The 230,686-nt window shown below is 59.2% G+C and carries 191 protein-coding genes, 15 tRNA genes, 6 rRNA genes, 3 other RNA genes, 1 pseudogene and 1 riboswitch (1 of these 217 cut by a window edge); of the genes and pseudogenes, 154 read left to right on the plus strand and 62 right to left on the minus strand.

Translation table 11 applies throughout. The features are described from left to right. The 14 genes from rfbA to CPH57_RS21575 form a co-directional block, all read left to right on the plus strand. On the plus strand, positions 1–254 hold the end of the coding sequence (gene rfbA, locus CPH57_RS21510) for a glucose-1-phosphate thymidylyltransferase RfbA (RefSeq protein WP_033645039.1). The gene continues 628 nt to the left of window position 1, outside the view; only the last 254 of its 882 coding nucleotides appear in the window; its start codon lies beyond the left edge, outside the window; it ends in the stop codon at positions 252–254. Next, entirely contained in the window at positions 232–963 is a 732-nt protein-coding gene (gene rffC / locus CPH57_RS21515) for a dTDP-4-amino-4,6-dideoxy-D-galactose acyltransferase (RefSeq protein WP_047573152.1), read from the plus strand. Before rfbA ends, rffC begins: the two co-directional genes overlap by 23 nt. After that, positions 950–2,080 (plus strand): dTDP-4-amino-4,6-dideoxygalactose transaminase, encoded by a 1,131-nt coding sequence (rffA, locus tag CPH57_RS21520; RefSeq protein WP_033631478.1) that lies wholly within the window; start codon positions 950–952, stop codon positions 2,078–2,080. Before rffC ends, rffA begins: the two co-directional genes overlap by 14 nt. 1 nt (position 2,081) lies before the next feature. Then, positions 2,082–3,332: a lipid III flippase WzxE gene (gene wzxE / locus CPH57_RS21525; RefSeq protein WP_096242709.1), complete on the plus strand. Its 1,251-nt coding sequence runs from the start codon at positions 2,082–2,084 to the stop codon at positions 3,330–3,332. Further along, positions 3,329–4,414, plus strand: coding sequence for a TDP-N-acetylfucosamine:lipid II N-acetylfucosaminyltransferase (locus CPH57_RS21530; protein WP_033645035.1), 1,086 nt, complete (start codon positions 3,329–3,331; stop codon positions 4,412–4,414). Before wzxE ends, CPH57_RS21530 begins: the two co-directional genes overlap by 4 nt. Further along, on the plus strand, positions 4,411–5,778 hold the full coding sequence (wzyE, locus tag CPH57_RS21535) for an ECA oligosaccharide polymerase (protein ID WP_033631481.1): 1,368 nt from the start codon (positions 4,411–4,413) through the stop codon (positions 5,776–5,778). Before CPH57_RS21530 ends, wzyE begins: the two co-directional genes overlap by 4 nt. Positions 5,779–5,792: 14 nt before the next feature. Continuing rightward, positions 5,793–6,533: a lipopolysaccharide N-acetylmannosaminouronosyltransferase gene (wecG, locus tag CPH57_RS21540; RefSeq protein ID WP_089197580.1), complete on the plus strand. Its 741-nt coding sequence runs from the start codon at positions 5,793–5,795 to the stop codon at positions 6,531–6,533. Between the two features lie 365 nt (positions 6,534–6,898). Continuing rightward, positions 6,899–8,302: an amino acid permease gene (locus CPH57_RS21545; RefSeq protein WP_004934226.1), complete on the plus strand. Its 1,404-nt coding sequence runs from the start codon at positions 6,899–6,901 to the stop codon at positions 8,300–8,302. 135 nt (positions 8,303–8,437) lie between these two features. Next, positions 8,438–8,514: transfer RNA gene (locus tag CPH57_RS21550), tRNA-Arg, on the plus strand. Between the two features lie 63 nt (positions 8,515–8,577). Then, a tRNA-His gene (locus tag CPH57_RS21555) sits at positions 8,578–8,653 on the plus strand. 42 nt (positions 8,654–8,695) lie between these two features. After that, positions 8,696–8,782 (plus strand) — tRNA-Leu (locus CPH57_RS21560). 74 nt (positions 8,783–8,856) lie between these two features. Continuing rightward, positions 8,857–8,933 (plus strand) — tRNA-Pro (locus tag CPH57_RS21565). A 35-nt stretch (positions 8,934–8,968) separates the two neighbouring features. Next, positions 8,969–9,097: non-coding RNA, RtT sRNA (locus CPH57_RS21570), on the plus strand. Between the two features lie 32 nt (positions 9,098–9,129). Next, a non-coding RNA gene (locus tag CPH57_RS21575) (RtT sRNA) lies at positions 9,130–9,261 on the plus strand. Between the two features lie 707 nt (positions 9,262–9,968). Here CPH57_RS21575 and hemY read toward each other — a convergent pair. From hemY to hemC, 4 genes are read right to left on the minus strand one after another with little or no spacing between them, the layout of a single operon-like run. Further along, on the minus strand, positions 9,969–11,165 hold the full coding sequence (gene hemY, locus CPH57_RS21580; protein WP_033645031.1) for a protoheme IX biogenesis protein HemY: 1,197 nt from the start codon (positions 11,163–11,165) through the stop codon (positions 9,969–9,971). A 3-nt stretch (positions 11,166–11,168) separates the two neighbouring features. Continuing rightward, positions 11,169–12,293, minus strand: coding sequence for a uroporphyrinogen-III C-methyltransferase (gene hemX, locus CPH57_RS21585; RefSeq protein ID WP_033645029.1), 1,125 nt, complete (start codon positions 12,291–12,293; stop codon positions 11,169–11,171). Positions 12,294–12,315: 22 nt separating this feature from the next. Beyond that, positions 12,316–13,056 (minus strand): uroporphyrinogen-III synthase, encoded by a 741-nt coding sequence (hemD, locus tag CPH57_RS21590; RefSeq protein ID WP_033645028.1) that lies wholly within the window; start codon positions 13,054–13,056, stop codon positions 12,316–12,318. Further along, positions 13,053–13,994: a hydroxymethylbilane synthase gene (hemC, locus tag CPH57_RS21595; RefSeq protein ID WP_069100564.1), complete on the minus strand. Its 942-nt coding sequence runs from the start codon at positions 13,992–13,994 to the stop codon at positions 13,053–13,055. The genes hemD and hemC overlap by 4 nt, the downstream gene beginning before the upstream one ends. 316 nt (positions 13,995–14,310) lie before the next feature. Between hemC and CPH57_RS21600 the strand changes: the two genes are divergently transcribed. Continuing rightward, positions 14,311–16,863 (plus strand): class I adenylate cyclase, encoded by a 2,553-nt coding sequence (locus tag CPH57_RS21600; protein WP_096242710.1) that lies wholly within the window; start codon positions 14,311–14,313, stop codon positions 16,861–16,863. A gap of 36 nt (positions 16,864–16,899) precedes the next feature. On the opposite strand, the gene cyaY is transcribed toward CPH57_RS21600, so the two are convergent. Continuing rightward, positions 16,900–17,220 carry an iron donor protein CyaY gene (gene cyaY, locus CPH57_RS21605; RefSeq protein ID WP_033645025.1) on the minus strand — a complete coding sequence of 107 codons (321 nt, stop codon included), beginning with the start codon at positions 17,218–17,220 and terminating at the stop codon, positions 16,900–16,902. A gap of 78 nt (positions 17,221–17,298) precedes the next feature. Here cyaY and CPH57_RS21610 point away from each other — a divergent pair, with 78 nt between their 5' ends. The 6 genes from CPH57_RS21610 (at position 17,299) to uvrD (ending at position 22,976) form a co-directional block, all read left to right on the plus strand. After that, on the plus strand, positions 17,299–17,505 hold the full coding sequence (locus CPH57_RS21610) for a lipoprotein (RefSeq protein WP_080273427.1): 207 nt from the start codon (positions 17,299–17,301) through the stop codon (positions 17,503–17,505). 71 nt (positions 17,506–17,576) lie between these two features. Further along, entirely contained in the window at positions 17,577–18,401 is an 825-nt protein-coding gene (gene dapF, locus CPH57_RS21615) for a diaminopimelate epimerase (protein ID WP_004934244.1), read from the plus strand. Next, on the plus strand, positions 18,398–19,111 hold the full coding sequence (locus tag CPH57_RS21620) for a DUF484 domain-containing protein (protein ID WP_033645022.1): 714 nt from the start codon (positions 18,398–18,400) through the stop codon (positions 19,109–19,111). The genes dapF and CPH57_RS21620 overlap by 4 nt, the downstream gene beginning before the upstream one ends. After that, a complete protein-coding gene (gene xerC, locus CPH57_RS21625) occupies positions 19,108–20,019 on the plus strand; it encodes a tyrosine recombinase XerC (RefSeq protein WP_096242711.1) in 912 nt (303 codons plus the stop codon). The genes CPH57_RS21620 and xerC overlap by 4 nt, the downstream gene beginning before the upstream one ends. Continuing rightward, positions 20,019–20,735, plus strand: coding sequence for a 5-amino-6-(5-phospho-D-ribitylamino)uracil phosphatase YigB (yigB, locus tag CPH57_RS21630; protein WP_033636653.1), 717 nt, complete (start codon positions 20,019–20,021; stop codon positions 20,733–20,735). Before xerC ends, yigB begins: the two co-directional genes overlap by 1 nt. 78 nt (positions 20,736–20,813) lie before the next feature. Continuing rightward, entirely contained in the window at positions 20,814–22,976 is a 2,163-nt protein-coding gene (gene uvrD, locus CPH57_RS21635; RefSeq protein WP_038874108.1) for a DNA helicase II, read from the plus strand. A 45-nt stretch (positions 22,977–23,021) separates the two neighbouring features. Here uvrD and CPH57_RS21640 read toward each other — a convergent pair whose 3' ends face one another. Beyond that, positions 23,022–23,495, minus strand: coding sequence for a WbuC family cupin fold metalloprotein (locus CPH57_RS21640; protein WP_025160392.1), 474 nt, complete (start codon positions 23,493–23,495; stop codon positions 23,022–23,024). Between the two features lie 446 nt (positions 23,496–23,941). Here CPH57_RS21640 and corA point away from each other — a divergent pair, with 446 nt between their 5' ends. Further along, positions 23,942–24,892 carry a magnesium/cobalt transporter CorA gene (gene corA / locus CPH57_RS21645; RefSeq protein ID WP_004934262.1) on the plus strand — a complete coding sequence of 317 codons (951 nt, stop codon included), beginning with the start codon at positions 23,942–23,944 and terminating at the stop codon, positions 24,890–24,892. A gap of 16 nt (positions 24,893–24,908) precedes the next feature. Here the strand turns inward: corA and rarD are convergent, their stop codons facing one another. Together rarD and CPH57_RS21655 are read right to left on the minus strand one after the other, a co-directional pair. After that, entirely contained in the window at positions 24,909–25,796 is an 888-nt protein-coding gene (gene rarD / locus CPH57_RS21650; protein ID WP_033645018.1) for an EamA family transporter RarD, read from the minus strand. A 66-nt stretch (positions 25,797–25,862) separates the two neighbouring features. After that, a complete protein-coding gene (locus CPH57_RS21655) occupies positions 25,863–26,333 on the minus strand; it encodes a thioesterase family protein (protein ID WP_033645017.1) in 471 nt (156 codons plus the stop codon). A gap of 199 nt (positions 26,334–26,532) precedes the next feature. Here CPH57_RS21655 and recQ point away from each other — a divergent pair, with 199 nt between their 5' ends. Then, entirely contained in the window at positions 26,533–28,365 is a 1,833-nt protein-coding gene (gene recQ, locus CPH57_RS21660; protein ID WP_046688049.1) for an ATP-dependent DNA helicase RecQ, read from the plus strand. Positions 28,366–28,377: 12 nt separating this feature from the next. Next, a complete protein-coding gene (rhtC, locus tag CPH57_RS21665; protein ID WP_033645015.1) occupies positions 28,378–28,998 on the plus strand; it encodes a threonine export protein RhtC in 621 nt (206 codons plus the stop codon). Between the two features lie 48 nt (positions 28,999–29,046). Here the strand turns inward: rhtC and rhtB are convergent, their stop codons facing one another. Further along, on the minus strand, positions 29,047–29,667 hold the full coding sequence (rhtB, locus tag CPH57_RS21670; RefSeq protein WP_033645013.1) for a homoserine/homoserine lactone efflux protein: 621 nt from the start codon (positions 29,665–29,667) through the stop codon (positions 29,047–29,049). Between the two features lie 147 nt (positions 29,668–29,814). Between rhtB and pldB the strand changes: the two genes are divergently transcribed. Then, a complete protein-coding gene (gene pldB / locus CPH57_RS21675) occupies positions 29,815–30,858 on the plus strand; it encodes a lysophospholipase L2 (protein ID WP_096242712.1) in 1,044 nt (347 codons plus the stop codon). Positions 30,859–30,862: 4 nt separating this feature from the next. Then, positions 30,863–31,660, plus strand: coding sequence for a sugar/pyridoxal phosphate phosphatase YigL (gene yigL, locus CPH57_RS21680; RefSeq protein WP_033645010.1), 798 nt, complete (start codon positions 30,863–30,865; stop codon positions 31,658–31,660). 32 nt (positions 31,661–31,692) lie between these two features. Here yigL and glpQ read toward each other — a convergent pair whose 3' ends face one another. Continuing rightward, positions 31,693–32,772 (minus strand): glycerophosphodiester phosphodiesterase, encoded by a 1,080-nt coding sequence (glpQ, locus tag CPH57_RS21685; protein WP_025304882.1) that lies wholly within the window; start codon positions 32,770–32,772, stop codon positions 31,693–31,695. 82 nt (positions 32,773–32,854) lie between these two features. After that, positions 32,855–34,210 carry a glycerol-3-phosphate transporter gene (gene glpT / locus CPH57_RS21690; protein ID WP_033645009.1) on the minus strand — a complete coding sequence of 452 codons (1,356 nt, stop codon included), beginning with the start codon at positions 34,208–34,210 and terminating at the stop codon, positions 32,855–32,857. Positions 34,211–34,574: 364 nt separating this feature from the next. On the opposite strand from glpT, the gene glpA reads away from it, so the two are divergent. Genes glpA through glpC form a run of 3 tightly spaced genes read left to right on the plus strand, consistent with a single transcriptional unit; the run spans position 34,575 to position 38,678 of the window. Then, on the plus strand, positions 34,575–36,224 hold the full coding sequence (gene glpA / locus CPH57_RS21700) for an anaerobic glycerol-3-phosphate dehydrogenase subunit A (protein ID WP_033645008.1): 1,650 nt from the start codon (positions 34,575–34,577) through the stop codon (positions 36,222–36,224). Next, a complete protein-coding gene (gene glpB / locus CPH57_RS21705) occupies positions 36,214–37,482 on the plus strand; it encodes a glycerol-3-phosphate dehydrogenase subunit GlpB (protein WP_089195354.1) in 1,269 nt (422 codons plus the stop codon). Before glpA ends, glpB begins: the two co-directional genes overlap by 11 nt. Beyond that, positions 37,479–38,678, plus strand: coding sequence for an anaerobic glycerol-3-phosphate dehydrogenase subunit GlpC (gene glpC, locus CPH57_RS21710; RefSeq protein WP_033645005.1), 1,200 nt, complete (start codon positions 37,479–37,481; stop codon positions 38,676–38,678). Before glpB ends, glpC begins: the two co-directional genes overlap by 4 nt. A gap of 35 nt (positions 38,679–38,713) precedes the next feature. Here the strand turns inward: glpC and CPH57_RS21715 are convergent, their stop codons facing one another. The 3 genes from CPH57_RS21715 to CPH57_RS21725 all read right to left on the minus strand — a co-directional run bounded on the left by CPH57_RS21715 (position 38,714) and on the right by CPH57_RS21725 (position 40,493). After that, positions 38,714–39,277, minus strand: coding sequence for a DcrB family lipoprotein (locus CPH57_RS21715; protein ID WP_046688053.1), 564 nt, complete (start codon positions 39,275–39,277; stop codon positions 38,714–38,716). A gap of 80 nt (positions 39,278–39,357) precedes the next feature. Continuing rightward, positions 39,358–39,792, minus strand: coding sequence for a GNAT family N-acetyltransferase (locus CPH57_RS21720; protein WP_046688054.1), 435 nt, complete (start codon positions 39,790–39,792; stop codon positions 39,358–39,360). A 41-nt stretch (positions 39,793–39,833) separates the two neighbouring features. Continuing rightward, positions 39,834–40,493, minus strand: coding sequence for a 7-cyano-7-deazaguanine/7-aminomethyl-7-deazaguanine transporter (locus CPH57_RS21725; protein ID WP_025304889.1), 660 nt, complete (start codon positions 40,491–40,493; stop codon positions 39,834–39,836). A 220-nt stretch (positions 40,494–40,713) separates the two neighbouring features. Between CPH57_RS21725 and tusA the strand changes: the two genes are divergently transcribed. From tusA to CPH57_RS21740, 3 genes are all read left to right on the plus strand, one after another. Next, positions 40,714–40,959, plus strand: a complete 246-nt coding sequence (tusA, locus tag CPH57_RS21730; protein ID WP_025304890.1) for a sulfurtransferase TusA — start codon at positions 40,714–40,716, stop codon at positions 40,957–40,959. Positions 40,960–41,020: 61 nt separating this feature from the next. After that, positions 41,021–41,221: a stability determinant gene (locus CPH57_RS21735; protein WP_223524348.1), complete on the plus strand. Its 201-nt coding sequence runs from the start codon at positions 41,021–41,023 to the stop codon at positions 41,219–41,221. Beyond that, positions 41,221–41,496, plus strand: a complete 276-nt coding sequence (locus CPH57_RS21740) for a type II toxin-antitoxin system mRNA interferase toxin, RelE/StbE family (protein WP_033645001.1) — start codon at positions 41,221–41,223, stop codon at positions 41,494–41,496. The genes CPH57_RS21735 and CPH57_RS21740 overlap by 1 nt, the downstream gene beginning before the upstream one ends. A gap of 59 nt (positions 41,497–41,555) precedes the next feature. Here the strand turns inward: CPH57_RS21740 and CPH57_RS21745 are convergent, their stop codons facing one another. Continuing rightward, positions 41,556–43,874 (minus strand): zinc/cadmium/mercury/lead-transporting ATPase, encoded by a 2,319-nt coding sequence (locus CPH57_RS21745; RefSeq protein WP_096242713.1) that lies wholly within the window; start codon positions 43,872–43,874, stop codon positions 41,556–41,558. Between the two features lie 680 nt (positions 43,875–44,554). On the opposite strand from CPH57_RS21745, the gene CPH57_RS21750 reads away from it, so the two are divergent. Both CPH57_RS21750 and CPH57_RS21755 read left to right on the plus strand, forming a co-directional pair. Continuing rightward, positions 44,555–46,018 (plus strand): serralysin family metalloprotease, encoded by a 1,464-nt coding sequence (locus CPH57_RS21750; RefSeq protein WP_033644999.1) that lies wholly within the window; start codon positions 44,555–44,557, stop codon positions 46,016–46,018. A 54-nt stretch (positions 46,019–46,072) separates the two neighbouring features. Beyond that, entirely contained in the window at positions 46,073–46,450 is a 378-nt protein-coding gene (locus CPH57_RS21755) for an AprI/Inh family metalloprotease inhibitor (RefSeq protein WP_025304893.1), read from the plus strand. A gap of 40 nt (positions 46,451–46,490) precedes the next feature. On the opposite strand, the gene CPH57_RS21760 is transcribed toward CPH57_RS21755, so the two are convergent. After that, entirely contained in the window at positions 46,491–47,117 is a 627-nt protein-coding gene (locus CPH57_RS21760; RefSeq protein ID WP_033644998.1) for a lysoplasmalogenase, read from the minus strand. A gap of 160 nt (positions 47,118–47,277) precedes the next feature. Between CPH57_RS21760 and CPH57_RS21765 the strand changes: the two genes are divergently transcribed. Beyond that, a complete protein-coding gene (locus CPH57_RS21765) occupies positions 47,278–47,634 on the plus strand; it encodes a DUF2500 domain-containing protein (RefSeq protein ID WP_033644996.1) in 357 nt (118 codons plus the stop codon). Positions 47,635–47,637: 3 nt separating this feature from the next. Here CPH57_RS21765 and CPH57_RS21770 read toward each other — a convergent pair whose 3' ends face one another. Beyond that, positions 47,638–47,910: a DUF1145 family protein gene (locus CPH57_RS21770; RefSeq protein WP_004934327.1), complete on the minus strand. Its 273-nt coding sequence runs from the start codon at positions 47,908–47,910 to the stop codon at positions 47,638–47,640. Beyond that, on the minus strand, positions 47,900–48,520 hold the full coding sequence (gene rsmD, locus CPH57_RS21775; RefSeq protein ID WP_033644994.1) for a 16S rRNA (guanine(966)-N(2))-methyltransferase: 621 nt from the start codon (positions 48,518–48,520) through the stop codon (positions 47,900–47,902). Before rsmD ends, CPH57_RS21770 begins: the two co-directional genes overlap by 11 nt. 242 nt (positions 48,521–48,762) lie before the next feature. Between rsmD and ftsY the strand changes: the two are divergent. The 4 genes and pseudogenes from ftsY to rpoH all read left to right on the plus strand — a co-directional run bounded on the left by ftsY (position 48,763) and on the right by rpoH (position 53,221). After that, a pseudogene (gene ftsY, locus CPH57_RS21785) lies at positions 48,763–50,426 on the plus strand (signal recognition particle-docking protein FtsY). Positions 50,427–50,431: 5 nt separating this feature from the next. Continuing rightward, the gene (ftsE, locus tag CPH57_RS21790) at positions 50,432–51,103 is read left to right on the plus strand and encodes a cell division ATP-binding protein FtsE (protein WP_004934337.1); all 672 of its coding nucleotides are present in this window, start codon (positions 50,432–50,434) and stop codon (positions 51,101–51,103) included. Next, positions 51,093–52,046 carry a permease-like cell division protein FtsX gene (ftsX, locus tag CPH57_RS21795; RefSeq protein WP_033636680.1) on the plus strand — a complete coding sequence of 318 codons (954 nt, stop codon included), beginning with the start codon at positions 51,093–51,095 and terminating at the stop codon, positions 52,044–52,046. The genes ftsE and ftsX overlap by 11 nt, the downstream gene beginning before the upstream one ends. Positions 52,047–52,363: 317 nt before the next feature. Continuing rightward, on the plus strand, positions 52,364–53,221 hold the full coding sequence (gene rpoH, locus CPH57_RS21800) for an RNA polymerase sigma factor RpoH (RefSeq protein WP_004934345.1): 858 nt from the start codon (positions 52,364–52,366) through the stop codon (positions 53,219–53,221). Between the two features lie 64 nt (positions 53,222–53,285). On the opposite strand, the gene CPH57_RS21805 is transcribed toward rpoH, so the two are convergent. The 3 genes from CPH57_RS21805 to panM are packed head-to-tail and all read right to left on the minus strand — an operon-like array spanning position 53,286 to position 56,948. Then, a complete protein-coding gene (locus tag CPH57_RS21805; protein WP_369825825.1) occupies positions 53,286–55,298 on the minus strand; it encodes a hypothetical protein in 2,013 nt (670 codons plus the stop codon). Positions 55,299–55,341: 43 nt separating this feature from the next. Next, positions 55,342–56,559: a DUF3142 domain-containing protein gene (locus CPH57_RS21810; protein WP_096242715.1), complete on the minus strand. Its 1,218-nt coding sequence runs from the start codon at positions 56,557–56,559 to the stop codon at positions 55,342–55,344. Continuing rightward, positions 56,556–56,948, minus strand: a complete 393-nt coding sequence (gene panM / locus CPH57_RS21815; protein WP_033644987.1) for an aspartate 1-decarboxylase autocleavage activator PanM — start codon at positions 56,946–56,948, stop codon at positions 56,556–56,558. Before panM ends, CPH57_RS21810 begins: the two co-directional genes overlap by 4 nt. Before the next feature lie 405 nt (positions 56,949–57,353). Between panM and CPH57_RS21820 the strand changes: the two genes are divergently transcribed. The 12 genes from CPH57_RS21820 (at position 57,354) to CPH57_RS21875 (ending at position 69,640) form a co-directional block, all read left to right on the plus strand. After that, entirely contained in the window at positions 57,354–58,469 is a 1,116-nt protein-coding gene (locus CPH57_RS21820; protein ID WP_025304902.1) for a branched-chain amino acid ABC transporter substrate-binding protein, read from the plus strand. A gap of 117 nt (positions 58,470–58,586) precedes the next feature. Further along, complete coding sequence (livH, locus tag CPH57_RS21825) at positions 58,587–59,513, plus strand: high-affinity branched-chain amino acid ABC transporter permease LivH (protein WP_015376290.1); 927 nt, start codon at positions 58,587–58,589, stop codon at positions 59,511–59,513. Continuing rightward, on the plus strand, positions 59,510–60,793 hold the full coding sequence (locus CPH57_RS21830; protein ID WP_096242716.1) for a high-affinity branched-chain amino acid ABC transporter permease LivM: 1,284 nt from the start codon (positions 59,510–59,512) through the stop codon (positions 60,791–60,793). The genes livH and CPH57_RS21830 overlap by 4 nt, the downstream gene beginning before the upstream one ends. After that, the gene (livG, locus tag CPH57_RS21835; RefSeq protein ID WP_096242717.1) at positions 60,790–61,557 is read left to right on the plus strand and encodes a high-affinity branched-chain amino acid ABC transporter ATP-binding protein LivG; all 768 of its coding nucleotides are present in this window, start codon (positions 60,790–60,792) and stop codon (positions 61,555–61,557) included. Before CPH57_RS21830 ends, livG begins: the two co-directional genes overlap by 4 nt. A gap of 4 nt (positions 61,558–61,561) precedes the next feature. Beyond that, positions 61,562–62,263, plus strand: coding sequence for a high-affinity branched-chain amino acid ABC transporter ATP-binding protein LivF (gene livF, locus CPH57_RS21840; RefSeq protein WP_015376292.1), 702 nt, complete (start codon positions 61,562–61,564; stop codon positions 62,261–62,263). Positions 62,264–62,307: 44 nt separating this feature from the next. Beyond that, entirely contained in the window at positions 62,308–63,495 is a 1,188-nt protein-coding gene (locus tag CPH57_RS21845; RefSeq protein ID WP_033652643.1) for a PLP-dependent aminotransferase family protein, read from the plus strand. Positions 63,496–63,682: 187 nt separating this feature from the next. Further along, positions 63,683–65,002 carry a sn-glycerol-3-phosphate ABC transporter substrate-binding protein UgpB gene (ugpB, locus tag CPH57_RS21850; protein WP_033644983.1) on the plus strand — a complete coding sequence of 440 codons (1,320 nt, stop codon included), beginning with the start codon at positions 63,683–63,685 and terminating at the stop codon, positions 65,000–65,002. Between the two features lie 78 nt (positions 65,003–65,080). Then, positions 65,081–65,968: a sn-glycerol-3-phosphate ABC transporter permease UgpA gene (ugpA, locus tag CPH57_RS21855; protein WP_015376293.1), complete on the plus strand. Its 888-nt coding sequence runs from the start codon at positions 65,081–65,083 to the stop codon at positions 65,966–65,968. After that, positions 65,965–66,810: a sn-glycerol-3-phosphate ABC transporter permease UgpE gene (gene ugpE / locus CPH57_RS21860; protein WP_033638989.1), complete on the plus strand. Its 846-nt coding sequence runs from the start codon at positions 65,965–65,967 to the stop codon at positions 66,808–66,810. The genes ugpA and ugpE overlap by 4 nt, the downstream gene beginning before the upstream one ends. A gap of 5 nt (positions 66,811–66,815) precedes the next feature. Beyond that, positions 66,816–67,886, plus strand: a complete 1,071-nt coding sequence (locus tag CPH57_RS21865; protein WP_060434765.1) for a sn-glycerol-3-phosphate import ATP-binding protein UgpC — start codon at positions 66,816–66,818, stop codon at positions 67,884–67,886. After that, positions 67,886–68,623: a glycerophosphodiester phosphodiesterase gene (gene ugpQ / locus CPH57_RS21870; protein WP_033644980.1), complete on the plus strand. Its 738-nt coding sequence runs from the start codon at positions 67,886–67,888 to the stop codon at positions 68,621–68,623. The genes CPH57_RS21865 and ugpQ overlap by 1 nt, the downstream gene beginning before the upstream one ends. Positions 68,624–68,683: 60 nt before the next feature. Further along, positions 68,684–69,640 carry an AEC family transporter gene (locus CPH57_RS21875; protein WP_096242718.1) on the plus strand — a complete coding sequence of 319 codons (957 nt, stop codon included), beginning with the start codon at positions 68,684–68,686 and terminating at the stop codon, positions 69,638–69,640. Here CPH57_RS21875 and CPH57_RS21880 read toward each other — a convergent pair. Further along, positions 69,621–69,950 carry a hypothetical protein gene (locus CPH57_RS21880; RefSeq protein ID WP_033644978.1) on the minus strand — a complete coding sequence of 110 codons (330 nt, stop codon included), beginning with the start codon at positions 69,948–69,950 and terminating at the stop codon, positions 69,621–69,623. The genes CPH57_RS21875 and CPH57_RS21880 overlap by 20 nt on opposite strands. A gap of 151 nt (positions 69,951–70,101) precedes the next feature. On the opposite strand from CPH57_RS21880, the gene CPH57_RS21885 reads away from it, so the two are divergent. Beyond that, positions 70,102–70,962, plus strand: a complete 861-nt coding sequence (locus CPH57_RS21885) for a carboxylate/amino acid/amine transporter (protein WP_096242719.1) — start codon at positions 70,102–70,104, stop codon at positions 70,960–70,962. Positions 70,963–70,998: 36 nt separating this feature from the next. Here the strand turns inward: CPH57_RS21885 and metR are convergent, their stop codons facing one another. Then, positions 70,999–71,943 (minus strand): HTH-type transcriptional regulator MetR, encoded by a 945-nt coding sequence (metR, locus tag CPH57_RS21890; RefSeq protein WP_016929455.1) that lies wholly within the window; start codon positions 71,941–71,943, stop codon positions 70,999–71,001. A 90-nt stretch (positions 71,944–72,033) separates the two neighbouring features. Between metR and metE the strand changes: the two genes are divergently transcribed. Then, positions 72,034–74,322 (plus strand): 5-methyltetrahydropteroyltriglutamate--homocysteine S-methyltransferase, encoded by a 2,289-nt coding sequence (gene metE / locus CPH57_RS21895; protein ID WP_172428014.1) that lies wholly within the window; start codon positions 72,034–72,036, stop codon positions 74,320–74,322. Between the two features lie 84 nt (positions 74,323–74,406). Here the strand turns inward: metE and CPH57_RS21900 are convergent, their stop codons facing one another. Next, positions 74,407–75,234 (minus strand): dienelactone hydrolase family protein, encoded by an 828-nt coding sequence (locus CPH57_RS21900; RefSeq protein WP_033652652.1) that lies wholly within the window; start codon positions 75,232–75,234, stop codon positions 74,407–74,409. A gap of 489 nt (positions 75,235–75,723) precedes the next feature. On the opposite strand from CPH57_RS21900, the gene udp reads away from it, so the two are divergent. The 12 genes from udp (at position 75,724) to hemB (ending at position 86,332) form a co-directional block, all read left to right on the plus strand. Continuing rightward, positions 75,724–76,485 carry a uridine phosphorylase gene (udp, locus tag CPH57_RS21905; RefSeq protein WP_004934432.1) on the plus strand — a complete coding sequence of 254 codons (762 nt, stop codon included), beginning with the start codon at positions 75,724–75,726 and terminating at the stop codon, positions 76,483–76,485. 130 nt (positions 76,486–76,615) lie between these two features. Beyond that, a complete protein-coding gene (locus CPH57_RS21910; protein WP_033644975.1) occupies positions 76,616–77,398 on the plus strand; it encodes a tyrosine-protein phosphatase in 783 nt (260 codons plus the stop codon). A gap of 79 nt (positions 77,399–77,477) precedes the next feature. Further along, positions 77,478–78,008 carry a DedA family protein gene (locus tag CPH57_RS21915; RefSeq protein ID WP_004934438.1) on the plus strand — a complete coding sequence of 177 codons (531 nt, stop codon included), beginning with the start codon at positions 77,478–77,480 and terminating at the stop codon, positions 78,006–78,008. 140 nt (positions 78,009–78,148) lie between these two features. Further along, complete coding sequence (rmuC, locus tag CPH57_RS21920) at positions 78,149–79,696, plus strand: DNA recombination protein RmuC (RefSeq protein ID WP_033644974.1); 1,548 nt, start codon at positions 78,149–78,151, stop codon at positions 79,694–79,696. A gap of 78 nt (positions 79,697–79,774) precedes the next feature. Beyond that, positions 79,775–80,530 (plus strand): bifunctional demethylmenaquinone methyltransferase/2-methoxy-6-polyprenyl-1,4-benzoquinol methylase UbiE, encoded by a 756-nt coding sequence (gene ubiE / locus CPH57_RS21925; RefSeq protein ID WP_004934443.1) that lies wholly within the window; start codon positions 79,775–79,777, stop codon positions 80,528–80,530. Between the two features lie 13 nt (positions 80,531–80,543). Beyond that, positions 80,544–81,152 (plus strand): SCP2 domain-containing protein, encoded by a 609-nt coding sequence (locus CPH57_RS21930; RefSeq protein ID WP_033644973.1) that lies wholly within the window; start codon positions 80,544–80,546, stop codon positions 81,150–81,152. Then, a complete protein-coding gene (ubiB, locus tag CPH57_RS21935) occupies positions 81,149–82,780 on the plus strand; it encodes a ubiquinone biosynthesis regulatory protein kinase UbiB (RefSeq protein ID WP_033644971.1) in 1,632 nt (543 codons plus the stop codon). Before CPH57_RS21930 ends, ubiB begins: the two co-directional genes overlap by 4 nt. Positions 82,781–82,860: 80 nt before the next feature. After that, a complete protein-coding gene (tatA, locus tag CPH57_RS21940) occupies positions 82,861–83,124 on the plus strand; it encodes a Sec-independent protein translocase subunit TatA (protein ID WP_004934452.1) in 264 nt (87 codons plus the stop codon). A gap of 3 nt (positions 83,125–83,127) precedes the next feature. Continuing rightward, entirely contained in the window at positions 83,128–83,685 is a 558-nt protein-coding gene (gene tatB / locus CPH57_RS21945; protein WP_033644970.1) for a Sec-independent protein translocase protein TatB, read from the plus strand. 3 nt (positions 83,686–83,688) lie between these two features. Further along, entirely contained in the window at positions 83,689–84,459 is a 771-nt protein-coding gene (tatC, locus tag CPH57_RS21950; RefSeq protein ID WP_033644968.1) for a Sec-independent protein translocase subunit TatC, read from the plus strand. A gap of 53 nt (positions 84,460–84,512) precedes the next feature. Then, a complete protein-coding gene (tatD, locus tag CPH57_RS21955; protein ID WP_046688567.1) occupies positions 84,513–85,295 on the plus strand; it encodes a 3'-5' ssDNA/RNA exonuclease TatD in 783 nt (260 codons plus the stop codon). Between the two features lie 14 nt (positions 85,296–85,309). Next, on the plus strand, positions 85,310–86,332 hold the full coding sequence (gene hemB, locus CPH57_RS21960) for a porphobilinogen synthase (RefSeq protein WP_042783470.1): 1,023 nt from the start codon (positions 85,310–85,312) through the stop codon (positions 86,330–86,332). A gap of 42 nt (positions 86,333–86,374) precedes the next feature. On the opposite strand, the gene rfaH is transcribed toward hemB, so the two are convergent. Then, complete coding sequence (gene rfaH / locus CPH57_RS21965; RefSeq protein ID WP_033644965.1) at positions 86,375–86,863, minus strand: transcription/translation regulatory transformer protein RfaH; 489 nt, start codon at positions 86,861–86,863, stop codon at positions 86,375–86,377. A gap of 245 nt (positions 86,864–87,108) precedes the next feature. Between rfaH and pepE the strand changes: the two genes are divergently transcribed. The 3 genes from pepE (at position 87,109) to fre (ending at position 90,169) form a co-directional block, all read left to right on the plus strand. After that, a complete protein-coding gene (gene pepE / locus CPH57_RS21970) occupies positions 87,109–87,834 on the plus strand; it encodes a dipeptidase PepE (RefSeq protein WP_033644964.1) in 726 nt (241 codons plus the stop codon). Positions 87,835–87,896: 62 nt separating this feature from the next. After that, positions 87,897–89,417, plus strand: a complete 1,521-nt coding sequence (gene ubiD, locus CPH57_RS21975; protein ID WP_033644963.1) for a 4-hydroxy-3-polyprenylbenzoate decarboxylase — start codon at positions 87,897–87,899, stop codon at positions 89,415–89,417. A gap of 50 nt (positions 89,418–89,467) precedes the next feature. Then, positions 89,468–90,169 carry an NAD(P)H-flavin reductase gene (gene fre / locus CPH57_RS21980; RefSeq protein ID WP_069100519.1) on the plus strand — a complete coding sequence of 234 codons (702 nt, stop codon included), beginning with the start codon at positions 89,468–89,470 and terminating at the stop codon, positions 90,167–90,169. Positions 90,170–90,341: 172 nt separating this feature from the next. Here fre and fadA read toward each other — a convergent pair whose 3' ends face one another. Both fadA and fadB read right to left on the minus strand, forming a co-directional pair. Further along, positions 90,342–91,505, minus strand: a complete 1,164-nt coding sequence (fadA, locus tag CPH57_RS21985) for an acetyl-CoA C-acyltransferase FadA (protein ID WP_096242720.1) — start codon at positions 91,503–91,505, stop codon at positions 90,342–90,344. Between the two features lie 10 nt (positions 91,506–91,515). Further along, a complete protein-coding gene (fadB, locus tag CPH57_RS21990; RefSeq protein WP_033644960.1) occupies positions 91,516–93,705 on the minus strand; it encodes a fatty acid oxidation complex subunit alpha FadB in 2,190 nt (729 codons plus the stop codon). A gap of 233 nt (positions 93,706–93,938) precedes the next feature. On the opposite strand from fadB, the gene CPH57_RS21995 reads away from it, so the two are divergent. From CPH57_RS21995 to birA, 11 genes are all read left to right on the plus strand, one after another. Further along, complete coding sequence (locus CPH57_RS21995) at positions 93,939–95,135, plus strand: MFS transporter (RefSeq protein WP_172428015.1); 1,197 nt, start codon at positions 93,939–93,941, stop codon at positions 95,133–95,135. Positions 95,136–95,247: 112 nt separating this feature from the next. Next, positions 95,248–96,579 carry a Xaa-Pro dipeptidase gene (gene pepQ / locus CPH57_RS22000; protein WP_033644957.1) on the plus strand — a complete coding sequence of 444 codons (1,332 nt, stop codon included), beginning with the start codon at positions 95,248–95,250 and terminating at the stop codon, positions 96,577–96,579. Continuing rightward, the gene (locus CPH57_RS22005) at positions 96,579–97,193 is read left to right on the plus strand and encodes an IMPACT family protein (RefSeq protein ID WP_033644956.1); all 615 of its coding nucleotides are present in this window, start codon (positions 96,579–96,581) and stop codon (positions 97,191–97,193) included. The genes pepQ and CPH57_RS22005 overlap by 1 nt, the downstream gene beginning before the upstream one ends. Positions 97,194–97,227: 34 nt before the next feature. After that, positions 97,228–98,679 (plus strand): Trk system potassium transporter TrkH, encoded by a 1,452-nt coding sequence (gene trkH, locus CPH57_RS22010; RefSeq protein WP_004934492.1) that lies wholly within the window; start codon positions 97,228–97,230, stop codon positions 98,677–98,679. A 21-nt stretch (positions 98,680–98,700) separates the two neighbouring features. Continuing rightward, positions 98,701–99,234, plus strand: coding sequence for a menaquinone-dependent protoporphyrinogen IX dehydrogenase (gene hemG, locus CPH57_RS22015; protein WP_033652659.1), 534 nt, complete (start codon positions 98,701–98,703; stop codon positions 99,232–99,234). A gap of 399 nt (positions 99,235–99,633) precedes the next feature. Beyond that, positions 99,634–101,175, plus strand: a 16S ribosomal RNA gene (locus tag CPH57_RS22020). Between the two features lie 88 nt (positions 101,176–101,263). Further along, positions 101,264–101,339, plus strand: a tRNA-Glu gene (locus CPH57_RS22025). Between the two features lie 239 nt (positions 101,340–101,578). Then, a 23S ribosomal RNA gene (locus tag CPH57_RS22030) occupies positions 101,579–104,486 on the plus strand. A gap of 99 nt (positions 104,487–104,585) precedes the next feature. After that, positions 104,586–104,701: ribosomal RNA gene (gene rrf / locus CPH57_RS22035) — 5S ribosomal RNA — on the plus strand. Together the 16S, 23S and 5S rRNA genes with 1 tRNA gene alongside form the textbook arrangement of a ribosomal RNA operon. A 377-nt stretch (positions 104,702–105,078) precedes the next feature. Then, entirely contained in the window at positions 105,079–106,116 is a 1,038-nt protein-coding gene (murB, locus tag CPH57_RS22040; protein WP_033644353.1) for a UDP-N-acetylmuramate dehydrogenase, read from the plus strand. Further along, positions 106,113–107,075, plus strand: a complete 963-nt coding sequence (gene birA, locus CPH57_RS22045) for a bifunctional biotin--[acetyl-CoA-carboxylase] ligase/biotin operon repressor BirA (RefSeq protein WP_033644354.1) — start codon at positions 106,113–106,115, stop codon at positions 107,073–107,075. Before murB ends, birA begins: the two co-directional genes overlap by 4 nt. 48 nt (positions 107,076–107,123) lie before the next feature. Here birA and coaA read toward each other — a convergent pair whose 3' ends face one another. Both coaA and CPH57_RS22055 read right to left on the minus strand, forming a co-directional pair. Continuing rightward, positions 107,124–108,074: a type I pantothenate kinase gene (coaA, locus tag CPH57_RS22050; RefSeq protein WP_025304936.1), complete on the minus strand. Its 951-nt coding sequence runs from the start codon at positions 108,072–108,074 to the stop codon at positions 107,124–107,126. A 219-nt stretch (positions 108,075–108,293) separates the two neighbouring features. Continuing rightward, on the minus strand, positions 108,294–108,842 hold the full coding sequence (locus CPH57_RS22055) for a GNAT family N-acetyltransferase (RefSeq protein ID WP_033644356.1): 549 nt from the start codon (positions 108,840–108,842) through the stop codon (positions 108,294–108,296). Positions 108,843–109,238: 396 nt separating this feature from the next. On the opposite strand from CPH57_RS22055, the gene CPH57_RS22060 reads away from it, so the two are divergent. From CPH57_RS22060 to CPH57_RS22140, 17 genes are all read left to right on the plus strand, one after another. Beyond that, positions 109,239–109,314: transfer RNA gene (locus tag CPH57_RS22060), tRNA-Thr, on the plus strand. A 25-nt stretch (positions 109,315–109,339) separates the two neighbouring features. Further along, a tRNA-Tyr gene (locus CPH57_RS22065) sits at positions 109,340–109,424 on the plus strand. A 46-nt stretch (positions 109,425–109,470) separates the two neighbouring features. Continuing rightward, positions 109,471–109,586: non-coding RNA, RtT sRNA (locus CPH57_RS22070), on the plus strand. A 37-nt stretch (positions 109,587–109,623) separates the two neighbouring features. Next, positions 109,624–109,698 (plus strand) — tRNA-Gly (locus CPH57_RS22075). A gap of 6 nt (positions 109,699–109,704) precedes the next feature. Further along, positions 109,705–109,780: transfer RNA gene (locus tag CPH57_RS22080), tRNA-Thr, on the plus strand. A 109-nt stretch (positions 109,781–109,889) separates the two neighbouring features. After that, entirely contained in the window at positions 109,890–111,074 is a 1,185-nt protein-coding gene (tuf, locus tag CPH57_RS22085) for an elongation factor Tu (RefSeq protein WP_015376315.1), read from the plus strand. A 259-nt stretch (positions 111,075–111,333) separates the two neighbouring features. Further along, positions 111,334–111,717 carry a preprotein translocase subunit SecE gene (gene secE, locus CPH57_RS22090; protein WP_004929916.1) on the plus strand — a complete coding sequence of 128 codons (384 nt, stop codon included), beginning with the start codon at positions 111,334–111,336 and terminating at the stop codon, positions 111,715–111,717. Between the two features lies 1 nt (position 111,718). After that, entirely contained in the window at positions 111,719–112,264 is a 546-nt protein-coding gene (gene nusG / locus CPH57_RS22095; protein ID WP_004929914.1) for a transcription termination/antitermination protein NusG, read from the plus strand. Between the two features lie 165 nt (positions 112,265–112,429). Next, positions 112,430–112,858: a 50S ribosomal protein L11 gene (gene rplK, locus CPH57_RS22100; protein WP_015376316.1), complete on the plus strand. Its 429-nt coding sequence runs from the start codon at positions 112,430–112,432 to the stop codon at positions 112,856–112,858. Between the two features lie 3 nt (positions 112,859–112,861). Then, the gene (gene rplA / locus CPH57_RS22105) at positions 112,862–113,566 is read left to right on the plus strand and encodes a 50S ribosomal protein L1 (RefSeq protein ID WP_004929908.1); all 705 of its coding nucleotides are present in this window, start codon (positions 112,862–112,864) and stop codon (positions 113,564–113,566) included. Positions 113,567–113,904: 338 nt separating this feature from the next. Next, on the plus strand, positions 113,905–114,402 hold the full coding sequence (gene rplJ, locus CPH57_RS22110) for a 50S ribosomal protein L10 (protein WP_004929905.1): 498 nt from the start codon (positions 113,905–113,907) through the stop codon (positions 114,400–114,402). 63 nt (positions 114,403–114,465) lie between these two features. Beyond that, a complete protein-coding gene (gene rplL, locus CPH57_RS22115) occupies positions 114,466–114,831 on the plus strand; it encodes a 50S ribosomal protein L7/L12 (protein ID WP_004929903.1) in 366 nt (121 codons plus the stop codon). Positions 114,832–115,163: 332 nt separating this feature from the next. Next, on the plus strand, positions 115,164–119,192 hold the full coding sequence (gene rpoB, locus CPH57_RS22120) for a DNA-directed RNA polymerase subunit beta (protein ID WP_004929900.1): 4,029 nt from the start codon (positions 115,164–115,166) through the stop codon (positions 119,190–119,192). A 118-nt stretch (positions 119,193–119,310) separates the two neighbouring features. Next, on the plus strand, positions 119,311–123,534 hold the full coding sequence (gene rpoC, locus CPH57_RS22125; protein ID WP_033644357.1) for a DNA-directed RNA polymerase subunit beta': 4,224 nt from the start codon (positions 119,311–119,313) through the stop codon (positions 123,532–123,534). Between the two features lie 168 nt (positions 123,535–123,702). After that, positions 123,703–124,149, plus strand: a complete 447-nt coding sequence (locus CPH57_RS22130; RefSeq protein WP_033652702.1) for an N-acetyltransferase — start codon at positions 123,703–123,705, stop codon at positions 124,147–124,149. After that, positions 124,149–124,613 (plus strand): oxidoreductase, encoded by a 465-nt coding sequence (locus tag CPH57_RS22135; RefSeq protein WP_033644359.1) that lies wholly within the window; start codon positions 124,149–124,151, stop codon positions 124,611–124,613. Before CPH57_RS22130 ends, CPH57_RS22135 begins: the two co-directional genes overlap by 1 nt. Position 124,614: 1 nt before the next feature. Continuing rightward, positions 124,615–125,889, plus strand: a complete 1,275-nt coding sequence (locus CPH57_RS22140) for a sensor histidine kinase KdpD (protein ID WP_033644360.1) — start codon at positions 124,615–124,617, stop codon at positions 125,887–125,889. On the opposite strand, the gene CPH57_RS22145 is transcribed toward CPH57_RS22140, so the two are convergent. The 8 genes from CPH57_RS22145 to CPH57_RS22180 form a co-directional block, all read right to left on the minus strand. Continuing rightward, positions 125,875–126,570 (minus strand): response regulator, encoded by a 696-nt coding sequence (locus CPH57_RS22145; RefSeq protein WP_033644361.1) that lies wholly within the window; start codon positions 126,568–126,570, stop codon positions 125,875–125,877. The two genes, CPH57_RS22140 and CPH57_RS22145, sit on opposite strands and share 15 nt — an antisense overlap. A gap of 816 nt (positions 126,571–127,386) precedes the next feature. Next, positions 127,387–128,520, minus strand: coding sequence for a 2-iminoacetate synthase ThiH (gene thiH, locus CPH57_RS22150; protein ID WP_096242722.1), 1,134 nt, complete (start codon positions 128,518–128,520; stop codon positions 127,387–127,389). Further along, entirely contained in the window at positions 128,520–129,299 is a 780-nt protein-coding gene (locus tag CPH57_RS22155) for a thiazole synthase (protein WP_046688070.1), read from the minus strand. The genes thiH and CPH57_RS22155 overlap by 1 nt, the downstream gene beginning before the upstream one ends. 1 nt (position 129,300) lies before the next feature. Then, entirely contained in the window at positions 129,301–129,501 is a 201-nt protein-coding gene (gene thiS, locus CPH57_RS22160; RefSeq protein WP_016929423.1) for a sulfur carrier protein ThiS, read from the minus strand. Continuing rightward, the gene (locus tag CPH57_RS22165; RefSeq protein WP_033644364.1) at positions 129,498–130,247 is read right to left on the minus strand and encodes a HesA/MoeB/ThiF family protein; all 750 of its coding nucleotides are present in this window, start codon (positions 130,245–130,247) and stop codon (positions 129,498–129,500) included. The genes thiS and CPH57_RS22165 overlap by 4 nt, the downstream gene beginning before the upstream one ends. Then, positions 130,240–130,890 carry a thiamine phosphate synthase gene (gene thiE / locus CPH57_RS22170; RefSeq protein WP_096242723.1) on the minus strand — a complete coding sequence of 217 codons (651 nt, stop codon included), beginning with the start codon at positions 130,888–130,890 and terminating at the stop codon, positions 130,240–130,242. Before thiE ends, CPH57_RS22165 begins: the two co-directional genes overlap by 8 nt. Beyond that, positions 130,883–132,826, minus strand: coding sequence for a phosphomethylpyrimidine synthase ThiC (gene thiC, locus CPH57_RS22175; protein WP_046688072.1), 1,944 nt, complete (start codon positions 132,824–132,826; stop codon positions 130,883–130,885). Before thiC ends, thiE begins: the two co-directional genes overlap by 8 nt. Positions 132,827–132,940: 114 nt before the next feature. Next, positions 132,941–133,065, minus strand: a riboswitch (TPP riboswitch). 39 nt (positions 133,066–133,104) lie between these two features. Then, the gene (locus CPH57_RS22180; protein WP_019456431.1) at positions 133,105–133,608 is read right to left on the minus strand and encodes an Rsd/AlgQ family anti-sigma factor; all 504 of its coding nucleotides are present in this window, start codon (positions 133,606–133,608) and stop codon (positions 133,105–133,107) included. Between the two features lie 101 nt (positions 133,609–133,709). Here CPH57_RS22180 and nudC point away from each other — a divergent pair, with 101 nt between their 5' ends. The 6 genes from nudC (at position 133,710) to CPH57_RS22210 (ending at position 138,085) form a co-directional block, all read left to right on the plus strand. After that, positions 133,710–134,477, plus strand: coding sequence for an NAD(+) diphosphatase (gene nudC / locus CPH57_RS22185; RefSeq protein ID WP_033644901.1), 768 nt, complete (start codon positions 133,710–133,712; stop codon positions 134,475–134,477). Between the two features lie 38 nt (positions 134,478–134,515). Next, on the plus strand, positions 134,516–135,580 hold the full coding sequence (gene hemE, locus CPH57_RS22190; RefSeq protein ID WP_033644367.1) for a uroporphyrinogen decarboxylase: 1,065 nt from the start codon (positions 134,516–134,518) through the stop codon (positions 135,578–135,580). A gap of 9 nt (positions 135,581–135,589) precedes the next feature. Beyond that, on the plus strand, positions 135,590–136,276 hold the full coding sequence (gene nfi / locus CPH57_RS22195) for a deoxyribonuclease V (protein WP_033644368.1): 687 nt from the start codon (positions 135,590–135,592) through the stop codon (positions 136,274–136,276). A 48-nt stretch (positions 136,277–136,324) separates the two neighbouring features. Further along, entirely contained in the window at positions 136,325–136,915 is a 591-nt protein-coding gene (locus CPH57_RS22200) for a YjaG family protein (RefSeq protein ID WP_033644369.1), read from the plus strand. A gap of 189 nt (positions 136,916–137,104) precedes the next feature. Next, a complete protein-coding gene (gene hupA / locus CPH57_RS22205) occupies positions 137,105–137,377 on the plus strand; it encodes a nucleoid-associated protein HU-alpha (RefSeq protein WP_004929874.1) in 273 nt (90 codons plus the stop codon). A 36-nt stretch (positions 137,378–137,413) separates the two neighbouring features. Further along, the gene (locus tag CPH57_RS22210; RefSeq protein WP_080273415.1) at positions 137,414–138,085 is read left to right on the plus strand and encodes a DUF1481 domain-containing protein; all 672 of its coding nucleotides are present in this window, start codon (positions 137,414–137,416) and stop codon (positions 138,083–138,085) included. Positions 138,086–138,134: 49 nt separating this feature from the next. Here CPH57_RS22210 and purD read toward each other — a convergent pair whose 3' ends face one another. Both purD and purH read right to left on the minus strand, forming a co-directional pair. Continuing rightward, a complete protein-coding gene (gene purD / locus CPH57_RS22215) occupies positions 138,135–139,418 on the minus strand; it encodes a phosphoribosylamine--glycine ligase (RefSeq protein ID WP_096242724.1) in 1,284 nt (427 codons plus the stop codon). A gap of 48 nt (positions 139,419–139,466) precedes the next feature. Continuing rightward, positions 139,467–141,056 carry a bifunctional phosphoribosylaminoimidazolecarboxamide formyltransferase/IMP cyclohydrolase gene (gene purH, locus CPH57_RS22220; RefSeq protein WP_096242725.1) on the minus strand — a complete coding sequence of 530 codons (1,590 nt, stop codon included), beginning with the start codon at positions 141,054–141,056 and terminating at the stop codon, positions 139,467–139,469. A 637-nt stretch (positions 141,057–141,693) separates the two neighbouring features. On the opposite strand from purH, the gene CPH57_RS22225 reads away from it, so the two are divergent. The 5 genes from CPH57_RS22225 to rrf (CPH57_RS22245) all read left to right on the plus strand — a co-directional run bounded on the left by CPH57_RS22225 (position 141,694) and on the right by rrf (CPH57_RS22245) (position 146,829). Continuing rightward, positions 141,694–143,235, plus strand: a 16S ribosomal RNA gene (locus tag CPH57_RS22225). A gap of 74 nt (positions 143,236–143,309) precedes the next feature. Beyond that, positions 143,310–143,386, plus strand: a tRNA-Ile gene (locus CPH57_RS22230). A gap of 38 nt (positions 143,387–143,424) precedes the next feature. Continuing rightward, positions 143,425–143,500: transfer RNA gene (locus tag CPH57_RS22235), tRNA-Ala, on the plus strand. Positions 143,501–143,706: 206 nt separating this feature from the next. Continuing rightward, positions 143,707–146,614 (plus strand): 23S ribosomal RNA (locus CPH57_RS22240). Between the two features lie 99 nt (positions 146,615–146,713). Then, positions 146,714–146,829 (plus strand): 5S ribosomal RNA (gene rrf, locus CPH57_RS22245). A gap of 177 nt (positions 146,830–147,006) precedes the next feature. On the opposite strand, the gene actP is transcribed toward rrf (CPH57_RS22245), so the two are convergent. The 3 genes from actP to acs form a co-directional block, all read right to left on the minus strand. Continuing rightward, positions 147,007–148,659 carry a cation/acetate symporter ActP gene (actP, locus tag CPH57_RS22250; RefSeq protein WP_004930048.1) on the minus strand — a complete coding sequence of 551 codons (1,653 nt, stop codon included), beginning with the start codon at positions 148,657–148,659 and terminating at the stop codon, positions 147,007–147,009. Next, complete coding sequence (locus CPH57_RS22255) at positions 148,656–148,967, minus strand: DUF485 domain-containing protein (protein ID WP_004930047.1); 312 nt, start codon at positions 148,965–148,967, stop codon at positions 148,656–148,658. Before CPH57_RS22255 ends, actP begins: the two co-directional genes overlap by 4 nt. A 91-nt stretch (positions 148,968–149,058) precedes the next feature. Continuing rightward, on the minus strand, positions 149,059–151,017 hold the full coding sequence (gene acs / locus CPH57_RS22260; protein ID WP_033641574.1) for an acetate--CoA ligase: 1,959 nt from the start codon (positions 151,015–151,017) through the stop codon (positions 149,059–149,061). Between the two features lie 901 nt (positions 151,018–151,918). Here acs and gltP point away from each other — a divergent pair. Beyond that, positions 151,919–153,235, plus strand: coding sequence for a glutamate/aspartate:proton symporter GltP (gltP, locus tag CPH57_RS22265; RefSeq protein ID WP_033641576.1), 1,317 nt, complete (start codon positions 151,919–151,921; stop codon positions 153,233–153,235). Positions 153,236–153,510: 275 nt separating this feature from the next. Further along, on the plus strand, positions 153,511–154,854 hold the full coding sequence (locus tag CPH57_RS22270) for a condensation domain-containing protein (protein WP_046688075.1): 1,344 nt from the start codon (positions 153,511–153,513) through the stop codon (positions 154,852–154,854). 42 nt (positions 154,855–154,896) lie between these two features. On the opposite strand, the gene CPH57_RS22275 is transcribed toward CPH57_RS22270, so the two are convergent. Next, the gene (locus tag CPH57_RS22275) at positions 154,897–157,989 is read right to left on the minus strand and encodes an amino acid adenylation domain-containing protein (RefSeq protein ID WP_096242726.1); all 3,093 of its coding nucleotides are present in this window, start codon (positions 157,987–157,989) and stop codon (positions 154,897–154,899) included. Positions 157,990–158,053: 64 nt separating this feature from the next. Next, the gene (locus tag CPH57_RS22280; protein WP_046688077.1) at positions 158,054–159,664 is read right to left on the minus strand and encodes a condensation domain-containing protein; all 1,611 of its coding nucleotides are present in this window, start codon (positions 159,662–159,664) and stop codon (positions 158,054–158,056) included. A gap of 535 nt (positions 159,665–160,199) precedes the next feature. Between CPH57_RS22280 and CPH57_RS22285 the strand changes: the two genes are divergently transcribed. From CPH57_RS22285 to CPH57_RS22295, 3 genes are all read left to right on the plus strand, one after another. Beyond that, entirely contained in the window at positions 160,200–162,293 is a 2,094-nt protein-coding gene (locus tag CPH57_RS22285) for a TonB-dependent receptor (protein ID WP_033641581.1), read from the plus strand. Between the two features lie 78 nt (positions 162,294–162,371). Further along, on the plus strand, positions 162,372–165,281 hold the full coding sequence (locus tag CPH57_RS22290; protein WP_046688078.1) for a condensation domain-containing protein: 2,910 nt from the start codon (positions 162,372–162,374) through the stop codon (positions 165,279–165,281). Positions 165,282–165,328: 47 nt separating this feature from the next. Continuing rightward, positions 165,329–166,561 carry a YncE family protein gene (locus CPH57_RS22295; RefSeq protein WP_046688079.1) on the plus strand — a complete coding sequence of 411 codons (1,233 nt, stop codon included), beginning with the start codon at positions 165,329–165,331 and terminating at the stop codon, positions 166,559–166,561. 220 nt (positions 166,562–166,781) lie between these two features. On the opposite strand, the gene CPH57_RS22300 is transcribed toward CPH57_RS22295, so the two are convergent. Next, positions 166,782–169,064 carry a TonB-dependent siderophore receptor gene (locus CPH57_RS22300; protein ID WP_060660058.1) on the minus strand — a complete coding sequence of 761 codons (2,283 nt, stop codon included), beginning with the start codon at positions 169,062–169,064 and terminating at the stop codon, positions 166,782–166,784. Between the two features lie 282 nt (positions 169,065–169,346). Here CPH57_RS22300 and fes point away from each other — a divergent pair, with 282 nt between their 5' ends. From fes to CPH57_RS22355, 11 genes are all read left to right on the plus strand, one after another. Further along, positions 169,347–170,726 carry an enterochelin esterase gene (gene fes, locus CPH57_RS22305; RefSeq protein WP_080273360.1) on the plus strand — a complete coding sequence of 460 codons (1,380 nt, stop codon included), beginning with the start codon at positions 169,347–169,349 and terminating at the stop codon, positions 170,724–170,726. Then, the gene (locus CPH57_RS22310) at positions 170,701–170,907 is read left to right on the plus strand and encodes an MbtH family protein (RefSeq protein WP_033644173.1); all 207 of its coding nucleotides are present in this window, start codon (positions 170,701–170,703) and stop codon (positions 170,905–170,907) included. Before fes ends, CPH57_RS22310 begins: the two co-directional genes overlap by 26 nt. 32 nt (positions 170,908–170,939) lie before the next feature. After that, a complete protein-coding gene (locus CPH57_RS22315; protein ID WP_096242727.1) occupies positions 170,940–174,884 on the plus strand; it encodes an enterobactin synthase subunit F in 3,945 nt (1,314 codons plus the stop codon). Between the two features lie 176 nt (positions 174,885–175,060). After that, entirely contained in the window at positions 175,061–176,317 is a 1,257-nt protein-coding gene (gene entS / locus CPH57_RS22320) for an enterobactin transporter EntS (RefSeq protein ID WP_033641586.1), read from the plus strand. A gap of 212 nt (positions 176,318–176,529) precedes the next feature. Continuing rightward, positions 176,530–177,735: an isochorismate synthase gene (locus CPH57_RS22325; protein ID WP_046688082.1), complete on the plus strand. Its 1,206-nt coding sequence runs from the start codon at positions 176,530–176,532 to the stop codon at positions 177,733–177,735. A 7-nt stretch (positions 177,736–177,742) separates the two neighbouring features. Then, positions 177,743–179,371, plus strand: a complete 1,629-nt coding sequence (locus tag CPH57_RS22330; RefSeq protein ID WP_033641588.1) for a (2,3-dihydroxybenzoyl)adenylate synthase — start codon at positions 177,743–177,745, stop codon at positions 179,369–179,371. Between the two features lie 3 nt (positions 179,372–179,374). Then, positions 179,375–180,235, plus strand: coding sequence for an isochorismatase (locus CPH57_RS22335; protein WP_049277458.1), 861 nt, complete (start codon positions 179,375–179,377; stop codon positions 180,233–180,235). A 60-nt stretch (positions 180,236–180,295) separates the two neighbouring features. Further along, positions 180,296–181,360 carry a YncE family protein gene (locus tag CPH57_RS22340; protein WP_033641591.1) on the plus strand — a complete coding sequence of 355 codons (1,065 nt, stop codon included), beginning with the start codon at positions 180,296–180,298 and terminating at the stop codon, positions 181,358–181,360. Positions 181,361–181,481: 121 nt separating this feature from the next. Continuing rightward, on the plus strand, positions 181,482–182,102 hold the full coding sequence (locus tag CPH57_RS22345) for a DUF2238 domain-containing protein (protein ID WP_050594393.1): 621 nt from the start codon (positions 181,482–181,484) through the stop codon (positions 182,100–182,102). Between the two features lie 326 nt (positions 182,103–182,428). Beyond that, positions 182,429–183,163, plus strand: a complete 735-nt coding sequence (locus tag CPH57_RS22350) for a winged helix-turn-helix domain-containing protein (protein ID WP_229597883.1) — start codon at positions 182,429–182,431, stop codon at positions 183,161–183,163. Next, positions 183,144–183,635 (plus strand): hypothetical protein, encoded by a 492-nt coding sequence (locus CPH57_RS22355; RefSeq protein ID WP_033641593.1) that lies wholly within the window; start codon positions 183,144–183,146, stop codon positions 183,633–183,635. Before CPH57_RS22350 ends, CPH57_RS22355 begins: the two co-directional genes overlap by 20 nt. Before the next feature lie 67 nt (positions 183,636–183,702). Here the strand turns inward: CPH57_RS22355 and CPH57_RS22360 are convergent, their stop codons facing one another. After that, positions 183,703–184,458, minus strand: coding sequence for a winged helix-turn-helix domain-containing protein (locus tag CPH57_RS22360; protein ID WP_033641594.1), 756 nt, complete (start codon positions 184,456–184,458; stop codon positions 183,703–183,705). Positions 184,459–184,873: 415 nt separating this feature from the next. On the opposite strand from CPH57_RS22360, the gene CPH57_RS22365 reads away from it, so the two are divergent. The 10 genes from CPH57_RS22365 (at position 184,874) to CPH57_RS22405 (ending at position 193,512) form a co-directional block, all read left to right on the plus strand. Continuing rightward, the gene (locus CPH57_RS22365) at positions 184,874–185,434 is read left to right on the plus strand and encodes a fimbrial protein (RefSeq protein WP_033641595.1); all 561 of its coding nucleotides are present in this window, start codon (positions 184,874–184,876) and stop codon (positions 185,432–185,434) included. A gap of 85 nt (positions 185,435–185,519) precedes the next feature. Then, positions 185,520–186,065 (plus strand): fimbrial protein, encoded by a 546-nt coding sequence (locus tag CPH57_RS22370; protein ID WP_033641596.1) that lies wholly within the window; start codon positions 185,520–185,522, stop codon positions 186,063–186,065. A gap of 29 nt (positions 186,066–186,094) precedes the next feature. Continuing rightward, a complete protein-coding gene (locus CPH57_RS22375) occupies positions 186,095–188,626 on the plus strand; it encodes an outer membrane usher protein (RefSeq protein ID WP_050594394.1) in 2,532 nt (843 codons plus the stop codon). A gap of 57 nt (positions 188,627–188,683) precedes the next feature. After that, the gene (locus tag CPH57_RS22380; protein ID WP_033641598.1) at positions 188,684–189,433 is read left to right on the plus strand and encodes a fimbria/pilus periplasmic chaperone; all 750 of its coding nucleotides are present in this window, start codon (positions 188,684–188,686) and stop codon (positions 189,431–189,433) included. Between the two features lie 49 nt (positions 189,434–189,482). Continuing rightward, positions 189,483–190,097: a fimbrial protein gene (locus tag CPH57_RS22385; RefSeq protein WP_033641599.1), complete on the plus strand. Its 615-nt coding sequence runs from the start codon at positions 189,483–189,485 to the stop codon at positions 190,095–190,097. Next, positions 190,090–190,677, plus strand: a complete 588-nt coding sequence (locus CPH57_RS22390) for a fimbrial protein (protein ID WP_050594395.1) — start codon at positions 190,090–190,092, stop codon at positions 190,675–190,677. The genes CPH57_RS22385 and CPH57_RS22390 overlap by 8 nt, the downstream gene beginning before the upstream one ends. Positions 190,678–190,688: 11 nt before the next feature. Further along, the gene (locus CPH57_RS22395) at positions 190,689–191,216 is read left to right on the plus strand and encodes a fimbrial protein (protein ID WP_033641600.1); all 528 of its coding nucleotides are present in this window, start codon (positions 190,689–190,691) and stop codon (positions 191,214–191,216) included. A 659-nt stretch (positions 191,217–191,875) separates the two neighbouring features. Then, complete coding sequence (locus tag CPH57_RS24480; protein WP_150130718.1) at positions 191,876–192,406, plus strand: hypothetical protein; 531 nt, start codon at positions 191,876–191,878, stop codon at positions 192,404–192,406. Between the two features lie 138 nt (positions 192,407–192,544). Continuing rightward, the gene (locus CPH57_RS22400) at positions 192,545–193,090 is read left to right on the plus strand and encodes a LuxR family transcriptional regulator (RefSeq protein ID WP_071845104.1); all 546 of its coding nucleotides are present in this window, start codon (positions 192,545–192,547) and stop codon (positions 193,088–193,090) included. A 137-nt stretch (positions 193,091–193,227) separates the two neighbouring features. Beyond that, complete coding sequence (locus CPH57_RS22405) at positions 193,228–193,512, plus strand: hypothetical protein (protein WP_046688092.1); 285 nt, start codon at positions 193,228–193,230, stop codon at positions 193,510–193,512. A 966-nt stretch (positions 193,513–194,478) separates the two neighbouring features. Here the strand turns inward: CPH57_RS22405 and CPH57_RS22415 are convergent. From CPH57_RS22415 to aspA, 6 genes are all read right to left on the minus strand, one after another. Then, positions 194,479–194,554 (minus strand) — tRNA-Phe (locus CPH57_RS22415). A 160-nt stretch (positions 194,555–194,714) separates the two neighbouring features. Further along, positions 194,715–195,290, minus strand: a complete 576-nt coding sequence (locus CPH57_RS22420) for a transcriptional regulator (RefSeq protein WP_015376374.1) — start codon at positions 195,288–195,290, stop codon at positions 194,715–194,717. Positions 195,291–195,332: 42 nt separating this feature from the next. Beyond that, entirely contained in the window at positions 195,333–197,054 is a 1,722-nt protein-coding gene (locus tag CPH57_RS22425) for a protein-disulfide reductase DsbD (protein ID WP_033641605.1), read from the minus strand. Continuing rightward, complete coding sequence (gene cutA / locus CPH57_RS22430; protein WP_004929657.1) at positions 197,030–197,353, minus strand: divalent cation tolerance protein CutA; 324 nt, start codon at positions 197,351–197,353, stop codon at positions 197,030–197,032. Before cutA ends, CPH57_RS22425 begins: the two co-directional genes overlap by 25 nt. Positions 197,354–197,462: 109 nt before the next feature. Further along, the gene (locus tag CPH57_RS22435) at positions 197,463–198,764 is read right to left on the minus strand and encodes an anaerobic C4-dicarboxylate transporter (RefSeq protein ID WP_033641606.1); all 1,302 of its coding nucleotides are present in this window, start codon (positions 198,762–198,764) and stop codon (positions 197,463–197,465) included. A gap of 249 nt (positions 198,765–199,013) precedes the next feature. Further along, the gene (aspA, locus tag CPH57_RS22445) at positions 199,014–200,450 is read right to left on the minus strand and encodes an aspartate ammonia-lyase (protein ID WP_004929659.1); all 1,437 of its coding nucleotides are present in this window, start codon (positions 200,448–200,450) and stop codon (positions 199,014–199,016) included. 369 nt (positions 200,451–200,819) lie between these two features. Between aspA and CPH57_RS22450 the strand changes: the two genes are divergently transcribed. The 5 genes from CPH57_RS22450 to CPH57_RS22470 all read left to right on the plus strand — a co-directional run bounded on the left by CPH57_RS22450 (position 200,820) and on the right by CPH57_RS22470 (position 205,981). Further along, positions 200,820–201,308, plus strand: a complete 489-nt coding sequence (locus tag CPH57_RS22450) for an FxsA family protein (RefSeq protein WP_046688094.1) — start codon at positions 200,820–200,822, stop codon at positions 201,306–201,308. A gap of 189 nt (positions 201,309–201,497) precedes the next feature. Next, entirely contained in the window at positions 201,498–201,791 is a 294-nt protein-coding gene (locus CPH57_RS22455; protein WP_004929661.1) for a co-chaperone GroES, read from the plus strand. A gap of 44 nt (positions 201,792–201,835) precedes the next feature. Beyond that, complete coding sequence (gene groL / locus CPH57_RS22460) at positions 201,836–203,482, plus strand: chaperonin GroEL (protein ID WP_004929662.1); 1,647 nt, start codon at positions 201,836–201,838, stop codon at positions 203,480–203,482. A 225-nt stretch (positions 203,483–203,707) separates the two neighbouring features. Next, entirely contained in the window at positions 203,708–205,333 is a 1,626-nt protein-coding gene (locus CPH57_RS22465) for a methyl-accepting chemotaxis protein (protein WP_096242728.1), read from the plus strand. A gap of 303 nt (positions 205,334–205,636) precedes the next feature. Then, positions 205,637–205,981: a DUF4156 domain-containing protein gene (locus CPH57_RS22470; protein WP_025305007.1), complete on the plus strand. Its 345-nt coding sequence runs from the start codon at positions 205,637–205,639 to the stop codon at positions 205,979–205,981. A gap of 87 nt (positions 205,982–206,068) precedes the next feature. Here CPH57_RS22470 and epmB read toward each other — a convergent pair whose 3' ends face one another. After that, complete coding sequence (epmB, locus tag CPH57_RS22475) at positions 206,069–207,097, minus strand: EF-P beta-lysylation protein EpmB (RefSeq protein ID WP_033641609.1); 1,029 nt, start codon at positions 207,095–207,097, stop codon at positions 206,069–206,071. A gap of 42 nt (positions 207,098–207,139) precedes the next feature. Between epmB and efp the strand changes: the two genes are divergently transcribed. The 4 genes from efp to sugE all read left to right on the plus strand — a co-directional run bounded on the left by efp (position 207,140) and on the right by sugE (position 208,670). Beyond that, the gene (gene efp, locus CPH57_RS22480; protein ID WP_004929666.1) at positions 207,140–207,706 is read left to right on the plus strand and encodes an elongation factor P; all 567 of its coding nucleotides are present in this window, start codon (positions 207,140–207,142) and stop codon (positions 207,704–207,706) included. Between the two features lie 70 nt (positions 207,707–207,776). Further along, complete coding sequence (locus tag CPH57_RS22485; RefSeq protein ID WP_004929667.1) at positions 207,777–207,908, plus strand: entericidin A/B family lipoprotein; 132 nt, start codon at positions 207,777–207,779, stop codon at positions 207,906–207,908. Positions 207,909–208,028: 120 nt separating this feature from the next. Then, positions 208,029–208,160, plus strand: coding sequence for an entericidin A/B family lipoprotein (locus CPH57_RS22490; protein WP_004929668.1), 132 nt, complete (start codon positions 208,029–208,031; stop codon positions 208,158–208,160). Positions 208,161–208,352: 192 nt separating this feature from the next. Continuing rightward, the gene (sugE, locus tag CPH57_RS22495; protein ID WP_033641610.1) at positions 208,353–208,670 is read left to right on the plus strand and encodes a quaternary ammonium compound efflux SMR transporter SugE; all 318 of its coding nucleotides are present in this window, start codon (positions 208,353–208,355) and stop codon (positions 208,668–208,670) included. Here the strand turns inward: sugE and blc are convergent. The 5 genes from blc to frdA form a co-directional block, all read right to left on the minus strand. Next, complete coding sequence (blc, locus tag CPH57_RS22500; protein ID WP_033641611.1) at positions 208,664–209,197, minus strand: outer membrane lipoprotein Blc; 534 nt, start codon at positions 209,195–209,197, stop codon at positions 208,664–208,666. The two genes, sugE and blc, sit on opposite strands and share 7 nt — an antisense overlap. A gap of 84 nt (positions 209,198–209,281) precedes the next feature. Further along, on the minus strand, positions 209,282–209,641 hold the full coding sequence (gene frdD / locus CPH57_RS22505; RefSeq protein WP_004929672.1) for a fumarate reductase subunit FrdD: 360 nt from the start codon (positions 209,639–209,641) through the stop codon (positions 209,282–209,284). A gap of 12 nt (positions 209,642–209,653) precedes the next feature. Continuing rightward, positions 209,654–210,046 carry a fumarate reductase subunit FrdC gene (frdC, locus tag CPH57_RS22510; protein WP_025305010.1) on the minus strand — a complete coding sequence of 131 codons (393 nt, stop codon included), beginning with the start codon at positions 210,044–210,046 and terminating at the stop codon, positions 209,654–209,656. A gap of 14 nt (positions 210,047–210,060) precedes the next feature. Further along, positions 210,061–210,795, minus strand: a complete 735-nt coding sequence (locus CPH57_RS22515) for a succinate dehydrogenase/fumarate reductase iron-sulfur subunit (protein ID WP_033648713.1) — start codon at positions 210,793–210,795, stop codon at positions 210,061–210,063. Next, positions 210,788–212,584, minus strand: coding sequence for a fumarate reductase (quinol) flavoprotein subunit (frdA, locus tag CPH57_RS22520; protein WP_042783510.1), 1,797 nt, complete (start codon positions 212,582–212,584; stop codon positions 210,788–210,790). The genes CPH57_RS22515 and frdA overlap by 8 nt, the downstream gene beginning before the upstream one ends. A gap of 385 nt (positions 212,585–212,969) precedes the next feature. Here frdA and epmA point away from each other — a divergent pair, with 385 nt between their 5' ends. Continuing rightward, on the plus strand, positions 212,970–213,947 hold the full coding sequence (epmA, locus tag CPH57_RS22525) for an elongation factor P--(R)-beta-lysine ligase (RefSeq protein ID WP_004929681.1): 978 nt from the start codon (positions 212,970–212,972) through the stop codon (positions 213,945–213,947). Positions 213,948–214,020: 73 nt separating this feature from the next. On the opposite strand, the gene mscM is transcribed toward epmA, so the two are convergent. The 3 genes from mscM to rsgA all read right to left on the minus strand — a co-directional run bounded on the left by mscM (position 214,021) and on the right by rsgA (position 219,401). Beyond that, entirely contained in the window at positions 214,021–217,368 is a 3,348-nt protein-coding gene (mscM, locus tag CPH57_RS22530) for a miniconductance mechanosensitive channel MscM (RefSeq protein WP_033641615.1), read from the minus strand. A 13-nt stretch (positions 217,369–217,381) separates the two neighbouring features. Beyond that, entirely contained in the window at positions 217,382–218,275 is an 894-nt protein-coding gene (asd, locus tag CPH57_RS22535; RefSeq protein ID WP_033641616.1) for an archaetidylserine decarboxylase, read from the minus strand. A 76-nt stretch (positions 218,276–218,351) separates the two neighbouring features. Then, complete coding sequence (gene rsgA, locus CPH57_RS22540) at positions 218,352–219,401, minus strand: small ribosomal subunit biogenesis GTPase RsgA (protein ID WP_033641617.1); 1,050 nt, start codon at positions 219,399–219,401, stop codon at positions 218,352–218,354. Positions 219,402–219,646: 245 nt separating this feature from the next. On the opposite strand from rsgA, the gene orn reads away from it, so the two are divergent. From orn to CPH57_RS22560, 4 genes are all read left to right on the plus strand, one after another. Next, a complete protein-coding gene (gene orn, locus CPH57_RS22545) occupies positions 219,647–220,192 on the plus strand; it encodes an oligoribonuclease (protein ID WP_033641618.1) in 546 nt (181 codons plus the stop codon). 192 nt (positions 220,193–220,384) lie between these two features. Beyond that, positions 220,385–220,460 (plus strand) — tRNA-Gly (locus CPH57_RS22550). A gap of 66 nt (positions 220,461–220,526) precedes the next feature. Continuing rightward, a tRNA-Gly gene (locus CPH57_RS22555) sits at positions 220,527–220,602 on the plus strand. Positions 220,603–220,656: 54 nt separating this feature from the next. Next, positions 220,657–220,732: transfer RNA gene (locus CPH57_RS22560), tRNA-Gly, on the plus strand. Positions 220,733–221,043: 311 nt separating this feature from the next. Here CPH57_RS22560 and queG read toward each other — a convergent pair. Beyond that, a complete protein-coding gene (queG, locus tag CPH57_RS22565; RefSeq protein WP_096242729.1) occupies positions 221,044–222,183 on the minus strand; it encodes a tRNA epoxyqueuosine(34) reductase QueG in 1,140 nt (379 codons plus the stop codon). Here queG and nnr point away from each other — a divergent pair. From nnr to hflX, 7 genes are all read left to right on the plus strand, one after another. After that, positions 222,182–223,696 carry a bifunctional ADP-dependent NAD(P)H-hydrate dehydratase/NAD(P)H-hydrate epimerase gene (gene nnr / locus CPH57_RS22570; RefSeq protein WP_060660039.1) on the plus strand — a complete coding sequence of 505 codons (1,515 nt, stop codon included), beginning with the start codon at positions 222,182–222,184 and terminating at the stop codon, positions 223,694–223,696. The genes queG and nnr overlap by 2 nt on opposite strands. 10 nt (positions 223,697–223,706) lie before the next feature. Further along, the gene (tsaE, locus tag CPH57_RS22575) at positions 223,707–224,177 is read left to right on the plus strand and encodes a tRNA (adenosine(37)-N6)-threonylcarbamoyltransferase complex ATPase subunit type 1 TsaE (protein WP_025305017.1); all 471 of its coding nucleotides are present in this window, start codon (positions 223,707–223,709) and stop codon (positions 224,175–224,177) included. A gap of 7 nt (positions 224,178–224,184) precedes the next feature. Continuing rightward, positions 224,185–225,984, plus strand: coding sequence for an N-acetylmuramoyl-L-alanine amidase AmiB (amiB, locus tag CPH57_RS22580; protein ID WP_047572996.1), 1,800 nt, complete (start codon positions 224,185–224,187; stop codon positions 225,982–225,984). Positions 225,985–226,006: 22 nt separating this feature from the next. Next, on the plus strand, positions 226,007–227,890 hold the full coding sequence (gene mutL, locus CPH57_RS22585; RefSeq protein WP_096242730.1) for a DNA mismatch repair endonuclease MutL: 1,884 nt from the start codon (positions 226,007–226,009) through the stop codon (positions 227,888–227,890). After that, on the plus strand, positions 227,883–228,824 hold the full coding sequence (miaA, locus tag CPH57_RS22590; protein ID WP_096242731.1) for a tRNA (adenosine(37)-N6)-dimethylallyltransferase MiaA: 942 nt from the start codon (positions 227,883–227,885) through the stop codon (positions 228,822–228,824). Before mutL ends, miaA begins: the two co-directional genes overlap by 8 nt. A gap of 114 nt (positions 228,825–228,938) precedes the next feature. After that, positions 228,939–229,247: an RNA chaperone Hfq gene (hfq, locus tag CPH57_RS22595; protein WP_004933678.1), complete on the plus strand. Its 309-nt coding sequence runs from the start codon at positions 228,939–228,941 to the stop codon at positions 229,245–229,247. 98 nt (positions 229,248–229,345) lie between these two features. After that, positions 229,346–230,626, plus strand: a complete 1,281-nt coding sequence (hflX, locus tag CPH57_RS22600) for a ribosome rescue GTPase HflX (RefSeq protein ID WP_033641625.1) — start codon at positions 229,346–229,348, stop codon at positions 230,624–230,626. The last annotated feature ends 60 nt before the right edge of the window (positions 230,627–230,686 follow it).

Raw genomic sequence — 230,686 nt, forward strand, 5'->3', positions numbered from 1 at the left:
TGACTGTCGAGCTGCTGGGGCGCGGTTTTGCCTGGTTGGACACCGGGACTCACGACAGCCTGCTGGAAGCCAGTAGCTTCGTGCAGACGGTCGAGAAACGTCAGGGATTTAAAATCGCCTGTCTGGAAGAGATCGCCTGGCGCAACGGTTGGCTGGATGATGAGGGCGTCAAACGTGCCGCCCACTCCTTGTCCAAAACCGGCTATGGCAAGTATTTGCTGGATTTGCTGCATGTGCGTCCACGCCATTATTGAGCCTTTGTCATGGGAAAGTGAGTTTTTCGCGCTGGACAGCGCGAAACTCATCTTCTCCTCCTCAGCCCCGGTTCTGGCTGAGGCCGACTTGGCGGCTTATGCCCTGGTGCAGGCCAAAATCTCCGCGCAGCAACTGGCCTTGGCGGATGGCTTGGCCGATTTCGGCTTCCGCTTGGTTGAGGGCGAGGTCGATCTGGTTTTGGCGCTTGATAACAGGTCGATACTTGAATTTGGTGACCGCGTACAGGCGATACGCTTTGCGACCGAGGCCGATATCCCCGCATTGCGTAGCGCGGCGGCTCAGGTGTTCGCCGCCAGCCGCTTTCGTGCGCCCTGGTATCAACCTGATGACAGCGGCCGGTTTTATGCTTTGTGGATCGAAAAGGCCGTTTTGGGCACCTTCGATCATCAGTGCCTGTTGGCGCTGGACGAACAGGGGCACCCAGAAGGATTCGTCAGCCTGCGCAATTTGGGCGAACGGGAAACACGCATCGGCCTGTTGGCAGCTTTCCCCGGCGCATCCGGCCGGGGGATTGGTTCCAGGCTGATGGCGGCGGCGCTCGCCGAATCCCGGCGTCAGGGGATGCAGCACCTGCGGGTCGCGACCCAGATAGGCAATATCGCCGCATTACGACTCTATCAACGACAGGGTGCCGTGATTGAAAGCACCGCGTACTGGTTATACAGAGGTAGACATGATTCCATTTAACGCACCACCGGTTGTTGGCACTGAACTGGAATATATGCAGGCTGCCATGGGCAGCGGCAAGTTGTGCGGCGACGGCGGTTTTACCCGTCGCTGCCAGCAGTGGATGGAACAGCATTTCGGCAGCGCGAAAGTGCTGTTGACGCCTTCCTGCACCGCGTCGTTGGAAATGGCCGCCATCCTGCTGGATATTCAGCCGGGCGACGAAGTGATCATGCCGAGCTTTACCTTCGTTTCAACCGCCAACGCCTTTGTGCTGCGCGGCGCCAAAGTGGTGTTCGTCGATCTGCGTCCGGACACCATGAACATCGACGAAACCAAAATCGAAGCGGCGATTACCGATAAAACCCGCGCGATCGTGCCGGTACACTACGCCGGCGTCGCCTGCGAGATGGATACCATCATGGCGCTGGCGAAGAAATATAACCTGTTCGTGGTGGAAGACGCCGCGCAGGGCGTGATGTCGACCTATAAAGGCAAGGCATTGGGCACCATCGGCCATATCGGCTGCTTCAGCTTCCATGAAACCAAAAACTATACCGCCGGCGGCGAAGGCGGTGCGACGCTGGTGAACGATCCGGCCCTGATCGATCGGGCGGAAGTCATCCGCGAGAAAGGCACCAACCGCAGCCAGTTCTTCCGTGGCCAGGTCGACAAATATACCTGGCGCGACATCGGCTCCAGCTACTTGATGTCTGACCTGCAGGCCGCCTACCTGTGGGGTCAGCTGGAAGTGGCGGAGCGCATCAACCAGCGCCGCCTGTCGCTGTGGCAGAAGTACTACGACAGTTTCCTGCCGTTGGTTCGGTCAGGCCGTATCGAGTTGCCGAGCATTCCGGCGGACTGCGTGCATAACGCGCACATGTTCTATATCAAGCTGCGCGATATCGAAGAGCGCACGGCCTTTATCGACTACCTGAAGGAAGCCGAAATCATGGCCGTGTTCCACTATATCCCGCTGCATGACTGCCCGGCCGGCGAACAGTTTGGCCGCTTTGCCGGCGAAGACCGTTACACCACGCAGGAAAGTGCGCGTCTGGTGCGCTTGCCGCTGTTCTACAATATGTCCGATGTCAATCAGCGTACGGTAATCAATACCATTCTGAGCTTCTTCGCCTGATATGTCGTTGGCAAAAGCATCGATATGGACCGCCGGCTCTACGCTGATCAAAATTGGCGTGGGGCTATTGGTGGTGAAATTGCTGGCGGTGGCGTTTGGCCCCAGCGGCGTGGGGCAGGCGGGTAACTTTCGCCAGTTGATCACCGTGCTGGGCGTGCTGTCCGGCGCGGGCATTTTTAACGGCATCACCAAATACGTGGCGGAGTACCACCAGGACTCGCAGCGTCTGCGTCTGGCGGTCGGCACCGCGTCGAGCATTGTGCTGGGCTTTTCGACCTTGCTGGCGCTGGTGTTTTTGTTCGCCGCCGAGCCGATCAGCATCGGGCTGTTCGGGCATGCCGATTACGTCGGCGTGGTGCGCGCCGTCGCCTTCATTCAGATGGGCATCGCCTACGCCAATCTGTTCATGGCGGTGCTGAAAGGCTATCGCGACGCGATGGGCAACGCGCTGGCGGTGATCGGCGGCAGCCTGATCGGCGTGGTGGCTTATTATCTGTGCTTCAAGCTGGGCGGCTATGAAGGCGCGCTGGCAGGGCTGGCGTTGGTGCCGGCGTTGGTGGTGCTGCCGGCCGGGCTGATGCTGTGGCGGCGCAAAACGTTGCCGCTGCGCTACCTGGCTCCGCGCTGGGACAAAGGGATGGCCGGCAATCTCGGCAAATTCACCCTCATGGCGTTGATCACCTCGGTGACGCTGCCGGTGGCTTACGTGATGATGCGTAACCTGTTGGCCGCGCATTACGGTTGGGATGAAGTGGGGATCTGGCAAGGCGTCAGCAGCATTTCCGATGCCTATCTGCAGTTTATCACCGCCTCGTTTACCGTCTATCTGCTGCCGACGCTGTCGCGGTTGACGGACAAGGGCGCCATCTCGCGGGAGATCGTGCGCTCGCTGAAATTCGTGCTGCCGGCGGTAGCGGCGGCGAGCTTTACGGTGTGGTTGCTGCGTGATTTCGCCATCTGGCTGCTGTTCTCGGACAAGTTCGTCGCCATGCGCGATCTGTTTGCCTGGCAGCTGGTGGGCGACGTGCTGAAAGTCGGGGCCTATGTGTTCGGCTATTTGGTGATCGCCAAAGCGTCGCTGCGCTTTTATATCCTGACGGAAGTCAGCCAGTTTCTGCTGCTGACGCTGTTCTCGCACTGGCTGATCCCGCTGCGCGGCGCGCTGGGGGCGGCTCAGGCCTATATGGCAACCTACATCGTGTATTTCGCGCTCTGTAGCTGCGTGTTTCTTATTTATCGTAGACGAGTATGACCACACTGATTCACGTTCTGGGATCCGATATCCCGCATCATAACCAGACGGTGCTGCGCTTCTTCAACGACGTGCTGGCGCCGCGTTTGCCGGCTGAGCAGACGCGGCATTTTATGGTGGCGGCCAAGGATGTGGCGGCACTGGGGGATTTCCCCGCCCTGAACATTGAGCCTTACGCCGACAAGAAGAGCCTGGCGGCGGCGGTGATCGCCCGCGCCCAGGCCGATCGCGATGCGCGCTTCTTCCTGCACGGTCAGTTTAACCCGGGGCTGTGGCTGGCGCTGCTGAGCGGCAAGATCAAGGCGCATCAGGTCAGTTGGCATATTTGGGGTGCCGATCTGTACGAAGACGCCACCAGCTGGAAATTTCGGCTGTTTTACCTGCTGCGCCGCATTGCTCAGGGGCGAGTGGGGAACGTGTTCGCCACCCGCGGCGACGTGATCCACTATCAGCAGCGCCATGCGCGGGTGCCGGCCTCGTTGTTGTACTTCCCGACGCGGATGGATCCGGCGCTGACCGACGTTCACGTCGAGAAAAATCTGGCCGGGCCGATGACGATTCTGGTGGGCAACTCCGGCGATCGCAGCAACCGGCATATCGAAGCGCTGCAGGCGATACATCAGCAGTTCGGCGCTGACGTGCGCGTGATCCTGCCGATGGGCTATCCGGCCAATAACGACGCCTACATCGAGCAGGTGCGCGCCGCCGGGTTGCCGCTGTTCGGCGAGAAAAACCTGCAGCTGCTCACGCAGCAGGTGGCGTTTGAGGACTACCTCAACATCCTGCGCGCCTGCGATCTGGGTTATTTCATTTTCAATCGCCAGCAGGGGATAGGCACCCTGTGTCTGCTGATTCAGTTTGGCGTGCCTTTCGTGCTCAGCCGGCAGAACCCGTTCTGGCAGGATTTGGCGGAACAGCACCTGCCGGTGCTGTTCTACGGCGACTCGCTCGACGAGGCGGTGGTGCGCGAAGCGCAGCGTCAGCTGGCGGCGGTGGATAAGCAGACGATCGCCTTCTTTAATCCGAACTATGTCGATGGCTGGCAGCAAGCCCTGGCGCTGGCGGCGGGAGAGCACTCATGACGTTGGCGCAATTCGGCGGTCTGTTCGTCGTCTACCTGGTCAGCCTGACGTTTATTCTGACGCTGACCTACCAGGAGTTTCGGCGCGTGCGCTTTAACTTCAACGTCTTCTTCTCGCTGCTGTATTTGCTGACGTTTTATTTCGGCTTCCCGCTGACCTGTCTGCTGGTGTTTCAGTTTGACGTCGAGGTGGTGCCGGTGGAGTTTCTGCTGTACGCCTTGCTGTCGGCGACGGCGTTTTACGCCATCTATTACGTCACCTACAAGACCCGGCTGCGCAAGCGCCGCTCTCAGCCGCGCGCGGCGCTGTTCACCATGAACCGGGTGGAAACCCATATGACCTGGGTGCTGCTGGCGCTGGTGGCGATCGGGACCGTGGGTATCTTCTTCATGCAGAACGGCTTCCTGCTGTTCAAGCTCAATTCCTACAGCCAGATCTTCTCCAGCGACGTGTCCGGCGTGGCGCTCAAACGGTTCTTCTACTTCTTCATTCCGGCGATGCTGGTGGTCTATTTCCTGCGGCAGGATCTGCGCGCCTGGTTCTTGTTCCTGGTGGCGACGGTGGCGTTCGGCATTTTGACCTACGTCATCGTCGGCGGCACCCGCGCCAATATCATCATCGCCTTCGCGCTGTTCCTGTTTATCGGCATCGTGCGCGGCTGGATCACGCTGTGGATGTTGGCGGCGGCCGGCATATTCGGCGTGGTCGGCATGTTCTGGCTGGCGTTGAAGCGCTACAGCCTGGACGTCAGCGGCGCGGAAGCGTTTTATACCTTCCTCTATCTGACCCGAGACACTTTCTCGCCGTGGGAAAATCTGGCGCTGCTGCTGCAAAATTACGACAAGATCGATTTCCAGGGCCTGGCGCCGATCCTGCGTGATTTCTACGTCTTTATCCCAACGTGGCTATGGCCGGGCCGGCCGGACGTGGTGCTGAACTCGGCCAACTATTTTACCTGGGAAGTGCTGAACAACCACTCCGGGCTGGCGATATCCCCGACGCTGATCGGTTCGCTGGTGGTGATGGGCGGCGCGCTGTTCATCCCGCTCGGCGCGATTCTGGTGGGCATGATCATCAAGTGGTTCGACTGGCTGTATGAGTTGGGCAAAACCGAACCGAACCGCTATAAGGCGGCTATCCTGCAAGGATTCTGCTTCGGCGCGGTGTTCAACATGATTGTATTGGCGCGCGAAGGGGTGGACTCATTCGTTTCGCGCGTGGTGTTCTTCTGCATTATTTTCGGCGCCTGTCTGGTGCTGGCGAAGTTGCTGTATTGGCTGTTCGATACCGCCGGGCTCATCAAGGCCAGAGTGACGCGCGCCCGCGCGCTGGCCTCTCCCCCAAGGGCGGACGGTCTTTTGTAAGGGTAATGACGACGATGGAAACAAAGATTTCGGTGCCGCAGTATGAGCTGCGCGGTTTCAGCCTGTGGGGCTTTCGCGATATGGCGCACTGCATGGACTTTCTGTTCGACGGCGGCCGAGTCAAACAGGGCACGTTGGTGGCCATGAATGCGGAAAAGATCCTGAAGGCGGAAGAGGACCCGGCGCTGCATGCGTTGCTGGATGAAGCGGAGTACAAGTACGCCGACGGCATCAGCATGGTGCGCTCGATTCGCCGCAAATACCCGGCGGCGGACGTTTCGCGCGTCGCGGGCGCCGATCTTTGGGAAGCCTTGATGCAGCGCGCCGGCCGTGCAGGCACGCCGGTCTTCCTGATCGGCGGCAAGCCGGAGGTGCTGGCGGAAACCGAACGGAAGCTGCGCAGCCAGTGGAATGTCAACCTGGTGGGCAGCCAGGACGGCTATTTCAAACCGGATCAGCGAGAGGCGCTGTTCGAGCGTATTCGCGCCAGCGGCGCCGCCATCGTGACGGTGGCGATGGGATCGCCGAAGCAGGAGATCCTGATGCGCGACTGCCGCAAGGTGCATCCGCAGGCGCTGTACATGGGCGTGGGCGGCACCTACGACGTCTTTACCGGCCATGTGAAGCGTGCGCCCAAGGTATGGCAGAAACTCGGTCTGGAGTGGCTTTACCGCCTGCTCAGCCAGCCCAGCCGCATCGGCCGGCAGCTGAAGCTGTTGAAGTTTGTCGGCTACTACTACAGCGGTAAAATGTAATCGCTTATCCGGGGTGGAATGTGTCGGTTCGCCCCGGTCTGCTGTACCAATAATCTGCTTTTGCCTATTTCTCCCGCATATCTATAACCCCCAGCCCTAAACGTCGCCGCATTTATTCCATAAAGTTTTAAATTGCGGTTTGCTTATAGCGACGAAATGCGAAACGATACCGCCCGGAAATTATCCCTGGCCGCTGAAGCCTGATGCGACAGCGCTGAACGATGTTCTTCTCACGGTAACTTCGCTCCGACTACCCGTTGATGCCAACCCGAACGGCAGGGGATGATTTATTCTTTTAATAATGACAATAACGACCGGCAGCGGCCGGCAGGCAAACACAACCCGAGAAAAATTATTGAGGATTTATGGCACACAAAGAGAAACCGCAAGGGCTACACCGAGGCCTTGAGGCCCGGCACATCGAGCTTATCGCTCTCGGGGGCACCATTGGTGTCGGCCTGTTTATGGGATCGGCCAGTACGCTGAAATGGGCCGGGCCGTCGGTACTGCTGGCTTACATCATCGCCGGGCTGTTCGTGTTCTTCATTATGCGTTCGATGGGGGAGATGCTGTTCCTCGAGCCGGTCGCCGGGTCGTTCGCCGTTTACGCGCATAAATACATGAATCCCTATTTCGGCTACCTGACCGCCTGGGGTTACTGGTTTATGTGGATCGCCGTCGGCATTTCGGAGATCACCGCCATCGGGGTGTATGTGCAGTTCTGGTTCCCGGAAATACCGCAGTGGGTCCCCGCGCTGATCGCCGTGGCGATGGTGGCGCTGGCCAACCTGGCGGCGGTGCGCCTGTACGGTGAGCTGGAGTTCTGGTTCGCCATGATCAAGGTCACCACCATCATCGTGATGATTCTGGTGGGGCTGGGGGTGATCTTCTTCGGTTTCGGCAACGGCGGTGAACCTATCGGTTTCGCCAATCTGACGGCGCACGGCGGCTTCTTTGCCGGCGGCTGGAAGGGCTTCCTGTTTGCGCTGTGCATCGTGGTGGCGTCCTATCAGGGGGTTGAGCTGGTGGGCATTACCGCCGGGGAAGCCAAAAACCCGCAGGTGACGCTGAAACGTGCGATCAACAATATCCTGTGGCGCATCCTGATCTTCTATGTCGGCGCGATCTTCGTCATCGTGACCATCTTCCCTTGGAACGGCATCGGCACTACCGGCAGCCCGTTCGTGCTGACCTTCGCCAAGATCGGCATCGTCGCCGCTGCCGGCATCATTAACTTCGTGGTACTGACCGCCGCGCTTTCCGGTTGCAACAGCGGCATGTACAGCGGCGGCCGCATGCTGTACGCCCTGGCCAAGAATCGCCAACTGCCGGCGGCGCTGACCAAGCTTTCCGCCAGCGGCGTGCCGGTCAACTGCATCGCCGTCACCATCGGCTGCCTGTTGGTGGGCTCCGCGCTGAACTACATCATCCCTAATCCGGAGCAGGTGTTCGTCTATGTCTACAGCGCCAGCGTGTTGCCGGGCATGGTGCCGTGGTTCGTGGTGCTGATAAGCCAACTCTATTTCCGCCGCGCGCACAAGGAAGCGATCAAAAACCACAGCTTTAAGTCGATCATGTTCCCGTATGTGAACTATCTGACCATCGCTTTTCTGGTTTGCGTGCTGGTCGGCATGGGAATCAACCCGGATACGCGAATTTCCCTGCTGGTCGGGGCGATTTTCTTAGCGGGCGTCAGCCTGTGCTACTTCGCTTTCGGCATGCATAAGAAACATCATCCGGCTGAAAATCGGGTAGAAACGCGGCAATAAACGGTGAAAAGGGGCTACGGAGTGCGCTTTCCTGCGCAGGAGTGAGCAAAGCGTAATCAAACGCAACATTTCTGCGAAAAAGCACTAGACAGGATTGGTGTAAATCCGTAGTATCCCCTCCCGCAACGGCGCTACGCGCCCGTAGCTCAGCTGGATAGAGCGCTGCCCTCCGGAGGCAGAGGTCTCAGGTTCGAATCCTGTCGGGCGCGCCATTAAGTTTGTGCGCAGGAGCTGCGGTGGTAATATTACCGCGTGAGTAAGAAGAAGTAGTAATGGTGGCTATAGCTCAGTTGGTAGAGCCCTGGATTGTGATTCCAGTTGTCGTGGGTTCGAGTCCCATTAGCCACCCCACTTCCTAAGCGAAGTGAAGATTTAGCAGTATTTTGTGACAGTGCGAAGGTGGCGGAATTGGTAGACGCGCTAGCTTCAGGTGTTAGTGTTCTTACGGACGTGAGGGTTCAAGTCCCTCTCTTCGCACCACGCAAAATATCTGATAAATATAAGATTTATATGGACAACGGTCTGATAAATCGGGTAGTATGAGCAACACAAATCGGCGAGTAGCGCAGCTTGGTAGCGCAACTGGTTTGGGACCAGTGGGTCGGAGGTTCGAATCCTCTCTCGCCGACCACATTCGAAAAACCTGCTTTTTAAAGCAGGTTTTTTTTCGCCTGCGGTTTATGAGGATGAGCACCTCCGCAGGAGGTTCGAGCCTCGCGAAGCGAGACAACGTTGCTTTAGCAACGGCCCGCAGGGCGCGCATCAAGGATGCGCGTAATCCTCTCTCGCCGACCACTTTCAAAGAAACCGACGCAAGTCGGTTTTTTTACGCCTGCAGTTTATGAGGATGAGCACCTCCGCAGGAGGTTCGAGCCTCGCGAAGCGAAACAACGTTGCTTTAGCAACGGCCCGCTGGGCGTTACATCCTGGGGCGCGCGTCATCTTTCTCTCGCCGACCAGTTTCAAAGAAACCGACGTAAGTCGGTTTTTTTACGTCCGCCGTTTATGAGGGTAAGTCCTTCCCGCCGCGACGAAACGCATAGCGACCAACCCGTGCAGCATTGCACGGGTTTTTGCGTATCTGAACATTGGCATTTTGTCTCAACCGGCACGTGTGTAGGTTTTCAGCGACAATGTGGTTCGACGTTGTCGCCAGCTTGAGACACATAATTAATTGATTTTAAACATTAAAATTGGCTTTGGCTTAAGTCGTCGTTTTGCGGCGACAGCGCCAGATCGGCCGTGGGTAAAGAACGACAGGGGACGGCATGCTGAGAGAAAGTTAGGAGTAAATAAAAATTCAATATTTTCAATTAATTGAATGCTATTTTTTATAGAGACTTTCCTGGATCTGAAAGTTGGCACGCCAAGTGCAATACCTACAGCGTAGATGCTCATTCCATTTCTTATGTTCGCCTTAGGCTTCATAAACCCTGGGAATGACGCAGAGCCGATTTAGGGTGCCTATCGCCCACGAGAACGATGACTAACCCGTCATCACGCTCAGGGCAAAACGTTGAGTGAGGCACCGCCCCTGTTGTCCTAGACCTGATTGCTTCTTTATACACTTGCCATGCGGCAAGTGTTTTTTTTTTTGCGCTTCAGCAAGCTAACGGGCAAAAAAAAGCGTGGCACCGAGGCCACGCTTTCTCTGCCGGGCGGGCCGTTATTCGCCGCCGTTCTGTTTCAGCGTCAACATCAGTCCTTCACGCCGCATCTGCGCCGCTTCATCCGAACGATGCAGTTTCTCCAGCGTATCGGCCAGCCAGGCGTAATCGTAGGCGTCCGGACGCTGTTTCAGCGCTTCGCGGAAGGCGTCGGCCGCCTGCTGCCACTCGCCGTGCTTCATCAGCAACTGCCCCAGCGTGCTGTTCAACAGCGGCGTCGCGCCGTGCTGCTTCATCTGCTGACGCAGCGCTTTCTCAAGCTGCTCGGGGTTGCCGGACTTCAGCCGTGGCAGCAACAGCACCAGGCGCTCGTCATATTGGCGTTTCAGGCCGTCGAGCACAATCTCCTGCGCCAGTTCGTGGTCGTTGCATTCGATCAGGTGCTCCACCATCGCGATTTGCAGCGGCACTTCGTGACGCGTCTTGCGGCTCTGATCTTTCCACCAGCGTTTCAGGCCTTCGCTGCCTTCGTCCGCCATCGCCTGATTCATCAGCCCGATGTAAGCCTGTTGCTGCAACGCCTGCAGTTGCTCTTCGCTGTGCAGTTCGATTTTACGCATCGACGGCAGCACTTCCAGCAGCGACGCATAGGCGCCGGTGCGCAGATAGGCTTGTTCCGCCAGGCGCAACACTTCCGGATGGCGCGGCGCCTGGTTCAGCAGGCGATCGACGCCGTGGCGCGCGGCGTGGTTCTCGCCCTGCGCCAGCTGGATGCGAACCCGGGTGATATCCACCGGTAGCTGATCGGTATCGGCGGCTTCGGCGGCCCGCTCCAGATACTGATTGGTACGGAAGTCATCGCCGCGTTGCTGCGCAGCCTCGGCGGCCAGCAGATAGTTCACCACCGGTTGCTCAGCGTGATCGGCGTTGCGCGTCATCAGTTTTTCAACCTGCTTGTAGTCGCCCTCCGCCAGTTTGATCAGCGCGGCTTTGGTTTGCTGACGCGCGCGGGTGCGCTTGCGGCCGATAAACCAACCGCGCGTGCGGGCGCCGGTACGGAAGATGCGGCGCAGGATCCACTCGATCGCCAGCAGCACCACGAACAGCAGCACCAACATGATCACCAGGCCGGTGACGCTGGTTTCAATATTGTAGTTATCGGTCTGGATCAGCACATAGCCCTGATGCCCGGCCAACATCGGCCCGAGCACCACGCTGGCGATCACCACCAGGAACAGAAATAGCACGCGTAACATGGCTTAACCCTCCTGATGAGCGGCAGGGGACTGGGTCATCAGGTTGCGCACCCGGGTCTGCATCACTTTCTCGAGCAGCGGCTGGCTTTTCAGCTGATCCGGCACGTCCATCGAGATCGACTGTTGGCTCAGGCTGTCCAGCTCTTCAAGGAAGGCCTTGGTCGCCGGGTCGGTGGTGTCGAAATAGGCGCGCACCCAGGTGGAGACGGTTTCCAGCGACTGCTTGTAGGTCTCGTTCTGGTGACGCGGAATGGCCTGTGCGGCCACCAGCAGGCGCGAACGGATGTTTTCGCGCAGGTAGATGTCCTGATTCGGGGCCAGCAGCGGTTCGGCGCTGGTATCGCGACGGCGGATGGTGATGAAGTCGGCCATGAAATTGCGCCAGCTCTTGGCCAGGTTCTGCCGCCATTCGCCGATCGAGCCGGAGAGCTCGCTGCTGTTTTGATCCATCGGCGCTTCGTCGGTGTCGTTATCGGCCAGGCGCAGGTTATCTACCTGATTGGACAGCTGATTGACCTTGAGGATGATGCCGTCGTAATCGACCTGGGTCAGCGTAGAAAGCGTGCTGATGTCTTCGGTAATGGCGCGGCGCACGTCCAGCAGGCTCGGATCGTTCATGTCCGCCAGGCTGGCGTCGGCGCTTTTCAGCAGCGCGGCGGCGCTGGTCACGTCCTGATCGCTCCATAGCTTGCGGCCGGCCATTTTCACCAGGAAATCGGCCTGCGCCAGCAGCCAGGTTTTGGCGTCGCTGCCGGAGATGGTCGCCACTTTTTCCTGCAGCTCGCTCAGTTGGCGCGCCAGGTTTGCCTGCTCGCGATCGGCGGCGTCCAGGGTTTTACCCTGCTGTTGCAACAGGCCTTCCAGCGCATTTCTTTCCTGCTGCTGGCTCTGCTTCACGCCGTCAAGCTGCTGCTGCAGCGCCTGATTGGCAGCGATCAGCTGTTGTGCCTGCTTGTGCGTATGGTAATAACCGCCCGCGCCGAGGGCGATGACCAGCACGATAGCGATCGCGCCGAGCACCGGGCCGGTGTTCTTGCCTTTGCGGCTGGCAGCGGCTGGCTGCTGGGAGCTCTCAACCGCGGTGGTGGGTTCTTCAACCGGGGCGGCTGGGGTATTTTGTTCCGTCATAGTGGCACATCCCATAGTCAGATTATTGTAGCGCGCGGATCAGCGCGTCATTATCGGCGTTGTCAGCTACCCGAATCGTACGCCAGCCCAATTCCCGGGCGAGGGTAGCCAGGCGTTCGCTCACTACTACCAGGCGGCAACGCAGCAGCCATGAAGAACGATAGTAATCAGGAACTAAAGTATAGAGCTGTTGTAACATTTCACCGCTGGTCACCACCAGCGTATCCACACCGGCGCGCTGCCAGTGGGCGCTTTGCTCGCTGCCGTCGTAGTGCACCGGGCTGCGTTGATAGCATTCATAATAGCTGACGTCGGCGCCGCGCTCGCTCAGCGTCGACCCCAACAGTTCGCGGCCGCCGTTGCCGCGTAAAATCAGCGCGCGTTTGCCCGCCAATTTTTGCAGCGCCGGCAGCAGCAGCAGCGTTTCGCTGATCTCGCGTTCGCGCGGGTATTCCACCGGCAAACTGCTGATGCGGTGCAGCGCCAGCCCGGTGGTGCGGCCGATGGCGTAATAAGCCAGGTGAGCGGGCCAGCTCAGCCCGGCGCGGCCGATAACCGAATCGGCATAACTCACCGAATGTTGCGACAGCACGAACACCAGATCGCCGGCGCTAAGCTGCTGCAACGCCTGCGGCAGCTTCGGCAGATCGCCGCCCGGCGCGAAGTCGATCAGCGGTGCATGATAGGCAACCCGGCCGAGTGCGCGCAGCCGGCTCACTAACAGCTCCCCCGAAGGCGATGGGCGGGTTACCAGGATCGTCATGCCGGCGGATTTCCCTGATAAACCTCGCGCAGGATCTCGCGCGCGCCGCGCGCCAGCAACTCTTCCGCCAGCTCAACGCCCATCCGTTCGGCCTCGGCGGCCGGGCCGCGGCGTTCGCCGCGCACCATCTGGCTGCCGTCCGGCGCGCCGACCAGGGCGCGCAGCCACAGGCTGTCGCCATCCAGTTCGGCATAGCTGCCGATCGGCACCTGGCAGCCGCCTTCCAGGCGGGTGTTCATCGCCCGCTCGGCGCGCACGCGGGTTTCGGTGGCCGCATGGTTCAGCGGCGCCAGCAGCGAGCGGGTGACGCTGTCGTCGAGACGGCATTCAATGCCGACCGCACCCTGGCCGACCGCCGGCAGGCACTCTTCGGCGCTCAGCGGGCTGCGGATGCGTTGCTCCAGGCCTAAACGCTTCAGGCCGGCCACCGCCAGGATAATCGCGTCGTAGTCGCCGTTGTCCAGCTTGGCCAGGCGAGTGCCGACGTTACCGCGCAGGTCGCGCACGACAAGATCCGGGCGGCGTTCACGCAGCTGGCACTGACGGCGCAGGCTGGAGGTGCCGACCACGCTGCCCAGCGGCAGCTGACCGAGCGAGGCGAAACGATTGGAAACAAAAGCGTCGCGCGGATCTTCGCGTTCGCAAATGGTGGTCAAACCGAGCCCGGCAGGGAAATCGACCGGCACGTCTTTCATCGAATGCACGGCGATGTCGGCGCGGCCTTCCAGCAGCGCGAGCTCGAGTTCTTTAACAAACAGGCCTTTACCGCCGACTTTCGCCAACGGCGTATCCAGAATAACGTCGCCGCGGGTGACCATCGGCACCAACTCGACCTGTAGGCCGGGATGGCAGGCCATCAGACGTTGCTGCACATAATGTGCTTGCCAAAGTGCAAGCGGGCTTTGTCGGGTGGCAATTCGAATAATTTTGTCTAACATGCTTGTTACCGTTTTTATATTTCGCCATCCATCCTACCACTGAGAGTCAATACTGTCAGTGCAAGAAGCCGGAGGCGGAAAAAGGACAACGGAATCAAAGGGACGTGTGATGTGCTTTGGGGCAGTTAACACTGCGGGTAAATCGTTTAGGGAAGCGCTACAATAATTGTGAAGCGTTACCTCCTTTACGGTCAATCAGCAAGGTGTTAAATTGATCACGTTTCCAGCAATAAGTCGCCAAATATTCTTCTTACACTAACGGCGCTTATGGAATACGGGTTTTTTTCTAAACACCGGGATAATCAGGCGAGACGTCTTGTACCTCTACATCGAGACATTGAAGCAGAGACTGGATGCGATCAATCAGCTACGCGTCGATCGCGCCCTGGCGGCTATGAAGCCCGCGTTTCAACGGGTATACAGTCTGCTGCCCACCTTACTGCACCACCACCACCCGCTGATGCCGGGGTACCTGAACGGTAACGTTCCCCACGGCATTTGCCTCTACACGCCTGATGAAACTCAACAAGATTACCTGAACGATTTAGAAGACAAATGGGGCAGCCCGTTTGACAAACCGGCCAGCGGCGAGCTGCCGATCACCGGCGTCTACTCGATGGGCAGCACCTCGTCTATCGGCCAAAGCTGCAGCTCGGATCTCGACATCTGGGTCTGCCACCAGTCCTGGCTGGACAACGAAGAACGCACCCGCCTGCAGCAAAAATGCAGCCTGCTTGAGAAGTGGGCCGCCTCGATGGGGGTGGAAGTCAGCTTCTTCCTGATCGACGAAAACCGCTTCCGCCATAATGAAAGCGGCAGCCTGGGCGGCGAAGACTGCGGCTCGACGCAGCACATCCTGTTGCTGGACGAGTTCTACCGCACCGCGGTGCGCCTGGCCGGCAAACGCATCCTGTGGAACATGGTGCCGGGCGAAGAAGAAGCGCACTACGATGAATACGTGCTGTCGCTGTACGCGCAGGGCGCGCTGACGCCGAACGAGTGGCTGGATCTCGGCGGCCTGAGTTCGCTGTCGGCGGAAGAGTACTTCGGCGCCAGCCTGTGGCAGCTGTACAAGAGCATCGATTCGCCTTACAAGGCGGTGCTGAAAACACTGCTGCTGGAAGCCTATTCCTGGGAATACCCCAATACCCAACTGCTGGCGACGGACATCAAACATCGCCTGCACCAGGGCGAGATCGTCAGCTTCGGGCTCGACGCCTACTGCATGATGCTCGAGCGCGTCACCCGTTACCTGACCGACATCAACGACACCACCCGCCTCGATTTGGCCCGTCGCTGTTTCTACCTGAAAGTGTGTGAAAAGCTGTCGCTGGCCAAGGCCTGCGTCGGCTGGCGGCGCGAGATCCTCAGCCAATTGGTCAGCGAGTGGGGCTGGAGCGAAGAGCGTCTGGCGATGCTGGACAACCGCGCCAACTGGAAGATCGAGCGAGTGCGCGAAGCGCACAACGAACTGCTCGACGCGATGATGCAGAGCTACCGCAACCTGATCCGTTTCGCCCGCCGCAACAACCTCAGCGTCAGCGCCAGCCCGCAGGATATCGGCGTGCTGACCCGCAAACTGTATGCGGCGTTCGAAGCGCTGCCCGGCAAGGTGACGCTGGTGAACCCGCAGATCTCGCCGGACCTGTCGGAAAACGATTTAACCTTTATTCATGTGCCGGTTGGCCGCGCCAACCGCACCGGCTGGTACCTGTATAATCAGGCACCGGCTATGGATTCGATCGTCAGCCATCAGCCGCTGGAATATAACCGCTACCTGAACAAGCTGGTGTCCTGGGCCTATTTCAACGGCCTGCTGACGCCGCAGACCCGCCTGCACATCAAGAGCGGCAATCTGTGTGACACCGCCAAGCTGCAGGAGCTGGTGGCCGACGTTTCCCATCACTTCCCGCTGCGCCTGCCGGCACCGACGCCGAAAGCGTTGTACAGCCCGTGCGAGATTCGCCATCTGGCGATCATCGTCAATCTGGAAAACGATCCGACCGCCGCCTTCCGCAATCAGGTGGTGCACTTCGATTTCCGCAAGCTGGACGTGTTCAGCTTCGGCCAGCAGCAGCAGTGTTTGGTGGGCAGCATCGATCTGCTGTATCGCAACTCCTGGAACGAAGTGCGTACCCTGCATTTCAGCGGCGAGCAGTCGGTGCTGGAAGCATTGAAAACCATTCTCGGCAAAATGCACCAGGACGCCGCGCCGCCGGAGTCGGTGGAAGTGTTCTGCTACAGTCAGCACCTGCGCGGCCTTATTCGCACCCGCATTCAGCAGCTGGTGTCGGAGTGCATCGAGCTGCGCCTGTCCAGCACCCGGCTGGAACCCGGCCGCTTCAAGGCGGTGCGCGTCGCCGGGCAAACCTGGGGGCTGTTCTTCGAGCGCCTGAGCGTGTCGGTGCAGAAGCTGGAGAACGCGGTGGAGTTTTACGGCGCCATCTCCAACAACAAGCTGCACGGCCTGTCTATCAAGGTGGAAACCGATCAGGTGCATCTGCCGCCGGTGGTGGACGGCTTCGCCAGCGAGGGGATCATCCAGTTCTTCTTCGAAGACACCTCAGACGACAAGGGCTTCAACATCTATATTCTGGATGAGTCGAATCGGGTGGAGGTGTATCACCACTGCGAGGGCAGCAAAGAGGAGCTGGTGCGCGACGTCAGCCGCTTCTATTCCTCGTCGCACGACCGCTTTACCTACGGCTCCAGCTTCATCAACTTCAACCTGCCGCAGTTCTATCAAATCGTGCAGCTCGACGGGCGCACGCAGGTGATCCCGTTCCGCAGCAACGTGCTGTCCAGCCTGTGCGTGACGGTGGCCGACGGCGCCGCTCAGCCGCTGAAGCAGCAGTTCCAGCTGCATTGACGCCGCAAGGGCTCGGTTGCCGAGCCCTGCTTAGCCTCAGGAAAAACTCAGTTCCTCGCCGGCCTGCGCGCTGGCCGCTTCGCTGAGCAGTTGGTAAAACGGCTGCCCGCTGCGATCGCATACCCAGACGCCGTCGCGGTAGTTGAAGTGGTAACCGCCGGCCTTGGTGGCGAGCCACACCTGGTGCAGCGGCTCCTGGCGGTTGATGACGATTTTGGTGCCGTTTTCGAAGCTCAGCGTCATCACGCCGCCATTGGTTTCGTAATCGATATCCGCATCGCCGTCAAAATCGTCCAGTGTCTCTTCAATATTCAGCATCAGCTGGTCGGCCAACTGGTGAAACTCACTGTCGTTCATATTCAATTCCTATTGCTTTTCATGATCCACCTGCGATTATAGAGACCTTGGACGCATGAATTACAGGCATTAATGCAAATGAAAAAACAACTACGCTATGCGCTGATGGCCGTTCTGGTTACCGGCCTCGCCGGCTGTGGTCTGAAAGGCCCGCTTTACTTCCCACCTGCCGACTCCGCCGGCCAAAAACCGGCCAAACCGCCGGTGCAAACGGGCGATCAGGTGCAAAAGAACCAGCAGGAGCAGTCTGGCTCTCAGCAAAAACCGTCGATGGTTGCCCAGTAACACCCGGTTTGCGGTGGCGAGCGCCGCCGCAAAATCAAGACGGATAGCGCGTCCAGATAGCGGAGTATGATATGCAGTTCTCCAAAATGCACGGTCTGGGCAACGACTTTATGGTGGTCGATGCCGTTACACAGAATGTCTATTTTTCACCTGAGCTGATCCGCCGGCTGGCCGATCGGCACCTGGGCGTCGGCTTTGACCAGATGCTGGTGGTAGAACCGCCTTACGATCCCGAGCTGGATTTTCACTACCGAATTTTTAACGCCGACGGCAGCGAAGTGGCGCAGTGCGGCAACGGCGCGCGCTGTTTCGCGCGCTTTGTGCGGCTGAAAGGGTTGACCAACAAGCGCGATATCCGCGTCAGTACCCAAACCGGGCGTATGGTGCTCAGCGTCACCGACGACGATCTGGTGTGCGTCAATATGGGCGAGCCGAATTTCGATCCGCAGGCGGTGCCGTTCCGCGCCGCCAAGGCGGAAAAGACCTACATCATGCGCGCGGCGGAACATACCGTGCTGTGCGGCGTGGTGTCGATGGGCAACCCGCATTGTGTTTTGCAGGTGGATGATGTAAAAACCGCCAAGGTGGAGCTGCTTGGACCGGTGCTGGAAGGGCATGAGCGCTTCCCGGAACGGGCCAACATCGGCTTTATGCAAGTGGTCAGCCGCGATCACATCAAGCTGCGCGTTTACGAGCGCGGCGCCGGTGAAACGCAGGCCTGCGGCAGCGGCGCCTGTGCGGCGGTGGCGGTAGGGATCCAACAGGAATTGCTGTCAGAAGAGGTGCATGTAGAACTGCCGGGCGGCAGCCTGCATATTCGCTGGAAAGGGCCGGGCAATCCGCTGTTTATGACCGGTCCGGCAACCCATGTCTATGACGGATTTATTCATCTATGAAAAGCGTAGAAGAACAGAGCGTCGCCGGCCTGGCGCTGGATGACGACGCCGTGATGCAGTACCTGCTGCAGAACCCGGATTTCTTTATTCGCAACGCGCGCCAGGTTGAGCAGATGCGCGTGCCTCACCCGGTGCGCGGCACCGTTTCGCTGGTGGAATGGCATCTGGCTCGCCAGCGCAATCACATCGAACGGCTGGAAGAAGAGATCACGCTGTTGATGGAGCAGGCCAGCGCCAACGAAGGGCTGTTCGCCAGGCTGCTGCACCTGCAGGCCGATCTGGCCACCGCCGACAGCCTGCAGGACATGCTAAACCGGCTGCAGCGCTGGGCGCGCGGCTTCGGTTTGGCCGGCGCCACGGTGCGGCTGTTCGCCGAGCGCTGGAATATCGGCGCGCCTTCCGATTTCACCCATCTGGCGCTGACGCGTTCGGCGTTCGAGCCGTTCCGCATTCAGCGGCTGGGCAGCGAACAACACTATCTCGGCAGCCTGAACGGCCCCGAGCTGCTGCTGCTGTTGCCGCAGGCCAAACAGATTGGCCAAATTGGCTCGGTGGCGCTGTCGATGTTGGGCGACGACGGCGAGCTGGGCATGGTGATCTTCAGCAGCCGCGATACGCAACATTATCAGCAGGGCATGGGCACGGTGATGCTCAATCAGCTGGCGCGCATGCTGCCGGCGCTGCTGGAACGCTGGATCGAACGCGCATGACGCCGATTGCGCCCAGCCTGCAGCAGCCGGTGGACGCTTTTCTGCGTTATCTCAAGGTAGAACGGCAACTCAGCCCGCTGACGCAGCTCAGCTATTCACGCCAGCTGACGGCGCTGATGCGCCTGGCGCAGGAGATCGGCGTCACCGACTGGACGACGCTGGACGCCGCCCGGGTGCGCATGCTGGCGGCGCGCAGCAAACGCGCCGGTCTGCAGTCCGCCAGCCTGGCGCTGCGGCTCTCTTCGTTGCGTAGCTTCCTCGATTGGCTGGTCAGCCAGGGCGTGCTGCACGCCAACCCCGCCAAGGGCATCCGCACGCCGCGCAGCGGCCGCCATCTGCCGAAAAACATCGACGTCGATGAAATGAACCAGCTGCTGGAGATCGAGCTCAACGATCCGCTGGCGGTGCGCGATCGCGCCATGCTGGAGGTGATGTACGGCGCCGGCCTGCGCCTCTCCGAGCTGGTGGGGCTGGATTGCCGCCATGTCGATATGGCGGCGGGCGAGGTGTGGGTGATGGGGAAAGGCAGCAAAGAACGCAAACTGCCGATTGGGCGCACCGCCGTCACCTGGCTGGAACACTGGCTGGCGATGCGCGATCTGTTTGGACCGCAGGACGACGCCATGTTCCTGTCCAATCAGGGGCGACGCATCTCGACGCGCAACGTGCAAAAACGCTTCGCCGAATGGGGCGTGAAGCAGGGCGTCAATAGCCATATCCATCCGCACAAGCTGCGCCACTCCTTCGCCACCCATATGCTGGAGTCCAGCGGCGATCTGCGCGCGGTGCAGGAGCTGCTCGGCCACGCCAACCTGACCACCACGCAAATTTATACCCACCTCGACTTTCAACATCTGGCGAACGTGTACGATGCCGCGCATCCGCGCGCCAAACGGGGGAAATCCTGATGCATTTTTATCGCCCGCTGCGCCCGCTGGCGGCGCTGACTTTCGATCTGGACGACACGCTGTATGACAACCGTCCGGTGATCCGGCAAACCGAGCAGCAGTCGGTGGCCTTCCTGCAGAGCTACCATCCCGGCCTGAACGGCTTCCAGTCGGCGGATTTCCACCGCCTGCGCCAGGAACTGCGCGAGCAGGATCCGGAGATCTACCACGACGTCACCCAGTGGCGCTGGCGCGCCATTCATCTGGCGTTGAGCCGGCAGGGGCTGCGCGACGCCGAAGCGGCGATCGGGGCCGATGCGGCGATGCAGAATTTCGCGCTGTGGCGCAGCCGTATCGAAGTGCCGGAAGCGACCCATGCCACGCTGAAGGCGCTGGCGGCGCGCTACCCGCTGGTGGCGATCACCAACGGCAACGCCGATCCGGCGCAGTGCGGCCTGGACGGCTACTTTCAGTTTGTGCTGCGTTCCGGGCCGGACGGGCGCGCCAAGCCGTATCAGGACATGTATCACCTGGCCGTCGAGCGGCTGGGCGTGGCGCCCGAGCAGATCCTGCACGTGGGCGACGATCTGACCACCGACGTGGCCGGCGCGCTGCGCGCGGGGCTGCAGGCCTGTTGGATCAACGATCGGCAACGCAGCCTGATGCAGGCCGCCGACAGCCGCCTGCTGCCGCATATTGAGATTTCGCAGTTGGCATCGCTGACAGCATTGTTATAATCCCTGCCAGAACTCTGTATAAATTTCCAGTGAAAAACCCGTCAGCGGCGGGTTTTCCCTTAACCATTAGTGGTGCCTATGGACGTCTCCGATCTGCTCGACAGCCTGAATGAAAAACAACGTGAAGCCGTGGCGGCGCCGCGCAGCAACCTGTTGGTTCTGGCCGGGGCGGGCAGCGGCAAGACCCGGGTACTGGTGCATCGCATCGCCTGGCTGCTGTCGGTGGAGAACTGTTCGCCGTATTCGATCATGGCGGTGACCTTCACCAACAAGGCGGCGGCGGAAATGCGCCACCGTATCGAACATCTGATCGGCACCAGCCAGGGCGGCATGTGGATCGGCACCTTCCACGGCCTGGCGCATCGTCTGTTGCGCGCCCACCATCTGGAAGCCAACCTGCCGCAGGATTTCCAGATCCTCGACAGCGACGACCAGCTGCGGCTGCTCAAGCGCATCATCAAGGCGCTGAACGTCGACGAGAAGCAGTGGCCGCCGCGTCAGGCGATGTGGTACATCAACGGCAAGAAAGACGAGGGCCTGCGGCCACAGCACGTCGAGACCTACAACAACCCGGTAGAGGCCACCTGGCTGCGCATCTACCAGGCCTATCAGGAAGCCTGCGATCGCGCGGGGCTGGTGGATTTCGCCGAGCTGCTGCTGCGCGCGCACGAGCTGTGGCTGAACAAGCCGCATATCCTCAACCACTACCGCGAACGTTTCACCAACGTGCTGGTGGACGAATTCCAGGATACCAACAGCATCCAGTACGCCTGGATCCGTCTGCTGGCGGGCGGCAACAGCAACGTGATGATCGTCGGTGACGATGACCAGTCGATCTACGGTTGGCGCGGCGCGCAGGTGGAAAACATCCAGCGCTTCCTGAAAGATTTCCCCGGCGCGGAAACCATCCGCCTGGAGCAGAACTACCGTTCCACCAGCAACATCCTGAAAGCGGCCAACACCCTGATCGCCAACAACGACGGGCGCATGGGTAAAAACCTGTGGACCGAAGGCGGCGAAGGCGAACCGATCTCCATTTACTGTGCCTTCAACGAACTCGACGAAGCGCGCTTCGTGGTCAACCGCATCAAGACCTGGCAGGACAACGGCGGGGCGCTGAACGACTGCGCCATCCTGTACCGCAGCAACGCCCAGTCGCGCGTGCTGGAAGAGGCGCTGCTGCAGACGGCGATGCCGTACCGCATCTACGGCGGCCAGCGCTTCTTCGAACGCCAGGAAATCAAGGATGCGCTGGCTTACCTGCGCCTCATTTCCAACCGCAACGACGATGCGGCCTTCGAGCGCGTGGTCAACACCCCGACGCGCGGCATCGGCGATCGTACCCTCGACGTGGTGCGCCAGGCGGCGCGCGATCGCCAGCTGACGCTGTGGCAGGCGACGCGCGAGCTGATGCAGGACAAAGTGTTGGCCGGCCGCGCCGCGTCGGCGCTGCAGCGCTTTATCGAACTGGTGGAGTCGCTGGCGCATGAAACCGCCGACATGCCGCTGCACGTGCAGACCGACCGGGTGATCCGCGATTCCGGGCTGTTCATCATGTATGAGCAGGAGAAAGGCGAAAAGGGGCAGGCGCGCATCGAAAACCTTGAGGAACTGGTGACGGCGACGCGCCAGTTCAGCTATCAGGAAGAAGATCAGGATCTGATGCCGCTGCAGGCGTTCCTGTCGCATGCGGCCCTGGAGGCGGGCGAAGGCCAGGCCGACGCCTATCAGGACGCGGTGCAGCTGATGACCCTGCACTCCGCCAAGGGCCTGGAGTTCCCGCTGGTGTTTATCGTCGGCATGGAAGAAGGCATGTTCCCGAGCCAGATGTCGCTGGATGAAGGCGGCCGTCTGGAAGAGGAGCGCCGCCTGGCCTATGTGGGCGTAACGCGCGCCATGCAGAAGCTGACGCTGACCTATGCCGAAACGCGCCGTCTGTACGGTAAAGAGGTTTACCACCGGCCGTCGCGCTTTATCGGCGAGCTGCCGGAAGAGTGTGTGGAAGAAGTGCGCCTGCGCGCCAGCGTATCGCGCCCGGTCAATCACCGCCGCATGGGTACGCCGATCAGCGAGAACGATACTGGTTACAAGCTGGGCCAGCGCGTGCGTCATCCCAAGTTTGGCGAAGGCACCATCGTCAATCTGGAGGGCAGCGGCGAGCACAGCCGGCTGCAGATCGCTTTCCCGGGCGAGGGCATCAAGTGGCTGGTGGCGGCCTACGCTCGCCTGGAAACGGTATAAAGAGAGGGGAGAGTTGCAGGGGCACGCCCCTGCAATCGTTCATTATCAGTGAGGGTAGCGATCGCCGACCTGCGCGGTGGCATACCAGCGCATCACCGCTTCGGTGCCTTCGCCGCCTTCCTGCGGCGCCCATTGCATGCAGTCCTCTTCGGTCAGTGCCTGATACGGGCCCTGCTTCACTTCGAATACCACGCCGCCGGCATCGACCGACAGCACCGCATGCCAGGTAAATGCCGGCATCTCCAGCACTTTGGTTTCTTCGCCGAGCAGGGTGCGCTGCGTCACGACGCCGTCATCGTTGAACTGCAGCACCACAAAACGGCCGCGCAGCGGCGTCAGCAATTCCCAGGTTTGCGGGTGACGGTGCGGGCGGATATAGGTGCCGGGTTCCATGGCGATCGCCAGGCGTTGCACCGGGTCGCTCAACTCTTCGTGTAAAGTGCGGTGCGCGCGCAGGCGGGCCACGCTGGCGGCCTGTTCGCTCATCGCGGTCAGTTCATGGGCGGTAATCTGTTTCATCATTTAAATCCGCATGCTTGTCGTACCATTAGGGTGATGTCATCTTAACAACATTCTTGGTGGCGGTAAGCGATCGCCGCGACTTTTTCAGTACGGTTTAAGCCCCATTTCTGCTATTGATCATCGTGATGATTTGTTGCGCAATTATCCCGCCTAACGTGTTGACAGGCTTTTTCTTCTCGGCGTAACATGCGCGCACTATTATCATTGAGGACAGACGCCTTGGACACACCCAGTAGATACTGGCTCACTGACCTGCGCCGCAGGTATAACTTCTAAGGCTCTCCGTTTTTGCTGATAGCCTTCGTGGTTGTCGGCGACCCCGCAAAGTGTCGCTATGAGTCAGATCTCTTCATGGTCTGAAACAAATCGGTGATACGCATCTCCCTCTGTTTCTGTGCTTCAACGCGTTGTCCGCACCCGTTACCTTCACGGAGTTTTGGCACATGCTGAGCGCTTTTAAATTAGATAACCGCCGCTTGTCCCGTCTGGAACTGGACGACTCAGATGATCTCACGTCATCGCTGTGGGTTGATCTGGTCGAGCCGGAAGAGGGCGAGCGTGAGCGCGTGCAGAATGAGCTGGGACAAAGCCTGGCGACGCGTCCTGAACTGGACGACATCGAAGCCTCCGCCCGTTTCTTCGAAGACGAAGACGGTCTGCATATCCACTCCTTCTTCTACTTTGAAGATGCGGAAGATCATGCCGGCAACTCCACGGTGGCGTTCACCATCCGCGACGGGCGTCTGTATACCCTGCGCGAGCGCGAACTGCCGGCGTTCCGCCTGTACCGCATGCGCGCCCGCAACCAGACGATGCTCGAAGGCAACGCTTACGAACTGCTGCTGGATCTGTTCGAGACCAAGATTGAACAGCTGGCGGACGAGATAGAGAATATCTACAGCGATCTGGAACAGCTCAGCCGGGTGATCATGGAAGGGCATCAGGGCGACGAATACGACGCCGCGCTCTCGACGCTGGCGGAGCTGGAAGATATCGGCTGGAAGGTGCGTTTGTGCCTGATGGATACCCAGCGCGCGCTCAACTTCCTGGTGCGCAAGGCGCGTTTGCCGACCGGCCAGCTGGAGCAGGCGCGTGAAGTGCTGCGCGACATCGAATCCCTGCTGCCGCACAACGAATCGCTGTTCCAGAAGGTGAACTTCCTGATGCAGGCGGCGATGGGCTTCATCAACATCGAACAGAACCGCATCATCAAGATCTTCTCGGTGGTGTCGGTGGTGTTCCTGCCGCCTACGCTGGTGGCTTCCAGCTACGGCATGAACTTTGAATTCATGCCGGAACTGAAATGGTCGTTCGGCTACCCGGGGGCGATCACGCTGATGATTCTGGCGGGCCTGGCCCCTTACCTGTACTTCAAGCGCAAGAACTGGCTGTAACCCGGCGGCGCCGGGCTCAGCGCAGCTTGCGCTGGGTATAGAGCGCGTCGAGGGTGAACAGGATCAGCGCCGCCCAGATAAAGCCGAAGGTCACCAGCTTGTCCTGGCCGACGGTCTCGCCGTAGAAGGTGACCGCCAGCAGGAACATCAGCGTCGGGCCGAGATACTGGAAGAAACCGAGCGTCGACAGGCGCAGCCGGGTAGCCGCCGCGGTGAAGCACAGCAGCGGCACGGTGGTGACGATGCCGGCGGCGACCAGCAGCAGGTTCAGCGACCACGGGTTGGCGCTCAGGTGGCTGGTGGGGCTGTCGGCGAACAGGAACAGATAGGCCGCCGCCACCGGCAGCAGCCACAGCGTTTCAATCAGCATGCCGGTCTGCGCGTCGATGGCGATTTTCTTGCGCAGCAGGCCGTAGAAGGCAAAGCTGAACGCCAGCCCCAGACCGATGATCGGCAACGACCCGAACTGCCAGAGCTGCACCAGCACCCCGGTGAACGCCAGCGCCACCGCCACCCACTGCATGCGGCGGAAACGTTCGCCGAGAAACAGCATCCCCAACAGCACGTTAACCAGCGGGTTGATGAAGTAGCCCAGGCTGGCTTCCAGCATATGGTGATTGTTCACCGCCCAGATGAACAGCAGCCAGTTGCCGCCGATCAACAGCGCGGTGACCGCCAGCAACAGCAGCCGTTTGCGATTTTGGCAGGCGGCGCGCACTTTAGGCCAGTTGCGGCCCAGCGTGATCAGCGCCAGCATGAAGAAAAATGACCAGATGATCCTGTGGGTGAGGATCTCATCCGCGGACACTTGCTGGATCAGTTTGAAATAAGCCGGGGCGATGCCCCACATAAAATAGGCGGCCAGGGCAAAGAAAATGCCCTGACGCGTTTGCTTTGCGTCCATGACGTCACTCTGGTGGGGAACTTAAGATGCGGTGAGTGTACTGAAGACGCTCACCGCACACAATCATCAGCCGACCAGGTAGGTGGCGGTGGCGGTCGCGATATGCAGGCCGTCGTGGTTATGCAGTTCTACGCGCGCGACGGCGACTTTGTTGCCGCTGCGCAGCACGCTGGCGGAGGCGACGAAGTGCTCGCCGCGGCCGGGGCGCAGGTAGTCGACGCGCAGGTCGATGGTGCCCATGCGCGACAGCTTGGCGGCGATCTCCTCTTCGACCAGCGGCTCCAGGCGCGTCAGCACGCCGCCGGCGCAGGCCAGCCCGGCGGCGACGTCGAGCACGGCGGCGATCACGCCGCCATGCAGAATTTCCTGCGCGGCGTTGCCGACCAGCTTGCGCTGGTTGGTGAAGCTCAGCTCGACGTAGTCATCGTCGAAGCGGCGCAGCTCCAGGCCAAGCTCGCGGTTGAACGGCATGTGGTAGACAAAAATTTCGCCGATCTTGCGGCGGGCGGCTTCCAGGGTCAGTGGTGTTGTCGACATAGCGGGTTTCCGTTTTTCTTTTGCGTTTTAAGGGAGCTAACTGGTCAGTCCAGGTTAATGGAATGTTGATTTTATGCTTAACCTTTGTTGCTTGCCAGCCCGTTTAGGCAAAAGAGTCACGCGCGCGTTGGTGTCATGCTGAACGATATTGTGTAATCATACCCGGTGGGTGTGTACCGATGAAAAAATGGGGAAGTGTGTGTCAACCGCAGCAGTGATTAACAGAGAGTTGCTGGCCGAGCAGGTATTGCGCGATACCTTCGGCTACCAGCAATTCCGTCCGGGGCAGCAAACGATTATCAATGCCGCGATCGGCGGGCAGGATTGCCTGGTGGTGATGCCGACCGGCGGCGGCAAGTCGTTGTGTTACCAAATCCCTGCGCTGGTGATGGACGGCCTGACGCTGGTCGTTTCTCCGCTGATCTCGCTGATGAAGGATCAGGTCGACCAACTGTTGGCCTACGGCGTTTCCGCCGCCTGCTACAACTCGACGCAAACCCGCGAGGAGCAGCTGGACGTCATGGCCGGCTGCCGCAACGGCACCATCAAGATGCTGTACATCGCGCCGGAGCGGCTGATGATGGAAAGCTTCCTCAACCTGCTCGATCACTGCCCGCCGGCGATGCTGGCGGTGGATGAGGCGCACTGCATCTCCCAATGGGGCCACGACTTCCGGCCGGAATACCGCGCGCTGGGGCAGTTGAAACAGCGCTTCCCGTCGATGCCGGTGATCGCGTTGACCGCCACTGCCGACGAAGCCACGCGCGGCGATATCGTGCGTCTGCTGTCGCTGCAGGATCCGCTGGTGCAGGTCAGCAGCTTCGACCGACCGAACATCCGCTACACGCTGGTGGAAAAATTCAAACCGCTCGACCAGCTGTGGCGCTTCGTGCAGGATCAGCGCGGCAAGAGCGGCATTATCTATTGCAACAGCCGCGCCAAGGTGGAAGACACCGCCGCGCGCCTGCAAAGCCGCGGGCTGAGCGTCGGCGCTTACCACGCGGGGCTGGACAACGATCGCCGCGCCCAGGTGCAGGAGGCGTTCCAGCGTGACGATCTGCAGGTGGTGGTGGCCACCGTCGCCTTCGGCATGGGCATTAACAAACCCAACGTGCGTTTTGTGGTGCATTTCGACATCCCGCGCAATATCGAATCCTATTATCAGGAGACCGGCCGCGCCGGGCGCGACGGCCTGCCGGCCGAAGCCATCCTGCTGTACGATCCCGCCGACATGGCCTGGCTGCGCCGCTGTCTGGAGGAGAAACCCGCCGGGCAACAGCTGGACATCGAGCGTCACAAGCTGAACGCCATGGGCGCTTTCGCCGAGGCGCAAACCTGCCGTCGCCTGGTGCTGCTCAATTACTTCGGCGAAGGCAAGCACGAAAACTGCGGCAACTGCGATATCTGCCTCGATCCGCCCAAGCGCTACGACGGGCTGGAGGACGCACGCAAGGCGCTGTCTTGCGTGTACCGCGTCGGCCAGCGCTTCGGCCTCGGGTACATCGTGGAAGTGCTGCGCGGATCCAACAATCAGCGCATTCGCGAATACGGTCACGACAAGCTGCCGGTGTACGGCATTGGCCGCGATCAAACCACGGAGCACTGGACCAGCGTGCTGCGTCAGCTGATCCACCTGGGCTTTATCACCCAGAACATCGCCATGCACTCGGCGCTGCAATTGACCGAGGCGGCGCGTCCGGTGTTGCGCGGCGAGGTGGCGCTGCAGCTGGCGGTGCCGCGCATTCAGAGCCTGAAGTCGCGCAGCAGCGCCAACCAGAAATCCTACGGCGGCAATTACGATCGCAAGCTGTTCGCCAAGCTGCGCAAACTGCGCAAGTCGATCGCCGACGAAGAAAACATTCCACCCTACGTGGTGTTCAACGACGCCACGCTGCTGGAAATGGCCGAACAGATGCCGATCAAGGCCGGCGATCTGCTGAGCGTCAACGGCGTGGGGCAGCGCAAACTGGAGCGTTTCGGCGCGCCCTTTATGGCGATGATCCGCGACCATCTCGACAATGACGAAGACTGAGGGCGATAAATCATGCTGATGCTGTTTCTCACCGTGGCGCTGGTGCATCTGATTGCGCTGATGAGCCCGGGGCCGGACTTCTTTTTCGTGTCGCAGACCGCCGCCAGCCGCTCGCGCCGCGAGGCGATGATGGGCGTGGTCGGCATTTCGCTCGGCATCGTGGTATGGGCCGGCGTGGCGTTGATGGGGCTGCATCTGATCCTGCAGAAGATGGCCTGGCTGCATCAGATAATCATGGTCGGCGGCGGCATTTACCTGTGCTGGATGGGGTGGCAACTGCTGCGTTCCGCGCGGGCGCAGCAAGCTCCGCCGGCGGCAGAGGCCCAGGTGGCGTTGCCGAAGGCCGGGCGCAGCTTTATTCGCGGCTTCTTGACCAACCTGTCCAACCCGAAAGCGGTGATCTATTTCGGCAGCGTGTTCTCGCTGTTCGTCGGCGACAGCGTCGGCGCCGGGGCGCGTTGGGGGCTGTTCTTGCTGATCGTCGCCGAGACCTTCGTCTGGTTCAGCCTGGTGGCGGTGGTGTTCGCGCTGCCGGCGATGCGCCGCGGTTATCAGCGGTTGGCCAAGTGGATAGACGGGGTGGCTGGCGTGCTGTTTACTGGCTTCGGGTTACACCTGATCTTTACCCGCTAACCGGCATTGAAATGCCCAAGGCCGAGCAGCGATGCCCGGCCTTTTTTGTCAGGCTTTGCGGGCGGTCGCCAGCAGCCCCGCCACCAAAATGAACAGCGAACCGAACACCCGGTTGAGCAGCTGCATTTGACGCGGGGTCTTCAGCCAGCCGGCGATGCGCGTCGCCAGGGTGGCGTAACCGATCATCACCAGAATATCCACCACCACGGTGGTGACGCCGAGCACCAGATACTGTTCGGCCTGCGGCTGATGGGGCAAGATGAACTGCGGGAACAGCGCGGCGAGGAACACGATGCTTTTCGGGTTGGTCAGGTTGACCAGCACTGCGCGGCGGAACAGGCGGCGGCGCGGCATGCTGCCCGCCAGCGCATGCAGATCCAGCGCGCCGGCGGCGCGCCATTGCTGGATGCCGAGCCACACCAGGTAGGCGGCGCCCAGCCATTTCAGCAGCTCGAACGCCAGCAGCGATTGCGATATCAGCGCGCCGAGGCCGATGCCCACCAGCACGATGTGCGCGCTCAGCCCGACCTGCAGCCCGGCGATTGACGCGGCGGCGCCGCGATAGCCGTGGCTGATGCCGGTGCTCATGGTGTTGATGGCGCCGGATCCGGGGGACAGGCTAAGGATAAGCGTGGTCAGCAGGTAGGTTAACCACCAGTCCAAGGTCATGGTTCTCGGCTCCCTGAAAGTGTCGTTTTGTGCCACAATGCGCCGAGGCGGCGCCGTTTTTTGTCAGAATTGAATCACAATACGCTAGTATGATTTCTTGTGCCAGCGGTCACATTTTCCGCCGGCTCCACAGGGAAAACGCTCTCGATGACCTCGTTCACTCTCAGCTCCGATGACTGGTTAACGCGTGAAACGCAGTTCGCTGCCTTCGCCACCGGGCCGCTGCTGGATTTCTGGCGGCAGCGCGAAGAAGGCGAGTTCAGCGGCGTGGACGGCGTGCCGATCCGCTTTGTGCGCTTCCGTTCCGCGCGGCATCAGCGGGTGGTGGTGGTCAGCCCCGGCCGCATCGAAAGCTACGTGAAATACCCTGAGGTGGCCTACGACCTGTTCCACTGCGGTTACGACGTGGTGATCGTCGATCATCGCGGCCAGGGGCGCTCCGGGCGTTTACTGGCGGATAGGCACCGCGGTCATGTGGTAAACTTTGCCGACTACGTGGACGATTTCGAGCAGCTGTGGCTGCACGAGGTCGAGTCGCGCGGTTACCGGCAGCGTTTCGCGCTGGCGCATTCGATGGGCGGCGCGATCCTGGCGCAGTTCCTGCAGCGCCGGCCGCAGGCGTTCGACGCGGCGGCGTTTTGCGCGCCGATGTTCGGCATCCAGCTGCCGATGCCGGGCTGGCTGGCCGACCGCATTCTCGACTGGGTGGAGACACGCCCGGCGATCCGTGATTATTACGCGGTGGGCACCGGCCAGTGGCGTCCGCTGCCCTATGTGGTCAACGTGTTGACCCACAGCCGCGAGCGCTACCGGCGCAGCCTGCGTTATTACGCCGACTATCCCGAGCTGCAGGTGGGCGGGCCGACTTACCATTGGGTGCGTGAGAGCATCCGCGCTGGCCGGCAGATCATCGCGCAGGCCGGGAAAATCACAACGCCGCTGTTGCTTTTGCAGGCCGGTGAAGAACGGGTGGTCGACAACCGTTCGCACCAGGCTTTTTGTCAGGCTCTGTCAGACGCGGGGCGCCCTTGCGAAGGGGGGCTTCCGTGGGTTATCAACGGCGCACGCCATGAGATCCTGTTCGAGCGGGACGCGATGCGCGCCGAAGCACTGAACGCAATCCTGCGCTTCTTTGCTCAACACTTAGGCGGCGCGCTGCCGCCGACAACTCCATCAGAGGTTAGAACATAACGCTATGTATCACGTCGTCGCTTCCGATTTAGATGGCACGCTGCTGTCTCCCGACCATACCCTGTCGCCGTACGCCAAAGAAACGCTGAAGTTGCTGACCCAGCGCGGCGTGCATTTCGTGTTCGCCACCGGCCGCCACCACATCGACGTGGCGCAGATCCGCGACAGCCTGGAAATCAGCGCCTTTATGATCACCTCCAACGGCGCGCGGGTGCACAACACGGCCGGCGAGCTGATCTTCAGCCATAACCTGGACGGGGATATCGCCCGCGATCTGTACGGCATGCTGCACGACGATCCGCAGATTACCACCAACGTCTACCGCAACGACGATTGGTTTACCAACCGCGAAAGCCCGGAGCAGGAAGAGTACTTCCAGGAGTCGGTGTTCAAATATCAGCTGTTCGAGCCGGGCCTGCTGGAAACCGACGGCGTCTGCAAGGTGTACTTCACCTGTGAAGACCACGAGCGATTGCTGCAGGTGGAAGACGCCATCAACGCCCGCTGGGGTGATCGGGTCAACGTCAGCTTCTCGTTCCCGACCTGCCTGGAAGTGATGGCGGGCGGCGTGTCGAAAGGGCATGCGCTGGAAGAAGTGGCCAAGATCATCGGTTATACGCTGCAAGAGTGCATCGCCTTCGGCGACGGCATGAACGATCTGGAGATGCTGTCGATGGCCGGCAAGGGCTGCATCATGCGCGATGCGCATCAGCGCCTGAAGGATATGCTGCCGGAGCTGGAGGTGATCGGTTCCAATGCCGATAACGCGGTGCCGCACTACCTGCGCAAGATGTTCCTCTGAAATAATCAGGGCGCCTTGCAGCGCCCTTGTTATTACTTGTGCTGGCCCTGCTTCTGCAGGAACTGCACGCCCTTGTCCGGGAAGTCGGTGAACACGCCGTCGACGCCGGCCTGGTTGTAAATCACGTCATACAGCTGGTTTACGTCGGTCACGTACTTCGGCAGCGCATCGGCGCGGATGGTGAACGGGTGCACCGCCAGCTTGCTGGCGTGAGCTTCTTTCACCATGTCGGTCAGCACGATGTGGCCCGGTTTGGATTGATCCGCCACCACCAGCATGTGGTAGTCCGGCCCGATGCCGTCGGCATACTGAGCGATTTTCTTCATCGCGCCCGGTTTGAACATCCAGTCATAGTCGTATTCCACCCACTTGCCGTCGGCTTTCTGCTCGTAGGTTTCCTGCCAGTCGTTGTAGGCGATCAGCTGCACCAGCTTCAGATCCATGCCCAGCTTCGGCTCCAGCTCGTTCTTGATGCGTTTGAGCTCGTTGGCGTCGAAGCACTGCAGGTAGACGTTGTCGTTCTTGCCGGTGTAGCCGTACTGCTTGAGCACCGCCAGCACTTTGCTGGAGATGTCTTTGCCTTCCTGCTTGTGGAACCAAGGCGCTTTGATTTCAGGATAGATGCCGATGTTTTTGCCGGTCGAATGGTTCAGACCCTGTACGAACTCGATCTCTTCCTGGAAGGTGTGGACGCGGAAGTCGGATTTGCCCATCGGGAAGCGGCCAGGGTAGCCCTGTACCTTCTTGCCGTTTTCGATGTCAAAGCCTTCGGTGAACTTCAGCGATTTGATCTCCGCCAGCGTAAAGTCGATGGCGTAATAACGACCGTCTTTTCGTGCGCGGTTCGGGAAACGTTCGGCGACGTCGGTGACGCGATCGAGGTAATGGTCGTGCAGCACCACCAGCTCGTTGTCCTTGGTCATCACCAGATCTTGCTCGAGGTAATCGGCGCCTTGCGCGTAGGCCATCGCCTTCGCCGGCAGGGTGTGTTCCGGCAGGTAGCCGCTGGCACCGCGGTGGGCGATCACCACTTTGTCCGCCGCCTGCGCGGCGCTGACCATTGAGGTGGCGAGAATGATCCCTGTCAGCAGGGCTTTGACTTGAGTCCGCATTCCGTTTTCTCCGTGTTGTTGGGGGCAGGGTAGTAAAAAGGCCGCAGGGCGGCCTTTAAATCATGCAAAAGTCGTGTGACGGTTAGCCGCGCTTGCCGGCAGCGATTTCCGCGTGGTGTTTCTTCTCGTTCAGCATGGTCAGCAGCAGCAGGATAACCGCCAGCACGCCGCCGCCGATCATCACCATGAAGCCGCCGTCCCAACCGAAGAAGTCTACGGTGTAACCGACGATGGCGCTGGCCGCAACCGAGCCGCCCAGGTAGCCGAACAGGCCGGTGAAGCCCGCGGCGGTGCCGGCGGCTTTCTTCGGCGCCAGCTCCAGCGCGTGCAGGCCGATCAGCATCACCGGACCGTAGATCAGGAAGCCGATGACCAGCATACAGATCATATCCACGGTCGGGTTACCGGCCGGGTTCATCCAGAACACCACGGTGGCGATGGTCACCAGCGTCATGAAGAACACGCCGGTGGCGCCGCGGTTGCCTTTGAACACTTTGTCCGACATCCAGCCGCACAGCAGGGTGCCCGGGATACCGGCGTATTCATACAGGAAGTAGGCCCAGGAAGACTTGTCCAGCGCGAAGTGCTTCACTTCTTTCAGGTAGGTCGGCGACCAGTCCAGAATGCCGTAACGCAGCAGGTAGACGAACACGTTGGCGACCGCGATGTACCACAGCAGCTTGTTCGGCAGGATGTACTGCATGAAGATCTGCTTGGCGGTCAGCTCTTCTTCGTCTTTTTCGCTGTAGTCGTCCGGGTAGTCGTTTTTGTACTCTTCAATCGGCGGCAGGCCGCAGGATTGCGGGGTGTCGCGCATCAGGCCGAAGGCGATCAGGGCCACCAGGATGGCGCCGAAGGCCGGCATGTACAGCGCCGCGTGCCAGTCGTTGAACCAGGCCATGCCCAGCAGGAACAGCAGCGGCGGCAGGCCGCCGCCCACGTTGTGGGCGCAGTTCCAGATGGAGACGATGCCGCCGCGTTCTTTCTGCGACCACCAGTGCACCATGGTGCGGCCGCACGGCGGCCAGCCCATGCCCTGGAACCAGCCGCACAGGAACAGCAGGACGAACATGATGGCGATGCTGGAGGTTGCCCACGGCACGAAGCCCATGAACAACATCACCGCCGCCGCCAGGATCAGGCCGGCAGGCAGGAACACTCGCGGGTTGGAACGGTCGGAGACCGAACCCATGATGAATTTGGAGAAGCCGTAGGCGATGGAGATGCCCGACAGCGCGAAGCCGAGGTCACCGCGGCTGAAGCCTTGTTCGATCAGGTAAGGCATGGCCAGGGTGAAGTTCTTACGCACCAGATAGTAGGCGGCGTAACCGAAGAAGATCCCCAGGAAAATTTGCCAGCGCAGCTTACGGTAGAGCGGGTCTACCTTATCGCTCGGCACACGGGCGATGTGTGCGGCCGGCTTAAAAATACTCAACATGAGCGCCTCCGATGGCTTTATCTGTTATCACATCAATATGACCTTTTACGTTCATTTGATGATTGAGCGGATATCGAATGTGGTGTTTTTGTGTTCCATAACGAGCGCCATTGTCATCAAATACGCCTGGTGTCGCTGTGACGAATGGCGCAATTGTTACACTTTCATGAAACCACGGCGGATTTTGAGCGATTCGTTAACGTTATGAAATAGAAAAACGTCCAAAAATCGTGATTATGATCACATTGATGGTTTTTTGTGGACATTTTTATTTCGTTTTATGTTCGTTATTGTTCCTTATCAAACAAAGACCCTAATAACCGTGGCTCAATAGGCTCATAACTACCGATCCTGAGGGAGCGACATGAGCAGCTATTTTGACGGCGGCGAAACGGATGTGATCATCATCGGCGGCGGCGCCACCGGCGCAGGCATTGCCCGCGACTGTGCGCGGCGCGGCTTGCGATGCATTTTGCTGGAGCGCCACGACATCGCCACCGGCGCCACCGGCCGCAACCACGGTTTGCTGCACAGCGGCGCGCGCTATGCGGTGACCGACGGCGAGTCGGCGCGCGAGTGTATCGAAGAGAACCGCATCCTGAAACGCATTGCCCACCACTGCATCGAGCGCACCGATGGGCTGTTCATCACCTTGCCGCAGGACTCGCTGGACTATCAGCAACAGTTTATCGCCGCCTGTCGCCAGGCCGACATCGACGCCGAAGCGATCGACCCGCAGCTGGCGCTGCGCCTGGAGCCGGCGGCCAACCCGGCGCTGATCGGCGCGGTGCGGGTGCCGGACGGCACCGTCGATCCCTTCCGGCTGACCGCCGCCAACATGCTGGACGCGCGCGAGCACGGCGCGCAGATCCTGACCTACCATCAGGTGGTGGGGTTGCTGCGCAGCGGCGATCGGGTGACGGGCGTGCGCGTTTACGACCATCAGAATCAGCGGCGCTATGAGCTGCACGCGCCGGTGGTGGTCAACGCCGCCGGTATCTGGGGCCAGCAGATCGCCGAATACGCCGATTTGCGCATCCGCATGTTCCCGGCCAAGGGAGCGCTGCTGATCCTCGGCCATCGCATCAACAACATGGTGATCAACCGCTGCCGCAAACCGGCGGACGCCGACATCCTGGTGCCGGGCGACACCATCTCGCTGATCGGCACCACCTCGACCCATATCGACTACGACCAAATTGACAACATGCTGGTGACCCCGCAGGAGGTGGACATTCTGATCCGCGAAGGGGCGCTGTTGGCGCCCACCCTGGCGCAGACCCGCATTTTGCGCGCCTATGCCGGGGTGCGGCCGCTGGTGGCCAGCGACGACGATCCCAGCGGGCGCAACGTCAGCCGCGGCATCGTGCTGCTCGATCACGCCGCCCGCGACGGGCTGGAAGGGTTTATCACCATCACCGGCGGCAAGCTGATGACCTACCGCCTGATGGCGGAGTGGGCCACCGACAAGGTATGCGAAAAGCTCGGCGTAAATAGTCCGTGCACCACCGCGCAGGACGCGCTGCCCGGATCCCGTCAGTCGGCGGAGGAAACGGTGCGCAGCGTGGTTTCTCTGCCCGCCAGCATTCGCGGCTCGGCGATCTATCGGCACGGCGATCGCGCCAGCCAGGTGCCGGCGGCCGATCGGCTCGACACCAGCCTGGTGTGCGAATGCGAGGCGGTGACCGCCGGGGAAGTGCGCTATGCGGTCAACTCGCTGACCGTCAATAATCTGGTGGATCTGCGCCGCCGCACCCGTGTCGGCATGGGCACCTGCCAGGGCGAACTCTGCGCCTGCCGCGCCGCCGGGCTGTTGACGCGCTTTAACGTCAGCACGCCGCAGCAATCCATCGCGCAGCTGTCGCAGTTCCTCAACGAACGCTGGAAAGGCGTACGGCCGATCGCCTGGGGCGATGCGCTGCGCGAGAGCGAATTCACCAGTTGGGTTTACCAGGGATTATGCGGGCTTGAAGCCCAGGCCGACCAGGAGCAGGAGGCGGATGATGCGATTTGACGTTGTGGTGATTGGCGGTGGTCTGGCGGGCCTGAGCTGCGCCATTGCCGTGGCCGAACAGGGCAAGCGCTGCGCGGTGGTTAGTTCTGGCCAGAGCGCGCTCTACTTCTCCTCAGGCTCGCTCGATCTGCTGGCGAGATTGCCGGACGGCACGCCGGTCGAGATGCCGCTGGCGGCGTTGCCGCAGCTGGCGCAACAGGCGCCGCAGCATCCGTACGCCCTGATCGGGCCCGGCCGGGTGGCGGCGCTGTCCGCCGCCGCGCAGCGGCTGCTGGAACGCTGCGGGTTGAATCTGCAGGGCGAGGGGGTGAACAACCATCTGCGCATCACGCCGCTCGGTACGCGTCGCGCCACCTGGCTCAGCCCGCAAGCGATCCCGACGCTGCCGCTGACCGGCCAACTGCCGTGGCGGCGTATTGCGGTGATCGGCATCGAAGGGTTCCTCGACTTCCAACCGCAGATGGCCGCCGACGCCCTGAGCCGCGAGCTCGGCGTGCAGACGGACGTGGCCTATCTGCACATGCCGGCGCTGGACAGATTGCGCAATAATCCCAGCGAGTTCCGCGCGGTGAACATCGCCCGGGTACTGGATTTGATGGAAAGCCTGCCGCCGATGGCCGAAGAGCTGCGGCGGCTGGCGGGCGAGGCCGAGGCGCTCTTCCTGCCGGCCTGTCTGGGTCTGGAGGACGACGCGTCGCTGGCGGTGCTGCAGGATGCGGTCGGCAAGCCGATCCGACTGCTGCCGACGTTGCCGCCTTCGGTGCCCGGCATGCGCTTGCATCAGGCGCTGCGGCGGCGTTTCCAGCAGTTGGGCGGCGTTTTCATGCCGGGCGACAGCGTGCTGCGCGCCGAGAGCGAGGCCAGCCGCGTCACCGGTTTGTACACCCGCAACCACGGCGATATTCCGCTGCGGGCGCAGCAGGTGGTGCTGGCCAGCGGCAGCTTCTTCAGCAATGGACTGGTGGCCGATTTCGACGGGGTGCGCGAACCGATCTTCGGGCTGGACGTACACAGTCGGGCGGATCGCGCCGACTGGAGCCGACGCGAGCTGTTCGCGCCGCAGCCTTACCTGCAGTTCGGCGTGCGTACCGACGGCAGGTTGCGGGCGATGAAGCAGGGAGTGCCGTTCGACAACCTGTACGCCATCGGCGCGGTCGCCGGCGGCTACGACCCGCTGCAGCAGGGCTGCGGCGCCGGCGTGTCATTGATCGGCGCGCTGCACGTCGCGCAGCAGATCGCCGCGGAGGAGAACGTATGAGCCTGCATCGGGACCACAGCTTTGAAAGCTGCATCAAATGCACCGTCTGCACCACTTACTGCCCGGTCGCCAAAGTGAACCCGCTTTACCCGGGACCGAAACAGGCGGGGCCGGACGGTGAGCGGCTGCGGCTGAAAGACCCGGCGCTGTACGACGAAGCGCTGAAATACTGCACCAACTGCAAGCGTTGTGAAGTGGCCTGCCCGTCCGACGTCAAAATCGGCGACATCATTCAGCGCGCCCGCGCCGACTTCGCCCAGAGCAAGCCGACGCTGCGCGATGCCATCCTCAGCCATACCGATATCATGGGATCGCTGTCGACGCCGTTTGCGCCGATCGTCAACGCCGCCACCGGGTTGAAACCGGTGCGCAAGCTGCTGGACAAGGCGCTGAAGATCGATCACCGGCGCGAACTGCCGAAATATTCCTTCGGCACCTTCCGCCGCTGGTACCGGCAACAGGCGCAGGCTCAGCAGCGTTACGCCGAGCAGGTGGCATTCTTCCACGGTTGCTTCGTCAACTATAACCACCCGCAGCTGGGCAAGGATTTGGTCCGGGTGTTCAACGCGCTGGATATCGGCGTGCAGCTGCTGAAACGCGAGAAATGCTGCGGCGTGCCGCTGATCGCCAACGGATTTATCGAGCAGGCTAAAAAGCAGGCCAGGGTCAATGCCGAATCGCTGCAGGAAACGGTGCTGGAGCGCGGCATTCCGGTGGTGGCGACCTCATCGAGCTGCACCTTCACCCTGCGTGACGAATACCCTCATCTGCTGGACGTAGACACCACTGCGGTGCGCGATCGGGTGGAGCTGGCGACGCGCTATCTCTATCGCCTGATCAATCAGGGGCGCAGCCTGCCGCTCAAGCGCACGCCGCTGCGGGTGGCTTATCACACGCCTTGCCATATGGAGAAGATGGGCTGGACCGCCTATACCCTGGAGCTGCTGCGGCAGATACCGGGGCTGGAGCTGGTGGTGCTGGATTCGCAGTGCTGCGGCATCGCCGGCACTTACGGGTTCAAATCGGAGAACTACGCCACGTCGCAAGGCATTGGCGCGCCGCTGTTCCGGCAGATAGAAGAGAGCGGAGTGGATCTGGTGGTGACCGACTGCGAAACCTGCAAGTGGCAGATCGAAATGTCCACCAGCAAACGCTGCGAACATCCGATCACCCTGCTGGCGCAGGCGCTGGCATAAAAACGAAAGGGCCGGCAAGCCGGCCCTCTGTGGGATTACTGCTTCAGCTTCAGGGTGGAGATGATGCCTTCGGCTTCAGTCTGCGCCTGCTGCTGATTGTCTGCCGGCAGCGTTACCTGGATGGTCAGCATGTTGTTGTTCAGCGAGCCGATCAGGACGGAAGAATACGCCTTTTCACCGCCGCTGGTGATGATGCTGTCCAGCTGACGCAGCGGCACACCGTTGACGTCGAGCGCTTTGTTGGTGATCACCTGCAGGTTGGCGTCACGCGCGCGCTGGGTGTTCTCCAGGCGCTGGGCCAGGGTCTCCAGGCTGTCTGCGGTCTTGTCGCCCAAGATGACGATCACTGCGCGCTGGCCGGTGCTGTCTGCGTAAACATGCATGTTGTTGGCCTGGTTGCCCAGCTTGCCGCTCTGATCCGCCATGCCGACCGGCAGGGTGAACGCCAGCTTACCGTCCAGCAGGCTCACCTGCTGCCCGGCCGGCGCGCTGGCCGCCGCGCCGTCTGGCGCTGCCTTGGTGTCTTTGGTGTCGCCGTCGCAGGCCGCGAGGCCAAGCGCCAGCAGGCTGATACCCATCAATTTCGCTACTTTACGCATCGGGCTTCCTTCTTCCTTTCCGGTAGGGATTCACTGTCGTATCGCAACCTATTCCAGGTTGAAATGCAAGGCAGATGTTGTCACAAGTTTTTTTCCAGTAATAGCCGATAATCAGCCACTTCGCCTTTCTTTTCCAGCTGAACAATCTGATAGTGGTGGGCGAGCAGCATCGTCAGCATGGCGCGGAACCGGTTACGGGTTTTGACCGTCAGTTGGCGATAGCCCTGCACCCGCGCCCAGCGTTCTTGTTCGGCCAACAAGGCCTGCGCCACGCCGTGGCGACGGAATGCCGGCAGCACGCCGCCCAGCCAGCTGTAAAACACCGTTTCCTGCCGTTGATAGCCGAGTTTGAAACCGGCCGGCTGCCCGTCTATCTCGGCGATCAACAGGCTGGCGGGGGCGGTGCCGATACGCTGCTGCAGATCGGCCAGGCTATGCAGGCTGCCGAATTCGGGGATGCTTTGGTAAAGGCGGTGGATTTCTTCGAGCGTGGCGGTGCGGACGATGGGGAGCATGGGCGGCCTCCAAAGGATAGGGCCGCCCAGAATAACACGACTCAGCTCGGCTGCAGGCTGCCGCTGCGCGCCGCGATGCGTTTGAGCAGCATGTTCAGCAACACGCCGTACATCGGCAGGAAGAACAGCAGGCAGATCATCACCTTGAAGCTGTAATCCACCAGCGCGATCTCCACCCAGTTGTTGGCCATGAAGGGATCGCTGCTCTTGTAGAAGGCGATGAAGAAGAACGCCAGCGTATCGCTGATGTTGCCGAGGAACATCGCCGCCGCCGGCGCCACCCACCAGGCGCTGCGTTGGCGCAGGCGGTTGAAGACGTGTACGTCGAGGATCTGGCCGAGCACATAGGCCATAAAGCTGGCCACGGCGATGCGCGCCACGAACAGGTTAAAACTGCTCAGCGCCGCGAAGCCCTGCCATTCTCCCTGATAGGTGACGGTGGAGATCACATAAGAGATGAACAGCGCCGGCACCATCACCGCCAGGATAATACGTCGCGCCAGCGGCGCGCCGAAAATGCGTACGGTCAGATCGGTCGCCAGGAAGATAAACGGGAAGGTAAAGGCGCCCCAGGTGGTATGGAAGCCGAAAACGGTGATCGGCAGCTGCACCAGGTAGTTGCTAGAGGTAATGATGGCGATATGAAACAGCGAAAGCCAGACCAACGCCGTGAAGCGCTGCTGTGCGGTAAACGAATACATGTTGTAGCCTTTTTAGCAGTGGGGTGAGGGAACCCAGTGTGTCTTGTCAAAACAGCAAAAAACGCTGCGCGGCGGCATGATACGCGTTTGCGCAACCAATGCAATGGTTAAATTTAACGCAAACGTTAACGCATCTTGCGCAGAAAAACTACCGGCGTAAACTAGGCGCTAATGAGATGCGGCGAGCGTTCGCCGATCGTTTTTGAACGAGAAAAATTGCATGACTGACTTATTTGCCCAGGCAGACCAGACGCTCGACGCGCTGGGGCTGCGTTGCCCGGAACCGGTGATGATGGTGCGTAAAACCGTGCGCCATATGGACAACGGCGAAACGCTGCTGATTATTGCCGACGATCCGGCCACTACCCGCGATATCCCGGGGTTCTGCCGCTTTATGGAGCACACGCTGGTGGCGCAGGAGACCGAGCAGGCGCCATACCGTTATCTGTTACGGAAAGGTGTATAGTTTTTAATCGTCTCGTAAGATAAGCTCCCTGCGATTGGGGAGCGTTCGAAAGGGACAAACGATGATGAGTATTTTACTACTGCCTACGGTTGCCAAGATGGAAAATGAGGAACACACACAGGGCTATGAGCGCTGGTTTCTTGAAAGAGTTCAGGAAGCCATGGATGAGCCGTGGCCCGGTATTCCTCATGATGACGTGATGGCTGAAATGGATGCTGTTATCGCTGCTGCAGAAGCCAGGATCAACGCGAAGCAGGCATAATGCTCAACATCGAATGGACTCGAGCCGCACGTCAGGATCTGGCGGAGATTGTGGGATTCATCGCCAACGATAACCCTCTGGCGGCCAGAAAAATGAAGGTTCTCATCATGGAGGCCGTCACTCCCGCCGCCAGGCATCCTCGAATTTTCCGGCGTGGCAGAGTGGACGGCACGCATGAAATCCCCTTGCATCCCCATTATCTCCTGATTTACCAGGTGCTGGAAACTCACATCCGGGTGTTGCGGGTGTTACATACGCGCCGACAATATCCTTAGTATCTTCGCTGCAATCGATAATGGCGGGTTCCCATTGAGGAACCCGGCCTGGCGTCACGTTATTGGCGCTTTCTCAACAGCCGCAGCGCGTTGGCGGTGACCAGCGCGGTGGCGCCGGAGTCCGCCAGCACTGCCAGCCACAGCCCGGTTAACCCCAGCAGGCTGGTGATCAGAAAGACCCCTTTCAATCCCAGCGCGATGGTGATGTTTTGCCGGATATTGGCGTGGGTGGCGCGCGAGATGCGGATCATTTCCGCGACGCCCACCAGCCGGTTGTGGGTCAGGGCGGCGTCGGCGGTCTCCAGCGCCACATCGGTGCCGCTGCCCATGGCGATGCCGATGTTGGAGGCTTTCATCGCCGGGGCGTCGTTGATGCCGTCGCCGATCATCGCCGTCGGGCGCAGTTCGTTCAGCTCGGTAACCGCGGCGACCTTATCTTCCGGCAACAGACCGGCGCGATAGTCGAGGCCCAGCTCGCCGGCGATCGCCGCGGCGGCGCGCGGGTTGTCCCCGGTCAGCATCACGCCGCGAATACCCAGCGCGTTCAGTTCGGCTATCGCCTGTTTGGCGTCGCTGCGCAGCGTATCACGCAGCGCCAGCAAGCCGATGGGCGCGCCGTCTGCCAGCACCACCACCGCCGTTTTACCGGCGTTTTCCAGCTTGTCTACCTGGCTCTGCCATTGGGTGTCGAGCAGGCCCGGCGCCAGCTTGCCCGGCGCGCTGATCAGCACGGTCTTGCCGTCCACGATCCCTTCCACACCGACGCCGGCCAGCGCGCGGCGCGCCTGCGCCAGCGGCAGCTCGGCCCCGCTGGCGGCGGCGCGGTTAATGATCGCTTGCGCCAGCGGGTGATGTGAACCGGCCTCTACCGCGGCGGCAAGCTGCAACAGCCGTTGTTCGGTGAGCGCGCCGATGGGCAGCACGTCGGTGACCGTCGGCTTGCCTTCGGTCAGGGTGCCGGTTTTATCGAAGGCGATGGTTTGAATCTGGCCCAGTTGCTCCAGCGCCGCACCGCCTTTAATCAGCGCGCCGCGCCGCGTGGCGGCGGCCAGCCCAGATGTGATGGCCGCCGGCGTCGAGATCACCAGCGCGCATGGACAGCCGATCAGCAGCAGCGTCAGGCCGCGATAGATCCAGGTCTCCCACGGCTGCGAGAACAGCAGCGGCGGCACCAGGATCACCGCGACGGCCAGCAGCATAATGGCCGGGGTGTAGTAGCGGCTGAAGCGATCGAGGAAGCGTTCGATCGGCGCGCGGCGCTCTTCGGCCTCTTCAATCAATTGCAGAATGCGGTCGATGGCGTTTTTGCCGGGCTCTGAGATCACCTTCATCTGTGCCGCCTGATCGACGGACAGGCTGCCCGCGGCCACTTTTTCCCCCCGTTGACGCTCGACCGGCACCGATTCGCCGGTCAGGGCGCTTTCGTCGAAGCTGGCGAACGGATTGAGCAGTTCGGCGTCGGCCGGCAGACGCCCGCCGGGCGCGATTTCAATCACGTCGCCGGGGCGCAGGCTGGCGACCGGCACGCGTTTGCGTTCCGTGCCTTGCAGCAGCAGCGCATCTTCCGGCACCAGCTCCATCAGCGCCTTCACCCCGCGCCGCGCACGGTTGGCGGCGTAGGATTCCAGCAGCTCGCCAACCATAAACAGCAGCAGCACCATCGCCGCCTCGGCGGTGGCGCCAATGAACAGCGCGCCGATGGCCGCCACGCTCATCAGCGTTTCGATGGCGAACGGCGTGCCGGAGCGAATCAGACGCAGCGCCTTCGCGGCGACCGGCGCCAACCCGACCAGCGTGGTGGCGATAAAGGCGATGCGACCCAGCTCCGGGTTAATCCGATCCAGCACCCAGCTGACCATCATCAGGGTGGTTAACAACAGCAGCGGCGCAAATTCGCCGAAGCGAGAGGCTTTTGGCGCGGCATCTTTGGCTGTCTGAGCGCCGAGCAGGGTAAAACCGGCCTGGGCGACCGCGTCCTGGATCCGCAGGCTGATATCGGACTGTGCGTCGACCACCAGTTTTTCGGTGGCGAACAATACGCGTGCGCTGTCAACGCCGGGGAGCGCGGTGACGGCATTTTCGATTTTCTTGGCGCAGCTGGGGCAGTCCATACCGGTGACTTTCCAGCTGAAACGTTGGCTGCCGGAAGGGGGAGCGGCGGCCAGCCTGTCGCTTTCCTCGTCCGGATCGTCGTGGGCGGCGGCGCAGCAGCCGCTCTCGCCATGATCGTGATGGTGATGGGCGTGTTCGGTCTGCGCAGCGGCGTTTTTCGGCTCGCTGCTGCAGCCATGCTGGGTTTTGCTGTGGCTGTGGTTGCAGCCGCATCCGCCTTCGGCGTGGTGATGTTCCTGATGATTATGATTTTGCTGATTGTGCATAACGTCCCCCTTCGGGCAGTTAACCGGGTTTGCTCAGCTGACTCTACACCCTGGAGTCCACTCCAGAGTCAAGCGCCGGATGAGAATTATTGCTAACGGCGTTCAGGCGTTATGGGGGGATTCATTCAATAATGAATAATGCGAATTTTAATCTATTGCTTTTTCTTATTACCTATTTCGAGAAAAAGTCTCGCCGCCGTTAGTTTAAATAAGAAAATAATATTCCTATAGAAACTAAAAAGTCGCCCGGTCTAATAATAAAGAGTTATTTATCTATAACGCGTTAGCAAAATTTATCTTTTGGCGCCTGATTAGCCAGCATGATTCGCTTGTGTCTGCAAGCCGCATTGCTATTGAAGTTTGGTGCCAACTTCTCCTCTCTAAGTTTCATTTGTTTTGTAAATAAGCGCAAAAAGTAGCATAACAAACTTTCGTTGCGATAATAAATGGTTGATTATTTTATGTGCAGTTTTGCGGTCCTGCCTATAATTGGAATCGATTACCATTTTTAATGGTGATCTTATTTGCTGATATATATGCATTAATTCTACCAAACACACTGCCGGTAACGGCGCATAAGCCCCTTCCAGCAAGCTTAAGGTTCATTAACCGTGGCTTACGGGGAGGTTATGTCTATCTGTCTGATTGATATCAATCAGGTAATGAGTGGAATCGAACCAATGCAATCTACTAAAAAGGCAATTGAAATTACTGAATCCAACTTCGCGGCCGCCACAACCGGCTACGATGCTGTAGACGACCTGTTGCATTATCATGAGCGGGGCAACGGGATTCAGATTAATGGCAAGGATTCATTTTCTAACGAGCAAGCTGGGCTGTTTATTACCCGTGAGAACCAAACCTGGAACGGTTACAAGGTATTTGGCCAGCCGGTCAAATTAACCTTCTCCTTCCCGGACTATAAGTTCTCTTCCACCAACGTCGCCGGCGACACCGGGCTGAGCAAGTTCAGCGCGGAACAGCAGCAGCAGGCTAAGCTGTCGCTGCAGTCCTGGGCCGACGTCGCCAATATCACCTTTACCGAAGTGGCGGCCGGACAAAAGGCCAACATCACCTTCGGTAACTACAGCCAGGATCGTCCCGGCCACTATGATTACGGCACCCAGGCCTACGCCTTCCTGCCGAACACCATTTGGCAGGGGCAGGATCTGGGAGGCCAGACCTGGTACAACGTCAACCAGTCCAACGTGAAGCATCCGGCGACCGAAGACTACGGCCGCCAGACGTTCACCCATGAGATTGGCCATGCGCTGGGTCTGAGCCACCCGGGCGATTACAACGCCGGTGAAGGCAACCCGACCTATCGCGACGTCACTTATGCGGAAGACACCCGCCAGTTCAGCCTGATGAGCTACTGGAGCGAAACCAACACCGGTGGTGATAACGGCGGTCATTACGCCGCAGCTCCGCTGCTGGATGACATTGCCGCCATTCAACATCTGTATGGCGCCAACCTGTCGACCCGCACCGGCGACACCGTGTACGGTTTTAACTCCAACACCGGTCGTGACTTCCTCAGCACCACCAGCAATTCGCAGAAAGTGATCTTTGCGGCCTGGGATGCGGGTGGCAACGATACCTTCGACTTCTCCGGTTATACCGCTAACCAGCGCATCAACCTGAACGAGAAGTCGTTCTCCGACGTGGGCGGCCTGAAAGGCAACGTCTCGATCGCCGCCGGTGTGACCATCGAGAACGCCATTGGCGGTTCCGGCAACGACGTGATCGTCGGCAACGCGGCCAATAACGTGCTGAAAGGCGGCGCGGGTAACGACGTGCTGTTCGGCGGCGGCGGGGCGGATGAGCTGTGGGGCGGTGCCGGTAAAGACATCTTCGTGTTCTCTGCCGCCAGCGATTCCGCGCCGGGCGCTTCAGACTGGATCCGCGACTTCCAGAAAGGGATCGACAAGATTGATCTTTCGTTCTTCAACAAAGAAGCGCAGAGCAGCGATTTCATTCACTTCGTCGATCACTTCAGCGGCGCGGCCGGTGAAGCGCTGCTGAGCTACAACGCTTCCAACAACGTGACCGATTTGTCGGTGAACATCGGTGGTCATCAGGCGCCTGACTTCCTGGTGAAAATCGTCGGTCAGGTAGACGTCGCCACTGACTTTATCGTGTAACGCAGCAACGGAGCGCCCGGCGCAGTCTCGGCCGGGCGTGATGTGGGAGCCGGTATGAAAGGTACTTTAACGCGCGCCGCCCTGGCGGCGGGAGGCATGATGGTGACGAGTGCGGTGATGGCCGGCAGTCTGGCGCTGCCGACCGCGCAGTCGCTGGCGGGGCAATGGCAGGTAGCCGACAGCGAACGGCAATGCCAAATCGAGTTTCTGGCCAATGAGCAAAGCGAGACCAACGGCTACCAGCTGGTGGATCGGCAGCGTTGTCTGCAAAGCGTATTTGCGGCCGAGGTGGTGGGCTGGCGCCCGGCGCCGGACGGCATCGCCCTGCTGCAGGCGGATGGCAGCACGCTGGCGTTCTTCTCGCGCGACGGCGATCTGTACCGCAATCAGCTGGGTGCGGGTGATGCCCTGACGTTGAAAGCGCTGGCTTGATGAAGAAACGGGTTCGGCGCGCCGAACCCGCGGCAGGTCTCTACAGGTAGAGCGAACGCACGATCAGGAAGTGGCCGGAGAAGTAACAGAAAGCCACGATGGCGTCCGCCGCGCGGAAGGTGAAGCGGTAGCGGTTGAGCAGCCAAACCACGTTGGCCAGCAGCAGCAGCGAGGTGCCGGTCAGCAGCGAGAAGCCGAAATCGGTGCTGCGCAGGAAATATTGCTCGCCCGCCAGCCAGACCATCAGCAGCGTCATCGCCACATAGGTGACGATCGGCCAACGCATCTCTTCCAACCGGGTCCAAAGGGCGGCCAGCAGCAATGCGCCGATCGCCAGCAGCGCCAGCGGCAGCGGCCAGAACAGACTGAACGTCATCTGGCTAGCGAAACTCAGGGTGTACAGCAAGTGGGACAGGAAAAAGGCGCCGATGGCGTACAGCACCCGCTCGCGCGGCAACAGAAGCAGCGCATCGCCGATCAGCGTTGCCAGCAGGCCGAGTACGATCAGATAGCCCGCGGCGCTGAGCACCGGCGCCTGCCAGGCCAACAGCAACAGCAGCAGCAGCGTGACGGGTTTGAACACCCAACGCTGCCAGCGCGGCCCACGGTAAGAGGCGTCGACGAACAGCCAACCGGAAAAGAATACGGCAAGGAACGGCCAACTCATTTATGTCTTCCTTATGTAGGAGGGAGCCGCAACCACCGGCTCCAAACTGTCACCCATGTCACTTCTTCATTTCAGTGTAGGTAGCCTGCCGACGATCGACAATGCTTTCTTGAGAATGCTATGTTTACGCCGATTTGACCGTGAAGGAAATGGGAAACCGATGAGTAAGCCACCGTTATTTTTTGTCGCCGTCATTGCGTTGATCGCCGTGCTGGCCACGCAACGTTACTTCAAACAGCGCCAGCAGGAGGCGGAAAACGATCGCGCGCCGATGCGCAGTCTGCAGGTGACGGTGAGTGACAAGCGGAGCTTCCCGGTCGCCAAGACCCGTGCGCCGCAGCGCGAGCCGTTGGTCAACGAGCCGATGTATTACGAGGTGGTGTTCAGCCCTAACCAGGGTGGTGAAAACATTACGCTGCGGCTGAAGCAATGGCAGTACAACCCGATAGAAAAAGGCGCGCAGGGCACGTTAAACATGCAGGGCACGCGCTTCGTCTCGTTCACCGTTCAGCCGTAGCGGTCACTTTTTCTTGATGGGCGGCTGTTTCTTTTGCCAGGCCAGCAGCTCGAACACGCCAAAGATAAAGATCTTGGCCTCTTGCCAGTAGCTGATCGGCTGATCCTTCGGCTGGGTGGATTTCAACAGCACCAGCTGCAGGCCGTGCATCACCACCATAAAGAACAGCGCCACGTCGATGAAATACTTCAGCGGCTTGGGAAACGGATGGAACAGGTTAGAGAGCAGGAAGCCCCATACGCACAGCATCAGCAGGCGGCCCAGATTAATCAGCATGGTCGGTTTTCTCTTGCGAACGAAGATAAAGGCGATAAGCCACCTGGCCGGCGACCTTCTCCCGGTGCAACTGCCAGCTGGCAGGCACGTCCGCCGCGGCGCTTTCCGCCTCGGCTTCTACATAGATCCAGGCCTCGTCGGCCAGCCAGCCCCGCTGCTCCAGCAGCAGGGCGGTCTCCGCCAGCAGGCCTTTGCGAAACGGCGGATCGAGGAACACCACGTCGAACGGTTGACCGTCGCCCGCCAGCCAGCTCAGCGCGTTGGTGTTTATAACCACCCCTTTGCCCTGCAGCAGCGCCAGATTTTTTTCCAGCTGCTGCGCCACCGGCCGCTCGAATTCCAACAGCGTGGCGCTGCCGGCATAGCGCGACAGCGCTTCCAGCCCTAATGCGCCGCTGCCGGCGAAGCAGTCCAGGCAGCGCGCGCCCTGAATCACCGGCGCCAGCCAGTTGAACAGGGTTTCGCGTACCCGATCGGTGGTGGGGCGCAGCCCCGGGCTGTTCGGCACCGGAAGCTTACGGCCGCGCCATTGGCCGCCGATGATGCGGATCTGTCCGGCTGCGGCCTGGGGCGGTTTTTTGGCCGCCGCCCGTGGCGAGAGTCTTGTCATAAGCGTTGTTTGATTTCTTTTGCGGCGCGGGGCCGCAGAGGTTAACGAAAAGTTGTCCCTATTCTACCGGTGACGGGCGTCGGGGGGAACGGTAAAACTTTGTTGTCTGATTTCACACCGGAAAGCATGCCGGATGCGTGTTGCTGCGCGAGGGAAAGTGATAGACTCGGCGGATTATTGTCAGCATATATCCTTCAGGTATGTAGGGTAAGCGAGCCTTCGGTACGGAGTAGAGTCATAACATGGCAAAAGATAAGAAACGTGGGTTTTTCTCCTGGCTGGGCTTTGGCCAGAAGGAAAAGGAAGAAGAGCAACAGCAACCTGAGCAGCCGGTAGAGCAGGCGGAAGCTCAGGCCGCGGAGACGCCGGCTGCACCGGCCGCCGCCAAGCTGGACGACAAGCTCCCCGCCCAGGAATCTGAACCTGCCGCCTCCGTCGACACCCCGGGAGAGTGGGATAACGGTCAGGCCGGCGAGCAAATCGCGGAAAATTTGCCGGCGGCGGCTGAACAGCCGGCGGCGCAAGCGCTGGCCGAAGAGATCGTCAGCGTCACCGAACAGGCGGCGGCGCAACAGCAACCGGTCGTTGAACCTGAGCCGGTGAGCCGGTCGTTGAGCCTGAGCCGGTCGTTGAGCCTGAGCCGGTCGTTGAGCCTGAGCCGGTCGTTGAGCCTGAGCCGGTCGTTGAGCCTGAGCCGGTCGTTGAGCCTGAGCCGGTCGTTGAGCCTGAGCCGGTCGTTGAGCCTGAGCCGGTCGTTGAGCCTGAGCCGGTCGTTGAACCTGAGCCGGTCGTCGAGCCTGAGCCGGTCGTTGAGCCTGAGCCGGTCGTTGAGCCTGAGCCGGTCGTCGAGCCTGAGCCGGTGGTTGAACCTGAGCCGGTCGTCGAGCCTGTGTCGGTCGTTGAACCTGAATCCGTGCCGGAAGTGGAAGAAGAACCGCTTGAGCCGGTGGTGCCGGCCGCGGCGCAAGAACAGGAAAGACCGACCAAAGAAGGCTTCTTCGCCCGCCTGAAGCGCAGCCTGCTGAAGACCAAACAAAACCTCGGCTCCGGCTTTATGGGGCTGTTCCGCGGTAAAAAGATCGACGACGATCTGTTCGACGAGCTGGAAGAACAGTTGCTGATCGCTGACGTCGGCGTGGATACCACGCGCAAAATCATCACCTCCCTAACCCAGCACGCCAGCCGCAAGCAGCTGAAAGACGCCGAAGCGCTGTACGGCAAGCTGAAGGAGGAAATGTCCGAAATTCTGGCCAAGGTCGATCAGCCGCTGGATGTCAGCGGGAAAACCCCGTATGTCATCCTGATGGTCGGCGTGAACGGCGTGGGTAAAACCACCACCATCGGCAAGCTGGCGCGTCAATTCCAGGCGGAAGGCAAGTCGGTGATGCTGGCGGCGGGGGATACCTTCCGCGCCGCCGCGGTGGAGCAGCTGCAGGTGTGGGGTGAACGCAACCGCATTCCGGTGGTAGCGCAGCATACCGGCGCGGATTCCGCTTCGGTGATCTTCGATGCAGTGCAGGCCGCCAAGGCGCGCGGCATCGATGTGTTGATCGCCGATACCGCCGGCCGTCTGCAGAACAAATCGCACCTGATGGAAGAGCTGAAGAAGATCGTCCGCGTCATGAAAAAACTGGACGACCAGGCCCCCCATGAGGTTATGCTGACGCTCGATGCCAGCACCGGCCAGAATGCGGTCAGTCAGGCGAAATTATTTAATGAGGCCGTGGGCTTAACCGGCATCACGCTGACTAAACTGGACGGTACCGCCAAGGGCGGGGTGATCTTCGCCATCGCCGATCAGTTCGGTATCCCGATCCGCTATATCGGCGTCGGGGAAGGCATCGAAGATTTGCGGCCGTTTAAGGCTGACGATTTTATTGAGGCACTTTTTGCCCGAGAGGATTAATACGGATGATTCGCTTTGAACAGGTCAGTAAAGCTTATCTGGGCGGACGGCAAGCGCTGCAGGGGGTTGATTTCCATCTGCGCCCAGCGGAGATGGCGTTTCTGACCGGCCATTCCGGCGCGGGGAAAAGTACCCTGCTGAAACTGATTTGCGGTATCGAACGGCCCAGCGCCGGCCACATCTGGTTTGGCGGTCACGACATCAGTCGCTTGAAAAACCGCGAGGTGCCGTTCCTGCGTCGGCAGATCGGCATGATCTTCCAGGATCACCACCTGCTGCTGGATCGCACGGTGTATGACAACGTGGCGATGCCGCTGATCATCGCCGGCGCCAGCACCGAAGATATCCGCCGCCGCGTTTCCGCCGCGCTGGACAAGGTCGGTTTGCTGGATAAAGCGAAAAACTTCCCGATTCAGCTGTCCGGCGGTGAGCAGCAGCGCGTGGGCATCGCCCGTGCGGTGGTGAACAAGCCGGCGGTGCTGCTGGCGGATGAACCGACCGGTAACCTGGATGATGCGCTGTCGGAAGGCATTCTGCGCCTGTTTGAAGAATTCAACCGCGTCGGCGTGACCGTACTGATGGCGACGCACGACACCGGGCTTATCGCCCGCCGCAATTACCGCATCCTGACGCTGAGCCAGGGCCGCATGCAAGGGGGCGCTCACCATGGCCAATAACGCAAAAACCGCCAAGAGCAAGGCGCTGCGCGGCGGCTGGCGCGAACAGTGGCGTTACGCCTGGATGAACGCCATCAAAGACATGCTGCGTCAGCCGTTGGCGACGCTGCTGACGGTGATGGTGATCGCCATTTCCCTGACGCTGCCGAGCGTGTGCTACATCGTGTGGAAAAACGTCAGCACCGCGGCCAGCCAGTGGTATCCAACGCCGCAGCTGACCGTTTATCTGGATAAATCGCTCGATGACGACGCCGCGCTGAAAGTGCTCGACGCCATCAAGGCGGAAGCCGGCGTGGAGAAGGTCAATTACCTGTCGCGTGAAGAAGCGCGCGGCGAGTTCCGCAACTGGTCGGGCTTTGGCGGCGCGCTGGACATGCTGGAAGAGAACCCGCTGCCGGCGGTGGCGATCGTCACGCCGAAGATGAGCTTCCAGAGTTCGGATACCCTCAACACCCTGCGCGATCGCGTAGCGGCGGTGCAGGGCGTGGAAGAAGTGCGTATGGATGACAGCTGGTTTGCCCGCCTGGCGGCGCTGACCGGGCTGGCGGGTCAGATCGCGGCGATCATCGGCGTGCTGATGATCGTGGCGGTGTTCCTGGTGATCGGCAACAGCGTGCGTCTGAGCATCTTCAGCCGCCGCGACACCATTAACGTGATGAAGCTGATCGGTGCCACCGACGGCTTTATTCTGCGGCCGTTCCTCAACGGCGGGGCGATGCTGGGTTTTGCCGGCGCGCTGCTGTCGCTGGTGTTGTCCGGCGCGCTGGTGTGGCAGCTGGAGTCGGTGGTCGCCGGGGTGGCCAAGGTATTCGGCACCACCTTCACCTTGCACGGGCTGGGCTGGGATGAGGCGCTGCTGCTGCTGATCATCTCCGCGATGATCGGCTGGATCGCCGCCTGGCTGGCGACGGTGCAACATTTACGCCGATTTACACCACAGTAAGATTTTTTTGGTATACTCTTCTCCTGCTGCTTTTGATCGCGTTGCGGGAGAAGAGTGACCTCAAGCGAAGTCAGCACCATCCCTCTCTTCTTAGCGCACAAATTCCCTATCGGCCTGCACCCTCGTCACGTATTGTCAGCAACAATGCTTGCAAAAAAGGGTGAACTTTTAGGGCGGAGTACGGTCAAAAATTGCAGCAAATGTTAAGGTGCCCGGCGTGTGGAACCGCTTTTGCTTCAGCAACTGCCGTAGAATCAATCATTTCCCCGCTGTAATAATCACCTGCATGATTTTGTATTCTCATAGAGAGGGTTTGAATGACCAAAGAAATGCAAACTTTAGCCTTAGTACCCCAAGGTAGCTTGGAAGCCTATATCCGGGCAGCCAACGCCTATCCGATGCTGACGGCAGAGGAAGAGCGGGAGCTGGCTGAACGGCTGCATTATCAGGGCGATCTGGATGCCGCTAAGCAGCTCATCCTGTCTCACCTGCGCTTTGTCGCTCATATTGCCCGCAACTATTCAGGCTATGGTCTGCCGCAGGCGGATCTGATTCAGGAAGGCAACATCGGCCTGATGAAAGCCGTTCGCCGCTTCAACCCGGAAGTCGGCGTGCGTCTGGTTTCCTTTGCGGTGCATTGGATTAAGGCGGAAATCCACGAGTACGTATTGCGCAACTGGCGCATCGTGAAAGTGGCGACCACCAAAGCGCAGCGCAAGCTGTTCTTTAACCTGCGCAAAACCAAACAGCGTTTGGGCTGGTTCAACCAGGACGAAGTGGAACTGGTGGCCCGTGAGCTGGGCGTCACCAGCAAAGACGTGCGCGAGATGGAATCGCGCATGGCGGCGCAGGACATGACGTTCGATCCGACTCCGGACGACGAGGCCCGCGATGGCCAGTCGATGGCGCCGGTGCTGTACCTGCAGGACAAGAGCTCGGACTTCGCCGAAGGCATCGAGGAAGATAACTGGGAAAGCAACGCCGCAGACAAACTGGCCTATGCGCTGGAAGGTCTGGACGAGCGCAGCCAGCATATCATCCGTGCCCGCTGGCTGGATGACGACAACAAGTCGACGCTGCAGGAGCTGGCCGATCAGTACGGCGTTTCCGCCGAACGCGTGCGCCAGCTGGAAAAGAACGCCATGAAGAAACTGAAAATGGCGATCGAAGCCTGAGTCGATGCGAGATTCGATAAAAAAAGCCCGGCAAGCCGGGCTTTTTAGTGCCTGAAATTCGGCGTTATGGCGCCACGGCGGCGAAGTCCGGCGCCGGGCAGTCGTAGCCGAATTTCGTCGCCCACGGATAACGGGTGCCGGTGTTGATATAGCGCTGATAAAGCGCCCGGCCGGTTTTGGCATCGCGTTTGATAACCCAGCTGGCGGCGTTACACAGCACGGCGGCATAGGCCTGGCTCTTAGGCGGCAGCAGATCGGCCGCCTGTTGTGCCAGCCCCACCGCCTGCCAGCGATAGTGCAGGAAACGGTTGTCTTCCGCCGGTAGCGCTGCCTTGGCGCGCGCCGCTTCTGCGCTGTCGATCCAGCTTTTATGCTTCAGTTCGCGGGTATCGAACGCATCCCCCAGATAGGAATAGCCGGCGCCATAGATGGCGTAATCCGGCGTCATCTCATAGCCGGTAAACTCCAGCCCCTGGGCGCGCAGCAGGTTGGCGGCGCGATAGTAAGCCTGCGCGCGCGCCAGCGGCGCAGCGGATTTGTCCTTGGCGGCCTTCAGCTCGTCGGTGAACTGCTGCGCCGCTTGCCGGTAGTTGGGGATATCGAAGTAGGCCAGCGCCTCCGGCGCTCGCCCGACGCGCATCAGCCGCCGCGCCAGCAGTTCGCGCAGCTGCACCTCCGGCGTGATCTGCTGGCCGCCGTAATCGTCCGGATTAACCGGCTTGAGCGGCGTCGTCGGCGCCGGGGCGTGCTTATCGACAAAGCCTTTCAACTCATCGACGGTCAGCACCCGTTCCGCCACGTCGGCCACGTCGGCCCAGTAGAGCGCTTTGCCGCGATACAGCAGGTCCATCGCCTGCAGATAGTCGCCTCGGTTCAGCGCCAGGATGGCCTGTTCGCCGGCCACCCGGCACTCGGGCACGATGGTTTCCGCGACGAAGTCGGCGTTGCGCTGTTCACCCCAGCTTTCGTCGGCGGGGAACGCGCTTGCCGCCTTGGCGTAGGCGGCGGTGGCGGCTTTCACGTCACCGTCGCGCAGCGCCATTTTGGCGCGCAGCCACCACGCCAGGCCGCTGTCGCCGGCGTTTTTCAGCAGGCTCGCCGCCATCGGGTACTGCCCCGAACGGTAAGCCAGCGCCGCCAGCCGATCGCTGCCGGCGAAGCCGCTTTTCACTGAGCCGTCCAGCAGCGTCAGGATCTGGTTGATGATTTGCGCGGAGCGGCCGTTGCCGTCGGTATCCGCCATTTGCAGGTTGCCGCTGCGGGCGAACAGCTCAATGGTCACCAGCTGCTGGATCAACGGATCGCCGATAATCCGTTTCAGCGTGTCCAAATGGTCGGGGTTGACCAGGAAGCTGGAGACGTACTGCAGCGACTGCCCGCCGCTCGGATCGCCCTGCGCCGCCTGTTGCGCGTACAGATGGGCGGCGGGGGCGACGTCACCCAGCCACAGGTGGATGCGCGCCTGCTGCCCAAGGCTGCTCAACGCCAACTGATCGGGATCGGCGGCGCCGCTTTTCACCCGGTCGATCACCTGCTGGAATGCCGTCAGCGCCTGTTCAAGCGCGGCTTTTGGCGGGTGCTCGGCGGCGGGGGCCGCTTCACCGGATTCGTCCACCGGCGTCCCGTGGTCAGCCATCAGTACGCGGCCAAGCGAATACTGCGCCCGCAGTCCCCAGTCGCCCTGCTCGGCGGCCGGTAGCTTCAGCACCTGCTGGAAATAGTCTGCGGCGCGCGGATCGTGGCTGGCGAAAGCCACGGCGCCCAGTTGATAGAGACGCGCGGCGTTGGACAACCCCTGCGTATTGACGGCGTCAGCCTCTTCCACCGTTTTGGCGGCGCGCATTTTGCCTATCGCTATCGTTTCCGGCGATTGCGGCATCGGTTTCGGCGGCATCGGCGGCGGCGGGGCTTGCCAGTGCGGCAACTGTTTATCCGTCGGCACCAGCCGGCCGGCTTCGAAGGCGAAATTGCCCTCCGGCATATACAGCAGGGTGCCGTTGCGATCGATCAGCAGCCGGTTAGGAAAATCCGGGCCGCAGGCATAGCCGCCCAGCGGCAGTGCGGCGCCGATCAGCATGGCCAGCGGAAGAAGGCGGCGGGTGTTCCGTGCCGCGCGCGAATCAAGGTGTGACAAGGGTGCCTCCTGGCGTCAGTTGTTGGCAGCGCAGCCAGCCCAACGGCCGGGATTGCCCGGCTCGCAGCTGGTCGCTGCTGATGCGAATAAAGCGTTGCCGTTGCGGTGCGGATTCCAGCCGGTAGTTGCCGACCGCGTCCGCCGCCAGGCAGTCGTCGGCGCGGATGACCACCTCTTGCGGCAGCGGGGCGTCCACCGGCCCATTGTTATGAATTATCAGATCATACAGCCCGTTTTGCTGCGGCTGAGGCCTAAATTTTACCTGCCAGTCTACATTCAGCGGCCGCCGTTCGATCACCGCTCGCAGCGTGGCGAGCGACCAGGCGCGCCGATCGTCCGCCAGCGGCAGTCGGAACCAAATCACGCCGCGCAGCCGGGGCGGCGTTTGCTGCGCCAGCGTTTGCAGAAAATCGGCGAGCTGCTGCGGCGCGACCGTCAGTTCGCGGCCGTTGCCGGCTACGCGCAGCGAGGATTCGCTCTCCACCTGCGCGCCCTGCGCATCAAACCCCAACAGCGCCATGCCATAGGCCGGCAGCGCGACGCGAAACGGTTTCGCTGTGACGGCGGCGTACTGCCGCACCCAGCGCAGCGCCAGCGGGCCGTCAAACAGCCCCTGCTGCGGTGAGAGCACCGCATGCACTTGCAGAACGGAACTGTCGGCCTGTTGCAGTACGCCGGGCAAGTTGGGCGAGCCGATCCAGGCGGGCAGGGCGGTGATGCCGAGTTGCAAAGCGGCGGGCAGCCGTTGGCGCAGCCGCTGCAGAAAACGTTGGTAATCCGGCAGGCGAGCCGTGGCGGCGTCATGATCGATCTCGACGCCGGTGACGGGCAGCCCGGCCGCCTGCCAGCGCTGGGTGAGCGCCAGCAGCCGCTGGATAATGGCTTCTTGGTCCAGCTGCGGCAGCTGGCCGTCGAGGCGCGCTACCAGCCAGAGCGGGCGGCCGTCCCGCTTCAGCAGGCTGAGATCGGCCGGGATTTCCCGCCAGCCTTCGCGTGGATGCACCTGCAGCGCCAGCACCCGCAGCGCGCCGAACAGATCGCGGCTACGCGCCAGCGCATCGGCGTGTTGCGGCGTCCAAACCCGCTGCCAAACGTAAACCTGCTGATCCCAGCCTGAGGCCTGGCGCAGCGCCTGCTGATGCCCGGCGAACCAGGCCGCCAACCCCAGCGCAATCAAGACCAGCGCCGCCAGCCAGCGTTTCATTTTTGCCAGAGATCGCCCTGCGGCGCGAAGCCGCAGGCGCGCATGAAGTTATCGACTTCCCCACGTTCGCGCGGCGCCAGACCGGCGGTCGACAGCTGCCAATGGGCGACCTGCGGCAGCTGACGCTGTGCATCTTGCACCAGGTAAAGACCGACGCCGCGGCGGCGCGTCACTTCGCGTACCAGCAGATCCAGCAGTTCGGCGCGGTCGTCCTGCAGCGCAATTTTCACCGCGCCCAGCAGACGCTCGTTGAAGCGGGCGGCGAACAGCGCCTTGCCGCCGCTCAGCCAGCTCTGCCACTGTTCCGGCTGCTGGTGCGGCCAAATTTTACCGAGGTCGATAAGGTCTTGCGGGGACAGCGCGGTCAGGCGCTCGATGGTCAGTTTCATGCAGAATTTCCGCGCAGCTAAATGATGCCGACAGTGTAATAGATCTTGTGCAGAGCGTTGTGTAAGTTTTTCTGTACGATTACTGTGCAATATGTTTTTTGCACGGGGCATTTTCCGAGTAAATAGTTAGTAAACGGATTGTTAACCAGCACAACGCGCTACGCCTCAAGGTAAACAGCGCAGATTTAATTCGAATTTTATCCTGTTTACACCGCTTGTTTCTGCCGGATGAAGTTGATTTGCAGCAGAAAATTCCTGTTTAATGGTATGAAAAATAAAGTCTTATTAGAAAATAATGCCAACAAAACGCCTAAATCATTATTACTTATAACAAAAGCGGTCAATAACGATCGGGCGCAGGCAAACACAACAGGTACGTTCACAACGACAGATGGGGATTTGCGGATGAAATTAACAACAGGTAAGGCACTGCTGGCGGGTTGTATTGCGATGGCCATGAGCCAGGCGGCCATGGCGAAAGACATCAAGGTGGCGATCGTCGGGGCAATGTCCGGCCCGGTCGCGCAATATGGCGACATGGAGTTTACCGGCGCGCGCCAGGCGATTGCCGACATTAACGCCAAGGGCGGCATCAAGGGCGACAAGCTGGTCGGCGTGGAATACGACGACGCGTGCGACCCGAAACAGGCGGTTGCGGTCGCCAACAAGGTGATCAACGACGGCATTCGCTACGTGATCGGCCACCTGTGCTCCTCATCCACCCAGCCGGCGTCCGATATCTATGAAGACGAAGGCGTGATCATGATTACCCCGGCGGCCACCAACGCGGATCTGACCACCCGCGGCTACAAGATGATCCTGCGCACCACCGGCCTGGATTCGGATCAGGGCCCGACCGCCGCCAAATACATCCTCAGCGACATTAAGCCGAAGCGCATCGCCGTGGTGCACGACAAGCAGCAATACGGCGAAGGCCTGGCGCGCTCGGTGCGCGACAGCCTGAAAAAACAGGGCACCGAAGTGGCGATGTTCGAAGGCATCACCGCCGGCGACAAAGACTTCTCCACCCTGGTGGCGCGCCTGAAGAAAGAGAATATCGACTTCGTGTACTTCGGCGGTTACTACCCGGAAATGGGCCAGATCCTGCGTCAGGCCAAACAGGCCGGGTTGACTACCCGCTTCATGGGGCCGGAAGGCGTGGGCAACTCCTCACTGTCCAACATCGCCGGCGCCGCTTCGGAAGGCATGCTGGTGACGCTGCCGAAACGCTACGATCAGGTGCCTGCCAACCAGCCGATCGTCGATGCGTTGAAAGCCAAGAAGCTGGATCCGACCGGCCCGTTCGTCTGGACCACCTATGCCGCGCTGCAGTCGCTGACCACCGGCATGGAGCGCAGCGGCAGTCAGGAACCGGCGGACATCGTCAAGGATCTGAAAACCGGTAAGCCGGTGGAGACCGTGATGGGGCCGCTGACCTGGGATGACAAGGGCGACCTGAAAGGCTTCGAGTTCGGCGTGTTCGAATGGCATGCCAACGGCACGTCCACACCGATCAAATAAGCCATAATGATTAGGGTGGGGCGCAGCCCGCTGCGCCCGGCGGGTCGGCTTGTCGGCCCCGTCTCCCTTTACCCGCCGGTTCTCCGCCGGCGGGTTTCGCAGCCAAGGGTTCAGAGTATGTCAGAGCAGCTCCTCTATTTTCTGCAGCAGATGTTCAACGGCTTAACGTTGGGCAGCACCTATGCATTGATCGCCATCGGTTACACCATGGTTTACGGCATCATCGGCATGATCAACTTCGCCCATGGCGAGGTGTACATGATCGGTAGCTATGTCTCCTTTATCGTTATTGCCGCCCTGATGATGCTCGGCATCGACGTCGGCTGGCTGCTGATCGGCGCCGCGTTCCTGGTCTCGATCGTCATCGCCAGCGCCTACGGCTGGAGCATCGAGCGGGTGGCCTACAAGCCGGTGCGCAACTCCAAGCGCCTGATTGCGCTGATCTCGGCCATCGGCATGTCGATATTCCTGCAAAACTACGTCAGCCTGACGCAGGGCTCACGCGATCTGGCGCTGCCCAGCCTGGTCACCGGCCAGTGGGTGCTGGGGGAAAGCAACGGCTTCGCCGCCACCATCAGCACCATGCAGCTGACCATCTGGCTCGTGACCTTCCTGGCGATGCTGGCGCTGACGCTGTTTATCCGCTATTCGCGCATGGGCCGTGCCTGCCGCGCCTGTGCGGAAGATCTGAAGATGGCCAGCCTGCTGGGCATCAACACGGACCGGGTGATCTCGCTGACCTTCGTCATCGGTGCGGTGATGGCGGCGGTGGCCGGGGTGTTGCTCGGCCAGTTCTACGGCGTCATCAACCCTTACATCGGCTTCATGGCCGGTATGAAAGCCTTCACCGCCGCGGTTCTGGGCGGCATCGGCAGCATTCCGGGCGCGATGATCGGCGGCCTGGTGCTGGGCGTGGCGGAAGCGCTGACCTCCGCCTACCTGAGCACCGAATACAAAGACGTGGTGTCGTTCGCGCTGCTGATCGTGGTGCTGCTGATCATGCCGACCGGCATCCTCGGGCGTCCGGAGGTTGAGAAAGTATGAAACTCAATCTGCTCAATGCGCTGATCGCCACGGCGGTGCTGTTCGTGATGGCGTCGTTCCTGATGGGCATGCAGCTCAGCCTGGACGGCACCAAACTGGTGGTGCACGGCGCGGCGGAAGTGCGCTGGATGTGGATCGGCATCGGCTGCGTCATCGTCTTTTTCTTCCAGCTGTTGCGCCCGCTGCTGCAGCAGGGCCTGAAAAAGGTCTCCGGCCCGGCGTTCGTGCTGCCTAGCTTCGACGGCACCACGCCGCGGCAAAAGCTGCTGGCGGCTCTGCTCATCGTCGCGGCGGTCGCCTGGCCGTTCCTGGTGTCGCGCGGCACGGTGGATATCGCCACCCTGACGCTGATCTACGTGATGCTGGGCCTCGGCCTCAACGTGGTGGTGGGCCTGTCCGGTCTGCTGGTGCTCGGCTACGGCGGTTTCTACGCCATCGGCGCCTACACTTATGCGCTGCTGAATCATTATTACGGCCTCGGCTTTTGGGAGAGCCTGCCGCTGGCGGGCATCGTCACCGCCGCCTTCGGCTTCCTGCTCGGTTTCCCGGTGCTGCGGCTGCGCGGCGACTATCTGGCGATCGTGACGCTCGGCTTCGGTGAGATCGTGCGCATCCTGCTGCTGAACAATACCGAGATCACCGGCGGGCCGAACGGCATCAGCCAGATCCCGAAACCGACCTTCTTCGGCCTGGAGTTTAACCGCAGCGTGCGCGACGGCGGCTGGGATACCTTCCATAACGTCTTCGGCCTGAAATATGATCCGAGCGATCGCATCGTATTTCTGTACCTGGTGGCGTTGCTGCTGGTAGTGCTGACGCTGTTCGTCATCAACCGCCTGCTGCGCATGCCGCTCGGGCGCGCCTGGGAAGCGCTGCGCGAAGACGAGATCGCCTGCCGCTCGCTGGGCCTCAGCCCGACGCGCATCAAGCTGACCGCCTTTACCATCAGCGCCGCGTTCGCCGGGTTTGCCGGCACGCTGTTCGCCGCGCGCCAGGGTTTCGTCAGCCCGGAATCCTTCACCTTCGTCGAGTCGGCCTTCGTGTTGGCGATCGTCGTACTGGGGGGCATGGGCTCGCAGTTCGCGGTCATTCTGGCGGCGATCCTGCTGGTGGTGTCGCGCGAGCTGATGCGCGATCTGAATGAATACAGCATGCTGCTGCTGGGCGCTCTGATGGTGCTGATGATGATTTGGCGGCCGCAGGGGCTGTTGCCGATGAAGCGGCCGCAGCTGAAGCTGCAGGCGGCGGACCTTCACGCGGGCAAGGGGGAACAGGCATGAACGTTCAACCTTTACTGCAGGTGGAAGGCCTGTCGATGCGTTTTGGCGGGCTGCTGGCGGTCAACAATGTCGCGTTGACGCTCAATGAAGGCGAAATCGTGTCGCTGATCGGCCCCAACGGCGCCGGTAAAACCACGGTGTTTAACTGCCTGACCGGTTTCTACCGCCCGAGCGGCGGCACCATCAAATTGCGCGATCGCCATCTGGAAGGGCTGGCGGGGCAGGCCATCGCCCGTATGGGCGTAGTGCGCACCTTCCAGCATGTGCGGCTGTTCCGTGAAATGACGGTGATTGAGAACCTGTTGGTGGCGCAGCATCAGCACCTGAAAAGCGGCGTGTTCGCCGGGCTGCTGAAAACCCCGGCCTTCCGCCGCGCCGAAGCCGAGGCACTGGCGCACGCAGCGGAGTGGCTGGAGCGCGTCGGCCTGCTGGATATGGCCAACCGTTCGGCGGGCAATCTGGCCTACGGGCAGCAGCGTCGGCTGGAGATCGCCCGCTGCATGGTGACCCGGCCGGAGCTGCTGATGCTGGACGAACCGGCCGCCGGTCTGAACCCGAAAGAGACCGACGAGCTGGATCATCTGATCGTCGAGCTGCGCGATCGGCATAAGGTCTCGGTGTTGCTGATCGAGCACGACATGAAGCTGGTGATGGGCATCTCCGATCGCATTTACGTGGTGAATCAGGGCACGCCGCTGGCGCAGGGCACACCGGCGGAGATCCGCAACAATCCGGACGTGATCCGGGCTTATTTGGGCGAATAATAATATGTTGTCATTCAATCAGGTATCCGCCCATTACGGCAAAATCCAGGCGCTGCATCAGGTCAGTCTCACGATTAGTCAGGGCGAAATCGTGACGTTAATCGGCGCCAACGGCGCCGGTAAAACCACGCTGCTCGGCACCCTGTGCGGCGAACCGCGCGCCAGCGAAGGCAGCATCGTCTTCCAGGGGCAGGACATCACCCAGTGGCAAACCTCGCGCATCATGCGCGAAGCGGTGGCGATCGTGCCGGAAGGGCGGCGCGTCTTCTCGCGCATGACGGTGGAAGAAAATCTGGCGATGGGCGGCTTCTTCGCCGATCGTCACCAATATCAGCAGCGCATCGAACGGGTGTTCACGCTGTTCCCGCGCCTGCTGGAGCGCCGAAGCCAGCGTGCCGGCACCATGTCCGGTGGCGAACAGCAGATGTTGGCCATCGGCCGCGCGCTGATGAGCCAGCCGAAGCTGCTGCTGCTCGACGAACCTTCGCTTGGGCTAGCGCCCATCATCATCCAGCAGATTTTCGACATCATTCAGCAGCTGCGGGAAGAGGGCATGACCATCTTCCTGGTGGAGCAAAACGCCAATCAGGCGCTGAAATTGGCGGACCGCGGTTATGTGCTGGAAAACGGCCGCGTGGTGTTGGAAGATACGGGGGCTGCATTGTTAGCCAACGAAGCAGTGAGGTCGGCGTATCTGGGCGGTTAATCCGCCCCCCTACGAATTAAAATAATCAGGTACGAGAAGAAGAAATGAAGACAGAAGGGTTACTCGCGCAGCGCATCGTTAACGTAAAAAGTTCGGCCATCCGTGAATTGCTTAAGCACAGCAAGATGGAACACGTCATTTCGCTGGCGGGCGGCATCCCCTCTGATGCGCTGTTCGATTTCGAAGGATTGAGCATCGCCACCCAGCAGGCGATCACCGAACAGCCGAAAAGCGCATTCCAGTATGGCCTGACCGAGGGCAGCCCGCTGCTGCGTGAGCGCATTTGCGCGCTGTGCGCCGAGCGCGGCGTCACCGCGCGCGCAGAAGAGGTGATGGTCACCGCCGGCTCTCAGCAGGCCCTGGATTTGGTGATGCGCGCCATCGTCAACCCGGGCGACGTGTTCGTGGTGGAGCGCCCGACCTACCTGGCGGCGCTGCAAACGCTGGAACTGGCGGAGGCCAACATCATGTCGGTCTCGTCCGACAGCGACGGCATGGTGGTGGAAGAGCTGGCCGAGCTGCTGAAAACCCAGCGCATCAAGGGCGTGTACGTGGTGCCGAACTTCGGCAACCCCAGCGGCATCACCCTCAGCGCCGCGCGCCGCGAACTGCTGGTGAAGCTGGCCGCCGAACATAACTTCCTGATCATCGAAGACGATCCGTACGGCGAGCTGCGTTTCACCGAAGAGCGCCATCCGACGCTGCATCAGGTGTCGCAGCAGGTGCTGGGCAACACCGACCACATCATCTATACCTCGACCTTTTCCAAGATCCTGGCGCCGGGCCTGCGTTTGGGCTGGGCGATCCTGCCGCCGTTCCTGCTGCATAAAGTGGCGATCATCAAACAGGCGGCGGATCTGCACGCCAGCGCCCTGTCGCAGAGCATCGTCGAATGCTACCTTGGCCTGGATCGCCTGCCGGCGCAGATCGACAAGATCCGCGCCGCCTATAAACACAAGGGCGAGATCCTGGCCGGTTTGGTGGAGCAGGAGCTGGGCGACTACATCACCTTCGATAAACCGAAGGGCGGCATGTTCCTGTGGGCGCGTTTCCGCCAGCCGTTCAACGCCACCGAATGGCTGAACACCACGCTGCAGCAGGGCGTGGTGTTCGTGCCGGGGGAATACTTCTTCTCCGACAACCCGGATCGTTCGACCTTCCGCCTGTCGTTCGCCACCGCCACCGAGCAGCAGATGCAAGAAGCGGTCGCGCGCCTGCGCCGTTCGCTGTAATCCTCGCGGCGGCGGAGCCCATGCCCGCCGCCGACATCAAACCGCCATCTTCACTTCACCTTGCCGTCATGTGGCTGTCATCTAACGGTTATTTTTCTGTCATCCGCGCATGGCATGTTAGCTTCCGAACAAAAAACTGATTCTTTTCGCTCACGCGCTTTTACACCAGCTTTTTCAGGAGTTAGGCATGCTCACCTACGCTATTCGCAAAACCACGCTGTGCGTCGCATTGACCCTGGCGGTCAGCGCACAGGCGCTGGCGGCGACAGAAATCCCGTTCTGGCATTCGATGGAAGGCGAACTGGGTAAAGAAGTGGACTCTCTGGCGGATCGCTTCAACCAGTCGCACAGCGACGTCAAGATTGTGCCGGTTTATAAAGGCAACTACGAACAGAGCCTGGCGGCGGGCATCGCCGCTTACCGCTCCGGCAAGGCGCCGGCGATCCTGCAGGTTTACGAGGTGGGCACCGCCACCATGATGGCCAGCAAAGCCATCAAACCGGTCTATGAAGTGTTTAAAGAGGCCGGCATCAACTTCGACGAGTCGGTGTTCGTGCCGACGGTGGCCGGCTATTACACCGACAACAAGAGCGGCCATCTGCTGTCGCAGCCGTTCAACAGCTCCACGCCGGTGCTGTACTACAACAAAGACGCCTTCAAAAAGGCCGGCCTGAACCCGGAACAACCGCCGAAAACCTGGCAGGAACTGGCGGCGGATACCGCCAAACTGCGCGAAGCCGGCATGAAGTGCGGTTACGCCAGCGGCTGGCAGGGCTGGATCCAACTGGAGAACTTCAGCGCCTGGCACGGCGTGCCGTTCGCCAGTGAAAACAACGGCTTTGGCGGCACCAGCGCCAAGCTGGAGTTCAACCAACCGCTGCAGGTCAAACATATTGCGCTGCTCGAAGCGATGAACAAGAAGGGCGACTTCACCTATTTCGGCCGCAAAGACGAATCCACCGAGAAGTTCTATAACGGCGACTGCGCCATCACCACCGCCTCATCCGGTTCGTTGGCGGACATCAAGCACTACGCCAAATTCAACTACGGCGTCGGCATGATGCCGTACGACGCCGACGCGAAAAATGCGCCGCAAAACGCCATCATCGGCGGGGCCAGCCTGTGGGTGATGAACGGCAAAGACGCCGCCACCTACAAGGGCGTGGCCGAATTCCTGCAGTACCTGGCGCAGCCGGAAATCGCCGCCGAATGGCACCAGAAGACCGGCTATCTGCCGATCACCACCGCGGCTTACGATCTGACCAAGCAGCAGGGCTTCTACGACAAGAACCCGGGTGCTGACGTCGCCACTCGCCAGATGCTGAACAAGCCGCCGTTGCCGTTCACCAAGGGCCTGCGCCTGGGCAACATGCCGCAGATCCGCAGCGTGGTGGATGAGGAGCTGGAAGGCGTGTGGACCGGCAAGAAAACGCCTCAGCAGGCGTTGGACGCCGCCGTGCAGCGCGGTGACGTGCTGCTGCGCCGCTTCGAAGCTTCGACCAAGTAACCCCGCGTCGCGGGCCCGGTAGACCGGGCTCGCGTCTTCACGCCGATCCTTCCGTACCCGATTAATGGTTTAACTGCTATGTCATCTTCCCGTCCCGGTTTCGGCTGCAGCTGGTTGCCCTATGCGCTGGTGCTGCCGCAGTTGCTGATTACCGCCGTCTTCTTTTTATGGCCCGCCGGCGAAGCGCTGTGGTATTCGGTGCAGAGCCTCGATCCGTTCGGCCTGTCCAGCCAGTTTGTCGGGCTGGATAACTTTAAACAGCTGTTCCAGGATCCTTACTACCTCGACTCGTTCTACACCACGCTGATCTTCAGCTTCCTGGTGGCCGGCATCGGGCTGGCGGTTTCGCTGTTCTTCGCTGCGCTGGTGGACTACGTGCTGCGCGGCAGCCGCCTCTATCGCACGCTGATGATCCTGCCCTACGCGGTGGCGCCGGCGGTGGCGGCGGTGCTGTGGATCTTTCTGTTCAACCCCGGTCTGGGGTTGATCACCCATTTCCTCAACGGTCTGGGCTATAACTGGAACCATGCGCAAAACAGCGGCCAGGCGATGTTCCTGGTGGTGCTGGCCTCGGTATGGCAGCAGATAAGCTATAACTTCCTGTTTTTCCTCGCGGCGCTGCAGTCGATCCCGCGTTCGCTGGTGGAAGCGGCGGCCATCGACGGCGCCGGCCCGGTGCGGCGTTTCTTCCATCTGGTGCTGCCGCTGATCGCGCCGGTGAGCTTCTTCCTGCTGGTGGTCAATCTGGTGTACGCCTTCTTTGATACTTTCCCGGTGATCGACGCCGCCACCGGCGGCGGGCCGGTGCAGTCCACCACCACGTTGATCTACAAGATCTACCGCGAAGGCTTCGCAGGGTTGGATCTCTCCAGTTCCGCCGCGCAGTCGGTGATCCTGATGTTGCTGGTGATCGGCCTGACGGTGATCCAGTTCCGCTTCGTTGAACGTAAGGTGCGCTACCAATGATTGAGAATCGACGCGGGCTGGATGTCTTCAGCCATGTGATGCTGATTATCGGCGTGCTGGTGGTGCTGTTCCCGCTGTACGTGGCCTTTGTCGCCGCCACGCTGGACGACAAACAGGTGTTTCAGGTGCCGATGACGCTGGTGCCCGGCGGTCACCTGTGGGAGAACATCCGCAATATCTGGCAGGGCGGCGTGGGCAACCTCAAGGTGCCGTTCTCGCTGCTGCTGCTCAACAGCGTGATCATGGCGCTGGCGATCACCTGCGGCAAGATCGCGGTGTCAGTGCTGTCGGCTTACGCCATCGTGTATTTCCGTTTCCCGCTGCGCAGCCTGTTTTTTTGGCTGATTTTCCTCACCCTGATGCTGCCGGTGGAAGTGCGCATTTTCCCGACGGTGGAGGTGATCTCCAACCTCAACCTGCTGGACAGCTACACCGGCCTGACGCTGCCGCTGATGGCCTCGGCCACCGCGACCTTCCTGCTGCGCCAGTTCTTCATGACGCTGCCGGATGAGCTGCTGGAGGCGGCGCGCATCGACGGCGCCGGGCCGATGCGTTTCTTCTGGGACATCGTGCTGCCGCTGTCGAAAACCAATCTGGCGGCGCTGTTCGTCATCACCTTTATCTACGGCTGGAACCAATACCTGTGGCCGATCCTGATCACCAGCGACGCCTCGATGGGCACCGCGGTGGCGGGCATCAAGAGCATGATCTCCACTTCCGGCGCGCCGACCCAGTGGAACCAGGTGATGGCGGCGATGATTCTGACTTTATTGCCACCGCTGGCGGTGGTGCTTCTGATGCAGCGCTGGTTTGTGCGCGGTCTGGTTGATAGCGAGAAATAACGACGATGGCAGGATTAAAACTACAGGCGGTCACCAAGTCTTACGACGGTAAAACGCCGGTGATCAAACAGATCGACCTCGACGTGGCGGACGGTGAATTCATCGTGATGGTCGGCCCGTCCGGCTGCGGCAAATCCACGCTGCTGCGGATGGTGGCCGGACTGGAGCGCACCACCAGCGGCGATATCTATATCGATACCCGGCGCGTGACCGATCTGGAGCCCAAGGATCGCGGCATCGCGATGGTGTTCCAGAACTACGCGCTCTATCCGCACATGAGCGTGTACGACAACATGGCTTACGGCCTCAAGATCCGCGGTTTCGGCAAGGAGCATATCCGCCAGCGAGTGGAGGAAGCGGCGCGCATCCTGGAGCTGGAGCCGCTGCTCAAACGTAAACCGCGCGAACTTTCCGGCGGCCAGCGCCAGCGCGTGGCGATGGGGCGCGCCATCGTGCGCGAACCGGCGGTGTTCCTGTTCGATGAACCGCTGTCCAACCTGGACGCCAAGCTGCGGGTGCAGATGCGCCTGGAGCTGCAACAGCTGCACCGACGCCTGAAAACCACCAGCCTGTACGTGACTCACGACCAGGTGGAGGCGATGACGCTGGCGCAGCGGGTGATCGTAATGAACAAGGGCGTGGCGGAGCAGATCGGCACCCCGAGCGAGGTGTATCAGCGGCCGGCTTCGCTGTTCGTCGCCGGCTTTATCGGCTCGCCGGCGATGAACCTGTTGCCCGGCACCCTGAGCGCCGACGGCGGCCAGCTGCTGCTGGCGGACGGCATGACGCTGCCGTTGCCGGCGGCCAAGCCGCAGTGGGCGGGGCGGCAGTTGACGCTGGGCATTCGGCCGGAGCATATTCAGCTGGTGGCGCAAGGCCAGGGCGTGCCGCTGCAGCTGCAGACGCTGGAACTGCTGGGGGCCGACAATCTGGCGCACGGCCAGTGGGGCGGTCACGGGGTGATCGCGCGGTTGTCGCATGAAACCTTGCCGACGGCGGGCAGTACGCTATATTTGCAGCTGCCTGCTCAGGCGCTGCACTTCTTTGACACCCACAGCGGATTACGGATGGATTGATGACGAGACCCTGGCCTTACCCTCATATTGTCGCCCACCGCGGCGGCGGTTCTCTGGCGCCGGAAAACACCCTGGCGGCGATCGACGTCGGCGCGCGCCACGGCCACAAGATGATCGAGTTCGACGCCAAGCTGGCGCAGGACGGGCAAATTTTCCTGCTGCACGACGACACGCTGGATCGCACCAGCAACGGTTGGGGCGTGGCGGGCGAGCTGCCGTGGGACAAACTGGTGCAGCTGGACGCCGGCAACTGGTACAGTTCGGCCTTCAAGGGCGAGCGGCTGCCGCTGCTGTCGGAGGTGGCGGAACGCTGCCGGGAACACGGCCTGATGGCCAATATCGAGATCAAACCGACCACCGGCAGCGACGATGAAACCGGGCGGGTGGTGGCGCTGGCGGCGCGGTTGCTGTGGCAAGGGCAGACCGACCCGCTGCTCTCCTCCTTCTCGGTGGAAGCGTTGGCGGCGGCGCAACGCACCGTGCCGGACTTGCCGCGCGGCCTGCTGCTGGAGGCCTGGGACGACAACTGGCGCGAGCTGACGGAGCGTCTGGATTGCGTCTCGCTGCATATCGACCACAAAGCGCTGACCGCTGAGCGGGTGAAAGCGTTGAAAGACGCCGGTCTACGCATTCTGGTGTATACCGTCAACCAACCGGATCGCGCGCGTCTGCTGCTCGACTGGGGCGTTGACTGCATTTGCACCGACCGGATAGATTTGATTGGCCCGGATTTTTAATCCGGCGCCGATGAATCCCGCGACGACAAGCCTTGCCGCCGCACCACCGGAAGGAATGCGATGCCTGGCTTTATCCTGTCACTGTGGCACCAGATCGTGCTGTCTTTACCGCTGTTCGTCCTGATCGCGTTGGGTTATGGGCTGATTCGCTGGGGGAAATGGCCTTCCAGCATCACCGATGGCCTGACGCGCTTCGTGTTTTCCCTCGCCTTGCCCGCCATGTTGTTTCGCATGATGTGCGACTTCTCGCAGCGCCCGGCGGTCGACGCCCGGCTGTTGATCGCGTTCTTTGGCAGCTGCCTGATCGTGTTTGTGCTTGGCCGCCTGGTCGCCCGGCACCTCTTCCGGCTAGATGGCGTCGCCGGATCGGTGTTTGCGCTGGGCGGTATTTTCTCCAATAACGTGATGCTCGGTTTACCGATCGCCAGCGTAATGCTGGGGCAGGCGGCGATCCCGTCGGTGGCGCTGGTGCTGGTGTTCAACGGCCTGATCCTGTGGACGCTGGTGACGGTATCGATCGAATGGGCGCGCAACGGCTCGCCGACGCTGAGCGGCTTCGCTAAAACCGCGCGCAGCGTGCTGACCAACCCACTGATCGTCGGCATTCTGTCCGGCACCTTGTTCAGCCTGACCGGCCTGCCGCTGCCGACCTTCGTCGATCGGCCGGTCAGCATGCTCGGCCAGGTGGCGGCGCCGCTGTCGCTGGTGGTGCTCGGCATGGGCCTGGCGGAGTACCGCATCAGCGAAGGCTGGCAGCTGAGCAGCGCCATCTGCGTGCTGAAGCTGCTGGTGCAGCCGCTAGTGATTTGGCTGCTGGCCTGGATGATGGATTTGCCGCCGATGGAGACCCGCGTTGTGGTGCTGTTGGGCTCAATGGCGGTGGGGGTGAACGTCTACCTGATGTCGCGCCAGTTCAATACGCTCACCGGCCCGGCCGCCACCAGCCTGGTGATGTCCACCGTGCTGGCGGCGATCACCACGCCGCTGTTCCTCACCGTTATGGGCGTGCGGGCGTAGCCGGCATCGGCGCCTGCGGCACCGCCGGCGCGGTGCGATTGAACGGATCGCGCGGCTGGTTGCCGTTAGGCAGCAGTTGCCCGCCGTTCGGCGTGGTTTGCATCAGCTGTTGCCGCTGATTGTCGAACTGTCGCTGCTGCTGGAGGCGGCGTTGATCCATCTGCCGGTTGTTCAACAAGCGCTGTTGCTGCGCCTGCTGGCTGTTTTGGTTGAGTAACTGCTGCTGTGAGCGCAGGTCGGTTACGCCGTTGGCCGCCGCCGCCAACCCAGGCAGCAACAGCAGAGCGAACAGAATGTGAGAAGTTTTCATGATGGTTACCTCGCCTTTTTATTAAGCCTAACTCAGCGGTGAAATTTTGCCGGTAGTTTGTATTTTGTTCAGATGTAAACCGCCTTTCATCCCCTTATGCGTCCATCTTCCGTTACAATCGCCCTTTCGGTCTTTTTAGGGTGAACCCATCGTGCTGCTTTTGGTTATAACCACCATCCTGTGGGCATTTTCTTTCAGCCTGATCGGCGAGTACCTGGCGGGCCATGTCGACAGCGGGTTCTCGGCGCTGGTGCGCATCGGGCTGGCGGCGCTGGTGTTCCTGCCGTTTCTGCGTTGGCGCAATATCAAGCCCAGGGTGATCCTGCTGTATATGCTGGTGGGCGCCTTCCAACTGGGCATCATGTATCTGTTCAGCTTCCGCGCCTATCTCTACCTGACGGTACCCGAATTCCTGCTGTTCACCGTGTTGACGCCGCTGTACATCACGTTGATCTACGACTTGCTGAGCGGCCGCCGTCTGCGCTGGGGCTACGTCTTCAGTGCGCTGCTGGCGGTGCTGGGCGCGGCGATCATTCGCTATCATCAACTGAGCGAACACTTCTGGTGGGGGCTGTTGCTGGTGCAGGCGGCGAATATCAGCTTCGCCATCGGCATGGTCGGCTATAAGCGCCTGATGGAAGTGCACCCCTTGCCGCAGCACACCGCCTTTTCCTGGTTCTACCTGGGGGCGGCGGCGGTGGCGGTGGTGGCCTGGTTCCTGTGGGGTAACCCGCAGCAGCTGCCAACCACCAACCTGCAGTGGGGCGTGCTGATCTGGCTGGGCGTGGTGGCGTCGGGACTGGGTTACTTCATGTGGAACTATGGCGCGACTCAGGTCGATGCGGGCACGCTCGGCATCATGAACAATATGCATGTGCCGGCCGGTTTGTTGGTCAATCTGGCCATCTGGCAACAGCAGCCGCACTGGCTGAGCTTTATCATCGGTGGGGCGGTGATCGTCGCTTCGCTGTGGGTGCATCGCCGCTGGGTAGCGCCGAAACAGCTTGGCTAAACGAGTGGGCCACCCCGGAACGGGGGGCCCGAATGTTTATACGCCGGCCGCCAATGCTTTGGCGCCGGTCGCGCCGGGGCGTGCGGCATCGCGTACAAACGGCAGATGATCGCAGGCGTGCTGGCGGGCCGAGCGGATAAAGGCTTCGGTCACCGCCTGGCGCTGTTCGCCGTCGCGCACGGCGGCGTACAGGCGGCTCCACAGGCCGTCACCCAGGGTTTTGGTCACCACCAGCCCCTGACGTTCGAAACTCTCCACCACCCAATGCGGCAGCGCCGCAATCCCCATCCGCGCCGAGACCATCTGGATCAGCAGCAGCGTGTTATCGACGTTCTTCAACGCCGGGTTGACGCCCGCCGGCTGCAGGAAATGCCGCCAGATATCCAGCCGCTGGCGCTGCACCGGGTAAATCAACAGCGTTTCATCGCTCAAGTCTTCCGGCTCGATGTGCGGCTTGCCGGCGAGCGGATGATCCGGCGCCAGCACCAGACGCACCTCAAAATCGAACATCGGCGAATAGTGCAGGCCGCTGCGCGGCAGGATATCCGACGTCATCACCAGATCCAGCTCGCCCTGTTGCAGGGCCGGCTGCGGATCGAAAGTGACGCCGGAGGTGAAGTCCATCACCACCTGCGGGAAACGCTGGCGGAAGTTGTCCAGCGCCGGCGTTAGCCACTGAATGCAGCTGTGGCATTCGATGGCGATGCGCAGCGTGGTTTGATGCGGCTCGTGGCAGGCCTGCAGCGCCTGCTGGATCTGCGGCAGCACCTGTTCCGCCAGCTGCAGCAGGATCTCGCCCTGGGCGGTGAAGCGCAGGGGCTGGCTCTTGCGCACGAACAGCTTGAAGCCCAGACGTTGTTCAAGATCGCTGAACTGGTGCGACAGGGCAGACTGCGTCTGATGAAGTTGGGCCGCCGCCCCCGCCAACGAACCGCTGTTGCGCAGAGCCTGCAGCGTCCGTAAATGTTTCAGTTCGATCATGAGAGTCCTTCACATTGACAGTGAATAAATTGCGCTTGTGGTTAATACAGTACCTGCTGATTATGGATGTGTAAACATCTGGACGGCTAAATGGGGAATATGACGATGGCAATTTTGAATCACACACTGGGTTTTCCTCGCGTTGGGCTACGACGTGAGCTGAAAAAAGCTCAGGAAAGCTACTGGGCCGGCAACTCAACGCAGGAAGAGCTGTTGGCGGTTGGCCGCGAGCTGCGCGCTCGTCATTGGCAGCAGCAACGGCAGGCCGGGGTGGATTTGGTGCCGGTCGGCGATTTCGCCTGGTACGATCATGTGTTGACCACCAGCCTGCTGCTGGGCAACGTGCCGGCGCGCCATCAGAATGCGGATGGCTCTATTGATCTGGACACGCTGTTCCGCATCGGCCGTGGCCGCGCACCGACCGGCGAGCCGGCGGCCGCGGCGGAAATGACCAAATGGTTTAACACCAACTATCACTACATGGTGCCCGAATTCCAGCAAGGCCAGCAGTTCAAGCTGGGCTGGACCCAACTGCTGGACGAAGTGGACGAAGCGCTGGCGCTGGGGCATCACATCAAGCCGGTGTTGCTTGGCCCAGTGACTTATCTGTGGTTGGGTAAGGTGAAGGGCGAGCCGTTCGACCGCCTGTCGCTGCTGAAAGAGATCCTGCCGGTTTACCAGCAGGTGCTGGCGGAGCTGGCGAAGCGCGGCGTCGAGTGGGTGCAAATCGACGAACCTGCGCTGGTGCTGGAGCTGCCGCAAGCCTGGCTGGACGCCTTCAAACCGGCGTATGACGCGTTGCAGGGGCAGGTTAAGTTGCTGTTGACCACGTATTTCGACAGCGTCGGCCACAACCTCGACACCATTCGTACGCTGCCGGTGCAGGGGCTGCACGTCGATCTGGTCGCCGGCCATGACGATATCGCCGCGCTGAGCGCCGCATTGCCGCAAGACTGGCTGCTGTCGCTGGGCGTGATCAACGGCCGCAACGTTTGGCGCGCCGATCTGAGCCGCTGGTTCGAACGTCTGCAGCCGCTGGTGGGACAGCGCCCGCTGTGGATCGGCACCTCCTGTTCACTGCTGCACAGCCCGATCGATCTGAGCGTGGAAAGCCGTCTGGACGAAGAAGTGAAAAGCTGGTTCGCCTTCGCCCTGCAAAAATGCGCCGAGCTGGCGCTGTTGAGCTCGGCGCTGAACGCGCCTGAGGCGACGAAACAGGCCGAGCTGGACGCCTACAGCGCGCCGATCCGCGCCCGCCGCCAGTCAAGCCGCGTGCATAACCCACAGGTTGAGCGCCGGCTGGCCGCGATCACCGCGCAGGACAGCGAACGCCATAGCGCTTACGCCGAGCGCGCCAGGGCGCAGCGCGAGCGTTTCAACCTGCCGGCCTGGCCGACCACCACCATCGGTTCGTTCCCGCAGACCACCGAGATCCGCGGCCTGCGTCTGGACTTCAAACAGGGCCGTTTGGACGGCAGCAACTACCGCACCAGCATCGGTGAGCACATCAAACAGGCGATCGTCGAGCAGGAGCGCCTCGGGTTGGACGTACTGGTGCACGGTGAAGCCGAGCGCAACGACATGGTGGAATATTTCGGTGAGAACCTCGACGGCTTCGTGTTTACCCAGAATGGTTGGGTGCAGAGCTACGGTTCCCGCTGCGTGAAGCCGCCGGTCATCATCGGTGACGTCAGTCGCCCGGAAGCTATCACTGTCGAATGGGCCAAATTCGCCCAGTCGCTGACCGACAAGCCGGTAAAAGGCATGTTGACTGGGCCGGTGACCATCCTGTGTTGGTCGTTCCCGCGTGAAGACGTGACCCGTGAAGTGATTGCCAAGCAGATTGCGCTGGCGCTGCGCGACGAGGTGGAGGATTTGGAAAAAGCCGGCATCGGCATCATTCAGATCGACGAACCTGCGCTGCGCGAGGGGCTGCCGCTGCGACAATCCGACTGGGCCGCCTACCTGAACTGGGCGGTGGACGCCTTCAAATTGAACGCCGCCGTGGCGCAGGATGACACCCAGATCCACACCCACATGTGTTACTGCGAGTTCAACGACATCATGGACTCCATCGCCGCGCTGGACGCCGACGTGATCACCATCGAGACCTCGCGTTCCGATATGGATCTGCTGGAAGCCTTCAAAGAGTTCGAATACCCGAACGAAATCGGGCCGGGCGTCTACGATATCCACTCGCCGAACGTGCCGAGCGTGGAATGGATCGAAGCGCTGCTGCGTAAAGCGGCGCAGAACATCCCGGCGGAACGCCTGTGGGTCAACCCCGATTGCGGCCTGAAAACTCGCGGTTGGCCGGAAACCCGGCAGTCGCTGGCCAACATGGTATTGGCGGCGCAGCGCCTGCGCGAGCACGCGTGATGCCGCGCGGCGGGTAAACCGCCGCAGATAGATTTACTGGTGTGATGATTGGGCGCTTCGGCGCCCTTTTTTATGCGAGGAGGATTACTTGACGCCGTGCTGGGCGAACCACGCCAGCATGCGCTGCCAGCCGTCTTCCGCCGCTTCGGCGTTGTAGCTGGGGCGATAGTCGGCGTTGAATGCGTGCCCGACGCCAGGATACACCACGATTTCGGCATCGGCGTTGGCGGCGCGGATCGCCTGACGCATGTTTTCCACCGTATCCAGCGGAATGCCGCTGTCCTGCCCGCCATACAGCCCCAGCACCGGCGTTGACAAGTGTGTGGCGACATCGACCGGATGCTTCGGCGAATTCAGCGTTTTTTCACCCACCAGTTTGCCGTACCAGGCGACGGCCGCTTTTAACTGCGGGTTGTGCGCTGCGTACAGCCAGGTAATGCGGCCGCCCCAGCAAAAACCGGTGATCGCCAGCTTGCCGGCGTCGCCGCCGTGGCGGATAGCCCAGTGCGCGGCGTGATCCAGATCCGACAGCACCTGACGATCCGGCACCTTGGTCACCAGCTGCTGGAACAGCTCGCCGATATCGGTGTAGTCGTTGGCGTCGCCCTGGCGGAAATAGAGCTCGGGGGCAATCGCCAGATAGCCCTGTTTGGCCAGACGACGGCACAGATCCTGAATATGTTCATGGACGCCGAAGATTTCCTGCACCACCAGCACGATGGGGAAGGGGCCGTTGTGGTCGGCGGGTTTGGCGACGTAGGCCGGCAGCGCGTCTCCCTGGGAAGGAATAGTCGTTTGCCCGGCGTGAATGCCCTGTTCATCGGTGATAATCGCGGAGGCGGCTACCGGCGCGGCGGCCGGGGCGAATCCTCCCTGAGCCTGTTCTAATGTCATCACATGTTCGGTTTTCATTGCGGTCTCCGTGCAATAGAAAAAAGCGCTGAGATTAACTATAGGAAAGATTACCCATTATTGGCGCTGCGTGGCGCACTTTCGGACAAGTCGATAAAAAACGGCTAATTATCTGGCTTTACGGCATTTTTAAGCGCTTTTTATCATGTTATTACGCGTTTTGGCCCGCGTAAGTGCCATAAGGTGCGTTAGAGGGCTTTTTTGTCCCTAAGCAACCGATAAGATGGGGGTATTTCGAATTGATGAGCTAAATAGTTTCAGCCGGCAATCAACGGGCAGGGAGCGGCAAGGTTTGTCGGCTAGACTGAGGTTTAGCGGTGCGTTCTGGATGCCTTATAGTGCTTTTTTTTGTGATAAAAATCACAAAAAATATGTAGCATGTAATTTGTTTCTCTTTTCATAGTGACTATCGTCACGAAATTAAGCGGCGATTTTCAGTAGAGTGCTTTTTTGTTCCTCCCAATAAACATGATCCATGAGGAGTCTCGTATGTCTCAGTCTGATGTTTTTCATCTCGGCCTCACCAAGAACGATTTACAAGGGGCCCAGCTTGCCATCGTGCCGGGCGATCCGCAGCGCGTAGAGAAGATTGCCAAGCTGATGGAAAATCCGGTGCATCTGGCCTCCCATCGTGAATTCACTACCTGGCGCGCAGAGCTGGACGGCAAGGCGGTGATCGTCTGCTCCACCGGCATCGGCGGCCCGTCTACCTCTATCGCGGTGGAAGAGCTGGCGCAGCTGGGCATCCGCACCTTCCTGCGCATCGGCACCACCGGCGCCATTCAGGCGAACATCAACGTCGGCGACGTGCTGGTCACCACGGCGGCGGTACGTCTCGACGGCGCCAGCCTGCACTTTGCGCCGATGGAGTTCCCGGCGGTCGCGGACTTCGCCTGTACCACCGCGCTGGTGGAAGCGGCCAAGGCCAGCGGCGCTACCACGCACATTGGTGTGACCGCCTCTTCCGATACCTTCTATCCGGGCCAGGAACGTTACGATACCTACTCTGGCCGCGTGGTCAGCCGTTTCAAAGGCTCGATGGAAGAGTGGCAGGCGATGGGCGTGATGAACTATGAAATGGAATCTGCCACGCTGCTGACCATGTGCGCCAGCCAGGGCCTGCGCGCCGGCATGGTGGCCGGGGTGATCGTCAACCGCACCCAGCAAGAGATCCCGAACGCCGAAACCATGAAAAACACCGAAAGCAAAGCGGTGCAGATCGTGGTGGACGCCGCCCGCCGTCTGCTGTAATCGCCTTACCCCCAGCGGGCCGCCGACGCGGTCCGTTTTTCCATTCGCGGCTAATCTGTTACGGTGATACTCCTCAGCGCTGCGCCGATGGCTGCCGCGCGTTGTCAGAACAAAAACAACGAGGACGTTTATGACCGCCCAGATCCTGCTTCATCCTTCGCTTGCGCCGCTCGACGGCGGCATTAACTTCCGTGACTTCGGCGGCAACGGCGTGGCCGACGGGCGCCGCATCAAACGCGGCCTGCTGTTCCGCTCCGGTTCTCTCGAGCGGCTGACGGAAAACGACTGCACTTTCCTCGCTGGGGTGCCGGTGCGTTCGGTGCTGGACTACCGCGATGCCGACGAAGTGCAGGCCAAACCGGATATTCTGTGGAATGGCGCCGACTATCACCACGTGCCGGCCAACCCGCTGAGCAGCGAAGTCAACGCCAACCTGGAAAAGCTCACCAACGAAACGCTGGCCGCTTTCGACGCCCGGGCGTTCATGCTGGAGCTGTATCGCCGCCTGCCGTTCGGCAATGCGGCCTATCAGCGGTTGGCGCAGCTGTTGAGCAACCCCGGCGGCGGCGCAATCGTGCAACACTGCGCGGTCGGCAAGGATCGCACCGGGGTCGGTTCGGCGCTGGTGCTGTTCGCGCTGGGGGCCGACGAAGCGACGGTGCTGGAAGACTATCTGCTGACCGAAACCACGCTGGCCGCTTTCCGCGAGCAGATGCTGGATCAGCTGTCTATCAAGTTGAATGCGGCGGCGCTGGAGCAATTCGCCTACGTGCTCAGCGCGCGCGAGGAGTTCCTGATGACGGCGCTGGGCTGCATCCGCCAACAATACGGCTCCACCGACCGCTGGCTGGAAGCGGAATACGGCCTGGGCGCGGCCCAGCGCGAAGTGCTGCGGGCGTTCTACCTCGAGTAAATTGCCGCGTGTTTAGCCGGGGTTTAACTCGCCCCGGCTTATCCTAGGCGGCGAACCATCGCGTATCAGGAGCCCTGCATTGAGCCTCAATGACGTTATCAACTGGGTCAGCGACGTCGTGCGTCAGCACGAAGGCTGGGCCATTCCCATCATCTTCTTCCTGGCGTTCGGCGAGTCGCTGGCGTTTTTGTCGCTGCTGCTGCCGGCCACGGTGATCCTGCTGGCGCTGGGCGCGCTGATCGGCGAAAGCGGCATCGCCTTTTGGCCGATTTGGGCCGCCGCCGCCGCCGGGGCGTTTTTCGGCGACTGGCTCTCGTACTGGATCGGCTACCACTATCAGGATCGGGTGGCCCATATGTGGCCGCTGTCGCGCAATCCGCAGCTGCTGGCGCGCGGCCACGCCTTCTTTGAGCGCTGGGGCGTGCTGGGCATTTTCATTGGCCGCTTCTTCGGCCCGCTGCGCGCCGTGGTGCCGCTGGTGGGGGGCATTTGCGGCATGCCGCAGCGCTACTTCCAGTTGGCCAACGTCACGTCGGCGATGATCTGGGCGTTCGGCATTCTGGCGCCGGGGGCGTTCGGCATCAAGTGGCTCAGCCAGTGGCTGGGCTGATTTCTCGCTAAATTGCGCAGCGCCGCGCAATATTGTGCGCGGCGGGCAAAATCAGGCTGGACATCCATACAGCCTCCCCTTAACGTGACGGGCAATGGGCGTGCGAAACGCCGGAACGGCAAGGTGCAACAGGAGGCAGGGTGGATACCAGTCTGATTTATGGGATTGGCGGCGTCGCGATCGGCATGCTGTTAGGGTGGCTGATCGCCAGTCTGCGAGTGCAGCAGACGAACGCGCAACATGAAACCGAACTGCGGTTGCTGGAGCAAGCGTTGCAGCAGGCGCAGCAGGAGACGGCCGTGCGGCAGGAGGCCCTGCTGCGCCACGAACAGCAGTCGCGCCAGAACGAGCTGGAGCTGCGCAACCTGCACAGCCAGCTGGCGGCCGGGCATGAAAAACTGCAACAGCTCAACCATTGGCGCAACGAATGCGAGCTGCTCAACCAAGAGCTGCGCGCCCAGCGCGAGGTGAACAGCGCGCAGGAGGCCGAGCTGCGCGAAGTCACCATCCGTCTGGAAGAGACGCGCATGGCGGCGGAGGAGAAGCAGCGTCTGCTGATCAACAGCGAACAGCGCCTCACCACCCAGTTTGAAAACCTCGCCAACCGCATTTTTGAACACAGCGGCCGCAAGGTGGACGAGCAAAATAAGCAAAGTTTGGATCGGTTACTGCTGCCGCTGCGCGAACAACTGGACGGTTTCCGCCGACAGGTGCAGGACAGCTTTGGCCAGGAGGCGCGTGAGCGCCACACGCTGACGCACGAGATACGCAATCTGCAGCAGTTGAATGCGCAAATGGCGCGTGAGGCCATCAACCTCACCAAGGCGCTGAAAGGCGACAACAAGACCCAGGGCAACTGGGGTGAAGTGGTGCTGAGCCGGGTGCTGGAGGCCTCCGGCCTGCGCGAAGGGCACGAGTATGAAACGCAGGTCAACGTGCGGGTAGATCATCAGAGTCGCATGCAGCCCGATGTGATCGTGCGCCTGCCGCAGGGCAAGGATGTCGTGATCGACGCCAAGATGTCGCTGATCGCCTACGAGCGCTATTTCAACGGTGAAGACGAGGCGGAGCGCGAAGCGGCGCTGAGCGAACATATCGCTTCGCTGCGCGGCCACATTCGCATGCTGGGCCGCAAGGACTACCAGCAGCTGCCGGGGCTGCGTTCGCTGGACTATGTGCTGATGTTCATTCCGGTCGAGCCGGCCTTCCTGCTGGCTATCGATCGCGAGCCGGAGCTGATCAGCGAAGCGCTCAAGCACAACATCATGCTGGTCAGCCCGACCACGTTGCTGGTGGCGCTGCGTACCATCACCAACCTGTGGCGCTATGAGCATCAGAGCCAGAATGCCCAGCGCATCGCCGAGCGTGCGGCGAAACTGTATGACAAGATGCGGCTGTTCGTGGACGATATGTCCGCGCTGGGGCAGAGCCTGGACAAGGCGCAGGGCAGTTATCGTCAGGCGATGAACAAACTGAGCGAAGGCCGTGGTAATCTTATCGGCCAAATTGAAGGTTTCCGCGCGCTGGGGGTTGAGGTCAAGCGGCCGATAAACCCGCTGCTGGCGCAGCAAGCCGGCGCGCAACACGATGAAGCGGAAGAGGCGAACGACGACGAGGTCGCCGCGCTGCCGCAGACGAACGACGATGATGATACCACCGGGGAACCGGGCTTCGTTTCGCACGGCTGAGGCCGTGGCGAGGTGGGGTATTCCTCGGGCTTCTGGTACACTCATCCACACAAAATTGACTGAATAGCAGGCAGGACAATGGCAGATCAATCGCAGGAAACCACCGATTTCGGTTTTCGCACCGTCGCTAGAGACGAAAAACAGGCCATGGTGGCGGACGTTTTTCATTCGGTAGCGGCAAAGTATGACGTGATGAACGACCTGATGTCGTTCGGCATCCACCGTATCTGGAAGCGTTTCACCATTGACTGCAGCGGCGTGCGCCGCGGGCAGCGCGTGCTGGATCTGGCCGGTGGCACCGGCGACCTGGCCGCCAAGTTCTCCCGCATGGTTGGCGAGCAGGGGCAGGTGGTGCTGGCGGACATCAACGATTCGATGCTGAAGATGGGGCGCGAGAAGCTGCGCGATCGCGGCATCGTCGGCAACATCAATTACGTGCAGGCCAACGCCGAGGCGCTGCCGTTCCCGGACAATTACTTCGATTGCATCACCATCTCCTTTGGCCTGCGTAACGTCACCGACAAAGACAAAGCGCTGCGTTCGATGTTCCGCGTGCTGAAGCCGGGCGGCCGCCTGTTGGTGCTGGAGTTCTCCAAACCGCTGCTGGCGCCGCTGAGCAAAGCTTACGACGCATACTCTTTCCACGTGCTGCCGAAGATCGGCGAGCTGGTAGTGAAAGATCCGGACAGCTATCGCTATCTGGCGGAATCGATCCGTATGCACCCCGATCAGGAAACCCTGAAGGGCATGATGGGCAACGCCGGTTTTGAAAACGTCACCTATTTCAACCTGACCGGTGGGATTGTCGCCCTGCATCGCGGCTTCAAGTTCTGAGAGGGAGATGCCGATGCTGTTTACCCCTCTGCTGACCGGTGCGCTGGAAACCTCGCTGAATAACCTGCTGTTTCGCGATCGCAGCATGAAAGCCGCTCGCCAACGCCTGGCGGGCAAGGTGCTGCGCATCGAACTGGAAGAGTTGGCTTCACCGCTGGTGCTGGTGTTCAGCGAACTGCGCGTGGATGTGCTGGGGCAGTCTGAAGACAGCGCCGATTGCACGGTGCGCAGCCGCATTCCCTCCTTACTGAAGCTGCGCGATCGCCAGCAGTTGCCGGTGCTGATGCGCAGCGGCGAATTGACGGTGGAAGGGGATATTCAGGTGGTGCAACAGCTGGTTGGCCTGCTCGATCTGGCGGAGTGGGATCCGGCGGAATGGCTGGCGCCCTATATCGGCGATATCGCCGCTCAAGGCATTACGCAGGCGCTGGGCAAAGGTGCTTCGTTACTCAAGGCCGGATTGATGCGTCGGCAGCAAGACATGGCTGAGGCGCTGACGGAAGAGTGGCGTCTGGCGCCGGGGCCGCTGGAAGTGGTGTGGTTCAATGAAGAAGTGGATGCGCTCGCCCGCAGCGCGGAAGCGCTGATTGCCCGCATGGATAAGTTGGAGGGCAAGCGATGACCCCAGGCGAACTGCGCCGTTTGTATTTTATCGTCCGCGTTTTTCTCAGCTATGGGCTGGACGAGCTGATCCCGACAATGCGTTTGACGCTGCCGCTGCGCTTCGGCCGCCGGCTGCTGTTCTGGATGCCTAATCGGCACAAGGACAAACCGCTGGGCGAACGTCTGCGGCTGGCGCTGCAGGAATTGGGGCCGGTCTGGATCAAGTTCGGCCAGATGATGTCTACCCGCCGCGATCTGTTCCCGCCGCACATTGCCGATCAGCTGACGCTGCTGCAGGATCGGGTGGCGCCTTTCGACGGTGCGCTGGCGCGCAAGCATATCGAGCTGGCGATGGGCGGCCCGCTGGAAACCTGGTTCGACGACTTCGAGCAGCAGCCGCTGGCGTCCGCCTCGATCGCGCAGGTGCATACCGCGCGGCTGAAAACCACCGGCCAGGAAGTGGTGCTGAAGGTGATCCGGCCGGATATCGGGCCGATTATCAAAGCCGACGTGCGCTTGATGTACCGGCTGGCAGGCTGGGTGCCGAAGCTGTTGCCGGACGGCCGCCGCCTGCGTCCGCGCGAAGTGGTGCGCGAGTACGAAAAAACCCTGCTGGACGAATTGAACCTGCTGCGCGAAGCGGCCAACGCCATTCAGCTGCGTCGCAATTTCGACGGCAGCCCGATGCTGTACGTGCCGGAAGTTTACTCCGACTACTGCCGCGAAAGCGTGTTGGTGATGGAGCGTATCTACGGCATTCCGGTCTCGGACATCGCCACGCTGGAGCAGCAGGGCACCAACATGAAACTGTTGGCGGAACGCGGCGTTCAGGTGTTCTTTACCCAGGTATTCCGCGACAGCTTCTTCCATGCGGACATGCATCCCGGTAATATTTTCGTCAGCTACGAACATCCGGAAGATCCTTGCTACATCGGCATCGACTGCGGCATCGTCGGTTCGTTGAACAAGGATGACAAACGCTATCTGGCGGAAAACTTCATCGCCTTCTTCAACCGCGATTACCGCAAGGTGGCGGAACTGCACGTCGACTCCGGCTGGGTGCCGCGCGACACCAACGTGGAAGACTTCGAATTCGCCATCCGTACCGTGTGCGAACCGATTTTCGAGAAGCCGCTGGCGGAGATCTCCTTCGGCAACGTGCTGCTGAACCTGTTCAACACCGCGCGCCGCTTCAATATGGAAGTGCAGCCGCAGCTGGTGTTATTGCAGAAGACCTTGCTGTATGTTGAAGGGCTGGGGCGTCAGCTTTACCCGCAGTTGGATCTGTGGACCACCGCCAAGCCGTTCCTCGAGAGTTGGCTGCGCGATCAGGTCGGCATTCCCGCCGTGGTGCGCGCGCTGAAAGAGAAGGCGCCGTTCTGGGCGGAGAAACTGCCCGAGCTGCCCGAGCTGTTTTACGACAGCCTGCAGCAGCATAAACTGTTGCAACAAAGCGTTGATAAGCTGACCAACCAGATGCAGGCTCAGCGGGTTCGTCAGGGGCAGTCACGTTATTTGTTCGGCGTTGGCGCTACACTGTTGGTAAGCGGCACGCTGTTGCTGCTGGGGCAAATCGAGGTGTTCCCCGCCTGGATGATGGCCGCCGGCATCGTATGCTGGGTGATTGGCTGGAAGCGAACCACCTGATTTAATTCGTTACTCTGGTGAAGTCGGCTCTATAATGCGGGCTGGCTTTAAAAGACCCCTTAAAATTAGAGGTAATTAAAATGGGCGGTATTAGTATTACGCAATTGTTGATCATCGCAGTGATCGTGGTGCTGCTGTTCGGCACCAAAAAACTGCGCACGCTGGGTTCCGATCTCGGCGCCTCGATCAAGGGCTTCAAAAAAGCGATCGGTGACGATACGCCGTCGACCCCCAACACGGCTGAAAAAAGCAGCCTGGATGACGCTGATTTCTCGGCCAAGCCTATTACCGATAAGCAGCCGGAAGTGAAACCGGAAGAGTCGAAGAACAAAGAGCAGGTATAAACCGTGTTTGACATTGGGTTTAGTGAGCTGCTGCTGGTGCTGGTGATCGGCCTGGTTGTTCTGGGGCCGGAACGCTTGCCGGTTGCGGTCAGAACGGTATCGGGCTGGATCCGCGCGCTGCGCTCGCTGGCGGCCTCGGTGCAGCACGAACTGTCTCAGGAGCTGAAGCTGCAGGAGCTGCAGGACAGCCTGAAGAAAGCCGAACAGGCCGGCCTGCAGAACCTGACGCCGGAGTTGAAGGCGTCGATGGATGAGCTGAAAGACGCGGCGGAATCCTTGAAACGCACCTACCGGGGCGAGAAAGAAGAGCTGGCGAACACCATCCATAACCCGCAGGCCATCGATCCGGAAGCCTTGCACGACGGCGTGACGCCGGCGGAAGCGGCAACCAGCGCCAGCGCGCCCGCCGCCGTGCCAAAACCGGCAGTGGAACCTGAAGCCGTCGTGGCTGCGCCAGTGGCGGCGCAACCCGCTAAAGCGCCGGTGGAAACCGCGCCTGCTCCTGTCGAACCTGTTGCGGATAAAACCCCAGCGTCTCACCAACCTAGTGGCGATCGTTAATACATGGCTGTTGAAGATACCCAACCCCTTATCAGTCATCTGATAGAGCTGCGCAAGCGGCTGTTGAACTCGATTATTTGCGTACTGGCGGTGTTCGTGGTGCTGGTGTTTTTCGCCAACGACATCTACCAGCTGGTTTCTGCGCCGCTGCTCAAGCAGTTGCCGGCCGGCGCGAGCATGATCGCCACCGACGTGGCGTCACCGTTTTTCACCCCGATCAAGCTGACCATGATCGTTTCGGTGTTCGTCTCCGCGCCGATGATCCTGTATCAGGTATGGGCGTTCATCGCGCCTGCGCTGTACAAGCATGAACGCCGCCTGATGATGCCGTTGCTGGTGTCCAGCAGCCTGTTGTTTTACCTCGGCATGGCTTTCGCCTACTTCATCGTGTTCCCGCTGGCCTTCGGCTTCTTCGCCAAGACCGCGCCGATGGGGGTGACCATTGCGACCGACATTAAAAACTACCTCGATTTCGTCATGGCGCTGTTTATGGCGTTTGGCGTCGCCTTCGAAGTGCCGGTCGCCATCATTCTGCTGTGCTGGAGCGGCGTCACTTCGCCGGAAGACCTGAAGAAGAAACGGCCGTATGTGTTGGTCGGCGCGTTTGTGGTCGGCATGTTGTTGACGCCGCCGGACGTGTTCTCGCAAACCCTGCTGGCGATACCGATGTATCTGCTGTTTGAAGTGGGGGTATTCTTCGCTCGCTTCTATACCGGCAAACGCCGTCCGCAGGCGGAAGACGACGACGAGGGTGACGAACCCCCAGCGCCCTGATCCTCATTGATTGCGAAGCCGCCCATAGGGCGGCTTTTGCTTTGGAAAAAACCATGTTTGATATCGGCGTTAACCTCACCAGCAGCCAATTCGCCAAAGACCGCGAGACCGTGGTGGAGCGCGCCCGCGCGGCGGGCGTTACCGGGATGCTGATTACCGGCACCGATCTGCCGGAGAGCCGCGAGGCCGCCATGCTGGCGCAGCAGCATGCGGGCTATTGCTGGTCCACCGCCGGTGTGCATCCGCATAACGCCGGCAGCTGGGATGAACGCAGCGCCGAGCAGATTTATGCCCTGGCCGCCGGCCCAGAAGTGGTGGCGATCGGTGAATGCGGTCTGGATTTCAACCGCAACTTCTCGACGCCGGAGCAGCAGGAAGCGGCGTTCAGTGCGCAACTGGCGCTGGCGGCGGAGTTGGCGCTGCCGGTGTTTCTTCACTGTCGCGACGCACACGCACGTTTTGCCGAGCTACTGACGCCGTGGTTGGATAAACTGCCCGCGGCCGTGGTGCACTGCTTCACCGGCACCGCCGAAGAATTAGCAAGCTGCCTGTCGCTGGGCCTGTCGATCGGGATTACCGGTTGGGTATGCGACGAGCGGCGCGGTCTGGAATTGCGCGCCCTGCTGCCGCAGATCCCGGCTGAGCGTCTGCTGCTGGAAACTGACGCCCCTTATCTGTTGCCCCGGGATTTACAGCCTAAACCCGCATCTCGCCGCAACGAACCCTGTTTCCTGCCCCACATCGTGCATCAGGTCGCCGTCTGGCGGCAGGAAGAGCCGCAATGGCTGGGGCAAAAAACCGATGAGAACGCCCGCCGGCTATTCCGGCTGGTTTGAGCTAGGAGAAAACTATGAGCTATGCATTTCCGGGCACCTTTCCTGGTCGCCGTATGCGCCGCGTGCGCCGTCATGACTTCAGCCGCCGTCTGGTCGCCGAGAACCAACTGACGGTCAATGACCTGATTTATCCGGTGTTCGTCATGGAAGGCAGCAACCGCCAGGAAGAAGTGGCCTCGATGCCGGGCGTATCGCGCATGACGATCGATCTGCTGGTCAAGGAAGCGGAAACCATCGCCAAACTCGGCGTGCCGGTCATCTCCCTGTTCCCGGTGATTGAACCGGGCTTGAAGTCGCTGCATGCGGAAGAAGCCTACAACCCGGAAGGGCTGGTGCAGCGCACGGTGCGCGCGCTGAAAGACGCGGTGCCTGAGTTGGGCATTCTGACCGACGTAGCGCTCGATCCCTACACCACCCACGGTCAGGACGGGGTGATCGATGAGCAGGGCTACGTGATTAACGACGTGACCAAAGACATTCTGGTGCGTCAGGCGCTGTCTCATGCCGAAGCGGGCGCGGAAATCGTGGCGCCGAGCGACATGATGGACGGCCGTATCGGGGCGATCCGCGATCGTCTGGAGCTGCAGGGCCTGGTGAACACCCAGATCATGGCCTACTCCGCCAAGTACGCTTCCTGCTATTACGGTCCGTTCCGCGATGCGCTGGGTTCCAGCGGCAACCTGAAAGGCGGCAACAAAAAGACCTATCAGATGGATCCGGCCAACAGCGATGAAGCGCTGCAAGAGATTGCGCAGGATCTGCAGGAAGGCGCGGACATGGTGATGGTGAAACCGGGCATGCCTTACCTGGATGTAGTGCGCCGGGTGAAGGATACCTTCGGTGTGCCGACTTTCGCTTATCAGGTGTCCGGCGAGTACGCCATGCACATGGCGGCGATTCAGAACGGCTGGCTGCAGGAGCAGCCTGCGGTGATGGAGTCGTTGATGTGCTTTAAACGCGCCGGCGCCGACGGCGTGCTGACCTACTTCGCCAAACGTGTCGCCCAATGGCTGCATGAAGAAGCGCTGCGCCGCTAAGCGCGATACCGTAAAAAAGGCGCCTGAGGGCGCCTTTTTGCATTACATTTTCTGGAATTGCCGATTGTCGATGCTTTGACTGACCTGTTTGTTGATCAGGTTGAGCAACAGCATCGAGCGGGCCTCGCCGTCCGGCTCGGTGTAGATCGCCTGCAGCCCTTCGAATACGCCGTCGACGATCAGAACGGTATCGCCCGGCTGCGGGGTTTCCGGATCGACATAGGTCTCGCTGGTGTGCGTGCGCAGCTCATCGATCACCTTGCTCGGGATGACGCTCGGCAGCGCGCCGAAACGCACGAAGTGGCTGACGCCGCGGGTGGCGCTGATGGTGGTGGTGTGAATGCGCTCCGGGTCGAATTCCACAAACAGATAATTGGGAAACAGGGGTTCGCTGACCGCGATGCGCTTGCCACGCACGATTTTTTCCAGCGTGATGATTGGGCTGAGGCAGTTTACCTGCTGCCGCTCCAGATGTTCCTGCGCTCGCAACAGCTGACCGCGTTTGCAATAAAGTAGATACCAGGATTCCATAATTTCACATGCCTTTCTGCCAGCCGGTAAGCATATCAAAAGCTATTCCGGATACATAGTGATGCAAGTTTCAGCATGTAACATCGCCTATCTTTCTGAATCTACGGCTATTAGCGAGGGGTCACACACTTATCGATACGGCGCTGGTATAACAGAGGGCTAAAAATTTGTTACCGTCACAGTATGGCAAGGCGTTGCGCCGCCGGCTGTGACGCTATTCATCGTTTTTGACCGAGGGGAGAAAAATGGAGCTGTTTCTGTTGAGCAACGGCAAGCTGTCTGGCGAAGCCGAGCTGCTGGGGTACGCCAAAAGCCAACTGCTGGCGATGATTGCGCGCCGCGGCATCAAATCCGCCGTCTTTATCCCTTACGCGCTGATCCGTTACGACTACGATCGGCGCGCGCAGGAGCTGGCGCAAACATTGGGCATTGAAGTCACCAGCATTCACCACGCCGCTTCACCGGCGGCGGCGATCGCGCAGGCCGAATGCATTTTGGTCAGCGGCGGCAACACCTGGTTGCTGAACCAGATGCTGCACGAACAAAGCCTGATCGTGCCTATCCAGCGCGCGGTGCGCGAGCGTGAAGTGCCTTACGTCGGCTGGAGCGCAGGTTGCAACGTGGCGACGCCGAGTATTCGCACCACCAATGACATGCCGGTGCGCTGCAGCGTGGTGTTGCCGGCGCTGGGGTTGTTCCCGGTGCAGATTAACCCGCATTACATCGATGCGCACATCAGCGGCCACATGGGCGAAACCCGTGACGAGCGTCTCGCGGAGTTCTGTGCGATCAACCCGAGCGAATCGGTAGTGGCGTTGCGTGAAGGCAGTCTGTTGCACGTTGAAGGCAATGCGCTGCGTTATTTCAGCGCCAACGGGCAGGGCTTTAAGGTGTTCCGCCACGGCGAAGAGACGCGCGAATATCAGGATACGCGCGCACTGGCTGCGCTGGTGCCGTTCAACTGCGGCTGAGGGCCACCCGGCAGCGGGCGGCGTTAACAAAATTGCAGCAACAACCTTGAAGAGGGCTTATAATGCCCTCCCCACTGGCCGCTATAATGATCAGCATGAAATACCGTGACTTACGCGATTTCCTCTCGTTGCTGGAGAAGAGAGGGGAACTAAAACGCATCAGCCAGCCGATCGATCCTTACCTGGAAATGACGGAAATTGCCGATCGCACCCTGCGGGCGGGCGGCCCGGCACTGCTGTTTGAAAACCCGAAAGGGTACGACATGCCGGTGCTGTGCAACCTGTTCGGCACCGCCAATCGCGTGGCGATGGGCATGGGGCAGGAAGACATCAGCGCGCTGCGCGAAGTCGGCAAACTGCTGGCTTTCCTCAAAGAGCCGGAGCCGCCGAAAGGTTTCCGCGATCTGTTCGACAAAATACCGAAGTTCAAGCAGGTGCTGAACATGCCGACCAAGGTGCTGGGATCCGCGCCTTGTCAGGAGCAGGTATGGCAGGGCGATGATGTCGATCTGGGCCGCATTCCGGTGATGCACTGCTGGCCGGAAGACGCCGCGCCGCTGATCACCTGGGGGCTGACGGTGACCCGCGGCCCGCATAAGGAACGGCAAAACCTCGGTATCTATCGTCAGCAGGTGCTGGGCAAGAATAAAGTGATCATGCGCTGGCTGTCGCACCGCGGCGGCGCGCTGGATTACCAGGAGTGGTGCCAGGCGCACCCCGGCGAGCGTTTCCCGGTTGCGGTGGCGCTGGGCGCCGATCCCGCCACTATCCTCGGCGCGGTGACGCCGGTGCCGGATACCCTGTCTGAATACGCCTTTGCCGGGCTGCTGCGCGGCAATAAAACCGAAGTGGTCAAGTGCCTTTCCAACGATCTGGAAGTGCCTGCCAGTGCCGAAATCGTGCTGGAGGGCTATATCGAGCCGGGTGAAATGGCGCCGGAAGGCCCCTACGGTGACCACACCGGTTACTACAATGAAATCGACCAGTTCCCGGTATTCACCGTCACGCACATCACCCAGCGTCGCAACGCGATTTACCACTCGACCTACACCGGTCGGCCGCCGGATGAGCCGGCGATCCTGGGCGTGGCGCTGAATGAAGTGTTCGTGCCGATCCTGCAAAAACAGTTCCCGGAAATCGTTGATTTTTATCTGCCGCCGGAAGGGTGCTCGTATCGCCTGGCGGTGGTGACCATGAAAAAACAGTACGCCGGCCACGCGAAACGCGTGATGATGGGCGTCTGGTCGTTCCTGCGGCAGTTTATGTACACCAAATTTGTTATCGTCTGTGACGATGACGTCAATGCGCGCGACTGGAATGACGTGATTTGGGCGATCACCACACGAATGGATCCGGCAAGGGATACGGTTCTGGTGGAGAATACGCCGATCGACTATCTGGACTTCGCCTCGCCGGTTTCCGGACTGGGTTCGAAGATGGGGCTGGACGCCACCAACAAATGGCCGGGTGAAACCGATCGCGAATGGGGCCGTCCGATTCAGATGGATGAAAAGGTACGTGCGCGCGTCGACGAAATCTGGGATGAGCTCGCAATTTTCAGTGACAGGGAACCGACGTTATAGCGTCAGGCCCTGTTCTCAGCTTTGCATTGATGACCCGACAGAGGGAACGCATGACAATATTGAGCTGTAAAGTGACCTCGGTAGAGGCCATTACCGATACGGTTTATCGGGTACGTCTGGTGCCCGAGCAGCCGTTTTCTTTCAAGGCAGGGCAATATCTGATGGTGGTGATGGACGAGCGCGACAAACGTCCGTTCTCGCTGGCATCAACCCCGACGCAGCAAGATTACATCGAGCTGCATATCGGTGCTTCGGAGCTGAATCTGTACGCCATGGCGGTGATGGATCGCATCCTGAAAGAGCAGGCGATCACCGTCGATATGCCGCATGGCGACGCCTGGCTGCGGGAAGAGGGCTGCCGTCCGCTGGTGCTGATCGCCGGCGGCACCGGCTTCTCCTATGCGCGCTCAATCCTGTTGACCGCGTTGGAGCAGCAGCCCGATCGCGACATTTCCATCTACTGGGGCGGGCGTGAGCTGAAGCACCTGTACGATCTGAGCGAGCTGGAAGCGCTGTCGGTGCAACACCCGAACCTGAAGGTGATCCCGGTGGTCGAGCAGCCGGAGGCGGAATGGCGTGGCCGCAGCGGCACCGTGCTCAGCGCGGTGTTGCAGGATTTCGGCACGTTGGCGGAGCATGACATCTACATCGCCGGGCGTTTCGAGATGGCGAAAATCGCCCGCGAGCGTTTCTGCGCCGAGCGCGGCGCGCAGGAAGCGCATATGTTTGGCGACGCGTTTTCGTTTATCTGACAGAGGCGATGCGCAGTGAACGGGGTGGCCGAGGGTCGCCCCGTTTTTATTTGGGCGTCGGCAAATTTCAGGCATAAAAAACCCGCCCCTGACAGGCGGGAAGAACGGCAACTAAACTTGGCGGGATGCCGCGATTTGAAGTGGTGACGCGGTCATCCCAAGATAGACACAGCTAAACGCGTTCAAACACGGTGGCGATACCCTGGCCCAGGCCGATGCACATGGTCGCCAGGCCGAACTGCGCGTCGCGACGTTCCATGTTGTTCAACAAGGTGGTCGAGATGCGGGAGCCGGAACAGCCCAGCGGGTGGCCGAGCGCGATGGCGCCGCCGTTCAGGTTAATCTTGTCGTCGATGCTGTCCATCAGCCCCAGATCTTTGATGCACGGCAGCGACTGGGCGGCGAACGCTTCGTTCAGCTCGAACAGATCGATGTCCTGCACGCTCAGACCGGCGCGTTTCAGCGCCAGCTTGCTGGCCGGCACCGGGCCGTAGCCCATGATGGAAGGATCGCAGCCGACGACCGCCATCGAGCGGATGCGGGCGCGGGCCTTCAAACCGAGCGCTTTGGCCCGCGATTCGCTCATCAGCAGCATGGCGGAAGCGCCGTCCGACAGGGCGGAGGAACTGCCGGCGGTGACGGTGCCGTTGACCGGATCGAACGCCGGACGCAGGGCCGACAGGCTTTCGACGGTGGTTTCCGGGCGAATGACTTCGTCAAAATCGTAACGGGTCAGCACGCCGTCGGCATCATGGCCGTTGGTCGGAATGATCTCGTTTTTGAAGTAACCCGCCAGCGTCGCCGCATGCGCGCGCTGGTGGGAGCGGGCGGCAAACTCATCCTGCATCTGGCGGCTGATGTTGTGCATCTTGGCCAGCATTTCGGCGGTCAGCCCCATCATCCCGGCAGCTTTGGCCACGCTGCGGCTCAGCCCCGGATGGAAATCCACGCCGTGGTTCATCGGCACATGGCCCATGTGTTCCACGCCGCCGATCAGGCTGACGTGTGCGTCGCCAACCATGATGGCGCGTGCCGCGTCGTGCAGCGCCTGCATCGAAGAGCCGCACAGGCGGTTGACGGTCACCGCCGGCACACGGTGCGGGATCTCGGCCAGCAGCGCGGCGTTGCGGGCGATGTTGAAGCCTTGTTCCAGCGTCTGCTGCACGCAGCCCCAGTAAATGTCATCGATCTCGTCGGCGTTCAGCGCCGGGTTGCGGCTCAGCACTTCACGCATCAGATGAGCGGAGAGATCTTCGGCGCGCACCTGGCGGAAGGCGCCGCCCTTGGAGCGGCCCATCGGCGTGCGTACGGCATCAACAATAACTACGTTTTCCATCTTTATGACCTCATGCCGGTTGGCGGGTTGCGACGTCGGACAGCGGTGTCGCCACCGGGTAGTAGCTTTCATTGCGTTCGGCCTTGGCGCGCAGACCGGCCGGCACTTGATACAGGGCGCCGAGGTGTGCGTAACGCTGGGCCAGCTCAACGTAGTTGGCGGTGCCGAGCGTATCCAGGTAGCGGAACGCGCCGCCGTGGAACGGAGGGAAACCGATGCCGTAGACCAACGCCATATCGGCTTCGGCCGGGCTGGCGACGATCTTCTCTTCCAGGCAACGCACCACTTCGTTGATCATCGGGATCATCATGCGCGCAACGATCTCTTCGTCGCTGATGGTCTGGCGCGGTTGGCTCACTTCGGCCAGCAGCGCATCGGTCTGCTCGTCGTTGTCCTTGCGCGGCTTACCTTTGTTGTCCTGGCTGTAGCGGTAGAAGCCCAGCTGGTTTTTCTGACCGAAGCGCTGGTTGTCGAACATCACGTCAATGGCGTCGCGATAGTCTTTGCTCATGCGCTCCGGGAAGCCGGCCGCCATTACCGCTTGCGCGTGGTGTGCGGTGTCGATGCCCACCACGTCGAGCAGGTAGGCCGGGCCCATCGGCCAACCGAACTGTTTTTCCATCACTTTATCGATCTGACGGAAGTCGGCGCCGTCGCGCAGCAGCAGGCTGAAGCCGGCGAAGTATGGGAACAGCACGCGGTTGACGAAGAAGCCCGGGCAGTCGTTCACCACGATCGGCGTTTTGCCCATGCGGCTGGCGTAGGCCACCACTTTGGCAATGGTCTCGTCGCTGGTTTGTTCGCCGCGGATGATTTCGACCAGCGGCATACGGTGTACCGGGTTAAAGAAGTGCATGCCGCAGAAGTTTTGCGGACGCTTCAACGATTTTGCCAGATGATTAATCGGAATGGTCGAGGTGTTCGACGCCAGAACGGTGTCTTCGCCGATCAGGTTTTCCACTTCCGACAGCACGGCGGCTTTGACCTTCGGGTTCTCCACGACCGCTTCGACGATCACCTGCGCGCGCTCGATGCCGGCGTAGTCCAGCGTCGGCTGAATGGTCGACAGCACCTGCGCCATTTTCAGGCCATCCAGCTTGCCGCGTTCCAACTGCTTATTGAGCAGCTTGGCCGCTTCGTTCATGCCCAACGTCAGCGATTTGTCGCTGATGTCCTTCATGATCACCGGCACGCCTTTCAACGCCGATTGGTAAGCGATGCCGCCGCCCATGATGCCGGCGCCCAACACCGCCGCCTGTTTCGGCGCGTCCACATTCTTGGCCAGCTTTTTCGCCTGACCCTTCACGAACTGATCGTTAAGGAAGATGCCGACCAGCGCACGCGCTTCGTTGGAGCGCGCCAACGGCACGAAGCTGGCGGTTTCCAGTTTCAGCGCTTCATCGCGGCCCAGCTTGGCGGCGGCTTCAATGGTTTTCACCGCTGTCATCGGCGCCGGGTAATGTTTGCCGGCGGTCTGCAGCACCATGCCTTTGGCGGTGGTGAAGCTCATTGCCGCCTCGATCGGGCTGAGCTTCAGCGGCTCCAGCTTCGGTTGACGCGCGGCGCGCCAGTTCAGCTTGCCGTCGATCGCCTGTTGCAGCATGTTGAGCGCGGCTTCGGCCAGTTTTTCCGGCGCCACTACCGCATCGACCAGGCCGACTTTCAAGGCGTCTTTGGCGCTGACGTCTTTGCCGGCGGCGATGATTTCCAGCGCGCTGTCGTTACCCAGCAGGCGCGGCAGGCGGACGGAGCCGCCGAAGCCCGGCATGATGCCCAATTTGGTTTCAGGCAGGCCGATGCGCGCGTCCGGTGAGGCGACGCGGAAATCGGTCGCCAAAATGCATTCGCAACCGCCGCCGAGCGCATAGCCGTTAATGGCCGAAATGGTCGGCACCGGCAAATCTTCCAGCCGGTTAAAGACGTTGTTGGCGAATACCAGCCACTCCTGCAGCTTTTCAGCCGGCGCGGCGAACAGAGAAAGGAATTCGGTGATATCGGCGCCGACGATAAATGCGGCTTTGGTGGAGCGCAGCAGCAGCCCCTTGAGCTCTGGCTGGTTTTCCAGCACGGTGAGCGCTTCGCCCAGGCTGGCGACGGTGCGGGTGTCCAGCTTGTTGACCGAGCCCGGTGCGTTGAACACCAGCTCGGCGATGCCGTTATCGAGCCAGTGCAGTTGTAATGTTTCGCCTTGGTAGAGCATGTCTATCTCCTGAATCAGCGTATGATCTGGTATGACCAGATGAAGAGGAGTGTGGTTTTTATGTTAACAATATGCAAATGAGAGATTGCATTTTTGCTGGTCTGATCACATGTCGCCAAGTTAGTTTTTTGATTTGAAACGAAGTTATATTTTATGTGCTATCGGCATTTGCCGGAGCTTGTCGGCCCTCATACACTTGCTCGCAGCGAATGAACATTCAGACGAGGTTACGCATGACTAAGGCGGCTTGTGTTAAACGCAGCGGCTTATGGAGCATTCCCGCCAGAACCATGACGCTGGCGTGTCTGTTGGTGTTTATGGCGCAAATGGCGACGACCGTGTACTTGCCTTCGCTGCCGACGGTGATGCGGGAGCTGGCGATGAGCCGGCGCGCCACCGAGCTGTCCATTTCAATCTTCGTCATCGGCGCCGCCTTGCCGGTGCTGTTCTGGGGCGCGGCCGCCGATCGCTTTGGCCGCCGCGCGCCCCTGACGCTGTCTTTATTTCTTTTCATTGGCTGCAGCGGGCTGTTGGCGCTGTGCAGCAACGGCGCCCAATTGCTGACGCTGCGTGCGCTGCAGGGCGTGGGTGCCGGCGGTGCGGCGATCATCGCGCGCATCATCGTGCGGGATAACTGGAGCGGGGACGAACTGGCGCGGCGTCTGTCGGTGCTCTCCATCGCCTTTATCACCGCGCTGGGCGGCGGTCAGTTTATCGGTGGCCTGCTGAGCCAATATGCGCACTGGCAGATGGGCTTCGTCCTGATGGGCGCCACCGGTTTGATCATTCTGGTGCTGATGGCGACGCTGCCGCTGGAGGCGGGACGGGCAGGGGGCGTGCGCCCGGCGATGGCGGCAACCTACTTTGCCATCCTGCGGCGGCCTGGGTTCTTTTGGCCGGCCTGCGTCGGCGGGCTGGGGTTTGCCACCACGGTGACACTGCAGGAAGTGAGTCCGTTCGTCATGCAGCAGGAGTTTGGTCTCAACGTCACGGCGTTCGGCGCCCTGGGGCTGGTGATCGGCGTCGCCTACTTCAGCGGAGCGCTGACGGTGAACCGTACGGTGGCGCGTCTCGGCGGGAAAAAACTGATGCAGGCCGGCAGCGGCATCGTGGCGCTGGCGACGGCGGCGATCCTGCTGCTGTGGTGGAGCGGCGTTCTGGCCTGCCTTTCCGGCATGGCGCTGTTCATCGCGCTGTATTGCCTGACCATTTTTGGCCAGGCGGTGCTGTTTCCCAACAGCATGGCGATGGCGGTCAGCGATGCCAAAGAGTACGGCGCTTATGCGATGGCGCTGTGTGGCTTTCTGCAGCAGTGTCTGGCGGGCGTCGCCGCGGCCGGCGCGGTGTTGTTGGAACACCATGGCCTGTGGGCGCTGGCGATAGCGCTGCTCGGTTTGGGCGGCTGGTTAATGGTTAAGCTGCGGATGTAACGGCATTTGCAGGGAATTGCGAGCTGCTCCGCATGCCCAACGCGATGAGGTTGGTGCGTCGGAGCGCTGTGTTAAGATGGCTTCTTTCGTGCTAAGGCATAAGGGTACTGTGATGGAAACGCTGGCTTCTTTGTATAACGACCACCTGGCAGAACTGCAAAAACGCGCGCGTGAAGTGCTGGAGCGCAACAAGTTGGATGCGCTGCTGATTCACTCCGGGGAACTGCAAAAGGTATTTTTGGACGACCATAGCTACCCGTTCAAAGTGAACGCGCATTTCAAAGCCTGGGTGCCGGTGACGTCGGTGCCGAACTGCTGGTTGTGGATAGATGGCGTCAACAAGCCGAAGCTGTGGTTCTACTCCCCGGTTGACTACTGGCACAGCGTTGAGCCGCTGCCGAACAGTTTCTGGACCAAGTCCCTCGAATTGATGCCGCTGGCCAACGCCGATGCGATCGCGCAGCAGCTGCCGCCGCAGCGTGAGCGCGTCGGCTATATCGGTTATGCCCAACAGCGCGCCCGCGATCTCGGCATCCCTTCGGAAAACATCAACCCGAAAGCGGTGCTGAACTACCTGGATTTCCACCGTTCGATTAAAACCGGCTATGAGCTGGCCTGCATGCGCGAAGCGCAGAAGACGGCGGTAACCGGCCATCGTGCCGCGCATGAGGCCTTCCTCTCCGGCATGAGCGAGTTCGACATCAATCTGGCCTACCTGACGGCTACCGGCCATCGCGATACCGATGTGCCTTACGACAACATCGTGGCGTTGAACGAGCACGCTTCGGTGCTGCACTACACCAAGCTGGATCATCAGCCGCCGGCCGAGTCCCTGAGTTTTCTGATCGACGCCGGGGCGGAATATAACGGCTACGCCGCCGATCTGACGCGTACCTATGCGGCGCAAAGCGGCAGCGAGTTCGCTCATCTGGTGAAAGATCTCAATAGTGAACAGCTGGCGCTGATCGACACCATTAAAACCGGCGTGCGTTACACCGACTATCATGTGCAGATGCATCAGCGCATCGCCAAGCTGCTCAAGAATCACAAACTGGTGAATGGCCTCAGCGAAGAGGCGATGGTCGAAACGGGTATCACCACGCCGTTCCTGCCGCACGGGTTGGGCCATCCGTTGGGCCTGCAGGTGCACGACGCCGCCGGCTTTATGCAGGACGAGCAAGGCACCCATCTGGCGGCGCCGTCCAAGTACCCGTTCCTGCGTTGCACCCGCGTGTTGCAGCCGGGCATGGTGTTGACCATCGAACCGGGTCTTTACTTCATCGAGTCTCTGTTGGCGCCGTGGCGCAGCGGCGAGTTCAAGCAGCACTTCGCCTGGGATCGCATCGATGCGCTGAAACCGTATGGCGGTATTCGCATCGAAGACAACATCGTGATCCATGAAAAGCGCATCGAGAACATGACGCGCGATCTGAACCTGGCTTGATGCGGCCGTACCCGATACCGGCGGAAGCAACCTGCTTTACCGAAGAGATAAAGAAGAGCCGTTTCATCACCCTGCTGGCGCCGACCGGCGGGGTGGAGGCGGCAAAGGCGTTTATTCAGCAGGTGCGGGATGAGCACCCGGCGGCGCGGCACCACTGTTGGGCTTTCGTCGCCGGTAGCCCCGATGATTCGCAGCAGCTGGGGTTCTCCGACGATGGAGAACCGTCGGGCACCGCCGGCAAACCTATCCTCGCGCAGCTGATGGGCAGCGGTATCGGTGAAGTGACCGCCGTAGTCGTTCGGTACTACGGCGGTGTCAAATTGGGCACCGGCGGGCTGGTGAAAGCTTATGGCAACGGTGTTCAACAGGCATTGAAGCAGCTGGCGCTGGCGCAAAAGGTGCCCGAAGCCGAATATATCTTGCAGTGCGACTATGCGCAGTTGGCGCTGGTGGAGAACTTGTTGCAGCAAATCGCAGGTCGGATCCTGCAGGGTGAATACGGCGCCGCCGTCGTGCTGCATTTGGCGCTGCCGGCGACTGAGGTCGAGCTGTTTGGGAATAAATTGCGTGATCTCAGTCGCGGTAATTTGCAATTAACCCCCATTTCGCAATAATCCTCCCAATTGAATTGCTAAGGATCGTGCTGAAATGCATTTTCGCGCCATAACCCGTATCGTTGGTCTTCTGGTCATCCTGTTCTCCGGGACGATGTTTATTCCCGGCCTGGTGGCATTGATTTATCGCGATGGGGCGGGGCGAGCGTTCAGCCAAACGTTCTTCGTGGCGTTGACCATCGGGCTGATGCTGTGGTGGCCGAACCGTAAGCAGAAACACGAGCTGAAGCCGCGTGAAGGTTTCTTGATCGTCGTGCTGTTCTGGACCGTGCTGGGCAGCGTGGGGGCATTGCCGTTCCTGTTTTCGGAACGTCCTAATTTGTCGCTGACCGACGCCTTCTTTGAATCCTTCTCGGGATTGACGACTACCGGCGCAACGACGCTGGTGGGGCTGGACTCGTTGCCTAAGGCCATCCTGTTCTATCGCCAAATGCTGCAATGGATGGGCGGGATGGGGATCATCGTGTTGGCGGTGGCGATACTGCCGATACTCGGCGTCGGGGGCATGCAGCTGTATCGGGCGGAAATGCCCGGGCCGCTGAAAGATAACAAGATGCGTCCGCGTATTGCCGAAACCGCCAAAACCCTGTGGCTAATCTATGTGTTGCTGACCGTCGCCTGTGCGCTGGCGCTCTGGGGGGCCGGGATGTCGGTGTTCGACGCCATCGGCCACAGTTTCTCGACCATCGCCATTGGCGGGTTTTCTACCCACGATGCCAGTATCGGTTATTACGCCAGCCCGACCATCAACACCATCATTGCCGTGTTCCTGCTGATTTCCGGCTGTAACTACGGTCTGCACTTCGCTTTGCTAAGCGGCCGCAGTCTGAAGGTCTATGGGCGCGATCCTGAATTCCGCATGTTTATCTTCGTTCAACTGACGCTGGTGGTGGTGTGCACGTTGGTGCTCTGGGGACATGGCGTCTATAAGAGCGGTATGGAAACGCTCAATCAGGCGTTCTTCCAGGTGGTATCGATGGCGACCACGGCCGGTTTTACGACCGACAGCATCGCCAAGTGGCCGCTGTTCCTGCCGATGCTGTTGCTGTGTTCGGCATTCATCGGCGGTTGCGCCGGTTCGACCGGCGGCGGCCTGAAGGTGATCCGTATTCTGCTGTTGTACCTGCAGGGCTCGCGCGAATTGAAAAGGCTGGTGCACCCCAACGCGGTCTATACCATCAAATTGGGCAATCGCGCACTGCCGGAACGTATTCTGGAAGCAGTGTGGGGATTCTTCTCCGCCTATGCGCTGGTGTTTATCGTCAGCATGCTGGCGATCATTGCGACCGGCGTTGATGATTTCTCCGCGTTTGCCGCAGTGACGGCAACGCTGAATAACCTTGGTCCTGGTCTGGGCGTGGTGGCGGACAACTTCACCACGATGCCGGCGGCGGCCAAGTGGATCCTGGTGGTGACGATGCTGTTCGGGCGCCTGGAAGTGTTTACATTGCTGGTGCTGTTCACGCCAACCTTCTGGCGTGAGTGAGCCTGTTATAAGGAGTACGCCATGAAGGCATTGATACTTTATTCGAGCCGTGACGGGCAAACACGTGCTATCGCTTCTTATATAGCAAGCAAATTGCAGGATACGCTGCGCTGTGAGGTTATCGATCTGTTGCAGGCGGAACAGATCGACCTTAGCCAGTATCAGCAGGTGATGATCGGCGCTTCTATTCGCTACGGGCACTTTAACCCGGTGCTGGATAAATTCGTTAAACGTCATGCCGAACAGTTGAATCGGATGCCCAGCGCATTCTTTGCCGTCAATCTGACCGCACGCAAACCGGAAAAGCGTTCGCCGCAAACCAACGCCTATACCCGTAAGTTCCTGTTGGCGTCGCCGTGGCAGCCAAAACAGTGCGCGGTGTTTGCCGGGGCATTGCGTTATCCACGTTATCGCTGGTTCGACCGCATCATGATTCAATTTATTATGCGTATGACCGGTGGAGAAACGGATACCAGTAAGGAAGTTGAGTACACAGATTGGCAGCAAGTCGATCGTTTCGCCCAGGAATTTAGCCAGATTCAGTACGAAAAGTGACAAAAATGCGGGTTTGGCCAGCGTTTTGCCGAAAAAATCCGCGCTTGAAAAGTTTTTTGCAATTAGGGGTTGCGGCCCGCCGAGAACTCCCTATAATGCGCCTCCACTGACCGGGAACAACGACTGACAAGCCGCCGGGTCAGCGAGAGGAAAGCGAAATAAACGCTTGACTCTCCGGGTGAAAAGCGTAATATACGCCACCTCGAGTTAGCAAGCGAAAGCGCCTAACTCACTGCTCTTTAACAATTTATCAGACAATCTGTGTGGGCACTCCACAAGACGATATCCAGCATCTTCGGATGCAAAAAAATATCAAGTCTTGAAGAGTGACTAACTGAAGTAAAATTCATGCAGTAAATCTTTGAGCATCGCTTCTCGAGTGGAAGCACATCAAGCTTTTAATTGAAGAGTTTGATCATGGCTCAGATTGAACGCTGGCGGCAGGCTTAACACATGCAAGTCGAGCGGTAGCACAGGGGAGCTTGCTCCCTGGGTGACGAGCGGCGGACGGGTGAGTAATGTCTGGGAAACTGCCTGATGGAGGGGGATAACTACTGGAAACGGTAGCTAATACCGCATAACGTCGCAAGACCAAAGAGGGGGACCTTCGGGCCTCTTGCCATCAGATGTGCCCAGATGGGATTAGCTAGTAGGTGGGGTAATGGCTCACCTAGGCGACGATCCCTAGCTGGTCTGAGAGGATGACCAGCCACACTGGAACTGAGACACGGTCCAGACTCCTACGGGAGGCAGCAGTGGGGAATATTGCACAATGGGCGCAAGCCTGATGCAGCCATGCCGCGTGTGTGAAGAAGGCCTTCGGGTTGTAAAGCACTTTCAGCGAGGAGGAAGGTGGTGAACTTAATACGTTCATCAATTGACGTTACTCGCAGAAGAAGCACCGGCTAACTCCGTGCCAGCAGCCGCGGTAATACGGAGGGTGCAAGCGTTAATCGGAATTACTGGGCGTAAAGCGCACGCAGGCGGTTTGTTAAGTCAGATGTGAAATCCCCGGGCTCAACCTGGGAACTGCATTTGAAACTGGCAAGCTAGAGTCTCGTAGAGGGGGGTAGAATTCCAGGTGTAGCGGTGAAATGCGTAGAGATCTGGAGGAATACCGGTGGCGAAGGCGGCCCCCTGGACGAAGACTGACGCTCAGGTGCGAAAGCGTGGGGAGCAAACAGGATTAGATACCCTGGTAGTCCACGCTGTAAACGATGTCGATTTGGAGGTTGTGCCCTTGAGGCGTGGCTTCCGGAGCTAACGCGTTAAATCGACCGCCTGGGGAGTACGGCCGCAAGGTTAAAACTCAAATGAATTGACGGGGGCCCGCACAAGCGGTGGAGCATGTGGTTTAATTCGATGCAACGCGAAGAACCTTACCTACTCTTGACATCCAGAGAACTTTCCAGAGATGGATTGGTGCCTTCGGGAACTCTGAGACAGGTGCTGCATGGCTGTCGTCAGCTCGTGTTGTGAAATGTTGGGTTAAGTCCCGCAACGAGCGCAACCCTTATCCTTTGTTGCCAGCGGTTCGGCCGGGAACTCAAAGGAGACTGCCAGTGATAAACTGGAGGAAGGTGGGGATGACGTCAAGTCATCATGGCCCTTACGAGTAGGGCTACACACGTGCTACAATGGCGTATACAAAGAGAAGCGACCTCGCGAGAGCAAGCGGACCTCATAAAGTACGTCGTAGTCCGGATTGGAGTCTGCAACTCGACTCCATGAAGTCGGAATCGCTAGTAATCGTAGATCAGAATGCTACGGTGAATACGTTCCCGGGCCTTGTACACACCGCCCGTCACACCATGGGAGTGGGTTGCAAAAGAAGTAGGTAGCTTAACCTTCGGGAGGGCGCTTACCACTTTGTGATTCATGACTGGGGTGAAGTCGTAACAAGGTAACCGTAGGGGAACCTGCGGTTGGATCACCTCCTTACCTAAAGATATTGATTCGAGTGGCGTGCTCACACAGATTGTCTGATGAAAAAGTAACGAGCAAAAGCGTCATAAAAGTACGGTGTCGTGTCCCCTTCGTCTAGAGGCCTAGGACACCGCCCTTTCACGGCGGTAACAGGGGTTCGAATCCCCTAGGGGACGCCAAGCTTCCGACCCACCCGGTGAAAGCGGCGGTCTCAAGTATCTGACGATACACCATATCTTAAAGATGACTTCCGAGTCATGTTTAAGATATTGCTCTTTAACAATCTGGAACAAGCTGAAAATTGAAACATGACGGCTGAAATTTGTCCCTCCGTAGATGTATTGGGATAAAGAGTAACCTGTCATAGAGTCTCTCAAATGTTTGCAGCGCGAACGATGGAAACATCTTCGGGTTGTGAGGTTAAGTGACTAAGCGTACACGGTGGATGCCTAGGCAGTCAGAGGCGATGAAGGGCGTGCTAATCTGCGAAAAGCGTCGGTAAGGTGATATGAACCGTTATAACCGGCGATACCCGAATGGGGAAACCCAGTGTGTTTCGACACACTATCATGTCATGAATACATAGTGGCATGAGGCGAACCGGGGGAACTGAAACATCTAAGTACCCCGAGGAAAAGAAATCAACCGAGATTCCCCCAGTAGCGGCGAGCGAACGGGGAGGAGCCCAGAACCTGAATCGGCTTGTGTGTTAGTGGAAGCGTCTGGAAAGTCGCGCAGTAAAGGGTGATAGCCCCGTACACTAAAATGCACAGGTCGTGAGTTCGATGAGTAGGGCGGGACACGTGACATCCTGTCTGAATATGGGGGGACCATCCTCCAAGGCTAAATACTCCTGACTGACCGATAGTGAACCAGTACCGTGAGGGAAAGGCGAAAAGAACCCCGGCGAGGGGAGTGAAATAGAACCTGAAACCGTGTACGTACAAGCAGTGGGAGCACCTTCGTGGTGTGACTGCGTACCTTTTGTATAATGGGTCAGCGACTTATATTTTGTAGCAAGGTTAACCGTATAGGGGAGCCGTAGGGAAACCGAGTCTTAACTGGGCGACTAGTTGCAAGGTATAGACCCGAAACCCGGTGATCTAGCCATGGGCAGGTTGAAGGTTGGGTAACACTAACTGGAGGACCGAACCGACTAATGTTGAAAAATTAGCGGATGACTTGTGGCTGGGGGTGAAAGGCCAATCAAACCGGGAGATAGCTGGTTCTCCCCGAAAGCTATTTAGGTAGCGCCTCGTGAACTCATCTTCGGGGGTAGAGCACTGTTTCGGCTAGGGGGCCATCCCGGCTTACCAAACCGATGCAAACTCCGAATACCGAAGAATGTTATCACGGGAGACACACGGCGGGTGCTAACGTCCGTCGTGAAGAGGGAAACAACCCAGACCGCCAGCTAAGGTCCCAAAGTCATGGTTAAGTGGGAAACGATGTGGGAAGGCATAGACAGCCAGGATGTTGGCTTAGAAGCAGCCATCATTTAAAGAAAGCGTAATAGCTCACTGGTCGAGTCGGCCTGCGCGGAAGATGTAACGGGGCTAAACCATGCACCGAAGCTGCGGCAGCGACGCTTAGGCGTTGTTGGGTAGGGGAGCGTTCTGTAAGCCGTTGAAGGTGGCCTGTGAGGGTTGCTGGAGGTATCAGAAGTGCGAATGCTGACATAAGTAACGATAAAGCGGGTGAAAAGCCCGCTCGCCGGAAGACCAAGGGTTCCTGTCCAACGTTAATCGGGGCAGGGTGAGTCGACCCCTAAGGCGAGGCTGAAAAGCGTAGTCGATGGGAAACAGGTTAATATTCCTGTACTTGGTGTTACTGCGAAGGGGGGACGGAGAAGGCTAGGCTAGCCGGGCGACGGTTGTCCCGGTTTAAGCGTGTAGGGGGTGTGACCTGGTAAATCCGGTTGCATGCTAACCCTGAGGCGTGATGACGATGCACTACGGTGCAGAAGTAGTTGATGCCCTGCTTCCAGGAAAATCCTCTAAGCTCCAGGTAACATTAAATCGTACCCCAAACCGACACAGGTGGTCAGGTAGAGAATACCAAGGCGCTTGAGAGAACTCGGGTGAAGGAACTAGGCAAAATGGTGCCGTAACTTCGGGAGAAGGCACGCTGGCATGTAGGTGAAGTCCCTTGCGGATGGAGCTGAAGCCAGTCGAAGATACCAGCTGGCTGCAACTGTTTAATAAAAACACAGCACTGTGCAAACACGAAAGTGGACGTATACGGTGTGACGCCTGCCCGGTGCTGGAAGGTTAATTGATGGGGTCAGCCGCAAGGCGAAGCTCTTGATCGAAGCCCCAGTAAACGGCGGCCGTAACTATAACGGTCCTAAGGTAGCGAAATTCCTTGTCGGGTAAGTTCCGACCTGCACGAATGGCGTAATGATGGCCAGGCTGTCTCCACCCGAGACTCAGTGAAATTGAACTCGCTGTGAAGATGCAGTGTACCCGCGGCAAGACGGAAAGACCCCGTGAACCTTTACTATAGCTTGACACTGAACATTGAGCCTTGATGTGTAGGATAGGTGGGAGGCTTTGAAGCGTGGACGCCAGTCTGCGTGGAGCCATCCTTGAAATACCACCCTTTAATGTTTGATGTTCTAACTCGGCCCCATAATCTGGGGTGAGGACAGTGTCTGGTGGGTAGTTTGACTGGGGCGGTCTCCTCCCAAAGAGTAACGGAGGAGCACGAAGGTTAGCTAATCACGGTCGGACATCGTGAGGTTAGTGCAAAGGCATAAGCTAGCTTGACTGCGAGAGTGACGGCTCGAGCAGGTACGAAAGTAGGTCTTAGTGATCCGGTGGTTCTGAATGGAAGGGCCATCGCTCAACGGATAAAAGGTACTCCGGGGATAACAGGCTGATACCGCCCAAGAGTTCATATCGACGGCGGTGTTTGGCACCTCGATGTCGGCTCATCACATCCTGGGGCTGAAGTAGGTCCCAAGGGTATGGCTGTTCGCCATTTAAAGTGGTACGCGAGCTGGGTTTAGAACGTCGTGAGACAGTTCGGTCCCTATCTGCCGTGGGCGTTGGAAGATTGAGAGGGGTTGCTCCTAGTACGAGAGGACCGGAGTGAACGCACCACTGGTGTTCGGGTTGTCATGCCAATGGCATTGCCCGGTAGCTAAGTGCGGAAAAGATAAGCGCTGAAAGCATCTAAGCGCGAAACTTGCCTCAAGATGAGTCTTCCCTGGGCCTTCAAGGCCCCTGAAGGAACGTTTAAGACTAAGACGTTGATAGGCTGGGTGTGTAAGTGCAGCGATGCATTGAGCTAACCAGTACTAATGATCCGTGAGGCTTAACCTTACAACACCGAAGGTGTTTTTAGAGAGATTTTCAGCGACGTTCCAAGATTGGTTCTGATGGCTTCATGGAAGTGAAGCGGTTGGAATGAAACAGAATTTGCCTGGCGGCAATAGCGCGGTGGTCCCACCTGACCCCATGCCGAACTCAGAAGTGAAACGCCGTAGCGCCGATGGTAGTGTGGGGTCTCCCCATGCGAGAGTAGGACACTGCCAGGCATCAAACAAAGCCGAAAGCCCTGAACTGACGTTCAGGGCTTTTTGCTATGCGTAAAATAAATCCCCTGATCGTATCTATTGTTTAGAAAAATACCTATTTCAGCGGACGTTGCTTATTTACATAAGCACGTATAATGCTTTTGAGCAGGAGAATAACCAGCTCAATATATAATTGATAGATTAAGATTATTATTTAAATAATAAAAATGCCTATTTATGAACATGTTGATAAGAATTATCCTGTTATATCAAAGATAAATCCTAATTCTTCAGTGCATTACTCGATAAATTTCACGTTAATTAAAACAAATATTAGCCAGACGCTTCGAATCGAGTAGACTAAGCAAAAGATTATTTCCGCATGGGTACTGAACGTTATGTCTACTGAAAGCGCGTCTTTAAAAAACCACAATACTTTTGCGCTCCCGGTCAACGCAGCGCACCTGGTCATCGCCGATAGAATTGAGTTGATGCTCAAAGTCTGGCAACAAACGCGCAAGCGTCAGGAGCCGCTGCTGATTCTCGGTGAAGGTAGCAACGTACTGTTCCTGGAAGACTTTTCGGGTACGGTCATGGTTAACCAACTGAAGGGCATCGATGTTCGAGAAGATAACGATGCCTGGTATCTCCATGTCAGCGCCGGTGAGAATTGGCACGATCTGGTGCAATATACGCTGCAGGCCGGGATCTGCGGGTTGGAGAACCTGGCGTTGATTCCTGGATTGGCCGGCTCCGCGCCTATCCAGAATATCGGTGCCTATGGCGTCGAATTGAAAGATGTCTGTGAGTATGTCGACCTGCTGGACTTCTCTACGGGTGCCATCGATCGCATTCCGGCAGCCGATTGTGGTTTCGGCTATCGGGAAAGCATTTTCAAACATCGCTTCCAAACTGGGCATGCCATTGTCGGGCTGGGTCTGCGTCTGAGCAAGCAGTGGCAACCCAAGTTGAGCTATGGCGATCTGGCCAAGCTGGATCCCGCCACGGTGACGCCACTTCAGGTATTCGAGTCCGTATGTGCCATGCGCCGCAGCAAGCTGCCGGACCCGCGCGAAACCGGTAATGCCGGCAGTTTCTTCAAGAATCCGCTGGTGAACGCGGGGAAAGCCGCAGAACTCATCACACAATATCCCGGCATGCCGCATTATCCGCAGCAGGATGGTCAGGTGAAGCTGGCCGCTGGCTGGCTGATCGATCAGTGCGAACTGAAGGGGTATCGCATCGGTGGCGCAGCCGTACACCGCCAGCAGGCGCTGGTGCTGGTGAATATCGATAATGCGCATAGTCAGGATGTGGTGGCTCTGGCGCGCCATGTCCGTAAGACTGTGGCCGATAAATTTGGCGTATGGCTGGAACCTGAGGTGCGTTTCATTGGCGCAACTGGCGAATTGAACGCTGTGGTGGTGCTGTCATGAGAGATACCAAGGTCCCGTTAAAACTGATCGCGCTATTGGCCGACGGTGAATTCCATTCCGGGGAACAGCTCGGTGAGTCATTGGGCATGAGCCGTGCCGCGATCAATAAGCATATTCAAACCGTTCGCGAGTGGGGGCTGGATGTCTTTACTGTACCGGGGAAAGGATACAGCTTGCCTGCTCCCATGCAGCTATTGGAGGCGGAACGCATTCTTAGAGGGCTGGACGACAAGCGAGTTACCGTGCTGCCGGTCGTAGACTCTACCAATCAATATTTGCTGGATCGTATCGAAACGCTGCAATCTGGCGACGCCTGCATCGCTGAGTACCAACTGGCCGGCCGCGGTCGTCGTGGGCGTCAGTGGATTTCGCCGTTTGGCGCCAATTTATACCTGTCGATGTTTTGGCGATTGGAACAGGGGCCAGCTGCGGCGATGGGGCTGAGCCTGGTGATCGGCATGGTGATGGCGGAGGTCTTGCAGCGTCTTGGCGCTAAAGATGTGCGAGTCAAATGGCCCAACGATCTTTACCTGAACGATCGTAAATTGGCAGGGATCTTGGTCGAGTTGACGGGGAAAACCGGCGACGCGGCTCAGTTGGTCATCGGCGCCGGCATTAATTTGGCGATGCGGGATACCAATGCGAGTGGGATCAACCAAGGTTGGATCAACCTGCAAGAAGCCGGTATTAACATCGATCGTAATGAGCTGACCGCCACTCTGCTTAATGAATTGCGGCAGTCCTTAAAACAATTCGAGATAGATGGGCTGGCGCCATTCATTGGCCGTTGGCGCACGCTGGATAATTTTATCGACAGACCGGTCAAACTGCTGATTGGCGAGCGACAGATTGTGGGTATCGCCCGGGGTATCGACGCGCAAGGTGCACTCCTGCTGGAACAAGAAGGGGAAATCAAACCCTTTATCGGCGGAGAGATATCGCTGCGCAGCGCGGAATAGTGAGAAAAGACAAGGGGACGGCAGCGTCCCCTTGATCGTTCGGTAGGCTTATTTTCTTAAACGCACGCTTTCAACGGCATGGTTGGCGCTTTTGGTCATAATCAGGCTCGCGCGTTCGCGGGTAGGCAGTATGTTCTGCTGCAAATTCAATCCATTGATTTCATTCCATAATTGCGTGGCAATATTAATCGCCTCCGGTTCCGGCAATTTTGAATAATTATGGAAATAAGAATCAGGATTGGAAAATGCGCCCTGACGGAATTTCAGGAAACGGTTGATATACCAGCTTTGCAATAGCGTCTCCGGCGCATCGACATATATAGAGAAGTCGACGAAGTCGGAAACGAATACGCGATGCGGATCGTGAGGATAATCCATACCGCTTTGCAATACGTTAAGCCCTTCCAGGATAAGAATGTCCGGCTGTTCGATGACTTTATTACCTTCGGGCACAACGTCATAGATCAAATGGGAATAAACCGGGGCGGTGACACGTTTGGCGCCGGATTTCACTTCCGACACGAACTTCACCAGGCTATGCATATCGTAAGACTGCGGGAAGCCTTTTTTCTTCATCAAACCGCGTTCGTTCAGCACCTTGTTTGGATGCAAGAAGCCGTCGGTCGTGATCAGCTCAACGCTGCGGTGTTCCGGCCAGCGGCTCAGCAGCGCCTGCAACAGACGTGCGGTCGTGCTCTTGCCGACGGCTACGCTGCCGGCGATGCCGATGACATAGGGAATCTTTTGCCCGTCGGTGCCGAGGAATTGTTCCAGTACCGCCTGCCGGCGCAGGTTGGAACTGATATAGAAGTTCAACAGTCGTGACAGCGGCAGATAAATCTGCGCAACTTCTTCCAACGAGAGATCTTCGTTAATCCCTTTCAGTTTAACGATCTCTTCTTCCGACAACGTCAGCGGCACCGAATCTCGCAACGCAGCCCACTGGGTACGATCGAACTGTAGGTAAGGCGTTGCTAAAGATTGATCTCTTTTTATCATAAGCCAAATTCTGCCTGTTAACGCAGGTTGGGAAAGGCGCCGGACGCCAACTCCAGAGAATAAACAAGCTGCATATTATAGACAGCTTCGTTTTTGGCGTAGACTTTTTTCGCAAAAGTTGTCGATAGGCAGCAGTTTATGTCAATTGTGCGAAGCGGCGCGCAGTTGATAAAGCGGGGTTGCAAGGCGGTATCATGGCGTCAGGATACCGCCTGAAGGTTAGCTGGCGATAGCGCGTGAAGACGGGGTCACGGTGAACAGACGTTTGTAATAAATGACGGTTGAGTGGTAATAGCCATCGGGTCCGGCCGCATAGTCAGGCATTTCACCCAGGCAGCGATAGCCCAGACTGCGATAAAGTGCTTCTGCCGCCGAACCGGCCTGTGTATCCAGATACAGTAGCCCGCGCTGCTGTTGCAGTGCCGCTTGCTCCAACGTCTTCATTAGCGCCAGGCCTACGCCGTTGCGACGAGCGCGGCTATGAACCAGCAGTTTCACTACCTCCGCACGATTACGGCCATTCGGTTTCTGGCAGAGCTCGAGTTGAACGGTGCCAACGACGCCGCGTTCGTCGCGGGCAATCCACAATAGCAGCTCACCCTTGGCCAAGGCCGGACGCAGGCTGTGGAAGTAACTCTCGGCGTCTTCATGCGGGATTAAGGTGTCGTAGCCCACTGAAGCGCCGTGGGTGACCGCATCGGTCAACAGGCGAGCCAATTCATCGCGATAAATCGGGAGCGTAGCGGCGTTGATAGGCACTATTTTCATCGGTCATTCCTCCAGATATGGGGGTAATGAAGATAAGCAATAACTGCGCCAGAGCGATAAAAGGCATAGCCACGGCGAAAGGGCGAGGAATAAGTGTAGTTCACGCCACGAACCAGGGCAGCCATCCTCTTTTTGGTGCATCGATCCCGCTCACGGTTTACCGTCGTGGGTTACGTGTTTTGAGAAGCCCGACACGGAGAAAGGGGCGTTCAAAGCTTGCAAAAAGTGGATAAAATTGTAGAGAATGATTGCCGCAAGTGATGAATGTTTGCACGCCACAGGCTGCGAATTGCATGACAGCATGCAAAATTGACTGATTTATGAGCGAAAGTGCGCGTAAAGCAATTTTTTTGTTGCATAGGTCGCCCGCTCTACCTAGAATGCGCTGCACTTGATGCCGGCTTAGCTCAGTAGGTAGAGCAACTGACTTGTAATCAGTAGGTCACCAGTTCGATTCCGGTAGCCGGCACCATTCAAGTCACAAGTAGTTAAAATCTGGTGGGGTTCCCGAGCGGCCAAAGGGAGCAGACTGTAAATCTGCCGTCACAGACTTCGAAGGTTCGAATCCTTCCCCCACCACCAAATCTTGCCTTCGGCGATTAACTGAGATGCGATAAACACCGCAACGGTTGATGGCGGGAGGAGAGGGCGAAAGCCTTCGGCAAGGTTCGAGTTGTGCAGCGCGAGGCGCAGCCGGCCCGAAGGATACGAGCCGAGTGATGAACAATCCTGCTCTATCCCCAAAATTCTACAGAAAAATCAGGTAGCCGAGTTCCAGGATGCGGGCATCGTATAATGGCTATTACCTCAGCCTTCCAAGCTGATGATGTGGGTTCGATTCCCACTGCCCGCTCCAAGATGTGCTGATATAGCTCAGTTGGTAGAGCGCACCCTTGGTAAGGGTGAGGTCGGCAGTTCGAATCTGCCTATCAGCACCACTTCTTAATTTCTCGCCCCCTGATTTTCTTTCTGTTCTGGATTCAACGAGCAAATGCTTGGTTGATGTGGTGATACCACCGATTTATCCGTGTCTTAGAGGGACAATCGATGTCTAAAGAAAAGTTTGAACGTACAAAACCGCACGTTAACGTCGGTACTATCGGCCACGTTGACCACGGTAAAACTACCCTGACTGCAGCGATCACTACCGTTCTGGCTAAAACCTACGGCGGTTCTGCACGTGCTTTCGACCAGATCGATAACGCACCAGAAGAAAAAGCTCGTGGTATCACCATCAACACCTCTCACGTTGAGTATGACACCCCGACTCGCCACTACGCGCACGTTGACTGCCCAGGGCACGCCGACTACGTGAAAAACATGATCACCGGTGCTGCTCAGATGGACGGCGCGATCCTGGTAGTTGCTGCGACTGACGGCCCAATGCCTCAGACCCGTGAGCACATCCTGCTGGGTCGTCAGGTTGGCGTTCCTTTCATCATCGTATTCATGAACAAATGCGACATGGTTGATGATGAAGAGCTGCTGGAACTGGTAGAAATGGAAGTTCGCGAACTGCTGTCCGCGTACGACTTCCCAGGCGACGACCTGCCAGTGATCCGCGGTTCCGCGCTGAAAGCGCTGGAAGGCGAAGCTGAGTGGGAAGCGAAAATCATCGAACTGGCCGAAGCCCTGGACAGCTACATCCCAGAGCCAGAGCGTGCTATCGACAAGCCGTTCCTGCTGCCAATCGAAGACGTATTCTCCATCTCCGGTCGTGGTACCGTTGTTACCGGTCGTGTTGAGCGCGGTATCATCAAAGTTGGCGAAGAAGTTGAAATCGTTGGTATCAAAGACACCGTTAAGTCTACCTGTACTGGCGTTGAAATGTTCCGCAAACTGCTGGACGAAGGCCGTGCTGGTGAGAACGTAGGTGTTCTGCTGCGTGGTATCAAACGTGAAGAAATCGAACGTGGTCAGGTACTGGCTAAACCAGGCTCCATCAAGCCACACACCCAGTTCGAATCTGAAGTGTACATCCTGAGCAAAGATGAAGGTGGTCGTCACACGCCATTCTTCAAAGGCTACCGTCCACAGTTTTACTTCCGTACTACTGACGTGACCGGTACCATCGAACTGCCAGAAGGCGTAGAGATGGTAATGCCAGGCGACAACGTGAACATGGTTGTAACCCTGATTCACCCAATCGCGATGGACGACGGTCTGCGTTTCGCAATCCGTGAAGGCGGCCGTACTGTAGGCGCTGGTGTTGTTGCTAAAGTTATCGCTTAATCGCTGATAAAGTTTGACGCGACACGCGGTAAAAGGGCATCATTTGATGCCCTTTTTCTACGCTGTGAACTAGAACCTATCTCATCAGCGATTTTGCAGTCATAATCATTGGTGAGATGGGCTCTTAAACCGTATTGACTGAATACGTCATGGCGTAAAACACCGGGATATCGCTAGTGCGGTATCCGATCGGTTTGGTTTGCCTCGCAATGCGAGGCAAAGTTGTTTGTTCTGAATCATCATTGTGACAGGTTGGTTTATGAGTGCGAATACCGAGGCTCAAGGGAGCGGACGCGGCCTGGAAGCGGCAAAGTGGCTGATCGTCGCCGTTCTGTTGGTTGTGGCTATTGTCGGTAACTATTACTACCGTGATTTAAGCCTGCCATTGCGCGCGCTGGCAGTTGTGCTGATCATCGCCGTTGCAGGTGCAGTGGCTCTGATGACCACCAAAGGCAAAGCTACCGTTGCGTTTGCCCGCGAAGCGCGTACCGAAGTACGTAAAGTGATTTGGCCAACTCGTCAGGAAACGCTACACACCACGTTGATCGTTGCCGCGGTAACCGCCGTGATGTCACTGATTCTGTGGGGGCTGGATGGTATTCTGGTCCGTCTGGTGTCGTTTATTACTGGCCTGAGGTTCTAAAATGTCTGAAGCTCCAAAAAAACGTTGGTACGTCGTTCAGGCGTTTTCCGGTTTTGAAGGTCGCGTAGCGCAATCGCTGCGTGAACACATCAAACTGCACGATATGGAAGAGCTGTTCGGCGAAGTGATGGTGCCTACGGAAGAAGTGGTTGAAATCCGTGGTGGCCAGCGTCGCAAGAGCGAGCGTAAATTCTTCCCTGGCTACGTGCTGGTGCAGATGGTGATGAATGACGCCAGCTGGCACCTGGTGCGCAGCGTACCGCGTGTCATGGGGTTCATCGGCGGTACGTCTGACCGTCCTGCGCCGATCAGCGATAAAGAAGTTGATGCGATCATGAACCGCCTGCAGCAGGTCGGTGACAAACCGCGTCCGAAAACGCTGTTCGAACCGGGCGAGCTGGTGCGCGTCAACGACGGCCCGTTTGCCGATTTCAACGGCGTGGTCGAAGAAGTCGATTACGAGAAGAGCCGCCTGAAAGTTTCCGTTTCCATCTTCGGCCGTGCAACGCCGGTGGAACTGGACTTCAGCCAGGTTGAAAAAGGCTGATCGAATAATCAGCAATAAGCGGTCCGTTGCCGCTTGTCAAAGGCGCGAAATTGAACTACAATTTCGCGCCTTTTGTTTTTAGATGCCTTGCCTGATGTTTGTCTGGCGAGGTTAAACACGGGGAGCCTCTCACGAGGCGATACTACCCAAACCGAGGAAATTTAAATGGCTAAGAAAGTACAAGCCTACGTCAAGCTGCAAGTTGCAGCTGGTATGGCTAACCCGAGCCCACCAGTGGGTCCAGCTCTGGGTCAGCAGGGCGTTAACATCATGGAATTCTGTAAGGCATTCAACGCTAAAACTGACAGCGTTGAGAAAGGTCTGCCGATTCCGGTTGTTATCACCGTTTATTCTGATCGCTCCTTCACTTTCGTTACCAAAACCCCGCCAGCAGCAGTTCTGCTGAAAAAAGCGGCTGGTATCAAGTCTGGTTCCGGTAAGCCGAACAAAGACAAAGTAGGTAAAGTGACCCGTGCTCAGGTACGTGAAATCGCAGAAACCAAAGCTGCGGACATGACTGGTTCTGACGTTGAAGCGATGACTCGCTCCATCGAAGGTACCGCTCGTTCCATGGGCCTGGTAGTGGAGGATTAAGAGATGGCTAAGCTGACCAAGCGCATGCGCGTGATCCGTGACAAAGTTGATGCTACTAAACAGTATGACATCACTGAAGCTGTTGCTCTGCTGAAAGAGCTGGCCACCGCTAAATTCGTAGAAAGCGTTGACGTTGCCGTTAACCTCGGCATCGACGCTCGTAAATCTGACCAAAACGTTCGTGGCGCTACCGTTCTGCCACACGGCACCGGTCGTTCCGTTCGCGTTGCCGTATTTACCCAAGGCGCTAACGCTGAAGCAGCGAAAGCTGCCGGCGCAGAGCTGGTAGGTATGGACGATCTGGCTGAGCAGATCAAGAAAGGCGAAATGAACTTCGACGTTGTTATTGCTTCCCCGGATGCAATGCGCGTTGTAGGTCAACTGGGCCAGATCCTGGGTCCACGCGGCCTGATGCCAAACCCGAAAGTGGGTACCGTTACTCCGAACGTTGCTGAAGCAGTGAAAAACGCTAAAGCAGGTCAGGTTCGCTACCGTAACGACAAAAACGGCATCATCCATACCACTATCGGTAAGGTTGATTTCGACGCAGACAAACTGAAAGAAAACCTGGAAGCCCTGCTGGTTGCGCTGAAAAAAGCAAAACCTTCTCAGGCGAAAGGCATGTACATCAAGAAAGTTAGCCTCTCCACCACCATGGGTGCTGGCGTTGCTATCGATCAAAGCGGTCTGTCTGCCGCAGCGAACTAATCGCACTTGCGATTATCGCTTTGACTTGGGGCCGAGATTTGTCTAGAATCTTATGCCCCAAGGTTTTGCTATTGGCTATGCCGTAGGCAAAACAAAGATTTTTCGGTTGGAGCCTGGCCTATCCAGGCCTCCGTCCAAGACCGCAGGTGTATCGCAAGATACTTAATCCTTCCTGCGTAGACGGTGACAGAGCCTAAGAAAATTTTTCTTTTTTATAAAAGAATGTCTTTGCTGGATTCTGCTCACCGTGTTAAGCCGCTCGGCGTGGCGTTTTACAAAGCGCCGAGTGAAGTGAGTTCCGGGGGATTTTCCCCGGCTAATCCAGGAGCAAAAAGCTAATGGCATTAAATCTTCAAGACAAACAAGCGATTGTTGCTGAAGTCAGCGAAGTAGCCAAAGGCGCGCTGTCTGCGGTTGTTGCGGATTCCCGCGGCGTTACCGTAGATAAAATGACTGAACTGCGTAAAGCAGGTCGTGAAGCTGGCGTTTACATGCGTGTTGTTCGCAACACCCTGATGCGTCGCGTAGTTGAAGGCACTCCATTCGAATGCCTGAAAGACACGTTTGTCGGTCCAACCTTGATTGCATTCTCTCACGAACACCCGGGCGCTGCTGCTCGTCTGTTCAAAGAGTTCGCGAAAGCGAATGCAAAATTCGAGGTTAAAGCTGCGGCCTTTGAAGGTGAGCTGATCCCAGCGGCGCAAATCGACCGCCTGGCGACGCTGCCAACTTACGAAGAAGCGATCGCACGCCTGATGGCAACCATGAAAGAAGCCGCTGCCGGCAAACTGGTTCGCACTCTGGCTGCAGTACGCGATCAGAAAGAAGCGGCGTAAGCCACTCTTTCTTAGCCTTTGCTAACGTATTTAAACTATTTCTGAATTTTAGGAACAATTGTTATGTCTATCACTAAAGACCAAATCCTGGAAGCAGTTGCCGCTATGTCCGTAATGGATGTTGTTGAACTGGTTTCCGCTATGGAAGAAAAATTCGGCGTTTCTGCTGCTGCTGCTGTAGCTGTAGCTGCTGGCCCAGCTGAAGCTGCTGAAGAGAAAACTGAATTCGACGTTATCCTGAAAGCTGCAGGCGCTAACAAAGTTGCTGTTATCAAAGCAGTACGTGGCGCTACCGGCCTGGGTCTGAAAGAAGCTAAAGACCTGGTTGAATCTGCTCCAGCCGCTCTGAAAGAAGGCGTGAGCAAAGATGACGCAGAAGCTCTGAAAAAATCTCTGGAAGAAGCTGGCGCAGAAGTTGAAGTTAAATAAGCCAACCCTTCCGGTTGCAGCCTAGTCTTTTAGGCTGATGGCTGGTGACTTTTTAGTCACCAGCCTTTTTGCGCTGTAGGGCGCCAGTAGCGTTTCACACTGTTTGGCTGCTGGTTTCGCCTCCCAATGTTTGTTTCTATCGACGACTTAATATACCGCGGTCTTTGCACTACCAGGAGTTCTGGGGGAAGGCGCGATGAAATGGTTTAAGCGTGATAGCAAGAGATATTGCGGAAAGTGTTCCCGCTTTCCGGTCGACAAAACGGTGTTGCATGAACTGTCCCTAATCGGACGGACAGATTGGGTCACTGATCAGCGAGCTGAGGAACCCTATGGTTTACTCCTATACCGAGAAAAAACGTATTCGTAAGGATTTTGGTAAACGTCCACAAGTGCTGGACATACCATATCTCCTTTCTATCCAGCTTGACTCGTTCCAGAAGTTTATCGAGCAAGATCCAGAAGGGCAGTACGGCCTTGAAGCCGCATTCCGTTCTGTTTTCCCTATCCAGAGCTACAGTGGCAATTCGGAGCTGCAATACGTTAGCTACCGTCTTGGTGAGCCGGTCTTCGACGTCAAAGAGTGCCAGATCCGTGGTGTGACGTTCTCTGCACCGCTGCGCGTAAAACTGCGCCTGGTTATCTATGAGCGCGAAGCGCCTGAAGGTACGGTCAAAGACATCAAGGAACAAGAAGTCTACATGGGCGAAATTCCGCTCATGACCGAAAACGGCACCTTTGTGATCAACGGTACTGAGAGGGTTATCGTATCTCAGTTGCACCGTAGTCCTGGCGTATTCTTCGACAGCGATAAGGGTAAAACCCACTCCTCGGGTAAAGTGCTGTACAACGCACGCATCATCCCTTACCGCGGTTCATGGTTGGACTTCGAGTTCGATCCGAAAGACAACCTGTTCGTGCGTATTGACCGTCGCCGCAAACTGCCTGCGACCATCATTCTGCGCGCGCTGAACTACACCACTGAACAGATCCTCGACCTGTTCTTTGACAAGATCGTCTTCGAAATCCGCGACAACAAGCTGCAGATGGAGCTGGTGCCAGAGCGCCTGCGTGGTGAGACCGCTTCGTTCGATATCGAAGCCAACGGCAAGATCTACGTAGAGAAAGGCCGTCGCATCACCGCTCGTCATATCCGTCAGCTGGAAAAAGACGACATTCAGAGCATTGAAGTACCGGTAGAGTACATCGCGGGCAAAGTGGTCGCGAAAGACTATATCGATACCAATACCGGCGAACTGATCTGCGCAGCCAACATGGAGCTGTCGCTGGATCTGCTGGCCAAGCTGAGCCAGTCCGGCCACAAGCGCATCGAAACGCTGTTCACCAACGATCTGGACCACGGCGCGTACATCTCTGAAACGCTGCGTGTCGATCCGACCAACGATCGTCTGAGCTCGCTGGTAGAAATCTACCGCATGATGCGCCCTGGTGAGCCGCCAACGCGCGAAGCTGCCGAAAGCCTGTTCGAGAACCTGTTCTTCTCCGAAGACCGCTACGATCTGTCCGCGGTTGGCCGTATGAAGTTCAACCGTTCTCTGCTGCGCGACGAGATCGAAGGTTCGGGCATCCTGAGCAAAGACGACATCATCGAAGTGATGAAGAAGCTCATCGATATCCGTAACGGCAAGGGCGAAGTGGACGATATCGACCACTTGGGCAACCGTCGTATCCGCTCCGTCGGCGAAATGGCCGAGAACCAGTTCCGCGTAGGTCTGGTGCGTGTTGAGCGTGCGGTGAAAGAGCGTCTGTCTCTGGGCGATCTGGATACCCTGATGCCTCAGGACATGATCAACGCCAAACCGATTTCGGCGGCGGTGAAAGAGTTCTTCGGCTCCAGCCAGCTGTCCCAGTTCATGGACCAGAACAACCCGTTGTCCGAGATCACGCACAAGCGTCGTATCTCCGCACTGGGCCCGGGCGGTCTGACCCGTGAGCGCGCCGGCTTTGAAGTTCGAGACGTACACCCGACCCACTACGGCCGCGTGTGCCCAATCGAAACGCCGGAAGGTCCAAACATCGGTCTGATCAACTCCCTGTCCGTGTACGCACAGACTAACGAGTATGGCTTCCTGGAAACCCCGTACCGCCGCGTGCGTGACGGCGTGGTGACCGATGAAATCAACTACCTGTCTGCTATTGAAGAAGGCAACTTCGTTATCGCCCAGGCGAACTCCAACCTGGATGAAGAAGGCCGCTTCGTAGAAGACCTGGTCACCTGCCGCAGCAAAGGCGAATCAAGCCTGTTCAGCCGCGACCAGGTTGACTACATGGACGTATCCACCCAGCAGGTTGTTTCCGTTGGTGCTTCACTGATTCCATTCCTGGAACACGATGACGCCAACCGTGCATTGATGGGTGCGAACATGCAACGTCAGGCCGTACCAACCCTGCGCGCCGATAAGCCGCTGGTCGGTACCGGTATGGAACGCGCTGTAGCGGTTGACTCCGGCGTAACCGCCGTTGCCAAACGCGGCGGTGTGATCCAGTACGTGGATGCTTCCCGTATCGTTATCAAAGTTAACGAAGACGAGATGTACCCGGGCGAAGCAGGTATCGATATTTACAACCTGACCAAGTACACCCGTTCTAACCAGAACACCTGCATCAACCAGATGCCGTGTGTGAATCTGGGTGAGCCAATCGAGCGCGGCGACGTGCTGGCGGATGGCCCATCGACAGACCTGGGCGAACTGGCGCTGGGCCAGAACATGCGCGTAGCGTTCATGCCTTGGAACGGCTACAACTTCGAAGACTCCATCTTGGTCTCCGAGCGCGTGGTGCAGGAAGATCGCTTCACCACCATCCACATCCAGGAACTGGCGTGCGTGTCTCGCGACACCAAGCTGGGGCCTGAAGAGATCACCGCCGACATCCCTAACGTGGGTGAAGCGGCGCTCTCCAAGCTGGATGAGTCCGGTATCGTGTATATCGGTGCTGAAGTGACCGGCGGCGACATCCTGGTCGGTAAGGTAACGCCTAAAGGCGAAACCCAGCTGACGCCGGAAGAGAAACTGCTGCGTGCGATCTTCGGTGAGAAAGCGTCTGACGTTAAAGACTCTTCTCTGCGTGTGCCGAACGGCGTTTCCGGTACGGTTATCGACGTGCAGGTCTTCACCCGCGATGGCGTGGAAAAAGACAAGCGCGCGTTGGAAATCGAAGAGATGCAGCTGAAGCAGGCGAAGAAAGACCTGACTGAAGAACTGCAGATCCTGGAAGCCGGCCTGTTTGCGCGTATCCACGCGGTACTGGTTGCCGGTGGCATCGAAGCCGACAAGCTGAGCAAGCTGCCGCGCGATCGCTGGCTGGAACTGGGCCTGACCGACGAAGAGAAGCAAAACCAGCTGGAGCAGCTGGCTGAGCAGTATGACGAACTGAAATCCGACTTCGAGAAGAAGCTGGAAGCCAAGCGTCGTAAGATCACTCAGGGCGACGATCTGGCGCCGGGCGTACTGAAAATCGTCAAGGTTTATCTGGCCGTTAAACGTCAGATCCAACCGGGTGACAAGATGGCGGGCCGCCACGGTAACAAGGGTGTTATCTCCAAGATCAACCCGATCGAAGATATGCCTTACGATGAAAACGGCACGCCGGTAGACATCGTACTGAACCCGCTGGGCGTACCATCACGTATGAACATCGGTCAGATCCTGGAAACCCACCTGGGTATGGCTGCGAAAGGCATCGGTGAGAAGATCAACCAGATGCTGAAGCAGCAGCAGGAAGTGGCCAAGCTGCGTGAGTTCATCCAGAAGGCCTACGATCTGGGCGACGATGTTTGCCAGAAAGTTGACCTGAACACCTTCAGCGACGACGAAGTGCTGCGTCTGGCAGAGAACCTGAAAAAAGGTATGCCGATCGCAACGCCGGTGTTTGACGGTGCGAAAGAGACTGAAATCAAGAAGCTGCTGGAAATGGGCGGTATCCCGACCTCCGGTCAGATCACGCTGTTCGATGGCCGTACCGGTGAGCAATTCGAGCGCCAGGTTACTGTCGGCTATATGTACATGCTGAAACTGAACCACTTGGTTGACGATAAAATGCACGCCCGTTCAACCGGTTCTTACAGCTTGGTTACTCAGCAGCCTCTGGGTGGTAAAGCGCAGTTCGGTGGTCAACGCTTCGGTGAGATGGAAGTGTGGGCACTGGAAGCATACGGCGCGGCTTATACCCTGCAGGAAATGCTCACCGTTAAGTCGGATGACGTTAACGGCCGTACCAAGATGTACAAAAACATCGTGGATGGCGATCACCGGATGGAGCCAGGCATGCCGGAATCCTTCAACGTACTGTTGAAAGAAATCCGCTCGCTCGGCATCAACATCGAACTGGAAGACGAGTAATCGTCATTCCGGCTCAGGCTCCCCGCCTAAGGGAGCCTGAGGGTGGTTGTTCAGGTCACACGGGTACCTACTGCGGTTGTGGGTGCCCAACAGGTTTAACTCCGACAGGAGCCAATCCGTGAAAGACTTATTGAAGTTTCTGAAAGCGCAAACTAAGACCGAAGAGTTTGATGCGATCAAGATTGCTCTGGCCTCGCCAGACATGATCCGTTCGTGGTCGTTCGGTGAAGTTAAGAAGCCGGAAACCATTAACTACCGTACGTTCAAACCAGAGCGTGACGGCCTTTTCTGCGCCCGTATCTTCGGGCCGGTAAAAGATTACGAGTGCCTGTGCGGTAAGTACAAGCGCTTGAAACACCGCGGCGTGATCTGTGAGAAGTGCGGCGTTGAAGTGACCCAGACCAAAGTGCGTCGTGAGCGCATGGGCCACATCGAGCTGGCTTCCCCGACTGCGCACATCTGGTTCCTGAAATCGCTGCCATCCCGCATCGGTTTGCTGCTGGATATGCCGCTGCGTGACATCGAACGCGTACTGTACTTCGAATCCTATGTGGTGGTCGAAGGCGGTATGACCAACCTCGAGCGTCGTCAGATCCTGACCGAAGAGCAGTATCTGGACGCGCTGGAAGAGTTCGGTGACGAATTCGACGCCAAGATGGGTGCGGAAGCCATTCAGGCCCTGTTGAAAAACATGGATCTGGAAGCCGAGTGCGAGCAGCTGCGTGAAGAGCTGAACGAAACCAACTCCGAAACCAAGCGCAAGAAACTGACCAAGCGTATCAAGCTGCTGGAAGCGTTCGTACAGTCCGGTAACAAGCCGGAGTGGATGATCCTGACCGTGCTGCCGGTACTGCCGCCGGATCTGCGCCCGCTGGTTCCGCTGGATGGCGGTCGTTTCGCGACGTCGGATCTGAACGATCTGTATCGCCGCGTGATCAACCGTAACAACCGTCTGAAACGCCTGCTGGATCTGGCTGCGCCGGACATCATCGTGCGCAACGAAAAGCGTATGCTGCAAGAAGCGGTAGACGCCCTGCTGGATAACGGCCGTCGCGGTCGTGCGATCACCGGTTCCAACAAACGCCCTCTGAAATCTTTGGCCGACATGATCAAAGGTAAGCAGGGTCGTTTCCGTCAGAACCTGCTCGGTAAACGCGTTGACTACTCAGGCCGTTCCGTTATCACCGTAGGTCCATACCTGCGTCTGCATCAGTGCGGTCTGCCTAAGAAGATGGCGTTGGAGCTGTTCAAACCGTTCATCTACGGCAAATTGGAGCTGCGTGGCCTGGCCACCACCATCAAAGCCGCCAAGAAAATGGTTGAGCGTGAAGAAGCCGTCGTTTGGGATATCCTGGACGAAGTGATTCGCGAACACCCGGTACTGCTGAACCGTGCACCAACCCTGCACCGTTTGGGTATCCAGGCGTTTGAACCGGTTCTGATCGAAGGTAAAGCGATCCAGCTGCACCCGCTGGTTTGTGCGGCATATAACGCCGACTTCGATGGTGACCAGATGGCCGTTCACGTACCGCTGACGCTGGAAGCCCAGCTGGAAGCGCGTGCGCTGATGATGTCCACCAACAACATCCTGTCCCCAGCGAACGGCGAGCCAATCATCGTTCCTTCTCAGGACGTTGTACTGGGTCTGTACTACATGACCCGCGACTGTGTTAACGCCAAAGGCGAAGGCATGGTGCTGAACGGTTCCAAAGAAGCTGAGCGTGTTTACCGCGCCGGCCTGGCGTCGCTGCATGCGCGCGTTAAAGTGCGTATCACCGAAGACGTCAAGAACGCCGAAGGCGAGTGGACCTCTCAGACCAGCATCATCGACACCACCATCGGCCGCGCCATCCTGTGGATGATCGTACCGAAAGGTCTGCCGTACGCGATCGTTAACCAGCCTTTGGGCAAGAAAGCGATCTCCAAGATGCTGAACACCTGTTACCGCATCCTGGGCCTGAAGCCGACCGTTATCTTTGCTGACCAGATCATGTACACCGGCTTTGCTTACGCAGCCCGTTCCGGCGCTTCCGTAGGTATCGACGACATGGTTATCCCGGCCAAGAAGGCGGAGATCATCGAAGAAGCGGAAACCGAAGTTGCCGAGATCCAGGAGCAGTTCCAGTCTGGTCTGGTGACCGCCGGCGAACGCTACAACAAAGTGATCGATATCTGGGCTGCCGCGAACGAACGCGTTGCGAAAGCGATGATGGAAAACCTGTCGGTAGAAGACGTGGTTAACCGTGACGGCGAAGTGGAACAGCAAGTTTCCTTCAACAGCATCTTTATGATGGCCGACTCCGGTGCGCGTGGTTCCGCCGCTCAGATTCGTCAGCTGGCCGGTATGCGTGGTCTGATGGCGAAGCCGGACGGCTCCATCATCGAAACGCCAATCACCGCGAACTTCCGTGAAGGTCTGAACGTACTCCAGTACTTCATCTCCACTCACGGTGCTCGTAAAGGTCTGGCGGATACCGCACTGAAAACCGCGAACTCCGGTTATCTGACCCGTCGTCTGGTTGACGTGGCGCAGGACCTGGTGGTGACCGAAGACGACTGTGGCACCCACGACGGCATCCTGATGACTCCGGTTATCGAAGGTGGCGACGTGAAAGAGCCGCTGCGTGAACGCGTTCTGGGCCGTGTGACGGCAGAAGACGTCCTCAAGCCGGGTACGGCGGACATTCTGGTGCCGCGCAACACCCTGCTGAACGAGAAGGCGTGTGACCTGTTGGAAGAGAACTCTGTCGACAGCGTTAAAGTCCGTTCCGTGGTGAGCTGTGAAACCGACTTCGGTGTGTGTGCAAACTGCTACGGTCGCGACCTGGCACGTGGCCACATCATCAACAAAGGTGAAGCCATCGGCGTTATCGCGGCACAGTCCATCGGTGAGCCGGGTACACAGCTGACGATGCGTACGTTCCACATCGGTGGTGCGGCATCTCGTGCGGCTGCTGAATCCAGCATTCAGGTGAAAAACAAGGGTAGCATCAAGCTGAGCAACGCGAAGTTCGTTATGAACGCCGCAGGCAAGCTGGTGATCACCTCGCGTAACACCGAACTGAAACTGATCGACGAATTCGGCCGTACCAAAGAAAGCTACAAGGTGCCTTACGGCGCCGTGATGGGCAAAGGCGACGGTGAAGAAGTTAACGGCGGCGAAACCGTTGCTAACTGGGATCCGCATACCATGCCGGTCATCAGTGAAGTCAGCGGCTTCATTCGCTTCGCCGACATGGTCGACGGCCAGACGATTACTCGTCAGACCGACGAACTGACCGGTTTGTCTTCTCTGGTTGTCCTGGACAGCGCAGAGCGTACCGGTAGCGGTAAAGACCTGCGTCCGGCACTGAAAATCGTTGACGCTAAGGGCGAAGACGTATTGATCCCAGGTACTGATATGCCTGCTCAATACTTCCTGCCGGGCAAAGCGATCGTTCAGCTGGAAGACGGCATTCAGATCGGTGCGGGTGATACCCTGGCGCGTATTCCTCAGGAATCCGGCGGTACCAAGGATATTACCGGTGGTCTGCCGCGCGTTGCCGACCTGTTCGAAGCGCGTCGTCCGAAAGAGCCGGCAATCCTGGCTGAAATCAGCGGGATTATCTCGTTCGGTAAAGAGACCAAAGGCAAACGTCGCCTGGTGATCTCTCCGCTGGACGGCAGCGACGCTTACGAAGAGATGATTCCGAAATGGCGTCAGCTCAACGTGTTCGAAGGCGAAGTGGTGGAACGTGGCGACGTCGTCTCCGACGGCCCAGAGTCTCCGCACGACATTCTGCGTCTGCGTGGCGTGCATGCGGTTACCCGCTACATCACCAACGAAGTGCAGGAAGTTTACCGTCTGCAAGGCGTTAAGATTAACGATAAGCACATCGAAGTTATCGTTCGTCAGATGCTGCGTAAAGGCACTATCGTTAGCGCTGGTGGCTCCGAGTTCCTGGAAGGCGAGCAGGCTGAAGTGTCTCGCGTCAAGATTGCCAACCGTCAGCTGGAAGCTGAAGGTAAGATCCCGGCAACCTTCTCGCGCGATCTGCTGGGTATCACCAAGGCTTCCTTGGCGACCGAGTCCTTCATCTCCGCCGCATCGTTCCAGGAAACAACGCGCGTTCTGACCGAAGCTGCCGTAGCCGGCAAGCGCGACGAACTGCGTGGCCTGAAAGAGAACGTCATCGTGGGCCGTCTGATCCCAGCCGGTACCGGTTACGCTTATCATCAGGATCGCATGCGTCGTCGTGCTCAGGGCGAAGCGCCGGTTGTTCCGCAAGTCAGCGCGGAAGAAGCGACCGCGAACCTGGCCGAACTGCTCAACGCAGGTCTGGGCGGCAGCGACGACGAGTAATCGTCATCCGCGCCGTGGGCCCGCTACGCCGGGCCCATCGCCAGATAAACCGCTCCCTCGGGGGCGGTTTTTTTTCGCCTCGCGCCGGGTTATGACAAACTTTGCTACTATGGTTACAGCAGAAATTGACCGGCGCTTTTTACCTGACAACCAAGGACAGCACAAAACATGGACAGCCTCATTACCTTCGAAAAACTGACGGCGAAACACCTGCCTTACCTGTATGAGATCCGCTTTTCCGTCGAAGAGAACCTGCTGCATCCGCATCAGATCCAGTATCTGCAGCGCAAGCAGGCGCTGGAAGACATCAACCAGGGCGGTGGCTGGATCTGCAAGTATGGCGAGGACTATGCCGGCGTTGGATTCGGGTTGTTCATCCCCGAACCGTTGATCGGCGGACTGTTCGTGAAGCCGGAATACCAATCAATGGGAATGGGTTCTGCCTTGCTGGCGCGCGTCACTGCCTGGATGTTTGAGCACGGCGCCGAAGCCATTCACTTAACCACCGATCCCGGCTCTAAAGCCGAAGGTTTTTATCAACATCACGGTTGGGATGTGATCGGGCGGGATGAGTTCGGTCAGGCGGAGCTGGTGAAACGCAAAGAGGGTGAATAATGAAAATCAAAGGATTGATGACGTTACTGCTGCTTTCGCTGTTCAGCGCACCGTTGTACGCGGCCGTTGACTCTTTTTACCTGAAGCCGGCGGACGGCGAGAAGATCAATGTCACCCGACAGATGCTGGAGGCGATGCCGTCGCACACGATTAAAACCTCGACCAATTTCACCCCGGAAGAGGCGTTCACCGGCGTTGAGTTTTCGGAGCTGGTGAAAGCGTACCATCTGCAAGGGAAGTCGGTGCGCGCCTTCGCGTGGGACGACTATTCCTATTCGATGCCGATTGACGAGATGATTAAATATCGCGTGATTGTCGCCTATCTGCGCGGCGGTAAGCCGATCGACGTGGGGGAGCTGGGGCCGTTCGCTATTATCTATCCGCGCGATCAATACCCCGAGCTGAATAACCTGGACGTGAACGCGAAAACCGTCTGGCAAGTCAAACGGCTGGAGATTAAATGAGATGAGCAAGAAACTGATCGGTACTCTTATCGCGTTGGTTGCCATCTTCTCCTTATTAATTTTGCTGATTGCCATTAACTTCGGTGGCGTAAAAGAGCGCTATAAGCAGATCGAACCCAATCTGGATAACTACTCGGTGGCCGAGATCCTGTTTCTGGCGTTTGAAAGAACCAAAACTGCGCTGCTGCTCAGTGAAAACGACGACTACGACGCTTTCCTGATCAAAAAGAAAATATTTTACTCGAAGATCCAAATCCTGGAGAGCCGCTCCACCTTCAGCGACTCTTTCTATTACGACGACGAATTTATCAAGAACGTCGCTCTGCTGAAGCAACAGTACCGAACGCTGGGCGATCTTTCCGTCGGTTTGCTGGCAGGGCGGAAAAGCAAGGCGGATATCCTCGCTTATATGGATGACATCGAGGGCACGTTGGTCGATATCCAGGAGATTATTTATCGGATACAAATTAAAAACTTCACCGAGGTTAAAGGCATCATCCAGGATAATTCGAGAAAAGCCGAGATGTTCGCCGTCTTATCGCTGATTTTGGTGTTCCTGATGATGTTCCTGGTGGTGAGAAACGCCTTCTCGTTAAAAGAGATCATCAAGAACAAGAACATCTTTATCTCATCCATCTACCATGAAATCGCCGGTTCGACGCAGGCCATCGTCATCGCCGCGGATATCATGGAGCACGAGCTGGCGCAGGAAGAGCTCAAAAAGGAGGCCCGCCTGATCTCCTACCACGGCAACAAGATCGCCGAACAAACGCGTGAGGTGATGGATTATTCGCGGTTTGAAATGGGGGAGGTTAACGTCAATATTTCCACCTTTCGGCTGCATGAGGTGGTGGACGATGCCATGACCAGTATCAGCGCTGGGCGCGGTAATCGCATCGTGGTGCGTCGTTCATCCTATGTTGGTTTGATTTGCTCCGACAAATACAAGCTCTACCGAATATTGGCCAATCTGCTCAGCAACGCGGACAAATTTACCCACCACGGCGCGATCATCCTCAACGTGAAGGTGTGCCATGGCAATCTGTATTTATGGGTAAAAGACAACGGCATCGGATTTAACGTTAATAATCTGGAACGGTTGTACAAGGCGTTCAATCAGGGAGTAGAAAGGGAAACGCGGCAGGGACTGGGGCTGGGGCTGACCATTATCAAGAATTATGTGACGACGCTGAAAGGCGCCATCAGAGTCAAATCCACCGAAGGCGTTGGCTCATCGTTTTTCATCCGCATTCCGGTCAAACTAATTAAAGAATAAATTCGACAGCAGCAGTGAGGAGATAATCAGCGGTTTGGTCGGTTTTTCCACCAGGTGCACGTCATAGTGCAGGATCATATCGCCGATATTCTTCTCATAGTGATTCAGCTGGCCGGTCAGAATGATGATGCGCGCGTGCGGATCGAGGGTGTCCTTTATTTTCTTCACGACGCGTTCTGAGGTTTCGCCGAAGTCCAACAGCCAGTCCAGAATAAACGCCTCAAAGGACTGTTGCTCAAGTGCGGCCAGCATGGCATCCGCCGTTTGAAAGGTCTCGGTCTCAATGCCGTAGCGGCAGGCGATTTTCTTCAACAGCTCGAGGATATCGCTGTCGTTGTCCAGGATCGCGATGCGCGGCGCCGGCAGAAAGTCTATCTTGTTGACTCTGTACAGCGGTACGTCGGCCTGCGTATCCCGGCTGGTATTGATGATGAAAAGGTCATCTTTTTTGTAGGCGTAGGTTTCGTCGTCGTCCAGCTGTGTCACCGGGTGTTCGTCGACTTCAACCTTACAGCGTTTGTGAATGCTGTTCATGATAAAAACGCCGTTATGCGTTCTTTGGCCGGCGAATGGCTCGTTGAAGTACTGAAACACCTTTCTGACTTCGTCGAGGGTGATGCCCCTTTTACCATCCAGCTTCTGCTTGGCGCTGTTGTACTGAAGGTTCAGTATGTTGGCCATCGTGGAGGCATGTTTTCTGTCGCCAACCCCTTTAAGAGTGAGCAACGCGCTGATTGCATCGATGTAATTTGGCGTTTTCTTCATGACAACCTTGGCTTTTTTGATGTTGACCGCGAGCGTGGCAAATCTGCGCGAGGACCCGTGCTGGATTATAGATGATGCCCCGGAGGTTGCGGTGATATCAGTTTGATTTTCCTTGGCAAACTCAGAATACACTCGATATCAAATAAAAAAACACTCAAAAGACATTCACATTTAATCGTTTGTATGGTTAATTAGCGCACATACTGTGTGATTCGCGTCCTGGGGGGGTTGCCAGTCTCACAAAATAAACCGCCTGCTCTTGTCTGTAAGCAGGGAGCAGGCGGCAAAAAAACGCGACGGCCAACACCAGGGCCATTGGCAGTATCGGGGATTACCCCTCGAGTCACTTTTCGTCTCCGCATCGACTTTTTCCTCGTTCTGCCGTTCTCTGCCGCAACGGGCTCCATTGAAAAACACTCTGCGTGAGTGCTGAACACCGCTATTCCCTCATCATGCCCGTCACCTGAGCCGATAAAACCGCCTGTTCGTGCGTGCCCTCAGGCGCAGGTTCCAGGATGGCCGTTGGTGAGGAACCGGAGTCGCGCAAGAGCGTCTGTGCGCGATCCGGGATTGGATAAGGCGGGGCCATCGAGAGGGTAACGGCCCCGGCCGACACCGGGTTTGGCGGTCGGCAACGTCACTATAATCGGCGCGTTTGCCGGCGCCAGCGCCACCGTTCGGCATTGCGCGGCCGCTCCAGCGTTTTCTTCGCACGGCGGCAAACGTTGCCGCTTATTGCGCGCTGCGTCCCAGATAATCGTCCCAGTCTTTCCACACTGGCTGCAGCCCGGCGTTGCTGATGGCCTCGGCGACCTGCTGCGGCGTGCGGCCGTCGTGCGGCTCAAACTGTTCCAGCTCAGGCGGTACGTCGTCGGCATAGCCGCCGGGTTGCGTCTTGGATCCGGCGCTGACGCTATTGATCGCCACCGGGATCATATGATCGCGGAAGTACGGCGACTCCCGGGTAGACAGCGACAGCTCAACGTCCGGCGCGAACAGCCGGAAGGCGCAGATCAGCTGCACCAGCTGAGGCTCACTCATGATAGACGCGGGCTCAATGCCGCCGGCGCAGGGGCGCAGGCGTGGGAACGAGATCGAGTAGCGGCTCTGCCAATAGGTTTGCTGCAGGTAGAACAGGTGTTCCGCCAGCAGATAGCAGTCGGTTCGCCAGCTGTGGGACAGGCCGATTAACGCGCCGAGGCCGATCTTGTCGATCCCGGCGCGCCCCAGGCGATCCGGCGTGGCCAGGCGCCAATGGAAATCCTGCTTCTGGCCGCGCAGGTGGTGCTGCAGATAGGTGGCCGGATGGTAGGTTTCCTGGTACACCATCACGCCGTCCAGGCCCAGCGTTTTCAGTTCGGCGTATTCCTCCTGCGCCAGCGGCTGCACTTCCATCATCAGCGAGCTGAAGTGGTGGCGGATCGCCGGAATGTGCTGGCGGAAATAGTCCATGCCGACCTTGGTCTGATGTTCGCCGGTGACCAGCAACAGATGTTCGAACCCCAGCGCCTTGATGGCTTCGCACTCGCGCGCAATCTCCGCCGCATCCAGCGTTTTGCGCTTGATGCGGTTGCTCATCGAAAAGCCGCAGTAGGTGCAGTCGTTGGCGCACAGGTTGGACAGGTACAGCGGCACATAGAAGCTGACGACGTTGCCGAACCGCTGACGGGTCAGCAACTGCGCGCGTTGCGCCAACGGTTCCAGATACGGCGCGGCCGCGGGGGAGATCAGCGCCATAAAGTCGTCGCGCGTCAGCTTGTCGGCGTTCAATGCGCGTTCCACGTCGCGCGCCGTTTTGCCGTTGATGCGCAGCGTAATGTCGTCCCAGTCCAGCTGTTGCCAGCGGCTACTGAAATCGTCGGTCATCACTGCGCCTCCTCTGGCTGGCTGAGGAAAGCGGTCAGCGGGCTGGACGCGACCGCGCCGCGCTGGCTGGAGCCTAATCCGGCGCTGCGTGCCAGCTCGCCGGCCTCCAGCGCCAGGCGAAATGCCCGCGCCATCTGCACCGGATCGCGCGCCACGGCGATGGCGGTATTCACCAGCACCGCGTCGGCGCCCAGCTCCATCGCTTCCAGCGCGTGGCTTGGCGCGCCGATGCCGGCGTCTACCACCACCGGCACCTTAGCTTGCTCGATGATGATTTCGAGGAAGTCACGGGTGCGCAGACCGCGGTTGGAGCCGATAGGGGCGCCGAGCGGCATCACCACTGCGCATCCCACTTCTTCCAGCCGTTTGCACAGCACCGGATCGGCGCCGCAGTAGGGCAGCACCACAAAACCGTCTTTCACCAGCGTTTCCGCCGCCTTCAGCGTTTCTATCGGATCCGGCAGCAGGTATTTCACATCGGGATGGATCTCCAGCTTCACCCAGTGGGTGCCGAGCGCTTCGCGCGCCAGTCGGGCGGCGAACACCGCTTCGGCGGCCGTTTTGGCGCCGGAGGTATTGGGCAACAGCCTGACGCCCAACTGTTGCAGCGGCGCCAAAATGGCGTCGTTGCCGCCGCGCAGATCGACGCGCTTCATGGCCATGGTCACCAGCTGTGAGCCGGAGGCCGCCAGCGCCTCCAACATCAGCGCCGGGGTGGCGAACTTGCCGGTGCCGGTGAACAGGCGCGAGGTAAAAGTGGTATCGGCGATTTTCAGCATGTCAGCCTCCGGCGATCGCTTGAAACAGCAAAATGTCGTCACCGTCCTGCACCTGATGGTCGGCCCAGTCGGCGCGTGGGATGATGGTTTGGTTGATCGCCAGCGCGGTGCCCGGCTGGTGGCGTTCCAGCTGGGTCAGCAGGGCGGCGACGCTGAGCGGCTGTGCCAGCTCCAGCGGTTGGTCGTTCAGACGGATCTTCATGCGGCGCCTCCGCAGACCGGGCAGGCGCGGGCCCGGCTCAGCTGCAGCGTGCTCCAGCTCTGCTGCTTGCCGTCGAACAGCCGCAGCTTGCCGCTGAGGGAGGAAGGAAGGCCGGCCAGCATCTTGATGGCCTCCAGCGCTTGCAGAGTGCCGATCACGCCCACCACCGGGCCGAGCACCCCGGCGGTGCGGCAGTTGCGCTGCGGTTCTTCCTGCTCCGGGTACAGGCAGGCGTAGCAGCCGTGCGCATAGGGCGGCTCGAGCACCAGCAGCTGGCCGCTGAAACCCACTGCGCTGCCGCTGATCAGCGGCTTGGCGGCGGCGATGCAGGCGGCGTTGACCTCATGGCGGGTCGCCATGTTGTCGCAGCAGTCCAGCACCAGATCGGCGCGGGCGACCGCGTCGCGCAGCGCTTGCCCTTGCAGCCGCTGCGCCAGCGGGATGGACTCCACCAACGGGTTCAACGCCTGCAGATGGCGTTGCGCCAGCGCCGCTTTGCCGGTGGCGGTATCGGCGCTGCGGTACAGGATTTGCCGCTGCAGGTTGGTGACGTGCAGCGTGTCGTCGTCGGCCAGCAGCAGCGTGCCGACCCCGGCGGCGGCCAGATACAGCGAAGCCGGGGACCCCAGCCCCCCCAGGCCGACGATCAGCACCGTGGCGCGCTTGAGTTTTTCCTGACCTTCCGGGCCGACATCCTCCAGCAGCAGCTGGCGGCTGTAGCGCAGGAACTCCCGATCGTTAAGCATCGTTCGGCTCCTTACCTTCGATCAGCCGCAGCAGTTCGGCCGTCGCCGCGCGCCAGTCCGGCGCCTGGGTGATGGCGCTGACCACCGCCACGCTGCCGACGCCGCACGCCAGCACCGCCGGTACGCGATCGAGACTGATCCCGCCGATCGCCACCGTCGGGTAATCCGCCAAACCGGCGATGTGGCGTTTTAACTCCGCCAGCCCCTGCGGCGCCGAAGGCATGTCTTTGGTCTGGGTGGGGAAGATGTGCCCCAGCGCGATGTAGGAGGGTTTCACCGCCAGCGCGCGCGCCAGCTCGGCATCGTCATGGGTGGAAACGCCGAGCCGCAGCCCGGCGCGGTGAATGGCCGCCAGATCGGTGGTATCGAGATCTTCCTGGCCCAGATGCACGCCGTAGGCGCCGTGCTTGATCGCCAGCCGCCAGTAATCGTTGATGAACAGCCGCGCCTGATAACGCCGACCCAGCGTGATGGCGGCGGCGATATCCTCTTCGACCTGCTCGTCCGGCAGATCCTTGATGCGCAGCTGGATCGTGGTAACGCCGGCCTCCAGCAGGCGAGCGATCCACGCCACGCTGTCGACGACCGGGTAAAGCCCCAGTTTGTGGGGCGTCGCCGGGAAGGGCGTCGTGATATCAGTCATTGCTCGTCTCCTCCTGCAGGTTGCCGGCGCTGTGATACAGCTCGCTGCCGCGGGCGCGGAACTCGGCGGACATTTTCTCCATGCCGGTCAGCTGCACCTCGATCGGTTTGGCGGCCTCTTGGGCGGCGGCATAGTCGCGCACCTCTTGTGAAATCTTCATCGAGCAGAATTTCGGTCCGCACATCGAGCAGAAGTGAGCGATCTTGCCGGACTCCTGCGGCAGGGTTTCGTCGTGATAGGCGCGCGCGGTGGCCGGATCGAGCGCCAGATTGAACTGATCTTCCCAGCGGAATTCGAAACGCGCCTTGGACATGGCGTTATCGCGAATTTGCGCGCCCGGATGGCCTTTGGCCAGATCGGCGGCGTGGGCGGCGATCTTGTAGGTGATCAGGCCCTGTTTGACGTCCTCTTTATTCGGCAGGCCGAGGTGCTCTTTCGGCGTGACGTAACACAGCATGGCGCAGCCGAACCAGCCAATCATCGCCGCGCCGATGCCGGAGGTGAAATGGTCATAGCCCGGGGCGATATCGGTGGTCAGCGGGCCAAGGGTGTAGAACGGCGCTTCGTGGCAATGTTCCAGCTCTTCGGTCATGTTGCGGCGGATCATCTGCATCGGCACGTGGCCCGGGCCTTCAATCATCACTTGTACGTCGTATTCCCAGGCGATTTTGGTCAGCTCGCCCAGCGTATGCAGCTCGGCGAACTGGGCCTCGTCGTTGGCGTCCTGAATCGAACCGGGGCGCAGGCCGTCGCCGAGCGACAGCGAAACGTCGTAGGCGGCGCAGATCTCGCAGATTTCACGGAAGTGCTGATAGAGGAAGTTTTCCTGATGGTGCGACAGACACCATTTGGCCATGATCGAGCCGCCGCGCGACACGATGCCGGTCAGGCGTTTGGCGGTCATCGGCACGTAGCGCAGCAGCACGCCGGCGTGGATGGTGAAGTAATCGACCCCTTGTTCAGCCTGTTCCAGCAGCGTATCGCGGAACATCTCCCAGGTGAGGTTTTCCGCCACGCCGTTGACCTTCTCCAGCGCCTGGTAGATAGGCACGGTGCCGATGGGCACCGGGCTGTTGCGCAGGATCCACTCGCGGGTTTCGTGAATGTAGCGGCCGGTGGAGAGATCCATCACGGTGTCTGCGCCCCAGCGGGTGGCCCACACCAGCTTCTCCACCTCTTCTTCGATCGACGACGTGACCGCCGAGTTGCCGATATTGGCGTTCACCTTCACCAGGAAATTGCGGCCGATGATCATCGGCTCCGCCTCCGGGTGATTGATGTTGGCGGGAATGATGGCGCGGCCGGCGGCCACTTCCTGGCGCACGAACTCCGGCGTGATGTTGTCCGGCAGGTTGGCGCCCCAGCCCTGGCCCGGATGCTGGTGGCGCAGCACCTCGCCGCGAATGCGTTCGCGCCCCATGTTTTCACGGATGGCGATGAACTCCATCTCCGGGGTGACGATGCCGGCGCGGGCATAGTGCAGTTGGGTCACGCACTTGCCCGGCAACGCCTTGCGCGGCAGCGGCAGATGTTCGAAGCGCAGGTGATCCAGCCCCTCGTCCGCCAGACGCTGTTGGGTGAAGCCGGAACTGGCGCCGCTCAGGGTCGCGGTATCGCCGCGCGCGTCGATCCAGCCGGCGCGCAGCTTGGCCAGGCCGGCGTGCACATCGAGCTCGGCCTGCGGATCGCCGTATGGGCCTGCGGTGTCATATACCGGGATCGCCTCGTTCTGTTCATACTGCGGGCTATCTTTGCTGCCGCCGACCAGGGTCGGGCTGAGCTGAATTTCGCGCATCGGCACCTGGATATCGCGGCGCGAGCCCTGCAGGTAGATGCGGCGTGAGTTTGGGAAAGCCATGCCTTGCAGCGTGTCGATAAACTGCTGGGCGGCTTCGCGTTGCGCTTTACGGGCGCGCGGTGGATTAACGTTAGACATAGCAAGTTCCTACCAGTGTGTTGGGTTGGGAAAGTTGCTTGTCTGGAGCTCGGAGGGAGTAATGATGGTGGCCGATAAGGCTGGACGCCCGCAAAGGGAAGGCCGTGCCTGTGGCGATAGATTACTCTTGTTCCCTTCGCGGGTATTAGCCCGATCAGGTTCCGCGGATCCCGAATTAACGGTCTCAGCCTGGCTGATTCGATGAACAAATCAGGCGCTAGGCACTCCGACAAGATGCCCCCCAGTATAGGAGGGATAAGAAAAAAAACTATAAAATTTTAACGCGCCGGATCCAGCGCCTGGTCCGGCAGCGGTTGCTGCGCGGCCTCCGCTTCCAACAGGATCAGCTTATCTTCCAGCGCAAAGCGCGCCGCCAGCGTTTCGCCGATATCCGACAAGGCCTGATGGAATTCCAGACAGACCTCCTGATCGATATCCACTTCGGTATAGCGATCGTGGAACGCCATGATCTGTTCGGTATTGGCCCATAGCTTGGGGTAGATGTTCACCGCCAGCGACATTTTCGGACTGGCTGCGCCTTCCACTTGTTTGATAATTCTGTCATAGATATGAAAATGCCCTGCGGAGAGGTAATCCACCAGGTTATGGCAAAAGTTCTCCAGCGCTTTTTCATTCAGCGGCGTATGCTTTTCTTTATTCGGTTTGAGGCCTACCAGCGTGCAGTAGGCGACCAGCAACTGCTTGCGGGCCTGAAGCCATTGATCAACTAATTCATTACTACCGCCAACGCGCTGAGTCAGCCTTTCCAAACGGTTGAGCATGTTTGACTCCGTGTAAGTAATAAAAGTAACCGGTAAGTTATTAAAATGTAACAAAGCCGATTTGTAGAGTGCCAGTGAAGCTGAGGTTGTGCAACAACGATATGGAACTTGCATTAACGGGCAATGAAAACGGCTGGTGGATCGTCAGCCATGAAAGCAAACTTTGGTTACCGAACGGTGAATTGCCGTCGGGGACGGCCGCCGTCCTCGGGCTGCAGGGCCACATGGCGCGCATCATCGGTGAGTGGGAGGGCGCGCCGGTCTGGCTGGTGCGCCAGGCGATGCCGCGGGAGATGGGATCGGTGCGTCAGCTGTTGGATCAGGATCGTGGTCTGTTCCAGCTTGCCGGGCGCGGCGTGCAGCTGGCGGATTTCTACCGCTCCCATCGCTTTTGCGGCTACTGCGGCCATGAGATGCATCTCAGCCGCACCGAAAGCGCCTGCCTCTGCGGCCACTGCAAAGAACGGTACTACCCGCAGATTGCGCCCTGCGTGATCGTCGCCATTCGGCGCGACGATCAGATCCTGCTGGCGCAGCACGTGCGCCATCGCGGCGGTATCCACACGGTGCTGGCCGGTTTCGTCGAAGTGGGCGAAACGCTGGAGCAGGCGGTGGCGCGCGAAGTGATGGAAGAGAGCAATATCGAAATCAAGAACCTGCGCTACGTCACTTCACAACCCTGGCCGTTCCCACACTCGCTGATGATGGCCTTTATGGCCGATTACCATCAGGGCGACCTTCGTCACGATCCCAAGGAGCTGCTTAACGCCGGCTGGTATCGCTACGACCAACTGCCGCTGTTGCCGCCGCCCGGCACCGTGGCGCGCCGGTTGATTGAGGACACCGTGGCGCTGTGCCGGGAAGAATAATGTACAATGGCCGGCAGATTATTAAGGGAGCCCCATAAATGACTGAGTTGAAGAACGATCGCTACCTGCGCGCGCTGTTGCGCCAGCCGGTGGATGTGACCCCCGTATGGATGATGCGCCAGGCCGGTCGTTATTTGCCGGAGTACAAGGCGACCCGTGCCCAGGCCGGTGATTTCATGTCGCTGTGCAAGAACGCGGAGCTGGCCTGTGAGGTTACGCTGCAGCCGCTGCGCCGCTATGCGCTGGACGCCGCCATTCTGTTCTCCGACATTCTCACCATTCCCGACGCCATGGGGCTTGGCCTGTACTTTGAAGCCGGCGAAGGCCCGCGTTTCAGCTCACCTATCACCTGCCGTGCCGACGTCGACAAACTGCCGGCGTTCGATCCGGAAGTGGAGCTGGGCTATGTGATGAACGCGGTGCGCACCATCCGCCGCGAGCTGAAGGGCGAAGTGCCGCTGATCGGCTTCTCCGGCAGCCCGTGGACGCTGGCTACCTATATGGTTGAAGGCGGGAGCAGCAAGGCCTTCACCAAGCTGAAAAAAATGATGTATGCCGAACCGGCCACGCTGCACCTGTTGCTGGACAAGTTGGCGGACAGCGTGATCCTGTACCTCAACGCCCAAATCAAGGCCGGCGCGCAGTCGGTGATGGTGTTCGACACCTGGGGCGGCGTGCTGACCGGGCGCGATTACCGCGAGTTCTCGTTGCACTACATGCACAAGATCGTCGATGGCTTGCTGCGTGAAAATGACGGCCGCCGCGTGCCGGTGACGCTGTTTACCAAAGGCGGCGGGCAGTGGCTGGAGGCGATGGCTGCCACCGGCTGCGATGCGCTGGGGCTGGACTGGACCACCGATATCGCCGACGCGCGTCGGCGCGTGGGCGACAAAGTGGCGCTGCAGGGCAATATGGATCCGTCGATGCTCTATGCTTCTCCGGCGCGCATCGCGGAAGAGGTGGAGACCATTCTGGCCGGTTTTGGCCACGGCAACGGTCATGTGTTCAACCTGGGCCACGGCATCCATCAGGATGTGCCGCCTGAGCACGCCGGCGCCTTCGTCGAGGCGGTGCACGCGCAGTCGGCGAAATACCACCGTTAAGGATTCGATGTGACCGATATGCAGGCCCTGCGCGCCGAACAGCTGCGGCGCGCGGCTGAAGTCATTCGCTACGACGATCTGCCGGCCGAACCGCCGGCCTTCATCGCCGGCGCCGACGTGGGCTTCGAGCAGGAGGGGGCGGTGACGCGTGCCGCTATCGCCATACTGCGCTATCCGTCGCTGGAGCTGGTGGAATATCAGGTGGCGCGCATCGCCACCGTCATGCCTTATATCCCGGGCTTCCTGTCGTTTCGCGAATACCCGGCGCTGTTGGCCGCCTGGGCACAGCTGCGGCAAAAGCCGGGGCTGATCTTCGTCGATGGGCATGGCATTTCACATCCGCGGCGCCTCGGCGTCGCCAGCCATTTCGGCCTGCTGGTCGATGTACCGACCATCGGCGTGGCCAAGAAGCGCCTGTGCGGCAAATTCGCGCCGCTGGAGGCCGCCGTCGGCGCGCTGGCACCGTTGGAAGATAAGGGGGAACAGCTGGGCTGGGTATGGCGCAGCAAGGCGCGCTGCAACCCGCTGTTCATCTCTACCGGTCACCGCGTGGGCGCCGACAGCGCGCTGGCGTGGGTGCAGCGCTGTATGGCGGGCTACCGTTTGCCGGAGCCGACCCGCTGGGCCGACGCCATCGCTTCGCGCCGTCCGGCGTTTCAGCGTTGGTTGCAGCAGCATCCGGAGGTGTCGCCATGAGCGATTTCGGGTACACTGCGCCGCAGATAACGCGTAAGAGAGTAAAGCATGCTACGTAACCCGATTCATTTACGTCTGGAACGGCACGAGGCTTGGCAACATTTGACCTTTATGGCCAGTTTGTGCGAGCGTATGTACCCGAATTACCAGATGTTCTGCAAACAGACCGAGTTCGGCGATCCGGCGATTTATCGCCGCATTCTGGATTTGGTGTGGGAAACGCTGGTGGTGAAGGACGCCAAGGTCAACTTCGACAGCCAGCTCGAGAAGTTGGAAGAGGCGATTCCGTCGGCGGAAGATTACGATCTTTACGGCGTTTACCCGGCAATTGATGCCTGTATCGCATTAGGGGAACTGATCCATTCGCGGCTCGGCGGGGAGACGCTGGAGCACGCCATCGCCATCAGCGAAACATCGATTCGCACCGTGGCGATGTTGGAAATGACTCAAGCCGGTAGGGAAATGACCGACGAAGAGTTGGGAAGTTTGCCTGCGGTAGAGGAAGAATGGGACATTCAATGGGAAATTTTCCGCCTGTTGGACGCCTGTGAAGAGCGCGATATAGACCTGATCAAGGGGCTGCGATCCGACCTGCGAGAGGCCGGTGTCAGCAACATCGGGATAAATTTAGCGCAATAAGGCAACAAAACGTGATTTAACGCCTGATTTGTCATGCCTTAAGGCTTCACATCCGCACCCTGTCTGGTCTACATTTGGGGGGCGTAAAAAAAGTGGCTATCGGTGCGTGTATGCAGGAGAGTGCTGTCAATCGGCATATCCGTCGCACTCGATGCTTTGCAAACGATAAACACACTGTAAGGATAACTTATGAACAAGACTCAACTGATTGATGTAATCGCGGACAAGGCTGACCTTTCCAAAGCACAAGCTAAACTGGCTCTGGAATCCACCCTGGCTGCTATTACTGAGTCTCTGAAAGAAGGTGATGCAGTACAATTGGTTGGCTTCGGTACTTTCAAAGTAAACCATCGTAGCGAGCGCACTGGCCGCAACCCACAGACTGGCAAAGAAATCAAAATCGCAGCAGCCAACGTGCCTGCGTTCGTTTCTGGCAAAGCACTGAAAGACGCTGTTAAATAAGACCGCGCCTCGGTGAAAAGATTAAACAGAGGGGCGATGGCGCCCCTTTTGTTTACTCGTCGGGTGCTCATGGCCGCCGGCATCGCCCTCGGTCTGAGCGCCTGCAGTTTCCATTCCGATATTCCCAGCTTTACCGCCAGCGGCTTTGTGGCCGATCAAGGCGTGATACGCCTGTGGCGTAAAGACGATGAGCAACATCGCCCGCAGGTGCTGGTCAGCGTCTATAGTCCCTACCGCGGACCGGGTACCATCACCACGCTGTACACCTATCAGGGCGACGTGCTGCGCCAAATCAAACGCAACGACGCCGACGGCGATCGAGATTCCATTCAACTGCGCTTTGCCGACGACGGCACGGTGAGCTTTATGCAGCGCCAGCTGGCGACACGCCGCGAACCGTTGACCCGCGATGAAATCGCCCTGTATCAATATCAGGCGCGACGTATCCTCGAAGTCAGCAATGCGCTGCGCGCCGGCAAGGTCAAATTGCTGCAGGGGCGTTGGTTGCAGGGCGAAGTGCAAACCTGCGACGGGCAGCGCTTAAAACCCGGGTTGGATGCCTCCGCCATCGCCTGGATCGAAAAACGCGCCCGCAGCAGCAGCCGGCCGGTGAGCGTCGCCTGGTTGGAAGCGCCGGAAGGCAGCGAGCTGCTGCTGGTAGCAAACGACGACTTCTGCAGCTGGGAACCGAAAGAAGACCAGCTATAAAAAAGGCCCCGCGCTGCGGAGCCTCTTGTCATGACCTTATCAGGTCGAATCACTTGCCGCGCGCAATCGCGCGATAACCGATATCTTTGCGGCAGAAGCTGCCCGGCCACTGGATGCCTTCCGCCAGCTGATAGGCGCGTTGTTGCGCCTGCGCCACGGTGTCGCCCAGCGCCGTCACGCACAGAACGCGACCGCCGCTGGTGACGACGTCATCGCCCTGCAGGCGCGTGCCGGCATGGAAGACCTTACCGTCGGCGCTTTCCTGTTGCGGCAGCCCCTGGATCACCTCGCCGTTGCGATAGTCACCCGGATAACCGCCGGCCGCCAGCACCACGCCGAGCGCGGGGCGCTCGTCCCAGTCGGAGGTTTTCTCGTTCAGGCGACCTTCGGCGCCCGCCAGGCACAGTTCCACCAGATCGGAACGCAGGCGCAGCATGATCGGCTGGGTTTCCGGATCGCCGAAACGACAGTTGAATTCGATCACCTTCGGCTGGCCGTCGGCGGCGATCATCAGGCCGGCGTAAAGGAAGCCGACGTAGGTGTTGCCTTCCGCCGCCATGCCGCGCACCGTCGGCCAGATCACCTGGTCCATGGCGCGCCGGTGGATTTCGTCGGTCACTACCGGTGCGGGAGAATAGGCGCCCATGCCGCCGGTGTTCGGGCCGGTGTCGCCGTCGCCGACGCGCTTGTGGTCCTGGCTGGTGGCCATCGGCACCACGTTCTCGCCGTCGACCATCACGATGAAGCTGGCCTCTTCACCGTCAAGGAACTCTTCCACCACGATGCGATGACCGGCGTCGCCGAAGGCGTTGCCGGCCAACATGTCGCGCACCGCCTCTTCCGCTTCCTGCAGCGTCATCGCGACGATCACGCCTTTACCGGCCGCCAGGCCATCGGCCTTGATGACGATCGGCGCGCCTTTGCTGCGCACGTAGGCCAGCGCCGGCTCCACGTCGGTGAAGTTTTCATATTCGGCGGTCGGGATGCGGTGGCGCGCCAGGAAATCCTTAGTGAAAGCTTTGGAGCCTTCGAGCTGCGCGGCGGCCTGCGTCGGGCCGAAGATTTTCAGACCGGCGGCCTGGAAGGCGTCGACCACGCCAATCACCAGCGGGGCTTCCGGCCCGACGATGGTCAGACCGATGTCATGGCTCTGGGCGAAAGCGACCAGGGCGGGGATATCGGTGGCGACGATCGCCACGTTCTCCAGATTGGCTTCCAGCGCGGTACCGGCATTGCCCGGCGCAACGTAGACTTTATCCGCCAGCGGAGACTGGGCGGCTTTCCAGGCCAGCGCGTGTTCGCGCCCGCCGTTGCCGATAATCAAAATGTTCATCAGGGGCTCCACGAATGGCGTGCGCCGGAGCGCACGCGGCAAAAGGAATTAATGGCGGAAATGACGCATGTCGGTGAAGATCATCGCGATGCCGTGTTCGTTGGCGGCGGCGATCACTTCGTCGTCGCGGATCGAGCCGCCAGGCTGGATCACGCAGGTGATGCCGACTGCAGCTGCGGCATCGATGCCGTCACGGAACGGGAAGAAGGCGTCGGAGGCCATGGCGGATCCTTTCACTTCCAGCCCTTCGTCGCTCGCTTTGATGCCGGCGATCTTGGCGGAATAAACGCGGCTCATCTGGCCGGCGCCTATGCCGATGGTCATGTTGTCACGTGCATAAACGATGGCGTTGGATTTCACGAACTTGGCCACTTTCCAGCAGAACAGCGCGTCACGCAGTTCCTGTTCGGTCGGTTGGCGCTCGGATACCACGCGCAGATCGGCGGCGGTCACCATGCCGAGATCGCGATCCTGTACCAGCAGCCCGCCGTTGACGCGCTTGAAGTCCAGCCCCGCCACGCGTTGCTGCCACTGGCCGCAGGCCAGCACGCGCACGTTCTGTTTGGCGGCCAGCAGGGAGCGCGCTTCCTGAGTGACGTTTGGCGCGATGATCACTTCCACGAACTGGCGGCTGATGATCGCCTGCGCGGTGGCGGCGTCCAGCTCGCGGTTAAAGGCGATGATGCCGCCGAAGGCGGAAGTCGGGTCGGTTTGGTAAGCGCGCTCATAGGCGGCGAGGATGTCGTCGCCGATCGCCACGCCGCAAGGGTTGGCGTGCTTGACGATCACGCAGGCCGGTTCGGCGAACTCTTTCACGCATTCCAGCGCGGCGTCGGTATCGGCGATGTTGTTATAGGAGAGTGCTTTGCCCTGCAACTGCTCGGCGGTCGCGACGGACGCTTCCTTTACCTCTTCTTCTATATAGAAGGCGGCTTGCTGGTGGCTGTTCTCACCGTAACGCATATCCTGCTTCTTGATGTAGTTGAGGTTCAGGGTACGAGGGAAGCGGCCGGACGGCTGTTCGGTCTCGCCGTGGTACGCCGGCACCAGCGCGCCGAAGTAGTTGGCGATCATGCTGTCGTAGGCGGCGGTGTGTTCGAAGGCCTTGATGGCGAGATCGAAGCGGGTGGCATAGCGCAGCGAGCCGTCGTTGTTGTCCATCTCGGTAATGATGGCGGCGTAGTCGCTGCTCTTCACCACGATGGCGACGTCTTTATGGTTCTTGGCGGCGGAGCGCACCATGGTCGGGCCGCCGATATCGATATTTTCGACCGCGTCTTCCAGCGAGCAATCCGGGCGCGCTACGGTTTGGGCGAACGGGTACAGATTGACGACCACCATGTCGATCGGCTGGATGTCATGCTTATTCATGACCGCGTCATCCTGGCCGCGGCGGCCGAGGATACCGCCGTGAACTTTCGGGTGCAGGGTCTTAACTCGTCCGTCCATCATCTCCGGGAAGCCGGTGTAGTCGGAAACTTCGGTAACGGGCAGACCGGCGTCTGCCAGCAGGCGGGCGGTGCCGCCGGTGGAGAGCAGTTCAACGCCGCGCTGGGAAAGCGCTTCGGCGAATTCAACGATACCGGCTTTGTCAGACACGCTGAGCAGAGCCCGGCGGATTGGACGAGGTTGTTGCATGGTTTTATCCCTTGGCTTTGAGTCGCAATTAAAGAGCGTTACGTGAATGTCCACCTCGTTCTCTCTATAAAGCGCGGTTTTCTGCCTTATAAAGGGAGGGACAGGCACAAATTCAGGTAACGCCCCCGTAAAAAGGGGGATCGTTTCGTCGCGGGGAATTGTAGCGAAAACGTTTGCGTGGCGCTCGTAAATTTTCCGTACAAATCGCATCTGTGGATAACACTGTGTGCAAGTGGGTATAAAGCGGGGTTTTGCTGTGGAATGCAGCTAACGATCGTTTTTGCTGAAAATACCTGTTGCGGCCTGCGAGGAACTCCCTATAATGCGCCTCCATCGACACGGAACATGTGAACAACTTCACAGAGTCTCCGGGGGTCGCAGAGAAAAAATCCTGAAAATTAGGGTTGACTCTGAAAGAGGAAAGCGTAATATACGCCACCTCGAGTTAGCAAGCGAAAGCGCCTAACTCACTGCTCTTTAACAATTTATCAGACAATCTGTGTGGGCACTCCACAAGACGATATCCAGCATCTTCGGATGCAAAAAAATATCAAGTCTTGAAGAGTGACTAACTGAAGTAAAATTCATGCAGTAAATCTTTGAGCATCGCTTCTCGAGTGGAAGCAAATCAAGCTTTTAATTGAAGAGTTTGATCATGGCTCAGATTGAACGCTGGCGGCAGGCTTAACACATGCAAGTCGAGCGGTAGCACAGGGGAGCTTGCTCCCTGGGTGACGAGCGGCGGACGGGTGAGTAATGTCTGGGAAACTGCCTGATGGAGGGGGATAACTACTGGAAACGGTAGCTAATACCGCATAACGTCGCAAGACCAAAGAGGGGGACCTTCGGGCCTCTTGCCATCAGATGTGCCCAGATGGGATTAGCTAGTAGGTGGGGTAATGGCTCACCTAGGCGACGATCCCTAGCTGGTCTGAGAGGATGACCAGCCACACTGGAACTGAGACACGGTCCAGACTCCTACGGGAGGCAGCAGTGGGGAATATTGCACAATGGGCGCAAGCCTGATGCAGCCATGCCGCGTGTGTGAAGAAGGCCTTCGGGTTGTAAAGCACTTTCAGCGAGGAGGAAGGTGGTGAGCCTAATACGCTCATCAATTGACGTTACTCGCAGAAGAAGCACCGGCTAACTCCGTGCCAGCAGCCGCGGTAATACGGAGGGTGCAAGCGTTAATCGGAATTACTGGGCGTAAAGCGCACGCAGGCGGTTTGTTAAGTCAGATGTGAAATCCCCGGGCTCAACCTGGGAACTGCATTTGAAACTGGCAAGCTAGAGTCTCGTAGAGGGGGGTAGAATTCCAGGTGTAGCGGTGAAATGCGTAGAGATCTGGAGGAATACCGGTGGCGAAGGCGGCCCCCTGGACGAAGACTGACGCTCAGGTGCGAAAGCGTGGGGAGCAAACAGGATTAGATACCCTGGTAGTCCACGCTGTAAACGATGTCGATTTGGAGGTTGTGCCCTTGAGGCGTGGCTTCCGGAGCTAACGCGTTAAATCGACCGCCTGGGGAGTACGGCCGCAAGGTTAAAACTCAAATGAATTGACGGGGGCCCGCACAAGCGGTGGAGCATGTGGTTTAATTCGATGCAACGCGAAGAACCTTACCTACTCTTGACATCCAGAGAACTTAGCAGAGATGCTTTGGTGCCTTCGGGAACTCTGAGACAGGTGCTGCATGGCTGTCGTCAGCTCGTGTTGTGAAATGTTGGGTTAAGTCCCGCAACGAGCGCAACCCTTATCCTTTGTTGCCAGCGGTTCGGCCGGGAACTCAAAGGAGACTGCCAGTGATAAACTGGAGGAAGGTGGGGATGACGTCAAGTCATCATGGCCCTTACGAGTAGGGCTACACACGTGCTACAATGGCGTATACAAAGAGAAGCGACCTCGCGAGAGCAAGCGGACCTCATAAAGTACGTCGTAGTCCGGATTGGAGTCTGCAACTCGACTCCATGAAGTCGGAATCGCTAGTAATCGTAGATCAGAATGCTACGGTGAATACGTTCCCGGGCCTTGTACACACCGCCCGTCACACCATGGGAGTGGGTTGCAAAAGAAGTAGGTAGCTTAACCTTCGGGAGGGCGCTTACCACTTTGTGATTCATGACTGGGGTGAAGTCGTAACAAGGTAACCGTAGGGGAACCTGCGGTTGGATCACCTCCTTACCTAAAGATATTAGTTCGAGTGGCGTGCTCACACAGATTGTCTGATAGAAAGTAACGAGCAGAAATACCTTTATAGGCTTGTAGCTCAGGTGGTTAGAGCGCACCCCTGATAAGGGTGAGGTCGGTGGTTCAAGTCCACTCAGGCCTACCACTTCTTGTAAGTGGAAAAGGTACTGCACGTGACTGTATGGGGCTATAGCTCAGCTGGGAGAGCGCCTGCCTTGCACGCAGGAGGTCAGCGGTTCGATCCCGCTTAGCTCCACCATATAGTCCGGTATTGAATACTTCAGAGTATATTGGCGACAGTATGCTGCGAAGTATTTTGCTCTTTAACAATCTGGAACAAGCTGAAAATTGAAACATGACGGCTGAAATTTATCCCTCCGTAGATGTATTGGGATGAAGAGTAACCTGTCATAGAGTCTCTCAAATGTTTGCAGCGCGAACGATGGAAACATCTTCGGGTTGTGAGGTTAAGTGACTAAGCGTACACGGTGGATGCCTAGGCAGTCAGAGGCGATGAAGGGCGTGCTAATCTGCGAAAAGCGTCGGTAAGGTGATATGAACCGTTATAACCGGCGATACCCGAATGGGGAAACCCAGTGTGTTTCGACACACTATCATGTCATGAATACATAGTGGCATGAGGCGAACCGGGGGAACTGAAACATCTAAGTACCCCGAGGAAAAGAAATCAACCGAGATTCCCCCAGTAGCGGCGAGCGAACGGGGAGGAGCCCAGAACCTGAATCGGCTTGTGTGTTAGTGGAAGCGTCTGGAAAGTCGCGCAGTAAAGGGTGATAGCCCCGTACACTAAAATGCACAGGTCGTGAGTTCGATGAGTAGGGCGGGACACGTGACATCCTGTCTGAATATGGGGGGACCATCCTCCAAGGCTAAATACTCCTGACTGACCGATAGTGAACCAGTACCGTGAGGGAAAGGCGAAAAGAACCCCGGCGAGGGGAGTGAAATAGAACCTGAAACCGTGTACGTACAAGCAGTGGGAGCACCTTCGTGGTGTGACTGCGTACCTTTTGTATAATGGGTCAGCGACTTATATTTTGTAGCAAGGTTAACCGTATAGGGGAGCCGTAGGGAAACCGAGTCTTAACTGGGCGAATAGTTGCAAGGTATAGACCCGAAACCCGGTGATCTAGCCATGGGCAGGTTGAAGGTTGGGTAACACTAACTGGAGGACCGAACCGACTAATGTTGAAAAATTAGCGGATGACTTGTGGCTGGGGGTGAAAGGCCAATCAAACCGGGAGATAGCTGGTTCTCCCCGAAAGCTATTTAGGTAGCGCCTCGTGAACTCATCTTCGGGGGTAGAGCACTGTTTCGGCTAGGGGGCCATCCCGGCTTACCAAACCGATGCAAACTCCGAATACCGAAGAATGTTATCACGGGAGACACACGGCGGGTGCTAACGTCCGTCGTGAAGAGGGAAACAACCCAGACCGCCAGCTAAGGTCCCAAAGTCATGGTTAAGTGGGAAACGATGTGGGAAGGCATAGACAGCCAGGATGTTGGCTTAGAAGCAGCCATCATTTAAAGAAAGCGTAATAGCTCACTGGTCGAGTCGGCCTGCGCGGAAGATGTAACGGGGCTAAACCATGCACCGAAGCTGCGGCAGCGACGCTTAGGCGTTGTTGGGTAGGGGAGCGTTCTGTAAGCCGTTGAAGGTGGCCTGTGAGGGTTGCTGGAGGTATCAGAAGTGCGAATGCTGACATAAGTAACGATAAAGCGGGTGAAAAGCCCGCTCGCCGGAAGACCAAGGGTTCCTGTCCAACGTTAATCGGGGCAGGGTGAGTCGACCCCTAAGGCGAGGCTGAAAAGCGTAGTCGATGGGAAACAGGTTAATATTCCTGTACTTGGTGTTACTGCGAAGGGGGGACGGAGAAGGCTAGGCTAGCCGGGCGACGGTTGTCCCGGTTTAAGCGTGTAGGGGGTGTGACCTGGTAAATCCGGTTGCATGCTAACCCTGAGGCGTGATGACGATGCACTACGGTGCAGAAGTAGTTGATGCCCTGCTTCCAGGAAAATCCTCTAAGCTCCAGGTAACATTAAATCGTACCCCAAACCGACACAGGTGGTCAGGTAGAGAATACCAAGGCGCTTGAGAGAACTCGGGTGAAGGAACTAGGCAAAATGGTGCCGTAACTTCGGGAGAAGGCACGCTGGCATGTAGGTGAAGTCCCTTGCGGATGGAGCTGAAGCCAGTCGAAGATACCAGCTGGCTGCAACTGTTTAATAAAAACACAGCACTGTGCAAACACGAAAGTGGACGTATACGGTGTGACGCCTGCCCGGTGCTGGAAGGTTAATTGATGGGGTCAGCCGCAAGGCGAAGCTCTTGATCGAAGCCCCAGTAAACGGCGGCCGTAACTATAACGGTCCTAAGGTAGCGAAATTCCTTGTCGGGTAAGTTCCGACCTGCACGAATGGCGTAATGATGGCCAGGCTGTCTCCACCCGAGACTCAGTGAAATTGAACTCGCTGTGAAGATGCAGTGTACCCGCGGCAAGACGGAAAGACCCCGTGAACCTTTACTATAGCTTGACACTGAACATTGAGCCTTGATGTGTAGGATAGGTGGGAGGCTTTGAAGCGTGGACGCCAGTCTGCGTGGAGCCATCCTTGAAATACCACCCTTTAATGTTTGATGTTCTAACTCGGCCCCATAATCTGGGGTGAGGACAGTGTCTGGTGGGTAGTTTGACTGGGGCGGTCTCCTCCCAAAGAGTAACGGAGGAGCACGAAGGTTAGCTAATCACGGTCGGACATCGTGAGGTTAGTGCAAAGGCATAAGCTAGCTTGACTGCGAGAGTGACGGCTCGAGCAGGTACGAAAGTAGGTCTTAGTGATCCGGTGGTTCTGAATGGAAGGGCCATCGCTCAACGGATAAAAGGTACTCCGGGGATAACAGGCTGATACCGCCCAAGAGTTCATATCGACGGCGGTGTTTGGCACCTCGATGTCGGCTCATCACATCCTGGGGCTGAAGTAGGTCCCAAGGGTATGGCTGTTCGCCATTTAAAGTGGTACGCGAGCTGGGTTTAGAACGTCGTGAGACAGTTCGGTCCCTATCTGCCGTGGGCGTTGGAAGATTGAGAGGGGTTGCTCCTAGTACGAGAGGACCGGAGTGAACGCACCACTGGTGTTCGGGTTGTCATGCCAATGGCATTGCCCGGTAGCTAAGTGCGGAAAAGATAAGCGCTGAAAGCATCTAAGCGCGAAACTTGCCTCAAGATGAGTCTTCCCTGGGCCTTTAAGGTCCCTGAAGGAACGTTTAAGACTAAGACGTTGATAGGCTGGGTGTGTAAGTGCAGCGATGCATTGAGCTAACCAGTACTAATGATCCGTGAGGCTTAACCTTACAACACCGAAGGTGTTTTTAGAGAGATTTTCAGCGACGTTCCAAGATTGGTTCTGATGGCTTCACGGAAGTGAGGCGGTTGGAATGAAACAGAATTTGCCTGGCGGCAATAGCGCGGTGGTCCCACCTGACCCCATGCCGAACTCAGAAGTGAAACGCCGTAGCGCCGATGGTAGTGTGGGGTCTCCCCATGCGAGAGTAGGACACTGCCAGGCATCAAACAAAGCCGAAAGCCCTGAACTGACGTTCAGGGCTTTTTGCTGTGCGTAAAACGTAAAAAGCGCAGCTACGCTGCGCTGCTTTCCCCTCCTTATTCTCCGTCAGCGAGCCAGAGAAAAGGCCCCGAAGGGCCTTTGATTAGGGTGTGTTTGCTTTTTTCACTTATTATTCGGTCAATGCGAGCTGCCCTGAGAAATGCCCAGCCCGGTTTGCGAACGAACAAACTGCGCCCGGAAGCGTTCCCGCTCTTGCTGCCCGGCCAGCGAGCTGTCGGTGATCGAGAACAGCCAGGTGCCGACAAAGGCCACGATCATCGAGAACAGCGCCGGGTATTCGTACGGGTAAATCGGTTTCTCATGGCCGAGGATCTGCACCCAGATCGTCGGGCCGAGGATCATCAGAATCACCGCTGTCAGCAGGCCTAACCAGCCGCCAATCATCGCGCCGCGGGTCGTCAAACGCGACCAGTACATCGACAGGATGATGATAGGGAAGTTACAGCTGGCGGCGATGGAGAACGCCAGCCCGACCATAAAGGCGATATTCTGCTTCTCGAACAAAATCCCCAGGGCAATGGCGACCAGGCCTAATACCACGACGGTGATCTTGGAGACCTTCAGCTCATCGCGCTCGGTCGCCTTGCCGTTTTTAATCACGCTGGCGTACAGATCGTGGGACACGGCCGAGGCGCCGGCCAGCGTCAGGCCCGCAACCACCGCCAGAATGGTGGCGAACGCCACCGCCGAGATAAAGCCGAGGAAGAAGTTGCCGCCAACGGCATTGGCCAGATGCACCGCCGCCATGTTGGTGCCGCCCAGCAGCGCGCCGGTGGCGTCTTTGAACGCCGGATTGGCGCTGACCAGCAGGATGGCGCCGAAGCCGATGATAAAGGTCAGAATATAGAAGTAACCGATAAAGCCGGTGGCGTAGAACACGCTCTTGCGCGCTTCCTTGGCGTCACTCACGGTGAAGAAACGCATCAAGATGTGCGGCAGACCGGCGGTGCCGAACATCAGCGCCAGGCCAAGCGACAGCGCGGAAATCGGATCGGACACCAGCCCGCCGGGGCTCATGATGGCGATGCCTTTCGGATGCACCTTCACCGCTTCGGCGAACAGGGTATTGAAGTCGAAGTTAACCGACTTCATCACCATCAGCGCCATAAAGCTGGCGCCGGCCAGCAGCAGCACCGCTTTGATGATCTGCACCCAGGTGGTGGCCAGCATGCCGCCGAACAGCACGTACAGCACCATCAGGATACCGACCAGGATCACCGCCACATGGTAGTTGAGCCCGAACAGCAGCTGGATCAGCTTGCCGGCGCCGACCATCTGCGCGATCAGATACAACGCCACCACCACCAACGAGCCGCAGGCCGAGAGGGTGCGGATCGGTTTCTGCTGCAGACGGTAAGAGGCGACATCGGCGAAGGTATAGCGGCCGAGATTGCGCAGGCGTTCCGCGATCAGGAACAGAATGATCGGCCAGCCGATGAGGAAGCCGATGGAGTAGATCAGGCCGTCATAGCCCGAGGTATAGACCAGTGCGGAGATGCCGAGGAACGAGGCGGCGGACATGAAGTCGCCGGCGATCGCCAGCCCGTTTTGCAGACCGGTGATGCGCCCGCCCGCGGTGTAGTAGTCCTGACGGGAACGGGTGCGTTTGGAGGCCCAATAGGTGATGTAGAGCGTGGCGCCGACAAACAGGATAAACATCACGATCGCCTGGATGTTCAGCGGCTGACGATGCACCTCGCCGCCAATGGCGTCGGCGCAGGCCAGGCCCGGCAGCAACAGCAGCGCGGCGGCGGACAATAAGCGCTTCATTGTTTCACCTCGCGCAGAATCTCTGCGGTGAGGCGATCGAATTCGCCGTTGGCGCGGAAGACATAGATCCCGGTCAAGACGAAAGAGATCACGATCAGCCCGACGCCGACCGGGATCCCGCGGGTAATGGTCGATCCGGCGGCGATCGGCGTGCCGAGCCATTGGGGATCGAAGGCGATCAACAAGATAAAGCCGACGTACAGCGCCAGCGTAATCAGCGAAAGCAGCCAGGCGAACCGGCCGCGTTTTCTCACCAGCTCTTTAAAGCGCGGGTTTTCTTCAATCCCTTGATAAATGGTGTCATTCATCAGAGTGTCTCCAGTAGGTATTGATAGAGTACGCCGCGCCAGGGCCGCTCAACGGCGCGTTATCCGAATGAGCGGCCTGAAGCGGCGTAAATTATGACGGCACTTTCATTGATTGTTTTTCTTCCAACAGCTTGTCGACTACAGCCGGATCCGCCAGCGTGGAGGTATCCCCCAGGTTGCTGGTGTCGCCGGCGGCAATTTTGCGCAGGATACGCCGCATGATCTTGCCGGAGCGCGTTTTGGGCAGCGAATCTGTCCAGTGCAGCACGTCCGGCGTGGCGATCGGCCCTATCTCTTTGCGCACCCAGTTGCGCACTTCGGCATAGAGCTCCGGCGTCGGTTCTTCGCCGTGGTTCAGCGTGATATAGGCGTAGATCGCCTGGCCTTTGATGTTATGAGGAATGCCGACCACCGCCGCTTCGGCGATTTTCGGGTGAGATACCAGCGCGGACTCGATCTCGGCGGTGCCCAAACGGTGGCCGGAGACGTTCAGCACGTCATCGACGCGGCCGGTGATCCAGTAGTAACCGTCCTCGTCGCGGCGGGCGCCGTCGCCGCTGAAATACATGCCTTTGAAGGTCGAGAAGTAGGTTTGCTCGAAGCGGTCATGATCGCCGAACAGGGTGCGCGCCTGGCCCGGCCAGGAATCGACGATCACCAGGTTGCCTTCGCAGGCGCCTTCCTGCGGCGTGCCGACATTATCAACCAGCGCCGGCTGTACGCCGAAGAAAGGCCGAGTGGCGGAACCGGCCTTCAGCTCGGTGGCGCCCGGCAGCGGGGTAATCATGAAGCCGCCGGTTTCAGTTTGCCACCAGGTGTCGACGATCGGGCATTTGGCGTTGCCTATCTTGTTGTAGTACCACTCCCAGGCTTCCGGGTTGATCGGTTCGCCGACCGAGCCCATGATGCGCAGCGAATCGCGTCGGGTGCCTTCGATCGCCTTGTCGCCTTCGGCCATCAGGGCACGAATGGCGGTCGGCGCGGTATACAGAATGTTGACCTGGTGTTTGTCGATCACCTGAGACAGACGATTGACGCCCGGATAGTTAGGTACGCCTTCGAACATCAGCGTGGTGGCGCCGCAGGCCAGCGGGCCGTACAGCAGATAGCTGTGACCGGTGACCCAGCCGACGTCGGCGGTGCACCAGTAAATGTCGCCGTCGTGATAGTCGAACACATACTTAAAGGTCATCGCGGCGTACACCAGGTAGCCGCCAGTGGTGTGCAGCACGCCTTTTGGCTTGCCGGTCGAGCCGGAGGTGTACAGGATAAACAGCGGATCTTCCGCGTTCATTTCTTCCGGCGGGCAATCGGCGGAAACGCCCTGGGTCAGCTCATGCCACCACAGATCGCGCCCTTCCTGCCAGTAACCCGGTTTGCCGGTGCGCTGGAACACCACGACGTTGGCCACGCTGACCACGCCGGGGTTTTTCAGCGCATCGTCGACGTTCTTTTTCAGCGGCACGGCGCGGCCGGCGCGCAGGCCTTCATCGGCGGTGATCACCAGTTTGGCGTTGGAGTCGATAATGCGCCCGGCGACCGCTTCCGGTGAGAAGCCGCCGAAGATCACCGAATGTACGGCGCCGATGCGGGCGCAGGCCAGCATCGCGACCGCCGCTTCCGGCACCATCGGCATATAGATAGCCACCACGTCGCCTTTTTTCACGCCGAGCTTTTTCAGCACGTTGGCGAATTGGCAGACATCATGGTGCAGCTGTTTGTAGGTCACTTTCTTGGATTGGGTCGGGTCATCGCCTTCCCAGATAATGGCGGTCTGGTCGCCGCGCTCAGCCAAATGACGGTCCAGGCAGTTGGCCGCCAGGTTCAACGTGCCGTCTTCAAACCAACGGATGCTGACGTGGCCCGGATCGAACGAGGTGTTTTTGACTTTGGTATAGGGTTTGATCCAGTCCAGGATTTTGCCATGCTCACCCCAAAAAGCTTCTGGGTCTTGAACCGACTGTTGATAATACTGTTGGTATTGTGCCGGATTAATCAGGGCGCGTTCTGCAATTGCAGAAGGAATAGCGTGTTTATGCAGTTGGCTCATAGCTTTTCTCCTTGAAGTTGTTAATGATATGTCAACTGAAGGTTAAGTATAGTTTGCTACGATTCTTTGTTTCTTTTTTGCGCGGCAGATCACGCAACAAAGATATTGATTTGTAATAGTTCTGTCGTATTTGCAGTACGTATCTATCTATTTGGCGTTTAAATCATCATAAACCCGCTTTTTTAGCCAAAAACACTTATCTAAAGAACAAAAAAGAATAAACAAAGGCGAGGGTGTTTGCCTCGCGCTTAATAAGGGGGGGAGAGACCGACATTATTTCGCGCTATAAATCTTTTTTGATTATTTTTCGCTATTAATATTCGAAGTTGGTATTAACGCGATATAACGATGGACGGCACATCGTGAAATAACGTTCTATTAACGCTTAATTCCTGATGAAAACTCGGGAAATACCGTGTGGCATTCATCATGCCGAATTGTTCGATTTTTAATCGGAATATAAAACGGCGCTGCATTTATGGGTGAAAATGTCACTCGGTCAATTCCCATTTATTTGACTTTTGAGTAACAAAATATAAACATTTGATGCGGACTAAATATGCAGAATGGACGAAAAATAACGCATTTTAATCGCGTTCAAAAAAACGTCGCTGGCGCGGTTATGTGCTTCATTATATGAAAAATTATGTTTTTAATAACAAGCAATTATGCCATTTGAAATAGTTGCGCGAATTTTTTGTGATTCGATTCAGCGCTCAACCCTGACAAATCAAGGCTTGCAGAGCATGCCGCCCGGATGATACAGATTTATACTGCGTCGCACCCAGGGCAGGTGAACGCTTCCACTGAATTAACATAAGCCTGTAATAAATGATTAAGTATTCTTTTCGCCGTGTTGCGACTTTGTACGGCGCAAAGAGTCTTTGAGGACTTTTTGGGTATGAAAAGTGTAAAAATTAGCCTGGCTTGGCAAATCCTGATCGCGTTGGTGCTGGGTATTATTGTTGGCGCGGTATTGCACAACCAGACCGAATCTCGTGAGTGGCTGGTGAGCAATATTCTCAGCCCGGCGGGTGATATCTTTATTCGTCTGATTAAGATGATTGTGGTGCCGATCGTTATTTCCACGCTGATCGTCGGTATTGCCGGCGTGGGGGATGCGAAAAAGCTGGGCCGCATCGGATTGAAAACCATTATTTACTTCGAAGTGATCACCACGATCGCCATCGTGGTGGGGCTCACCTTGGCCAACGTCTTCCAACCGGGTCACGGCATCGATATGTCGACGCTGACCACGGTGGACATTTCGCAGTATGAGAAAACCACCGAACAGGTGCAAAGCGGTTCGCACAGCCTGGTGGCGACCATTCTGTCGCTGATCCCGTCGAACGTCTTCTCGTCGATGGCCAAGGGCGACATGCTGCCGATTATCTTCTTCTCGGTGCTGTTTGGTCTGGGGCTGTCGTCGTTGCCGAAAGAGACCAAAGAGCCGCTGCTGAAGGTCTTCAAGGCAGTGTCCGAGAGCATGTTCAAAGTCACCCACATGATCATGCGTTATGCGCCGATCGGGGTGTTTGGTCTGATTTCGGTCACGGTGGCGAACTTCGGTTTCGCTTCGCTGCTGCCGTTGGCCAAGCTGGTGGTGCTGGTGTACTTCGCCATCGCGTTCTTCGCCCTGGTGGTGCTGGGGGCGGTCGCTCGGCTGTGCAACCTGCGCATCTGGACGCTGATCCGCATCCTGAAAGACGAACTGATCCTGGCTTATTCCACCGCCAGTTCGGAAACGGTGCTGCCGCGCATCATCGAAAAGATGGAGGCTTACGGCGCGCCCAAGTCGATCACCAGTTTCGTGGTGCCGACCGGTTACTCCTTTAATTTGGATGGTTCGACGCTGTACCAGAGCATCGCCGCCATCTTTATCGCCCAGCTGTACGGCATTGAGCTATCGTTGGGGCAGGAGATCGTGCTGGTGCTGACGCTGATGGTGACCTCGAAAGGGATCGCCGGCGTGCCGGGTGTCTCGTTCGTGGTGCTGCTGGCGACGTTGGGCAGCGTCGGCATTCCGCTGGAAGGCCTGGCGTTTATCGCCGGCGTGGACCGTATCCTGGATATGGCGCGCACCGCGCTGAACGTCGTGGGCAACGCGCTGGCGGTACTGGTTATCGCCAAGTGGGAGCACCAGTTCGATCGCAAGAAGGCGCTGGCCTACGAAACGGAGTTCCTGGCGCAGAAGGTGAAGCCGGCCAATCAAGGCTAATCACCGGCTAGCGGGATATGAAAACCGCCCCGGGCATCCGTGCCCGGGGCGTTTTGTTTTTATGCCCTTTCAGCCTGCCACTTTCTTTTCTCTGCCCCCGCTGCGTCGCTTGCATCCCCGCTTAACAGAATCTAAAGTGTTACCAAATTATTGGAAATGATAATAGATGTTATTATCATTTTCATTTGATGATGTATGGAGACACACAAAAGCCGTTGAACGGCGGGGTATCGCCCGTTCGGCGCTTTTATTCAGGCTTATCAAAGGTAGGTAACATGTCGGACACCGCTTTGGCCTCTGAATGGTTGCCGCTGGCGCCAGCGCAGCTTGATTTCTGGGAAGAATACACCTTGCACCCTGGGCAGACCTTATCCACCGTCGCCCATTGCACCGAACTGTGCGGCGCAATAGAGGAAGCGGCGCTCTGCCGGGCGATCGCCGCCACCCTCGCCGAGACGCAGGCGTTTGCCCTGCGCTTTGGCGAACGGCGTGGCGACCATCCACCGCCGCTACGGCACGAGCCACAGCGCATACCGTCATTGCAACGTATCGATCTGCAAACGCATCGCGATCCCTGGCAGGCGGCGCAAAGCCTGATGCACGAGGATATCGCGCAGCACCGGGCGCTGCACCGCGAACCGTTAGCCGCCGCCTGGCTGCTGAAGCTGGGACCGGAGCGTTACCTCTGGTACGTGCGTGCGCACCATATTCTGGTCGACGGTTTCGGCATGGCGCTAATCGAGCACCGCTGCGCCGCGCTATATGCGCACTACCTCGGCCAGGGGAGCGCGGGCATCCCTTTGGGCGCCTTCGCCCCCTTTCAACAGGCCGAGTTGGCCTACGTCGATTCTGAACGCTGCGAGCGCGATCGGCGCTTTTGGCAGGCCTATCTGCCGCCGTCGCAGGCGCTGCCGACGGTGCGTAAGGGCGGCGGGGAGTATGGCGTGCGACGCCTGAGCGTCAACCGTCGGTTGCCGACAGAAGTCGCGCAACGTCTGGCGCAGCAGTCGGAACGCAGTGGCATCAATTGGCCCGACTTGCTGGTGGCGCTGTCGGCGGTCTGGCTGTTTCAGGTCATGCCGCGTCACGCCCGGCAGGGCGATGCGTTGCCGATGTGGATGCCTGCGATGAATCGCCGCGGGCAAGCCGCCACCAACGTCCCTTCGCTGGCGGTTAATACACTGCCGCTGCTGGTATCGCCGTCGCCAATGGAGACGCTGGGGAGCTTTCTGACCACCCTGACGCAGCAGCTGCGCGAGCTGCGCAGCCACGCCGGCTATCGTCTGCGCCAACTGGCCGCCGATCGCGGCGTGGATCCGAACTCGCGCTTCTTTATTTCTCCCTTCATCAACGTGCAACCCTTCGATGCGCCCCGTTTTGTCGGCTGTCGCGGCGCCCGGCGCGTTTTGGCCGGCGGCTCGGGCGACGGTTTCAACCTGACGTATCGCGGCCGCACCGACGCCCGCGATCTGCAGGTGGATATCGATATTTATCTGGAACAGTTCCCGACGGAGGATGCGCTGGACTATGGCGAGGTGCTGCAAGAATTTCTGCTGCGCGCGCTGCAGCGAGAAGCCTGGGAGCAACCGCTCGCGGCCCTGACGGCATTGCCCGCCTGATAACCTGCGGGCGGGGGATATCCCCGCCCGAGTGATGTGGCTTCAGCTGGTCAGTAACGCCGCCACTTCGCGCGCATTCTTGCACGGCAAGAGCGCACTGCTTACCAGCCGGGTGCCGAAAGCGTCATTGAGGCGCTCCGCCACCTGTTTGATATGCGGCAGCTTCAGCCCCATGGCGATAAACGCCGTCTCTTCTCCCCATTCCGGGCGCGGCGTCACGCCGATCGCCTGCCAATAGATGGTCAGGATCTCTGCGCTGCGCGCCAAAGGCGCGTTCGGCGGCGGGGCTGCGCAGGCGTTCAGCGCCGGCGCGGTTTGCCGCTGGCTCAGGTCGGCGCGGATACGATGGCGGTCGGTTTTGCCGTTGGCAGACAGCGGCAGCGCCTCGGCGTGGATAAAGCGCGTGGGAATATGGGTACAGGGCAGATAGCCGGTGGCAAAGGCGCGGATCTCGGACAGCGGCAGCGGCTTGCCGTCGCGGGTCAGATACAGGGCGCCGAGCGCCGCCTCGTTGTTCTCTCCGCTGGGATAATCCACCACCACCATATCCCGGATCGCCGGATGGCGGCGCAGCACGTCTTCGATTTCCGGCAGCGAGACGCGCACGCCGCGGATCTTCACATAGCCGTTCACCCGGGTGGCGAACATGATGTTGCCGTCCGGACGGTAATAGCCCTGATCGCCGGTACGGAAAGCGCGCAGCGGCTGCCCGTCCGGCCCTGCGAGGGTGACGAAGTCGTGCTGCTTCAGCTCCCCCTGCTCCAGATAGCCTAACGCCAGGTTGACCCCGGCGGTATGGATGCGGCCGACCACGCCGGCCGGGCAGTGGCTGCCGTCGTCATGGCAGATGAAATAGCGGTTGGCCGGCAGCGGGCGGCCGTAAGGCACGGTGCCGCTCTCCTGCGGGGCGATCGGGTGCCAGATGCTCCAGATGGTGGTTTCGGTCGGCCCGCCGAGTGAGAACAGCGCGAGATCCGGGCGTAAGGTGCGCAGGGTTTGCACCGTCGCCGGCTTGATGTAGTCGCCGCCCTGCGCCACCAGGCGCAGCGAGCGCAGGCTGTCGGCCGTTTTACAGGTGAGCAGCATCTCCAGAATGGCGGGCACCGAGCACCACAGGCTGACCCGATGTTTTTCCACCAGTTGGTTCCAACTGATGGCGTCTTTTTCCTGATGCGGCGCCGGCAGTACCAGCGTGGCGCCGGCGCACAGCGAACCGAACAGATCGAACATCGACATGTCATGGTGCGGCGGCGTCACGGAAATAAAGACGTCGTCGGCGGTGACTCTCCAGCGCTGTTGGGTTTGGTGCACGACGTTGGCGGTAGCGCGGTTGTTGAGCACCACGCACTTGGGTTTACCGGTGGTGCCGGAGGTATACAGGTAATAGCTCGCGGCCTGGCTGGCGCTGCGTTCCGTCAACGCCTGTCCATCCGGCAGCGCGGGCGCGCGATCCGTCGGCGTCAGCAGGGTAGCCGGCGTCACGCCGATCGGCGTCTCCAGATCGCCGCCGTGCACCACCAGCGTCGGCCGGCAGTTCTCCAGCAGGTAGGCGGTGCGCTCCGGCGGCGAGTTGATGTCGATAGGCACCCAGATCACCCCCTGCAGGGCGCAGGCGAGGCTGAAGATGATCTGTTCCGGGCTGCGCGGCAAATACAGCGCCACCACGTTGCCCGGCTGTACGCCGCGGCTTTGCAGGTTGGCGATCGCCGTGGCGATCCGCTGGCCCAGCTCGCGATAGGTCAGCGTCTGCTCGCCGCAGATCAGCGCGTTGCCGCCGTTATGCGCGCCGAACAGCCGCTCGGTCAGCTGCGCCAGATAAGGATAAGGCGCGTAATTCGCTTCGCTGTCGTTGTGGCGGTAATGCGCCAGATCGATGAAATCTCGCGGGGCGATCGCCAGATCGGCGCGTTGGCAACTGTGCAGGATGCGCCGCTGCAAGGCCGCCAGTATGGCCGCTACCTGCTCGCCGTGCAGCGCCTGCTCGGCGTAATCCACGCACAGCTGCAGGTTTTTTTCGCTGTCCAGCGTCAGACGGATATCAATGGCGACCTGCGGCGTTTGGGTCAGGCCATCGTGGAAGCGCACCGGCGCCTCGGCCGGCAGCGTTTCCCAACCCAAACAGTTGGTCAGGATCACCGGCAGCGCCGGGCCGCCCTGGCTTTGGCCGAGCAACTGACGCGCCAGATCGACGCCGGAAAACGCCAGGTGATCGAGCGCGCCGAGCACATCGTCCTGCAAGGCTTGCGCGCGCTGGATAAAGTCTTCGCCGTAGCGCGAATAGCGCACCGCCACGAAGCTGGAGGCGTTGCCCAGCTTCGTGGCGGCGGGGAACGCCACCGGCACCCCGACGCACAGCTCCCCGTCGGTGGTCCAGTGGGCCAGCGTATCAAGGATCAGCGCCGAGAGCAGGCTGTTGCGCAGCAGCGCATGCGGCGATCCCAGGCGGCCCAGTTGTTTGACCGTGTCGTGCGGCAGCGTCAGGGTGGCGCGGCGATAGCGTGATGCGGTGAGATTGGCGAGCGGGGCGCGCCACGGCAACGCCGACGGGGTGGTGACATCCTGCAGCTTCTCGCGCCAATAGGCGGCATCGGCCTGGCGTTGCGCCGCCGATGCCGCAGGGGGCGGCAGCGCGGCGGCGGTCGGCGTCAGAGGGCGATCGTCGAACAGGCGCGCGATCACGGCGGAGATCCCCTGGCCGTCGAGGATCAAGGCATCAAAGCTGGTAAAGATCAGCGTATCGTACGGCGATCCCGTCGGATCCTGCTGTTCGGCAAGTTGGATCACGGCGATGCGCCACAGCGGTTGGCTCGGATCGTGGCGCTGGTGGGAGTAACGCTCGCGCAGTTGTTCCGTCTGGCGCTGCGCCGCTTCGTCATCCAGCGAGCGCAGGTCGTGGCGATCCAGATGCAGCGTGATTTCCGGGCGCACGTGCTGCGTGCCGCGCTGCACATCGATGCAGGTGCGCAACGCCGGGTAGTGCTGTACCAGCTCGGCCAGGCGCGCTTCAAGGCGCGGCAAATCCCGCTGCCGGGCACGGTATTCGCGGAAGTCGTGCATCGCCACGCCGCCGAGCGGCCATCGATCGCTGCGGCCGAGAAGATAGGCCTGCTGCAGTGCGGTTAATGGTGTCTCCATGGTGCTTCCCTATAGTCGCTAACCGATTAAAACGTGCCGGACGTCGCGCGCCCGGAAACCGATCTCAGTGCTGCGGCGCCAGCGCGGCGAGCAGCGTTTTCGCATGCCGTCCTGCTTCGGGCGAGCGTTGGCAGATCAATGCCGCCAGCGCCGCGGGGGAGGGATGCGCCGCCAGATCCTGCGCCGTCAGCGCCGCCGCCAGATATTTGTTGAGCACCGTTAGCAGCGCGTTCACCCCAGCATCCGGCAGAGGCAACCGGTGGATATCGTCGTGGTCGTGCAAGCCGGCCTCGGGAGCCACCCGCTCCAGCAGCCGGTGCAACACCTGGCGCACCGGCGCCTGCTGCGCCAGCGCGTCGGGCGTGCATTGCGCCAGCAGTTGCGACAGCGGGCGATCGAACGCCCCCGCTTGCCGCGCGGCCAGGTGCAGCAGTGCCCGGTAACAGGCCAGCAGACGTGGCAACACGTGCTCGGGAAACGCGTCCAGCCGCACGTCCCAGTTGATCAGAATGCCGTCGTCGACGTGGGCGACCTGCGCATCCAGCGCGACCTGCGGCCCCTGAGAGATGACCCAGCCGAGAGGGCCGAAGGTGTTGGCGACCCGTTCGGAAAACAGCGTCTTGCCGCGGATGCCGAAACCGGCGGTAAACACCACCGGCGAAGGCTGCAGGCTGCCGTGCAGGCGTGACAGATCGCGCATCACGCTGACGCCGGGATAATCTGCATGCTCGATCAGCTCCGCCAGCTGCGCCATCAGGCGTTGGCAGAAGGCGTTCAGGTTTTCCGTCGGGTTCAATTCCACGCCGAGCAATACCAGATTAGAGAAGTCGCCGACGAGGCGATGCGCGTCTTCCCGTTCGCTCTCGCGGTGGAACAGCGGCACGTTGAGCCGGAAGCGCGTCATGTTCCAACCCTGGCCGACGGCCAGCGCGAACAGCGCCAGAAATAGCGTCGAGAGGGAGGTGTGGTGCCGCTTGGCCACGCTCTCCAGCGCGCGGCTTTCTTCTGCATTCAACTGGATGGCCAAACGATCGCTGCGGCAGCGGTCCGGCGTGCGCAGCAGGCGCGGCGCCGGCGGCACCTGCGCCAGGCGAGCACGCCACCAACGCTGGCTGCGTTCGCGCCGCTGGCGCAGCGCCTCGTCGGCGTTGCGTCGTTCGAGGTGATCGAAGTAGGCCGGCGGCGCGTCATGGGAGGGCGCCGCCGGACACTGGTGATAAAACGCCGCCAGATCCTCCATCAGCAGGCGAAAGCTCATGGCATCGCCGGCGATCATGTCGAGATCGACGTGCAAGCGGCTGCGCCCTTCCGGCAGCAGGCTCAGGCTGATATCGCAGGGAACGCCCTGTTCCAGCGGCAGCAGCTGGGTGCTTTTCGCCTGGCGTTTGGCGGCGAGCGCGGCCGCCAGCGTCGCTTCATCGGCGTGTCGCCAGTCGTCGAGATGCAAGGTATGCCGGGGACTGGGGGGCGCGATCGTCTGTTGGCCATCGTCGGTAATGCGCAGGCGCAGCAGCGGATGATGCAGGTACAACATCTCTACGGCCTGGCGGAGCCGAGCGGCATCCAGCTCGCCGCCGTCGAACTCCGCATACAGGTGGGCGGCCATGCCGCCCAGAGGGGGAGCGGACTGTCGGCCTACCCAATAGGCGGCCTGCATCGTGGTTAACGCTTTCATCGGGTATCCATTTTGATTCAGCCAACGAGACTGCAAGAATATATCCAAATGTTAATAGGAATGAAAATTATTATTATTTGATCCATTTGGCGCATGGGTGCTATCTATAAGGCGTTTTAGCAATACTGAGCAGAGAGGGCGTTGGGCGTGAGTAATTTATCTATATTATTCTTAGCATTGAAATGATTGCTTGTTATTGCAGCGCTCGTTTTTCCTGCGAAAGCATAAGGGCTTCTGGCAGTTATCTTGTCAGCCCTCACACCTTTATTGATAATGATTTGCATTAGAAAATGCAAAATATTATCATTCTTAACATTATTTTACGTTTTTATACAAGCTGCCGGCCGCTCCGCCGGCGGCTTGGCCGTGGACGGGGCCGCGCCCGTTCGGCCGCGAAAGACATGGGTTTGCCGCAGGGATAAGCAACAGCAAGGCCGGGAAGGCCGCAGCGTCATGATCTGTGTGAGTGTCGATGTAGGTTGTGTAAAAAAAAATCAAATTTTGTGCACCTCTGGGATGAAAGGAGAAGACATCTATGGGCAAGCATTTTGCGGCTCAACGGCATGAAAGCGTAGGAAACGGGGAAAAGGCGGGGTTGAAAGCCATTGGGGCATTTTCCTCCGTATTTTTAGGGGTTTGTTCACTGGCGATCGGTAACGTCAACGCGGCGGAAACGAAGAGCAACGAAACCTACCAGGACGCGGAAACGCTGCTGGTCACCGGTGAGAAGATCAAACGGTCCATTTTCGACACCGGCTCCAGCGTGCAGGTGTTCGACAGCAACCGCATCGCCTCGATGCCCGATGCGGTGCAGATCCCCGATCTGCTGCGCATGACCCCCAACGTGGTGGATCTGGGCATCGGCAACGAACTGCCGACCGTGCGCGGCATCGACGGTTCCGGCCCGAACGTCGGCGCCAACGCTTTCCTTAGCGGCACCCGCCCGCGCCTCAATCTGTCATTGGACGGCCGTTCGCTGACTTATAACGAACAGGCGTTCGGTCCGCAGTCGCTGTGGGATCTGGATCGCGTCGAAGTGTTCCTCGGCCCGCAAAGCTACATCCAGGGGCGCAACGCCATCGCCGGCGCCATCGTCATGGCCAGTAAGGATCCGACCTTCGAGTGGGAAAGCGCCTTCAAGGGCGGGGCCGGCAACCAGCACTCTTCACAGTTGGCGGCCATGGCGTCCGGCCCGCTGGTGGAAGATCAGCTGGCGTTCCGCGTCAGCGTCGATCGCCAGCGCCGCCGCAGCGAAGCCGATCTGCCGGCCTATGCGCCGGTGGGCGATCCGCGCGAAGTGGAAGCCACCACCGCCCGCGCCAAGCTGTTGTTCAACCCGGCCGGCCTGCGCGATCTGACCACCAAGCTGACCTTCAACCACTTCGGCAGCACCGCGCCGCAGAACGAAAGCCTCAACCCTCAGCCGCATCCGACCAACCCGCGCCACGATCCGCGCCGCGCCGTGTTCAAAAGCAACATGAACAGCACCATCTGGGATCTGGCCTGGGAGCAGTCCGACGCACTGACGTTGGAAAACCGCGTTATCTACACCGACTTCAACATCAACCGTCCGACCGCTTACAACATCCAATACGCCGAGATCGACGGCCAGGAAGTTCACGTGGAGCCGGTAGTGCGCTTCGGCGGCGCGGACAGCCGCCTGCACGGGCTGGCGGGGCTGCGTTACTTCCACGGCACGCAGGATGAGTTCGTCAACATCTTCGGCGGCTCGACCTTCAAGGATAAGACCGATACCCATTCGGCGTTCGCCGAGCTGACCTATGCGCTGACGCCGCAGGTGGACGTGACCGCCGCCAGCCGTCTGGAGCGCGAACATCGTCGCCGCGACGGCGGCAGCCAGGCGGTGCGCATCGATTTCGATGAAACCTACACCGTGTTCCTGCCGAAGCTGGACGTGGCCTGGAAACCGACGGATACCCAAACCTACGGCGCCAAGATCGCACGCGGCTATAACGCCGGCGGCGGCGGCATCACGATCGGCACGCCGGTGGTCAGCTACACCTACGGTTCCGAGTATGTCTGGAACTACGAGCTGTACACCCGCCATCACCTGAAAGACGCCAACGTGGTGCTGACGGGTAACATCTTCTACAACGATTACAAGGATATGCAGCTGCCGTACTCGCTGGGCGAGAACTCCAGCGTGATCCGCAACGCCGACAAGGTGGAAACCTACGGCGCGGAAATCGGCGCTACCTGGCAGCCGCGCTGGGATTTCGAACTGTTCGGCAACCTCGGCCTGTTGAAAACCGACATCAAGAAGTTCTCGGGCAGCGGCGTGGAAGGGCATGAGCTGGCGCGCGCGCCGGCTTACACCGCCAACATGGGCGCCAAATATCAGTTCCTGAAAGGGTGGGAGCTGAGCAGCAACGTGGCGTTTACCGACTCCTACTATTCGCAATACGACAACGACTCGCGCGGGCGCATCGGCTCCTATTGGACGGCCAACGCCCAGCTGGCTTACACCTTCGACTACGGTCGCGCCACGCTGTATGCGAAAAACCTGTTTGATTCCGACCGCCGCGAGATGGTCAGAAGCAATGACATTTACACGGCGACTCTCCAGCGAGGCCGCCTGGTCGGCGCAGCGGTTGAGCTGACTTTCTAACGCTATCGCGGTGACGGGGGACGAATGTCCCCCGTTTTATGCGCTATCCCGGCACGGCCGGGCAAAGGAGATAACGCAGTGATCGATGATTTTGACAGCATTCTGAGCGATGAAGAGGCCCAGCGGCTGGAGAGCGCGTTTCAGGCGCTGGGCGCGGGGGCGGCGAACGGCGAGCGGCCGGTAAGCGAAGCCGAAGAGCGGGCATGGTTTGCCCATCTGCAGCAGGGTGACGCACGCTGGCAGCGGGCGCTAGCCTGGCGCCTGACGGGAGAGGTGGATATCGCCCAACTGACGGCGGCGCTGCAGGCGCTGGTGCGGGAAACGCCGGGCGTGAACGTGCATTACGTTTTTGATGACGAAAACGGTCTGATTAAACGCGCCGCCGATTCGGCGCCGTTGCCGGTGAGCCTGCGTCAGGTGGCGGATGAACAACACGCCATGGATTGCCTGCTGCAGGCGCAGGCGGCGCCGTTTGAACTGGAAGGCGAAGCGCCGCTGCGCTTCTTGCTGTTGCTCACGCCGGGCGGTGATGTGATGTTGGGCGCGGTATTGCATGACATCCTGGCGGAAACGCTGCCGTGGCGCCACCTGCCGGCGATGTTGTCCGCCCGTTATAACGGAGATGCGATGCCTCTGCCTTTCGCGGCGGAGCCGGTCGAGCCGCCGGAAACCCCGGAGCCACAGCTGCCCTGGGCGCGCCAGGCGGTCGCGCTGCAGGATTACCGCAGCCCGGCGCAGCGTGTTGAAGCGTTGCCACCGGTGGGCGCGCGCGTGGTCACGCGCATTGCGCGCTCGCTGTTGCCCGCCAACGACACGCCGCGGGCCTTGCTGGCGGCGGTGGCGGCGCGTTTTGCCGAGTTCGTCGCCACGCAGGCCGGCGGGCAAGCGGTGCAGCTGTGCGTGCCGGCGGCAGAAACGGCGGAGTGCGTCGGCCTGGAGTTGGGCCTGACGGCAGCGCCGCTGATGCGCCTGACCGTACGTCACGGCGACGGCGATGCCGGGCAACGGCTGCTGGCGCAGACCGTGGCTGAACAGCCGGATCGGCAGCGGGCGCAGCTGCTGGTGGCCTGGCGCGACGATCTGGCTGCAGAGTGGCGGTTGGAAGGCGTTCACGCCGAACGCCTGTTGCTGCCGCCGCTGCATACGCCGTTTGAACTGGCGCTGCTGTTGAGCTCGCCCGAGGCGGAAACGCTGACGCTGGAGCTGGTCACCGATCCGCGTCTGTCTCCGCACGCGGCGCCTTTCCTGCTGGAGCAGTTCAGCGCGTTCCTGGCCGGGCAGCGGATTGCCGTCGCATTGCCGGCGGCTGAGGCCGTTTCCCCGGCGATGGCCGCGCCGGCGGCGAACGGCGACCCGGACGAAAGCATTGCATCACTGATTTTGCAGGCGTTCCGTGAGGCGCTGGCGGCGCCGGAAATGACCCTGGATGAAGACTTCTTCGATCGCGGCGGCCATTCACTGGTCGCTACCCGGGTGATTGGCCGCTTGCTGAGCCTGCATCAGATCGAAATCAACATTAACGATCTGTTCAGCCATCCGACGGCGCGCGGGCTGGCGGGCTACGCCAAACGCCTGAACGTCGCGCAGCCGAATGCCTCGCTAGCCATCGCCGACGATCATGAGGGGGCGCAGGCGCCGCTGTCGCTGGCGCAGGAATCGCTGTGGAAGGTGTATGAAGCCTTCGGCCATGACGAGATTTTCAACCTGCCGTTCTCTCTGCGCTTCTTCGATGCGGTGGACGAAACGGCGCTGCACCAGGCGTTTATCGACGTCATGACTCGCCATACCGTGCTGCGTTCACGCTTCGTCGAGCAGCAGGGGGAGGTGGTGCAGGTGGTGGTGCCGGCCGCAGAACTGCCGGATTATCAGTGGTTCCGCTTCTCTCACGAGACGCCGGCGGGTAACGCCGCGGCCCTGTTGGCCGACGCCGGCCAGCACCGGTTCGATCTGGCCGCCGAGCTGCCGCTGCGCGCCACGCTGCTGCGCGATGCGGACAACGGCCAGCAGCTGCTGTCGCTGCTGTTCCACCATGTGGTGCTGGATGAATGGTCGCTCAACCTGATGATGGACGAGCTGGGCGTCGCCTATCGCCATCGCGTCGTCGGCCAGGCGCCGCAGTGGAGCGGGCAGCCGCCGCAGTTCCACACCTTCGCCCGGCAGCAGCGGGCCTCGGGGGTGCAGCAGCAACATCTGGACTATTGGCTCGATGCGCTGCGCGGCGCGCCGGTCGGCCAACCGATCTTCCGGCAAGAAGCGTCCACCCACCCGGCGGTGCCGGCGCCGGCGGACGTCAACGGCGGCTGGCTGGAGTTCGAGGTCGATCCTGCCGTGGCGGAAGGCCTGTATCAGCTTGCCCGCCGCAACAACGCTTCGCTGTTCAACGTGGTGTATGCCGGGATTACCTCGGCGCTGCGTCTGCTGGGCGGCCCGGCGGATCTGCTGGTGGGCACCTCAACCTCTGGCCGTAACGACGCCGAGTTCTTCGATACCGTCGGCTACTTCACCACCGTGGTGGTGCACCGCGTGCGCTTCGACGAAGGGCTGACGGTCGCCGGGTTGGTCAGTCAGGTGAAAAACACCATCAATGGCTCGCTGCCGTACACCGACATTCCGATCGACCTGGTGGAAGAAGGGCTGTTCGGCGTGGATGCCGACCGCAAAAACCACATGTTCGAAGTGTTCATCCAGATCCACAGCCGCATCAAGCTGAACGGCGAGTTCCGGCTGCAGGACGGCCGTGCGATCGCCTACCGTCAGGTGGAGCCGGAGAAAGCCGAATCGCTGCTCGGCCTGCAGTTTGAGGTGATGGAAGACGATCTGGCCGGGAAGAAATCCCTGCGGGTGATGATGACCTATCGCCAGGATCACTACAGCCGGGAGCAGGCCACTCTGATCGCCGACGGCGTTCAGCACGTCTTTACCCAGTTTGCACAGCACATCGCTGGCGATATCGCTCTGGCGGCGCTGCCTCCCGGGCCGCAGGCATGACGTTGTTTCACTCTAACCGAAAGCATGATTTTCAAGGAGATAAAAGGATGTCTGGAACCCTAGCAACCCCGCGCGCGTTACTGTCGCTGCTGGTGGCGGCCTCTCTGGTGGTCGCCGGCGCCGCGCAGGCGGACGATGCCGGCATCAAACCGCAGGACATCAAGCGCCAGGCGCTGTCGTCGGCGGTGGTGGAGATGGCCTACAGCACCTCGCAGCAGGCGCTGTTCGTCAGTGCGCCGGACTGGAAGGAAGAAGCGCGCTCCCGCGTGCTGCGGCTGGATCCCAACACCCTGGCGATCAAGGCGGAGATCCCGCTGAAGGTGAAAGGCTTCGGCGTGGCGCTGAACGATGCGGGCAACCGTTTGTACCTGACGCAGGCCTTCAACGGCGAAGTCGGGGTGGTGGACACCACCACCAACCATGCGCTCGACAGCATCAAGCTGCTGGATAAAGCGGTGCTGGAGCAGGCCTACAAGCAGGCGGGCATCAGCGGCAAGCGCCTGGATTTCCTGCTGGCGGAGCTGAAGAAGTTCAAGATCACTGAGGACTACCTGTACCGCATCCGCGAGATTAAATATGACGCGCAAAGCGGCCGCCTGTTCCTGCCGGGGCTGGGCTTCGGCGTCGACAGCGTGCTGTACGTGGTCGATACCAAGGCCGGCAAGCTGGAGAAAGTGATCCCGGGCTTCGGTTACAACGCGGTGGGCATCACGCTGGATGAGAAGGGCCGCAGAGTGTTCGTCTCCAACATGCAGGGGCAGGTGATCACCCTGAACGCCGACACGTTGGCGATCGCCGCCACGCACGAGGTGCAGGCCGATCAGTTGCTGAACCTGGTGTATGACCCGGCGAGCAACCGCCTGTTGGGCGTCGATCAGGGCATCGACCGCGACGACTACCGCAACCATCATCTGGGGCGCGGCTACGTGAAGCGCAGCAGCGGCCACCGGGTGTTCGCGCTGGATGCGGACAGCGGCAAGGTGCTGGCCAGCGAACTGACGGATGAAGTGCCGATAGGTCTGCTGCTCGACGAGCGCAGCCAGCGGCTGTATGTCGCCAACCGCAAGGGCGTGCGCGTGGATCACGGTGCCGGGACGCTGACGGTGTTCGACGCCAAGACCCTCAAGCGCCTGCAAACCGTAGACCTGCCGCCGCACCCTAACAGCCTGGCGTTGGATCCGAAAGGCGATGCGCTGTTCGTAACGGTGAAAAACGACGGCGCTGCCACCAAGGCCGGCACAGCCGAAAGCGTGGTGCGCATTCAGCTACACACCAAATAACTGAATGGAAAGATAAAAAAAGGGCGCCGCGGCGCCCTTTCTCGTGGCTGATAAAGGAGGAAAAAGCGTGGTTTTTCCTCCTTTGTGGTTATCAGCCGAAAATCAATGAATTGATTTTCCTTGTTTTCTATCTGTCGCCTAATGAAAGCCCGGCAACGTCATCCGCTTTGTCATTTACCTCAAGGGGTGCTGAGCACCCCTTTGTCGTTGGTTCATGTCATCAGAAGTGGGTGTTGATGCTCATGTAGTAGGTGCGGCCCGGTTCGTTGTAGGTGGCCGCGCCCGCACCGGCGATGTTGATCGCACCGGTGTTCGGATCGCCGACGTTCTGCGCGTTGCCGGCGCGGAACTGGCGTTTATCGAACAGGTTGTCGATGCCGGCGGTGAGGCTGACGTTTTTGGTCAGATCATAGGTCGCGCTGGCGCCGACGACGGCGTAAGGGCTAACCTCGCGGGTTTCGCCGCCGGTGGCCGGTTTACCCTGGTAGTTGTACTTCTTCGGCTTCTGACGGCCGTACCAGGTCAGGGTGGACTGCATCGACAGATCCTGCGTGGCCTGCCAGCTGAGGGTCGAGTTGACGGTGAACTTCGGGATCACCGACAGGTAATCGCCGGTGGTCTTGTTCTTGTTCTCGATCATGTAGGTGGCGTTGTTGCTCCAGGTGACGGTCTCGCTGACCGGCACGTTCAGCGAGCCTTCCAGCCCTTGCACCACCGCCTTCGGCACGTTTTCCCACTGATAGACCGCCGTGCCGGTGCTGCTGGTGGCGATGCGGGAGTTACCCGCTTCAATCTTGTTGTGGTAATCGTTGCGGAAGTAGGTCACGCCGGCCAGCCAGCCGTCGTTATGGAACTCCAGCCCGATCTCTTTGTTGACGCTGGTTTCCGCCTTCAGATCGTCGTTGCCGAGCAGGTAGCAGCCGTTTCTGGTATCGCTACCGGCGCATCCCTGGCCTTTGCTGTACAGCAGATAGTTGCCGTTGGTCTGGAACAGGGTCGGCGCCTTGTAGGAACGGGCGATGCCCATCTTCAGCGTGAAGTAGTCGCCCAGTTCCTGCGACAGGTTCAGCGCCGGGCTCCAGTTGTTGCCGGATTCCGAATGCAGATCGTAGCGCAGACCCGGCGTCAGCATGGTGGTGTCGGTCAGTTCAATGTTGTCTTCGGCGAACAGCGAGAAGATATGCGCGGAAGCGTAAGGGCTGCGCGTACCGGTCGTCATGCCGGGAATGGTGCCGCCCATCAGCGTTTGGCTGGTGGAGGTGCCGTCCTTCATCCGTTGCTGGCTCCATTCGGTACCCAGCGTAGCGGTTTGCGCGACGCCCAGCTCGAACGGCACGCTGACTTCGCTGTGCGCCAGGAAGTCATCCAGCTTGGTGGTGCCGAAACCGGTGTTCTTGGTATCGAAGATGCCTTCGGTGCCGCCGGCCAAGCCTTCGTTCAGGCGGGTGTTGCGGGTGCGTTCGAACTGCACGTAGTTGTTGGTGCTCACGCCGTTGTCCCAGGCGCCGCGGTGGGTCAGGCCGAAGGTTTCACGGTAGATGCGGTTGGTCTCTTTGCCGTAGTTGCTCTGTACCAGGGCGTTGGTGTTGGTGTTCTGAGTATCGCCGGCGTACAGGTTGCCCTGGCGGCCATAGGCGTATTCGAACTCCAGCGACTGCAGATGGGCGAAATCCCAGTGCAGCAAGGCGTCGATGTTTTTATCGACCACCCCTTCGCGCCCGGCGGGCACGCTGTTGGCGTAGGCGCCGACGCGTTCGGATTTGTGCGATTCGTTAATGTCCCAGGCGTCGGCCTGCGTTTTGCTGTAGCCGCCGAACAGGCGGAAGCTCAGGGAATCGCTCAGCGGGCCGGACAGGCTGAAATCGGTACGCTTGGTGGCGCCTTCCTGCTTGTGCTGCGGCACGTTGAAGTAGCCGTTCAGCGAGCCGTGCAGCGCATCGCCGGCCTTCTTGGTGATGATGTTGACCACGCCGCCCGCGGCGCCGTTGCCATAGCGCGCCGCAGCCGGGCCGCGCAGCACTTCGATGCGTTCGATCATTTCCGGCGGCACCCAGGCGGTATCGCCGCGTGAGTCACGTTCGCCGCGCCAGCCCTGACGCACCGAGTTGCGGCTGGAGGCCGGTTTGCCGTCGATCAGAATCAGGGTGTTTTCCGGGCCCATGCCGCGGATATCGATCTGGCGGTTGTTGCCGCGCTGGCCGCTGGTGGAGTTGCCGGTCAGGTTAACCCCGGGCATGGTGCGGATCAGTTCGCTGATGTCGCGCGCCGGCGGGCGTTTCTTGATCTCATCGGCGGTGATGGTAGATACCCCCGGCGCCTGCAGGTTCTGCCGGGCGGCGGTCACGACGATGGTGTCTTCGCCGCGCGGCTTTTTATCCGCTGTGCCGCTGTTTTCTTCCGTGGTGGGGGTGTCGGTCTGCTGCGCGGCGTTGGCGAACGCGGACGCGCCCAATCCCAAGCCGATAAGAGTGGCCAAAGAATAACGTGATAGCTTGCTTTTCATTTGAGTGTCCTACCTTGCTGCCCTCCCTCGCCGAATGGGGGAAAGGCGGTTGTAGTTTTTGTGTAGTCGGAATAGAAAATCGGCTGCGGCAAGGGATGCCATTGATGTATCCCCGATCCCTGTCCGTTGCGCGCAATACCAGCACGATCTCCAAGCCTTACACACTATTGCAAATGCAAATTATTATCAATAGTATTTGGCCTACAGTGTGTTCGGGCGGTGGCCGGCGATAGGGAAAAGTCGACGTTCCCGGTGCCGCCAACTACAAAATGGGTAGGCGTTGTGAATACAGAACTAGAGTCAGAAAGCAGCAGATTATTGGCCAGCAGCAATGCGGGCAGTCCAGGGTGGTGGTTGACGGTGGCACGACGCGGTACGCCATGGGTAGAACCGGCGGGTAACGGCCGGTGGCGAACCACCTTTTTCTGGCGCGATCCGCAGGGATGCGAATTGACTTCCGCCTACCGCCGGGTGTGGATCAACATCAACTGCCTGACCGACCACCATCAGCCGAATCCGCCGCAAAGCCTGCTGCGTTTGGCCGGTACCGACGTATGGTACTGGCAGACCGAGCTGAACGGCGCCTGGCGCGGCAGCTACTGCTTTATTCCTTGTTTTGACGAGCGGCCGCCGGCGTTCAGCGACGACGACGCGCACGCCAACATGCACAACCTGCGTCACTGGTGGCACCAGGTGTTCGCCTGCGCCACTCCCGATCTGCTCAACCCCTATCGCTCCTGGCAAAGCGCCAGCGGCCACAGCGTTTCCGGTCTGCACATGCCGGATGCGCCGCCGCAGCCGGTGTGGCGCTCGTTCGATGAGTATGAGATCGCCAGCGGGCGCTGCACGCCGCCGCTGCCGGCGCGTTTGCAGCGCCATACCTGGCAGAGCGAGCGTCTGGGCAACAGCCGCGATGTCTGGATCTACACCACCGGCGACAGCAAGCCGGCCGAACGCCCGCTCGCGATCCTGCTCGACGGCCAGTTCTGGGCGAAGCAAATGCCGGTCTGGGCGCCGTTGATGCAACTGACCCGCGAGGGGGCGTTGCCGGAAGCGGTGTATGTGCTGATCGACATTATCGATCTGCCGCACCGGGCGCGTGAGCTGACCTGCAAGGACGATTTCTGGCTGGCGGTGCAGGAAGAACTGATGCCGCAACTGGCCGAATGGGCGCCGCACAGCGACAATCCGGCCGAGACGGTGGTGGCGGGGCAAAGCTTTGGCGGCCTGGCCTCTCTGTACGCCGGGCTGCGCTGGCCACAGCGCTTCGGCGCGGTGATCACCCAGTCCGGCTCCTATTGGTGGCCGCGGCGCGACATGCTGCAGCTGCCGAGCATTCCCGACGACGCCTGCTGGCTGATGCAACAGGTCGAACGCCACGGCCTGGGCAACCACGGCGCGCTGAAGGTATTTATGGAAGCCGGTACGCAGGAAAAGCTGGTGCATCAGGTCAGCGGGCAAATGGCGGCGCGCCTGAGCGAAGCCGGCCATCGGGTGCACTACCGGGTGGTGGAAGGCGGGCACGACGCGCTGTGCTGGCGCAGCGGCCTGACCGACGGGCTGCAGGCGGTGTGGGCTTCCGCTTTCGCCACCGCTTATCCGGCATCGGTAACGACGGCGGCACAAGGAACGCAGGATGGAAAGCCTGAATCCGTTCGATGATCAACAGCAGCGCAGCCTGGTGCTGCGCAACGTACAACAACAATACAGTTTGTGGCCGGATTTCCGCGCCATTCCACCCGATTGGACGATCGTATTTGGCCCGGCGGCGCGCACCGAGTGCGCCGAGTGGCTGGAACAGCATTGGCAAGATATTCTGCCGGTCGCAGCACGCAAGGCGTGACCGGCGCCTGGTAATCACGGGAGCAATAAGCAGTGTCACACACCCCTAACTCTCTCAGCGGCCCGGCGCTTGCGGGCGAATGGCCGCTGGTCGCGGCGCAACCCGGCATTTGGGTCGCCGATCAAATCTCTCCGCATCGCAATGCTTACGCGGTGGCGCATGCCATCGAACTCAACGGCCCCGTCGCCGTGGAGCCCCTGCTGCAGGCCATCACCCGGGGTCTCGGCGAGGTGGACATGCTGCGGCTGCGTTTTGCGGAACGCGACGGCGTGCCGGTGCAATGGCTGGATGACTCGCTGGCGGTGCATGCGCCGGAACTTGTCGATCTGACGACGTCGTCGGATCCCGAAGCCGCCGCTCGCGCGCTGATGGATATCGATCTGGCGAGCGATCTGCGCGCCGGCAACGGCGCACCGCTGTATCGCCATGTGGTGATGCGCCTGGCGGACGATCGCTGGTTCTGGTATCAGCGTTATCACCATCTGCTGGTGGACGGTTTCAGCTTCACCGCCATCGCTCGCCGCGTGGCGGCGATTTATACCCATCTTTGCCGCGGCGACGCGCTGGAGCCGACGCCTTTCACGGCGTTCAGCGACGTGGTGGCGGAATACCAGGCTTACCGGCAGGCGCCGGCCTGGCAACGCGACGCCGATTTCTGGCGCGAAAAAGCGCGGCAGCTGCCGCCGCCGGCCACGATCTGCCCGCAGCCGCTGGCCGGGCAAACGCCCACGCCGCGCATCCACCGGCTGGAACAGCGCTGCGATCCGCAGGCCTTCGCCGAACTGGTGCAGCGTGGCGCGCAGCAGAAGCTGAACGCCGCCGATATGGCGGTGGCGTTGGTGGCGCTGTGGGTGTCGCGTCTGAGCGGCCAACCGAGCTTCAGCGCCGGTTTTATCTTCATGCGCCGTACCGGCTCGGCCGCCCTGTGCGCCGCCGGCCCGGTGATCAATGTGCTGCCGATGGAGATGCATCTCGAGCCGCAGGCCACGCTGTATGAGGCCGCCGCACGCATCAGCCGCGAGCTGAAAACGGTGCGCCGCCATCAGCGCTACGACGCCGAACAGGTGCAGCGCGATCTGGGGCGCATCGGCGACGGCGAACCGCTGTACGGCACGGTCTTCAACTTCAAAATGTTCGATTACCAGCTGGATTTCGCCGGCATCGAGGGCATTACCCACGATCTGGCCTCCGGGCCGGTGCGCGATCTGGAGATTGCGCTGTTTATCGATGAACACCACCAATTGAAGGTGGAGCTGCTGGCCAATGCCGAACGTTACAGCCGCCAGGAGCTGCAGGCGCACCTGCAACGGTTGCCGCTGCTGCTGGCGCAGTTCGCCGCGCAGGCAACGTTGCCGATCGGCGAGGCCGATATGCTGACCGCCGACGATCGCGCGCTGCTGGCGCGGATCAACGACACGGCGCATCCGGTGCCGGCGACCACGCTGAGCCAATTGCTGGCGCAGCAGGCGCAAGCCACGCCGGACGCGCCGGCGTTGGCGGATGCGCATTTCAGCTTCACCTACCGCGAAACGCGCGAGCAGGTCACGGCGCTGGCGCGCCAACTGGTGGCGCAGGGCGTGCGGCCGGGCGACATCGTGGCGGTGGCGCTGCCGCGGTCGGTGTTCCTGTCGCTGGCGTTGATGGCGATCGTCGAAGCGGGCGCCGCCTACCTGCCGCTGGACACCGGTTATCCGGACGAGCGGCTGGCGATGATGCTGGAAGACGCCGCGCCCCGCTTGATCATCACTCACCCGGCGCAGCAGGCGCGTTTCGCCGACAAGGGCGACATGTTGCTGTATGACGCGCCGCTGGCGGCCGATCACGCCGCCGGGGTGGCGATCGCGGGCCCGACGTCGGACCATGCGGCCTATATCATCTTTACCTCCGGCTCCACCGGGCGCCCGAAAGGCGTGCTGGTCGGCCATCAGGCGATCGTCAACCGCCTGCTGTGGATGCAACACCAGTATCCGCTGGGGGCGGACGACGCGGTGCTGCAGAAAACGCCGTGCAGTTTCGATGTCTCGGTGTGGGAATTCTTCTGGCCATTGATGGTCGGCGCCCGGCTGGTGATGGCGCCGCCGGAGGCGCACCGCGATCCGCAGCAGCTGCAACAGCTGATCGCTCAACACCGCATTACCACGATGCACTTCGTACCGTCGATGCTGGCGGCTTTCGTTGCCGCCCTGGACGACGACGCGGCGGTGGCGAGCTGCGCCGCGCTGCGCCAGGTGTTCTGCAGCGGCGAAGCGCTGCCGGCGGAGCTGTGCCGCCTGTGGCAAAGCCGCACGGCGGTGCCGCTGCACAACCTCTACGGCCCGACCGAAGCGGCGGTGGACGTGACCTGGCATCCGGCCTACGGCGAGGCATTGGCGAAGGTGACCGGCGCCAACGTGCCGATTGGCCTGCCGGTGTGGAACACCGGGCTGCGCATTCTGGACGCGCGTCTGCGGCCGGTGCCGCCGGGCGTAGCGGGCGATCTGTATCTGACCGGCGTCCAGCTGGCGCACGGCTACCTTGGCCGGCCGGATCTGACCGCCAGCCGCTTTGTCGCCGATCCGTTCGGTGAGGGCGGGCGCATGTACCGCACTGGCGACGTGGCGCGCTGGCTGCCGGACGGCGCGGTGGAATATTTGGGCCGCAGCGACGATCAGCTGAAGATCCGCGGGCAGCGTATCGAGCTGAGTGAAATCGACCACGCCCTGCTGTCGCTGCCGGGCGTGCGCCAGGCGGTGACGCACGCGCGGGTGCTGCAGGGCACGCCGGTGGACGCCGGCGGCGATGCGCGCCAGCTGGTGGGCTATCTGGTGATGCAGCCTGGCGCGAGCTGGGATGCGGAAGCCCTGCGCGCGGCGCTGGCCGACCGTCTGCCGCCGCACATGGTGCCGGTGGCGTTGGTGGAAATGCGCGATTTGCCGCTGAGCGCCAACGGCAAGCTGGATCGCAAGGCTCTGCCGCAGCCGCAGGGCGGTGAGCGCAAGGCAGGGCGTCCGCCGCAGGCCGGGTTGGAAAGCGAGATCGCCGCGGTATTCGCCCGCCTGCTGCAGCGCGAGCAGGTGTTCGCCGACGACGATTTCTTCGCGCTGGGCGGCCATTCGCTGCTGGCGATGCGTCTGGCGGCCGAGCTGCGCCGCGATCTGGGCAAGGCGGTGTCCGTCGGCCAGGTGATGGTGGCGTCGCGCGTCGAGCAACTGGCCGCCTTGCTGGCGGAAGATCGCACGCAGGAAGAGGCCGATCGCAGTGGCTTCGACAGCGTATTGCCGCTGCGCGTCACCGAGGGGCCGACGCTGTTCTGTCTGCATCCGGCGTCCGGTTTCTCCTGGCAGTTCAGCGTATTGCCGCGCTATCTCGATCAGCACTGGTCGCTGGTCGGCATTCAGTCGCCGCGGCCGGACGGCCCGCTGGCGCTGAGCGAAGACATGGACCAGGTGGTGGAGGCGCACCTGCAGACGGTGCTGCAGGTGCAGCCGCACGGGCCGTACCACTTCATCGGCTACTCGCTGGGCGGCACGCTGGCCCAGGGCATCGCCGCCCGGCTGCAGGCGCGCGGCGAGCAGGTGGCGTTCCTCGGCCTGCTGGATACCTATCCGCCGGAGACCCAAAACTGGGACGTGATGCTGGACGACAACGTGTTGAAGGAAGTGCAGCGCGAGCGCGAACAGTTCCTGGCGGTGTCGCAGGATACGCTCGATCCGGCGCTGGGCGAGACGCGCACCATGATGTTCGACAACATCGAAGCCAACTACGCCGATTCGGTGCGGTTGCTGTCGCACACGCGGACCGCCCGCTTCCACGGCCAGGCGACGCTGTTCGTCGCCAAACGCACGTTGCAGGCAGGGATGGACGTGCAGCAGACCTGGTCGCAGTACGTCGATGCGCTGCAGGCGCACGAACTCGACTGCGCGCATGTCGATATCGTTTCGCCGGCGTCGTTCAAAGTGCTGGGGCCGCTGCTGAACCGGATTTTGCGCACGCTGTAATAACGCCCGTCATCTCGCCGCCAGGCACGGGGATTGCCCCGCGTTTGGCGGCATTTCTTGCGTCCGCTCACAATTGAATATCAATGATTTCTATTATCATTATTGATTTCGTTATCTGTGCTAGCATAGCGCTCCGCAACTGCAGAATCCCCGTTTAAAGATGTGGTGAACAACCGATGAGTAGCAAACCCTCCATCCTGCTTGATTTTAGCCTGCTGAAAACCCACCGGGCCTTTCGCGCGGTATTCTGCGCGCGTTTCATCTCCATTGTGGCGCTGGGGTTGATGGCGATCGCCATCCCGGTGCAGATCCAGGCGCTGACCGGTTCCACCCTGCAGGTCGGGTTGGCGGTGACGCTGGCCGGCGGCGGCATGTTCGCCGGGCTGCTGATGGGCGGCGTATTGGCCGATCGCTATGAGCGGCGCCGGCTGATCCTGTTCGCGCGCTCCACTTGCGGCATCGGGTTCGTCGGCCTGTGCCTCAACGCCCTGTTGCCGTCACCTTCGCTGGCGGCCATTTATCTGCTGGCGGTGTGGGACGGTTTCTTCGGCGCAGTGGGGGTGACGGCGCTGCTGGCGGCCACGCCGGCGCTGGTGGGCCGCGAAAACATCGTGCAGGCGGGCGCCATCAGCATGCTGACGGTGCGCTTCGGCTCGATTCTTTCCCCGGCCATCGGCGGCCTGGTGATCGCCCATATGGGCATCGCCTGGAACTACGGCCTGGCGGCGTTCGGCACCCTGTTGACGTTGCTGCCGCTGCTGAGCCTGCCGCAGCTGATGCCGCCGCCGCAGCCGCGTGAACATCCGCTGCGCGCGCTGGCGGGCGGTTTCGCCTTCCTGTTCCAGAACAAGGTGATCGGCATGGTGGCGCTGATCGGCGCGTTGCTGACCATGGCCAGCGCGGTGCGCGTGCTGTACCCGGCGATGGCGGAAAGCTGGCGCATCGACGCAGCCCACCTCGGTTATATGTACGCCGCCGTGCCGCTTGGCGCGACTATTGGTGCGTTCACCAGCGGGCGCGTGGCACACGTGGCGCGCCCCGGTTGGGTGATGCTGCTGACGGCGATCGCGGCTTTCGCCTCTATTGGCCTGTTCGGCCTGATGCCGTGGTACAGCCTGGCGTTGCTGTGCCTGGTGGCGTTTGGCTACCTGAGCGCGCTGAACTCGCTGCTGCAATACGGCCTGATCCAGGGCCTGACGCCGGACAATTTCCTTGGCCGCATTAACGGTCTGTGGACGGCGCAGAACGTGGTGGGCGATGCGCTGGGCGCGTTGCTGCTGGGGGCGATGGGCGCCTTTATGCTGCCAGCGATGAGCGCCAGCGGTTTCGGCTTTGGCGCGGCGCTGCTCGGCATCCTGTTGCTGTTCGCCATGACCGGTTTGCGCCAGGTTACGCTGCACAAACCGGAGCCGCAGCCCGCCACAGAAAAGTAGTCGAACGCGTTAAAACAACGCTGTGGGATCAAATAGCAATGCTTATCATCGGCATGCGTAAAACCCACAGCGTTTATGTCATGATTTCGAAATGAAAGAAGTGCTTACGTTTATTGACATAGCAAATATCGGCGAGTAATTTAGCGCGGAATCAACTCAAATGATAATCATTATTATATTGGTTATCACTTCAAATTCTTGAGGGCGAAGCGATGGTTACTGCCGTGAACGACATCAATCGAAAGGAAATGCAGGAGCGCGAAGAACACCGGTTCGCCGCTGATTTTTCTCCGGCGTCGGGCTTCTTCTTTACCTCCCCTTACCGCAGCTTGACCACCACCGGTTGTTTCAGCCGCATTCGCCTGCCGGCCGCGGACGGCGCAGATCTGAACGGCGAGTTCCAGCGCCGCGTGCGGCAGGCGTTTGCCGAGGCCCGTCAGGCCGGCATCAAAAAGCCGCTGCTGTGTGGCGCCATTCCGTTCGATACCCGGCAGCCTTCGGCGCTGTTTGTTCCCCAGCAGAGCCGCTGGTTCGACCGCGCCGCCTTTATGGCCGGCGTTCGGCCTTCGGCGAACGGCCCTGAACTGGCCGGGGTGACGGAGCTGCCGCCGCAGCAGACGTTCATGAACATGGTCAGCGACGCCGTTGCCGCGATGAAGGCCGGTGAGCTGGATAAAGTGGTTTTGTCGCGCCTGCTGGAGATCGAAACGCGTCAGCCGGTGGATCGCCATGCGCTGATGGCGCGCGTGATCGCCCAGAACCCACACGGTTTCCACTTCCATGTACCGCTGGAGCAGGGCGCGCTGTTGGGTGCCAGCCCAGAGCTGCTGCTGCGTCAGGACGGTGGCCGTTTCTATTCCAACCCGCTGGCCGGTTCCGCCCGGCGCGAGGCCGATCCGCAGCGCGATCGCGAAGTGGGGGAGCGGCTGATGGCCTCGGCGAAAGATCGCCACGAGCACCGCATCGTCACCGAAAGCATGCGCGACGTGCTGGCTGGCCGCTGCCGCTACCTGAACGTGCCGCACACCCCTGAACTGCTGACCACCACCACGCTGTGGCATCTCTCCACGCCGATCGACGGCGAGGCGGCGTCTCCGGACGAAAACGCCCTGTCGCTGGCCTGCCTGTTGCACCCGACGCCGGCGCTGTGCGGCATGCCGACGGCCGAGGCGCACGCCCTGATCGGCAAGCTGGAGCCGTTCGATCGCGGCCTGTTCGGCGGCATCGTCGGCTGGTGCGACGACGAAGGCAACGGCGAGTGGGTTGTGACTATCCGCTGCGGCACCGTTGACGGCAACCGGGTGCGGCTGTTCGCCGGCGCCGGCATTGTGGAAGACTCTTCACCCGAATCTGAATGGCATGAAACAGGTACCAAACTCAGCACCATTCTGCGTGCCTTTGGTATGAATCAAGGATAACGACAAGATGAGCATTGCCTTTACCCCCTGGCCGGCGGAGTTCGCCAGCCGCTATCGCGAGCGCGGCTACTGGATTGACAAGCCGCTGACCGAGATCCTCGACCGCCAGGCCAACAATGACGCTCCGGCGATTATCGACGCCCAGGGCAGCCTGACCTACCGCGAGTTGCAGCAGCGCTCCGATCGCCTGGCGGCCGCTTTGCTGCGCCGCGGCGTGAAATCCGGCGACACCGCGCTGGTGCAGTTGGGCAACGTGGCGGAATTTTATATCGTGTTCTTCGCGCTGCTGAAAATTGGCGTGGCGCCGGTCAACGCGCTGTTCAGCCATCAGCGCAGCGAGCTGAACGCCTATGCCGAGCAGATCAAACCGGCGCTGCTGATCGCCGATCGCCGGCACGCGCTGTTTGCCGACGATCAATTCCTGAACGCCTTTCGCGATGCGCATCCTTCGCTGCGGGTTGTGGCGCTGCGCAGCCAGCCCGAGGGCGAGCTGGCACTGGCCGCCTGGCTGGACGAAGCCAGCGACGGTTTCGTCGCGCAGCCTTCCGCGGCCGATCAGGTGGCGTTCTTCCAGCTTTCCGGCGGCAGCACCGGTACGCCGAAGCTGATCCCGCGTACCCACAACGACTACTACTACAGCATTCGCCGCAGCGTGGAGATCTGCCGTTTCGACGCGCAGACCCGTTATCTGTGCGCGCTGCCGGTGGCGCACAACTACCCGATGAGCTCGCCGGGCGTGCTGGGCGTATTTTATGGCGCCGGGCGGGTAGTGTTCGCCGCCGATCCTGATGCCGGGCAGTGCTTCCGCCTGATCGAACAGCATCAAATCAACGTGACGGCGCTGGTGCCGCCGGCGGTCACGCTGTGGCTGCAGGCGATCGAAGAGTGGGGCGGTAATGCCCAGCTCGCCAGCCTGAAACTGCTGCAGGTGGGTGGCGCCAAGCTGGGCGAAACGCTGGCGGCGCGCATTCAGAACGAAATCGGCTGCCAACTGCAGCAGGTGTTCGGCATGGCGGAAGGGCTGGTGAACTACACCCGGCTGGACGACGACGAACGCCACATCCTGACGACGCAAGGGCGGCCGATGTCGCCGGACGACGAAGTGTGGGTGGCGGATGACGACGGCAATTCATTGCCGGCGGGCGAGGTCGGCCGGTTGATGACGCGCGGGCCTTATACCTTCCGCGGTTACTACCAGAGCCCGGCGCACAACGCCGACGCTTTCGACGCCGACGGTTTCTACTGCTCCGGCGATCTGATCAGCATCAGCGAAGACGGCTACATCACCGTGCAGGGGCGGCAGAAAGACCAGATCAACCGCGGCGGGGAGAAGATCGCCGCCGAGGAAATCGAGAACCTGCTGCTGCGTCATCCGGACGTGATCAACGCCGCGCTGGTGTCGATGCCGGACGCGCTGATGGGAGAGAAGAGCTGCGCTTATATCATCGCCAACGCGCCGCTCAAGCCGGTGGTGCTGCGCCGCCACCTGCGCGAACAGGGCGTGGCGGACTTCAAACTGCCGGATCGTTTTATTCAGGTGGACAGCCTGCCGCTGACTCCGGTCGGCAAAGTGGACAAAAAACGGCTGCGCCAGCAGCTCGACGCGCAACTACAGACTCAGGCTCAGGGAGATTAATCGATGGCCATTCCAAAACTTAATGACTACGCGCTGCCGACGGCGGACGAACTGCCGCAAAATAAAGTCACCTGGCAGGTAGAACCGCAGCGCGCCGCGCTGCTGATCCACGATATGCAGCAGTATTTCCTCAATTTCTGGGGCGAAGACAGCGCGCTGATCAAACAGGTGGTGGAGAACATCGCCAACCTGCGTCGCTACTGCAAACAGCAGGGCATTCCGGTGTTTTATACCGCCCAGCCGAACCAGCAGAGCGATGAGGACCGCGCGCTGTTGAACGACATGTGGGGGCCGGGCCTGAACAAACACCCCGAGCAGCAGGCGGTGACCGCCGCGCTGGCGCCGGACGAAGACGACACGGTGCTGGTGAAATGGCGCTACAGCGCCTTCCACCGCTCGCCGCTGCAGGAGATCCTGCAGGAGTCCGGCCGCGATCAGCTGATCATCTGCGGCGTGTACGCGCACATCGGCTGCCTGACCACCGCTATCGACGCCTTCATGCGCAACATCCAGCCGTTCATGGTGGCCGATGGCCTGGCGGATTTCTCGCGTGACGAACACCTGATGGCGCTGCGCTACACCGCCGGCCGCTGCGGCCGGGTGGTGACCACCGCGTCTCTGTTGCCGGCGGTGGGCATTGCCAGCATCGATGCGCTGCGTCAGCAGATCCTGCCGTTGCTGGACGAAGACAGCGAAGACATGGGCAACGATGAAAACCTGATCGATTACGGCCTGGATTCGGTGCGCATCATGGAGCTGGCGACCCGCTGGCGCAAGATCCGCGGCGATATCGACTTTATCGCGCTGGCGCGCAACCCGACCATCGACAGCTGGTGGGCGCTGCTTTCCGAAGAGAAAGCCTGATTTTAATAACGAGAGAGGGCGGCCGCTCGGTCGCCCCGTTGGCTCTATAAGGAGATTTTGATGAATGCTTTGATCACCAAGGGAAAACGTGCGGCATTTCCGCTGATGCTGCTGTCCACGCTGCTGTTCTCCAACTCGTTGCTGGCGCAGACCGCGCCGGAAGTGCTGCGCAAGCCGGTTGGCAAGGGCGCCTATGAAATGGCCTACAGCCCGAGCGAGAACGCGCTCTACCTGGCGACGTCGCAGAGCCGCAAGCTGGACAAGGGCGGCATCGTTTACCGCCTGGATCCGACCACGCTGGACGTGACCCAAATTATCCATAACGACATCAAGCCGTTCGGCGCCGCCGTTAATGCTAAAACCGGCACGCTGTTCTTCGGCAACACGGTCAATAACTCGGTGACCGCCATCGACGCCAAGACCGGCGACGTGAAAGGCCGCTTGGTGCTGGACGCGCGCAAGCGCTCCGAGACCGTCAAGCCGCTGGCGCCGCGCGAACTGGTGGCGGATGCCGACAGCGATACCCTGTATATCACCGGGCTGGGTGAATCCAGCGTGGTGTGGGTGGTGGACGGCAAGGATCTGACCCTGAGCGCCACCGTAACCGACACCGGCAAGTACGGCACCGGCCTGGCGTTGGACGCCGCCGCCAAACGTCTGTACGTCACCAACGCCGACGGCGAGCTGGTGACTATCGATACCCAGAGCAACAAGGTGCTGTCACGCAAGAAGCTGGATGAGACTAAAGAGCACTTCTTCCTGAACATCAGCCTGGATACCGCCACCCATCGCGCCTTCATCACCGACTCCAAGCAGCCACAGGTGCTGGTGGTGGATACCCGCAACGGCAACATCCTGAGCAAGATCGACGTGCCGGAATCGCTGGCGGTGCTGTTCAACCCGGCGCGCAATGAAGTTTACGTGACCCATCGCCAGGCGGGTGAAGTGAGCGTGATCGACGCCAAGAGCTACAAGGTGCTGAACACCATCAAGACGCCGACCCACCCGAACAGCCTGGCGCTGTCGCCGGACGGCCAGACGCTGTACGTCAGCGTCAAGCAGGCTTCCAGCCGCGAGAAAGAAGCGACCGCGCCGGACGACGTGATCCGCGTAGCGCTGAAGTAATCCCGAGCAGGGTAAGCACCCCTCGAACAGGCGAAGCGGCGACGCTCCGCCTGTTTTTTTTCGCCGTGCGATCTGCGGTATAAAGAGGGGATTGCCCTATTGACCCGAAGGAACGTTGGTTATGCCCGTCTCACGCACGCCGTTGTTGTTGTCCGTTATTACCCTGTTGCTGCTGGCCGCGCTGATCCACAGCGGCATCAGCCCTTACGATCGCGCCACCTGGCTGATGGAAGTGGCGCCGGTATTGATTGTTTTGCCGCTGCTGTGGCTGACCCATCGCCGTTATCCGCTGACGCCGCTGCTCTATACGCTGATTTTCTTCCACGCGCTGATCCTGATTTTCGGTGGCATGTACAGCTATGCCCGCGTGCCGCTGGGGTTTGAGGTGCAGCAGTGGCTGGATCTTGGCCGCAACCCGTACGACAAACTGGGGCATTTCTTCCAGGGGCTGGTGCCGGCGCTGGCGGCGCGCGAGATCCTGCTGCGCGGCGGTTATGTGCGGGGCCGCAAAATGCTGGGCTTCGTGGTGTGCTGTATCGCGCTGGCGATCAGCGCGGTGTATGAGCTTATCGAGTGGTGGGCGGCGCTGGCGCTGGGCCAGGGCGCCGATGAGTTTCTCGGCACCCAGGGCGACCCGTGGGACACGCAGTCCGACATGTTCTGCGCCTTGCTTGGCGCGATAGCCGGTCAATGGCTGTTCGGTGGCTGGCAGGATCGGCAACTGCGGCGTTTAAAGGCGTAAGCCCGGCGGCGGTTGAGCCTGGTGAAAATGGATATTTCTCGTGCCGCCCGGTATTTGCCGGGCGGCATTTTTAATATCGACATGATAAAAATCGACAATCATCAGTTAAATGTTTGGCGCCCTGTGAGACAGCGCAATGTTATTTCCTATATTTATGTTTATTTAGCTTTTTATGCGTTTTTCTAGGAATTTTCTTAACTCATGCCGTGTGCTACTATTCTCATGTTTAACAAGGGCTAATTATTATTAATTAGTTTTTTGAGCGGGGAACAATGAGATACGTAATTAATAATAAGATTAAATATCATGAGGATAGATCAGAGTTGGTGGATCTCAACGCTGAGCTGCCGCCTCAACCGCTCACCGCCACCCTGAACCGCCTGCTGTCCGCGTTGGTCAGAAACAATAATCTGGTGGTCTCCCGCGATACCCTGCTGACGCAAGTATGGGAAGCGCACGGCCAGGTGGCCTCCGGCAATAACCTCAATAACACCATTTCCATCCTGCGCAAGATGTTCGCCGCCATGGGCGAGGACGACATTATCGTCACGTTGCCGCGCCAGGGATTCATGTTTACCGCCGCTTCGTTGAAGACGACGGACAGCCTGGCGGAGAGTTTGCCGGAGATGCCGAGCCCGGCGGCTGCAGAAAACGCCTTGCCGACCAGGCCGCTGCGAACGCAGCGATTTAAGCGCTTCGGGTTGGCCGCGTTGTTGCTGTTGGCGACGGGGAGCGGGGTATGGGCCTGGCAGGATGCCGGTTATGAGCCGCTCAGCGCGGTAAGCGTAGGCAATATCGGCAGCTGTGAGGTGAAGTTCGTAGCTTCTTATCATAAGGTGGGCCCCGGCGAGGCCGATCTGGCGCATTTGAAAAATATGCTGGCGCAAAATAAGTCGGTTCGGTGTACAGAACCGGCGACGCTGCTGTACTACGACAGCGGTTCGGTGATGTCGGAGGCCGTTGGGCGAGCCCGGGTATCTTATTACTTCTATTGCCCACAGGCCGAGATGGCCGCAGGCAAAGTGCAATGTGAGAACTATTATGAAAGCCGGGTTAAGTAAGCGCCTTTGGCGTTATCGCTATGCGCTGTTGAGTGCGCTGGCAATCGCAGGCTGCGGCGTTTCCGCCTATTTCTTGTTTTTTAAACCGCAAATTCCGGAGTGCCGCGCGGTGCTGCGTTCAACCGATCAGCTGCCTGGCCAATTAATGCAGCGTGTCTTGCTGGTGAGCGTTGTACCCGAAGGCGCGCGGAGCGTGACCCTGTTGCTGAGCGGCAGTTTTTTTGACGGCGACACGCGTTATACCATCGAGCGGGCAATGATTATGGACTATCAGCGGCAGGGGAGTAACTACACGCTGCGCCGCAAGGAAGCGGTCAGAAAGCCGCAAGACAATTTGGATAATGAAGCGCTTAACCGCCGTTTGCCCATGTCGGCGCCGTTGATCCATTGGCGAATTGAAAAAATCGATGAACGCCACTATCTGTTCAGCGGCAACCATGCGCCGTTGTTCGTGTGCACCACGGCTTCCTGAGCGGAGAAGGTCCCCGGCAACGCCGGGGGATTGTTTTTCGTTGGCCCTGGGGATAAATGGCGCAATGTTATGGTTGTTTATTATTGATGTAATTGTTAATGCAGGGGCTATTGCTCGCCCGCGGGCAATAGGTTAACCACTGTTCGTCCTTTTCTGCGCCCTCATTGCGAATGTTGTCATAGTAATAGATATCCGCCCGGTATTGGCAGTTGAAGCCGGCTTGCCGTATCTCTCGCTTAATGTTTGCCAACTCACCGCTGCCTAACCGCATGGTGTAAATTTGGCAATTTTGCTCATTGCCCAACGGATAAACGCTGATGCGCGTGCTGTTTTGGTAAAGCACAATCGCGGCAAACGGCACTAAACAAGCGGCCATAATCATAATTAAGCGCTGAACAGAGCGACGAAAGTTCGGCGTTCGTGCAACCGGTGGCGGCGTTGAAGCTATTTCGGTTTCGCTATAATCATTATTATTAACTTCATCGGTATTTATATCCATCAGCTGAATGCTTGCGGCGCTAAATTTAAACCCCTGACGGGGATAGGTAACAATAATATCTTCCACGCCGAACTGCGCCAATGACTTACGCAGGCCGGAAACGTAATTATTCAGGTTGTTATTGGAGGCTTTGAGCCCATGTTCAACCCAGACGTCATTAAGCAACCTCTCTCGCAGCAGCAGCTTATCATTATTGCGAATAAACAACGAAAGCAATCTGCTGGTCGGTTTAAGTAACGCTATTTTATTACTGGCATTATCGACATGCGACAGCGTGCCCTCATCCTCATTAAAGAGGATGTCTTCATTTATGATAAAAATCATTTCATTTACCCATCAACTTTCCTGTCGAGGGATTATTCTGAGACCTGATGCGGCTTTTTTCAATCCTTCACTCTGTGTGTAAATAGGATTTTTCTCTCTATCCGTATAATTGACATGAAATGTTTATCTGCTTACAAGTTTTTTTATATAAATAGTGATAATTAACTTCTATTTTTTGGTTTTAAAATCTATTTAATTATTATTTTATCGATAATAATCCTGTGTTTTTGTCTTTTTTCGACATAACGTTTCAAACAAAGCTCGGGGAGTGTAAATTTGTTCCCACTGATACGGAACGCGGAAACGCAGCGTATTAGCCACGGATACAACGCTCAGGAATAAAGCTGCTGCATTGCATGCGTGACTTAAGAATTTAATTTACTCCACTTCTTACTAAGGAATGTAAGGGACTTCTATGAAACTGAATAAAATTATGATTGCAGCGGTATTGGCCTTTGGTGCTTCTTCCATGATGGCGCAGGCGGCAAATCAGGGTAGCGGTACTGTCACTTTCACGGGTGAAATCATTGATGCGCCATGCTCTATTGCACCGGGCAACATCGATCAAACCGTTCCACTGGGTCAGATTTCCAACCTGAGCCTGAAAGACGGCCGCGAGTCTGAAGTCAAAGAACCGTTCAGCATTAAGTTGGAAGACTGCACTAATGCTACGGCACAAACCGTCAAGACGACCTTTACCGGTGAGGCCGGTGGTTCCGCCGGTACCGATAAGAAGATGATTGCCCTGGGCAGCGGCAGCACCGCCAAAGGTGCGAGCATTGTTATTACCGATACCCTTAATTCTAACGCCGTTGTAGAGCTGGGCACAGCGACCACCGGGCAGAAGATCGAAATTGGTGATACTGGTGCCGAACTGGCATTCAAAGCCTTCCTGAAAGGGAACGGCGGCACTCTGGATACCATCATTCCTGGTGCATTCACCAGCGTGGTTAACTTCGCGCTGAGCTACCAGTAATCGTTTTACTCCATTAATGCCGGCATGCGGGATATCCCGCATGCTTTTTCCCAGTATGGAATCTTAATTATAATGGACAACGCATATGGCTCCCGTTGAAAAAAATAGAGTGGCGCCTTCCCTATTGGCCATGCTTTTTATAGCTCAGACGATGCCGGCAGCGGCGGCGGTTATTGGCTGGGGAAGAGTCAATATGGAAGGCGCTATTGTTAATGCCGCCTGTGCCATTGAATCGGCAAGCCGTGATCAAACGATTGATATGCAAACATTACCGATAGAACAAATTGCCCGGGACGGCCATGGCTTGACTAAGCCATTCAGTCTGCGGCTTTTAAATTGCAGTTTGGCAGACATGGACAAAGTGCAACCAGGCCGCCAGCATTTTCAAATGACGTTTGATGGTCGAGTCGATAGTGAATTCTTTGGGGTGACGGGGGAGGCAAAAGGAATTGCATTACGTATTTCAGATAGCCTCGGTAATGTGATTTACCCAGGTTTAGCTATGCCAATAGGCGGTACCATCATCAATGAGAGCTACTTAAATTATTCCATGCAACTGGTAGCTAATCGCCAAGTGTTACGTGCCGGGGATTATAGAACCGCTATTCGATTTAAATTGAATTACTACTGATTATAAATAAGTTAAAGGTTGGCGGAGCCATGAAATCGAACGCGAACAAATCGAAAACGCCTCTGTTAAGCCTGCTGGGAATGTGCATTTCTTTGGCGATATATAGTTTGCCTGCTCAGTTGCAGGCAAGTGACGGGGTACAGTTTAACATCGACGTGTTAGATTTAAATGACAGGAAAAATATCGATCTGAGCCAATTTTCGCACGGCGGTTTTATTATGCCTGGGAAATATATCATGTCGGTTAATCTGAACACACTGGTGTTGCCTGAAGAACCTGTCGCATTCTATGCGCCGGAAGATGAGGGCAAGGGAAGCGTGGCCTGTATTTCGCCAACACTGGTTGAAAAACTCGGGCTTAAGTCAGATGCCTTAGCGAAATTACGTTGGTGGCATGACGGGCAGTGTTTGGATCTCGGCAGCCTTAATGGTCTGGAAGCCAAAGGCGATCTGGCGTCATCTACCTTGTATTTGAATATTCCGCAGGCCTACCTGGAATATTCATCGCCGGATTGGGATCCTCCATCTCGATGGGATGAAGGTATTCCAGGGTTGTTGCTGGATTATAATCTAAATTCACAGGTGCAGCGCACCCAGCAGAATAGCCAACAATCCTATAATCTAAGCGGGAACGGAACAGCGGGGGCCAATCTGGGGGCTTGGCGTTTACGTGCTGACTGGCAGATGAATATCAATCATCAAACCGGCACAGGCTTACCAACGCAGCAAGATTTTGACTGGAGTCGATATTATGCTTTCCGCGCGCTGCCTAAGTGGGGTGCTCGCTTGACTATGGGTGAGGATTATCTGGCGACGGATATTTTCGACAGTTTCCGCTATACCGGTTTTAGCGTGACTTCGGATGACAATATGTTGCCGCCCAATCTTCGCGGTTATGCGCCAGAAGTGACGGGGATAGCCAAAAGCAATGCCAAGGTCGTTATTAGTCAGATGGGCCGTGTGTTGTATGAAACCCGGGTTGCGGCGGGTCCATTCCGCATTCAGGATATTAATGATTCCATCAACGGGCAGCTGGATGTTCGGGTAGAAGAGCAAGATGGCAGCGTGCAGGAGTTTAAAGTAGATACCGCAAATATTCCTTATCTGACACGCCCTGGTACGGTGCGTTTCAAATTCGCGGGTGGTAAACCTTCTGATTGGAATCATCATGTGCGTGGTCCTCTGTTCGCTACTGGTGAGTTTTCCTGGGGTGTGAGCAACGGGTGGTCATTATATGGCGGCGCTTTGGGTGGGGGCGATTATAAAGCGTTATCTATGGGGCTAGGCCGCGATCTATTGGCATTTGGCGCGTTGTCTTTTGACTCCACGCAATCGCGAGCGGAATTACCCCAACAGGGCGGCACCAAAACCGGCGGCTCCTATCGGGTAAGTTATTCGAAGAGTTTTGATGAATATGATAGCCAAATCACCTTCGCTGGTTATCGTTTCTCTGAACAGAACTTTATGACGATGAGTGAATACCTCGACGCCCGTTATGATGAAAGTCGCCTCGGGAAAAGCCGAGAAATGTATACCATCACGCTGAATAAGCAGTTTCGCGATTTAGGGTTAAGTACCTATCTCAACTACAGTCATCAGACTTATTGGGACCAGCCTGTTAGCGAACGTTATAGTTTGGCTCTTTCGCGGTATTTCGATTTGGGAGCCATGAAAAATATCAGTGCGTCACTCACGGCTTTTCGGAATAAATTTCAGGGTGCCAAGGATGATGGCATGTATTTATCCTTTACCTTACCGTGGGGGGTTAATTCTAACTTCAGTTACAGCAGTTCGTGGAACCGTAATGAAAATACGCAGCGGCTTGGTTATTACGAAAGGCTGGACGAACACAATAACTATCAGTTGAGCACCGGGCTTTCACGCCGGGGAGGTTCAGCAAGTGGCTTTTATACCCATGAGGGTGATAACGCGCGCATCGGCGCCAACGCCAGTTACCAGGGGGGAAGTTACTCATCCATGGGGTTCTCATTGCAAGGTGGGATGACGGCCACCGCCAAGGGCGCGGCGCTACACCGCAACAGTACTTTGGGCGGGACGCGGTTGCTTTTAGATACCGAAGGCGTGGGCGATGTGCCGGTGCGTGGATTTGGGGCGACGGCGCGCACCAATATGTTCGGTAAAGCGGTAGTGGCGGATATCAACAGTTATTACCGCAGCAAGGCGAGTATCGATCTCAACACGTTGCCGGATAACGTTGACGCTACGCAGTCGGTGGTACAGGCGACATTAACCGAGGGGGCGATTGGCTATCGGCGCTTTAATGTGATTGCCGGGCAAAAGGCGATGGCGGTGATTAGCCTGGCCGACGGCAGCGCTCCGCCGTTTGGTGCGGTGGTCTACAACAGTCGGCAGCAACAGACCGGCCTGGTGAATGATGGCGGGAGTGTGTATCTGAGCGGAATTAAACCCAATACTGAAATGACAGTGAATTGGGATGGTAAGGCCCAATGCCGGATCACATTACCGACAATTCGAACGGATATTATGTTGAGCAACTTACTGTTGCCATGCCGCGTGAATACTGAGGCGAGAGCGGAATAAGCCGCCGAACCCATGACTATTTTAGTAAGAGCAAGCTTTATAAGACGGAACAATTTTATGCAAAAGAACATGGTAAAAATATTTTCAGTCGCCGGTGTGTTGTCGGCAATGGTATTGAGCAGTCAAGCCCAAGCCGCTATTGCGCTGGATCGTACTCGCGTAATTTTTAACGGTTCCGAGAAATCGGTGAGTCTGAATATCAGCAATAAAAATACTCAACTGCCGTATCTGGCGCAGGGATGGTTGGAAGATGCCGAAGGCAAGAAGATTAACAGCCCGCTAGTGGTATTGCCGCCGGTGCAGCGGCTGGAACCTGGAACACAGAGCCAAATAAAAGTGCAGTCGACGCCAGCAGTGAATTTGTTGGCACAGGATAGGGAGACGCTGTTCTATTTCAATCTGCGAGAAATACCGCCTAAAAGCGAGAAAGCCAACACATTACAAATAGCGTTGCAGACGCGCATCAAGCTGTTCTATCGCCCGGCGGCGATTACGCCAGGCAAAGGCAGTGCTTTTACGCCGTGGCAGGAGCAGTTAACGCTGACTCGTCAGGGGACGGGCTTCCAGGTGAATAATCCAACGCCTTATTACATCACGCTGGTTGATGCCAGCAACAGCAAGAAGGGAAAAACGGCACAGGGTTTTGAACCGTTAATGGTGCCGCCTAAGGGAAGCATTGCGCTGGGTGCCTCTGGGTTAGGCAATGCACCGGTGCTGACCTACATCAATGATTACGGTGGCCGCCCAGAGCTGACATTCAAATGCGGCGCCAGTGATTGCCAGGTCGTGCCTGACGCAAAAGGATAACAGAAACCGGCGGTACGTTTTACCGGTTGAAGCGAGCGGGGAAGAAGTCATGCAAAAAATGGACAACGGTTACAGCAATCTGAAGGGCAGATCTTTGGCGTGTCAAGCAGGCATGGTCTCCATGCTGTTGTTGGTCTTGCTGGCGGCCAATTCTGCGAAAGCAGAAGACGGAAATCACGGTGTGTTGTTTGTTCATGGTGCATTGACCGAGGGGGCTTGCCGGCTGGATATGGTGTCGGCGCGCCAGGACGTTTGGTTGGGGGAAACGGCGACCGGCAACCTGGCCAAAGTGGGGGAGCGTACAGAGCCGGTCGCCTTCCAGCTTCGCCTACGAGATTGCTTGCGTACTGGGGCAGCCATGCAGGACGAACGCAGGGGCAATAAAGTTTGGGATGCTTATCAGCCAGCAGTGAGCGTGAGTTTCAACGCCCCTGCGGATGCGGACAATCCGCGCTTGGTGAAGGTACGAGGCGCTGGCGGGATAGCGTTGCGATTATTGGACAGTGACAAAAAAGATGTACGTCTGGGGCACCGTAGCCGGCCTCAGTTGTTGGCGATAGGAAGCGACGCGTTGAATTTTTACGTGATGGCGGAACGCACGCGTGCGCCTATGGTGGCAGGAGCCTATCAGGCCGCAATTGATTTTCGGATGAACTATGACTGAGGCGAAAGCAATGGGCAAGTTATGGCGCTGTATGTGGCGAAAGGTGGGGACAAGCCTACTGCTCTCTCTCTCCTTAGCGGCCACTATGACGGTAACCTCGGCCTTAACCTTATCGGGAGTGTTGTTGGTGAGCCAGGTTGGTTGGGCAGCGACGGCGACGGTTACAGTCAAAGGTGCCGTGGTTGCCAAGCCCAAGTGTGAAATTAACGGCGGCCAGGATATTTTTGTGTCCTTCAATGAACTGATCACCACAAAAATTGATGGCGAAAAATACGGTAAAAGGCTTATCCCCTACGAGGTTAGCTGTAGCGGCAATATGTCCGGCAACGCCGGGTTGTTGAAAGTGAGCCTGCAAGGGTTATCGCCGGACTTTGGGGATGGTTTGCTGCACACCAACAATAACGATTTGGCGATTAAGCTACTGCAAGAGAATGGTCAACAGCTGAGGTTGAATGCCTGGATGAATTTTACTTATCCGCTTACGCCAAAGTTATACGCAGTACCGGTGAAGCGCAGCGGCGCCACGCTGAGAGGAGGGGACTTTTCCAGTTCCGCCACATTGCTCGTAGAGGTTCAATAAAGGAGATGCAAATGAAGATAATGAATATGGAAAAAATGAATATGGTGCGTGGCTCAGGCTTGGCCGCCATGATCTGCGTGGGGTTACTAACCATGGGGGCTGCGCAAGCGGTAAATGTAAAGTTTACCGGAAAGTTGGTTGAGCAACCCACGTGTACGCTGAATGAGGGTAAAGATATTAGCGTGGATTTTGCCAACGTAGCCATCAATAAAATAGACGGCGTCGCGTACAAAAAAATGGAAATTCCGTATAGCGTATCTTGTAACGGCGGTTCTGCGGGATACGGCGATCTGAAAGTCAAACTGGGGTTTGCACCGGTGTCCTGGGGGGACAGCAAACCGCTGCAGTCAAGCGTGGGTAACCTTGGCTTGCGTATTACACAAGGTACAGGCGACACCACTTACGTCAGCGATACCAAATTAATTATTGACGCTGCCAACCCTACTAAGCTTTACGCTGTGCCTATTGCGCGGCCAGGAACCATGCTGGTGGGGGCAGATTTTACTGGAACCGCGACGTTAACGGCGGAGTATGAATAATAAGGGTTTCTGCAACTGGGTGGGCAAAGCCCGGTTGCAGGAAACAAAGGCAGCAGCGTTAAACTAACAAGAAGCCAATACGTTACTTCATTGTAAAATCGGTATGCCGTTGATGGGTAATGTTTTTTATTTCTGTGCTTAACCGAAGATAGCAAGCGCTTTTTTCGTGTGAACTAATGTCATTTTTTTATTATTTTTAATACGTCCATGAGTGCAAAGAGAATTTATGGTTAATTATAAAGCGGTTTTTTTTAAAAATAAATTCCCATGGGCGAGACGTGCTATTTTGTCTTCCCTTTTGGTTTTTATTTATATCTGCAAAGCAAATGCAGGTATGGTGTGGGAAACCACCAATGCGCCTATTGTGAATGGGCTTATTAACTCCGGGAATTATGCTGGTGCAGGCGCCTCAGGCCGGCTTGTGAGCATTGATGTTAATGATCAGACGCAGAACCCTTGTTTTCAGCGCTCTTGTATAGTCACTATTGGGGTCTTTACCAATTTCAATCAATTCCTAGCCCCTTATGTAGGGACATCCTTATCTCCTACATGGCAAGCAACTCTTTATCCTGAGATGAACACCGCCTGGACAATGGGGGAGCTATATAAAATTATAACTAAAAAAGTTAAAAACCCCATAGATGTTGGGTTTAATGCACGTGGGTACCCTAATTTTAGTTATTATTGCGATCCTGATTATAGCCCCTCATTTTGTATTGTTAAAAAAAAAATGGGAGGCCTACTCAAAACTGTGCTATGCGCTTGTTTATCAGTTTTCGTCATCTGTATATTATAATGCTTTCCCTGGGCAAAGCTGCATTGGTCCCACGCCGCCAAATAATGAATGCAACATCGATGCAGGGGCGGTAACACTGGATCACGGTCAGTTAAGTACTGACGAAGTTAATGGCCATAAGAAAAAAGAGAGCGTGAGGCTTTCTTGTACTTATCCGGCTAACGCGGATATTTCTGTGGTGAGCAATAATGCCAGTGAGAAAATAGAGCTAAAAGCTGACGGGAGTCTTTTCTCGACCGTCACTATCGATGGTGTTCCCGGCATCACTGGCAAGAAAATCAACATTCCTACTGGTGGGGTCGCTATTGATCTGGAATCGACCTTGCACACCACCGGAAATGTTGAGGAAGGGCCATTCAGTGGTAATGCCATACTTATCATTAATTCATATTAATTATATGGTTTTTGCGTAATTGGCTAAAGTAAGACGGCCGATTATCCTTTAATTAATTGATTAGGCATTAATAACGACAAGCGAAAGTGCCCTGCAATTTTTGTAGGGCATATCGGCATATGATTTTTTGAGGCAAAGATGAAGGTTATCAATATTATCATCGATGATGACAATCGTTATTTTTCTGCTGGTCTGAAAAGCAGTTTAAATCAGTATGCTCAAGCCAATAATAAGGTGCTTTGTTTTTTAAATCAGGATGCAGTAACCCGACCTGATGTGATATTCGTTTCATCAAGACGAATTGCTCATCGTTGGCGAAGCGCGGCGCATGAAAATGGGTGCACGCCTGTCGTCATGATAAAGGAAAGGCCGATTATTTCTGATGAAGTTTCCCGCGTGCTGTATCGAACGGATAGCATTGATAAATTGTTCGTACTGTTGGCAAAAATACTGAGTGATAGCCGAGCCACAACGCGATTTGTATATCAGCCTCTAACCCGTCGCGAGCGTCAGGTAGTGAACTATCTTAGAAGAGGGTTTGACCAATCGCAAACCGCCAGGGTAATGGGGGTGAGCGTTAAAACGGTGCACAGCCATAAACGTTCGGTAATGGGTAAGCTGATGCTAAACCGCAGCCATGATTTTATTTATTGGCTGCTATCCCCAGAGGCAGAGTATTCCTAACCGTGATGGGGAATAATTTTAGTTGTTCTCATCTGCTATCTTTATAATGCTAAAAGATAATGGATTATGATTAATATTCCCCAAGGGAATATTAAATCTTGTTTTATTCAATTGCTAAATAACACAAAGGGAAAAGTATGAAAAAGACAGCAACTTTGCTTCTCGGCGCCTGCATCATGATGGCGTCTTACGCGCACGCCGGTTTTAACGGTAATCAGAATGTGCAGGGCAATAATGGCAACGCCAGCGGTGCCGGCAATAGCGACTTTGGCCAATGCATCAATGGCCAGGGGAAAAATGGCGGGCAATGTGGTGGCAATACCAACTCAAGCGCCAAGCCAAAAGAGAAAGATAAAGGTGATATCGTGAATGCGATCTGCGAATCGCCGTTTATGAAAAAATACTCACCGATATGCCAGTAATATTGATTTTAAATGACAAGCAGGGGTATCCCCTGCTTTTTTTGTGCTCATTGACTAAATGGCCTGTTGTTTCGACTAAGACCATAAGCTCGGTGAATTTTTTCGTTGGCAGTGATGGTGGCTTGCGTCATTTTCGCTGGGCATTATCTACACCAAGGGAAAGGTGAAGTGAATTTGTTTTATTTCGCGATATTTTTATTCTGCTTAAGCATGTATTCATTCTACAAACATGCGCAGCATATGAAGAAAAGGCAGTTGTCTATTCAAGGCTACGGCCATGCTTCCAGGTGGTTGGCATTACGACGTCATCATTGACGTCGCTTCGGAAATGTATGGCGTAGCATTTTTACCAGAGAGTGAGTTCCGCCTCAACGAAATTGGGCACGACTCGCCTGGTGCCGCCACTTTCACGCTTAATGCCGAGAATACGGTAACCCGGTTATCCTTGAAGCCAACGTTTGTGTGGGGGGAGGGAGCCAAGTAGGCAAGGGAACATTCGCCCTATGTCGCTGGCGCCGGGTTGAACAGCGCTTCAGCGCTGGCCCGCAGGGTGAGGCCTTTAGGCCGAATAATCGAACGCAGTTCGATGGAGAGTCCGTATCTCAGAAAGCAAAAAACCCGCCATAGGCGGGTTCTTCTGAAGATGGTGCCCGGACTCGGACAACCGGCGCTGGCGCCGCGTTGAACAGCGCTTCAGCGCTGGCCCGTAGGGTGAGGCCTTTAGGCCGAATAATCGAACGCAGTTCGATGGAGAGTCCGTATCTCAGAAAGCAAAAAACCCGCCATAGGCGGGTTCTTCTGAAGATGGTGCCCGGACTCGGACAACCGGCGCTGGCGCCGCGTTGAACAGCGCTTTAGCGCTGGCCCGTAGGGTGAGGCCTTTAGGCCGAATAATCGAACGCAGTTCGATGGAGAGTCCGTACCCCAAAAAGTGAAAAACCCGCCATAGGCGGGTTCTTCTGAATATGGTGCCCGGACTCGGAATCGAACCAAGGACACGGGGATTTTCAATCCCCTGCTCTACCGACTGAGCTATCCGGGCAACGGGCAGCATTAAACCGTATTGGCCGAAAGCCGTCAACGGCTTTATGCGTGAAATACGCGAAAATGCCTCCGGTTGCTGGCTTTTCAGGCAAAGGGCGCAAAAAATGCGCCTGTTGGGGCTATCGCCTCGGGTTGGCTGTGCCGTCAACCCTGCCGATTCAGCTCAACGCCCCGTTGCGGCGGCACTGCGCCACCTGCAAGATGTCTTCCGCCAGCCGTTTGGCGACCGATACGTCCTGGAGCTGGCGTTTTACCAGCAGTTTGCTCAGGCAGCCTTCCTGAATCAGCTCCATTTGCTGCGCCACCATGTCGGCGTCGTCGGCGTCCATGTCGCGCAGCAGCTCGCGGGTCAGCTCCAGCGAGGTCAGCTTCTGTTGCTCCGCCAGTTGGTGGATCGGGTGATCCGTTTCCGGGAAGAAGCTGCAGGCGGCGATAAACAGGCAGCCGGGGTAGCGGTCTTGCTGCACGTATTCCGCCAGCACGTCATAGCGCGCCAGCAGTTTTTGCTGCGGGCTCAGGTTTTCGTCCAGCAGCAGCTGGCGGCGCCAGGTGTCGATCTGTTGGCCGTGGTAGCGCAGGCAGTCGTACAGCAGCGCTTCGCGATCCGGCCAGAACCGTTTGAGATCGCCGGGCTGAACGTCGAGTTTTTCCGCCAGCATCTCTAATGTGGCGGTCGCCAGGCCCTGTTGTTCCAACAGGCCCAGCGCGGTATCAAGGACGTGTTCACGTTGCACTTGTGCTTCCTCCCATTCGCTTCCGATCTTCAGTGTCAGTTATCACATCACTTTCTGCAAATGCGCGTTGAAGGCTTCCGCCTTCATAAAACCGGTGACCCGCTCGGCCGTCAGCTCGCGGCCTGCCGGATCGAAGAACAGGATCGTCGGCAGCCCCAGCACCTGCAGGTGCTTCAGCAGCGCCGCTTGTTCCGCGCTGTTAGCGGTGACGTCCGCCTGCAGCAGCACCGCGTTGGCCAGGCTCGCCTGCACCGCCGCATCGCTGAAGGTGTATTTCTCGAACTCTTTGCAGGCTACGCACCAGTCGGCGTACAGGTCCAGCATCACCGGTTTGCCCCGCGCCTGTTGCAGCGCGAGATCGAGCTGTTCGACGTTGTTGATGCGGGTAAAGGCCAGATGCGGTTGAGCCGCCTGCTGCGCCTGGTCAGCACCGAAAGCCCAGTCCTGCAGCGGCCGCGCGGCGATCACCGCTGCCGCCAGCAGCAGCAGTTGCAGAGCGCGCGCCCAGCCGCGTGTGCTTCTCAGGCTCAGGGCGAAGGCCCAGCCGAAGAACGCCAGGCCGAGCAGGCTCCACAGGCGCAGTCCCCACAGGTCGCCGATCACCCGCTCCAGCAGGAACACCGGCAGCGCCAGAATGACGAAGCCGAAGGCCTCTTTCACGTACTGCATCCACGGGCCGCTGCGCGGCAGCAGGCGGTTGCCGAACAGGGTGACGATCACCAGCGGAATGCCCATCCCCAGCGCGTACAGGTACAGCGTGCCGCCGCCGGCCCACAGATTGCCGCTCTGGGCGATATACAGCAGGATGGCGCTGAGCGGCGCGGTGGTGCAGGGGGAACAGATCAGCCCGGCCAGCGCGCCCATCAGGAATACGCCGGTCAGTGAGCCGCCGCGCTGGGTGTTGCTCCAGCTCGCCAGCCGGGTTTGCAGCGCCGAGGGCAGCTGCAGGGAATAGAGGCCGAACATCGACAGCGCCAGCGCGATGAACAGCGCCGACAGGCCAATCAGCACGTAAGGATGCTGCAGCGCCGCCTGGAACTGCAATCCGGCGGCGGCCACCACCAAGCCCAGCAGGGTGTAGGTGAGCGCCATGCCCTGCACGTAAACCAGCGCCAGCGCCAGAATGCGGCCGCTGCTTTGCGGCCGGTCTCGGCCGAGGATGATGCCGGAGATCAGCGGGTACATCGGCAGTACGCAGGGGGTGAAGGCGATGCCGATACCGATCAGCAATGCCCACAGCGGCGAGAACGGCAGGCTGGCTGGTGTTGCGGATTGTTCGGCTGGCTCAGAGGCAGCCGCCGGGAGCGGCGCGGCTGCGGTGGCGCTGACCGCGTCCAGCGGGATGGTTCGGGTTTCCGGCGGGTAGCAGAAGCCGGCCTCGGCGCAGCCCTGATAGGTGACGCTGAGGCTGGCGTTGGCCGCCGCCTGTTGCAGCGGCACCTGCAGATTCAGCTGCTGTTTGAAAATCGCCACTTCGCCGAAGAACTCGTCCTTGTGGCTTAGCCCTTCGGGCAGGGTAAAGGCGCCGAGCGTCGCCTGCTGCGGCACCAGTTTGATCTGCTGGCGATACAGGTAATAGCCGGGGCGGATCTGCCAGTTCAGCGTCACCTGGCCGCCTTGCTGTTTGAAATCGAAGGCGAAGGCCTGATCGACGGGCACGAACTGGCTGCCGCCCTTCGGCGCGAACAGCGAAGCCTGCGCCGCCTGCGGCAGGAAGCACAGGCTGCACAGCAGCAAAATCAGTTTAATGAAGCGTTGATCCATAACAGGTAGTCTTTATCTCCGGCCATCACCGGCAAGACCAGCAGCTCAGGCGTCTGGTATGGGTGATGTTGTTTCAGGGTGTCGAGCAGGGCTTGCTGACGGCGGCGATCGCTTTTGAACAGCATCTGCACTTCGTATTCCTGTTCCAGTTTCCCTTCCCAGTAATACAGCGAAGTGGCGCCAGGCAGCAGCGTGGCGCAGGCCGCCAGCTTATCGCCCAAGACCCGCGCCGCCAGTTCCTGGGCGCTGGCTTCATCGGGTGCGGTACAGAGTATGACGACAGCTTCGCAATCAGACATCTTCAGCCCTCTCATCGGTTCGAATGGGCACTATACCCTGAAGGCGGATTGGCTAGAAGGCGAGTTTATCGCCAGAAGGAAAACCGGGGCCGCAGCCCCGGTCGACGCCTTACAGCATGACGCTGCCGAGCAGGAAGCCGAATACCACCGCGAAAATCACGCCCATGGTGCCGGGAATGAAGAACGGGTGGTTGAACACGAAGCGGCCGATGCGCGTGGTGCCGGTATCATCCATCTGCACCGCGGCGACCAATGTCGGGTAGGTCGGCAGGATGAACAGGCCGGAAACGGCGGCGAAGGAGGCGACGGCGGTCAGCGGCGACACGTTCAGCGCCAGCGCCATCGGCATCAGCGCCTTGGCGGTGGCGGCCTGCGAGTACAGCAGCGCCGAGCAGAAGAAGAAGATCACCGCCAGCAGCCACGGGTGCGCCTGAATGACGCTGCCGGCCGTCTCTTTGATCCAATCGATGTTGGCCTGGACGAAAGTATCGCCCAGCCAGGCGACGCCGAGGATACAGATACAGGCGCTCATGCCGGCCTTGAAGGTGCTGGAGTTCAGCACCATGTCGGTGTCGACGCGGCACAGCAGGGTGGTCAGCGTGGCGACGCTCAGCATGATGATCAGAATGGCGTTGGTGGTGTTCATCAGCGGCTTGGCCACCAGACCCAGGCCCGGGCTGTTGATGATGGCGTAGGCGACCACGCACAGCACGCCGAGCAGGAACAGCAGCACCGAGGTTTTGGCGCGTGGTTTGATCGCCAGCGCGTTGTTGCCGCGCAGGGTGATCAGGCCTTCTTCCAGGCGTTTCAGGTACACCGGATCGTTAGACAGCTTGGAATCGAACAGCCAGGTCACCAGCAGCGACATCAACAGCACCGCGCAGAAGGTGGACGGGATCACCACCATCAGCAGGTGCAGGTAGCTGACGCCGTGGCCCTCCATCACCGAAGACATGTACACCACCGCGGCGGAGATCGGCGAGGCGGTGATGGCGATCTGGGCGGAGACCACGGCGGTCGACAGCGGGCGGCAAGGCTTGATGCCCTGTTCTTTCGCCACCTCGGCGATCACCGGCAGCGCCGAGAGTGAGATATTGCCGGTGCCGGCGAAGATGGTCAGGAAGTAGGTGACGATAGGGGCGAGAATGGTGATGTGCTTGGGGTTCTTGCGCAGCAGTTTTTCGGTCTGCTGCACCAGGTAGTCCATCCCCCCGGCGACCTGCATCGCGGAGATCGCCGCAATCACCGCCATGATGATGGAGATGACGTCGAAGGGAATGTTGCCCGGTTTGACGCCGATCAGCGCCAGCGCCAATACGCCCAGTCCCCCCGCGAACCCGATACCGATACCGCCCAATCTGGCCCCTAAAAAGATGGCCAGCAGAACGATAACCAATTCTACGGCTAGCATAGTGTTTACTCCTTAAAATGAGATTTCCCGTCATCCTTGAAACTGCATCGGTGTTGGCTGCGAGCGCTCACCCCAGTCACTTACTTGAGTAAGCTCCTGGGGACTTGCGCTCTTGCCGCCTTGATGCAGTCCCAATGATTTAGGGTGTAAATTGAAAATAAAACGTTAAAATTTTGTGGGCGCCTAAAAGTAAAAAGGCACGCTATCCAGAGGATTTAGCGTGCCTTTCAGGGCTACCGGGTAGGTCTGTTATTGTTCATTTTCATCCGTATAGCGTTTGGCTTTATAGGCCGGGTGCATCAGGTTCTCCACGGAGAAGATGTCATCCAGCTCGGCTTCGGTCAGCAGGCCGCGTTCCAGCACCACTTCGCGCACGCTCTTGCCGGTTTCGGCGCAGATCTTCCCGACGATGTCACCGTTATGGTGGCCGATGAACGGGTTCAGATAGGTGACGATACCGATCGAGTTGAAGACGTAGTGTTCGCAGACTTCTTTATTCGCGGTGATGCCGTTAATGCATTTTTCCAGCAGGTTGTAGCAGGCGTTGGTCAGGATGTGGATCGACTCGAACATCGCCTGGCCGATCACCGGCTCCATCACGTTCAGCTGCAGCTGGCCCGCTTCGGCCGCCATGGTAACGCAAGTGTCGTTGCCAATCACCTTGAAACACACCTGATTGACCACTTCCGGCACCACCGGATTCACTTTGGCCGGCATGATGGACGATCCTGCCTGCAGCTCCGGCAGGTTGATTTCGTTCAGGCCGGCGCGCGGGCCGGAGGAGAGCAGGCGCAGGTCGTTACAGATTTTGGACAGTTTCACCGCCAGGCGTTTGAGCGCGCTGTGCACCATCACGTAGGCGCCGCAGTCGGAGGTGGCTTCGATCAGGTCTTCTGCCGGCACCACCGGCAGGCCGCTGACTTCCGCCAGTTTTTGCACCGCCAGCGGCTGGTAGCCTTCCGGGGTGTTGAGCGCGGTGCCGATGGCGGTGGCGCCGAGGTTCACTTCCAGCAGCAGCTCCGCGGTGCGGTGCAGATTGCGGGTCTCTTCGTTCAGCAGCACGCTGAAGGCGTGGAATTCCTGGCCGAGGGTCATCGGCACCGCGTCCTGCAGCTGGGTGCGGCCCATTTTCAGGATGGTTTCGAACTCTTTCGCCTTGCGATCGAAGCCTTCGCGCAGCTGGTTGATGGCGTCGATCAGTTTCTGGTTGGAGGCGTACACCGCGATGCGGAACCCGGTCGGGTAGGCGTCGTTGGTGGACTGACACTTATTGAGGTGATCGTTCGGGTTCAGGTACTGGTATTCGCCTTTTTGATGGCCCATCAGCTCCAGGCCGATGTTCGCCAGCACTTCGTTGGTGTTCATGTTCAGCGAGGTGCCCGCGCCGCCCTGGAATACGTCCACCGGGAACTGATCCATGCACTTGCCTTTATCCAGCACCTCGTCGCAGGCCTGGATGATCACGTCGGCGATTTTGCGCGGGATGGTTTTGAGTTCTTTGTTGGCCATCGCCGCGGCCTTTTTCACCATCACCATGCCGCGAACGAACTCGGGGACATCGCTGATTTTGCTGTTGCTGATGTAGAAGTTTTCAATCGCACGCAGAGTGTGAACTCCGTAGTAAGCGTCTGCGGGGACTTCACGTGTTCCTAACAGGTCTTCTTCGATACGAATGTTGTTTGACATGAGAACCTTCTCTATGTGTTGCTGCCGAATTAATAATTTGTCAGGTCAAGGCTAGTAAGGGCACAGCCTAAATTAATATTGCCGAAGGCTTGGGGCGTGAAACGATTAACCAAATCGCCCGTAGCTGCCCAGATCATATGCTGGTTGGTAAGAAATGACTGAATCCAGATCACCTTATGGTGTTTAAGGATATGCCCTTTTTCGGTTCTGTGACTTCTTTCACGTTTGTGAACTTTAGCAATAAAAACCGGCTCTCGGTTGAAATGGTGGGGGGATGCCCTCATTGTAATAGTGTCGGCCGTTTACGGCCTCTTTTTTCGCGCCGTCGCCCCGTGGCGGCCGTGCCTTACCTACCGATAGGAGAACCAGGTGCGCTGGTTACCGCTACTGCTGATATTTCTGCTGGCTTACATAGAAATATCCATCTTTATCAAAGTCGCCGCCGTGCTCGGCGTGGCTGTCACCCTGCTGCTGGTGGTGTTCAGCTCCTGCGTCGGCATTTCGCTGGTGCGCAATCAGGGCATGAAAACCTTCGTGCAGATGCAGCAAAAACTGGCGGCCGGCGAAAGCCCGGCGGCGGAAATGGTGAAAAGCGTTTCGCTGGTGCTGGCGGGCTTCCTGCTGCTGATACCGGGTTTCTTCACCGATTTCCTCGGCCTGTTGCTGCTGCTGCCGCCGGTGCAAAAATCGCTGACGCTGAAACTGATGCCGCACCTGTCGGTGTATCGCCCCGGCGGTTGGACGGGCGGCGACGCCGCCAACGGCAATACCTTCGACGGCGAATTCCAGCGCAAGGACGACGAACGCCCGGTGCTGGAACACCGCTCGGACGAGGATCGCAAACCTCACGATCGTTAAGCAAACGCGGCTCTGGCCGCGTTTTTCATCTCTGCGGCACTCGTCGGACCAAAAATGCGAAATTTTTTTTGTTCGCCCCCTTGAAGGGGGCTGGAACGCCCCCATCTCAAATGCCACGAGGCCGGTAATAACAACCATCCGGTGTACAACCCTAAATCTGATAGAGACCTTCTTACAGGAGAGCGTTCAATGAGTATTCGTCCATTGCATGACCGCGTTATCGTCAAGCGCAAAGAAGTTGAATCAAAATCTGCTGGCGGCATCGTCCTGACTGGCTCTGCTGCGGGTAAATCCACTCGCGGTGAAGTGGTTGCAGTGGGTAAAGGGCGTGTGCTGGAAAACGGCAACATCCAACCGCTGGATGTGAAAGTTGGCGATATCGTGATTTTCAACGACGGCTACGGCGTGAAAGCAGAGAAGATCGACAATGAAGAAGTGTTGATCATGTCCGAAAGCGACATTCTGGCAATTGTTGAAGCGTAATTGCGCTTTATCTTCTGAACTGAACGAGTTGAAGGGAAATACCAATGGCAGCTAAAGACGTAAAATTCGGCAATGACGCTCGCGTGAAAATGCTCCGCGGCGTGAATGTTCTCGCTGATGCAGTAAAAGTGACCCTGGGCCCGAAAGGCCGCAACGTAGTGCTGGATAAATCTTTCGGCGCACCGACCATCACCAAAGACGGCGTTTCCGTTGCGCGTGAAATCGAACTGGAAGACAAGTTCGAGAACATGGGCGCACAGATGGTGAAAGAAGTGGCCTCCAAAGCGAACGACGCGGCGGGCGACGGCACCACCACTGCAACCGTACTGGCTCAATCCATCATCACCGAAGGCCTGAAAGCGGTTGCTGCAGGCATGAACCCGATGGATCTGAAGCGCGGCATCGACAAAGCGGTTGTCGCTGCGGTTGAAGAACTGAAAAAACTGTCCGTACCTTGCTCCGATTCCAAAGCTATCGCTCAGGTCGGCACCATCTCCGCCAACTCCGACGAAACCGTGGGTAAACTGATCGCGGAAGCGATGGAGAAAGTGGGCAAAGAAGGCGTTATCACCGTTGAAGAAGGCACCGGCCTGCAAGACGAGCTGGACGTGGTTGAAGGTATGCAGTTCGACCGCGGTTACCTGTCCCCATACTTCATCAACAAGCCGGAAACCGGTTCTGTTGAGCTGGAAAGCCCGTTCATCCTGCTGGCTGACAAGAAGATCTCCAACATCCGCGAAATGCTGCCGGTGCTGGAAGCCGTTGCCAAAGCAGGCAAACCGCTGCTGATCATCGCTGAAGACGTTGAAGGTGAAGCGCTGGCGACCCTGGTGGTCAACACCATGCGCGGCATCGTGAAAGTGGCTGCCGTTAAGGCGCCTGGCTTCGGCGACCGTCGTAAAGCCATGCTGCAGGACATCGCTACCCTGACTGCCGGTACCGTTATCTCTGAAGAGATCGGTCTGGAGCTGGAAAAAGCCACCCTGGAAGACCTGGGTCAGGCGAAACGCGTTGTCATCAACAAAGACACCACCATCATCATCGATGGCGTGGGCGACGAAGCGACCATCCAGGGCCGCGTTGCTCAAATTCGTCAGCAGATCGAAGAAGCGACCTCTGACTACGATCGTGAAAAACTGCAGGAGCGCGTAGCGAAACTGGCCGGCGGCGTTGCCGTTATCAAGGTTGGCGCAGCCACTGAAGTTGAAATGAAAGAGAAGAAAGCCCGCGTTGAAGACGCCCTGCACGCGACCCGCGCCGCAGTGGAAGAAGGCGTGGTTGCCGGCGGCGGCGTAGCGCTGATCCGCGTTGCAGGCAAAATCGCCGCGCTGAAAGGCGACAACGAAGACCAGAACGTGGGTATCAAAGTTGCGCTGCGTGCAATGGAAGCCCCTCTGCGTCAGATCGTGGTCAACGCCGGTGAAGAAGCTTCCGTTATCGCCAACCAGGTGAAAGCGGGCGAAGGCAGCTACGGCTACAACGCTTACTCTGAAGAATACGGCGACATGATCGCGATGGGTATCCTGGATCCAACCAAAGTGACCCGTTCTGCTCTGCAGTACGCGGCTTCCGTGGCTGGCCTGATGATCACCACCGAATGCATGGTCACCGACCTGCCGAAGGCTGACGCACCGGATCTGGGCGCAGCAGGCGGCATGGGTGGCATGGGCGGCATGGGCGGCATGATGTAATCATCCCCCACACGCTTGTGTGCTGAGAACCCCGGTCAAATGACCGGGGTTTTTTTTAGCTTAAAAATCAATAAAAAGAATGTTTATTTAGCTTGTTATTAGTTCACTGAATGAATTATTGCATTATTTTGCTTTTACCCTAAACCGTTGTCGTTTCGTACCGATATAGCCCTTACCGAGCGGGGAATTTCCCCTCGCCGGTGTGACTGTCAACGGAGACGACTTATGCTGAAAAATATGAAAATAGCCACCTGGCTGATGTTGATGCTGTTGCTGCTGGGCTTGATGCCCATGGGAACCGGCGCCATCGCCTTCTATTTCATGCAGCAAAACGGCCACAGCATCGACAGGATGAGCACCTTCTCCGACGAGGAAGCGGCGCTGAACCGCAGTTGGCGTGCTTTGCTGCAAACGCAGACGCTGATCGACAACATGGCGTTCGAGCGCTGGGCGCAGACCAGCAGAGCCGATATTCAACAGGGTATCGATGAGGCGCGCGGTGAGCTGCGCAGCGCCGACGTCGCTTTCAATCTGTTTTGGGAGACGCCGGGCCTGACGGTATCGCGCCCGGATCTGGGCGAGGCGATGAAAAAGGTCTATCTGGCGCAGCAGGCGGTGCTGAAGCAAGAACTGACGCTGTTGGCCGACACGCCGCAGGCGGCGCTGATCGAGCGGCTGCACGCCATGGCGGCAGAGAAGCGCCAGGTGCGCCAGCGGTTGGATAACCAGTTTGCCGACTACATGCGGGCCACGGTGGCCGCCCACCGTCTGGCAGTGGAAGAGGCGGAGCAGACCCAAAAAGTCTTCGCCCGTCTGCTGAGCGGCACCCTGGCGGCGATCCTGCTGCTGCTGGTCGCCGTGCAGCGTGATTTCCGCCGACGCTTGATTCTGCCGCTGCGCCAGATCGCCGAACATTTGCAAAAGGTTGGGCGCGGCGATCTACGTAGCGAGATCGCGGTACGCAACAACAATGAGATCGGCATGCTGTTCGCCAGCCTACGGACGATGCAGCAGGAGCTGAGTGCCACCGTGCAGCAGGTGCGTGACGGTGTGGAGTCGATCAACCACGGTACGCACGAGATCGCCGTCGGCAACGCCGATCTCTCCAGCCGCACCGAAGAACAAGCCAGCGCGCTGACGGAAACCGCCGCCAGCATGGAGCAGATCACCGCCACGGTGCGGCAAAACGCCGATAACGCCACTCAGGCCGCCGGCATGGTCAATCAGACCGCCGCCATTGCCCGCAACGGCGAAACGCTGATGGCCAGCGCGGTCGACAAGATGCGGGCGATCAACGACAGCGCGCGTCAGGTGGGGGATATCACCAGCGTGATCGACGGCATCGCCTTCCAGACCAACATTCTGGCGCTGAACGCCGCCGTCGAGGCCGCGCGTGCCGGGGAGCAGGGGCGGGGTTTTGCGGTGGTAGCCGGCGAAGTGCGCAATCTGGCGCAGCGCTGCGCGACTTCGGCCAAGGAGATCAGCGGTCTGGTCGACGGCGTAACCGGCGATATCGCCGCCGGCGTGCGGCTGGTGGAACAGGCGGGCGAGACGATGAATGCCATCGTCGGCTCGGTGAACCAGGTGACGTCGCTGATGGATAACATCTCCTATGCGTCGGAAGAGCAAAGCAAAGGCGTCGAGCAGGTCGGGGTGGCGGTGACCCAGATGGATCAGGTGACCCAGCAGAACGCCGCGCTGGTGGAGGAGGTGGCGACCACCGCCGTCGGCGTGGAGGAACAGGCGGCCCTGCTGGCGCAGGCGGTGGCGGTATTCAAACTGGCGGAGGGGGAACCGCGTCAGGGCGAAGAGCAGGCGCAGCCATCGGCGGCCGTTGCCGGTTGGGTATAACGCCGCCGCACTGTATTTGATGATATTTTTGCCGCCCGGGGCGATTTAGCTGGTAAACTGGTAAGTCATCAGCTGTCGCTCAAGACGTTGGCCCGCTCGCGCGGCAACGGATGCTTAAGAGATGGCATCGCTTTCTGATATACCCTATGAATTTCAAGTTGTAGCTAGGCGGCCAGCTCGTGAGTCCCCAGGCGCTTACTTGAGTAAGTAACTGGGGTGAGCGAGTGCAGTCAACAACGCTACAGCTTGAAAGGCGACGGGTAGAAGATTTTGCGTAATTCTCAACATCGAATGGGGAACAAGATGCGGATTAAAGCCTTACTGGGTCTTTCGGCAGCGATGCTGCTGGCGGGTTGCAGCACCACTCATGAACTGACCGCTGCGGGTCAGCAGATCAAGTTCACCGACAGCAAGCCGGCGGCGGAATGCCAGCTGCTGGGGGAAGTGACCGGCACCCAGAGCAACTGGCTGTCCGGCAACGGCGGTGAAGGCAGCTCCATGCGCGGTGCGGCCAACGATCTGCGCAACAAGGCAGCGGCGATGGGCGGCAACGTCATTTACGGCGCCAACAGCCCAAGCCAGAACCTGCTCTCCAGCTTCGCGCCGCTGGACAGCAAAATGGTCGGCCAGGTTTACAAGTGCCCGTAAGGCGCTGAGGCCTAACGCCGCGAAGAGATAAAAAAGAGGAATGCCACGGCATTCCTCTTTTCGTTTCGTCGAGCCCTGTGGCGCGCGTCACTCCTGCATCAGGCGCAGGTCGATCGGCGTTTTGCTCGGTTCGCCGCCTACTTCACGCGTCAGGCGCGGCACCAGATAACCGGACACCTTGCTCAGCAGCGCCTGCATGATGACGCGCGCTTCATCGTCGCTGACCATGAAATGCGCCGCGCCCTGCACTTTGTCCAGCACGTGGATGTAATAGGGCAGGATGCCGGCGTCGAACAGCGCGTTGCTGAGCGCCGCCAGCGTATCGGCATCGTCGTTGACGTCGCGCAGTAGCACGCTCTGGTTGAGCAGCGTGACGCCGGCGAGGCGCAGCTGGGCCATGGCGTTCTGCAGCTTGCGGTCGATTTCGTTGGCGTGGTTGATGTGGGTGACCATCAGCACCTGCAGGCGCGAGGCCGACAGCAGGCGGCACAGCGCCGGCGTAATGCGCGCCGGGATCACCACCGGCAGACGGGTGTGAATGCGCAGGCGTTTCAGATGCGGGATGGCCTCCAGCTCGCCGACCAGCCACTCCAGCTCGCTGTCTTTGGCCATCAGCGGATCGCCGCCGGAAAAAATGATCTCGTCCAGTTCCGGGTGTTGGCGGATATAATCCAGCGCCTGCCGCCAGTTGTTCTTGTTGCCCTGATTATCTTGATAGGGGAAGTGACGGCGGAAACAGTAACGGCAGTTGACCGCACAGCCGCCTTTGACCAGCAGCAGCGCGCGATTGCGGTATTTGTGCAGCAGGCCCGGCACCACGCTGCGCTGTTCATCCAGCGGATCGGTGGTGAACCCTGGGGCGTTGATGAACTCCTCTCTGGCGGTCAGCACCTGGCGCAGCAGCGGGTCGTTGGCATCGCCGGGGCGCATGCGCGCAGCGAAGGCGCGCGGCACGCGCAGGGCAAACAGCCGACGGGCATCGCGCCCCTGCGGCAGTTCCGGGTGCGTATTCAGTGACAAAAGCTGCAGTAATTCATCGGGATCGGTAATAACATCGGCGAGTTGATGCAACCAATCTTCTCTATGTGCCGTACTTTGGGTTATAATGTGTGCCATTTTTTTGGCTAAGCTACCAGTTCAAATATTCAGAGGGCCATCATGGCGACTTATTCTAGCAACGATTTCCGTCCGGGTCTTAAAATCATGTTCGAGGGCGAACCTTACGCCGTCGAAGCCAGTGAGTTCGTTAAGCCGGGCAAAGGCCAGGCGTTCGCGCGCGTGAAAATGCGCCGTCTGCTGACCGGCACCCGCGTGGAAAAAACCTTCAAGTCTACCGATTCTTGCGAAGGCGCAGACGTGATGGACACCAACATGAACTACCTGTACAGCGACGGTGAGTTCTACCACTTCATGCACCCTGAGTCTTTCGAACAGCATCAGGTTGACGGCAAAACCGTCGGCGACGCGGCCAAATGGCTGCAGGATAACGCAGAGTGCATCATCACCCTGTGGGATGGCCGTCCAATCGCCGTTCAGCCGCCGAACTTCATCGAAGCGGAAATCACCGATACCGATCCTGGCCTGAAAGGCGATACCGCAGGGACTGGCGGCAAGCCGGCTACCCTGAGCACCGGCGCCGTGGTTAAAGTGCCGTTGTTCGTCCAGATCGGCGAAGTGATCAAGGTTGACACTCGCTCTGGCGAATACGTCTCTCGCGTCAAGTAAGTTTCAAAACAGAGGAACCCCCGCGGTTCCTCTGTTTTATCCCATCCCCGTTCGTTGGCAGAAAATCCGCATGTTCAAGAAAACGCTGTTGGCCGTGCTCTCCCTGTTGTTCCTTTTCTCCCTCAGCAGTTGCAATACGTTTCGCGGTTTCGGCGAAGACGTTCAGCATCTCGGCGGCGCTATCTCCCGCACGGCCAGCTGATCCCGCCTTTAACCCGATGTATTTGCGCCACAAAGCCGGTCACGATCCCACACCCTCCGTCAATTTTGACTACGCTTAGAAAGCCGTACTTTTTCATCAACGACAAATAAGGACTTTCTTATGCTGAAGAAAAGTATTATCGCGATCTTCTCTTTGATGATTTTGAGCTCGCTGACCGCCTGTAATACCACCCGCGGTGTGGGTGAAGACATTCAGGCCGGCGGCAAGGCTATTCAGCGCAGCGCGGAATAATCCGCATTCCACCCGGCGGCGTTCCGGCTGCGGAGAGCCGCCACATTTCTATCCCTTGCCTGAGCGTTAACGCTGCTGCTATCCTGCCGCAGTGCGGGTGAGGTTACCCGTCATGCATCACCTCGCTAAACGGGACGACCCGTTTACGCGTCATTTTATCGGGGACGACCCCAGTGGTAGGGAGGCCGTCTCATGGCCTGGATTATTCTGCTTATCGCCGGTTTGCTCGAAGTGGTTTGGGCTATCGGTCTGAAATACACCCACGGTTTTACCAGGCTGACGCCGAGCATCATCACCATCGCCGCGATGGTGGTCAGCATGTTGCTGTTGGCCAACGCCATGAAAACGCTGCCCGCCGGCACCGCCTACGCGGTGTGGACCGGCATCGGCGCGGTGGGCGCGGCCATCATGGGCATGGTGCTGTTGGGCGAATCGACCAATATCGCGCGCATCATCAGCCTGTGCCTGATCGTGGTCGGCATACTCGGGCTGAAGTTCAGCAGTCAGTGATCGGCGGACTGCTGCACCCAGATCAGCTTGTCGGTGGCGAAACCGTAGCCTTTGGCTGTCTGCAATAAACGGTCGCGCACGGCGGCGTCAAGCGTCGGCGTGCGCGACAGGATCCACAGATAGTCGCGGTTCGGGCCGCAAACCAGCGCGTAGCCATACGCCGGATCCAGGGCAATCACGTTGTAGCCGCCATAGAAAGGGCCGAAGAACGACACTTTCAGCGCCGCGACCTGCGGTGAACCGATAAAGTAGGCTTTGCCTTCGCTTTCTTGCCATTGCTGTTTCTGCGGATTGAAGCCGCGATTGATGACGTTCAGTCCGCCGTCGGCGCGCGGGCTGTAATGGGCGGTCACCTGCTGCAAACCGCGTTCAAAACGATGATCCAGACGTGCGATCTCATACCAGGTGCCGAGATAGCGCTGGCTGTCGAAATTGTTCACGACCTTGATGTCTTTAGGCGGGGAGACGCTGCAGGCGACGGAGAGCAGGGCGGAAAGCATGACGCAAAGCTTTGACCATAAACGCATCGGTGACTCCTGTTTACCGGGGGCGAGTAGACAGTGTAGCCGATGAGAAAAGGGCGGCCAACGGGCGTTGGCCACCCGAGCGGTTTACAGAGTGACGACGCCGATGACGGTGACGACGCTGAGGATTGCCGCCAGACCGTAGAACACCCACTTGCCGGCCGGCACGTGGATCTTCAGATCGTGCATCGCATGGTGGATGCGGTGCAGGCCGCACCACAGCGGCAGAATGATCATCAGCAGCAGGAACAGGCGGCCGATCAGGCTCTGGCAGAACGCCAGCACGCGCTCGTAACCCAGCGCTTCACCGGGGAACAGCCCCAGCGGCAGCAGAATGCCGACCAGCAGTACGATAGCCGGCGCGACGATCGCGCCCCACATGCCGCCGGCGCCGAACAATCCCCAGAAAACCGGCTCGTCGGAGCGTTTAGGTGCTTGATTTATCATGTTTCCTCCGGATTAGAACAGGGCCACGGCCAGGATGACCACGCTGACGACGATCGTGACGGCCCACAGCCCTTTCACGATGGGGCCCGGTCCCATTTTCTCGCTGTTGACCACGATATTGGCGGCCTTCGGCGCCAGATCGAACCAGGTTTTGGTGTGCAGCGCCGCCGCCAGCAATGCGACGACGTTGATTAACAGCACCAGCGGATTCTGCAAGAAACCGACGAAGCCGGCCCAGCTCTCGGCGCCGCCCTTCAGCGCGAACACGCCGTAGAGCAGCACGATGCTGAACCAGACCGCCAGCACCGAGGTGCCTTCGCGCAGCATGTAGAAACGGTAGAAGCCGAGCTTTTGCCACCAGGTGGGCGTCATGGTGCGCACATAGGGCTTACGTTGAGTTGTCATGGCAATTTTCTCCCTTATTGCGGCTTCAACATGGCGATCATGAAGTCTTTGGCGCTCTCCACCTTGCCTTGCTGGATAGCGGCGGCGGGATCGACGTGTTTCGGACAGACTTCGGAGCAATAGCCGACGAAGGTGCAGCTCCAGACGCCGTTTTGGCCGTTGAGCTGCGGCATGCGCTGTTTCTTGCCGTGGTCGCGGTTGTCCAGGTTATAGCGGTGCGCCAGCGTGATCGCCGCCGGGCCGATAAACTCGGGGTTGAGGCCGAACTGCGGGCACGCCGCGTAGCACAGGCCGCAGTTGATGCAGCCGGAGAACTGGTGGTATTTGGCCATCTGTGCCGGAGTCTGCACGTTCGGGCCATCCTCCGGTTTGCGATCGTTGCCGATGATGTACGGTTTGATCGCCTCCAGGCTTTCGATGAAGTGGGTCATGTCGACCACCAGATCGCGCTCGATCGGGAAGTTGCCCAGCGCTTCGACCTTCATGCCGCCGACGTAGTCGCGCAGGAAGGTTTTGCACGCCAGCTTCGGCACGCGGTTGACCATCATGCCGCAGGAGCCGCAGATCGCCATGCGGCAAGACCAGCGGTAGGAGAGGTCCGGCGCCAGGTTATCCTTGATATAGCCCAGCGCGTCGAGCAGCGAGGTCTGTTCGTCGTAAGGCACGGCGTAAGTGACGAAATGCGGCTCGGCGTCGCTTTCCGGGTTATAGCGCATGACTTCGATCTTCAGGGTTTGCATCTCAGCCATTTGCCTGCTCCTTATTCTTTTTCTCCTGCGCTTCGGCTTCTGCGCCGTAGACGCGTTTGGCCGGCGGCAGCTTGGTGATTTTCACGTCGCTGTATTCAAGACGCGGCGCGCCCTGCGGATTGTGGAACGCCAGCGTATGCTTGAGGAAGTTGACGTCGTCACGCTCGGTGCAGCCTTCGTCCAGGCGCTGGTGGGCGCCGCGCGACTCTTTGCGGTTAAATGCGGAGTGCGCCATGCATTCAGCGACGTCCAGACCATAACCCAGCTCGATGGTGTACAGCAGATCGGTATTGAACACGCTGGTGTTGTCGGTGATTTTGACGCGCTTGAAACGTTCTTTCAGCTCGGCCAGCTTATCGATGGTTTTTTGCATCAGCTCCGGCGTGCGGTAGATGCCGCAGCCTTCTTCCATCGACAGCCCCATTTCGTCGCGGATCTTCGCCCAGTTTTCGTTGCCTTCCTGCTTCATCAGGTTGCTCAGGCGGGTTTCGACGTCGCGGGTTTGCGCATCCAGCGCGCTGCCGTTGGCCGGCGCGGTTTCCAGCGCGCGGCGCGCGGCGTGTTCACCGGCGACGCGGCCGAATACCACCAGTTCCGCCAGCGAGTTGGAGCCGAGACGGTTGGCGCCGTGCAGGCCGACGGAGGAACATTCGCCGACTGCGAACAGCCCTTTGATGCGGGTTTCGCAGTTCTGGTCGGTTTCAATGCCGCCCATGGTGTAGTGCGCGGTAGGGCGCACCGGGATCGGATCTTTCACCGGATCGACGCCGACGTAGGCTTTGGCCAGTTCGCAGATGAACGGCAGCCGCTCCAGCAGCTTTTTCTCGCCCAGGTGGCGCAGATCGAGGTAGACCACGTCGCCGCGCGGGGTGGCGATGGTGCGGCCGGCGCGCCATTCATGCCAGAAGGCCTGGGACACTTTATCGCGCGGGCCCAGCTCCATGTATTTGTTCTTCGGCTCGCCCAGCGGGGTTTCCGGGCCCATGCCGTAGTCTTGCAGGTAACGGTAGCCGTCTTTGTTCACCAGAATGCCGCCTTCGCCGCGGCAGCCCTCGGTCATCAGGATGCCGGAACCGGGCAGGCCGGTCGGGTGATACTGCACGAACTCCATGTCGCGCAGCGGTACGCCGTGGTGGAACGCCATGCCCATGCCGTCGCCGGTAACGATGCCGCCGTTGGTGTTGTAGCGATAAACGCGCCCGGCGCCGCCGGTGGCCATCACCACCGCGTTGGCGCGGATCTGCACGCGGGTGCCTTCCATCATGTTGAGCGCCACCAGGCCGCGCGCCTGGCCGTCATCCACCAGGATATCCAGCACGAAGTGCTCGTCGAAGCGTTGGATTTGCGGGTATTTCAGCGAGGTCTGGAACAGGGTGTGCAGCATGTGGAAGCCGGTCTTGTCGGCGGCGAACCAGGTGCGTTCGATCTTCATGCCACCGAAGCGCCGCACGTTGACCGAACCGTCCGGTTTACGGCTCCACGGGCAGCCCCACTGCTCAAGCTGGGTCATCTCGCGCGGGCACTGATGCACGAAGTGATCGACCACGTCCTGCTCGCACAGCCAGTCGCCGCCGGCGACGGTGTCGTGGAAGTGATAGTCGAAGGTATCGTGATCCTGGGTGACGGCGGCGGAGCCCCCCTCGGCGGCGACCGTGTGGCTGCGCATCGGGTAGACCTTAGAGATCAGCGCGATTTTCAGTTGGGGATTGGCTTCCGCTGCGGCTATTGCTGCACGTAAACCAGCGCCCCCGGCCCCAATAATGGCAAGATCGGCGTTAAAGGTTTGCACTGCATTCCTCCAATGTTCTTGTTAAGAACGGCAAGTTAAATATCTATGCTTAAAATTTAGCGAACTCTTCGGGTGCTAACTAATTGAACCGATTAATGTTGCTTAAAGGTTAAGGATAGATATCTCCCACCAATAATGGGGAATTAACTATACCTAAAGTTAAGTAGTCGAAATTTGATGTGATCGATTGTTTTGTCGATTAACGCTTGCCCGGCAGGCTTGTCTGTTTTTTTGCGCGTTCGGCCGGCTTTACCCTTTTTAACGCGCTTTTGCCGCCCTTTTATCGGAAATTGGCGTTATCGCCGGTTGCGCATCCTGAAGAATTTGTTTGGCTGCAAGGATGCGAGTAGACTGCATCCCCTGTTTGATTTCGGAGTTAATTACCATGAGCGAAACGGCAAGCTGGCAGCCTAGTGCACCCATCGCCAATTTGTTGAAACGCGCAGCGATTCTGGCTGAGATCCGGCGTTTCTTCGCCGATCGTGGCGTGCTGGAAGTTGAGACGCCCACCATGAGCCAGGCGACGGTCACCGACGTTCACCTGTTCCCGTTCGAGACGCGTTTCGTCGGGCCGGGAGCGGCAGAGGGCCTGACGCTATACATGATGACCAGCCCGGAATATCACATGAAGCGCCTGTTGGCGGCGGGCAGCGGCCCGATCTACCAAATGGGGCGCAGCTTCCGCAATGAAGAAGCCGGGCGGCATCACAACCCGGAATTCACCATGCTGGAGTGGTACCGTCCGCACTACGACATGTACCGCCTGATGAATGAAGTGGACGATCTGCTGCAACAGGTGCTGGACTGCGAGAGCGCGGAGACCCTGTCCTATCAGCAGGCGTTCCTGCGCCATCTGGACATCGATCCGCTGTCGGCGGAGAAGGCGCAGCTGCGCGAAGCGGCGGCCAAACTCGATCTGAGCAACATCGCCGATACCGAAGAAGATCGCGATACGCTGCTGCAGCTGCTGTTCACCGTGGGCGTGGAACCGCATATCGGCCGTGAAAAACCGGCGTTCGTGTACCACTTCCCGGCCAGCCAGGCGGCGTTGGCGGAGATCAGCACCGAAGACCACCGCGTGGCGGAGCGTTTCGAGGTGTACTTCAAGGGTATCGAGCTGGCGAACGGTTTCCGCGAGCTGACCGACGGCCGTGAACAACAGCAGCGCTTCGAGCAGGACAACCGCAAACGCGCGGAGCGCGGCCTGCCGCAGCAACCGATCGACTACAACCTGTTGGCGGCGTTGCAGCACGGCATGCCGGAGTGTTCCGGCGTGGCGCTGGGCGTGGATCGTCTGGTGATGCTGGCGCTGGGCGCCGAGAGCCTGAGCGACGTATTAGCCTTCCCGGTCGGGATCGCCTGACGTTTCAGGACGGGTCAAAAGCAAAAAAGGGGGTCGGCATTTGCCGACCCCCTTTTTTTATCGCGAGAAGCGCTTATAGCCCCCCGGCGTCGCGCTTGGTGTTCGGCGCCGGCGTGGACGGCGGCGTGCGGCCGTTGTTGGTTAGCCGCGACAGCGTCTCGGTACGCACCTGGAACGGCGGGTACGGCAGCGTGATGCCGTGCTCGCGGTAGCCCGCCAGGATCAGTTGGTGGATCTCATGGCGCAGCGGCATACGGTGGCCCATCTCGGCGGCGTAAATACGCATCTCGAAGATCTGAATGCCTTGTTGCAGATCGACCAGATAGACCTCCGGCGCCGGGTTATCCAGCACCAGCGCGCAGCGCTCGGCGGCGTTCATCAGGATCTTGGTCACTTCTTCGCTGTTGGCCTCGCCCGGCGCCGGTACGGTCAGCACCACACGGGTCAGGGTATCCGACAGCGACCAGTTGACGAACTGCTCGGTGATAAACGCTTTGTTCGGCACGATGATCTCTTTGCGGTCCCAGTCCGAGATGGTGGTGGCGCGGGTATTGATCTTGGTGACGGTGCCGGTCAGATTGCGGATCGTCACGGTGTCGCCGATGCGGATCGGTTTCTCGAACAGGATGATCAAGCCGGAGATGAAGTTGGAGAAGATCTCCTGCATGCCGAAGCCCAACCCCAGACTGAGCGCGGTAACCACCCACTGCAGTTTCGACCATTCGATGCCGATCCAGGCGAAGCTGAGCACCGCGCCGAACAGCAGCAGCAGGTACTTGGTGATGGTGGTGATGGCGTAGCCGGTGCCCGGGGACAGATCCAGGTGCTGCAGCACCGCCAGCTCCAGCAGCGCCGGCAGGTTGCGCACCAGCTGCATGGTGATGATCAACACCAGAATGGCGATCAGAACCGCGCCGAGGGTGATCGGATGGGCGGTTTCCACGCCGTTCACCGTCGAGGTTACGTCCCACAGCGAGATGTTTTCCAGGAAGGCGAACGCGGAGTGGATCTCCGACCACAGTACGATCACCGACACCAGCGCGATCAGCGTCAGGATCGAACGCACCAGCCGCAGCGACTGGGCGCTGATGGTGTCCAGATCGAAGTCCGAATCGTCCGGATCGATGGCGCCTTCGGTGCTGTTCGGGGTATGTGAAGTTTCGTCTTCGCCGCGGGCGCGCTGGGCCAGAATGTCGGCGCGGCGCTGCTTGGCGCGATCGAAGGCGATGCGCCGCCGCTGGATCAACATCCAACGGCGGATGATGTGGTAGACGACCAGCAGCAGGAACCAGATCGCCACCGAAGTTTCCAGACGCGCCAACAGCGCCTGCGCGGTGGTGAGGTAACCGACGGTCGAGGCCAGCGCCGCCAGCAGCGGCGCCGACAGCAGCAGCCCCCAGAAGGCGCTGTTGAGCATGTTGTCGCCGGAGCCGTTTTTATCCAGATACAGCGGAATGCCGGCGCGTTTCAGGCTGTGGGTGACCAGCGCCAGCGCCAGACACAGCAGGATGAAGCACAGCCGCCCCAGGGTGTTGGCGAACTCGCGTTCTTTCAGGCTATCGAAGGTGATCAGCGCCATGATCAGCGGCACGATCAGCCAGATCGACATCTTGTAGTAGCGCATGGCGCGCGAAACCTGCTTCGCCGGCCAGCGGAAGTGCACGATGAACAGCCCCTGCGGGTGGGCGAAGGCGGCGCAGATCATGCAGATCCACAGGATCGGCAGCGTGGCGGTTACCCCTTTGCCGATCGCTTCCGCCACCGGGTAGTTCCAGGCGCTCTGCAGGCCGTAACCGAGCGCGGCCCACAGCACCGGCAGCGGCATCGCCACCAGAATCGACCAGAACACGGTGCGCACCGTCAGGAAGAATTCGTCCTGCGTCACCTTGCCGACGCGGCTGCTCGCGCGCTCGAGGAAGGCGTGGTAGTGCTTGCGCGAGCTGATGCTGAAAATCACCAGCAGCAGGGCGCCGAAGATCGGGATCAGCGTTTCGCGGCTGGTCACCATCATCATGAAGGCGCCGCCGAGTTGAGACAGCGTGTCCAGCGACAGGACGCGCGTCAGATCGTGCGCCACGTTGAGCGGGTAGGAGAAGTTGATCGGATTGACGTCCGGCACCCAGAACAGATAGCGGTGGGTGGCGTCGCGAATTTCGTTCAACGCTTCGATCAGCTGGGTGTTGGCCACCTTCAGCTTGGTCAGCTCGAGGATTTGGGTGTCGCACCCGGATAACAACGAGTTGAGCAGCTCGCGCTGGGTGCGCAGCTGGGCATCGACGATGCGTTGCTCCTGATTGGTCAGCGCGCTGCCGTCGTCGCGTTTGAATTCGCGCTGCGACAGTTTTTCCAGCTGGTTTTCAAACTGCAGTCGCTGCACGCGCAGTTGGGCCATGTCGCCGTCCAGCTGTTGCGGCTTGGGCATTTCCGGCAGTGTCGCCACCTGGGCGCGCAGGGTTTCCCCCAGCGCCGACGACGAACCGAGCCACTGGGCCTGCTCGATGATGGTGCTCAGCGCCTGGCGCACCTGCAGCGTCTGCGCCGCCGCCTGCCGCTGCTGCGATGAAATCAGATCCATGCGCTGCGCCTGGCTGTTCAGCGCGGCGGACAGTTCGCGGTTGATCTGCAGCTGCTGGCTGATGCTTTTTGGCAAATCGCCGTTCTGCTCGGCTAACTGCTCGGTTTTTTCCAGCGCCAGCTCTGCTTCGCGTTGGCGTTGGGCGTTGAGGTTATTGCGCAGCGCCTGCAGCTGAACGTCTATTTTCTCGTGGCGCTTTTTATAGACCTCGGCGCGCATGCGCGCCAGCTCCTGACGGTTGTTGGCCGACAGCTGCGCCAGCTCCAGCTCGTCCACTTTGGCTTTGCGCGCCGCGGCTTCGGTCTGCAGCAGGGCCAGGGCGGCCTGCGCATACGGCGTGGTCGGGTTGGCGGGCTGCGCTTGCAGGCGGCGCTGCACTTCCGTCAGCGCACGGCGGGCGTCGGTCTGCTGCTGCGGCAGCTGGCCGAGCGAATCGCTGATCTCCCGCGTGCGATCCTGTTCTTGCTGCAGCAGGCGCGCCTGTTCCAGCAGCAGGCTGCTGGTTTGCAGGATCTGCTGTTCCAGCTCGGCGGCCGGCAGATCGTCGCCGTTAGGCAGGATCTTGTTGCTTTCCAGCACCAGCTGACGGCGCAGCTCCTGCGTCATCTTCGGAAAATCGTCGATCACCCTCTGATACTGCTCGGAGCGAGTCTGCGACTCTTTGCGCTCCGTCAGCCAGTTGAGGGCGCTTTGCAGCGCCTCGGTGGTTTCCGCCTGATTCGGCGCGTTTTTGCTGCTTTCCGCCTGCTTCAGCTCCTGTTTGAGCTGGGTCTCGGTCGGCACGGGGGCGGCCAGCGCCGGTTGCCACAGCAGGCAACCGAGCAAAAGCGTGATGAAAAGGCGCACGGCGTCGATTCCTTTAGAGCGGGGTCTGTGGCGTTTCAGCGGCGGCCGGGATTTCGGCGAAGGCTTCACCCATGCGGGTGACGGTGCCGTTATGCAGCTGCGGCGCAAACTGCACGCTGCCTGCGGTAAACAGGTTGATCACCGTGGAGCCGAGTTTGAAACGGCCCATCTCGGCGCCTTTTTCCAGCGCGATGGCGCCTTCTTCGCCGGCGGCCGGGTAGGTCCAGCGCTTGATGATGCCTTCGCGCGGCGGCGTGACGGTGCCGGCCCAGACGGTTTCGATGCTGCCGACGATGGTGGCGCCGACCAGGATTTGCACCATCGGCCCAATGTCGGTGTCGAATACGCAGATCACGCGCTCGTTGCGCGCGAACAGATTAGGCACGTTGGCGGCGGTGAGCGGGTTGACCGAGAACAAATCGCCCGGCACATAGATCATTTCGCGCAGCACGCCGGCGCACGGCATGTGTACGCGGTGATAGTCGCGCGGCGCCAGATAGGTGGTGGCGAACAGGCCGTTGCGGAACGGCTCGGCCAACAGATAGTTGCCGGCCAGCAGCGCTTCGAGGCTGTAGTGGTGGCCTTTGGCCTGGAAGATTTGATCGTCGCGGATCGGGCCGAGCTGGCTGATGGCACCATCGGCAGGCAGCGCCAGCCAGTTGGCGTCGGCGACGATGGGGCGCGCGCCGTCGCGCAGCGGGCGCACGAAGAAATCGTTGAAGGTGGCGTAAGACGCCAGGTCCGGATTTTGCGCTTCCTGCATGTCCACGCGGTAGAAGCGGGCGAAGGTTTTGACCACCAGTTGGGTCAGCCAGCCGGCCCGTTTGTCGGCGCCCCAGCCCGCCAGGCGGGTCAGCGCCAGCTTCGGCAGCCAATATTGCAGTTTAATCTTGATGCTATCCAGCACGTTAACCTCGTGAATCAGGGTAAAGGGCGCGCATTGTAACGAGGGCTCCGCCGTCGTCAATGCTCGCTCGTCAGTGTCAGTCTGCGGCGTCCGTGAAGTTCTTGCGAACCTTCACCTGCGCCATGCTTTCCAGAATACGGTGATAGTTGTCGAACCGCTCTTGCGCGATATCGCCTTTCTCCATCGCCGCGCGAATGGCGCAGCCGGGATCGGTATCGTGGCGGCAGTCGCGGAATTTGCAACCGCCTAAATAATCACGGAATTCGACAAAGCCGCGGGTGATTTGTTCCGGCTCCAGGTGCCACAGGCCAAACTCGCGCACCCCCGGGGAGTCGATCACGTCGCCGCCGTGCTGGAAATGGTACAGCCGCGCGGCGGTGGTGGTATGTTGCCCGAGGCCCGAGACGTCGGAAACCTGATTTACCAGAATTTGCTCTTCAGACGGCGGCAGCAGCGCGTTCAGCAAGCTGGACTTGCCGACCCCGGACTGACCGGCGAAGATGCTGATGCGCCCGGCCAGCGCCTGTTCGAACTCCGCCATGCCTTCCCGCGTTTGGCTGGAGACTTCCAGCACCCGGTAGCCAATCTTGCGATAGATATCCATCATGCCGTCGACCAGCTTGCGCGCTTCGGCGTCCAGCAGGTCAATTTTGTTGAGCACGATCAGCGGCTCGACTTCGAGCGTTTCGCAGGCCACCAGATAACGGTCGATGATGTTCAGTGACAGCTCGGGCAGGATCGCAGACACGATGACGATCTGATTGATATTGGCGGCGATCGGCTTCACGCCGTCATAGAAGTCCGGGCGCGTCAGCACCGAGGTGCGTTCGTGCACCGCTTCCACAATGCCTTTTACCCCTTCATGGGCGCCCAGGCCGGGGCGCCACACCACGCGATCGCCGGTCACCAGCGAACGCAGCGTGCGGCGGATGTTGCAGCGGTGCTGAGTGCCATCCGGCGCCTCAACGTCGGCGTGCATGCCGAAACGGCTGATGACGACGCCTTCCTGCGGCTCGCCCAGCTGGGAATCATCCGGTTCCGGTTTGTTATCGGCGCGCTTCAGACGGCGCTGATGGTTCGCCTGCACGCGGCGTTGCTGACCTTTGGACAGTTTGTTCTTACTCACTGCGCCTCACTTGAATCGGTTTTATACCTTTACGTATACGCACAGCCGCGGCGGGGGACTTGCCCCGGGCGCAGCCTTGAACCCGTCAGGGTATATGTCGCCCATGGCGACCAAAAAGACTATGATACACGCTATTTTATATTAAATAACCGTTGTTAGCCGCCGGCTGCGGCGCGTCGCCATCGGCGGCGGCCGTCGTCTCGTCCGCACAGCGTTTTTCTCTCGGCTTTTAGGCAGGAAACATCATGACAGCAAACGAAAATAACCTGATTTGGATCGATTTGGAGATGACCGGGCTGGATCCCGAGCGTGACCGCATTATCGAGATCGCCACGCTGGTCACCGACGCCAATCTGAACATCCTGGCGGAAGGGCCGGTGATCGCCGTGCACCAATCCGACGAGCAGCTGGCCTTGATGGACGAGTGGAACGTGCGCACCCATACCGGCAGCGGGCTGGTGGAGCGGGTGAAAGCCAGTCGGCAGGACGATCGCGCCGCCGAGCTGGAAACCATCGCCTTCCTGCAGCAATGGGTGCCGGCCGGTAAATCGCCGATCTGCGGCAACAGCGTGGGCCAGGATCGCCGTTTCCTGTTCCGCTACATGCCGGAGCTGGAGGCCTACTTCCATTACCGCTACCTGGACGTCAGCACGCTGAAAGAACTGGCGCGCCGTTGGAAGCCGGAAATTCTCGGCGGCTTTAAGAAGCAGGGCACCCATCAGGCGCTGGATGACATCCGCGAATCGGTGGCCGAACTGGCTTATTACCGCGAGCATTTCATTCAGCTTTAAGGCGATGGCGGCCTCTGCGGGGAAAAAATGCCGTTTTTAGCCGCTTAATTCGCCAATCTGGCGCTTTAATCGGCAATCAAACAAAAATCGCGTTTTTTTGCTTTCAGGGGCTTGCGACAAAAAGGATTTCTCGTATAATGCGCACCCCGTACCGATGAAGAATTTCGTAACGTTCCACCATCGATACGCCGGGCGGGAATAGCTCAGTTGGTAGAGCACGACCTTGCCAAGGTCGGGGTCGCGAGTTCGAGTCTCGTTTCCCGCTCCAAATTCAACAATGTCGCGATGCGGCATGATGAATAAATAAAGCAGTATCAAGCAGTACCTATGCGACGCGGGAATAGCTCAGTTGGTAGAGCGCAACCTTGCCAAGGTTGAGGTCGCGAGTTCGAGCCTCGTTTCCCGCTCCAAAAATTCAAAGGTCACGCCAGTGTTTGGTGACCGGATGCCAAAAGCATCTCAATGCGGGAATAGCTCAGTTGGTAGAGCACGACCTTGCCAAGGTCGGGGTCGCGAGTTCGAGTCTCGTTTCCCGCTCCAATTTTCTCTTCGTTTCAAACTCAAATCCAACGCCTTCTCCGGCGCGGGTTTTTGTCCCGTTTTACACACCTGCTAAAAACGTTGTGAACAGAGTTATCCACAGCCTCTGTACATAAACCCGCCAGCCTGAAAAATCAACGTCATACAAATTAAATATTTATATATTTGATTTATAAGCTTATTTATTTATCCCAAAACGTTATGCCGATCACTTGCTCTTTTTGTTGCAGTTGAAAGACAACGTGTTTTTATTTTTATGCACAAATCCACAGAGTGAGATTTCGGGCGATACGCCCGCGCGGCGCACCCCGTCAGGCATCCCTTGGCAAACCTTTTTCCACAGCCCGTATCAACCGTTTTTTCTGCGCCGTTTGCACCTCGATGCCCTGTGCTTCACGGCGAGCGAGCTGTTGCGCCAGTGCCCAGTGGATATGTTCGTCCAGCATGGCGTCCTGGCCCAAACGCGTGCGCAGCGCGAGCACGATGCTGTCCTTATAAGGCGCATTGCCCAGCGCCACGGCGATATTGCGCAGCCAGCGCAGGTGACCGATGCGGCGTATCGCCGAGCCTTCGGTGATGCGCAGGAATTTTTCTTCCGTCCAACTGAACAGATCGATCAGCTGCGGCGCATGCAGCGCGGCACGCGGGCTGAAATCGTCTTCGTCGGTGAGTTGCGAAAATCGGTTCCACGGGCAGATCAGCTGGCAGTCGTCGCAGCCGTAGATACGGTTGCCGAGCAGCGGCCGGAATTCCTCCGGGATCGCGCCTTCCAGTTCGATGGTCAGATAGGAAATGCAGCGCCGGGCATCGACGGTGTAGGGCGCGACGATGGCCCCGGTCGGGCAAGTGGTGATGCAGGCGACGCAGCGGCCGCACTGCTCTTCCTGCGGCTGATCCACCGGCAGCGGCAGGTCGATCAGCAGTTCGCCGAGGAAAAACCAGGATCCGGCTTCGCGGTTAAGAATTAGTGAGTGTTTACCAACCCAGCCGATGCCCGCCTTGGCGGCCAGCGCGCGCTCCATGACCGGCGCCGAGTCGACAAAGGGGCGGAAATTCAGTTCGCCGCAGTAGGCCTGGATCTGATCGCCCAACTTTTTCAGGCGCTGACGCAACAGCTTGTGATAATCGCGCCCCAGCGCATAGCGGCTGACGTAGCCCAATTGCGGGTTTTGCAGGGTGCTGGCGAACGCCGCCTTGGCCGGCAGGTAGTTCATGCGCACGCTGATCACCCGCAGCGTGCCCGGCAACAGCTCGTGAGGGCGCGCGCGCAGCATACCGTGGCGCGCCATCCACTCCATCTCGCCGTGGTACTGTTTGTCGAGCCAGGCCTGCAGCTTCGGCTCTTCCAGGCTGAGATCGGTATCGCAGATGCCAACCTGCTGGAATCCTAGCGATTGCCCCCATTGCTTGATATGTTGGGCGAGTTGATGGAGATCGAGGGGGTGCGTCATGACGGGCCACAGTGAAAAAGCATACGCTGACAGTTTACCACACTCTGTCTGGCCTGCGGATTGGATCCGTCGTTCGGAACCTGCGGCGGCGGCCTCGCTCGGTCTTTCTCTTTACGATTTAATGCTGCGCGCCGGTCAGGCGGCCTACGTACTGGCGCGCGACACTTATCCCTGCTGCAACCACTGGCTGGTGCTCTGTGGCCACGGCAACAACGGCGGCGACGGCTATGTGGTGGCGCGTTTGGCGAAGGCGGCGGGCGTGCAGGTGACGGTGATCGCCTGCGAAGGCGCACGCCCTTTGCCGCCGGAGGCCGCAGCGGCCCGCGAGGCCTGGCTGGCCGCTGGCGGCGATATTCTGCCGGCGAACAGCCGCTGGCCGGCGTCCGTCTCTCTTATTATCGACGGTCTGTTAGGCACCGGCCTGGGCAGCGCGCCGCGCGCGCCTTACGATGCGCTGATCGAGGCCGCCAACCGCCATTCGGCGCCGGTGGTGGCGCTCGATATTCCGTCCGGGCTGCTGGCGGAAAGCGGCGCGGCGCCGGGCGCGGTCGTGCGTGCCGCGCATACCGTCACGTTCATTGGCCTCAAGCCGGGCTTGCTGACCGGGCAGGCGCGCGACTGGGTCGGGCAACTTCATCAGAATACGCTAGGCTTATCGGATTGGTTGGCGAAGCAACCGGAACAGATTCAGCGGCTTACCGCCGAGGCGTTGCCGCGCTGGCTGCATCCGCGGCGCCCCTGCGCCCATAAGGGCGAGCATGGCCGTCTGCTGCTGGTGGGCGGCGACCGCGGATTCGGCGGCGCCATTCGCATGGCGGCGGAAGCGGCGCTGCGCAGCGGGGCTGGATTGGTGCGAGTGCTTACTCACATTGAGCACGTCGCGCCGCTGCTGGCGGCCAGGCCGGAGTTGATGGCGCAGGCGCTGGACGAGACGGCCTTGCGGCAGGCGATGCAATGGGCGGACGTGCTGGTGATTGGCCCGGGGCTGGGCCAGGCTGAGTGGGGCAAAAACGCCTTGAACGTGCTGCAAACCAGCGATAAACCGGCCTTGTGGGACGCCGATGCGCTGAACTTGCTGGCATTAAATCCCGAGAAACGGCAGAATCGCGTGATGACTCCGCATCCCGGAGAGGCGGCGCGGCTGTTGAGCTGCAGCACTGCCGACATCGAGAGTGATCGCTTACTTGCCGTGCGTAACCTGACGGCGCGCTATGGCGGCGTGGCGGTGCTGAAAGGCGCCGGCACGCTGATCGCCGATGAGCAGGGCCAGATGGCGATCGCCGACGTCGGCAATGCCGGCATGGCCTCCGGCGGCATGGGCGATGTGCTGTCGGGCATCATCGGCGGTTTGCTGGCGCAAAAGCTCTCGCTGTATGATGCCGCCTGTGCGGGCTGTGTCGTACACGGCGCGGCCGGCGATCGCGTAGCGGAAAGACAAGGAACAAGAGGCATGTTGGCGACCGATTTACTGCCGGACATCCTTCATTTCGTTAACCCTGAGTGGGCAAAATAGACTTTATCGAATGAAAGAACTCGTTTTACCTCTGCCGGACGAGGCAGCGACTGTCGCTTTGGGCACCACTTTGGCCAAGGCCTGCGATCGCGCCAGCGTCATCTATCTCTACGGCGACCTGGGCGCCGGTAAAACCACCTTCAGCCGTGGCTTCCTGCAGGCGTTGGGGCATCAGGGCAATGTCAAAAGCCCGACCTACACGCTGGTGGAGCCCTATGCCTTGCAGCCCTTGGCGGTATATCACTTCGATCTGTATCGCCTGGCCGATCCGGAAGAGCTTGAATTTATGGGCATTCGCGATTACTTCGCGCAAGACGCCATCTGCCTGGTCGAATGGCCGCAGCAGGGCACCGGCGTGCTGCCGGAGCCGGATCTGGCGCTGCACCTCAGCTATCAGGGCGAGGGGCGAGAGGCGAAGATCGAGGCGATTTCTGCTTACGGCAGCCAGCTGTTAGACCGTATTCATGGATCACAGGGATGATGCTGCAATGACGCATGCGTTGAAAAAATTTGCGGTCATCATGCTGATCGCCGTGCTGGGGCCGCTCGGCGCGTTGAACGCGCTGGCGGCGTCCTCGCTGTCCGATATCAAAGTGTCCAACGCCCAGCGCGAAGCGACGGTGTCGGTGAGCTTCAATGGCCCGCCGGACTACGCGTTTTTCCCGCTGCACGGCCCGGAGCGCGTGGTGCTGGACGTCAACCAGAAAGGCAAGGTCGGCGGGCTGCCGCTCAATTTCAGCGGCCAAAACCTGGTGAAAAGCATTCGCTCCAGCGCGCCGAAAGACGCTCAGAGCGTGCGCCTGGTGTTTGATCTGACTCAGCGCGCTAAAACCCGCGTCTCCACCCGCCAGAACGGCGGCGTGCACACCGTGGTATTCACCCTTACGGCCGAAGGCGGCGTCAATACCGTGGCGCGTAAAGCGCCGGTCCAAACGCCTGCGCCGGTCGCCGTCAGCCAACCGCCGCGTCAGGCGCCGGTCGCGGTGCGTGAAGCGCCGGAGCCGCCGCTGCGCAAAGCGCCGACGGGATCGAATCCCTTTACCAATAAACAGAGCGTTGTCGCGGGCACCGCCACTGAGGTGACGCCGCGCAGCAGCCGCGTTTCCGCCGGTTCCGGCGATCGGGTGGTAGTGGCGATTGACGCCGGCCACGGCGGCCAGGATCCGGGCGCCATCGGCCCGAGCGGGTTGAAAGAAAAGAATGTCACTATCGCCATCGCGCGCCGCCTGCAGGCGATGCTGGACGCCGATCCGCAGTTCAAGCCGGTGCTGACACGTAACGGCGACTATTTTATTTCGGTGATGGGGCGTTCCGACGTTGCGCGTAAACAGGGCGCCAACGTGCTGGTCTCCATCCACGCCGACGCCGCGCCAAACCGCAGCGCCAGCGGGGCTTCCGTCTGGGTGCTGTCCAATCGCCGCGCCAACAGCGAAATGGCCGGTTGGCTCGAACAGCATGAGAAGCAGTCCGAGCTGCTCGGCGGCGCCGGCGACTTGCTGGCCAACAGCCAGGCCGACCCTTATCTGAGCCAGGCGGTGCTGGATCTGCAGTTCGGCCACTCGCAGCGCGTTGGTTACGATGTGGCGGTGAAGGTGCTGCAGCAGCTGCAGAGCGTCGGATCGTTGCATAAACGCCGGCCGGAACACGCCAGCCTGGGCGTGCTGCGTTCGCCGGATATTCCATCGCTGCTGGTGGAAACAGGATTTATCAGTAATAGCACGGAGGAGCGGCTGCTGGGCAGTAGCGCGTATCAGGAGAAGATTGCCAAGGCCATTCATAACGGCTTGCGCAGCTACTTCCTGGCGCATCCGCTGCAAGCCGACCCAAAGGTGGAAAACCGACCGCTGGACGTCGCAGCGGCGGTTAACACCTCAACACCAGACGTGCGCCAGCCTGAGCCTATCGTCAGCTCGGCCGGCGCGAGCCGCAGCGTAAGCGGCAAGACCCAGATCCACGTGGTGAAACGGGCGGAGACGCTGTCCGGCATCGCCGACAGCTACGGCACGACCATGGCGGCGCTGCGGGATCTGAACAAACTGAAGAAAGACGGCGTGTGGGTCGGGCAACGCCTGAAGGTGCCGGCGGGGAAAACCGCCGCCGTCACCGCCATCGCCAAAGCGAAAACGCCGGCGAAGAAGAAGCCGTCTAAACATAAAGTGGCCCGCGGGGACACGCTGTCCTCCATCGCTTCTCGCTACGGGGTCAGCGTCGGCGATTTGAAACGGGTCAATAATCTGAAGTCGGACGTCGCGCCGCTGGATCGGACGCTGACCATTCCGCAGGCCTAGCGCCACCGCTACAGGAGTCAGCATGCCTATCCAGGTGTTACCGCCACAGCTCGCCAACCAGATCGCCGCCGGAGAGGTGGTCGAACGCCCCGCGTCGGTCGTCAAAGAGCTGGTGGAAAACAGCCTGGACGCCGGTGCGACGCGCATCGATATCGATATCGAACGCGGCGGCGCCAAGTTGATCCGCATTCGCGACAACGGCTGCGGCATCGGCAAGGACGATCTGGCGCTGGCGCTGGCGCGGCACGCCACCAGTAAAATCAGCACGCTCGACGACCTGGAGGCGATCGTCAGCCTCGGTTTTCGCGGCGAAGCGCTGGCCAGCATTAGCTCGGTTTCCCGTTTGACCCTGACGTCGCGCACCGCAGATCAGAGCGAAGCGTGGCAAGCCTATGCCGAAGGGCGCGAACAGGCGGTGACGGTCAAACCCGCCGCGCACCCGGTCGGCAGCACGCTGGAAGTGTTGGATCTGTTTTACAACACCCCGGCGCGCCGCAAGTTCATGCGCACCGAGAAAACCGAATTCGGCCATATCGATGAAGTGGTGCGGCGCATCGCGCTGGCGTGCTTCGATGTGGCGATCAACCTCAGCCATAACGGCAAACTGATCCGCCAATATCGGGCGGCGAAGGAAGAAAGCCAGCACGAGCGCCGTTTGGGCAGCATCTGCGGCCCGGCGTTTTTGCAGCATGCGCTGAACATCGACTGGCAGCATGGCGATCTGAGCATCCGCGGTTGGGTGGCGGATCCGGACGGGGCGCGCCAGCTGGGTGAGATGCAGTATTGCTACGTCAACAGCCGCATGATGCGCGATCGCTTGATCAACCACGCCATTCGTCAGGCCTATCAGGATCAGCTGAAAGACGATCAGCAGCCCGCTTACGTGTTGTATCTGGAGGTGGATCCGCACCAGGTGGACGTCAACGTTCATCCCGCCAAGCACGAGGTGCGTTTCCATCAGGCGCGGCTGGTGCACGATTTTATCTACCAGGCGGTGACCACGGTGCTGCAACAGGCCGGGCAGACGCCGTCGCTGCCGCTGGCGGAAGCGCCTGACGAGGCGCCTGCGCCGGTCTGGCAGCAGGAAAACCGCGTCGCCGCCGGCGGCAACCATTTTTCACAGCCGGCGCCGCGTCGCGAAACGCCGCCACCGGCCGGCGCTGCCCGCGAGCGCGCGCCGCAGCCCGGTTGGCAAACGGCGGGCGGTTACCAGAAACGCGAAGGCGAGCTGTACGGCAAACTGATGCGGCCTGCCGCCGAGCCGCAGGCTGAGGCCGCGCCGGAAGCCCCGAGTCGGCCGCCGCTGTTCCCACCGGTGAAAGCCGCCGTGGAAACGCCGTTGGCGAGCGGGCAACACAGCTTTGGCCGGGTGCTGATGATCCATCCGCCGTGCTACGCACTGATTGAACAGCGCCAGCAGCCGGCGTTGCTCAACCTGACGGTGGCCGAGCGCTGGCTGCGCCAGGCGCAGCTCAATCCGCCGACGGAAGGGCTGCGGCCGCAGCCGCTGCTGATCCCAGTCAAGCTGACGTTGGACAAGAACGAAGCGGCGGCCATCGCGCGGCATCAGGCGCTGCTGACGATGATGGGGCTGGATTTGCAGACGGATCACGGCCGTGTGACGCTGCGCGCAGTGCCTTTACCATTACGCCAACAAAATTTACAAAAACTGATACCCGAACTGTTAGGCTATCTGGCCGAGCATCAGGAGATGTCGCCCGCGGTGTTGGCCACCTGGCTCGCTCGCCGTCTCGGCAGCGAACATGAACAGTGGAACACCTCGCAAGCGATACAATTGCTGACCGACGTTGAACGACTTTGCCCGCAGCTGGTCAAATCGCCACCGAACGGACTTTTACAACCCGTTGATTTACAGGCCGCACTGGCGGCCCTCAAGCATGACTGAAACTGAAATGACATCACGTCCCCCGGCTATTTTCATTATGGGGCCGACCGCCTCGGGCAAGACCGCGCTGGCGATCGCGCTGCGCGAGCGCCTGCCGGTGGAACTGATCAGCGTCGATTCCGCGCTGATTTATCGCGGCATGGATATCGGCACCGCCAAGCCGAGCACCGAAGAATTGGCGCAGGCGCCGCATCGGCTGATCGATATTCGCGATCCCGCCGAAGTTTACTCGGCTGCGGAGTTCCGCGCCGATGCGCTGAAAGAGATGGCCGACATCACCGCCGCCGGCCGCATTCCGCTGTTGGTGGGCGGCACCATGTTGTATTTCAAGGCGTTGCTGGAAGGATTGTCGCCGTTGCCGTCCGCCGATCCCGCAGTGCGCGAGCGCATCGAACGGCAAGCGGCGGAGCAGGGCTGGGAGGCGCTGCACCGTCAGTTACAGGCGATCGATCCGGTCGCGGCAGTGAGAATTCATCCGAATGATCCGCAGAGACTGTCCAGAGCACTGGAAGTTTTTTTTATTTCGGGTAAAACTTTAACGGAACTGACTAAAATTTCGGGTGAATCGTTACCGTATCAAGTTCACCAATTTGCGATAGCGCCGACCAGCCGTGAGTTGATCCATCAACGCATCGAGCTGCGGTACCATCAAATGTTGGCGGCGGGTTTTGAGACGGAAGCGCGTGCACTTTTCGCACGGGGTGATTTGCATACGGACTTGCCCTCCATTCGCTGTGTCGGTTACCGCCAGATGTGGTCATACTTGTCTGGTGAAATTAGTTACGATGAGATGGTTTATCGTGGTATTTGCGCAACACGTCAGTTGGCTAAACGCCAGATGACCTGGTTACGGGGTTGGGAGTCGGTCCATTGGTTGGACAGTGAAAAGCCGGGAGAGGCTTTGGACTCGGTGACACAGGTTGTTAGTGCATAGGTTGGGTGATTGTGTACAATTGCTGAGTATTCAGCGCGCAAATTTTTTACGTCGTTTATTTTAGAGCCGACAGGTTCTTAGTTACAAACAACAAGCAAATAAGGAAAAGATAGAATGGCTAAGGGGCAATCTTTGCAAGATCCGTTCCTGAACGCATTGCGTCGTGAACGTGTTCCGGTTTCTATTTATTTGGTGAATGGTATTAAGCTGCAAGGCCAGATTGAGTCTTTTGACCAGTTTGTCATCCTGTTGAAGAACACGGTTAGCCAGATGGTGTACAAGCACGCTATCTCTACCGTTGTCCCGTCACGCCCGGTCTCGCATCACAGCAACAATCCGAGCGGCGGTTCAAGCAACTATCACCATGGTAACAATCCGTCTGCGCAGCAACAGCCGCAGCAGGAAAGCGATGACGCTGAATAAAGCGCGTTGCAAGTCAACCATGACGGGGAGCATAAGCAGCCGCGTGCTGTTTATGTCCCCCAAACTCACGGTGAGTGTCCGTTTGAGAGGTTGCACGCTTGTTTGACCGTTATGAAGCCGGTGAGCAGGCCGTACTGGTTCATATCTATTTCTCGCAAGACAAAGATACGGAAGATCTCAGCGAGTTCGAATCGCTGGTCTCCTCAGCCGGTGTCGAAGCTTTGCAAGTGGTGACTGGTAGCCGCAAAGCCCCGCATCCGAAGTACTTTGTCGGCGAAGGAAAGGCCGAAGAAATTGCAGATGCGGTGAAAGCCAGCGGCGCGTCTGTTGTCCTGTTTGATCATTCCCTTTCCCCGGCGCAGGAAAGAAACCTCGAGCGCCTGTGCGAATGCCGGGTGATCGATCGCACCGGGCTGATTTTAGACATTTTCGCCCAGCGTGCCCGCACCCATGAAGGTAAGCTGCAGGTGGAGCTGGCGCAGCTGCGTCACATCGCCACGCGTCTGGTACGCGGCTGGACGCACCTGGAGCGGCAAAAAGGGGGGATAGGCCTGCGCGGGCCGGGGGAAACCCAGCTTGAGACCGACCGTCGCCTGTTACGCGATCGCATCAGCTTGATTCTGCGCCGCCTGGAGCGGGTAGAGAAGCAGCGTGAACAAGGCCGACGTGCGCGGACCCGCGCCGATGTGCCGACCGTATCGCTGGTGGGCTATACCAACGCCGGCAAATCCACCCTGTTTAACCGAATAACGTCTGCCGAGGTGTATGCGGCGGACCAGCTATTTGCCACCCTGGATCCTACGTTGCGGCGCATTGATGTGCCGGACGTGGGGGATACCGTGTTGGCGGATACCGTAGGCTTTATCCGGCACCTGCCGCACGATCTGGTGGCCGCCTTCAAGGCGACGCTGCAGGAGACGCGCCAGGCCTCTTTGCTGCTGCACGTCATCGACGCGGCGGATCCGCGCGTCGACGAGAACATCGACGCGGTGAACACCGTGCTGGCGGAGATAGACTCGGATGAAATCCCTACACTGTTAGTGATGAACAAAATAGATATGCTGGACGATTTTGTGCCGCGTATCGACCGCAACGATGAAAACCTGCCGATCCGGGTGTGGCTGTCCGCCGCCAGCGGAGAGGGTATTCCGTTGCTGTATCAGGCGTTGACGGAGCGCTTATCGGGGGAGATCGCGCATTACGAATTGCGCTTACCGCCACGGGCAGGCCGTCTTCGCAGCCGTTTTTACCAGCTTCAGGCGATTGAAAAAGAGTGGAACGAAGAGGACGGCAGCATTGGCGTGGTGGTGCGAATGCCGATCGTCGAATGGCGTCGTCTCTGCAAGCAAGAACAGGACCTGATTGACTTTATCGTATGATCATATCCTGTTACATTTATGCTTCGCGAAAGCCTGAAGTACCCAATCACAGAATATGGA

The sequence above is a fragment of the Serratia sp. JKS000199 genome (assembly GCF_900215455.1).
Classification (GTDB): domain Bacteria; phylum Pseudomonadota; class Gammaproteobacteria; order Enterobacterales; family Enterobacteriaceae; genus Serratia; species Serratia ureilytica.

What these genes read in the sequence shown, in the direction of transcription:
- rffC (WP_047573152.1), top strand. Translation starts at nt 232, where the DNA reads ATGTGCGTCCACGCCATTATTGAGCCTTTGTCATGGGAAAGTGAGTTT.
- rffA (WP_033631478.1), top strand. Translation starts at nt 950, where the DNA reads ATGATTCCATTTAACGCACCACCGGTTGTTGGCACTGAACTGGAATAT.
- wzxE (WP_096242709.1), top strand. Translation starts at nt 2,082, where the DNA reads ATGTCGTTGGCAAAAGCATCGATATGGACCGCCGGCTCTACGCTGATC.
- CPH57_RS21530 (WP_033645035.1), top strand. Translation starts at nt 3,329, where the DNA reads ATGACCACACTGATTCACGTTCTGGGATCCGATATCCCGCATCATAAC.
- wzyE (WP_033631481.1), top strand. Translation starts at nt 4,411, where the DNA reads ATGACGTTGGCGCAATTCGGCGGTCTGTTCGTCGTCTACCTGGTCAGC.
- wecG (WP_089197580.1), top strand. Translation starts at nt 5,793, where the DNA reads ATGGAAACAAAGATTTCGGTGCCGCAGTATGAGCTGCGCGGTTTCAGC.
- CPH57_RS21545 (WP_004934226.1), top strand. Translation starts at nt 6,899, where the DNA reads ATGGCACACAAAGAGAAACCGCAAGGGCTACACCGAGGCCTTGAGGCC.
- hemY (WP_033645031.1), bottom strand. Translation starts at nt 11,165, where the DNA reads ATGTTACGCGTGCTATTTCTGTTCCTGGTGGTGATCGCCAGCGTGGTG.
- hemX (WP_033645029.1), bottom strand. Translation starts at nt 12,293, where the DNA reads ATGACGGAACAAAATACCCCAGCCGCCCCGGTTGAAGAACCCACCACC.
- hemD (WP_033645028.1), bottom strand. Translation starts at nt 13,056, where the DNA reads ATGACGATCCTGGTAACCCGCCCATCGCCTTCGGGGGAGCTGTTAGTG.
- hemC (WP_069100564.1), bottom strand. Translation starts at nt 13,994, where the DNA reads ATGTTAGACAAAATTATTCGAATTGCCACCCGACAAAGCCCGCTTGCA.
- cyaY (WP_033645025.1), bottom strand. Translation starts at nt 17,220, where the DNA reads ATGAACGACAGTGAGTTTCACCAGTTGGCCGACCAGCTGATGCTGAAT.
- CPH57_RS21610 (WP_080273427.1), top strand. Translation starts at nt 17,299, where the DNA reads ATGAAAAAACAACTACGCTATGCGCTGATGGCCGTTCTGGTTACCGGC.
- dapF (WP_004934244.1), top strand. Translation starts at nt 17,577, where the DNA reads ATGCAGTTCTCCAAAATGCACGGTCTGGGCAACGACTTTATGGTGGTC.
- CPH57_RS21620 (WP_033645022.1), top strand. Translation starts at nt 18,398, where the DNA reads ATGAAAAGCGTAGAAGAACAGAGCGTCGCCGGCCTGGCGCTGGATGAC.
- xerC (WP_096242711.1), top strand. Translation starts at nt 19,108, where the DNA reads ATGACGCCGATTGCGCCCAGCCTGCAGCAGCCGGTGGACGCTTTTCTG.
- yigB (WP_033636653.1), top strand. Translation starts at nt 20,019, where the DNA reads ATGCATTTTTATCGCCCGCTGCGCCCGCTGGCGGCGCTGACTTTCGAT.
- uvrD (WP_038874108.1), top strand. Translation starts at nt 20,814, where the DNA reads ATGGACGTCTCCGATCTGCTCGACAGCCTGAATGAAAAACAACGTGAA.
- CPH57_RS21640 (WP_025160392.1), bottom strand. Translation starts at nt 23,495, where the DNA reads ATGAAACAGATTACCGCCCATGAACTGACCGCGATGAGCGAACAGGCC.
- corA (WP_004934262.1), top strand. Translation starts at nt 23,942, where the DNA reads ATGCTGAGCGCTTTTAAATTAGATAACCGCCGCTTGTCCCGTCTGGAA.
- rarD (WP_033645018.1), bottom strand. Translation starts at nt 25,796, where the DNA reads ATGGACGCAAAGCAAACGCGTCAGGGCATTTTCTTTGCCCTGGCCGCC.
- CPH57_RS21655 (WP_033645017.1), bottom strand. Translation starts at nt 26,333, where the DNA reads ATGTCGACAACACCACTGACCCTGGAAGCCGCCCGCCGCAAGATCGGC.
- rhtC (WP_033645015.1), top strand. Translation starts at nt 28,378, where the DNA reads ATGCTGATGCTGTTTCTCACCGTGGCGCTGGTGCATCTGATTGCGCTG.
- rhtB (WP_033645013.1), bottom strand. Translation starts at nt 29,667, where the DNA reads ATGACCTTGGACTGGTGGTTAACCTACCTGCTGACCACGCTTATCCTT.
- pldB (WP_096242712.1), top strand. Translation starts at nt 29,815, where the DNA reads ATGACCTCGTTCACTCTCAGCTCCGATGACTGGTTAACGCGTGAAACG.
- yigL (WP_033645010.1), top strand. Translation starts at nt 30,863, where the DNA reads ATGTATCACGTCGTCGCTTCCGATTTAGATGGCACGCTGCTGTCTCCC.
- glpQ (WP_025304882.1), bottom strand. Translation starts at nt 32,772, where the DNA reads ATGCGGACTCAAGTCAAAGCCCTGCTGACAGGGATCATTCTCGCCACC.
- glpT (WP_033645009.1), bottom strand. Translation starts at nt 34,210, where the DNA reads ATGTTGAGTATTTTTAAGCCGGCCGCACACATCGCCCGTGTGCCGAGC.
- glpA (WP_033645008.1), top strand. Translation starts at nt 34,575, where the DNA reads ATGAGCAGCTATTTTGACGGCGGCGAAACGGATGTGATCATCATCGGC.
- glpB (WP_089195354.1), top strand. Translation starts at nt 36,214, where the DNA reads ATGCGATTTGACGTTGTGGTGATTGGCGGTGGTCTGGCGGGCCTGAGC.
- glpC (WP_033645005.1), top strand. Translation starts at nt 37,479, where the DNA reads ATGAGCCTGCATCGGGACCACAGCTTTGAAAGCTGCATCAAATGCACC.
- CPH57_RS21715 (WP_046688053.1), bottom strand. Translation starts at nt 39,277, where the DNA reads ATGCGTAAAGTAGCGAAATTGATGGGTATCAGCCTGCTGGCGCTTGGC.
- CPH57_RS21720 (WP_046688054.1), bottom strand. Translation starts at nt 39,792, where the DNA reads ATGCTCCCCATCGTCCGCACCGCCACGCTCGAAGAAATCCACCGCCTT.
- CPH57_RS21725 (WP_025304889.1), bottom strand. Translation starts at nt 40,493, where the DNA reads ATGTATTCGTTTACCGCACAGCAGCGCTTCACGGCGTTGGTCTGGCTT.
- tusA (WP_025304890.1), top strand. Translation starts at nt 40,714, where the DNA reads ATGACTGACTTATTTGCCCAGGCAGACCAGACGCTCGACGCGCTGGGG.
- CPH57_RS21735 (WP_223524348.1), top strand. Translation starts at nt 41,021, where the DNA reads ATGATGAGTATTTTACTACTGCCTACGGTTGCCAAGATGGAAAATGAG.
- CPH57_RS21740 (WP_033645001.1), top strand. Translation starts at nt 41,221, where the DNA reads ATGCTCAACATCGAATGGACTCGAGCCGCACGTCAGGATCTGGCGGAG.
- CPH57_RS21745 (WP_096242713.1), bottom strand. Translation starts at nt 43,874, where the DNA reads ATGCACAATCAGCAAAATCATAATCATCAGGAACATCACCACGCCGAA.
- CPH57_RS21750 (WP_033644999.1), top strand. Translation starts at nt 44,555, where the DNA reads ATGCAATCTACTAAAAAGGCAATTGAAATTACTGAATCCAACTTCGCG.
- CPH57_RS21755 (WP_025304893.1), top strand. Translation starts at nt 46,073, where the DNA reads ATGAAAGGTACTTTAACGCGCGCCGCCCTGGCGGCGGGAGGCATGATG.
- CPH57_RS21760 (WP_033644998.1), bottom strand. Translation starts at nt 47,117, where the DNA reads ATGAGTTGGCCGTTCCTTGCCGTATTCTTTTCCGGTTGGCTGTTCGTC.
- CPH57_RS21765 (WP_033644996.1), top strand. Translation starts at nt 47,278, where the DNA reads ATGAGTAAGCCACCGTTATTTTTTGTCGCCGTCATTGCGTTGATCGCC.
- CPH57_RS21770 (WP_004934327.1), bottom strand. Translation starts at nt 47,910, where the DNA reads ATGCTGATTAATCTGGGCCGCCTGCTGATGCTGTGCGTATGGGGCTTC.
- rsmD (WP_033644994.1), bottom strand. Translation starts at nt 48,520, where the DNA reads ATGACAAGACTCTCGCCACGGGCGGCGGCCAAAAAACCGCCCCAGGCC.
- ftsE (WP_004934337.1), top strand. Translation starts at nt 50,432, where the DNA reads ATGATTCGCTTTGAACAGGTCAGTAAAGCTTATCTGGGCGGACGGCAA.
- ftsX (WP_033636680.1), top strand. Translation starts at nt 51,093, where the DNA reads ATGGCCAATAACGCAAAAACCGCCAAGAGCAAGGCGCTGCGCGGCGGC.
- rpoH (WP_004934345.1), top strand. Translation starts at nt 52,364, where the DNA reads ATGACCAAAGAAATGCAAACTTTAGCCTTAGTACCCCAAGGTAGCTTG.
- CPH57_RS21805 (WP_369825825.1), bottom strand. Translation starts at nt 55,298, where the DNA reads ATGCTGATCGGCGCCGCACTGCCGCTGGGCGGCTATGCCTGCGGCCCG.
- CPH57_RS21810 (WP_096242715.1), bottom strand. Translation starts at nt 56,559, where the DNA reads ATGAAACGCTGGCTGGCGGCGCTGGTCTTGATTGCGCTGGGGTTGGCG.
- panM (WP_033644987.1), bottom strand. Translation starts at nt 56,948, where the DNA reads ATGAAACTGACCATCGAGCGCCTGACCGCGCTGTCCCCGCAAGACCTT.
- CPH57_RS21820 (WP_025304902.1), top strand. Translation starts at nt 57,354, where the DNA reads ATGAAATTAACAACAGGTAAGGCACTGCTGGCGGGTTGTATTGCGATG.
- livH (WP_015376290.1), top strand. Translation starts at nt 58,587, where the DNA reads ATGTCAGAGCAGCTCCTCTATTTTCTGCAGCAGATGTTCAACGGCTTA.
- CPH57_RS21830 (WP_096242716.1), top strand. Translation starts at nt 59,510, where the DNA reads ATGAAACTCAATCTGCTCAATGCGCTGATCGCCACGGCGGTGCTGTTC.
- livG (WP_096242717.1), top strand. Translation starts at nt 60,790, where the DNA reads ATGAACGTTCAACCTTTACTGCAGGTGGAAGGCCTGTCGATGCGTTTT.
- livF (WP_015376292.1), top strand. Translation starts at nt 61,562, where the DNA reads ATGTTGTCATTCAATCAGGTATCCGCCCATTACGGCAAAATCCAGGCG.
- CPH57_RS21845 (WP_033652643.1), top strand. Translation starts at nt 62,308, where the DNA reads ATGAAGACAGAAGGGTTACTCGCGCAGCGCATCGTTAACGTAAAAAGT.
- ugpB (WP_033644983.1), top strand. Translation starts at nt 63,683, where the DNA reads ATGCTCACCTACGCTATTCGCAAAACCACGCTGTGCGTCGCATTGACC.
- ugpA (WP_015376293.1), top strand. Translation starts at nt 65,081, where the DNA reads ATGTCATCTTCCCGTCCCGGTTTCGGCTGCAGCTGGTTGCCCTATGCG.
- ugpE (WP_033638989.1), top strand. Translation starts at nt 65,965, where the DNA reads ATGATTGAGAATCGACGCGGGCTGGATGTCTTCAGCCATGTGATGCTG.
- CPH57_RS21865 (WP_060434765.1), top strand. Translation starts at nt 66,816, where the DNA reads ATGGCAGGATTAAAACTACAGGCGGTCACCAAGTCTTACGACGGTAAA.
- ugpQ (WP_033644980.1), top strand. Translation starts at nt 67,886, where the DNA reads ATGACGAGACCCTGGCCTTACCCTCATATTGTCGCCCACCGCGGCGGC.
- CPH57_RS21875 (WP_096242718.1), top strand. Translation starts at nt 68,684, where the DNA reads ATGCCTGGCTTTATCCTGTCACTGTGGCACCAGATCGTGCTGTCTTTA.
- CPH57_RS21880 (WP_033644978.1), bottom strand. Translation starts at nt 69,950, where the DNA reads ATGAAAACTTCTCACATTCTGTTCGCTCTGCTGTTGCTGCCTGGGTTG.
- metR (WP_016929455.1), bottom strand. Translation starts at nt 71,943, where the DNA reads ATGATCGAACTGAAACATTTACGGACGCTGCAGGCTCTGCGCAACAGC.
- metE (WP_172428014.1), top strand. Translation starts at nt 72,034, where the DNA reads ATGGGGAATATGACGATGGCAATTTTGAATCACACACTGGGTTTTCCT.
- CPH57_RS21900 (WP_033652652.1), bottom strand. Translation starts at nt 75,234, where the DNA reads ATGAAAACCGAACATGTGATGACATTAGAACAGGCTCAGGGAGGATTC.
- udp (WP_004934432.1), top strand. Translation starts at nt 75,724, where the DNA reads ATGTCTCAGTCTGATGTTTTTCATCTCGGCCTCACCAAGAACGATTTA.
- CPH57_RS21910 (WP_033644975.1), top strand. Translation starts at nt 76,616, where the DNA reads ATGACCGCCCAGATCCTGCTTCATCCTTCGCTTGCGCCGCTCGACGGC.
- ubiE (WP_004934443.1), top strand. Translation starts at nt 79,775, where the DNA reads ATGGCAGATCAATCGCAGGAAACCACCGATTTCGGTTTTCGCACCGTC.
- CPH57_RS21930 (WP_033644973.1), top strand. Translation starts at nt 80,544, where the DNA reads ATGCTGTTTACCCCTCTGCTGACCGGTGCGCTGGAAACCTCGCTGAAT.
- ubiB (WP_033644971.1), top strand. Translation starts at nt 81,149, where the DNA reads ATGACCCCAGGCGAACTGCGCCGTTTGTATTTTATCGTCCGCGTTTTT.
- tatA (WP_004934452.1), top strand. Translation starts at nt 82,861, where the DNA reads ATGGGCGGTATTAGTATTACGCAATTGTTGATCATCGCAGTGATCGTG.
- tatC (WP_033644968.1), top strand. Translation starts at nt 83,689, where the DNA reads ATGGCTGTTGAAGATACCCAACCCCTTATCAGTCATCTGATAGAGCTG.
- tatD (WP_046688567.1), top strand. Translation starts at nt 84,513, where the DNA reads ATGTTTGATATCGGCGTTAACCTCACCAGCAGCCAATTCGCCAAAGAC.
- hemB (WP_042783470.1), top strand. Translation starts at nt 85,310, where the DNA reads ATGAGCTATGCATTTCCGGGCACCTTTCCTGGTCGCCGTATGCGCCGC.
- rfaH (WP_033644965.1), bottom strand. Translation starts at nt 86,863, where the DNA reads ATGGAATCCTGGTATCTACTTTATTGCAAACGCGGTCAGCTGTTGCGA.
- pepE (WP_033644964.1), top strand. Translation starts at nt 87,109, where the DNA reads ATGGAGCTGTTTCTGTTGAGCAACGGCAAGCTGTCTGGCGAAGCCGAG.
- ubiD (WP_033644963.1), top strand. Translation starts at nt 87,897, where the DNA reads ATGCCCTCCCCACTGGCCGCTATAATGATCAGCATGAAATACCGTGAC.
- fre (WP_069100519.1), top strand. Translation starts at nt 89,468, where the DNA reads ATGACAATATTGAGCTGTAAAGTGACCTCGGTAGAGGCCATTACCGAT.
- fadA (WP_096242720.1), bottom strand. Translation starts at nt 91,505, where the DNA reads ATGGAAAACGTAGTTATTGTTGATGCCGTACGCACGCCGATGGGCCGC.
- fadB (WP_033644960.1), bottom strand. Translation starts at nt 93,705, where the DNA reads ATGCTCTACCAAGGCGAAACATTACAACTGCACTGGCTCGATAACGGC.
- CPH57_RS21995 (WP_172428015.1), top strand. Translation starts at nt 93,939, where the DNA reads ATGACTAAGGCGGCTTGTGTTAAACGCAGCGGCTTATGGAGCATTCCC.
- pepQ (WP_033644957.1), top strand. Translation starts at nt 95,248, where the DNA reads ATGGAAACGCTGGCTTCTTTGTATAACGACCACCTGGCAGAACTGCAA.
- CPH57_RS22005 (WP_033644956.1), top strand. Translation starts at nt 96,579, where the DNA reads ATGCGGCCGTACCCGATACCGGCGGAAGCAACCTGCTTTACCGAAGAG.
- trkH (WP_004934492.1), top strand. Translation starts at nt 97,228, where the DNA reads ATGCATTTTCGCGCCATAACCCGTATCGTTGGTCTTCTGGTCATCCTG.
- hemG (WP_033652659.1), top strand. Translation starts at nt 98,701, where the DNA reads ATGAAGGCATTGATACTTTATTCGAGCCGTGACGGGCAAACACGTGCT.
- murB (WP_033644353.1), top strand. Translation starts at nt 105,079, where the DNA reads ATGTCTACTGAAAGCGCGTCTTTAAAAAACCACAATACTTTTGCGCTC.
- birA (WP_033644354.1), top strand. Translation starts at nt 106,113, where the DNA reads ATGAGAGATACCAAGGTCCCGTTAAAACTGATCGCGCTATTGGCCGAC.
- coaA (WP_025304936.1), bottom strand. Translation starts at nt 108,074, where the DNA reads ATGATAAAAAGAGATCAATCTTTAGCAACGCCTTACCTACAGTTCGAT.
- CPH57_RS22055 (WP_033644356.1), bottom strand. Translation starts at nt 108,842, where the DNA reads ATGAAAATAGTGCCTATCAACGCCGCTACGCTCCCGATTTATCGCGAT.
- tuf (WP_015376315.1), top strand. Translation starts at nt 109,890, where the DNA reads ATGTCTAAAGAAAAGTTTGAACGTACAAAACCGCACGTTAACGTCGGT.
- secE (WP_004929916.1), top strand. Translation starts at nt 111,334, where the DNA reads ATGAGTGCGAATACCGAGGCTCAAGGGAGCGGACGCGGCCTGGAAGCG.
- nusG (WP_004929914.1), top strand. Translation starts at nt 111,719, where the DNA reads ATGTCTGAAGCTCCAAAAAAACGTTGGTACGTCGTTCAGGCGTTTTCC.
- rplK (WP_015376316.1), top strand. Translation starts at nt 112,430, where the DNA reads ATGGCTAAGAAAGTACAAGCCTACGTCAAGCTGCAAGTTGCAGCTGGT.
- rplA (WP_004929908.1), top strand. Translation starts at nt 112,862, where the DNA reads ATGGCTAAGCTGACCAAGCGCATGCGCGTGATCCGTGACAAAGTTGAT.
- rplJ (WP_004929905.1), top strand. Translation starts at nt 113,905, where the DNA reads ATGGCATTAAATCTTCAAGACAAACAAGCGATTGTTGCTGAAGTCAGC.
- rplL (WP_004929903.1), top strand. Translation starts at nt 114,466, where the DNA reads ATGTCTATCACTAAAGACCAAATCCTGGAAGCAGTTGCCGCTATGTCC.
- rpoB (WP_004929900.1), top strand. Translation starts at nt 115,164, where the DNA reads ATGGTTTACTCCTATACCGAGAAAAAACGTATTCGTAAGGATTTTGGT.
- CPH57_RS22130 (WP_033652702.1), top strand. Translation starts at nt 123,703, where the DNA reads ATGGACAGCCTCATTACCTTCGAAAAACTGACGGCGAAACACCTGCCT.
- CPH57_RS22135 (WP_033644359.1), top strand. Translation starts at nt 124,149, where the DNA reads ATGAAAATCAAAGGATTGATGACGTTACTGCTGCTTTCGCTGTTCAGC.
- CPH57_RS22140 (WP_033644360.1), top strand. Translation starts at nt 124,615, where the DNA reads ATGAGCAAGAAACTGATCGGTACTCTTATCGCGTTGGTTGCCATCTTC.
- CPH57_RS22145 (WP_033644361.1), bottom strand. Translation starts at nt 126,570, where the DNA reads ATGGCCAACATACTGAACCTTCAGTACAACAGCGCCAAGCAGAAGCTG.
- thiH (WP_096242722.1), bottom strand. Translation starts at nt 128,520, where the DNA reads ATGACCGACGATTTCAGTAGCCGCTGGCAACAGCTGGACTGGGACGAC.
- CPH57_RS22155 (WP_046688070.1), bottom strand. Translation starts at nt 129,299, where the DNA reads ATGCTGAAAATCGCCGATACCACTTTTACCTCGCGCCTGTTCACCGGC.
- thiS (WP_016929423.1), bottom strand. Translation starts at nt 129,501, where the DNA reads ATGAAGATCCGTCTGAACGACCAACCGCTGGAGCTGGCACAGCCGCTC.
- CPH57_RS22165 (WP_033644364.1), bottom strand. Translation starts at nt 130,247, where the DNA reads ATGCTTAACGATCGGGAGTTCCTGCGCTACAGCCGCCAGCTGCTGCTG.
- thiE (WP_096242723.1), bottom strand. Translation starts at nt 130,890, where the DNA reads ATGACTGATATCACGACGCCCTTCCCGGCGACGCCCCACAAACTGGGG.
- thiC (WP_046688072.1), bottom strand. Translation starts at nt 132,826, where the DNA reads ATGTCTAACGTTAATCCACCGCGCGCCCGTAAAGCGCAACGCGAAGCC.
- CPH57_RS22180 (WP_019456431.1), bottom strand. Translation starts at nt 133,608, where the DNA reads ATGCTCAACCGTTTGGAAAGGCTGACTCAGCGCGTTGGCGGTAGTAAT.
- nudC (WP_033644901.1), top strand. Translation starts at nt 133,710, where the DNA reads ATGGAACTTGCATTAACGGGCAATGAAAACGGCTGGTGGATCGTCAGC.
- hemE (WP_033644367.1), top strand. Translation starts at nt 134,516, where the DNA reads ATGACTGAGTTGAAGAACGATCGCTACCTGCGCGCGCTGTTGCGCCAG.
- CPH57_RS22200 (WP_033644369.1), top strand. Translation starts at nt 136,325, where the DNA reads ATGCTACGTAACCCGATTCATTTACGTCTGGAACGGCACGAGGCTTGG.
- hupA (WP_004929874.1), top strand. Translation starts at nt 137,105, where the DNA reads ATGAACAAGACTCAACTGATTGATGTAATCGCGGACAAGGCTGACCTT.
- CPH57_RS22210 (WP_080273415.1), top strand. Translation starts at nt 137,414, where the DNA reads ATGGCGCCCCTTTTGTTTACTCGTCGGGTGCTCATGGCCGCCGGCATC.
- purD (WP_096242724.1), bottom strand. Translation starts at nt 139,418, where the DNA reads ATGAACATTTTGATTATCGGCAACGGCGGGCGCGAACACGCGCTGGCC.
- purH (WP_096242725.1), bottom strand. Translation starts at nt 141,056, where the DNA reads ATGCAACAACCTCGTCCAATCCGCCGGGCTCTGCTCAGCGTGTCTGAC.
- actP (WP_004930048.1), bottom strand. Translation starts at nt 148,659, where the DNA reads ATGAAGCGCTTATTGTCCGCCGCCGCGCTGCTGTTGCTGCCGGGCCTG.
- CPH57_RS22255 (WP_004930047.1), bottom strand. Translation starts at nt 148,967, where the DNA reads ATGAATGACACCATTTATCAAGGGATTGAAGAAAACCCGCGCTTTAAA.
- acs (WP_033641574.1), bottom strand. Translation starts at nt 151,017, where the DNA reads ATGAGCCAACTGCATAAACACGCTATTCCTTCTGCAATTGCAGAACGC.
- gltP (WP_033641576.1), top strand. Translation starts at nt 151,919, where the DNA reads ATGAAAAGTGTAAAAATTAGCCTGGCTTGGCAAATCCTGATCGCGTTG.
- CPH57_RS22270 (WP_046688075.1), top strand. Translation starts at nt 153,511, where the DNA reads ATGTCGGACACCGCTTTGGCCTCTGAATGGTTGCCGCTGGCGCCAGCG.
- CPH57_RS22275 (WP_096242726.1), bottom strand. Translation starts at nt 157,989, where the DNA reads ATGGAGACACCATTAACCGCACTGCAGCAGGCCTATCTTCTCGGCCGC.
- CPH57_RS22280 (WP_046688077.1), bottom strand. Translation starts at nt 159,664, where the DNA reads ATGAAAGCGTTAACCACGATGCAGGCCGCCTATTGGGTAGGCCGACAG.
- CPH57_RS22285 (WP_033641581.1), top strand. Translation starts at nt 160,200, where the DNA reads ATGGGCAAGCATTTTGCGGCTCAACGGCATGAAAGCGTAGGAAACGGG.
- CPH57_RS22295 (WP_046688079.1), top strand. Translation starts at nt 165,329, where the DNA reads ATGTCTGGAACCCTAGCAACCCCGCGCGCGTTACTGTCGCTGCTGGTG.
- CPH57_RS22300 (WP_060660058.1), bottom strand. Translation starts at nt 169,064, where the DNA reads ATGAAAAGCAAGCTATCACGTTATTCTTTGGCCACTCTTATCGGCTTG.
- CPH57_RS22310 (WP_033644173.1), top strand. Translation starts at nt 170,701, where the DNA reads ATGGAAAGCCTGAATCCGTTCGATGATCAACAGCAGCGCAGCCTGGTG.
- entS (WP_033641586.1), top strand. Translation starts at nt 175,061, where the DNA reads ATGAGTAGCAAACCCTCCATCCTGCTTGATTTTAGCCTGCTGAAAACC.
- CPH57_RS22325 (WP_046688082.1), top strand. Translation starts at nt 176,530, where the DNA reads ATGGTTACTGCCGTGAACGACATCAATCGAAAGGAAATGCAGGAGCGC.
- CPH57_RS22330 (WP_033641588.1), top strand. Translation starts at nt 177,743, where the DNA reads ATGAGCATTGCCTTTACCCCCTGGCCGGCGGAGTTCGCCAGCCGCTAT.
- CPH57_RS22335 (WP_049277458.1), top strand. Translation starts at nt 179,375, where the DNA reads ATGGCCATTCCAAAACTTAATGACTACGCGCTGCCGACGGCGGACGAA.
- CPH57_RS22340 (WP_033641591.1), top strand. Translation starts at nt 180,296, where the DNA reads ATGAATGCTTTGATCACCAAGGGAAAACGTGCGGCATTTCCGCTGATG.
- CPH57_RS22345 (WP_050594393.1), top strand. Translation starts at nt 181,482, where the DNA reads ATGCCCGTCTCACGCACGCCGTTGTTGTTGTCCGTTATTACCCTGTTG.
- CPH57_RS22355 (WP_033641593.1), top strand. Translation starts at nt 183,144, where the DNA reads ATGAAAGCCGGGTTAAGTAAGCGCCTTTGGCGTTATCGCTATGCGCTG.
- CPH57_RS22360 (WP_033641594.1), bottom strand. Translation starts at nt 184,458, where the DNA reads ATGATTTTTATCATAAATGAAGACATCCTCTTTAATGAGGATGAGGGC.
- CPH57_RS22365 (WP_033641595.1), top strand. Translation starts at nt 184,874, where the DNA reads ATGAAACTGAATAAAATTATGATTGCAGCGGTATTGGCCTTTGGTGCT.
- CPH57_RS22370 (WP_033641596.1), top strand. Translation starts at nt 185,520, where the DNA reads ATGGCTCCCGTTGAAAAAAATAGAGTGGCGCCTTCCCTATTGGCCATG.
- CPH57_RS22375 (WP_050594394.1), top strand. Translation starts at nt 186,095, where the DNA reads ATGAAATCGAACGCGAACAAATCGAAAACGCCTCTGTTAAGCCTGCTG.
- CPH57_RS22380 (WP_033641598.1), top strand. Translation starts at nt 188,684, where the DNA reads ATGCAAAAGAACATGGTAAAAATATTTTCAGTCGCCGGTGTGTTGTCG.
- CPH57_RS22385 (WP_033641599.1), top strand. Translation starts at nt 189,483, where the DNA reads ATGCAAAAAATGGACAACGGTTACAGCAATCTGAAGGGCAGATCTTTG.
- CPH57_RS22390 (WP_050594395.1), top strand. Translation starts at nt 190,090, where the DNA reads ATGACTGAGGCGAAAGCAATGGGCAAGTTATGGCGCTGTATGTGGCGA.
- CPH57_RS22395 (WP_033641600.1), top strand. Translation starts at nt 190,689, where the DNA reads ATGAAGATAATGAATATGGAAAAAATGAATATGGTGCGTGGCTCAGGC.
- CPH57_RS22400 (WP_071845104.1), top strand. Translation starts at nt 192,545, where the DNA reads ATGAAGGTTATCAATATTATCATCGATGATGACAATCGTTATTTTTCT.
- CPH57_RS22405 (WP_046688092.1), top strand. Translation starts at nt 193,228, where the DNA reads ATGAAAAAGACAGCAACTTTGCTTCTCGGCGCCTGCATCATGATGGCG.
- CPH57_RS22425 (WP_033641605.1), bottom strand. Translation starts at nt 197,054, where the DNA reads ATGGATCAACGCTTCATTAAACTGATTTTGCTGCTGTGCAGCCTGTGC.
- cutA (WP_004929657.1), bottom strand. Translation starts at nt 197,353, where the DNA reads ATGTCTGATTGCGAAGCTGTCGTCATACTCTGTACCGCACCCGATGAA.
- CPH57_RS22435 (WP_033641606.1), bottom strand. Translation starts at nt 198,764, where the DNA reads ATGCTAGCCGTAGAATTGGTTATCGTTCTGCTGGCCATCTTTTTAGGG.
- aspA (WP_004929659.1), bottom strand. Translation starts at nt 200,450, where the DNA reads ATGTCAAACAACATTCGTATCGAAGAAGACCTGTTAGGAACACGTGAA.
- CPH57_RS22455 (WP_004929661.1), top strand. Translation starts at nt 201,498, where the DNA reads ATGAGTATTCGTCCATTGCATGACCGCGTTATCGTCAAGCGCAAAGAA.
- groL (WP_004929662.1), top strand. Translation starts at nt 201,836, where the DNA reads ATGGCAGCTAAAGACGTAAAATTCGGCAATGACGCTCGCGTGAAAATG.
- CPH57_RS22465 (WP_096242728.1), top strand. Translation starts at nt 203,708, where the DNA reads ATGCTGAAAAATATGAAAATAGCCACCTGGCTGATGTTGATGCTGTTG.
- CPH57_RS22470 (WP_025305007.1), top strand. Translation starts at nt 205,637, where the DNA reads ATGCGGATTAAAGCCTTACTGGGTCTTTCGGCAGCGATGCTGCTGGCG.
- epmB (WP_033641609.1), bottom strand. Translation starts at nt 207,097, where the DNA reads ATGGCACACATTATAACCCAAAGTACGGCACATAGAGAAGATTGGTTG.
- efp (WP_004929666.1), top strand. Translation starts at nt 207,140, where the DNA reads ATGGCGACTTATTCTAGCAACGATTTCCGTCCGGGTCTTAAAATCATG.
- CPH57_RS22485 (WP_004929667.1), top strand. Translation starts at nt 207,777, where the DNA reads ATGTTCAAGAAAACGCTGTTGGCCGTGCTCTCCCTGTTGTTCCTTTTC.
- CPH57_RS22490 (WP_004929668.1), top strand. Translation starts at nt 208,029, where the DNA reads ATGCTGAAGAAAAGTATTATCGCGATCTTCTCTTTGATGATTTTGAGC.
- sugE (WP_033641610.1), top strand. Translation starts at nt 208,353, where the DNA reads ATGGCCTGGATTATTCTGCTTATCGCCGGTTTGCTCGAAGTGGTTTGG.
- blc (WP_033641611.1), bottom strand. Translation starts at nt 209,197, where the DNA reads ATGCGTTTATGGTCAAAGCTTTGCGTCATGCTTTCCGCCCTGCTCTCC.
- frdD (WP_004929672.1), bottom strand. Translation starts at nt 209,641, where the DNA reads ATGATAAATCAAGCACCTAAACGCTCCGACGAGCCGGTTTTCTGGGGA.
- frdC (WP_025305010.1), bottom strand. Translation starts at nt 210,046, where the DNA reads ATGACAACTCAACGTAAGCCCTATGTGCGCACCATGACGCCCACCTGG.
- CPH57_RS22515 (WP_033648713.1), bottom strand. Translation starts at nt 210,795, where the DNA reads ATGGCTGAGATGCAAACCCTGAAGATCGAAGTCATGCGCTATAACCCG.
- epmA (WP_004929681.1), top strand. Translation starts at nt 212,970, where the DNA reads ATGAGCGAAACGGCAAGCTGGCAGCCTAGTGCACCCATCGCCAATTTG.
- orn (WP_033641618.1), top strand. Translation starts at nt 219,647, where the DNA reads ATGACAGCAAACGAAAATAACCTGATTTGGATCGATTTGGAGATGACC.
- nnr (WP_060660039.1), top strand. Translation starts at nt 222,182, where the DNA reads ATGACGGGCCACAGTGAAAAAGCATACGCTGACAGTTTACCACACTCT.
- queG (WP_096242729.1), bottom strand. Translation starts at nt 222,183, where the DNA reads ATGACGCACCCCCTCGATCTCCATCAACTCGCCCAACATATCAAGCAA.
- tsaE (WP_025305017.1), top strand. Translation starts at nt 223,707, where the DNA reads ATGAAAGAACTCGTTTTACCTCTGCCGGACGAGGCAGCGACTGTCGCT.
- amiB (WP_047572996.1), top strand. Translation starts at nt 224,185, where the DNA reads ATGACGCATGCGTTGAAAAAATTTGCGGTCATCATGCTGATCGCCGTG.
- mutL (WP_096242730.1), top strand. Translation starts at nt 226,007, where the DNA reads ATGCCTATCCAGGTGTTACCGCCACAGCTCGCCAACCAGATCGCCGCC.
- miaA (WP_096242731.1), top strand. Translation starts at nt 227,883, where the DNA reads ATGACTGAAACTGAAATGACATCACGTCCCCCGGCTATTTTCATTATG.
- hfq (WP_004933678.1), top strand. Translation starts at nt 228,939, where the DNA reads ATGGCTAAGGGGCAATCTTTGCAAGATCCGTTCCTGAACGCATTGCGT.